We start from the raw sequence: 227748 nt of genomic DNA on the forward strand, positions 1-227748 counted from the left end.
CGCTGCCGTACTCTCATCCGATCGCATCTCGCTGCGCCCTTATCTCGACGCTCAGCCTTCGATCAGGATTGTCTACTCCGATTACTCTTTAGTCTGTCTCGACCCGAACCAGGATCTCATCACGATACTGGCCAGCTGCCGCGCTGGCAGTGCTACCGATGACCACCTCCCCTCGGTACACTTCGCCCGCTGGCTCAATGAAAGGCTGAAACATGGTATAAGGTTGTCGTAGATCGACCGCAGTCCCATCGACGCTCAACGCGTAATCGATCGCTGCTTCTCCTGGCCCTGAGAGATTCTTCAACTGGCCGCCGTTGGTTGATGTCATGGTGATCGTAATTGGCGAATTCGCGCGCGTTTGCAGGTAGAACCGTTGCCTGTCACCGGTCTCAAGCTCCGCAAAGTCCAACAGCAGCGTGTCCAAGCCACTTTGATTCGCCGATAGCGCTACGCTTGCTTTGACAAGGCTCGGTATCGCTTCAACCACCAATATATTTCGCACCTCCAAGACTTCATCAATCCCAAGATCCACGAGCTCGAAGATGATGGACTCAGACGTTTCTCCAGCTTGTCGACTGGGCACGACTTGCGGATCAATTCGCAAGATCAAGCGCGTGCGCGTCGACGCGCCGAGCCGCAAGCGGTACACCCCATCGGCCCGCCGCTCGAACTGGAAGGCTGCGCTGTCCGGACTTAGAGACACATTGTAGAGACTGGTGCCGATGCGAAACGGTAAGGGTGAACGATCGTTGCCGATGAACCTGGCTTCAAGATCACAGGTACCGTTCCCGCGATTCTCGATCGTTATTGTTTCATCTTGGAGGATGACATCATCCTCCAAAGCGTTAATCGTGACTTCGGTCCTGACGGGGATCTGCAGAATCGGATCACAATCCACGCTCTGAGCGAGCGCCGGCTTAGCGACAATCAAGAGTATCAGTGCTAGCAAGCGGTAAGCCATTTTCATCAACCTCAAGTCGAACATCTGGCACGTGAACTAATCCGCTTTCGTCATCGGGCGACTGCGGGGTGAAAGTGCCGACATTCTTGCCGTCGATTATAACCGTTACAGGCTCGAGTGACGTGCCTGTGATAACAAAGCGGCCAGCCTTCGAAGTAAAAAAGTCAATGCGACGACCAGCCTGACAGGCTGTAGCAATAACTCCGCGCAAAGGATCACCGTTTGCCGTAAACGCTTGCCCGATTAAAGAACGCCAATTCGCGCTTCCATAAAAGAAAACGTATCCGCGGCCAAACGCTGGCACAAGCTCAATCTTCTCTGACTCTATTGTGTAGCCCTGCGGGCGGTCATTCATACGGGTCTCGTTGCGAATTGGTCGAAAACCGCGGAGTGGAAGAACCGCTGGACCCAAGTCTCCAGTCTTCGCTTCCGTGATCCGACCCGTCGAGTTCTGGATTTCGAGCTGCCGTCCCTCGAGAGATTCATGTGTCTTTGCCAGCAAAAAGCTGTCTTGAACGCCCCTTGTTCTTCCAAAGCCAAAGTGCCCGTCCGCGAACGCAGCGAATGTGGATAGGGTGCCTCGAATTTGCTGAATACCGCTTTGTCGGCCATCTTGATCTCGGAAAGACGCGGAAATGTCGGCGACAAAACGGTTGTCGACATAGTTACCCGAGGCAAACACTTCTGTGCCGGTGTCGGATTGAACAATTTCCACCCTTCCTGCCACGTCTCCGATTTCTTGCCTCGAGAAACGTTCGACAGAGAAGCTTCGCCGCATCTGGTCAGTGTCAAAAAGCGCTCTGCCGCGCCCACTGCTGCCAAATTGAAAGGTGGCGGATACCAGAGCGCTAAAGCTGGTCCCCCTCTCGTCTTCAAGGGCGCTAAGCCGAGCGTTCAACTGAACACCTCTCACCTGCGTTGTGACTGTGAAGTTCACGCCCATGATCTCTGGGAGTCGATCGCGTTGCCGCCGGTAGAAAGCGTTGGTGTTTATCGAGAACAGGCTGGGCAAGGATAAGCCGACTGTGACGTTCCCGGAGTGCGAAATACGGTTCTCGGCCAGCGTATTGAACGGAGAGCCGAAATGACGGCTCTGATACTCATAGAACACGCTTGCATTCAGAAAAGCCCCGGACTCTGAAATCTGGGTTTGGCTGTCATACTGGGTTGTGACAGACCAACCGTCGCGCTCTGTGCGCGAGTAGGCAGAATTCACAAGGACGGGGCCGAAAGGGGTGGCGACCTGCGCTTCAAAGCCAGCTTGAAAATGAAAGTCGGCATTCGACTGAAGGTTGAACCCTGCGGTGAGTGTCTCCGAGAGGCCGGCGCGCACGTATCCTGAAGCAACGCCAGGGCCAGCGCTGCCCAAGTTTTGAAGGGAGCCAGCGCTGAAGCCAAAGTCGACGAGCCCGGGATTCAACAGATCGCCTGCGAAGGTCAGTGTCGAATTCAAAACTTCAACGCGCCCTGTGGGGCCCTGCGCGATGATTGAGACATCGTTCTGGCCTGATACAAGGGGGAGGTCATCCACGTCGTATTGCCCAGCAGGCAGGAAGAGCCTTTGAACCACGACCTGGTTCACGATGACCTCAACCTCGGAATCATCCTCAAGCAAGAATGACCGGCGACCGCTGGGCGCAAGATTGCGGAAAGGCTGTAACTCATCGAATTGCTTCGAAAGGGACACTCCGGTCAGCTCGCCGCCGAACTGCAGCGCGCGGGTCGGAGGGAAGATCTCTCCGGCGGTAAAGCGAAGCGACTGTTCGGGCCAATCCTTGATGACCTGAAGGTTGTCGACGGCAAACTCTGCGTCGTCAGAAGTCGTGAACTCTACAATCCCTGCAACCGCCAGATCGAGGCCGCCTCCGATACCGACGAGCGTCTCTGCAAAGATGTCAGGTGAGCCGATTGAAAGCTCCCCATCTGCCGATTGATCGCCTCGAAACTGAAGAAAGATCTCGCTCCCGATTGAGAAGTCGGCAGGGGTCAGATCGTTCGTTATTGAAAGGATTGATCGGTTGGCGGCAAAGCTAAGTGTTGTAGTCGGCTGAGCTTCCGCCGCGATATCTATACGGACGACCACTTCAGCTGCGTCGAATTGGACCTCGATACCGAAGGGCTCCAGATCAGCTGGAGTGACAAATCGCCCCTCGCGTCGAACTTCGGTCAAGAAGACAAAGGCCTCAGAGTCGATTTCGAGAGAGGAGCGAAATACATCTTGAAGAGATGCAGCGCGAAAGCGCACAAGACCCTCGGGGCTTGTCTCAAAGATGATCTCATCAACAAGATTGCCGCCAACCAAGACCGGTGCTGCGACCTTGAACCAGGATGTATCGTGTTCGGGAGCCGACGTTTCCGCGGCGGGTTCAAAGAGCGGCTCAGCCTGCGGACCAGCGTCTGTATCCGGTTCCAGAGCGACAGTAGTAGAGTCGTCCGACAGGCATGCGGGATTACCCACGCCACATGCAATTACCAGCGACTCGAACGTAAGCGCCAACACGATTTGTCAGACTTGGTCAGAACGTGAAAAAGCCATCGGTCTGCCCCCGTTAGCGATTAGAATTCCACAACAACCTTCGCGGCCGGGTCGCTAGCTGGGAGTTCCTCAGGCTCGATTACAAATTCGCGGCTTGAGCCGGGCTCAAGCAGAGAGAACCCCAGAAAGTTGAGCGTTTTGAAAGGAATTCGCTCGCCTCCCGAGTCAACTAGAAACCATGTTCCGCGCTTGAGGATCGCGTGCCTCGTACCATCATTGCGCGCAGAAACCCGAATCCGTCCGTCAGGCTGTCGGGTCGACTCCACACTTACCCGTGGTTGCGTATCAGAGGCCGACACTGACAATCCGAGTCGATATTGAAGCCGTAGCGCAACCCCTGAGGCATCGCTGTCAGAAGGTCGCCGTGCGGCGGTGTCGGTGAGAATTAGACTGTAATACCCGACGTCGGGTCCAGCGTCTGGGCCCACGTAACGAACGCGGATGTTTTGTTGCGCTCCAGGTTGAACAAGCGCCTGGGGGGGGAAAACCAGGAATTCGTCGCTCGCGTCTTCAACGCGCTCTTCTCCGTCTGGATCAAGCGCACGGCTGACAACGCTTACTTCCAGAGTGAGTGGGGTTGTCTTGCTGTTCGTGACAGTGACGACCGCGCCTCTACCACTGGGCTCGACTTCAAGAGTCATCGGGCTAGCGCTGAACTGCGCGGCCGCTGGTGAACTCAGCAAGAAAAGAAGAAAAGAAACCCAATACAGCCGCATAGCTGCACCCCCCGTAAGCGAGATGATCGCGGGCACGATGTGCGCCCGCGATCACTCGTGCAATTAGGGCTTTTCGACCGTCACGGTGAGGTCGCCGGTGTAAGTACCAGCGGCCTGTTGGTTTCCAACTTGGATCAGCGCGAGAGTGAAGATCTCACCGTCGAGAAAATCGCTATCCGCCGTGAAGGAACCGGTTGAGCCGCAGGGGCCGTTAATCAGCGAACCTGCAGCAGCATCTGCGTTGGTTCCCTGTTTGAAGCGAACACTGAAGTCTACCGAATTCGTGCCTGAAGTCAGCTCACAAGGCCCGGTGACGGCCACGTCGATCGACTCGCCAATGAAGTTCGTCGAGATCACAAATTCCGCAACGTCCTGTGAGTTGGTGGCGTCGATCAGGTTGACGCTGCTGATGGCGCCAGCTTCAATGCCCACATTCCCTGCGACTTCACCCGTTAACGTGATCGTGACATCGTCGACTGTTTGCTGCGCCGAAGCGCCCGAAGTAACCGCCAATGCAGCGACCATACCAATAAGCAACTTTTTCATAGTAGTTCCTCCGATAAATTGATTTGTTGGTCTCGATCGCTTTCGCAATCATTTTTGCGCCCGTGATACGACAAAGTCGGTGAATTACCGCTCTGTTCGTTAGTTAATATAACATAACCGATCCGCTCCCGAGTCGGTCAAGGAATCTTTCGAGAATAGCCCGGACGTCTAAAAATGGGACAATATGGGGTCAGATTGCGCTCCCTATCACCGCTGAGACCGGGCCGAAGGCTCATGATCCGCGAACGATAGCCGTGCAGAGAAGAGTATGATGGCTGGGTAGAAGTTGTCGGCTTGTTAGTCGTATCGTGTTGCCAGGCCTCTGGCGTGTTCGAGTTTTCCGAAGAAGCGCTCGATCAGGGTGCGAGAGCGGTAGCGGAAGGCGCTTAAGGGGAGCCCCTTGCGGCGGTTGCGCCTTGCCGGAGTGTTGGCAGAGCACGCCGCGCGCTTTGCTTTCGGGCGAATGGTGTCGGCGTCATGCGCTTTGTCGGACGGGAATGTGCGGCCTTGCGACACCGCGTCGAGCCGTGGCTTGGCCTGGCGGCAATCGCTGGCCTGCGCTTCGGAAGGAGGCAGGCCGACCGGCAAGCCTCGGCCATCGACCAGCGCATGGATCTTGATCGTCAGAGCGCCTCGGGCCTTGCTGCTCGCCATGCCCCCGGCATGGCTGCGCCTCTCACTCCCATGCAGCGATCCGGGCCACCCTTTTGAGGTCCGCACCATGCCGGTGGAGGCGGATCGAGGCACTGTCGATCATGACCAGTTCGCGACCGAAAGCTGCGCTGAAAGAGGCCAGAAGCCGGTCGCGCACACCGGCTTTGCGCTGGCGGTCGACACGGCTCTCGCTGGTGGTGTGCGGACCATAGCGCACCGGGATATCCGCCCACGGACTGCCCGTACGCAAGCGCCACACTATCCCGTCGGTAACCCGACGATCATCGACCCGAGGCACGCCGCGCACATTGTTCGGCGATAAGAGCTCAATCACCGACCGCTCAAAGTCTGCAAGCCCAAAGCTGCGACGCGCTATCCGAGGCTCCCATCCAGAGCCTTGGATCCATAACACGCAACAAACCCAAGTCCGTCTATGAGACTACGGCCTGGCGCTGCCGTACTCTCATCCGATCGCATCTCGCCTTTCCAAGGACGCAAGCGAAAAGGCCCGACCTTGCTGACCCTCATCGAGGGAGCAGGGTCGGGCCTTTGATGCCGACCGGTAGAGCCCGCTACGCTTGGTGTTAATCAGGCTCTACCGCAGGGCGGCTATGGCACCAGAAGCTCAAACAGGAGCGTAATAGTGCTCTTGCGCCCAGATGTACCAATTCTCGACCACGGTGCCCGACAGCAGCACGCCGATACCACCGGTCAGTGTGGTCAGGACGGCGAACCACCAGGCCCAGCGGTGGATCGATTCGATCGAAGCGTTGAAGCCCATCGTCCAACGCCAGAACAGACCACCACGCTCGGCAGCCGTACCCCGGTCCGTGATCTGCTCGATTTCCCGCTCGGCCCCATAGCGACCGGTCGCCAGAATGGTGGCGCCGTGCATCGCGAACAGGATCGCCGAGCCATACAGGAACACGATCGAGAGCGCGTGGAAGGGGTTGTAGAAGAAGTTCCCCCAGATGAGCGAAAAGTTGTTCGTCCAGATCAGGTGACTGAAGATACCGTAGGGAACCGCTTCGTGCCATCCCGTTCCCAGCATCGGGCGGATGAAACCCAGCACGAGGAACAGCCAGATTGCCGAGGCGAAGGCCCAAGGAATGTGGTAGCCCATGCCGAGCGCGCGGGCGCGCATATAAGTCCGGACCCACCAGCACAGCACCGAGATGGTGAGGAAGGCGCCGGTCATGATGAACCAGCCGCCCTCTTTCAAGGGGACGATGAAGTCCTTCCCGTATTCCGGTCCCGGCGGATCAAGCGAAAGCCAGAAAAACTCGCGCATGAACGTCTGCGGGCTCCAGTTTGCTTGCTCGGCAAAGTTCATCCCGATGATAAACAGCGCGGCAAAACCGAAAGCGAGACTGAATATCCCCATCCAGCCAAGGTAAACCGGGCCAAGCTGCGCCTGGCCCAGCTTGCCCATCCAATAGGAATAGCCGGTGACGTTATAGCGCGGTTCGCTCATGTCCAGGTGCGGGACGCCAAGCTCTGGCTCGGCCTTGACCTGCACCTGCGTGAAGATGTTTTGATATGTAGCCATTAGGACAAGGCCTCCCCTTCCCAAATCGGAATTTCACGCCAGAATTCCCAGAAATCGACCCAGCTTCCCACATAGATCGGACCTGAGATCACGATACAGATCGCGCTCCAGAAACCCGCGTTCAGCGCCAGGAACAGGCCCACGCGGTGAATCCCGAGCGTGCCGACCGAGTATCCGATGAAATCGCGGAAATAGGTGTCTTCGTATTCCGGCGTCTTCACCTCGGTGTCGTTCGATGGGTTCACCGCCGAAAGCACCAGGCCGCCATGGAGCGCGAGCGCGAGACAGTTCGTGAAAAAGAACGTGATCGCGAGCATGTGGATCGGGTTGAAGTGGAAATTGCCGTAGGTGTACCCAGTGTAGGACACCCAATCGAGGTGGGTCCAAATGCCGTATGGGAATGCGTGCCCCCAAGCGCCCATCCACATGGGCCGGATGACCTGCAGCGTGAAATAGGCAAACACCGCCGTCGCGAACGCGATCGGCACGTGGTACGTCATGCCCAGTTTGCGGCTGATTTCAGCCTGCCGCATCACCCACGATCCAAAGGCAATGAGCGCGCATACGGTGATCCACTGCCAGTAGCCGCCCTGATCGAGCGGCATGATTGAAAGGCCATTTTCAACAGCCGGTGGCTGAATATCGATGAGCCAGGGATTCATGGTCGGGCCTTCGAGAGCCGCTGAGAAAATCAGCATCGTGCCAAGGGCCGCGCTGATGGCCGTCGTCACCCCAAAGAATCCGACATAAAACGGGCCGACCCAAAAGTCGAAGAGGTCGCCGCCGACTATTGTGCCTCCGCGCACGCGGTATTTCCGCTCGAAACTAAGGAGCGCCATAGGTCCATCCTTCCCGCCGCAAGAGGCGGGTTTTGAAGGTTTGCCAGAGTGTTAGGAGGCAGGCAGGCGAACCTGCCCCCTCACATTTTCTTCGCGTCCGTCAGCCAGCCGCCGGTGCGTCCAGCAGTTCGACCGAAGCCGACTGAGAAGCGATCGGGGCGCCCGACGCTTGATCCAGCCAGTTGTAACGGTCCGTGCTCAGAAGCAGGAAGTGGATGGTGAAAGCGAGAACCGCCAGGCCAACGTGAAGACCCACGAGGACGCGACGGATGTCAAATTGAAGCCAGATTCTCCACATGATGGAATTCCTTATGCTTGTTGGATGAAATGCTTATGTGATCAGCCACAGGGCCGCTCACGAAGCAATCAGAGGCCAAAGCCGCCAGTGAACCACGGCTTGTGAGCCCAGATCAGCACATGCGCCACGACCGCAATCGCGACATAGAGCGTGAATGTGCTCATGAAGCCTTTGTGGATCTCCTGGGCCTCTTCAGGCGTCAGGTAAGTGCCGATGCGCTCACCGGGAGTCGGATCAACCATTTCTTAGTCTCCGTATCAGTTGGGTATTTGAGGGCTAAGCCCCCGTCGGCATCCCCGCGTGATCCCCCACGTGGATTGGATGAGCCCGATCCCCAGGCAATTCCGTGACTAATCGCGGCCACACCCGCGTCGTTTTTGAAGAGCGAGACGAGCCTCATGCGCGTTCTCCCTCCAGCAATGCCTCGGCGAGGCAATCTTCGGTCACGCAGCTCGTCCCGCTTTGGCGGGCGGCGCGTTCGGCGGCGTCGCGTAGACGCTTGGCCGCGGAAATTCGAACCAGCACCGGTTGCTTCTCGACAAGTCTATCGAGCCGGGCTTTGGCTTCATTGTCCCAGATCAATTCCGCCTCGATCCGGGTAGGAGTGGCGGGGGCCTTGTCCATTTCGGTGCCGAGCGGCAGAATGTGGAACAGCGCATCGAAGAGCGCGTTACACACTTCCTGCACCAGATAAGTCGCGCCAGCGTAGCCCATGAACGGCGTGCCGGTGTGTCGGCGGATGGCCGCGCCTGGAAAGCTTGCCGGAATGAACTGGCCTTGCGGCCCCATTCCGCGATTGCCGCATTCGGCCATGTACATCCGCTCATTGTAGGAGCCGAACATGACAAGCGGCGGGTTTGCGCGGATGGCGGCGCGCACATCCTCATTCACGGGCTTGACCCCCGCGCAGCGCGAGAAACTGAGCGCACACGGCAATCCCATGTCCTCTTCAAGGAAGTGGCGAATGCCGCGCGCGTAGGTTTCGTTGGCGACAATGCCGAAGCTTGCCGTCCCGAAGAAGTCCTGTGTGACCGAGCGCCACAGATCCCACAGCGGCTTGATCGTGGTGTGCTTCTCGCGCTCGATGAAGGGTTCGGGATCAAGACCCAGTTCCTCGCCTAAGGCGCGGAGGAATTTGGTCGTCGACGTAAGGCCGACCGGGGCCTGAAAGTAGGGTATCTCGAGCGTCTCGCAAAGATTGCGACCGAACTCGCGATACATGCAGATATTGGCGTCAGCGGTCGCAAGATTGCGGATGTCGGCAAGGTGACTGCCGAGTGGGAAGACCATCCCAACCTCGGCGCCAATCCCCTCGACCAGCCGACGGATCTCGGCGAGGTCCGAGGGCATGTTGAACATGCCATAGGACGGGCCGATGATGTTGACGACCGGCTTCTCGCCTTCCTTACGCTCTTTGCGCTTGGGCATCTTCTTGGGCCCGAATTCGGTCCACAGCCATGTGAGCGCGCGGTCGGCAGACTGCCATTGGTCTTCATCGATGGTGCGCGGCAGGAAACGCTTGATGTTCGTGCCTTCAGGTGTGACGCCGCCGCCGATCATCTCAGCGATGGATCCGGTGACCACAACGGCGGGCAATTCGGTGTCGAGTGTTTCCCAGGCCCGCCTCATCGCGCCTTCGGTGCCGGTTTTGCCAAGCTCTTCTTCCGCAAGGCCGGTAACCACAATCGGGAGCTCATGCGGAGGAAGGGCATCGGTGTAATGCAGCACCGACGTCACCGGAAGGTTCTCGCACCCCACCGGACCATCGATGATGACCTGCAAGCCTTTTACCGCCGTGAAGACGTAGGTGGCGCCCCAATACCCGCCCGCGCGATCGTGATCGAGGACGAGCGTCATGTGCCGACCGCCTCTGATGCCTTGCGCGCCGCTTCGTTCAAGGCCGCGTATTTCTTGCGGAATTTCGGTCGATCAACGGGCGTGTCTTCCCAGACGCCGGCAGCGTGCTCGGTGCCCACGCCGTCGAAGAACTCGCGCATCGCCTGGAAGCGACCCTTGTTGGCCATCGCTGCGTTGATCACCTGCGCGAGGCTGCCCGCGCCAGCCGGGCCCATGAGCGGCCGCGCAGATATGAGATTCGTGAAGTACAGCGCCGGGATCGCCTTGGCCTTGGCGTGCTGGACAACAGGAGTGGTCCCAATGGCGAGATCCGGTCGGTGCTCTTCGACCGCCGCGATGTCTTCTTCGAGACTGGCGCGGAAATTGACGGTCACGCCGCGCGCTTCAAGCCATTCGCGATCGGTGTCCGACCATTTGGTCTTCGGACAGGCGCTCCCGACATAGCGAACTTCGGCACCGCTCTCGATCAGAAGGCGGGCCACGAGGAGTTCTGAACCTTCATAGCCAGAAACCGTGATGCGCCCATCGATCGGTTGCGAGGCCAAGGCACCTTGGCAGGCGCCGATCATGGCGTTTTTGACCCCGTCTACTTTATCTTGCGCCAGACCGAGGGTGTCGCCGAGCGACTGGAGCCAGGCGGCCGTACCATCGGCCCCAACCGGGGCAGAGCCGATGACGGGCCGTCCGGCGTGTTCGAATTCGCGAATACTGGCGGTGTAGAAGGGGTGAATTGCTGCTGCCACCGCGCAATCGAGTGCCGAGTAGAGCTCGCGCCACTCGCGCGTGGGCACGACCGGGCCAGCGGCCAGCCCCAAGGGCTCTAGCATCTGCCCGATCACGACTGGGTCAGCGGGGAACATTTCACCCAGAAGGCTGACCGTCGGCTTTCGATCTTCCGGATTGGCCTTCAACCCGTCCGGCGCGGCGACGGGGCCAGCGGTGACCTCTTCGCGAGCGTAGGCGAGCATGGCGCCTGCCAAGACGTCCTTCGCCTCGGCATGGGTTGGGATGCCAAAGCCAGGCACGTCAATGCCGATGATCCGTACGCCGTTTATCTGCTTCTTGAGCAGGCGCAGCGGCACTCCGCTCGCCGTGGGAACGCACAGATTTGTGACGACGATCGCGTCGTAATTCTCCGGGTCAGCCAGTTCCTCCACCGCTTCTTTGATGTCCTCGAACAGCTTGCCGGTGACGAGCGTTTCGGAACTGAAGGGCACATAGCCCACCGTCCGACGCGCGCCGTAGAAATGCGAGGTGAAGGTGAGACCGTAGACACAGCATGCGGAACCCGAAAGAACCGTCGCGGTACGCTTCATCCTCAGACCGACGCGCAGGCTGCCAAACGCCGGGCACATCGATTGCGGTTGATCATGCGGTCCGCGTTCCGGGTCGACAGGATAGTCGACCGCGTACTGGTCCAGAATTTCGCTCTTGCCAGCCTTTCGGGCGGCTTCGCGCATGGTTTCCTTGCTTGAGCAGCCGCCCGAATGCGCCGCGCCGAGATCAAGCTGGTCGCGAGTGCGTTGCGCATCGAGGGGGGTGCGTTCGCTCATCGCTCAAACCTCGTCGTAGATCACTTCAAGGCTTGGTTTTTCTTCGAACACGCCGCCGCGCATATCGGCCTGGGTAGCGGGCACTAGTTCGACATTGCCCCCCGTGTCCTCGGGACTGAAGAGGTCAAGAAGGCCGTCCTGGTCAAGCGGCTTGGGCTGTTGTGGGGGCGCCTCAGCGACGTTCTTTGCGAGCTCTTCGAACAGACCGCCCCATTCGCCGCCGGGCTTCCCGATGATCTGATAATTGGCGCTCTTGCGGCGGATATCCTCATCGGCGGGGATCGCGGTCAGCACCGGAATGTCGACAGCTTCGGCGAACGCCTGCGCCTCGCCGGTGCCATCGTCCTTGTTCACGATCATGCCAGCGACACCGACATTGCCGCCCATCTTGCGGAAATATTCGACCGCGTGACAGACATTGTTGGCGACATAGAGTGATTGCAGATCGTTCGAGCCGACCACGATCACTTTCTGACACATGTCGCGCGCGATCGGCAGGCCGAAGCCGCCGCATACGACATCGCCGAGGAAATCGAGCAGGACATAGTCAAAGCCCCATTCGTGAAAGCCCAGCTTCTCCATAAGCTCAAAGCCGTGGATGATGCCGCGGCCACCGCAGCCGCGTCCGACTTCCGGACCGCCCAGTTCCATGGCGAAGACACCGTCGCGCTGGAAGCATACGTCCTCAATGGTAACGTCCTCGCCCGCGAGCTTTTTCTTGGAGGAGGTTTCGATGATCGTGGGGCAGCTTTTGCCGCCGAACAGGAGGCTGGTTGTGTCCGACTTGGGGTCACATCCGATCAGAAGCACGCGCTTGCCCTGCTGCGCCATCATGTAGCTGAGGTTCGAAAGCGCGAAGCTCTTGCCCGAACCACCCTTGCCATAGATCGCGATGACCTGCGTTTCGCTTTTCGCCTCGCCGGTTTGGACAGGGTCGGGTTCCTGCGCGGCCTCTTCGCGAAGCGCTTCGGCCTGAGAGTCCAGCATGCTCATACGGCGTTCCAATCAAGGATCATCTTGAGGCAATCGGGATCGTCGAAAGCCTGGGGGTAGGCGTCCTCGGCCTCGACCGCGGGGCGGCGGGTGCTGATGAGTCCCGCCAAATCGAGCCGACCGCTTTCCACAAGTTCGCGGGTCATGGCCATGTCGTCAGGCTGCCATTCTGCGGCGATGCGCAGACGCGCCTCAGCCTGGAAGGCAGGGGCAAACGCGAAATCGACGCGGCCCGAATAAAAGCCAGCCAAGACGATCTCACCGCCTTTGGAAAGCCGGCTGATCAGGCCATCGAGAACGCTTGCATCCCCGCTGGCGTCATAAATGGAGCGATAGTCGAATCGTGCGTCCTGATCTGGAGCGAGTACGGTGTATCCCTCGCTGCCCATTTGGCGTGCCGGATTTGTTTCCCACACGGTGGGTGCCGGTTCGCCCAGGGCGATGGTCAGGCGGGCCAGCAAACGCCCTAGCACACCGTGTCCGACAATGAGATCCGGCGCAGCACCGTCGTTGATAGCGTGGAGGGCGGTCGCAGCGAGCGCGAAGAGCGCTCCGGATTCGCCGAGCGCTTCTGGCACCGGCAAGGCCCGAGCCGAGGGCACGACGACCCGCCTGGCTGTTCCTCCGAAAAGGCCACGCGCCGCTGTGTAACAATTTGCGCCGGCAACAAAGACCCAGTCGCCGATCCGCTCGCGCGCTTCGTCGCCTGCATCAATGATGCGTCCAACCGATTCATAGCCTGGAACAAGCGGATAACCCATGCCCGGAAACTGCGGCATTCGCCCCGTCCAAAGCAGCTTCTCAGTGCCCGTGCTGACGCCGCTGAAAGAGATTTCGACAAGAACATCGCCCGGACCCAGAGGATTTAGCTCAAGCGTCCGAAGCGCCAAGCGCTCGGGTCCCTCAAGAATTACGGCCAGCGTTTCCATTGCGACTGCCTTCTTCAGGCTCCCTCTTGGCGATGGGTGAAAAAACGCGACTCGCGCCTCGCCCAAAGCTGGTTCTCCTAATTGTCTGCTACGCCTTACTAGCCTGAGTGTCAATCAAAGCAGACACTCTTTTTGTCAGGCTGTTGCGACCACCATGCTTGCGATGACCGGTTGTGGTCCCGCGATCAGCCGAGTTCTGGCGAAACCCGCCTCGTGCAGCATCGCTTTGATTTCGGCGGGGCTGCGCGCGCGTCCAGAGCCCATTGCCCAAAGATAAAAACCGAAAAAGGCCTCTCCCATTGCCTCGGCACCCGGGTTCCGCGCCATTGGCTCGGCAATCAGAAGCCGCTGCCCGGGCTTAAGGCTCGCGCGGATGTTGCGCAGAAGCGAGGCAGCGGGCCCATCGTCGTGATCGTGAAGAATGCGGACCAGGCTGACCATGTCGTAACCTTGCGGTATCGCGTCCTCGAAGAAGTTGCCGGGATGTCCCTCTATTAGCGTGTCGCCCAAGTCAGAGGCGAGCGGATCAAGACCGGTTTTTACCACTTCAGGCAAATCGAACAGGCCAAGCCTCATAGCCGGATAGTCTTCGCTCACGCGGCGCAGGAACGCTCCATGTCCGCCGCCGACGTCAAGAAGGCTTTGTGTCTTTGAAAAGGAGAAGGCCGCGAGCACCTGATCGGCGACGTAGCGCTGCGAGGCCGCCATGAGCCGGGAATACTCCGCTGTTTCTCGCCCGCGCTCGGCCGCACCATGCAAGGCGCCCGCATAAGACCAGTAGCGCGAAAGCTCGGTAGGCTCGCGCCGGTCCCCACGCAGCAGCTCCAGGGGTTCGAGCAAGTCGCGATACAGCAGGCGGTGATGCTGGATCATCGCCTGCGTGCCTTCGTCGGCCACTAGCACGGCTCCTTGCTGGCCCAGCATCCAGCCATCCTCGACCACTTCTTCCGACAGATCGAGCGCGCGGGCCGCTCGAAGCAGTGCAAGCGCGGCGTCCTCGCTCAGCTTTGTGTAGTGCGCGACTTCGTTGGCGGTAATCGGCCCGTTGGCCAGCAGATCGAGAAGCTCCGTCTCAACGACCGCCTTGAGAACCTGCGAGTAGGTAAAGCCGACGATGTGATCCATCATCTGCGTCGCGCGTCGCTTGGCGACGCCGCGAATAAAGGGCAAGCGCGCGCACCAATACTGGAACGCGTTGGATCCAAAGATTGCGTTGCGCCGGGCGATATAGCCGATGCGCCAGCGCTCGCGTCGAGACCTTGGCGGACTCGCTCGCGGCGAGCCGTCCGGCGAGCTCTCGTCCGGCATCAGCATAGTGTTGGTTGACGCTTCATATGTCTAAAAGATTGGACAGATTGCGGCGTAAGGTCAATAAGATTGTCCGGAAACAAACGTCTGGGGAGAGTCGGTGGGCGAGAGTGTCGCCATCATCGGAGCCGGGATCGGGGGGCTGACAAGCGCCGCGCTGCTCGCCGCGCGCGGGTTTCGCGTGACCGTGCTGGAGAAGGAGCCAAGCGTCGGTGGCAAGGCGCGCGAGGTTGTGATTGACGGCGCAAGGGTCGCAGGCGGCCCGACCGTCTTCACGATGCGCGATGTGTTCGATTCGGTGTTCGAGGAGTGCGGCGGCGCGCTGGACGATTATGTGCGGATTGAGCGCGCTGAAGTCATCGCACGCCACGCATGGGATGCTAGCGCCACTCTCGATCTTTTCGCGGATCCCGAAGCAAGCGAAGCGGCAATCGGCGATTTCGCCGGTGCCAAAGAGGCGGCGGCCTATCGCGCGTTTCGCAGCGAAGCCAGGCGCATTTTCGAGGTTCTCGACGAACCTTTTCTGCGCGGCGACAGCGCCTCTACCCCGTTTCCGATGATGCGGCGCATTGGCCCCTGGCGCATTGGCGATACGATGGCGATGCGTCCATTCGACAATTTCTGGAAAGCGATCGGCGGTCACTTCAAGGACCCGCGCCTGCAACAGCTGTTCGGGCGCTATTCCACCTATTGCGGATCAGACCCGTTTCGGGCGCCCGCAACCTTGATGCTGATTGCCCACACCGAAGCCAAGGGTGTCTGGCTGATCGATGGCGGCATCCACGCTCTGGCCAAGGCCCTGGCGGAGCTTGCGACGGTTGCGGGAGCGACCATTCGCACCGGTGTGCGGGTGGCGCAGGTGCTGACCGAGAACGCGCGTGCGAGCGGTGTGCGACTGACCAATGGTGAAACCGTCCCTGCCGACACCGTTATCTGCAACGCTGACCCCGCAGCGCTCGCCAAGGGCAAGTTTGGCGACTATTCCGCGCGCTCGGTCGCCAACATGCCGGATGCAAAGCGATCGCTCTCCGCTCTGGTCTGGTTCGCGCACACGCAGACCTCCGGCTTTGATCTTCAGCATCACAACGTCTTCTTTTCGCCCGATTACCCGCGCGAATTCCGCGAGATCGCGAGTGGGAGACCGCCTAGCAATCCCACCGTCTACCTGTGCGCGCAGGATCGCAGCGCGCACGTTGGGCCCGCCGCCGCGCGCGCCGCCGATGCACGCGAGCGCATCCAGATGATCGTCAATGCCCCGCCCAATGGGGATTCTCACAGCTATTCACCCGAGGAGATAGAGACATGCAACCGGGCAATGAGACAAACGCTGCGCCGCTGCGGACTCGAACTGGAGGATCCGATGCCTCATCACCTCGCAACCCCGCAGGAGTGGGAGCGACTGTTCCCGGCGACGGGCGGCGCCCTTTATGGCAGAGCGTCGCACGGCTGGGCGGCCTCCTTCCAGCGGCAAGGTCCGCGCACGAAGATCCAGGGGCTCTACTGCGCGGGCGGGGGGACTCATCCATCGGCGGGAGTCCCTATGGCCGCCTTGTCCGGACAGCTTGCAGCGAAGGTGATCTGCGAGGACCGCGCTTCGATGCGCCGGTACCACCCGGTGGCTACTCGTGGTGGTATGTCGACGCGATCAGCGAAGACGGGCAGCACGGCCTGACGATCATCGTCTTTGTCGGCAGCGTTTTCTCACCTTACTACAAGCGCTCAGGGCGCGGCGATCCGGTGGATCATTCCTGCCTTAATGTCGCGCTTTATGGTCCGAAGGGGCGCTGGGTGATGACGGAAAGGCCACGAGAGTGCGTGGCACGCGGGTCGCGCGAGTTGGCTATCGGACCAAGCCAGGTCCAATGGGACGGAGACGCGCTCAAGATCACGATCAAGGAACGCGACACGCGGCTGTTCAATCCGATCCGCCGTCCCGTTCGCGGCACGGTCCGCGTGGTGCCCGAGGCGCTGAACCCGGCCGCTTTCGCTTTGGATGGCAACGAAAATCACATCTGGCACTGCATGGCGCCGCGCGCGCGCATCGAGGTGGCGATGGAAGAGCCCGGGCTGAGCTGGTCGGGCAAGGGATACTTCGATCACAACCGCGGAAGCGAGCCGCTCGAAGACGGTTTTCGAGTCTGGCACTGGAGCCGCGCGCACATGCGCAAGGGTTCGGTCGTCTGCTATGAGGGCGAGCGCTCCGACGGCTCCCTGTTCGCAAGCGCCATACGGTTCAACGCCGCCGGCATACCGGAAGAGGCCGAGCTGCCATCCATGGCTCAGCTTGCGCCGAGCCGCTGGCGCATCGACCGGCGCACGCGATCCGAGATCGGCCTCGCCAAGGTGCGGCGCACCTGGGAAGACACACCGTTCTATTCGCGTTCGGAATTGAGCTCTCAGCTTTACGGAGAGCAGGTGGTCGCGGTGCAGGAAAGCCTCGACATGCGCCGCTTTGCAAATCCGCTGGTGCAGTTCATGTTGCCCTATCGGATGCCTCGGGGGAAGGGCTAGAGCCGCCGGTTTCCTGAGCCTTCTTGGCCGCTTCTTTCGCTTCGCGTTCCAGGCGTTCGGCGCGGGTCTTCTTGAGCTCTTTGTCGGTCTTCCAGACCTGCCAAAGGCCAAAGCCGATCGCGATTCCGTAGAAGAAGATGATCTCGATCCATCCGAACCACCAGCTTCCCATGATCGCCTCCTCTTTCCTGCCTCAGGCCGCAGCCAGAATTGTCTGGGCCTGTGCGAACCGAATGATCGCGGCGTGGGAGCGTTCCGGCGCTTCTTCGTGCGCGAGATGCCCAAGGCCCTCCAGCACCTCCAGCGCGGCGTTCGGCAGACAAGCGTGCGCTTCCCGGGCCCAGTCGAGCGGAATCGCGGCGTCGCGATCGGAATGCACCATCATCACGGGGTTGGTGATCTCGTGCATGCGCGTTTTCAGCGACGGCAAATCCCAATTGGCCATCATTGCAAGGCCGCCCTTGGTGTGGTGGGGGTTGGCAAAGAGCGCTTCGTAACAGGCCATGCCTTCAGCATCGATGCGTGAGCCTGTGGAGCGGAACAGAAAGCGCTCCGCTTCCTTGCCGAAGGTTGTCATCTTCGAGAAGAGGCGCGGCACGAGCGGGTTGACGAAAAGCAGCTTGGCCACCGCTGGAAAGATCTGCGCCGCGGGTCCGGGGAAAGGGCGCAGCGCCGAATTGAGTCCCACGATCGGACCACCATAACCGTGATCGAGCGCCAATTGCAGCGCAAGAGCGGCTCCGGCGGAATGACCGATGACAAGATCGGGCTCAAGACCAAGAACGTCGTTGAGGCGCGCGATCTCCGCTGCCATTCGCGGCAACGACATCGCGTCGGGTGGGTGTCCGCGCGTAAAGGCATGGCGAGGCAGGTCCAGGCTCGTCACCGCAAAATCCTGCGCCAACATGGGCATGAGAGAGCGCCAGCTGTGGACGGATGCGCCGGTCCCGTGAAGCAGGAGTGCTTGAGGGGCGCCCGCCTTGCCCATTTGCTGGACGTGCCAGGTTGTGCCCGCGATCTTGATAAAGTCGCTGGTCTCGCGATGCGGCCAGATGCGCCCTTCGCGGTTCCAGTCGAGCGCCCGGCTCACGCGGCAGCTCGTGGCGGTTGCATCGCGTCGACCGCGTCGGCGATCTGGCGCGCATCGGCGCGAGGCAGGGCGAGGAAGCGCGCGTTCATGGCCTCGGCAAGCGCGGCTCCCTCACGCGCGGCGCGCGCGGAGATGTCGATCACAAGAGCATCGATCCCCGCGCGCGCGATTGCTTTGGCGGAAGTCTCCGCATCCTCGCCCGCCTGTTTGCGGCCCGGCCTGCCGTCGCGATCGATGTTGGCGCGGCCATCGGTAAGGATGACAAGGCTGGGTGTGCGTCCTTTCGAGGCGACCGCTTCGGCGCATTCGTGCGCGCTGTCGAGGCCCATGGCGAGCGGTGTGCCGCCTCCGCCCGGAAGCTCGCTCAGAGCACGGCGCGCTCTTGTGAGCGAGCGTGTCGGAGGGAGGACCAATTCCGCGCTTTCGCCGCGGAACGCGACCAGCGCCACCTCGCTGCGGGTAACATAAGCCTGCGCCAGCATCAGTTCGACCGCGCCCTTGGCTTCGGCGAGGCGCGCGGCTGCGGCCGAGCCCGACGCGTCGACCGCAAAGATCGTTACCCGCGCGGCCTTGTCCTCGAACCGGCGCACGCGCAGGTCTTCCTTGCGCATCTGGATGAGATCTTCGCCCGACGCCCCGGTCTCTCGCCGCCGAACCTCCTGCCATGGCACCGCCGCGCGTAGCGTGTCGATCAGCGCCAGCCGCGCGCCGCCGCGTGGCAGTCCCTGGCGCGCGCCCAGTGGTTTGCCGCGCAGGCCCGATTTGCGCCGTTTGCCCGTACCGCCTCCAGCCACCCGGCGCGCTGCCTTTCCCTGTGCGAGCGCGGCCAGCAGATCGGCGGGGATCGCGGCCTTCGCCGCTTCGACCAGTATCTCTTCGAGCGGCGCGTCCGGGTCGGGTTGCTGGGTGTCGCGTTCGTCCATGCCTTCTTCGGGAGGAGTGTCGGGCGGGGCCTCTTCCGGGGGAGGGGGCTGCTCTTCCAAGGGCGGAAGCTGCGTTGCTCGCGGAGCCAGAACAAGGCGAGCGGCCGCCGCCAGATCCCCCTCTTCGACCTCGCTCCTCCCGGCAAGTGCGGCTGAGGCGCGCGCGGCGTGTGCGGCAAAGATCAAGGGCCGCAGCGAAGCGACGCCGAACGCCTCGGCGGTCGCGGCCAGCGCTTCCAAAGCTTCCGAAACGAGTGGAGCGACACGTTCCAGAGCGAGGGCATTGCTCACATCCAACGGCCCCGACCGCCATTCGCGCGACGCGGCGAGATCCGCATGGAACGCGGCACGCTCTAGTAGACTCGCAGGCGGGGCGTCGTCGGCCTCCCGTCCGTCGTCGAGCAGGATCATGGCCGGGCCATCCGCGCCTTCATCGGCGCGCTGCGCGAGGCGTCCGGCAACGCTCGGCTCCAAACGCTCGGCCATCGGCACAATCACCGCGCCGCCCGCGCATTCGTCCAGCAGCCCGCGTTGTTCAACGGCGCGACCGCTTGCAAGACTGGCTGCGATATCGATCCCGCCCAACAGCCGCTCGTCATCGACATGGCCCGGCAAGCGGCGCACGCAGCGTCCCTGGAGCGTCATGGCGTCGCTAAGCGCGCTCACCAGCGCATCGCGCGCGGGCGAGGCGCCCCGCAGGACCATGCCGCCAAAAAGCGTGGGAGCGACGAGGAAAAGGCGAGCGGCGAGCTCTGCGTCGTCGAGAGGGTCGCGCGGCTCGCCTTCCATCAGCCAAACAGCTCTTCGATCGCGCGGGTGATACGCGCGGTCGATCCGGTTTCGTCGAGCACGTCGCGCCTCAGCCTGTGCCGCAGCGCTGAGGGCGCAATCGCGATCAGATGCTCGCGCCGCACCGCCTTGGCGCCCTTGAGCGCCGCCAGCGCGCGCGCGGCGCGCATCAGGGTCAGCTCGCCGCGAAGACCATCTGCCCCGACAGCAAGGCACAAATGCGCGGCATCGGTCAGCACGTCCTCGCCCGGCTCGAGTTTGGTGAGCCTCTTCTTGCCGCGCGCGATCTGCTTGAGGATTTTCTCATCCTCGTCGGCCCACTCGGCCTCGAAGCCTTCCGGATCGCGTTCCTGCGCCGCGACCAGACGCATGATTTCAATCCGTGTCTCGATCTCGGTCGGCGTTCTGACTTCGACCGAGAGCCCGAAGCGATCAAGCAGTTGCGGGCGCAGTTCGCCTTCTTCCGGGTTGCCGCTGCCGATCAGGACGAAGCGCGCCGGGTGGCGCACGGAAAGCCCCTCACGCTCCACCACATTCTCGCCCGAGGCGGCGACATCGAGCAAAAGGTCGACCAGGTGGTCTTCGAGCAGGTTGATTTCGTCAATGTAGAGAAAGCCGCGATGTGCCTTGGCGAGCAGGCCCGGTTCGAACGCTTTCTCGCCGGCTCTCAAGGCGCGTTCCAGATCAAGGCTGCCGATCACCCGATCCTCGGTCGCGCCCAGCGGCATGTCGACAAAGGGCACCGCGCGCTTGCGCAGCGGCCCCGTGCCGCAGACGTCTGGATAGCGCGCCTTGTCCTCTTTCGAGCAGCCATAGGGGCAATCCTCGATCGCGGTGATCGGAGGGAGCAGGCGAGCGAGCGCGCGCGCCGCGGTCGATTTGCCGGTTCCCCGGTCGCCAAACACCATCACACCGCCGATCGAGGGATCGACCGCCGCGATTAGCAGTGCCTGCTTCATCTCGTCCTGACCGACGATGGCGGAAAATGGGAAACGTGCCATGGGGCAACTCATGAACCTTTCGGCCGCTGTGGACAAGCGGTACCGACAAATTCGCCTGACAGTTTCGCGCTTTAGTGCGACCGCCCTCGGGTAAGCAACGTTACCGGTATTAGACCGACCGCGAGCAGGATCAGCGCGGGGATCGAGGCTTCCATCAGCCGCTCGTCGCTGGCGAGGCGATAGGTGCGCGTGGCGAGCGTTTCGAGGTTGAATGGACGCAGAATGAGCGTTGCGGGCAATTCGCGCAGCGTGTCGATAAGAACGAGCGCCAGCGCGGCGAGCAGGCTTGGTCGAAGCAGGGGCAGGTAGACGCGCGCCAGCACTCTTGAAGGACCGGCGCCCAGCGATCGCGCGGCGGCGTCGAGCGAGGTTGGGATACGCGCCATCGCGCTGTCGAGCGCGTTATAGGCGACGGTCAGAAACCGCACAGCGAGCGCGTAGACCAGAATGAGGCTTGTCCCGGTGAGCAGCAACCCGCCCGTGTAGCCAATGCTGGCGCGCGCAAAGCCGGTAAGCGTCTGGTCGAGTGCGCCCAGCGGGGCCAGCAGGCCAACCGCCAGCAAGGCGCCGGGCAGCGCGTAGCCCAGCGTGGCGAAGCGCGCGACGCTGGCCACGAGAGTATGGCCGCTGCGCGTTTTGGCAAACACCAGCACCAGGGCGAGCGCGGCCGTGGTGACGGCGACGGTAATGCCCAGGCCGAGGCTGGAGGCGGCGTATCGAGGCAGGAAGGACGCCGCCCGAAGCGCGGGTTCTTGAAAAGCGAGACCCGCCAGATGCAGCGCCGGAACGATGAATCCCAGCGCCACCGGAACCGCGCAAGCCAGGGTGGCGCCCAGCGCTCCGACCGGGGAGAGCGATACAAGCGGCTCCTGCGTCCCGGCGTCTGCAAAGCCGTCGCGGCTGTCTATGCGGCCCCTGCGGGTCAGCGCCTCAAGCGCCACCAGCGCAGCGACAAACAGCAGCATCAAACCGGCCAGGCCGAGCGCTGCGTTCTTGTCGCCCATCGCAAGCCAGCTGCGAAAGATCCCGGTCGAAAAGGTGGGGATCGCAAAGTATTCGGCGAGACCGAAATCGGCGAGCACCTCCATCAGGACCAGCGCCAGCCCACCGGCAATGGCGGGGCGCGCGGCGGGAAGGACCACCTGTCTGAAAGCGCGCGCCGGGCGAGCGCCGAGGCTGCGCGCGGCGCGAAACTGCGCGGCGCTCTGGGTCGCGAAGGCCGCGCGCGCCAGCAGATATATGTACGGGTAAAGCACCAGAGCGAGGATCACCGCTCCGCCTGTGAGCGAACGGATGGGCGGAAAGGTGTAGTCATCGACGCTCCATCCCGTCACCGCGCGCAAGGCCGTTTGCACCGGACCCGAGAAGTCGAGCAGGTCGGCGTAGACATAGGCGGCGATATAGGAGGGCACGGCAAGCGGCAGGACCAGCGCCCAGCCCAGAGTGCGCCGACCGGGAAACGCGCAGGCGCTCACCAGCCAGGCCGTCGACACGCCGATCACGGTCGCAAGGAGGCCCGTCAACGCCATCAGGCCCGCCGTGTTGACGACGTAGCGCGCCAGCACCGTGTCCGCGAGACGCTCCAGCCCGGCCAGTCCCTCGGTCGGCGAGGTGATGGCGATCGCGAGCAAGGGCACAGCGGCGAAAGCGGCGATAAGACACGCAGCGACCAGCCAGCCCGCGCTGCCCGGCATTGCGCTCAGGGAGCGCAAACGCATCCAATCCCGAGCGGTCCTTGCCTCGCCCTCGTCAAATTGCCTAAGGCGGCCTACCACCCGCGCGGCTCTCGTGAGCGCGCCTTGTCGTGTAGAGCGTCGCAATAAGACCCCATCGGACCAGCCATTTGAGCCTCGAATTCAGCCATATTGCCCACACTTACGGCGCCAAGGAAGGGACGCGCGCGCTCACGGATGTAAGCTTTGTCGCGCCCGGCGGAGAGATCACCTGTCTGCTTGGCGCTTCGGGTTGCGGCAAGTCAACCTTGCTGAACCTTGCCGCCGGGCTCTTGCCCGTGCAGGCGGGTCGCATCGCGCTCGGCGGAGCGACGCTGGCGGAACCGGGCGCCTGCCCACCGCCCGAAGTGCGTCCGGTCGGACTGGTGTTTCAGGACGCCGCGCTGTTCCCGCATATGACGGTTGCGAAGAACATCGCCTTCGGGCTTCCCCGGGACCGCCACAGCGAGATCGAGATGTGGCTGGCGCGGGTCGGGCTGGGCGGGCTGGGCGAGCGCTATCCGCACCAGCTTTCCGGAGGCCAGCAACAGCGCGCCGCGCTCGCGCGGTCGATGGCGCCCGAGCCGCAAGTGCTGCTTATGGACGAGCCCTTTGCGAGCGTTGACGTGGTGCTGCGCCGCAGCCTGCGCCGCGAATGCCGCCTGCTGCTGAGAGAGGGGGGGACGACGACGATCCTCGTGACGCACGATCCCGACGAAGCGCTTGATATCGCCGATCGCATCGCGGTTATGGAGGGCGGGCGCATCGTCCAGTTCGGCACCCCGCAAGAGCTCTACAACGAGCCGAAAGTCCCTTCGGTGGGCGCGATGTTCGGCGGCGCGCAGATCGTGCGCGCCCGCTTCAGGGACGGCGCCTATGAGTGCGCTTTCGGGCGCTGGCCGAGCGAGTGCGCGCTGGGTGAGGCGGGCCGCGAGGGTGAGGCGGTCGATCTGCTGGTCCAGGCGCGCGCGCTGCGGCTGGAGCTGGACCGCGATGGGGTGCCGGTGCGCGACGTGCATCCGCTGGGCGCTCGCTCGCGCGTGCTGTTCCGGCATTCAGGCGGCGCGGAACTCACCGCCGAAGTCCCGCAAGCGGCGGGCGATCACATCCGACCGGGGGCGCGCTATCGCATCACGCCGGACCCGCAATCGCTGCGCGCCTTTGCGCTGGGATGATGGATGTGAGGGGGTTTCGTTCATGAAACACAGCCGGGAGGGCACGTTTTTGCGCGCTTTCGGCTTGCTTTGCAGAAGATAATAATGCAAATCAATCGCAAATTGGACCGGAGGAAATCCCACTCGTGACTCACGCCCCGCACGCCCTGCAGACTCTGCTCGCCCCGCACGCCGAGCGCCCCCGGCGCACCCCGCGCCTTCTCGCCGCCGTTGTGGCTGCGCTTGGCCTGTTGACCGCAAGCGCCTGCGCGCCCGGAGACACCGCGGCGTCCGAAGACCCGGTCGAAATCACCGGCGAGGTGAACATCTACTCCTCGCGCCACTACGACACCGATCTGGCGCTGTATGAAGACTTCACCAAGGCCACCGGCATCAGGGTCAATCGCATCGAAGCGGGCGCGGACGCGCTGATCGAGCGGATTGTGAGCGAGGGCGAATACTCGCCCGCCGATCTCCTCATCACCGTTGACGCCGGGCGGCTGTGGCGCGCGGAAAAGGCGGGCGTTCTGTCGCCCATCGCATCGGATGTTCTTAGCGAGCGTATCCCTGAGAACCTGCGCCATCCCGATGGCCTGTGGTTCGGCCTCTCCACCCGTGCGCGTGTCATCATCTACAACGAAGCCGATGGCAAACCCGAGGGCCTTGAGACCTATGAAGACCTTGCCGATCCGCGTCACCGCGCGAAAATCTGCATGCGTTCATCGTCGAACATCTACAACATTTCGCTGCTATCCAGCCTCATCGCGCATCGCGGAGAGGACGCAGCACTCGACTGGGCTCGCGGGGTTGTCTCCAACTTCCGCCGCGCGCCCGAAGGCAACGACACCGCCAATATCGAAGCGGTCGCGAACGGCGAATGCGGGATCAGCGTGGTCAACACCTATTACCTGGCGCGCTATGCGGGCGATGAGGACACAAGCGGACTGATCGACAAGGTGGGCGTGGTCTTTCCCAATCAGGAGACCACCGGCACGCATGTCAATATCAGCGGGGCGGGGCTGCTCAAGAACGCGCCCAATCGCGACAACGCGATCCGCTTCCTCGAATATCTCACCAGCGACACCGCGCAGGGGTATTTTGCCAATGGCAACAACGAACACCCCGCGGTTGAAGGGGTGGCTCCGACATCCGCCGTCGCCTCGCTCGGCGAGTTTCGCGCCGACGACCTGAGCACCGCGACGATCGGCGCCAATCAGGCCAAGGCGGTCGCCATTTACGACGCGGCGGGCTGGAACTGAACCCACGGGGGCGTGCATTTGATGGCGATCAAGGCGCGATAGACTCACTGGGTTCAAGCGAGGCTTTCACCTATTAAGCTGAAACTACCTTGATGCGCGCGCGCAGAACGTCCATTTGCGCGCGCAATTCCAGACCCACGCAAAAGGCCGAGTACAAAACCCCATGAACATGCCCATCACCGACCGCGACCAGTTCACCGAGAGCGCCGCGATGAGCGTTGAGACGATCACGGATGTTCATCACTGGAACGAGGAGCTGTTCAGCCTGAAGATGACGCGTCCGGCGAGCTTCCGCTTCCGTTCGGGCGAGTTCGTGATGATCGGGCTGCCGCAGGAGAACGGCAAACCGCTGCTGCGCGCCTATTCGGTCGCCTCGCCAAGCTATGATGAAGAGCTCGAGTTTCTCTCCATCATCGTGCAGGACGGCCCGCTCACCTCGCGCCTCCAGCACATCAAGACGGGCGATCCGATCTATCTCGGTAAGAAACCGACCGGCACGCTCGTCACCGACGCGCTGCTGCCGGGCAAGCGATTGTTCATGCTGTCGACCGGGACCGGCCTTGCCCCGTTCATGAGCCTCGCGCGCGATCCCGAAGTCTACGAGATGTTCGAGGAAGTGATCATCGTGCACTCGGTGCGCCGCGTCGCCGACCTTGCTTATCGCGAGCTGCTTGAAAGCAGGCTGGAGGGCGATCCGCTGCTCGAAGACGACCAGCGCGAGCGCTTCATTTACGTGCCCACGGTGACGCGCGAGAGCTTCCGCACGCAGGGCCGCATTCAGACGCTGATCGACGATGGACGCCTGTTCGAACAGAGCAAAGGCCCGCAGCGCTTCGACCCTGAAAACGACCGCGTAATGCTGTGCGGATCGATGGCGATGATCAAGGACCACGCCGCCGATCTCGAAGCGCGCGGCTTTGAAGAAGGCGCGAACAACAAGCCCGGCTCCTTCGTTATCGAGCGCGCGTTTGTGGGGTGAGTGGCGATGACCGGTCGTACCGGTCCTTGCTCGCTACTCCCCGCACCCTTCCTCATCGTTGCGGCATTCTATCAGGAATGCGGTGAAGCCCACCGCAATCACCGTCACGAAAACACCGCCGGCCACCGCCGCACCGCGCAGGACCTTTTTGCCTGTCGAACGGCCGGACTTCTTGTCCTCGCCGTCCTCTTGCGCGCCTTCCTCATCTTCGTCTGCGTGGAGGCTATAATCGCTCTGAAACGCAAGGCCATTGAGAAGAAAGCGCGGCTGTTCTTCCAACGTCAGGGACAATTTGGTGCTCCGGACATTGCGACGTTCGGGGCGGATCGAGATATTCTGGTTAAATCCATCGACACCCTGGCGAAACTGCGCCCTTTCAAGGGTCAGATCGAATCGGGGCTTGGCCTCAACGCTTTTCGATCGGCTTCCCAACGGGATCGTGATTCCGACCATGGCCCTGGTCTCGACGGCGCCGGCGTCTGTAAAGGGGGCCAGCGCCTGAGCGCGGGCCGGAGCGGTCCCGAACACAAAGGCGCAGATCAAGAACAGCTGCGCAATACGGTTGAACATGGTTGAATGGCCTCCCTCACCTGTGATGTGTCCCTTGATGGCGGTGAGCGACATCTCGGGCTTGTCAAAAACAACCGGCCGATGGGCCGAACTACGATCCCCGCGCGCCGCGCGCGCCTGAGCCATTGATCCGCGAGCGGGCGGTGTGTTCGCTCTCAGCATCCATCATCGCCATCGCATTGGGTCAGGACGCCAATGAGGCCGATGCCGGCTATGACCACCATCACACCTCCAGCCACCGCCGCGCCGCGCAGCACCTTTTGCCCGGTCGTGGTGCCCTTCTTCTCTTGCGTGCCCTCTTCGTTTTCCTCGCTCGTGTCCTCGTCGGCGCTCAAACGGTACTGGCTTTCAAGCACCCGTCCGTTCAGCAGGAAGCGCGGCCTGTCTTCCATTGTCCATGAAAGGCTCACCCGCCGGACGTTACGCCGGGGCTGCAACCCTATGCGGCGATCGGGCGCGTCGTTGAAATCCGGGCGATAATCGGCCGCTTCAAGCCGCAGGTCGAATCTGGGGCGGGTTTCGGCCTGGCGTCGCTTTGCGCCGAAGGGAATGGTCACGCCGACCATCGCTCTTGTCTCAACGGCTCCCGCGCCGGTCGATGCGCCGAATGTCTGCGCGTTTACGCTGGCAGGAGCCAGTCCGATGACCAGCGCCAGAGCCAGCGTCCTTCGGTGAAGCCCTCTCTCCATGGTCGACCCTTTCTAACCCCTTGAGACAAGATGAAAAGACCGGGACGGGTGTGTCAACGATCTTGCGGCGTTGCGCTGATCTTTCTGCAAGGAGTGTGGCGGGTGTGTTGCGCGTTTCGCGCTTGACCCTTGCGTCAAGGCGCGCTTCACTCGGTCTTCGAAAACAACGCATTTCCCGGAGAGAACACCCCCATGCTCGATACCGCCCACCGCACCGCCTATAACGAAGACCACGCGGCGTTTCGCGAAACCGTTCGCAAAGTCTTCGCCGAGCATATGGAGCCGCATCTCGATACCCACGAGGAAGAAGGGATCGTCCCGCGCTCGGCTTGGAAGGCGCTGGGCGAGGCGGGCATGTTGTGCCCGACGGTGAAGGAGGAGAATGGCGGGCTGGGGCTCGATTTCGGCTTCAATTGCGTGCTGGCCGAAGAGCTGTCCTACATGGGCTCGTCCGCCGGTTTCACGCTGCAAAACGACATCACGGTCAACTATTTCGAGCGCCTGGGCAGCGACGAGCAGAAAGAGAAGTATCTGCCCGGCATGATCTCGGGCGATATCATCACTGCGATCGCGATGACCGAACCGGGTGCAGGCTCCGACCTTCAGGGCATTCGCACCACCGCCACAGAGGACGGCAATCATCTCGTCATCAACGGCTCGAAAACCTACATCACCAATGGCCAGAACGCCGATGTCGTGATCGTGGTCGCCAAGACCGATCCGAGCGCGGGTGCGAAGGGCACCAGCCTTGTTCTGGTCGATGCCGACACACCGGGTTTCGAGCGTGGGCGCAATCTCGACAAGATCGGCCAGCATTCCGCCGACACCTCCGAGTTGTTCTTTTCCGATGTGCGCGTGCCCAAGACCAACATTCTGGGCGGCGAGAAGCGCGGCTTCATCCATCTTATGGAGGAACTGCCGCAAGAGCGCCTCTCGATCGCGGTCAGCGCCATGGGCGGCGCGCAGCGTGCCTTCGACGAAGCGGTGAAGTTTACGAAAGAGCGCAAGGCGTTCGGCAAGACGGTGTTCGAGTTCCAGAACTCCAAATTCACGCTCGCCGATCTCGCCGCCAAGCTTCAGGTTGGCTGGGCGCATCTCGACTGGGCGATTAAGCGGCATCTGGCGGGCGAGCTGACTACGGGCGAGGCGAGCGCGGCCAAGCTGTGGCACACCGAAATGCAGTGGGAGATGGTCGATGCTTCGCTGCAACTCCACGGCGGGGCGGGCTATATGAACGAATACCCCATCGCGCGGCTGTGGCGCGACGCGCGCGTCCAGCGCATCTATGGCGGCACATCCGAGATCATGAAGGAAGTCGTCAGCCGCGAGATTTGAGGGGGCTCAAACCCATATCCTTTCGATGAGCTCTTTGTCTCGACCGCAGCCTGTTGCGTGGCCCGCGATGGCCTGGTCGTGCGCGGCGGTAATGGGGGTGGCGGCGCCCGTGGCCGCAATGCTGCTGATTGCGCTTGGACCCTTCGCACTCTCGCTGGCTTCAGGGATTGGCCCGATCCTCGCCATTGGTCTGATGGGGACCGGCATGATCGCGGCGGCTGCGGATGGGCGCTTTGCGATGGGCGTCTTCCTTGCGCTTGCGGTTGGTGTGGGCCTGCTGATTCTCGCGCAGGCGCTGGGGTTGCCCGCGCTGCCGTATTTGCCCGCAATCGCGCTGGTCGTCGCCGTCGCAACCATCAGTTTTGCCGCGCGCGGTGCCCTGTTTGCGCGCAGCATGCCCGGCAAGGGCTGGGGCATGGCGGTGTTCGTGGTCGCTGGCGAGGCCGCGATTGTGCTCACCGCCTTGGCGCATCCGGGAGCGTTGCCAGACTGGTTACTCGCGCTGCTGCCCGCGCAATGGGCGAGTTCGGCAATCCAGGAAGCCTTCACCGGCACCGGCCCGTTCGCCGCGTGGGCGGCCTTGCTCGCGCTCGGCGGAACGGCGGCGGCCACGCTGCTGGTGGCTCGGCTTTTACCGCGGCGCTGGCCGTATCTGATCATGTTCACGACCTGGCTGACTTTGTCCGCCGTCGTGTACTACAACGCCTGACCCCTTTTCGAAGCGGTTGAGGCGAACAGGCAAAGGAAGGGTATGATGACGACTAACCCCCTCGACTTCACCGGAAAGCGCGTGCTCGTCATCGGCGGCTCCAGCGGCGTTGGCGGCAACGGCACTGCGCCCCCGTGGCGCGACGCGCGCGTCCATCGCATTCATGGCGCCACGAGCGAGATCATGAAGGAAGTGGTGAGTCGTGAGTTTTGAGCCGCTGACGAGTTTTCCGGCTAAGGCCAGCTGGGCGATTATTGCCCTTTTGTCGGTACTCCCGGGCGTTGGCGCCGCGCAGGTTCAGGCTCCTCCAGGCGAAGCGCCACCCGAAGCTTCTGAAGAAACGACAACGGTCGAATTTCTACATCCGGCAGACCAACTCAATTGGCTTCCCATGAGCACTGCGCGCGGAGCGCCAACATTCCGCGCGCGCAGCGGCGATGAGGACGTGTGCGCCCTCTTTGACACCGGCAGCGACAAGACCTTCGTCGATATTGCATTGGCCGATCGGCTTGGCCTGAAGATCGGTGAGCTCTCGAAAGAGGCGCGTAGCCTGACAGGCACCTTGCCCGTGTCGCGTGTCTTTGCCGTGCCTGTCGAAGTGCCCGGACAATTCCGGTTTCAGGGCAGCTTGCACGCAGTCGCCTTGCCGAAATTGGACTGTGCAGATGGAACCAGACTGTCGCTGATCCTTGGTCAGGAGTTCGTGAACGCCATGGTGATCCTGACGGACAATACCTCCAAGCGGATCGCTTTTCACGCCAGTGGTTATGTCAAACCCGATGCCGACAAGTATGTTCGCATACCTTGGTCAGGCAACACAGTTTCAGGGCAGGTCGCGGGGCGAAAAGCCATCCTGAAAGTCGACACCGGCAGTGCCACTGACCTCGCTTTTCAGGCGAAACACTTCGACACGTTTTTTGCTGATCGGGACCGGACCACGCTAGCTGTATCAACCAATGCGAGCGGAAGACAGGACGAGAGCGTTGGAATTGCCGCGGTCGAATATCAGATCGAGGCGGTCGCCAAAGTCGGCGACGTGAAACGCGTAGCTGATCGCGAGGCACCCTATGTCGGCAATCTCGGCTATCCTTTCTTTGCTGAGGCGATGACGATCTTCGATGCAGGCAAAGGCGCGATCTGGCTGCAAAATCAGGGAGAATCACATTGACCAACCCCCTCGACACGCCGCTCGACTTCACCGGCAAACGCGTGCTCGTCACCGGCGGCTCCAGCGGCATCGGCAACGGCATCGCGCAAGCTTTTGCGGCGCGAGGCGCTGAGGTTATCGTCACCGGCACGCGGCCCGATGAGGGCGACTATCTCGAAGCCGAAGACAGCGATTTCACCGGGCTGACCTATCGCCAGCTCGACGTGACCGACCGCGAGGCGGCCGGCGCGCTCTCCGAAGCCATCGGCGCGATGGACGTGGTGATCCAGAGCCAGGGCATTGTGCGCTATGGGCAGAAGGAGTTCACCCGCGAGGGCTGGGATCAGGTGATCGGCGTCAATCTCAATTCGGTAATGGATGTGGCGCGCGCCTTTTACGAAGGGATGAAGGAGCGCGGCGGGACGATGATCGTCGTCAGCTCGGTCGCGGCCTTCCAGGCGGTGATCGGCCAGCCCGCCTACGCCGCGTCGAAAGCGGGCGCGGCGAGCCTTGTGAAATCGCTCGCCGAAGCCTGGGCGCGCGACGGCATCCGGGTGAACGGCATCGCGCCGGGACTTGTGCCCACGAAGATGACCTCGATCATGACCGAGCATCCCGAGCGGCTGGAGATGATGGTCAAAGCCATCCCCATGCGCCGCCCGGGAACGCCCGAAGAAATGGCGGGCGCCGCGCTGTTCCTGGCCTCATCGCTTTCGTCCTATATGACGGGGCAAACGCTCGTGATCGATGGCGGACTGACGCTGAGTTGAGATAAAAGCCTTCCACCCGTCACCCCGGCGAAGGCCGGGGTCCAGTCGAGCGGGCACGATGCTTTGCTGCGCTGGATTCCGGCCTGCGCCGGAATGACGGGTTGCGTGTTGCTTTTGCCTGCCGCTCGCAATGACGAACGGATGCGGAAGCGCTTTCCTATCTCGCTAGTGATCGGTATTCTTCCTCGCCAAGGGCACCTCATCATCCGATGCGGACGGCCAAATCGGAAAGTGACACTTCTTGAACGCGAAACGCAAAAGTTGGTTTTTCTTTCAATATATTGATCGGGAAACGGACTTTTCGAGATACGCCGTTTGTCTGTGTCATCGCAAAGGAACCCGCTCATGAAATTCACCCGCCTCGGCCCCTCGGGTCTATCCGTCTCGCGGCTGTGTCTCGGCTGCATGTCCTATGGGGACACCACCAAGGGCTGGCACGGCGACTGGCTGCTGGGCGAGGAAGAGAGCCGTCCTTTCTTTCGCGCGGCGCTGGAGGCGGGGATCAACTTCTTCGATACGGCCAACGGCTATTCGGGCGGTACTTCTGAGGAGATCACCGGAAAGCTGTTGAACGAGATGGCCAATCGCGATGAGATCGTGGTCGCGACCAAGGCGTTCATCCCGTGGCGCAACGCGCCCAACACCGGCGGGCTGTCGCGCAAGGCCTTGATGCAGGCGATTGACGACAGCCTGACGCGCCTCGGCATGGAGTATGTCGACCTGTTCCAGATCCACCGCTGGGACGATCACACCCCGATCGAAGAGACGATGGAGGCGCTGCACGACATCGTGAAGGGGGGCAAGGCGCGCTATATCGGCGCGTCCTCGATGCACGCCTGGCAATTCGCCAAGGCGCAGGAGACCGCGCGCGCGAATGGGTGGGTGCCGTTCATCTCGATGCAGAACCAGCTCAATCTGCTCTACCGCGAGGAAGAGCGCGAAATGCTGCCGCTGTGCGAGGACGAGGGCGTGGGAGTGATCCCATGGTCTCCGCTCGCGCGCGGACGGCTGGCGCGGCCTTTGGGTGAGGGCACGGTGCGCTCCGAGACCGACGGCGTTGGCAAGTCTCTCTACCGGGACGGCGATGCGGCCGACGAAGCGGTCATCACCGCGCTGGCCAGGCTTGCGGGCGAACGCGGCGTGCCCATGGCGACCCTCGCTCTCGCGTGGCACTTCACCAAGCCAGCCGTCGCTGCGCCGATCATCGGGGCGACCAAGCCGCATCATATCGAGGCCGCCGTGGCGGCGCTCGATACCCAGCTTGGCGAAGAGGAGATCGCGGCGCTCGAAGGGCCGTATCGCCCGAAATTCCCGACCGGGCTGGGCATGGCGATGCCGGGGATGGATCAGGTCAGCCTCAGATCCAAGTGACGGCCCCGTGTGACGTTCCCGAGTGACGCCCCCGTGTGTCGCCACCGCCCGGTGCCAAGAAAAAGGCCGCCTCAGCAAGGAGGCGGCCTTTCGCAATCCTTCGCGCTAGCCCCTAGAACCGGGCCTGGACGCCAAGCTGCACGCGGGTGCCGACTTCGAAAGTGTTCACTTCGATGCGCCCGGTTTCGTTCTCGAGAAACTCGAAGTTGTCGCGTCCGAAGATGTTGCGCACCTCCAGGCTGACCTCGACCGGCAAGCCCAGCGGGCTGATATCGGAGCGCGCCACGAAATCGACGGTCAGGCCCGGATCCTCGACCACGTCGGGGGTGGCAAACCCGCGGGTGGTGACGCGTTCGCTGGCGTAATTGAAGAGGAAGAAGGCCTGCTGGGTCTTCTCGAAATCCTCAAAGCCGATCTGGAAGTTGGCGACGTGGTCCGACTGGCCAACCAGTGGATTGCCTTCCTCGAAGACGATCGAAACCGGAACGTCGCCGACCACCGTGGGAACAAGCGCGTCGGGATCCGGGATACCCAGTTCGGAATCGGTGAAGGTGTAGTTGGCGATGATCAGCAGGTCCTTGGTGCTGAAGAAGCCGCCAAGACTGGTGATATCGAATCCGTACACCAATTCGAACTCGGCGCCGAACAGCGTCGCCTCCGGCGCGTTGGCGTAGGTTGTCGTCAGATCGCCCGTGCCCGAGCCGCCCAGAATGATCGGCTCGATGGGGTTTTCGATGTCCTTGTAGAAACCGGCAAGGCTCACGCGGTTCTTGCCACCAAGATAGTATTCCGCGCGGGTTTCAAGGTTGAGAAACTCGCTGTCGATCAGCTGGGCGTTACCACGAAAATCGCGGTTCGATACCGGGTCGAAATAGATCTGATCGACGAGTTCGCGAAACTGCGGCCGCGCAATGGTCTGCGAGGCGGAAAAACGCAGCTGAAGATCGGGAATGACCTCCCAGGTGATCGTACCGCCGGGAAGGAAATAGTCGTTTTCGAGGTTGGTTTCGACCGGCACGATGGTGGACTGGGCCGTCCCCTCGGGCAGGGTAACGCGCTGGACGGCGTCCTCATAGCGCACCCCGATATCGACGGTGAGGGTGTCGCTCGGAACCCACCGGACCTGGCCGTAGGCGCCGTGTACTTCGAGCAGGGCGTCAAAGATCGGGAAGTCCACGAAGTCGAGGACATCGACGTTGAAGCCCGCAAGGGTCGCTCCGTTGATAATGTCGCCCGGAGGCTGGAGGCCAAGCAGGGCCGGGTTGAAATCGACCTCGGTCGTCTGGTCCGGTCGGATCAGCGGGGCGTAGATGCGGCTCTCCGAACGGCGATCCGTGTCCGAATAGGAATAGCCGACCGTGACGTCGAAGCCTTCGACAGCCGACCAGGTGAGGTCGATACCGCCGGCGTAGTTCTCTTCCTGAAGATCATCGAAGCTTATGCTGTGGTCGTAGAACTCGTTATCGCCGTCGAAATAGGCAACGAAGTTCGAGCCCAGCACGTTTCGTTCGGAATCAGCGGGTTCGTCCGGCGTCGTGTCGTTCGAGCGCGCGTAGAGAATTTCGGTGTTGTATGGCGCCTCGCGATCGGTGCGGGCATAGCCGAGCCGGGTGTCGAGCTCGAACGCGCCGTCGCCAAACTCGAACTCTCCGACCAGCTGCGTGTCGATCAGCTGGCGCTCGAACCAGGCCGTCTGCTGGCGCTGCAGGTCCGCGCCGTCCTGCGATCCGAGCGTCACGTCGAACCCTTCGGAAAGGCGCGCCGTCTTGAGCGTGTCGCGAATATACAGGTTGGTCCAGCGGATCGTGTTCTCGCCGAAGTCGAGACCGAAGCTGAGCATCCCGTTCACAAGGACGTTTTCGTCGGTGATGAAGTTGGTCGAGTCTTCGGTGACGAACGAGAAATCGTCGATGCTCGCGCGCTGATTGCGCACGCTGCGGTTCTGCAACTGGTTGGAGATACCGCCGGTCGCGATGATCCCGAGATAGGTGCCATCGCCAACCTCAAGCGCCAGACCGCCGGTGATATTGGCCGAGAAGTTGGGCCTCTGATTGTCGACGCGCTGCAGGGTGACGAGGTTCGTCGGCATTAGCTGACCGGCGATCGCTTCGCGGGTGAGCGCGGTGGGATCGGTGGGGCTTGCCGAAAGTGGCAGCTGGTCGAGCGGCGTCCCGGAATCGATAGCCTGCTGCAGGAACGAGGGGGTGTCGCGGTTGCCGTTGTCGAAACCGAGCGAATCCCAGTCCGACCCGAAATAGGTCAGCCCGTTTTCGAAGGTCGTCTCGCTGTCGAATTCCCCGCTCATCGACACGGTCAGAAAATTCTCGACCGGAACCGCGCGCGTGGTGAGGTTGATCACACCGCCGCCGAACTCGCCGGGATAGTTCGGCGAATAGGTCTTCTGCACGAGGCTGGAGGCGACCACATTGGTCGGGAAGATATCCAGCGGAACCACACGGCTGAGCGGTTCGGGACTGGGCAGGGGCAGGCCATTCAGGAGCGCCAGCGAATAGCGATCGCCCAGGCCACGCACGAACACGCGCCCATCGCCGACCACGCTGAGGCCGGTCACGCGCGACAGCGCACCGGCAATGTCGCCTTCGCCGGTGCGAGCGATATCCTCGGTCGTAAGAACGTTGAGAACCTGCGTCGAACCGCGCACGGGATCGCGCGCGCGGCGCCCGGTCACGATGATGCTGCCGCCCGGGACCGAAACCTCGGGCTCTTCGTCTTGATCCTCTTCGACCGCGCCGACGGCTTGTGCCAACGGATCTTCCGCTTCCTGTGCGCTCTGATTGGTCCCCTCATCCTGAGCGTACGCCAGGGAGGGAAAGGTGAATGAACTTGTGAGAAGCAGCAGCCCTGCCAGGCGCTTGCCGGTCGACATAATGTTAGACCCCCTCATATTAGGCCCTGAAACGCGCGACGCCCTGCGACGTCATCGTTGGTGCGCTGCGAGAAAGGGGGCGCCGAACTGGGCAGCGCCCCCCGTCATCATCGCAGCAACGTGCTTAGTCTTCTTCACCGGGACGGATCGGCAAGGACGTGCAGGATGAGCCCGAACCGAAGTTGAGGGTGCCTGAATCGCAGGTCCAGCCCTGGAAGCGCGTGTCGTCGGCGGTCGAGAGGGCCCCGACAAAGGTCGTCGCTTCGAAAAAGGTGGACGTCGCGGTCGCATCGAAGACCGGAGTGGCGCTTGCATCGAAGAAGAAGCCGTTCGTGAAGGTCACGTCGGTGTCGAGCGTGTTGTTGGCGCTCGCCGCGTTGTAGATCGCTTCAAGATCGGCCAGCGCCGCGCCGTCGGTGGCGCGAAGCGGGGTCGAGGCGCTGCAATCGCCGACGATGGAATCGAAAGTCGGAGCCGCGGCGATCGTTTCGGGCTGATCGATGCGCACGCAGGGCGTGCCATTGGCCTCGATGATGCCGTTCGAGAGACGGATCCGCGAGCCGCCGCGCGCGCGCACGACCTGGTCGTTGCCCGAACCCTGAATGAACGTGAAGTTCGTCACGGCCAGCACAGTCTGCGGGATCGCGGCGGTCGAAAAGTCATCGGGCGGGCTGTCGAGCTCGATGATGCTGTCGCCGGCGTTCGAGCGCTGGGCGACGACCACATATTGCAGGGCGCCTTGCGTTCCGGTGTCCGCATCGATCGAATCGTCGGACGCGCCGACCACGGCAACGTTGCGCATGTTCACCGTGCCGCCGAAGAATTCGATGCCGTCATCGGAGCTGTTGAACGACTGGATGTTGTCGAGCGTGGTGCCATTGCCGATCGAGCCGGTGGTCAGCGCCTGCAACTCGTCACCCGGCGCAAGCGCGAAGCCTGAGAAGCGGATCTGGTTGAAGGTCATCGAACCCGAGCTGTCATCGTCGAAGTCGCCGCCGAAGATGGTCGAGATCGTCGTGCCCTCGAGCAGCTGCTCGCATTGCGGGTTGGCGGTGGGGTTAGCGGCGGTGTTGAACGCGCCCGTCGCGCAGTCCGAGGTGGGCGCACGGCCCAGAAGGACGACGCCGCCCCATTGCTGGTCCGAATCGTCGTCGGTCAGACCCAGGATGTTGTCGCGGCTGGTCCAGATGATCGGGTCCGTCGCGGTGCCATCGGCTTCGATCCGGCTGCCTCGGTTGACGACGAGGAAGGAACGACCGCTCGATGCGTAAATGATGACGCCCGGTTCGATCTCCAGCGTCGCAACCGGATCTTCTCCGGCGAGAGGGTCCGTCGCGCCAAAGCTGTTCGCTGCGCCCACATCGGCACCGACATCGACGCGGCCATTCATCGAGTAGAGGAGGCCCGGCACATAGGGGAGCGTATCGTTCTCGGCGTCGAATACGGCTGGCATTTCACAGATGCGGTATTCGCCGGTCGGGCCCTGGATGGTGCCCCGGTCCGTCAGGCCGCCGGTCGAGTTGATTGTGGGACAACCGGCTGCGGGGGTGACGTTGCCGGCCCCGGTTGGCGGCGGCGTCGGCGACGGCGGCGCAGGGTTATTAATAATAATGTCGCCCGACGTGCCGGGCGAGACAATTTCATCAGCGCCGCAACCTGCCAGAACGACAAGGCCACAACCCAAAACGACAGTGCGTGGAAGATTTTTCACAGCGTGCGGTCCCCTCAAAAACCGAGAATCAAGAAGCGCTTGGAATCGATGCGCGAGGGACCGGCTACGGACGCCGTATGACACAATTTAGTCAGCGTTACAGGCGTAAGGCAAAATACGAACTAAGTCATTTTTGTTACGCCTTTCGCCGCACCATTCGGTGGATTTGAACCGGATTGGCGAAATGTTACAGTGTTTGATCTCAAAAAAATCAATAGGATAAGGAAATAAAACGACTAAAAAATTACAATGTGTCAGTTTTGTTGCATTTTTGGGAAAAGCGTGCATGATAGTCTCCAGCACACAAGGAGAAGCTTATGTTCATGATCACGACCGCCGCGGTGGCGATGCTGATGACGAGCGCTCAGCCTGCCCAGACCACGCCCGTCGAACCGAACACCGAAGCGGCGACGCTCGCGTCGGATTCGCTGACGCAGGGCCGCACGATTTCGGCGATTGCCAAGCTCGAAAAGCAGGTGGCGCGCGCGCCCCAGGATCCCGCCCTTCTGATTAACCTTGGCATTGCGCACGCCCAGCAAGGCGACGCGGAAAAGGCCCAGGCCCTGTTCGAGCGCGCTTTGGTTAGTCCCGAGCCGCTCGACCTGGAGACCGCCGATGGCGATCTCATCGATTCGCGTCGGCTCGCGCGCAAGGCGATGCGGATGCTCGCAAGGGGCGAATTCACGCCACGGCTTACGCGCCGCGACTAAGCCCGCTGTGAAATGACTAGGCCCGCTGTGAAATTGAGCCAGCCGTGAATGGGCCGGGAGAATCTCGCACGGCGTGAGAGATGGCGTGCGAGATGGCGTCAGAGATGGCGGCGGCTCATGCAGTTACGCAGTTGAGAGCGGGGCGCTGCGGGGCGCTCCGCTCTCTTGGCATCCGGAAAAGCGCGACGGATGCGTGACGCCACGGCTGGCGGTGTCACCTCAGTGTCATCTTGCGCAGACAAGGGGGTCAATGTCCGGAGGGCATGCGATGATTCCCGCGCGCGGCACGCGCTTTACGATTTCAGCCGTTTTTGCAGCGAGCCTCGTGTTCGCCAGCGCTCCTGCGCGCGCCGATGTCATGGAAGTCGGGCCCGAGGGCGCGCGCTGGGTCACGGGCGATCTCGCCTCGATGCCTGTCGAGGCCGCTGCGCCAGTGGAAGGCGTCTTCATCGAGTTGAGCGCCGACGCCGTTGCCGACGCCGTTCCCGACGCCGTTCCCGACGCCTATCCCGAAGGCGCCATCGCGAACGTGGCGGCGCACGCGGCGGGCGTGCCGACCCGCTACGCCGCGAAGATAATGGAACTCAGCCGCCGCTTCGATCTCAGCCCAAGTTTGCTCGAAGCGCTTGTGTGGCAGGAAAGCCGCTGGCGCGAAGGCGCGGTCAGCCATGCGGGCGCGCGCGGGCTTGCGCAGCTGATGCCGGGCACGGCGCGCTATCTCGGCGTCGATTCCGACGATCCCATGGACAACCTTGAAGGCGGCGCGCGTTACCTGCGCGAGCAGCTTGACCGGTTCGATGGCGATCTCGAAAAGGCGCTCGCCGCCTACAACGCCGGGCCCGGACGCGTTATCAGAGCGGGCGGCGTTCCCAATATCAAGGAAACCAAAGCCTATGTCGCTGCGATCATGGGAAGGCTTTCCGGTCATGCACGGATCAACACCGCGCCCTAGTTTCGCAAGGGGCGCACGGACTTGTTCGAGAATATGGATACGGCAATGAATTCGATTTTTCGCAGGCTGGCCGGATGGCTGGTTCTTCTCCTGGCTTTTATCGCGCCCAGCGCCGCCATGGCGCAGGCCGGCACCGGCGGCGGCAATCCGCTGGTCGATGCGCTTTCGTGGATGCAGAGCATTCTGCTCGGCCCCATCGCCACCAGTCTTGCCGTGATGGCGGTTGCGGGCGTGGGCTTCATGATGCTGACCGGCCGCATGAACTGGCGCTATGGCGGAACCGTCATTGTCGGCGTCTTCATCATCTTTGGCGCGCCGCGCCTCGTGAACTCGATCGCGGCGTTCTGACACCATGACCGAGCTTGCGCGCCAGCCGATCTATCGCAGCCTGACCCGGCCGCAGATGTTTGCGGGTGTGACGATGAATTTCTTCATCATCAACATGACGGTTTCGACGATCGCGTTTCTGGTGCTCGACAGCTTCTGGTTTATCCCGGTGCCGATTATCATGCACGCGATCGGCTATTTCGCGTGTCTGCGCGAACCGCGCGTGTTCGACCTGTGGATCACCAAGGTTTCCAAATGCCCGCGCGTGCCCAATTACCGGCGTTGGGGGGGCAACAGCTATGCGCCCTGATGCGGTGATTCACGCGGTCATGGACGCGGTGATTGACCGGGCCGCACGCGCACCTTGCAAGGAGGGACTGTGACCATGGCCAAATGGATCGGACCCGCCAGTTGGAGCGCGAAGGAGGCGCTGGTCGGCGATCGTCTGCCTTACGCGCGGCTGATCGATGAAAGCACCGTGCTGCTGCGCGACGGCTCGGTGATGAGCGCGATCCAGGTGCCCGGCCTGCTGTTCGAGACCGAGGATAGCGACGCGCTCAACGCTCACGCCGCGACGCGCGAGGTGATGCTACGCTCGACGCTCGATGCCCGTTTCGTGCTCTACCACCACGTCGTTCGCCGCCGGGTCGAGGTTGAGCTTGACGGCGAGTTTCCCGATCCCCTGAGCCGCCATATCGATGCGCGCTGGAAAGAGCGCCTGGCGGGCGGGTCTTTGTTCATCAACGATCAGTTCGTCACCCTCATTCGTCGCCCGGCGCGCGGCAAGACGGGTCTGCCCGAGCGGATGGCCCGATTTTTCTCGCGTCAGGGCAAGGACGAACTCGAAGCCGATCCCAAGGACATCCGCAGTCTGAAAGCCGCCGTCACGGGCCTGACCGCCTCGCTTTCGGCCTATGGCGCGGCGGTCTTGAGCGATTACGACGCGCCCCAAACGAATGGTGGCTCGAAGGGTGGCACGAATTCGGAAATGCTCGAGCTGCTCTCGGCGCTCTTCAACGGCGAGATGCGGCCCGTGCGCCGTCCTTCGGCCGAGACCGATATCGGCCACATGCTGCCCTATCGCCGCGCGAGTTTTGGTCTCGATGCGATGGAATTGAAGGGCTCGGGCCAGCCCGATTTCTCCGCGATCCTCGGCCTCAAGGATTATCCCGAGGCGACTTCTCCCGGCCTGCTCGATGGGCTGCTGCGCCTGCCATACGAGATGGTCGTCACCGAAAGCTACGCGCCCAACGAGCGGACAACCGCGCGCGAGCGGATCGATCTGGCGCTGCGCCGTTCGCGCTCGGTCGATGAGGAAGCCGCAAGCGAACGCGCCGACATGATGGCCGCGCGCGACGCGCTTGGAAACGGCAGTGTGGGCTTTGGCGATCATCACCTCACCGTGCTGGTGCGCGAGCGCTCGCTCGACCGGCTCGACGACGCTTGCGCTGCCTGCGCCGCCGCTTTGGCGGATACGGGCGCGATTGCGGTGCGCGAGGACACCAATCTGGAGCCGGCTTTCTGGGCGCAGTTTCCAGGCAATGAGGACTACATCGTGCGCCGCGCGCTGATCTCCAGCGCCAACATGGCGAGCTTTGGCAGCTTTCACGGCTTCGCGCTCGGCAGCGCGGAAGGCAACCATTGGGGCGAGGCGGTCACGCTGCTTGAAACGACCAGCGCGACGCCGTTCTTCTTCAACTTCCACCACGGCGATCTCGGCAATTTTTCGGTGATCGGCCCGTCGGGTTCGGGCAAGACGGTGGTGATGAACTTCCTCGCCGCGCAGGCGCAAAAGTTCAGCCCCCGCACCATCCTGTTCGACAAGGATCGCGGCGCGGAGCTCTTCATTCGCGGCATTGGCGGGCGCTATGACCGGATCAATCCGGGCGAGCCGACCGGTTTCAACCCGCTCTCTTTGCCCGACACGCCCGCGAACAAGGCGTTCCTGCGCGACTGGCTGGGCGTTCTCCTGAAGGCCGATGGGCCCGAGGAACTGGCCTGCATCAGCGCGGCGGTCGACGCAGCCTACGCCAACGACGCGCGGCTGCGGCGCTTGCGGCACTTCAAGGAATTGCTGGCTGGCGCGCGGCGTCCGGAACCCGGCGATCTGGCGGACCGGCTGAGCGCCTGGATCGGTCATTCGGGCGAGGACGATGGCGAACACGCCTGGTTGTTCGATAACGAAACCGACGCGCTGGACCTTGACGCCCGCGTGCTCGGCTTCGACATGACGCAGCTGCTCGAAAACCCGCGCCTGCGCACGCCGGTGATGATGTACCTTTTCCACCGCATCGACGAGCGGCTCGACGGCAAGCCGACCATGATCCTGATCGATGAGGGCTGGAAGGCGCTCGACGACGAGGTGTTTGCCGCGCGCATTCGCGATTGGCTCAAGACGCTGAGGAAACGCAACGCGCTGGTGGGTTTTGCGACGCAGTCGGCGCGCGACGCGCTTGAAAGCCGGATTTCGACCGCTCTGGTCGAGCAGACGGCGACGATGATCTTCATGCCCAACAGCCGCGCGCGGCCTGAGGATTATTGCGACGGCTTTGGCCTGACCGATCATGAGCTTGCGCTGATCCGCACGCTGCCCGCGCATTCGCGCTGTTTCCTGGTGCGACAGCCCGATGCGAGCGTAGTCGTGCGCCTCGATCTGTCGGGCGCGCCGGAGGTGCTCACCATTCTCTCGGGCCGCGAGGCCTCGGTGCGCCGGCTCGACCTGCTGCGCGAGGCGGTGGGCGATGAGCCGAGCCAATGGTACCCCGCGCTCACCAACAAGGCGTGGCCCGATGGCGGCAACGGTGAGGTTGACGAAGACGGGCATCCCGTCTGGCAGGCGGCCGAATAATGGCGACGAGCTGCGATCTGGTGGCCCAGGAGGTCGGCGCGGGCGTCTCGGCGGCGCTGACGGCGGTAGACTGCATTGCCAGCGAGGTCAGCGAGCAGGCGTTCGGCCAGATCTTCGGGTCAGAGGGTCAGATGTCGCTGGTGCTGACCATCCTGTTGACGTTCTACGTTGCGTTCTTCGGCATCAGCCTGATGCTTGGCCGCTCCAATCTGTCGATCCGCGCGCTGGTGCCCCGGATCATGACGATCGGGCTGGTTGTCACCTTTGCGACAAGCTTCGCCGCGTTCTCGGCGGTGTTCTACAACATCTTCGTTGAAACGCCCGACTGGCTGGCGGGTGTCCTGACAAAGAGCGAAGGGTCGGCGACGGCGACCTTCGCGCAAAAGCTCGATGTCGTGTTCATCGCGGTGCAGGAAGCCTCGACCGGGCAGACCGACATCAACATGTTCTCGCCCCCCGGCATGATGTGGCTGGGCGCGCTGCTGCTTCTGCTGGGCACGGTGGGGCTGCTTGTGACCGCGCGCATTGGCCTCGCTTTGCTGCTCGCGGTCGGTCCGATCTTCGTGGTGATGGCGCTGTTCAACCAGACGCGCGGGTTGTTTGTCGGCTGGCTGAAGGGGATGCTGATGCTCAGCCTTGCGCCGCTCTTCGCGGTCGTTGGCGGTTCGATCATGCTGGAGATGGCGGTGCCGATCCTCGCCGCGCTGATCGCGACGCCCGGCGAAATCAACCAACAGGCGGCCATGGCGTTCTTCGTAGTGGGTTTTGTCCACTGCATGCTGATGCTGATGGCGCTGCTGACCTCGTCGATCATGGTCTCCAAATGGCAGGTGTTCGGCTTCGCGCCGACGGCAAAAGAGGTCGAACCCAGCTTCGCACCCACCGCCGCGCCCGTCGCGCAAGCGCCGATCGTGGCGGACCGCGCCGCGCGCACCGCGCCCCCGGTTGCGGCGGCGGCGGTCCAGCGCCGCGCCGAAGTTGCGCCCGCGAGCGCGATTGCCGCCAACGACACCGGCCCCGCCACCACCACAGTCCGCCAGACGAAGGTCTACGCATCCACGGCTCAGGGCGGTGGGTCTGCGTCAACCCGTTCAGGCCCGTCCCGCACGCGCGGGATCGGCAACCGTTTCAAAAGCGCTCCGGCTTCCAGCCGCTCGCCCGCCAAAAGGAATTGAGAATGAACCGCGCAGCCGCCTTGCTGCCTTTGACAGCATTTGCCGCCGCCGCTCTGCTGGCGCCGCCCGCATTCGCGCAGGACGCCGCCGATGCCGCGCCCGCGAGCGAGCAAGCGCCCGCCGATCCGCGCATCCAGACCGTGATTTATGACGAAGCGATGGTCTATTCGCTGCCTGGCAAGGTGAAAGTGCAGACCACGATCAAGTTCGCCGAGGACGAGGTAATCGAGAACGTCGCGATCGGCGACAGCGGCGCTTGGCAGGTGCAGCCGAACAAGGCGCAGTCGCTGCTGTTCGTCAAGCCGCTTGCGGTGCGTGCCAAGACCAACCTGACCGTGGTGACGAGCAAGCGTACCTATCTGTTCGACCTTTCCGCATCGCCCAGCAACGCGCCGCTCTACGTGCTGCAATTCCGCCACCCGGAACTGGAAAAGGCCAAGGAAGAAGCCCGGCTGGCCGCCCTCGAAGCCGCCGCCGAGCAGGAAAAGGCCAACGCGCTGGAGATGGCGGCGGCGAAAGACCCTTACGCGGTGGCCGATCCGGCGAGTTTGAACTTTGAATGGGCGGGCGCGGGGACAAGCGGTTTGCTGCCCGCGCGGGCCTATGACGATGGGGAGGCGCTGTTCCTCACCTGGCCCGAGGGCACTGCGATCCCGGCGATCCTGATCACCAATGAGGATGGTGTCGAAGGGCCGGTCAACTTCACCGTGCGCGGCGATACGGTCGTGCTCGACCGCGTGCCTGCTCAGATCATTCTGCGCTCCGGCAATGAAACCGCCACTCTGACCAACACCGGTCCCACGATCATCCGGCCGCGTCAGGCGGCGAGACCGTGAAGGGACACACCATGTTTGCGTTTCGAAACTTCGGCAGAACCCGTGATGGAGAGTAAGTGATGCGACTGGCTATGCGTCTCCCGCCCAAGAAGAGTGACAACGGCGCTTTCGACGCGGGCGATCCGCGCGAGGGTGAAAGCGCGGAGATCATCGATCTCGCCAGCCGCAGCGCCTTTCCCGCGGTCACGGATCGCAAGTCGAAAACCGACGGGCTGGGCCTCGCCGCCGGTGTCGCCATTGTCGGCGCTCTGGGCGCGGTCACGCTGTGGAGCATGAACGCAGCCCAGGTTCCCGAGCCTGAGACGATCGGCAGCGCGCAAGTCGCAGCCGCTGCGCCAGCGCCCGCTCCGGTGGCGCCGCAGCCGGTTAGCCCTGAGCCCGCGCCGCGTCGCCCCGATCCGACGCCCGCGCCGATCCTCACCCGCGCACCGGACACAAACCCGGCTCTCGCGAGCAACCCCTATGCCAGCCCGATCATGCCCTATGACGCAAGCGTGCCCGCCAACAGCGCCGTCGCCGCGCCGCCAGCGGTCGGCGGCGGGGCTCCGGCCACCGGCGCGCAAGCAGGGGCCGTGGCGGGATCGGCGGCGGCCTTTGCCAGCTCGATCGGCGGAGTGGGCGGCGCGCCGGTGCAGGCGACGCCGATGACCAACCCCTCGACCACGGTCACGCAAGGCACTCTGATTCCCGCCGTACTCGAAACCGCGATCAACACCGACGTGCCCGGCTATGTGCGCGCGGTGGTGAGCCAGGATGTGCGCAGTTTTGATGGAACGCGCATTCTCGTCCCGCGCTCTTCGCGCTTGATCGGGCAGTACCAGTCGGGCGTCCAGCAGGGGCAAAAGCGCGCCTATGTGATCTGGACCCGCCTGATCCGTCCCGATGGTGTGTCGGTCAATCTCGCCTCGCCCGCGGTCGCCTTTGACGGCACAACGGGCCTTGAGGGCGACGTGAACAGCCACTTCTTCAAGCGCTTTGGCTCCTCGATGCTCCTGTCTGTCATCGGGGGGCTGGGAGGCATTGTTTCGGGCGGCACGTCGGTGTTCCTCGGCGGCGCGCAAACGGCCTCGCCCGACGCCGGCATCAGCCCGACGATCCGCGTGAAGATGGGCGAACCCATTCGCGTCTTCACCTCGCGCGATCTCGACTTCAGCACGGTTTCGAACTGAGGCTGCCCCCGCATGCTGGCCCGTCGATCATGAGCGCCGATATCCATCCTCTCCCCTCATCCGGCGAGGGCGCGTCGGCGGCCCGGTTGCCGGAAGAGCCGACCAGCAGCCTTGAACGGCTGGCCGAGCGCAGCGTCTATCTCGATGCGTATCTGGAGCCGTTCAAGCGCTGGCTGGATCGCGACACGGTGACCGAAATCATGGTCAACCGGCCGGGCGAGGTGTGGGTCGAGGACGCCTCGGAAGGCGCCGGGTTTCGCCGGATCGCAACGCCGGAAATCGATGACCGACTGGTGCAGCGGCTTGCCGAACAGGTCGCGCGCGTCAGCCACCAGGGGATCAACCGCGAACATCCGCTGCTGGGCGCAACGCTGCCCGATGGCGCGCGTATCCAGTTCTGTGGGCCTCCGGCAAGCCGCAAGCACTGGATCATGGCGATCCGCCGCCACCGTCGGCTGGACCTGCCGCTTGACGCGTATGACGCCGGTCCCCTTTCGGGCGAGACGCAGGTCGAGATGCCTGACCCCCAGGCGCGGCCGATCGACTATCTGCGTGAAGCGATCCGCCAGCGCCGCACGATCCTGATTTCCGGCGGGACCAGCACGGGCAAGACGACTTTCCTCAACGCCATGCTAGGCGAAATCCCGTCCGAAGAGCGCGTCGTATTGGTCGAGGACACACCCGAGCTCAAGTTTCCCGGCGAAAACTGCGTCGGGCTTGTCGCGGTCAAGGGCGAGCTGGGCGAGGCGAAGGTCACCGCCAACGAGCTGCTTCAGGCCGCCTTGCGCCTGCGGCCCGACCGCATCGTACTGGGCGAACTGCGCGGCGGAGAGAGCGTGTCCTTCCTGCGTGCGATCAACACCGGCCATCCGGGCAGTTTCTCGACGATCCACGCCAACTCGCTGCGCGGCGCGCTCGAACAATTGTCGCTGATGGTGATGCAAACCGGGATCGGCCTCACGCGTTCCGACACCATCGCCTACGCGGCGAGCGTGATCGATGTGATCGTCCAGCTGGGCCGCGACGCAAAGGGCAAGCGCGGGATCACTCAGATTGCCGAGGCGCGCTCGCTCGTTTGAGGGGGCGATATCGATTTGACATTCCTGGGGCAGGGCCCAAGTCGTTAGTTGCGTCGTGTCGGTCGCGCTGCGAGGATCAGACGCATCGACAGCGAAAGGGAAGGGACCAGGCCAGGCGATGAGCAGCGCTCCGATCATCCACGATACGCCCGATACGCCCGATTTGGGCGCGGCGAGCGATGGCGAGAACTATTTCAACCGCGAGCTGTCCTGGCTGTCGTTCAACGAGCGTGTGCTCGCCGAAGCGGACAACACCGCCTATCCGCTGCTGGAGAGGCTGCGCTTCCTTTCGATTTCGGGCAGCAATCTTGACGAGTTCATGATGATCCGCGTCGCAGGGCTGGTCGGCCAGGCGCAGCGCGGGATCGACAAGACCGCGATTGACGGGCGCACGCCCAGCCAGCAACTGGTCGCGATCCGCGCCAAGCTGGCCGAGCTTTCCGAACGCCAGCAGGATATCTGGCGCGCGCTGCGCGAGGCGTTGGCAGACAGCGATATCTACATTGCCGACGAACAGCGCATCGAAACGCAGGCGCATGACTGGTTGGCGAATTACTTTCTTGAAGAGATCCTGCCGGTCATCACGCCGCAAGCGCTCGACCCCGCGCACCCGTTCCCGTTCGTGCAGAACGAGGGGATGGGGCTGCTCTTCACGCTGACGCGCGATGCCGACAAGGAACAGCTGATCGAAATGATCCTGATCCCCACCGCGCTGCCGCGTTTCGTTCGCGTGCCCAGCGATATCGCGGGAACCGGAGAGGCGATCTACATCTCGATTGCGAGCCTCATCCAGCGCTATGCCAAGCGTCTGTTTCCCGGGTTCACTATCGAGGGCGACGGCCTGTTCCGGGTGCTGCGCGACAGCGATATCGAGATCGAGGAAGAGGCCGAGGATCTGGTGCGCACCTTCCGCAGCGCGATCCAGCGCCGCCGCCGGGGCCAGGTGATCCAGCTCGAACTCGAAGAGGATTTCGACCCCCAGGCCGAGGCGATGCTGCTCGAACAGCTCGGCGTGCACGAGGCTGCGGTGATCAAGACCGATGGGATGATCGGGATCGACGGGCTTGCCGAGATCGTCTCCGAAGATCGCCCCGATCTCAAGTTCGACGCCTATTCCCCGCGCTATCCCGAACGCGTGCGCGAGCACGATGGCGATGTTTTCTCCGCCATCCGCGAGAAAGACATCGTGATCCACCACCCCTATGAGAGCTTCGAAGTGGTGGTCGATTTCATCCGGCAGGCCGCGAACGATCCGGACGTGGTGGCGATCAAGCAGACGCTCTACCGCGCGGGCTCGCAATCCGCCGTCATCAACGCGTTGATCGAAGCGGCGGAAAACGGCGTGTCGGTCACCGCCGTGGTCGAATTGAAGGCGCGCTTTGACGAGGAGCAGAACCTCAAATGGGCGACCAAGCTGGAGCGCGCCGGGGTTCAGGTGATCTACGGCTTCACCGACTGGAAGACCCACGCCAAGACCGCGATGGTGGTGCGGCGCGAGGGCGACAGTTTCCGCACTTACTGCCATTTCGGCACGGGCAATTATCACCCGATCACCGCCAAGATCTACACCGATATGAGCTTCTTCACCGCCGATCCGCGGCTGGGACGCGACGCGGCGCGGATGATGAATTTCGTCACCGGCTATGTCGAGCCCAAGGATCTTGAACTCATCAAGATCGCCCCGCTCGATCTTCGTGAAGAGCTGTACCGGCGCATCGATACCGAGATTGCCAACGCGCAAAAGGGCAAGCCCGCCGCGATCTGGATGAAGTGCAACCAGATCACCGACAAGGGGATGATCGACCGGCTCTACGCCGCGAGCCAGGCGGGTGTCTCGGTCGAACTGGTGGTGCGCGGCATTTGCTGTCTGAAGCCGGGCGAACCGGGTTTGTCCGAGAACATTCGCGTCAAATCGATCATCGGTCGTTTCCTCGAACACAGCCGCATTTACGCCTTTGCCGATGGTCGCCCCATGCCCGGCGCGCAATCGGCCGTCTTCATCTCGTCGGCCGATCTGATGGGCCGCAATCTTGATCGCCGGGTCGAAAGCCTGATCCCGATCCTCAACCGCACGGTCCACGATCAGGTGCTCCAGCAAGTGCTGCTCGCCAACATGCTCGACACCGAGCAGAGCTGGTGGCTCAACGCCGATGGCACCTATTCGCGGGTCGAGCCGGGCGAGAAGCCGTTCAACTGCCATCGCTATTTCATGACCAACCCCTCGCTTTCCGGGCGCGGAGGTGCTTTGGAGGCCGGAGGCGTTCCCAAATTGTCGCTGCGCAAGGGTCGAAGCGGCTGAAGGGGACGGGCTTGAGGTCGCTAGCCAGGCGGGGAAGAGCATAAAGACGCGATGAGTTTCAAACGACGGCGAGAGGAACGCGACGGGGCGTTCTCCGGCAGCGTCGCTGCCCGGGCAATTATCGATATCGGTTCGAACACGGTCCGCCTTGTCGTTTACGGCGGTTCGATGCGGGCGCCGAGAGTTCTGCTCAACGAGAAGGTCACCGCCAGGCTTGGCCGGGACATTGCGAAGAACGCGACGCTCGCGCCCGAGGCGATCGAGATCGCTATGCAGGGCCTGCGGCGGTTCACGCTTCTGCTGAAGGACCTTGGCGTTTCCGACGTGGAGACCGTCGCCACCGCCGCCGTGCGCGAGGCGAGCAATGGTGCCGATCTCGTCGCCGAGATCAGGGAGCTTGGCCTCCATCCGCGCATTCTGAGCGGGGAAGAGGAAGCGATCCTGAGCGCCCACGGCGTTGCGGGCGCGTTTCCGGGCGCTGAGGGTATTGTTGCCGACCTTGGCGGAGGCAGCCTTGAGCTTGTCAACCTTGCCAAGGGCGATGTGAGCCACCCGATCACCCTCCCTCTGGGCGCGCTGCGACTGCCGGACTACCGCGAGCGCGCGGACGGATCGGACAGCGCCATGCGCGCCGCGCTCGAGAAGGATCTTGCAAAGGGGGCCAAGAAGCGCGCCAAGGGCGCAAAGCTGTTTCTTGTCGGCGGCACCTGGCGCGCGATGTCGGTCTTTGCGATGCAGGCGCAAGGGCACCCGTTGAGCGATCCGCACGGGCTCTCGCTCAGCGCCAAGCGGGCGATGAGCCTTACCAAAGCGCTGGGCGAAGAAACGCCCGAGAGCCTCAAGGCGCGCGAACGCATCTCGACCATGCGGGCCGAACGGTTGCCCGATGCGGCCATCCTCTTGCAGGCGCTGCTTGCGACGCTGAAGCCGAGCCGGGTGGTGTTTTCCTCGTGGGGTCTTCGCGAAGGGATACTTCATGACAGCCTTGCGCCCGAGGCCCGCGCGCAGGACCCGCTGCTCGCTGGCGTGTCCACCTTTGCCGCCGGGCGCGGCGCTCCGCCGACCCTGGCGGCGCGGATGGCCAGCTGGACGCTCGACGCCGCGCCCGCGCGCGATCACGGGAATGAGCGGCTGCGTCTGGCGGCGACCATGCTGTCGCTCGCCTCGATGCAGATCGAGCCCAATATCCGCTTGCCCCAGGCGATCGATTGGGCGCTGCAAAAGCGCTGGATTGCGATAAGCGGCGCGGAACGCGCCATGCTGGCGGCCGCGATTGCGGCGAACGGCAACGCGCTCGATCTGGACGAGCGGGTCCGCGCCCTGGCGAGCGAGGCGGCGCTCGACGAAGCGATAAACTGGGGCCTTAGCGTGCGGCTTGCGCGCCGGCTGGGCGCCAATTCGCGGCGGTCGCTTGAAATGAGCCGCCTGGTGCTTGAAGAGGATGCGCTGGTGCTGCGCCTCGCGCAAAGCCACGCGGCGCTCGCCAGCGGCCCGGTCGAAAAGGACATGAAGCTCCTGGCGGGCCGCCTCAACCTGATCCCGCGGGTGGATATCGTGGCCGACGACGCACTGCGCAACTAGGCGGCCTAGGCGCGTTTCTCACGACCTGAAAATGGCGAGAAATCGGTCTCGGTGTCGAACAGATCGACCCCTTCGGCGCGTTTGAGCCAACCGACCACCGCGTATGTCACCGGGGTCAGCGCCGCTTCCCAGAAGACCTTGAGCAGCCAGTTGGTGACCATCACCGTCACCACCGCCTCGCTCGTCCAGATGCCGTAGAAGGCAACGGGGTAGAAGATCAGGCTGTCGACGCCCTGGCCTACCACGGTCGAACCGATCGTGCGGGTCCATAAGGCGCGGCCTTTGGTCCACACCTTCATCTTGGCCATGACATAGGAATTGACGAACTCGCCCGCCCAGAACGCGACGATCGAGGCAACCACGATGCGCCACGTGCTGCCAAAGACGCTCTCATAGGTCTGCTGGCAGATGGCACCGGAAGGGCCGCCGGGATCGATGGTGGAGGCGAGGGGGCCGGGCGGGGTGTCGAACCCGCTCGCCGCGCAGGTCCAGCCGTCGAAGGCGGGCAGGCTGACGACGACATAGCTCATGAACGCAAGGAAGATCATCGCCGCAAAGCCCGTCCAGATCACCCGGCGCGCGCGGGCAAAGCCGTAAATCTCGGTCAGCACATCGCCGATGACATAGCCCAGCGGAAAGAACAGGATCCCCGCGCCATAGATGAACACCCCGTCCGCCGCCGGCCACCAGCCGCTTGGCCACCAGCTCACCTCCACATAGGTGAGCTTGGCCGCCCCGATGATGTTGGAGAGCAGCAGGATTGCGACAAACGCCGCCATGACAAAGTCGTAGAACCGGAAAGTCACCGGGGCGGTGTCGATGGCAACGATATTGTCGGTGGGGTCTACGTCGTATTCGGGGGGAAGAGTGGTCTTTTCCATGCCTTGCGGCCCCTAGCGCGATTCCCATGGCGGCGAAAGCGCGCTAAGGGCCTCTTCGGCGCGCGCCCTTAGCTCATCTGGATAGAGCGCGAGACTTCTAATCTTGAGGTAGTAGGTTCGAGTCCTACAGGGCGCGCCAATTTCACTTCGTTCAAATCGCGCGCCCTTGCCTTTGTCTGGTTCGGACTTCGTCCTCTAGGGCGCGCCATTTCATCTCTTTCCTCGCCGCTGTTCCCTTCGCCCGGACGCGGGCCGGGCTGCGGGGCGGGCTGGGGGGCGGCTGCGGGCGAGCGGTCGCTCTTGCGAACCTTTTCGGGTTCGGGCGCTCGTACGATCGGTTGCCTTTGCGCGGTCTAGTCCGTCTCGTTCTCCGGATCGTAATCGCCGCGCGGGGCGTCGATCAGCGAGGAGAAGAAGATCGCGTTCATCAGCAGCTTCTCGGTGCCCGGATAGGTGCCGCGAAAGACCGGGTTGTCGGCCATCAGGATCACCGCGCCGCTTTTCACGCGCTCGGCGACGACGGAGGGCGTGCCCGCGATCTCCTCCTGACGGCGCTGAGAGGCGTAGCCGGTAAGCAGAGGTTCCTGCGTGTATTGGACCGGCACCGCATACGGATTGTCCTCGGGACGTGTAAGCGTGAAGCTCTCATTGCGGTGCACGGGCAGATCGCGATCGGCAAAACCGAAGCCGAGCGGGTGCGAGGTGTCGAGATCGGCGGCAAAGATCGCGCCGCCGATCACGTGCTCCGCGTCGCGCACGCTCATATCGGCGAAGTCGAGACGCTCTGGCACGGTGCCGGTTTCACCGTCTTCCTCCGACGCTTCCTCGGGCGCTTCCTCGCTTTCGTCTTCCTCATCCGCGCGTCCAAGGATCGCCTCTTCGGCCCACAGCGCCGCGTCGCGCGTCGCGATCAGCGTGCCGCCGTTTTCGATCCAGCCTTTGACCGCCTCGGTCAGATCCTCATCGAACGCCGCCTCGCCCCCGACGAGAACAAGGTGCGTGTATTCGCTCCAGTCGAGCGAGCCCAGATCGTCCTTCTTGACGATGGTGACCGGCACGCGGTGGCGAAAATCGAGCGTCCACCACACCTCGCCCACATCATAGCGCGCAAGCCCGCCTTCATAGGCGAGCACGACGCGTGGATTTTCCAGCGCGCGATTGATGGCGACCGCGCCCAGATCCTTGCCCGTCACCGGCGTCAGCCCCGTGGTCGCGGCGTAGACCGGCACGCCGTCCTTGGCGGCGATTTCCTCCATGATCGCGTGAATCTCCTCGCGCGGGGTTTCCTGCCGGGCGAGGGGGACGAAGATCGAGCCCCGGCCCAGCGGCACATCGCCTGCGGTCGTGCGCACCACCGTTTCTTCCATCGCAGCGCGGGCCATCACGTCTTTTGAAAGAATGCGGTTGAGCGCGCGCGGGGCGTAAGTGTGCGACCAGTCGAAGACATAGCCATAAGAGGCGCGGTCCGGAGCGGGCGCGCTCTGAAACCCGCCATCGGCCAGATCGCCCGCCGGGGCAGAGCCGACCTGTGAATATTCAAGATCGTAGGCGAGTGGCAGTGTCCAGCCCGACACGTCGTAAAAGACGTTCTCCTCAAACCTCGTCAAGCGTTCGAAGATGCCGCGGATCATGCGACTGTTGGTCTGTGCGGTGGGCACGAAATAGCTCGTCCCGGCGGGATAGATCCGCCCGTCCGCCGACACATCGCCCGACAAGCGGCGAACCGCGATGTCGTGCATGTTGAGCAGCCGCACAAAGCGCGCCGCGCGTTCGGGATCGCCCTTTGCTGTAAACACCCATCCGCCACGCCCTGCGGCCTGACGGGCGTTCTCGGCGAAGAAATCGCGCTGATAGGCGGTGATCTGGTCGCGCAGGTCGAGCGAACCCTGGATCGTTGTCAAAGCGGTGCGAAAATGCGTGCGCGCGTTGTCGGCGGTCTCGACCAGCCCGCGCTCGGTCTCAACCGATCCGCCGCGCGCCGCGCCCGCCTCGAACAGGATGCCGAGCGAACCGTTGATCTGCGGATAGGTCGAGCCCTTGCCGATATAGAAATTATCGAAGCCCTCTTCGGTCGAATAGAGCCGCGCCTCGCTGTCCATGAAGGCGGCGTGGCGCTGACCGATCGCTTGCGTCAACTCGCGCGCGCGCCGGGGGATCAGCGGGTTGCGGCGCAGCTCCTCTCCGGGGTGGAAGTAGTAAGGCGAGGACGAGCCCATCTCGTGATAGTCGGCGGAGACCATCGGCTTCCATTTGTGCCACTGGCGAATCCAGGCCTGGCTTTCGGGCTGGGTGAGCAGCAGCCACTGGCGGTTGAGATCGAACCAGTAATGGTTGACCCGCGCCTCGGTCCACAGATTGTGCGCCGCGTCGTTCAAATCGGTATTTTCGCCGTAGGACCAGAAGGTCTCGACATGGTTGATGCGCCGGGCGTGGCCGTCGGGGTTGAAGGTGACGGTGACGATCATCACCGCGTCGCTCAGCTGCGCTTCGACCGCCGGCCCCTGCGCGGCGGCGTAGTGATACAGCAGCGGGATCGCGCCATCCATCGAGGAGGTTTCCGAGCCGTGCACGCCCCAGTTGATCCAGAGCACCATGGGGGCCGCACTCGGCGCCGCGTTACCCTCCAGCCGGGCAAGATGCGTCTGGCGGATTGTTTCGATATTAGCGTGATTGGTGGGGCTTGTGACCGTGAAAGTCAGGATCGGGCGGCGCTCATGCGAATAGCCGATCGTCTCGACGCTGATCCGGTCCGAGCGTTCGGCAAGGCCCCGCAGATAGGCCACCATGTCCGCGTAGCGCACCGGGCGCTCGCCGATCTCATAGCCCGCTTGGTCTTCGAAGGCCGGAACGCTTTCATCGTAGGTCACACCCTCGACCTGAAAGAACTCAACCGGTTTGGCGGATGCGGGCGCCAATGAGAGCGAGGCTAGTGAAAGGGCTAAGACAGCGAAAGCGCGGCGCAGCATGGCGGCTCCTTGAGTTGTGCGGCGTGGCGCGGACATCGAGGGCTCGAGCGCGCGTTTGATCCTTTTGCTGAACGGCGCTGGCGCTCTTGTCAAAGGAAAGCGCAAGACCCGCGTCGGTCTCGCTTCATCGCGCTCAGCAAAGGGGTGAGGAATGGGGTGTTGCCAAATGCGGGGACCAGTTCGGTTGCCGTTCAGCTTGAGACGACAAGTGTAGTCACACCCTTGCAAACAGGAGAAACCCGTCATGCGCACGATCCTTGTTCCCTTGCTCGCCGCCACCGCGCTCGCCGTGCCCGTCTCCGCGAGCGCCCACGATCCGGAGATCATCGTCGATGGCAAGCGCGGGCTTGAGATCTCGCCCAACAACGAGAGCAATCCGTGGTGGATCGATTACCAGACCGATCTCAGCGAGGCGAAGCGCGAGCTCAGGAGCGATTTGCGGCGCGCGACCGATTACGAGGATCGGGTCGAGGCCAAGGCCGAATATCAGCGCGAAGTGGCCGATGCGAAGCACGATTACCGCAAGGAAATGGCCGAGCGCGGCTATCGCGTCGTGAGTTTTCGCGAGAACAGACGCGAATTTTACCGGCGCTGACCCCTGGGTTTAAGGGCGTTCAGCCCCGCGCCACGGTTTCCAGCAATTCGGCGGTGATCGGATATCCGGCGTCTTCCATAATGGTCAGCATCGGGGTGCCGGTGCTGTCATCGACCTTGGGCACGATCGTCTTGACCGGGATCGCCTCGGCCTGAGCGCGCGCCTCGGCGAAGCTTGTAAAGAGCGCGAGGCGTTCAAGGTTGCGGCGGGTGGGAAAGATCAGCTTGATCTCGCCGCGCTCGGCTGACTCCAGCGCCCCTTGCGCGCTGGTCCAGAACAGCTTGGTATTCTCCGAATTGTCGACCGACACATCGACCGCGCCGGTGCCAAGGTCGGCGAGGTAGAAGCGGGTGTCGTAGACGCGCGAGAGGTTCTCATTCTTGGGAAACCAGCGCGCGAAGGGCACGATTTGATCAAGGTCCAGTTCCCAGTCGAAAGCGCTGAGCACAGGGGCGAGCGCCTTTTTCTCCTCCAGCAAGCGGCGGGCCTGCTGCGCGGTTGCGGCGGAGATGCCGCCCCTGAGCCCCAGCGCAAGGCCCGTCTCTTCCAGCGTCTCGCGCACGGCGGCTATCTGGTGGCCGGCTTCATCGGGGGTAAGGCCGCCTTGCGCGGCAACCGCTTCGCCAAGCGCGAAGTCCTCGGGATCAACCCGCCCGCCGGGAAACACAGCCATTCCGCCTGCAAACGCCATGGTGCGCGAGCGCACCGTCATCAGAATTTGCGGCGCGCCGCCATCAGGACAGGCGCGAAAGATGACGATCGTGGCAGCGGGAATGCCCTGGGGAGTTCGCTTCTGGGAAGGGGAGTCGCTCATGGCGCGTGTGATGGCGTGCGTTCGCGCGCTTGCCAAGCGACACAGTTGAAACTGGCCTGTTTGCGAGCCGACCAGTGCCCAGGCGTGGCGCGCCGGATTAGTGTCGGACCACTTTACAACCGCGCTTATGGTTGCGCGCCCATTAACCGTCCAAGCGGCTGATAAACGGAATGTTCAATATTTTGGCACAGGGAGTGCATACCTATTGGCAGACCCAGTGGTCTTCTAAGCGAGGTTGGATCTTCCTGGTCTCTGGTCCGACCTCCCCGTGCAAAAAAAAGCCGCCTTGGGTTTGGTCACCCAGGGCGGTTTTTTTTGATTTTAGAGGGTTATCCGGTGAGACGGTGCGGTTCCGGTCGCGTGGACTGTCGGCAAGCAACCGGGCGACCGACCGCGGGCGCGCCAACGCTGGCAGCGCAAAAGGCGCAAAGGGCCTGAAGATGAGCGCCCGGATCGGCGCTCGCAAAACCTTACGTCGCGGCCGCAGTGATCCCATTGTCGTCCATCAGCTGTTTCAGCTCGCCCGCCTCGAACATCTCCATCATGATGTCGCTGCCACCGACGAACTCGCCCTTGACATAGAGCTGGGGGATGGTCGGCCAGTCTGAATAGGCCTTGATGCCCTGCCGGATATCCATGTCCTGCAGGACATCGACGCTTTCATAGGCGACGCCGACGTGATCGAGGATCGCTACTGCGCGGCTCGAAAAGCCGCATTGCGGGAAGAGCGGCGTGCCCTTCATGAACAGGACGACATCGTTGTCGCCAACGAGGGTGGAGATGCGTTCGTTGATATCAGCCATGGGTGTTCGGCCTTCATCTGGGTGGATGTGTGATAGCGGGTGCCCCGCGCTAGCGCCTACTTGGGCACCACGGTCGTGACTTGCAAGGCGTGCAGTTCGCCGCCCATCTTCTCCCCGAAGGCGGCGTAGACCATCTTGTGCTGCGCAACGCGTGTCTTGCCTGCGAATTGCGGGGCGGTCACGCGCGCGGCCCAGTGGTCGTCATCCCCGGCGAGATCGGTAAGCTCAACCACCGCACCGGGCAGCTCCGCTTCGATTGCGGCGATAATGTCTTCGCCCTTCATCGGCATCGGTGCGTCTCCGGTGCGTTAAAGTTCGCTGGTGAGCTGGCGCTTGGCTTCCACCGCCATCTGATCCAGCTTCACGCGAATGTCGGCCTCGCTCACATCCGCGTTGGCTGCGGTGAGATCGCCCAAAAGCTTGCGGATCACGTCTTCATCGCCCGCCTCTTCGAAATCGGCCTGCACCACCGCTTTCTTGTACGCGTCGGTTTCTTCGGGCGTCAGGTTCATCAGGCCCGCGGCCCATTCGCCCAGCAGGCGGTTGCGGCGCGCGGAAATCTTGAACTGGAATTCTTCGTCCATCGCGAAGTGAGCTTCTTCGGCGCGTTCGCGGTCTTTGAATTCGGTCATCGGTCCCTCCGAAAATGATACCGTGTGGGAATAGGCGGGGGCGCGAAGGGCGGCAAGCCAATCCTGCCCCAATTCGTGCTTAGTCCATTGAGCGCTATTCCATCGTCACGACAAGCTTGCCAACCGCCTCGCGGTTTTCGAGTTTGGCGATGGCTTCGCCCGCGCGTTCCAGCGGAAAGGTTTCGGAGACCAGCGGGTCGATCTTGCCGTCCTTCATTAGCTGGAAGAGCTCTTGAACCTGCGCCATGAACCTGGCGGGTTCGCGCGCGGTAAAGGCGCCCCAGAACACCCCGCAAATGTCGCAGGATTTGAGCAGCGTGAGGTTGAGCGGCATCCTGGCGATGCCCGCCGGAAAACCCACGACCAGAAAGCGCCCCTCCCAGGCGATGGCGCGCAAAGCGGGCTCGGAATACTGGCCGCCAACAATATCGTAGACGATGTCGGCGCCGTTGGGACCGCAGGCGGCCTTGAACGCGTTCGCGAGTTCCTTGGACGCGGCCTTGTCCATCTCACCGCGCGGATAGATGACGACCTCGTCCGCGCCCGCCTTTCTGGCGACCTCGCCCTTGGCCTCGCTGGAAACCGCCGCGACGACGCGCGCGCCGAAGGCCTTGGCCAGCTCGATCGCGGAAAGTCCGACGCCGCCCGCCGCGCCGAGGATCAGCACCACATCGCCTTCCTTGATGTGGCCGCGATCCTTGAGGCCGTGTATCGTGGTGCCATAGGTCATCAGCAGCGAGGCGGCCTTCTCGAACGGGACGCCATCGGGGATCGGGAACATGCGATTGGCGGGGACAATGGCCTTTTCGCGCAGGCCCCCATTGCCCATGCCCGCCATCACTCGGTCGCCGATCTTGAAGTTCTCCACCCCTTCGCCGACCGCTTCGACAATTCCCGCCAGCTCCCCGCCGGGCGAATAGGGCCGCTCGGGCTTGAACTGGTAAAGGTCGCGGATCATCAGCGTGTCGGGATAGTTGATCGCGCAGGCCTTGACCGCAACCAGCACCTCACCCTTGCCAGGAGTGGGCACATCGATTTCGTCAAGCGTCAGGGTCTCGGGGCCGCCGACCTCGTGGGTGCGAATGGCTTTCATCGGTTTCTCTCTCCCGTTTCTGTGAGGTCAGGTATTGGTACCAGCGCTCAGCCAGCCCTGCGTGGCCGCGCGGCGCTTCTCGAACGAGCCGATGGCCGCGTCACGCTCCAGCGTCAGCGCCACTTCGTCGAGCCCGTTGAGCAGGCAGCGCTTGCGGAAGGGGTCGATCTCGAAGGGGAAGCGATCCTGATACTCGGTGGTCACGGTCTGCGTGTCGAGGTCGACCGTGATCGGCGATCCTTCGCGCGCGACTTCCATCAGGCGGTCGATTGCGTCCTGCGGCAAAACCACGGGCAGGATGCCGTTCTTGACCGCGTTGCCCGAGAAGATGTCGGAATAGCTCGGCGCGATGACCACGCGGATGCCCAGATCAAGGATCGCCCAGGCGGCGTGTTCGCGGCTGGAGCCGCAGCCGAAATTGTCGCCCGCGATCAGGATAGGTGCGCCAGCATAGGCCGGATCGTCGAACACATTGCCAGGGGTCTCGCGCACCGTTTCGAACGCCCCTTCGCCAAGGCCGTCGCGGGTGATGGTCTTGAGCCATTTGGCCGGGATGATGACGTCGGTGTCGACGTTCTTCTGGCCAAAGGGGGTGGCCGTGCCGGTGACGGTCTTGAGCGTGTCCATAGGGCGTCGTGAGTCTTCAGTCGGTTTCCGGCGGTTCGCCCGAGGGCGGCGTCTTGACTTGCTCTGCGCCGATCGCGCTGTCCTCCGGCTTCTTGCGGAACCGGCGCCCGGCATAGAGCAAGGCCGCAGCGATGGCCGCGGATCCGATAGCCGCCGCGCCCACGGCGACAGCGGAGGTTTTCTTGTCTTCGGGGTCGGGGGTCTTGTCGGTCATGGTTTTCTCTTGGTCCGCTCTCTCCTGCGATGCAAGATAGCAGGGTTTACAGAAACGCGTCCACGCCCAGTTTCCCGGGCGGGCGGCGATCGCCGGGTGCGGTTTCTCCAAACCAGTTGCGCCCATCCGGAAAGCGCGCTTCGACGCCGTAGAGTTCGGCGGGCTCGAAAATGCGCGCGTTAACGCCCATGCGGTCGCCCTCCAAGTGCTCGGTCAGAACCCAATGTGTGGTGGTCCCGCAATGGGGGCAATGGTGCACCTCAACCGCGGGTTCGTCGTAGTCGACGCGGCGGTAGCCGCGCGTTTCGCCCTTAACGGTAACATCCGCGCTTTCATAATAGCCCCAGACGCCGCCACTCTTGGCGCACAAGGAGCAATCGCAGAAATTCACGTAATCAGGCTTATGCGTCACCGTCACGCGCACCGCACCGCAATGGCACGAGCCGGTCACTTCTGAAGCTCCCGCACATCGGTCAGCTTGCCCGTCACCGCCGCCGCCGCCGCCATAGCGGGCGAGACGAGATGCGTGCGCGCTCCCGGCCCCTGGCGGCCCACGAAATTGCGGTTCGAAGTCGATGCGCAGCGCTCACCAGAAGGCACCTTGTCGGGGTTCATGCCCAGACACGCCGAGCAGCCCGGCTCGCGCCACTCAAAGCCCGCTTCGGTAAAGATGCGGTCGAGCCCTTCATCTTCCGCCATCGCTTTGACCAGGCCAGAGCCCGGCACCACTATGGCCCAGCGTACGTTGTCGGCCTTGCGCCGCCCGCGTAGGATTTCCGCCGCGCTGCGCAAATCCTCGATCCGGCTGTTGGTGCAGCTGCCGATGAAAATGTTCTCGACCGGCACGTCGGTCATCGCGGTGCCCGGGGAAAGCCCCATATAGTCGAGGCTCTTGGCGGCTGCCGCGCGCTTGCTCTCATCGGCGAAGCTGTCGGGCGAGGGCACCGAGCCGGTGATCGGCACCACGTCCTCGGGGCTTGTCCCCCAGGTTACGGTGGGCGCGACATCGGCGGCGTTGATCGTCACCGATTTTGCAAACACCGCGCCATCATCGCTGTGAAGCGTGCGCCAATAGGCGAGCGCGGCGTCCCAGTCGGCGCCTTTGGGCGCCATCGGGCGGTTCTTCAGATAGCGGAACACGGTCTCATCGGGCGCGATCAGCCCGGCTCTGGCCCCCGCCTCGATGCTCATATTGCACACGGTCAGGCGCTCTTCGACGCTCATCGCCTCGAACACGGGCCCACGATACTCGATCACGTGGCCGGTGCCACCCGCTGCGCCGATCACCCCGATGATGTGCAGGATCAGATCTTTGGCCGAAACGCCCGGCCCAAGAGCGCCTTCGACACACACTACCATCGGCTTGGATTGCTGAAGCAGCAGCGTCTGCGTCGCGAGCACGTGCTCGACCTCGCTGGTGCCGATGCCAAAGGCCAGCGCGCCAAGCCCGCCATGGCTCGCCGTGTGCGAATCGCCGCAGACAATCGTGGTGCCCGGAAGCGAGAAACCCTGTTCGGGGCCGACCACGTGGACAATTCCCTGCTCGGCGTCGGCGTCACCGATGTAGCGAATACCGAAATCGGGCGCGTTCTTTTCCAGCGCGGCGAGCTGCGCTGCGCTTTGCGGATCGGCAATCGGCACCTTGCCCCCGCTTGCATCGCGGCGCGCGGTGGTGGGCAGGTTGTGATCGGGCACGGCGAGGGTGAGCTCGGGCCGGCGCACCGGGCGCCCCGCCATTCGCAGCGCCTCGAACGCCTGCGGGCTCGTCACTTCGTGGACCAGATGCCGGTCGATATAGATCAGCGAAGTCCCGTCCTCGCGGCGTTCCACCACGTGAGCGTTCCAGATTTTCTCGTAGAGGGTGAGGGGTTTGCTCGCCATGTCTCTCTTCGTGTCCTGCCCGCGGCGAGCAATTAGCGGTCATGGTGCAACACTGGCAAGTTTGACGCCGAATTAGGGGCAATTTCTCATGGAATTTTGAGAAACGCCGCGCTAACTTACACGCATGTCAGCAACATCGCACTCCGCGCCATTCCGATTCCCCATCAAGGTTGTTCCCGATGACATCGACTTCATGGGGCATGTGAACAACGCGCGGTATCTCAATTGGGTTCAGGATGCGGTGCTTGAGCATTGGCAAAGGCTCGCTCCGGCGGAAGAAGTGGCGAGCAAGGCGTGGGTGGCGCTGAAGCACGAGATCACCTATCGCAAGCCCGCATTTCTGGAAGACGACGTGATCGCTAGCACGGTGCTCGAACGCTATAACGGCGCGCGCGCGTTCTATCACACGGTGATCCAGCGCGGCGAGGAAGTGCTCGCCGAAGTGAAATCGAGCTGGTGCTGCCTCGACGTCGAGACCAAGCGTCCCGCGCGCATCGGTGAGCATCTGCGCGAGGTGTTTTTCCCGGCGGTGGATTGATCACGCCGCAGCGCCTATAGGCACCCAAATGCTACGCTCACGCGTATATACCGCATGACCACGCGCCATGCTCTTCCCAGCCAGCCCATTCAGCGGGCGATCGGTTTGTCGCTGGCGGCGTTGGTGGCGGGAGGCTGGCTCGGTGTGCATTTCTACGGCATGTTCGTGTTCGAGCTGACCTGGGACAGCCTGCCGCTTGCGCTCGCTCTGGCGGCGCTGCAAATCTGGCTGAGCGTAGGCGTGTTCATCATCTGCCACGATGCCATGCATGGCACACTCGCTCCCGGGTGGCCTCGGGTCAACGCGGCGATAGGCGCGCCGCTCTTGATGCTGTACGCCGGGTTCAAGTGGAAGCGGATGCGCGATGCGCATTTCGTCCATCACAAGCTGTCAGGGCACAAGGGCGATCCCGACTTTGACGAAGAGCATCCCAGCAGCTTCGTCCACTGGTACTGGACCTTCTTCAAGCGCTATTTCGGCTGGTTCTCGCTGATTTTCGTGCACACGGTGGTGGGGATTTACCTGTTCGTCTTCGATATCCCCTTTATGCAGATTTTCGTGCTGTATGGCGCGCCTGCGCTGCTTTCCTCGCTCCAGCTGTTCTACTTCGGCACCTTCCGTCCGCATCATCAAGCCGCTGACAAACCCTTCGCCGATACGCACAACGCGCGCAGCAACGATTTTCACCCGCTCGCCAGCCTCGCCACCTGTTTCCATTTCGGCTATCATCTGGAGCATCATCGCGCTCCGCACGTGCCCTGGTGGGCGCTGCCGGGTGCCAAGAAAGCGGGGATCGGCGCTGTAACGCCTTCGTCGGACTTGGCGGCGGCGGATGCGGGGCCTAAGGAAGCGGCGCTATGACCCTGACCTGGTTCGAGGTGTTCCTGACCGTGATGTCGTCCCTCATCGGGATGGAGTTGTTCGCCTGGTGGGCGCACAAATACATCATGCACGGTTGGGGCTGGGGCTGGCACCGCGACCACCATGAACCGCATGACAACACGTTTGAGCGCAACGATCTGTTCGCGGTGGTCTTCGGCACGATCAACGCCGCCATGTACATCTACGGCTCGCTCTATTGGGACTGGCTGTGGTGGTTCGCGGTCGGTATCTCGCTCTATGGCGTGATCTACACGCTGATCCACGATGGTCTGGTGCACCAGCGCTATTTCAAATGGGTGCCCAAGAAAGGGTATGCCAAGCGGCTGGTGCAGGCGCACAAGCTCCACCACGCGACCATCGGCAAAGAGGGCGGCGTCAGCTTCGGCTTTGTCTTCGCGCGCGATCCGCAAGTGCTCAAGAAAGAGCTGAAAGAGCAGCGCGAGGCGGGCGTCGCGGTCGTTCGAGACAGCGTGGGGGCCTGAGGCGCTCGTGCTAGAGGCGTTGAGTGCCCGATCCGCTTAATCTGACGGGCAAATGGGGCGGGGTGTTTTCTTACCCAAGCGACTACGCGCCGACCACGCCTTTCCTCGCCGACATTATCGAAGAAGCGGGCGCGTTTAGCGGCACGACGATTGAGCCCGATCTTTACAGCGACAGCCCGGCCAACGCGCGCATCACCGGGCATCGCAGCGGGCGCTCGGTTGATTTCACGAAAGTCTATCCGGGGCGCCGCGATGGCTATGCGAACCCGGTCGATTATGTCGGGCAGCTGAGCGAAGACGGGCTGGTGATCACCGGTGTGTGGTCGCTTCTCCAATGGAATGGCGAGTTTGAGATGACCCGCGAAACCGGGCTGCAAGTGGCCGAAGAAGAACGCGCCGAGGTCGAAGTCTAAACGCTCATTCGGGCCGGGTCGCGATCCAGCCGCCTCCCACCACCAGAACCGCCACCGAAATCCACACCCAGGGAAAGCCAAGGGTCAACCAGGTGAATCCGACGCCCGTTGCAATGGAGCCGATTGCCATGACCTTGGCCTGGCGCGAAATCGCCCCTCGCTCGCGCCAATCCCTGACTTGTGGTCCCCAGTGAGGATGGTCGAGAATGCGCTGTTCCCACGCCGGATTGCTTCGCGCAAAGCAGAACACGGCGAGCAACAGAAACGGCACGGTCGGTATGATGGGCAGGGCCGCCCCGATCGCGCCCAGCCCAACGAAGAACAAGCCAGCGGCGAGATAAAGCCGCCGCACGCCGGCCTCAGGCCGCAGCCGCCAGCCGCGCCGCGTGTTCCTTCACCAGCGCGATCATGTTGGGCACGCCCTGGGTGCGGTTGCTGGAGAGCTGGTTCTTGAGATCGAAGGGTTCCAGCGCGCCGGTCACATCCATGCTCGCGACTTCGCTGGCGGGCTTGTCCTGCACCGCCGAAATCACCAGCGCGACGATGCCCTTGGTGATCGCGGCGTTGCTGTCGGCCAGGAAATGCAGCGTGTCGCTGTCTTCGGTGGGATAGACCCACACCGCCGCCGAGCAGCCGCGCACGAGCGTCGCGTCGGTCTTGAGCGCGTCGGGCATGTCCTCAAGCTCTCGGCCAAGCTCGATCAGCAGGCGATAACGCTCATCGCCTTCGAGGAATTCGTATTCTTCGAGAATGTCGGATAGGGATCGCAAGGTGTCAAATCTCGTCATTGCGAGCGGAGCGAAGCAATCCAGGGCCTTGCGCGCGTCCGCCCCTGGATTGCGTCGTCGCTGCGCTTCTCGCAATGACGACCCCTGGGACCCACGGCTATTTAGTCCGGGCGCGCGAATGTTCCACCCCGCGGCTGTCCGCCCTACAGTTCAACCCCGCTGGCGATCGCTTCCAGCTTCTTGATCCGCTCTTTCATGTCGGCCAGTTCGATCCGCGCCGCGCCCACGCTGATCTGAGAGTTGTCATCGGCGGCCGGTTTCTCGGCGCTGTGGCTCTCCAGTTCGCGGCGCTTGAGCGACAGCCAGTCCTGCCAGGCGCGCAGCAGCGCGAAGACGACGAGCGTGATCGCGACAAGACAGGTCAGGGCAACCACCAGAGTCGGGTCCATCGGGGCCGGAGCGGCGTTCGTCAGCGACGTTTCAAGAGCGGGGGTGAAAGAAGGGGCATCAATCATGGGCTCGGATCCTGTCTCTTGCGCTTGATCGTTCTTTCGTGCGTTCGGTTACGCGTCGCTGGAGGCTCGCGATGCGTCGGTGGTTCTGCTTTCCGGGGTCTTGTCAGCCGGCAGGCTGGGCGGCTTGGCTTCGCGCAGGGCTTCGATTTCGGAGGCGATCCGCGCCCTCTCGCGCGCATCGTTGGAATTGTTGTCCGTTGCGATGCGTTCAAGCACGGCGATGCGCTTCTTCAGCTCGGCGATCTCGGCTTCCGCCGCGCTGGTGTCGGGCGCGGATTGCGGGGGAAAGACGGGGTTGCCGTCCTCATCGCGCGTCACACCCATTTCGCGATCGTGGCGACGAGTCCACACGGTGACCAGAGCCCAGATTGCGACGACGATGACAACGGCGGTCCAGAAACTCATTACGCGTTCCCTTCGTCCTGGCGGCTTTCCAGCGCGCGCTCGCGCAGCGCGTCGATCTCGGCGCCGAGGTGGTATCCCCCATCGGTGACGATGCGCTCGACGTTTGCGAGGCGGTCCTTGACCGAACCCAGCTCGGCGCGCAGCTCGGCGTTTTCCTGCGTCAGCAGGGCCACGCGTTCCTTTGCCTGATTATCGGTCACGGGCTTAAGTGTCTGGCCCCAGCTTCCTTCGAGTGGGTATCCATTCTTGACGCGCAGCCATGTGGTGAAGACCCACCCTGCGACAGCGCCCAGGCCCACAACGGTAAGGAGTTCGGTGGTGATAAGCTCTTGTAGCATCAGACCTTTTCCTTGCTTCCAAAATCGAGCGGAATGCCGGTGTTCGCTGCCTCGGTTTCACGCGTGTCGCGCAGCGCTTCGATTTGCGTGGCGACATCGTAGCCGCGGTCGGTGACGATGCGCTCAAGCACGACGACCCGATCTTCGAGCCGTTGCACCTGGCTGGCGTATTGCGCCGCTTTCTCAGCGGTGTGCTCAGCGGTCTTGTCGGCCTGAATCTCGGCCATCCTCTGCTGGTGTTTGGCCCAGATCGCGACGATCGGGATCATCACCCCGATGATCGGTATCAGGAGTGCCAGTTGTCCGGGTTCCATGATGTTTGCCCCTGCTTGGTGTGGATTAGCGCAGCCGCTCGATTTCGGCGGTCAGGCGCGGATTGCTTGAGACATAGTGCGCTTCGACGGAGGCGAGGCGGCGGTCGATGTCGCGGAAGTTGGCGCGGATTTCGCGGGCGGTGCGTTGCGGGCTCTGCCGCACGCGCTGCCAGTACTTCTCCTCGGCCGTGTCGCGGTACAGATGCGGCGGCTTCTTGTTCAGGACGAGCCCGAGCAGGAAGTAGAAGAGGATCGAGGACCCGCTGGTCATGAAGATCGAGGCGACCGCGGCCAGGCGGATCCAGATCGTGTCGATCCCGGTGTACTCGGCGATGCCCGAGCACACGCCCATGATCTTGCCGTTGTGCTTGTCACGGTAGAGCTTGGTGCGCGGCGAGTTCACGACTTGGTTCCTTTCTTCTCTTGCATCATCATTTCGAGTTCACGCAGTTGCTGGTTGTCGCTGTCCTGGTCGGCCTGCAGGCGCTTGACCGGGGTGAAGCTGGGATCGTCGGCGGCGACCAGGCGCTCGACCGTGTCCATCCGTTCATCCAGGCGCTTGGCGAGGTTGTAGAGCTCTTCGAGCAGCACCTCATCGTCCGAGGTGATGGTCGCGGCGGTCTTCCACTTTGTCATGTAATGCAGAATGATCCACGGCAGACCGATGAAGAGCATCCCGACAACAAGGACTGGGATAAGGTCGTCCATCGATTATTCCCCTTTCTTGGCGTCGGATTTACCGAGCGCCTTTTTCATTTCAGCGAGTTCGTCATCGATGGCGTCGGAGCCTTCGAGAGCGGCAATTTCATCAGCAAGGCTGGGCTGGTCTTCGCCGATGCTGATCGCGTCGGCGCGGCCTTCGGCGTAATCCACGCGGCGTTCGAGCTGGTCGAACTTGGCGAGCGCGTCATCGGTGCGCTCGGTGCTCATCAGCGAGCGCAGCTTGACCCGGTTTTCCGCGCTTTCGAGCCGTGCAGCGATCGCCGACTGACGGCTGCGCGCCTCTCGCAGGCGGTGCTGCAGTTTGGCAATGTCTTCCTCATAGGCGCGCAGCGCGTCGTCGAGCACGGCGATCTCCGCCTTGAGCTGGTTGCCCATGTCGGCGGCCTTCTTCTTCTCGACCAGAGCCGCGCGGGCCAGATCCTCGCGATCTTTCGACAGCGCCAGCTGCGCCTTCTCGCCCCAGTCGGCCTGAAGCTTGTCGAGCTTGACAACATGGCGGTGCATTTCCTTCTGGTCCGCGATGGTGCGCGCGGCGCTGGCGCGCACTTCGACCAGGGTCTCCTCCATTTCGAGGATGATCATGCGGATCATCTTGGAAGGATCGTCCGCCTTATCGAGCATGTCGTTGAAGTTGGCAGCGATAATGTCCCTGGTGCGGCTGAAAATGCCCATGAAGGCTACTCCATCTAGAAACGGGTTGTTGGCGCGCTGACCGTCCTCGTCAGGCGATTGTCTTGACCGACCTTGCGTCGGAGTGGGGCTGCGACGCAAGGCCTCGATTTCGGCGTCGAGCCTGGAAAGCTGCGCGGGGCGGGTAACGCTGCGCTCAGGCGACAAGTCGGCACCAGGCTTGGGGCGGGCCGGAGCGGCGGTGTCGGGGGCACCGCCATTTACGGGGACTGAGCGCTCCGGCCCTAACGCGTTACCGCTTGCCTTTGAGGTTTTCCGGTCGGTCACGATCACTCTCAGGCCAGTTCGACCGCCGCGATCAGTTCGCTCGCGCCAGCAAAGCTGTTCGGGGTGGTTTGAAGCTGGGTCGTCAACGCGATCATTGCGGTCGTCGCCAGAACGCTGGCGAAAGCGGCCTGACCAAGCTTGCTGTTCCAGAAGGCTTTGTCGTACATGTGGGTCACTCCCTCGAATGGCGCGGCGCCGCGGTCTGTCGGGGCCGGATTGTCTGTCTTGCCCCTTGCTCTGCAACCGGCGTGCCAAACTGAGAAAATCGCGGAAATCTGCGGTGTTTCCCTCCGAACACTCATTACCATATGGTTTCCATTGCCAAATCTTGGGAAAATTCCCTATATAGTGGCGCATAGGAGGGGTATGTGGAGCGCGAAAACCAATTTATCGGCCAGTCCGGTGCCTTTCTCGACGCGGTGGAGCGCACCAGCCGCGCCGCGCCCATGGAGCGGCCCGTCCTCGTCATCGGCGAGCGCGGGACCGGCAAGGAACTCATCGCCGAGCGCCTGCACCGCCTGTCCACGCGCTGGGACGAGCCGCTTGTCACCATGAACTGCGCAGCGCTTCCTGAGACGCTGATCGAGGCCGAATTGTTCGGTCATGAAGCGGGAGCCTTTACCGGGGCTACCAAAGCGCGCGCCGGAAGGTTCGAAGAAGCCGACAAAGGCACGCTGTTTCTCGACGAACTGGGCACGCTCTCGATGGGCGCGCAAGAACGCCTGCTGCGCGCGGTCGAATACGGTGAAGTCACGCGGATCGGTTCCTCGCGCCCCATCCGGGTCGATGTGCGCATTGTGGCGGCCACCAACGACGATTTGCCCGCTCTGGCCAAAAGCGGCGAGTTTCGCGCCGATCTGCTCGATCGCTTGAGCTTCGAGGTCATCACCCTGCCGCCCTTGCGCGTGCGCGAAGGCGATGTCGCGGTGCTCGCCGAGTATTTCGGTCGCCGGATGGGAGCCGAGCTCGATTGGCACGCCTGGCCGGGTTTTGCGGCGCATGTGACCGAGCAATTCGAAAACTACGCCTGGCCCGGCAATGTGCGCGAGCTTCGCAACGTGGTGGAGCGCGCGGTCTATCGCTGGGATGACCCCGAAACGCAGATCGCGCATGTCCAGTTCGATCCGTTCGAGAGCCCCTGGAAACCGAGCGCGCCGGCAACCCGCAAGAGCGTAGGCCGCGACGCGCCGCCGCCAGCGAGCGGGGCTGGGCAAGCCAGCGTTTCAGGGACGGCGCCCGATTACGACGCGATCGACGACCTGCGCGCCGCGGTCGACAGCCATGAAAGAGCCATCGTTCTGCACGCGCTGGGCAAGCATCGCTGGAACCAGCGTCAGACCGCCAAGGCGCTGGGCCTGAGCTACGATCAGCTGCGCCACGCGATCAAGAAACACGCCCTGATGGAAGAACAGGACGGCTGATACCCGGTGCCCGCCATCCGCAAGGGTTGACTCGCGGCATCATTTCGATATTTCTAGAAATATGGAAGTGATGGATGGTCGGCCGGATACGCTCGAAAGCGCCGTCAGCGCTCTGGGTGCGCTCGCGCAGGCCCACCGGCTCAGCGTCTTTCGCGAGCTTGTCGAGGCGGGCTCTTCCGGGCTTGCGGCCGGCGCGCTGGCGGACCGTCTTGCGGTGCCACGCTCCTCGCTCTCCTTCCACCTGTCAAACCTCAAGCAAACCGGATTGATCGCCGAGCGCCGCGCGGGGCGCTCGATCATCTACACCGCCAATTTTGCGCGGATGCGCGCGCTGGTCGCCTTTCTGCTGCACAATTGTTGCGCGGGCGACGCGGCGGCGGGCAAGCTTGTCGAGCAATTCGAAGCAGGAGATCTTGCATGAAGCGTTTTCACGTCAATCTGCGCGTGGCCGACCTGGAGGCCTCCACACGCTTTTACACCGAGATTTTCGGGGTCGAACCCGTCGTGAGCGAAACGGATTATCGCAAATGGATGCTCGATGATCCGCGGATCAATTTCTCGATCGAGCCTCAAGGCGCGTGCGAGGCGCAGAGCAGCCCGGACACCGGCGTGGCGCATCTGGGCCTTCAGGTCGACAGCCAGGCCGAGCTTGAGGAGATGCGAGCGCGGATCGGGAAGGCGGCGGCTCCCTCGTTCGACGAAGGCGAAACGCAGTGCTGCTACGCTCACTCTTTCAAGAGCTGGACGCGCGATCCCGACGGTGTGGTGTGGGAGACCTTCTTCACCGATGGCCAGCGGCGCGACTATGGAGCCGCGCCCCGGATCGCAGAGACGTTAAGCTAGGCCGCCCCATCGGGCTGGGCCCGGCGCGGTTATCCTAAGCAATTCATAACCCTTCGCGATTAACGTAGCGGCCCTGCGCGATGTGTGCAGGGTAAAGTTAACGGCGAAGCATGCGAATATTTGTCGAAATCCTTGAGAACTTTGCGGACGGCGTTCGCCTGATCGTCGGTGTTCTCACGCTGATCATCATGGGCACAGTCCTCGTTTTCACCTTCGGCGCTTCCTATGTCGCGACCGGGGCGGCCGAGGAGATCGCCGAGCACGCGGAAGAGGTCGGGAAAGGGGCGATCCGCGCCCAGATCGCGGCCGAACGCAACCGCGAGCTTGCCAAGGACGGCTGGGGTTACGAAGCCGCATCGGGCGCGGGATCTGGAACGGGCGTCGGCGATTTCGGAGCGGAAACCGGGCCCGATCGCGCGCGCCGCGCGCGCCAGGGTGGCGCGAACGATTGGGGCAGCGCTGAGTGACACGCCATGATCCCGTGCGACCCAGAGCATCCCTCGGTTCCGAACCACCAGGCTGAGCGCGAGTCGCTCCAATGATCGAGCGTCCGCATTTTCGCGACCACGATGCGTTCGGCGAACACGCGGACGGGTCCGAAGACGGGACTGGCGGCGATCCATCGAGCCTGCGGGATGCGGTTGCGTTCTGGACCGACGAGACGAAGGTGGAGGGGCCGTCGGACGAGGCGCAGCTTGAACACTTTCTCGAAACGCTTGAGCAGGCCACAGCGAACGCGCGCACCGAGGTCTCGACTGCGACAAACCCGGTCGGCCGCCGCGGCGCGGCGCGTCTGCGACTGAGTGTGCCCGCCGGCTTTACCGCTGTCGACCGCGCGCACTCCTGCATCTTGTTGAACCTCTCGCGGACAGGGGCCAAGATCGCCATTCTGGATCCGCTGCGCGAAGGCGATGGCGGGATTCTGAGATGCGGATCCCTTTCGGTTTTCGCGATCGTGGCGCGGCGCGAGTTCAGTCTCAACGCGCTCCGATTCGAAGAACCGATTGGCGACGAAGACGTGCTGGCCATGCGTCGCTATTACGAAACCTTCGAACTGCGTGAACGCCGCAAGCTGATCGAAACCGCTCGCCGCTGGGCAAGTGGAGACAGCAAGGACGGGCGCGCCATGTAGGCCGGAGCGCTGGCGGCGTCCTAAGCATTCCTCCCTAGAAGTGGCTTTGCGCCCCTTTAGGAGCGGATGGTCAGGGTTCGCTAGCTATGTCAGGGTCCCTCAGCTCTCTTGTCCGGCTGCCGCTTGGAGGCATCCCCTTCGTTGCCCCGCGCCCGGACGCCGATGAGGAACCCTTGGCGAATGTCGGCCGCCGCAGAGCGGCTCGGCTGAGGCTCTCGATCCCGGCGAAGCTGGTCACGCTCTCCGAAACGCGTCGCTGCGTCCTGCTCGACATTTCGCGCACCGGCGCGCAGATCAACCTCTCCAGGCCGCTCGGCGTCGGGGAGGCGGGGTTGCTGCAATTCGCCGATTACGAGTTGTTCGTAAGCGCCATCCGCGCGGCTACCGGGCGCAACGGGCTGGAATTCGACGCACAGATTGCGGATGAGGACGTGCTCGAAATCCGGCGGTTCGCCGACACGTTCGAACTCGATCAACGCCGGGCCTTGCTTCGCGAGGCGCAGCAATGGGCCACGGGCCGCGCGGCGGCTTGACCGCCAAGGCCCGGCGCTCGGCTGAGCTCCGAAGAAAATCAGCGCAGACGCTCTTGCCAAACGGGGCGGGCACGCCTACCTCGCATGCATCCCGACATTGTTGAGATCGTGACGGGCTGGCGCCGACAGGGGCCGGCACAAAGTGTCTTGGCTGACGCAGCGGGGTCATGGACGCAGAGTATAAAGGACCGGATGACCGACCTCACACGCCTTGTTGAACTGGTTGAGCCCGAGGCTCGCGCGCTCGGCTTTGAGCTGGTGCGCGTCCAGATGATGCAGTCCGAGGCGGGGGAAGGTGGCCAGGCGCTTCAGATCATGGCGGAAGACCCCGCAACGGGGCAGCTGGTGATCGAGCAGTGCGCCAGGCTTTCGCGCAAGGTCTCCGATCTGATCGACGAGCGTGAGGAAGCTGGCGAGGTGCTGGTGGAAGGCGCCTATCATCTCGAAGTGTCCTCGCCCGGAATTGATCGCCCTTTGACGCGGGATAAGGACTTCGCGAACTGGGCCGGACACGAAGCGCGCATCGTGATGCAAAAGGGGTGGACCGGCGAAGAGAAAGCGCAGCGCGTGTTCAAGGGCGAGCTCAAGGGCCTTGAAAACGGGGTCGTCTCGCTCGACGAAACCAAGATGGGCGTGGTGGTGGAGTTGCCGCGCGAGAAGATTCACAGCGCAAAGCTGGTCCTGACCGACAAGTTGATCGCTGCCACCAAGCCGCTCGATGCGAGCGGTGCGGATGATATTGTAGAGGAACACGACGAAGATTGACGTGCAGCCGCTCCCCCGCGAAGGCGTGGGTCCAGTCGGCACCAAGAGCAACTGGGTCCCCGCCTTCGCGGGGACGCGTACAGAGAAGAAGGTAAAACGAAAATGGCCAGTGCGATTTCCGCCAACAAGGCAGAATTGCTTGCGATTGCGAATTCCGTCGCATCGGAGAAGATGATCGACAAAGCGATCGTCATCGAGGCGATGGAAGAGGCGATTCAGAAATCGGCTCGCAACCGCTACGGCGCGGAGAACGACATCCGCGCCAAGCTCGATCCGCAGACCGGCGATCTGACGCTCTGGCGTGTGGTCGAAGTGGTTGAAGAGGTCGAAGACTACTTCAAGCAGGTCGATCTCAAGCAAGCGCAAAAGCTTCAGGATGGGGCCGCGATCGGCGACTTTATCGTCGACCCGCTGCCCCCGGTGGATCTGGGCCGTATCGACGCGCAGAGCGCCAAGCAGGTGATCTTCCAGAAGGTGCGCGACGCCGAGCGTGAGCGCCAGTACGAGGAATTCAAGGACCGCGCGGGCGAGATTATCACCGGCGTGATCAAGTCGGTCGAGTTCGGCCATGTCATCGTCAACCTTGGCCGCGCCGAAGGCGTTATCCGCCGCGATCAGCAGATCCCGCGTGAAGCGGCCCGCGTGGGCGAACGTGTCCGCGCGCTGATCACCAAGGTTGAGCGCAATAATCGCGGCCCGCAGATCTTCCTGTCGCGCGCCGCGCCCGATTTCATGCGCAAGCTCTTCGCGCAGGAAGTGCCCGAGATTTACGATGGCATCATCGAGATCAAGGCCGCCGCGCGCGATCCGGGCAGCCGCGCGAAGATCGGCGTGATCAGCCACGACAGCAGCATCGATCCGGTCGGCGCGTGCGTCGGCATGAAGGGCAGCCGCGTGCAAGCGGTGGTGCAGGAACTTCAGGGTGAGAAGATCGACATCATCCCGTGGTCCGAAGACACCGCCACCTTTATCGTGAACGCGCTGCAGCCCGCAACGGTCAGCCGCGTCGTTCTCGACGAGGACGATGGCCGCATCGAAGTGGTCGTGCCCGACGATCAGCTCAGCCTGGCGATCGGTCGCCGTGGTCAGAATGTGCGTCTCGCCAGCCAGCTGACGACGCATCAGATCGACATCATGACCGAGGAAGAGGCGAGCGAAAAGCGCTCGAAGGAGTTCGCCGAGCGCTCCAAGATGTTCGAAGAGGAACTCGACGTCGACGAAACGCTCTCGCAGCTGCTCGTTGCCGAAGGCTTCGCGATGCTGGAGGAAGTCGCCTATGTCGAGCTGGCAGAGCTTGCGGCGATCGAGGGCTTCGATGAGGAACTGGCCGAAGAACTCCAGAGCCGCGCTGTCGAAGCCATTGAGCGTCAGGAAGAGGCGCACCGCACCGCGCGCCGCGAACTGGGTGTCGAAGACGATCTTGCGACCATGCCGCACCTGACCGAAGCGATGCTGGTCGTACTGGGCAAGGCGGGCATCAAGACGCTGGATGACCTGGCGGATCTGGCGACCGACGAACTCATCGCCAAGAAGCGCGAAGCGCCGCGTCGCCGCAACACCGCCGACGGCCCGCCGATGCGGCGTCCGCAGCGCGAGCAGGACAAAGGCGGCGTGCTTGGCGAATACGGCCTTACCGAAGAGCAGGGCAACGAGATCATCATGGCCGCCCGCGCGCACTGGTTCGAAGACGAGGAACCCGCCGCACAGGCGACTCAGGAGGCCGCCAATGCGGACTCCACCCAATGAGGCGCTGAACCCCGACATCGTCGAGGACCGCGCTCCCGGAAGCCATTCCGGGAGCGAACGCCGCTGCGTCCTTTCCGGAGAGACTCACCCGCGCGAGAGCCTTGTGCGCTTGGCGATCTCGCCCGCCAGGGACGATGGAACATGCGACGTGCTGCCCGATGCAGGGGCGAAGGCGCCGGGTCGTGGCGCGTGGATTGCGCCAGACAGCGCCGCGCTTGAAACCGCTATCGCCAATGGCCAGCTTAAAGGAGCGCTGGCGCGCGCGTTTAAGGGGGCAAAACTAACCATCCCCAACAATTTGCCAGAGCTCGTCGAGGCGGCCCTGCGCCGCCATGTGACGGATCGGCTGGGGCTGGAGATGCGCGCGGGCAACATCGTGCTTGGTTCGGGCCGGATCGCCGAGCAGGCGCGCTGCGGGTCGGTGGCGCTCTTGCTTCACGCGGCCGATGCCAGCGAAGACGGGCGCAAAAAGCTCGATCAGGCGTGGCGCGTCGGCCTCGATGCGCAAGGGTCCGGCGTGCGAGGCACCGTCTTGCCTCTGGACCGAGAGGCGCTGTCTGTGGCATTGGGCCGCGAAAATGTCGTCCATCTGGGCGTTTCGGGCCACTCTGGCGACTTGCGCGCGGCAAACAGAGTGGAGCAGGCGGTCTCGCGTCTGATGAAATTTGTCAGGACTGAACCGCTTGCAGCGGCCCAGCCCGATGCTCAAGGCGGGGCTGATGCGCCGTCTCATCTGTCTTCCGGACAGACGACACATGAGAATACGTGAAGGAATAACGAGCTAGAATGAGCGACGAAAACAACAAACGCACCCGTAAGCCGCTGGGCCTCAAACGGTCGGTCGACGCTGGCGAGGTCAAACAGACCTTTAGCCACGGCCGCACCAACAAGGTCGCGGTCGAGGTGAAGCGGCGCCGCAAGCTCGTGAAGCCGGGCGAAACCCCCGCGCCTGCGCCAGAGGCGACGCCCGCTCCCACGCCCGCGCCCGCTCCGGCCCCGGCTCCTGCGGCCAGGAAGACGGCTGCGCCCAAGAAAAAGGCGCCCGCTGGCGAGACAGCGCAGGAGCGCGTGAAGCGTCTGGAGCGTGAAGCGGAGGAAATGCGCCTCGCGCAGCAGGCTGAGGACCGCAAGCGCGAAGAGGAAGCGGCCAAGAAGCGCGAGCTGGACGAGAAGCGCCGCGCCGAGGAAAACCGCAAGGCCGAAGAAGAGGCCGAGAAGCGCGCCCGAGAAGAGGCCGAAGCCGCCGCCATGGCGGAGGCCGAAGCGGCGAAACAGGCCGCCGATGCAAGCGGCGCCGAGCCGGGCGAAGCGAAGGCGGGTGGCAAACCAACGGTCTCGCGCAAGTTCACGCCCGTCGCGCGGCCCGAACCCAAGCGCCCGGCCAAGAAGAAGGAAGAAAAACGCGCCGAGACAGTCGGCGGTGGCAAGGACAAGCGCCGTTCAGGCAAGCTCACCGTTTCCAAGGCTCTCAACGAAGACGAAGGGCGGCGCGCCCGCAGCCTCGCCGCGTTGAAGCGCGCGCGGGAGAAGGAACGCCGGATGCAGGGCGGGGGCTCATCGAAGCCCCGCGAAAAGCAGGTGCGCGACGTGGTCGTTCCCGAGGCGATCACCGTGCAGGAACTCGCCAACCGCATGGCCGAGAAGGGCGCGGATCTGGTGAAGGAATTGTTCAATCTGGGTATGATGGTGACCGTCAACCAGACGATCGACGCCGACACGGCGGAATTGCTGGTCGAACAGTTCGGCCACAACATCCAGCGCGTTTCGGAAGCCGATGTCGATATCTCGACCGAAGAGGATGTCGATCCCGAAGAGACCCTGAAGCCGCGCCCGCCCGTCGTGACGATCATGGGGCATGTCGATCACGGCAAGACCTCGCTGCTCGATGCGCTGCGCGGCACTGACGTGACCAAGGGCGAAGCCGGCGGCATCACCCAGCACATCGGCAGCTACCAGATCACCACCAAGGGCTCCGGTAAGGATAAGGGGCAGAAGATCACCTTCCTCGATACGCCCGGCCACGCCGCGTTTACCGAGATGCGCGCGCGCGGGGCGAACGTCACCGACATCGTTGTGCTGGTCGTCGCGGCGGATGACGGCATCATGCCGCAAACGATCGAGGCCATTAACCACACCAAGGCCGCCGGCGTCCCGATGATTGTCGCGATCAACAAGATGGACAAGCCCGAAGCCAATCCGGACAATGTGCGCAACCGTCTGCTTGAGCACGAAGTGATCGTGGAAAAACTCTCGGGCGATGTTCAGGATGTCGAGGTTTCGGCCACGAAGAAGACCGGCCTCGATGAGCTTCTGGAAGCCATCAACGTTCAGGCCGAACTGCTTGAACTCAAGGCCAATCCGGATCGCGATGCGGATGCGACCGTGATCGAAGCGCAGCTTGACAAGGGCCGCGGCCCGGTTGCGACCGTGCTGGTGACACGCGGTACATTGAAGCGCGGCGACACCTTTGTGGTCGGCACGCAGAGCGGGCGCGTGCGCGCGATCGTCGATGACCAGGGCAAACAGATCAAGAAGGCCGGCCCGTCCATGCCGGTCGAGGTGCTGGGCCTTGGCGGGGTGCCCTCGGCGGGTGACCAGCTTACCGTCGTCGAGAACGAGCAGCGCGCCCGCGAGGTCGCCGAATACCGACAAGAGAAAGCGACCGAGAAGCGCACCGCTCTGGCGCCGACCAGTTTCGATACGATGTTCAACAATCTGGCGAGCAACGTCATCGAGTGGCCGGTGCTGGTTAAGGCCGATGTGCAAGGGTCGGTCGAAGCCATTGTCAACGCGCTGCACAACATCTCGAACGACGAGATCAAGGTGCGCGTGCTGCACGCGGGCGTTGGCGCGATTACCGAGACGGATGTCTCGCTTGCCGCTGCGTCCAACGCGCCGATCATCGGCTTCAACGTTCGCCCCAATGCCAAAGCGCGCGAGCTGGTGAAGCGCGACGATGTGCGCATGATGTATTACGACGTGATCTATCATCTCACCGAAGAGGTGGCGAAAGAGATGGCGGGCGAGCTCGGTCCCGAACGGATCGAGACGGTTGTTGGCCGCGCCGAGGTCAAGCAGGTCTTCCCGGCGGGCAAGAAGGACAAGGCCGCGGGGCTCCTCGTCATCGACGGCGTTATCCGCCAGGGCCTGTTCACGCGTCTCACGCGCGAGGACGTTATCGTCTCGGCCACCAAGATCGCCTCGCTGCGGCGCTTCAAGGACGATGTGGACGAGGTCCGCGCCGGCCTCGAATGCGGCGTGGTGCTCGAAGACACGAACGACATCAAACCGGGCGACAACCTCGAAGTCTTCGAAGTCGAAGAGCGCGAGCGGACGCTGGAGGTTGGGTGATGAATGGGCTGGCCTATGTCGCAGCGGCGGCTTCGATTGCCTTTTACGCTTTCATAGCGTGGGCCGTTCTAGCGCACGTTAAGGAGCAACGTAGCCAGAGCGCGATTTTGGCAAAGATGGCGAGCCTGCTCGAGCGGTCTCTGAAGGACGATTGAGCCAGGTCGTGGATTGGCGTGACCAAATCCAAGAGGGGGCCGACGGCTCCCCTCATTCGAACCTGCTCGGCTCGAAATTTGTGGACTTCGACGAAGCCACCCAAACCGCGACCATGCGCTTCACCGTGCGCAAGGAGATGACAACGTGGCGCGGGGGAGTGCAAGGCGGATTGATCGCGGGCTATCTCGATGATGTGATGGGCTACGCCTTTGTGGCCGCGACGGGCGGCGAGATGGCGCCGCTCAACCTTGAGCTTTCGATGAGCCTTATTCGCCTGGTCCCCGAAGGCGCGGAGATCATCGGCAAGGGCCGGGTGGTGAAGGCCGGACGCCGGGTCGTGTTCCTCGAAGGCGAATTGCTGGCCGAGGACGGGACGATCTACGCCCGCGCAACCTCCACCGCGATCCCCACCGCGCGACCTTCGCCGACCGAGACGGGGATGGGGCTTTGATCGGCTTGACCATTCACTTAGTCCAAATTAGACAAAAGGAGTGAGGTCAAACTTTCCAAATCAGCAAGATTGGCTCTTTTGAAGTCGAACAAGGCCAAGCTGATCCGTGCCAAGATCGAAGCGTTTGCGGAAGATCCGGATGTGACCCATCCCAATGTTACGAAGCTCAAAGGGCGGCCCGAATACCGTTTGAGGGTCCAGGACTGGCGGGTTATCTTTCTTCTCGAAGACAATCTCGCCTTGGTTCGTGACATTGGCCCGCGTGGCTCGATTTATGAATAGGTGATCCATGACTGTGCAAGAAGTTGAAATTGCTGGAAAAAATATGGTGCTACTGACCAAGGCGCAGTATGATCAGCTTGCTGAAGCGGCGGAGAATTATGCTGATATCTGCGCTGCAGTTGCCGCGCAGGAACGGGCTGATGCGGGGGAGGAGTATGTCCCTGCCGAGATGGTAGGCCGCATCCTTGATGGGGAATCCGCCTTGAAGGTCTGGCGCGAGTATCGAGGTCTCACGCAAGAAGAACTCGCTCTAAAGGTGGGAAAACAGGGGTCATGGCTGGCCAAGATGGAAAAAGGAAAACTTAAGGGCGATGTTCAAATTTGGCGCAAGCTTGCTGGTGCCCTCAATGTCGAACTCGACGACATTCTCCCGCTGGAGGATTGATGGCACGCCGACAAGACTTCACCGCCGAACAGCACTCGGTCCGCGTCCTCAAGGTCGGCGAGCGGGTGCGGCATATCCTGTCCGAATTGCTCGCGCGGCAGGAAGTGCATGACGAGGTGGTCAGCGCGTCCAATATCGCGGTCACCGAAGTGCGCATGACGCCCGATCTGCGCCATGCGACGGCCTATGTGAAACCGCTGCTGGGCGCTGGCGAAGACGATGTGGTCCACGCGCTGCGTCAGAACACCGCTTTCCTTCAGCGCGAGGTTGCCAAGCGGCTCGGCCTCAAATTCGCGCCCAAGCTCAAGTTTCGCAAGGATGAGAGCTTTGCCGAAGCCGACCGCATCGAAGCGCTGCTGCGCGATCCCAAGGTCGCGCGCGATTTGGAAGATCCTGACACATAAGTGAGTCCCCGCGCAGGCGGGGACCTCCCGCGCCATCGCACATCTTTGAAGAGGTCCCCGCCTGCGCGGGGACTCACCGCCGGTTCGCAGACCACGATGCTTGCGTTGCTTTCCTACACACCCCAATCAATGGCATTCATGGGGCCGCTCTTTGACAATCGCATCCCCCAAAACCACCCCAAAGGCAGGCGTCCTGTTGGACAAGTGTCAACTTCGCAAAATGACGTCAATAGTCTGAAATTATGTGAAAATAGGAGAATCTTCGCGGGTGACACGGTGTCACCTTTGTCACCTTGCGCAGATCCCGAATGCGCCTCAGGCGGGCTGCATTCGGGCGCTGAGCGTGATCTTGACCTTGTTGCCCACGATCAACTGATAGCTCTTCATCCCGTATTCGCGCCGGTCGATCGTCGTCTTTCCCGTAAAGCGGATCGGCTGGCCCGCAGACGCCTTGAGCGGAGGCGTATCGAATTCGATGGAGAGGGTTGCCGGCTTGGTCACGCCGCGCGCGGTCAACTGCCCTTTGACCTTGCCCTTGGTCGCGCTGGTCAGCTTGAGGGTCTCGCCGACAAAGCGGATCTTTGGATATTTTTCGACCCAGAAGAATTTTTCGCCGCGCAGACGCTCCAGCGTCACGCTGTCAGGCGCTTCCAGCGCGGTGGCATCGAAGGTCACATCGATCCGCGCGGCTTCGGGATCGTCGGGAACGATCTTCACATCGCCTTCCATCTTGGGAAAGCGCGCGGTCTTGCTGGCAAGGCCAAAGAAGGAGACCTTGGCCGAGACGCTGCTGGCGGCCTGGTCGATCGAGTAGCGCAAAGTCTGCGGCGGGGGCGCCGAAACGGGCGCGGCGACCTGCGCGCTGGCGGTGAAGGCCAGCGGGACAAGGGTGGCAATAAGGGCAAGCGTCCAACCTGGAAAACGCATCGTGCAAGTGTCTCCGATGCTCCCTCTACGGCTGAGAGGCGCACTTGGTTTCTTTGGTATCGCGATTTTGACGCGTCTTCACCCCGCCTGGGCGCGAAGTACCCACAGACGAGTGGCGCGTCGGTTTCGACTCAAGCGCGCCGTGCGTTGTAAGTCTGTTCGCCATGGCCAAGCTCTATTTCTACTATTCCAGCATGAACGCGGGCAAATCCTCGAGCCTGCTGCAAGCCGACTTCAACTATCGCGAGCGCGGTATGCACACGATGGTGTGGACCGCCAAGCTCGACACGCGCAGCAATGGGCGGGTGAAGAGCCGGATCGGATTGGAATCGCCCGCGAACCTTTACACCGAGGAGACCGATCTGTTCACGGTCATCGGCGAGGCGCATGAGGAGAGAGCGCTTGATTGCGTGCTGCTCGACGAGGCGCAGTTTCTGACCAAAGCGCAGGTCTGGCAGCTTTCGCGCCTGTGCGACACGCTCAATATTCCGGTGCTCTGCTATGGTCTGAGAACGGATTTTCAGGGCGAGCTGTTCCCCGGCGCGGCGATCTTGCTGGGCATTGCGGACGCATTGGTGGAGCTCAAGGCGGTGTGCTGGTGCGGGCGCAAGGCGACGATGAACCTGCGCGTCGATGGCATGGGGCGACCGGTCAGCGAAGGCGAGCAGACCGAGATCGGCGGTAACGATCGGTATGTGGCGCTGTGCCGGATGCACTTTGCTGCAGCTCTCGGCGGCGATGTTGACGCGGTGGGATAGATTTGAGCCCGCGCATTCCTACATAAGCGGCATGAGTGACACGCTTCTTCTGATCCTTGTTCTGGTCCCCTGCCTTGTTATCGCGATCGTATTCCACGAGGTGGCGCATGGCTACGCGGCAAAGTTGCTCGGCGACACCACTGCGAGCGAGCGCGGGCGGCTGACGCTCAATCCTATCCGTCATGTCGATCCCGTTGGTACGCTCCTCGTGCCCGGCGCGCTGGCGTTGGCGGGCGGGCCTGTGTTCGGCTGGGCCAAGCCCGTGCCGGTGATGAAGTCGCGCTTGCGCAATCCGAGGCTGGGCATGATGGCGGTTGCGGCCGCCGGACCGGGCAGCAACTTTGTCCTCGCGTTCCTGGGCGCGCTGGCGCTGGGCGTGGCGATGATCGTGATGGGGCCGGGCGTCATGGCCGAAGACAATATCGTCGGCCTCGGGCTCACCATGTTCCTTCTCATCAACATCTTCCTGGGGCTCTTCAATCTGCTGCCGATCCCGCCGTTCGATGGCTCGCACATTGTCGGCGGGTTGCTTCCCGTTCATCTGCGGCGCCACTGGGAGCGATTGCAGAGGGTGGGCATTGTGCTGATCCTGGGCGTGATCGCCTATAGCTGGATGTTTGGCACAAGCTGGATTGCGAGCACCCTTCTGCCGCCGGTGGAATGGGCGATGGGTCTGTGTCTGCGTTTCGCCGGATGGATCGCCGGGGCGCCCTAGGACAGGGTCAGGCGAGGGCGCGTTCGCGCTCGAACCAGTCGTCAACGCGCGCCTGTTCTTCGGGTGTCAGATGCAAATAGAGCTTGGACCGGCGCTTGAGAACGTCCGCCGCGCTACGGGCGAATTCGGTTTCGACGAGATAGCGCAGTTCCGCCTCATAAAGGTCTCCGCCAAAATGCACGCCCAGATCGGCGACGCTTTTGGCCCCGGCCAGGACGTCTTTCACGCGGGTGCCATAGGCCCGGAACAGGCGTCTGAGCCCGTGGGGCGGAAACCAGTCGATGCGCATCTGCAATTGGGCGAGTTTGTCTTCGAACCGCTCCACCGGGATGTCGCCTCCCGGCAGGGGTTCATCCGCTGTCCATTGGCGCGATGAGAACATCGGAAGTTTCTCCAGAGCGTGCTCGGCGAGTTTGCGATAGGTCGTGATCTTTCCGCCGAAGATCGAGAGTATCGGCGCAGCCGTGCCATCTTCGCCCCTATCGAGCTCGAACTGGTAGTCGCGCGTGACGGTCGAGTTGCTGCTGGCGTTGTTTTCGTAGAGCGGGCGCACCCCGGCGTAGCTCGCCACGGCCTGGTCCGGCCTAATGTCGCTGCGCAGATATTCGTTGGCGGCGTTGCAGATATAGGCGGCTTCTTCGGCGCTGATATCGATACCGGTCGGATCGCCCTGAAAACCGACATCGGTTGTGCCGACCAGAGTAAAGTCGCGCTCATAGGGGATGGCGAAGATTATCCGGTCGTCCCTGTTCTGGAAGATGTAGCAGTGCTCGCCTTCGTAGAGCTTCGGGAAGATCAGGTGGCTGCCTTTCACAAGGCGCAGATTCGTGTGCGTCTCGCGGGGCAGGGCTTGGCCAAGAACCGCGTCAACCCACGGACCAGCCGCGTTGACGATGGCGCGCGCGGTGATGCGCTCTTCCTGGCCGTCCGCGGTGCGCAGGGTAGCAATCCAGACCTGTTCTCTCCGCTCCAGCCCGACGCACTCGGTGCGCGTGCGAATGTCGGCCCCGCGCTCCTTCGCGTCCAGCGCGTTCAGCACCACCAGCCGGGAATCCTCGACCCAGCAGTCGGAATATTCCCAGCCTCGGATCAGACGGTCTTCGAGGATGGCGCTGTGCGGGGCCTCGCGCAGGTTCACATCGCGCGTGGGTGGCAGCCGCTTGCGCCCTCCGATATGGTCGTAAAGGAACAGCCCGAGGCGCAGCATCCACTTTGGTCTGAGCCCCTTGTCATGCGGCAGAACAAAGCGCAGCGGCCAGATGATGTGAGGGGCAATCGTAAGCAGGCGCTCGCGTTCGATCAGGCTTTCGCGCACCAGCCGGAACTCGAAATGCTCAAGGTAGCGCAGACCCCCATGCACAAGCTTGGTCGATGCGCTTGACGTGGCCTGAGCAAGATCGTCCTTCTCGACAAGGCAGACCGAAAGGCCGCGCCCGGCGGCGTCGCGCGCGATCCCGGCGCCGTTTATCCCGCCGCCGATGACAAGGAGGTCGAAATCGTTTTGCATTGCAGCACGAAGGATTGGCGGTTCCGAGCTGCTTTGGCTAGGGGGCGCGCATGAGCGACCCCAGAAAACCGGCTCCGCACGGATGGATCGTCCTCGACAAGCCGCGCGGACTGGGCTCGACGCAAGCCGTCGGCGCGGTCAAGCGCGTGCTGCGACAGGGCGGTTATGCCAAGACCAAGGTTGGCCATGGCGGCACGCTTGATCCGCTAGCCGAAGGGGTGCTGCCGATCGCGCTGGGCGAGGCGACGAAGCTCGCAGGGCGGATGCTGGATGCGAGCAAGATTTACGAGTTCACGATCCGCTTTGGCGAAGAGACCGACACGCTTGATACCGAAGGGGAGGTGGTCGAGACCAGCCCGGCGCGGCCGACCCTTGCCCAAGTGGAGGCGGTGTTGCTGCAATTCACCGGGCCGATAGAGCAAGTGCCGCCTGCTTACTCGGCGCTGAAAGTGGACGGCGAGCGCGCCTATGATCTGGCGAGGGCTGGGGAGCAGGTGGAGTTGAAGGCGCGAAGCGTGACCGTTCATGATCTAACGATCTGTCATCCCGGCGAAGGCCGGGATCCAGACAACGGTGGCGACAACCACGGATCTCTGATGGACTCCGGCCTTCGCCGGGGTGACAAGGTTAGAGAGTTGACCCTAACCGCCCATGTTTCGAAGGGCACCTACATCCGCTCTCTTGCCCGCGATATCGCGCGCTCTCTTGGCACCCGCGGGCACGTCACCTATCTCAGGCGAACCAAAGCCGGGCCTTTCCTCCAGGAACAGGCGATTTCGCTGGACAAACTGAACGAAATTGCTAATGGCGCGCAATTATCTGACCTACTCCTGCCGTTGGAGGCGGGGCTGGACGACATCCCGGCCCTTTCCCTCTCCCAGACAGACGCGCAGGCGGTCCGACAGGGCCGGGTCTTGTCTGGAATGCCCCAATCCTCTGGGCTCTATTGCGCGATGCTGGACAGCGTGCCGGTCGCGCTGATGGAGATAGTGGACGGGACCGCGAAAGTGGTCAGGGGCTTCAACCTACCCGATGTCGCTGAGTAAGAGAGAAAAACCATGTCGGTATCCGCCGAGCGTAAGCAAGAGATCATCAAGGACAACGCCCAGCAAGACGGCGACACCGGTTCGCCGGAAGTGCAGGTTGCGATCCTCACCGAGCGCATTCGCAACCTCACCGAGCACTTCAAGGACAACCACAAGGACAACCACTCGCGTCGCGGCCTTCTCATGATGGTCAACAAGCGTCGCAACCTGCTCGCCTACCTCAAGAAGAAGGACGTCGAGCGTTACAACGCGCTGATCCAGAAGCTGGGTCTGCGCAAATAAGAGTTTCGGAAGGCGGCCCTGTCTTGGGCCGCTTTTCATATGCATCCCGAGGAAAGTGTTGCGCTTCCCCGCGAAGGCGGGGATCCAGAGCAATAAAGGGATCACCGAGCCAACTGGATCCCCGCCTTCGCGGGGAAGCGGAAGGCGCTAGAATAGGGGTAAGGGCTGCAATTCGGCGGCCTAGCCTTGGGGCACTGTTCTTAAAGCCCCGCAACCGACCGGGCGGGAACACCCGGCAAATGTAGGCCCCGCCGCGCAATAAGGCCCGGTGGGTTCAAAAGGAAAATCCATGTTCGACACGAAAACCGTATCGCTGGAGTGGGGCGGAAAAACCCTCACTCTGGAAACCGGCCGTATTGCCCGTCAAGCCGATGGCGCCGTGCTGGCCACTTATGGCGAAACCGTGGTGCTGTGCGCCGTGACCGCCGCCAAGAGCGTAAAGGAAGGCCAGGACTTCTTCCCGCTCACCGTTCACTACCAGGAAAAATTCTCCGCTGCGGGCCGTATTCCCGGCGGCTTTTTCAAGCGCGAAGGCCGCGCGACCGAGAAGGAAACGCTCACCAGCCGTCTGATCGACCGCCCGGTGCGCCCGCTCTTTCCGGAAGGGTTCTACAACGAAATCAACGTCATCTGCCAGGTTCTGTCCTACGATGGCGAAACCGAGCCAGACATCGTTGCGATGATCGCAGCATCGGCGGCTCTGACCATTTCGGGCGTTCCCTTCATGGGCCCGATCGGCGCAGCGCGCGTCGGCTTCACCAATGACGGCGAATACGTGCTTAACCCCGGCATCACCGATGCTCTGGGCGAAGACGGCAATCTCGACCTTGTGGTCGCCGCTACGCAGGACGCGGTGATGATGGTCGAATCCGAAGCCAAGGAACTGACCGAAGAGCAGATGCTCGGTGCGGTCATGTTTGCGCACGAAGAGAGCCGCAAGGTTATCGGCGCGATCATCGATCTCGCAGAACAGGCGGCCAAGGATCCGTGGGAGCTCGATCCCGTCGACGACAAGGCCGAAACCATGGCCAAGCTGCGCGACGCCATCGGCGCCGATCTCGAAGCGGCCTACAAGCTGACCAACAAGTCGGAGCGTCAGGACGCGGTCAACGCAGCGCGCGAGAAAGCGCGTGAAGCCTTCGCCGACCTCGCCGAGAGCGATCCGGCCGAATATCTTGGCACTTTGAAGCTGGTGAAAAAGCTCGAAAGCGAAATCGTTCGCGGCTCGATCCTCAAGGACGGCACCCGCATCGATGGGCGCAAGCTCGATCAGGTTCGCCCGATCGAAGCGATGGTGGGCCTGCTGCCGCGCACGCACGGTTCGGCGCTGTTCACCCGCGGCGAAACGCAGGCGATCTGCACCACTACGCTCGGCACCAAAGACGCCGAGCAGATGATCGATGGGCTCGAAGGCCTCAGCTACAACAATTTCATGCTGCACTATAACTTCCCGCCCTATTCGGTCGGCGAAGTGGGCCGTTTCGGCTTTACCGGTCGGCGCGAGATTGGCCACGGCAAGCTCGCCTATCGCGCGCTGCACCCGGTGATGCCGGATGTGGAGGAGTTCCCGTACACGATCCGCGTTCTGTCGGACATCACCGAAAGCAACGGCTCGTCCTCGATGGCAACCGTGTGCGGCGGTGCGCTGTCCATGATGGACGCCGGTGTTCCCTTGAAGCGTCCGGTCTCCGGCATCGCAATGGGCCTGATCCTCGAAGGCGAGGACTTTGCGGTTCTCTCCGACATTCTGGGTGACGAAGATCACCTGGGCGACATGGACTTCAAGGTGGCAGGGTCAGAAGAAGGCATCACCAGCCTTCAGATGGACATCAAGGTTGCCGGGATCACCAAGGAGATAATGGAAAAGGCGCTCGAACAGGCGAAGGCTGGCCGCGCGCATATCCTGGGTGAAATGGCGAAGGCCCTGACCGGTGCCCGCACCGAGGTTTCCAAGCACGCTCCGCGTATCGAGACGATGCAGATCGACAAGTCGAAGATCCGCGACGTCATCGGTACAGGCGGCAAGGTCATCCGCGAAATCGTTGCCGAGACCGGCGCCAAGGTCGACATTGACGATGAGGGCGTGATCAAGATCAGCTCTTCGAACGCCGATGAAATCGAAGCCGCGAAGAAGTGGATCGAAGGCATCGTCGAGGAAGCCGAGGTCGGCAAGATCTACACCGGCAAGGTCGTCAACATCGTCGATTTCGGTGCGTTCGTGAACTTCATGGGTGGCAAGGACGGCCTCGTCCACGTCTCCGAAATGAAGAATGAGCGCGTGGAAAAGCCGACCGACGTCGTCTCCGAAGGCCAGGAAGTGAAGGTCAAGGTGCTTGAGATCGACCAGCGCGGCAAGGTCCGCCTGTCGATGCGTGTGGTTGACCAGGAAACCGGCGAAGAGCTGGAAGACACCCGCCCGCCGCGCGAGCCCAGAGGCGATAGGGGCGGTGATAAGGGCGGCCGCGGTGGCCGTGGCGGCGATCGCCGTGGCGGGCGAGGCCGCGGTCCCAAGAGCGGCGGCGACCGCGGCGGACGCGACGGCGGCAATGACGGCCCCGCCGCAATGCCGGACTTCCTGAAGGACTGAGCCCTTTCACCCTTCATAGAAAAAGGCCGCTCGGAGCGATCCGGGCGGCCTTTTTCGTGCTATAATTGCTTTTGCTCTTTCACGCGCAAAATCGACTTCAACCTTAAAAATCGTAAATGATGGTTATGCGGCTGAGCGTATCGGTCTTGACCGCGCCCAGCGGCGGATCGGTGTCGTGCTCGACTGTGTAAGACAGGCGGACCGAGAGAGCGTCGGAAATGCCCGCCTGGAACCCTGTGTCCGATATGAAGGTGCTCGAACCGCTCTGCACAAACGCGCTTGCGTCCTGGGTAAAGGTAATGTTCTTGGCAATGTCCCAATCAAAATCGAGCGCGGCGAGGCCGGCGAGGTTACTGCTGCTCGTGCCATCGACCAGCTCGGTGCGGCGCCAGGCCGGACCGGCTTTGACCGTTAGTGTTGGCCCATCCACGAGAAGATCATAGCCGAGACCGCCCGAGGCCGAATAGCGCGCCGAAAAACCCTGGAAACGGTCGCGTTCGTACTGCGCCAGCGCATATGCGTAGAGCCGATCTGTGATCTTCACGTTGGGCTCGTATGCGGCGAGATACTGTTCGCGCGTGACGGTGCCTTCGGTCTCCTGATAGTCGGCGCGTCCGGACAGTTTGTGACGCCAATTGATGCCCTTGCGCACAAGCGAAAGGCTTGCGGTCAGGCCCGTGTTTTCGGCGTTGCCGGTGGAGTTGAAAGCGCCCAGTTCGCCCTGACCGGACCAGTTCTCGAAGAACCCGGCGGAGCGGATCTCAGCCTCTTTGGCCGCCTCTTCAGCAGCATCGGCGGCCGCCAGATCGGTCTCATAGGCGGCCAGGATCGAGTTGAGCTCGGCGATATCGTCCGGGTTGGTTGTCTTGGCGAGATCGATCACCGCGCGCACGGTGTCCTCGTCGCCAGCCGCAATCGCAGCCTCGATCATGTCGCGCACCGGCCCGGGAAGTTCGGCCAGGGCTGGGGTGGGTAGGGCGAGCGCGCACAGCGCGGCTGTGCTGACCAAAAGGCTCTTGGAACGGTTCACATCAATTCTCGATAGCGCGCGGCGTGTGAAGGAAGGCGCGCTTATTGAGCGGCAATCCCTTCATACGCAGGATGTCGTAGAAAGTGGTCGCGTGAAAGTAGAAGTTCGGCTGGGAGAAGCTCAGAAGAAAGTTGGCGACGGTGAACTCCATCAGTCGCTTTCCGCCCAGTACAAAGAAAACTCGGTTTTCCGCGATCGCCTCGAGAGCGCTCTCATCAACCCCGCCGAGCCCGTCCAGAGCATCGTCCGCCATGGCGCGCATCGCGTCCCAGCTTGCGGGCACGTCGGTGAAATCGGGCGAGAATTCGCCGGTTGGCATAAGATCGAGCGCAAGCTTCGAGTGCACCCAGCACGCGCGAACATGCCAGGGAAGCGACCACATGTCGTCCGCGAGCTTGGCTTCAATGAACTCGGCATCCGCGATTTCGTGTTCGCGCGCGAACCCTTCGGCCTGATCGATCATGGCGCGCACGCCCCCAAGGATTTGCTGGCAGCTTGGTACAAAGGCGGCGTGAAGTGACAACGGCATTATGGTTCTCCCCAAGACTGAAGGCCCAGGAACTGAAACGCTACTGGGCCTTAGGATTGAAGTCTGTCAACGCATTGGCAAGCGTCTTTAACGCACGCGCGGTCCACCGAATGGGAGCGGCGGCGGAGGACGGCGAGCGCCGCGCGGCAATTGGGCCTGATAAGCCCGGCCGCAGTGTTCAACGCAATAGGGAAAGCCTGGATTGACCGGCTTGCCGCAGAAGTGGAAATCGGGCTCGCCCGGGTGACCGATGGGCCATCGGCAGACCTTGTCCGAAAGGTCGAGCAGGCTCGTCTTGTCGGCGATCTCGGGACTCGGCTTGGCGGGGACGAGGCGTCGCGGCGGAGCGGGCGGAATGGGCGCCTGCTGATCGCCCGGGCCTTGGCGCAAAAAGCCTCCGGGACCGACCGAGACGATCTTCGGAAGCACGGAAGACGGGTTCGGCACTGGCTGTGTGGGAATGGCTGCGCTTGCGGTGGGTTTGGCGTCCTGAGCGGGGCTGGAGGAAGCGGCCTTTTCCTTCTTGGGCGAACCTTTGGCTGTGGCCTTGGTCGCGGGATTCGCCGTCTTTTCTGCGCCTTTCCTAGCCGCAGCCGACGCCTTCGACGACGTCTTCTTGGCGGCCTTTTTCTTCTCGTTCGCCTTGACCGGAGACGGGCGGGACTTGAGGCCCAGCCGGTGCGCCTTGCCGATCACCGCGTTGCGGCTGACACCGCCAAGTTCCTCCGCGATCTGGCTGGCTGTCGAGCCGCCTTCCCACATCTTCTTGAGCGTTTCGATCCGCTCGTCCGTCCAGCTCATAGAGTTACTTCCAGTCTTTTCCGATGGGCGTTTCCGGCCCATTCGCCTTGTTTGTCTTGTCACGCTCGCCTAGGCGGCAAGCCATGGTCCAGCAAGCGTCACAATCCCCATCGTCCCGATCGCACGCCGCGTCACGGACAGCTGCCTCCTCGCAAGGTTTCGCTCCCCGCGGCGTGCCTCAGATAGTAGGGATTAATCGCGTTGGCCTCTGGGCGCTCTATATGAAGGAGGTGCGCCGGTTTCTCAAGGTGCAGACCCAGACAATCTGGGCTCCAGCGGTTACGACCTTGCTGTTTCTGGTCATTTTTACGGTCGCGTTGGGGCGTGAGGGGCGCGAAGTGCTCGGTGTGCCCTTCGCCAGCTTCGTTGCGCCCGGACTGATTGTCATGGGCATGATGCAAAACGCGTTTGCCAACTCCTCCTTCTCCTTGCTGTCTGGCAAGATCCAAGGGACGATTATCGATCTCCTGATGCCCCCGCTATCTCCCGGTGAGCTCATGACCGGGATCATCGCGGCAGCGGTGACCAGAGCGGTCGCGGTTGGCTTCACGGTGGCGCTTGCCATGGCGCTCTGGCCAGGCGTGTCGCTTGGGCTCGCGCACCCATGGGCCATCGTTTGGTTTGGCTTGATGGGCGCGGTGATGCTCGCGCTCTTGGGTCTGGCGACGTCGATCTGGGCTGAGAAATTCGATCACAACGCGGCTATCACGAATTTCATCATCGCGCCGCTTTCCCTGCTTTCTGGCACTTTCTACGTGATCGAGAACCTTGCCCCCGCATTCCAGGCGGTGAGCCGCGCGAACCCGTTCTTCTACGTTATTTCGGGTTTTCGGTATGGCTTTCTCGGGCAGAGCGACATTGGGCAAGGGGGCGATGTGCTGTTGGCAGCGATTGGGATCGCGGCGTTCAACGCGCTGATGGCGCTGGGTGTCTATGCTCTCTTGCGCAGCGGTTGGAAGTTAAAGAGCTGAAACACCCATCCCCGAGCGGCGCACCTAGTGCGTCAGCGAGCGGCGCATCCTGTAACGGCCATCGCGAAACCGTTCAAAAAGTTGCGGCAGCGTGGGATGATCCACTGGTCCACTCTCGCCATCGCTCACCAGATTCTGCTGGCTGACATACGCGACGTAGCTGGAATCCTCGTTCTCCGCGAGGAGGTGGTAAAATGGCTGATCGCGGCACGGGCGGATCTCTTCGGGTATCGATTCGTACCATTCTTCGCTGTTCGCAAAGACCGGGTCGATATCAAAGACAACACCGCGAAAATCGAACATCCGATGGCGCACCACATCGCCAATGCCAAAGCGGCTGCGAAGCTGACGCGGGGCGACGATTGTGCGCCCTGCATGGCTCGAGAAGAATTCGGCACGTTCCATAATGCAGAAAATATGGCTCTTTGTAGCCGCAAAACAAGCCACGAGGCCTTCGGGAGACGAGATATGCCCGCCTTTCGCGACCTTTGTGCCACATTGCGACCCTAAAGGGCTTGGCAAAGGCTGTAACCTTGCGCTAACGGGCGCGCTCTCGAGAACCACCAAGCCGCGCCGCCGACCACGCGGCGAGCCTGTTTCTCAGCGAGAATACGGAGAGATGCCGGAGTGGTCGAACGGGGCGGTCTCGAAAACCGTTGTGCTCTCACGAGTACCGAGGGTTCGAATCCCTCTCTCTCCGCCATTTCTCATTAAGTACAAGGGGTTAGTGAGTGCTCCCTGGCCACTTTTGTGCTGGCATTCGCGCGGCATGGCGGAAGGCTTCTAGCGCTTTTTTGCAACTGCCTTCGCGAGTCGCGCTTGATGGACGCGCGAATGGTTATCGCGCGTGGCCTGCGCCCTGATGATTCCACGTCCAAGAGTTGGCTCTGTCCAGCTTTGAGAACGCGCGCTCAGGAGCCGACTGGCGCAGAAATCCACCCAAAAACGATCAGCTCACCAGCATTTGTCCCGTCATACTTCTCGCTCTGCGAATACCGCTATTCAAAGATGACGGTCGCTTATTAACGAAAGCGAGCGGCCTGGCGAACTCCGCCTGTGATTGGTTCAAGGCCTGACCCGTGACCTGTCCACACGACCCATTTCGGGGTGCACGGGCGGAAGTGTAGGATCGTTGAGGCGTCTGCGCCCGTGGCTGGAGAGCCAGTCGATCGCTTCGGATGGATCGACGAAGCGCAAAGCTCCCATCCCGCGCACCGCTCCGCGGCGTTTCTCCTCGCGCTGAATATCGAACCAGGCATTCAAGTCTACCGGCGCCTCGATATCCAGTCCCGGAGCGCCGCGGCGCTCCGTCGCGTCGGCCAGATCAGTCAGCATTGTTGCAGCCACTTCTTCGGCATCGACTTTATTGGTCCCGATGACGCCGATCGGGCCTCGGCGGGCCCAGCCCGACGCGTAAAGGAACGGTTCTGCGGCCCCATCGGCGTTTAGAACGCGGCCTTTCGCGTCCATCGACATTCGTGCTCGCTCGGTATCGAATGGCAGCCCGGCGATCTCAGTGGTCCGAAAACCAATCGCCCGGATCACGCTGCCACATTCCAGGCGCTCGCTTTCACCGGTCATTTCATGCTGCGCGCGTCCATCCTTTTCGACCACGCGCGTGCCGTCGAGAATCAGCGCCTCAACACGCGCGCTGCCTTCAATTCTAGAGGGATTGCGGCGAAACCGAATGCGGATGGGGCGTTTGCTTTGATCGCACGGGGCCGCGGCCCATTGCGCGAAGAGTTCAAGATTGCGTTTACGCCGCCGTTCGGCCTGCGGGTCCGCCAGCGCGAGCGGCAGATCTGCCTCAAGATCGGCCGGGTCGACGATGATCTGAACGCCCGGCATGTCCGACAGTTCGACCAGCTCTTTTGGGGTAAAGCTGGTCTGGGACGGACCGGAGCGACCGATCATCTCGACTTCCTCGATATCGGAGGACGCGAAGCGAGCAGCCGCCTCGGGCATCATGTCGGTCAGGATGAGTTTGTGCGGATCGCTAACGAGCATCCGCGCTGTATCGAGCGCGACATTACCATGGCCGATGATCGCAACCCTCTTCCCAATACGTGGGTCGAGATCGTAGAAATCTGGATGCGCATTGTACCAGCGAACCAGATCGGGTGCGGCAAAGCTTCCGGGAAGATCCTCTCCAGGAATGCCGAGCCTGCGATTGGCAGGGGCTCCGGTTGAGAGACACACCGCGTCATAAAGTCCGCGCAACTCCGATGCCTCGACATCCTTGCCGATCTCGACACCCCCCAGGAAGCGTATTCGCGGGTGTTCAAGCATCCGATCATACGTAAAGCCTTTGGCGCGAACCTCTGGGTGATCGGGCGCGACACCGTAACGCACCAGGCCATGAGGGAAGGGAAGCCGCTCAATCATGTCGATCCGCGCGGTCGGATCGCGTTCCAGCACGGACTTGGCGACATAGAACCCGGCTGGACCGGCGCCGACTACGGCGATGCGCGGCCCTTCGATAGTGGCGTTTGCGGTGGCTGTCTCGGCGATGGTTGATGTAGGCCTGGTTCGAACAGGGTTAGCGAGGCCAGCCTCATAGCTCTTGCGCACGACATCGTAGCCTTTCTCACTGAACGGGCACACCTTGACGCAGATCGCACAGCCCCAATTGCGCCCGAAATAGTCGCGGCAAGCCGTTGCCCGAATTGAGCGTTTGAACCCGTTTGCCTTCGGCTTGGGGCTGGCTTCAATTGCACCAGGCGGGCAGCTGCGCACACATCGGCGGCAATTGGCGCAGACATCGCGCACCCATAGGTGAGGATTTTCGGCTTTGGGCAGGTTGTCGATGCCGACATAGATGGTGCTGACGCGCATCCTCGCACCGGCATTAGGGCCGATCAGGAGGCCGTGATACCCGATTGCTCCGATCCCGGCAGCCTCGGCCATCGCCGGATAATCGGTCTGCCCGCCCATAGCTGTGCCCGGATAGGCGGCAATGCCGCGTTCGCGAAGCCATTCACTCGTCTCATTCGCGATCTTGCCCAGCGCACAATAGCCGTCGACAACTTCTGTGAAAGCCCGGCCAGAGGGCGCGGTCTCCATTGCCGCCTGTTCCATCTCGACCGTGAAGACTATCGCATGACGCTCAGGCAGTGCCATACCCTTGAACACTAACTTCGGATCGACTTCTGGATAGAACCCGATATCGAGCGCGCCCCTCTCTTTCATAAAGGCGATCAGTCCCTCGCGTTCCTCCTCCGACAAGGTTCGGCGAGAAGGCTGGAAGGTCTCTTCAAACAGGCGGCTGCCGCGCTTCATCTCGCGCGGTAGTCTTGGCATCTTCGTGATGAGTGAAAACAATCGGCGCCAGCCGATATGGGCAAGCGCGGTTTGATCGAAGGGGATGTGGTTGGTGAAGGGCGTGCTTGGCAGAGAATCAGGGTGCGCTGGTAGCGGGTCCGAGCCGATGCCCGGATGATCCTCGGCCCTTTCGATCATATCCAGCATCGTATGCTGGGGAGCGGCTATCGGATAACCCAGCTTCTTGCCAATTGCCATAATGATTTCAATCGGTCCGGGCATTACGCGTCTCCCAGATGAATTTGACACCAACGCAGCGCCAGGCCTGCGAACGCTTCCGGAGCAGACTCGTCCCAGGCTTGCGCCTCGCTGGGCAGTGTTGCCACCAAGAACAGCACACCTTCGAAAAAGCTGCATGCCGCAGCGAAACCGTCCGTGCGCAATCGCCCGCTATCCTCCAGCCAGTCAGCGAACCGGCTGCGCGCGTTTGTGAGCACGCTGAGCCCCGTCTCGCGAAAGTCCTGTGTGCGAGGGTCGCGTGAGAGCATGATAGAGCAAAAGGCCCAGCCCGGCGTGCCCGGCCGCAGGCGTTTGGAGGCCGCTTCAGTCAGGCTTTGAAGCGTCGCGGCCAAGTTGTTGCTTGCCGGCTTTTCGAGCACTTCTAACAGGCTTGAGAGCAAGGTCTCGCGCGAGAGTGCCGCCGCCTCCAAAAGGCCCGCCTTGCTCTTGAAATAGTGAAAGATGAGAGCTTCGGAAACGCCCACACGTTGTGCAAGGTCGCGGGTCGATACACCGGCGACGCCACGCTCCATTATCATCGCGAGAGTCGCCTCGATAAGAAGCTGACGCCGCCCCGTTGGTGCCGCTTCGGCGCCGACCGTATCGTCGCCTGCGGAAGTTCGCCGGGCGGTTGCTTTTCGCATTGGTCCTGTATACTGAGTAAGTACTCAAACAGCAAGCGCGGCGTGGTCCAATGACCCACCTGATCGGAGAACCCTGTCTTGGCGTGAAAGACGCATCCTGCACCACCGTCTGCCCGGTTTCATGCATCCACGATGTGGGAGACCGCTTCGCTATCGACGCGGAGGTGTGTATCGATTGCGGCGCCTGTGTCGTCGTTTGCCCGGTGAGCGCGATCTTGCCGGCGGCGGATCAACCTTCCGAATGGCGCAATACGCCGACCAAGCTTGATTGAACTGCGAACAAGGTGCGAAGAGCAGCTCAATGGCGATTTGCATCCACATCCACAAACGTCCGCTACCTCGGCTTGTCGCGGCTGCCGCTCAGCCGACTTGTCAGATCGACTGGACCTGATTGACGGACAAGGCGGCGTGGATAGGGCGGGCCACTGCCAAGTGGAAATGGGTTTGCGTCAGACAGACAGCACCGCCACCTGCTCGCCACGTGTCTCTGGTACTATTCGACCTGCGCAAGCGAAGGCAGGCGCAACTCTTTGGCCATCTCTTGCGCTCCTCTCGGTGGGAGTGCTGAGGCTGGCCGTACTTGATTGACGCGCCCTTCGTGCAAGCTGTGTTCGGGCCGTTGTTTAGAGCGCGGCTTCCGGTCCATCCCATCCCCCTCCCAAGGCTCGATAGAGGTCGGTGAACGCCAGATCCCTTTGCAACCTTGCCCGCGCGATCGCCAGCTCGGTCGAAAGGACCAGACGCTGCGCGTCAAGCACGGAAAGATAGCTGACCACACCGCTTCGAAAGCGCAAATCTTGCAGGAACAAGGTCCGCTGCGCAGCGGTGAGCTGGACGGTGAGAGGATCAAGCTGCTCTTCGGCTGCCGTGTAGGCGTAAACGGCAGAATTGACCTCGAAAAGCGCGGTTTGGATCGTCTGACGATAGACGATCAGAGCCTGACGCGTTTGCGCTTCGGCCACCCGCACATTGCCGAGATCGCGACCGAAGTTCAGGATGGGAAGCTGGACATTCGGGCCCCAGCTGTTGAGCGCCGAGGATCGGCCACCTTCGAAAAGCGAACCGATATCGGTCGATGTCCGGCCCAGCAGCCCCGTCAGGCCTATCGTCGGGAACGGGAAGCGGTTGGCGATCGCAACCCCTTCATTGGCGGTGGCTGCCACCAGTTCCTGTTCGGCGAAGATCACGTCAGGACGGCGGGCGAGCAGGTCGCTCGGCACGCCAACGGGCAGCGCATAAGCCCCTATACCTTGCGCTTGGCGAACCGGGTCGAACGGCGTGAGGTCGATTTCGGACGGATACCGCCCCAACAGCACGGTGAGCAGGTTTTCGGTGACGAGCCGTGTCTGCACGGTTTGCGGCAGGAGCGCGCGGGTTCCGGCCAGTTGTGCGGTGGCCTGCTGCACTTCGCTATCAGAGACGATCCCCTGCCCGTTGAGTTTGAGCACAAGCTCAAGCGCCTCTTCCTGCAACTCGATATTGCGGGCGATAATCGACTCTTCAGCTTGCAACTCGCGCAAAGTCAGCCAAGTCGCGGCGGTTTGCTGCACGATGGAAGTCACCACCGCGTTCTTGCCCGCTTCGCTCGCCAGCAATTGCGCCCGTGCAGCTTCGTTCTGGCGGCGGATCTTGCCGAACAGGTCGACTTCCCAATTGAGCAGCAAACCCAGCGTAAAGGCGCCATCGTTGCTGTTGCTTTGCGGCGTGGCTGCCGTAGTCAGCGCCCCGTCGACCCTGGGAAAGAACAGGCTGCGCGAAACCAGCAGACGCGCACGCGCTTCCTCTATCCGTGCAAAGGCCAGCTGCAGATCGAGATTACTCGCCAGCGCCTCCTCGATGAGCGGGCGCAGCTCGGGGTCGTCGAACACGTCAAACCATGGGACGTTGGCGGCGGTTTGCGCTTCGCTTGGCGTCAGGGTGACAGCGCTGCGATCGGGCAGGCCGAGTTCGGGCCGGTCATAATCGCGCCCCACGATTGTGCACGCGCTCAGCGAGAGAGCGGCGGCGGCTATCCCCAATAGGGTACTCCAGCGCATGATCATGCTGGCGCTCCAACGGGCTGCGTGCCTGCGGACGGTGTCTCTGCAGGGGGCAAAGTTGGCGAGGTGGTGTTGCCCTTCTTCTTGCCCGTCATCTTTTCCGTGATGCTTTGCACGATTACATAGAGCGCAGGCACCGACAGCACCGCCAGCACCGTTGCGACGAGCATGCCGCCAAACACCACTGTGCCCACCGATTGCTTGGACGCCGCGCCAGCGCCGGAAGCGATGAGGAGCGGAATGACGCCCATGATGAATGCGAACGATGTCATCAGGATCGGGCGCAGGCGCTGTTTGGCGGCTTCCTTCGCGGCTTGCGCGATACCCATGCCCTCTTCGTGAAACTGCTTGGCGAACTCAACGATCAGGATCGCGTTCTTGGCCGACAAGCCGACCAAAGTGACAACGCCAATCTGGCCATACACGTTGAAATCGAGGCCGCGCAGTTGGAGCGCGATCAACGCACCGAGCACGCCGAAGGGCACGCCCAGCAACACCGCGACCGGGATCGACCAGCTTTCATAAAGCGCGGCGAGGAACAGGAAGACAACAAGCACGGACAGCGCCATCACGACCGTTGCGGCGTTGCCGGTCTCCACTTCCTCTTTGGTCACGCCCGCCCATTCATAGCCATATCCCGCTGGAAGGTGCTGGGCGGCGGTGCGTTCAAGCGCAGCAACAGCGTCGCCCGACGAATAGCCGGGCGCCGGAGCGCCATTAAGGTCGGCCGAGCCATAGAGATTGAAACGCGCCGTAAAGCGCGGCGCGGCCGATTTGCTGATCGAGACCACGCTGCTTAGCGGCACCATTTGTCCGGTCGTTCGGCTGCGCACGTTGACGAGCGCGAGTCCAGAGATGTCCTCTCGGTAGTTTCCGTCAGACTGGACCATCACCTTGTAATTCTTGCCATACCGGGTGAAGTCATTGACCTGAGATCCACCGAGCAGGATTTGCAGCGTCTGGTAGACATCGGTGAGCGCAAGGCCGAGTGCCTTTGCGCGTTCGCGGTCGATCTCCAACTGGAAGTTGGGCGTGCCTGCGCTGAAGGTTGTCGAGATACGCCCGATTTCAGGCTGCTTGCTCGCTTCGGCGATGAAATCACGTGTCACATCGGCCAGTTCGCGAGCTGACTGACCCTCACGCGCTTGCAGCATCATCGAAAAACCCGAAGACGCTCCGAAGCCGGGAAGCGCGGGCGGACCAAAACCAAAAATCTGCGCTTCAGGTGTTACAAAGCCCATTTTGTTGGCTTGCATGATGATCGCTTCAGCCGAGGTCGCTGCGTCGCGCTCGCCCCATGGATGCAGCTTTACGATCATGAGGCCAGCGCTGGACGCAGCGGTGCCCGAAAGCACGTCGTAGCCGGTGATCGACATTATCGACTCAACGCCCTCCAACTTTCCAAGCTTTCCGGAAAAGTCTCGCAGAACCTGCGCTGTGCGCTGGCTGTTCGCGGCGTCCGGCAACATCGCCTGGACGAAGAAAGATCCGGTGTCCTCATCGGGGACAAAGCCTGTGGGCGTGACCCGGAACAGCAGCGCGACCGCGAACAAGACTATGGTTAGAAACACCGCGACGCGTTTGAGGCTTCCGGTCGTCATCCCGATGAACGCGCCATAGCGCTGGGTCAGGCGGTCAAATCCAGCGTTGAAGCGGTCGAAGAAGCGCGTGAGGATACTGCCGGATCCGCCTTCAGACTTTGGCTTGAGCAACATCGCGCACAGCGCCGGCGTCAAGGTGAGCGCGATCAGCGCGGAGAACATTGTGGAAACTGCAATCGTCAGCGCGAATTGCTGATACAATTGGCCGCTGACGCCAGGGACGAAGGCCATCGGCACAAACACCGCGGAGAGCACAAGCGCGATGGCGACGACGGGGCCGGAAACCTCGTCCATCGCCGCGCGGGTCGCCTCTTTGGGGCTCAATCCCTTGTGCTCCATCTTGTGTTCAACCATCTCGACCACAACGATCGCATCATCGACCACGATGCCGATAGCGAGCACCATTCCGAACAAGGACAGCGTGTTGATCGAAAAGCCGAGCGCCTGATACGCGATCAGCGTCGCTAGCAAGGACACCGGAACGGCAAGCATCGGAATCAGCGTCGCGCGCCAGCTTTGCAGGAAGAGGAACACCACGAGCAGAACGAGAATCACAGCATCGCGCAGGGTGTGGCCGACCTCCGCGATCGATTCCTCGACGAACTCCGAGGAATCGTAGACGATCTCGTAGTCAAAGTCGGGCGGGAAGCTCTCTTTCATTTCCCCAAGGCGGGTCTTCAGCTCTTCGGCCGTCGTCATGGCGTTGGCGCCAGGCGATAACGCGATGCCCACAGCGGCCGCCGGCTTGCCATTGAGGGAGGCTTCCTGCGCGTATCCTTTGGCGCCCAACTCGACCCGCGCGACATCCCCGACACGCACCTGCGAGCCATCGGCGCCGCTGCGTAGGACGATGTTTTCAAACTCGCCAACCTGCGCGATCCGGCCCTGCAATTCGAGCGAGTATTCAAAACCGCTCGCGGTCTGATTTGGCGGTTGTCCCACCGCCCCGGGAGCCGCCTGAGCGTTCTGTTCGCGCACAGCGGCCACAACATCCATCGGCGAAAGACCCAGCGCTGCCAGGCGATCAGGTTTCAGCCAGATGCGCATGGCGAAGGGCGCGCCGAACACCGAGACGTCACCCACGCCTTGAACGCGCTTGAGCTCATCGACGATGATGTTGTCGAGATAGTTCGAGATGAACGTGCGATCGTACGCATCGGCGGTCGAATAGAACGCTGCGTACATCAAGGTGTCCGAGGAGGCCTTGCGCACAGTCACGCCGATATCGTTCACCGTTGCGGGCAATTGCGGCGAAACCTGCGTAACCCGGTTCTGCGTCTCGACTGCGGCGATATCGGCGTCGGTTTCAAGGCTGAATTGCACCGTGATGATCGAGCTTCCATCGGAGCCGGAAACAGCGCGGATCGATTCCATGCCGGTAACGCCGTTGATCTGCGAATCGAGCGGTGCGGTAACGCCTTCCTCGACCACCTTTGCGCTCGCGCCGGGATAGACCGAGGTAATCTTGACTGTCGGCGGTGTAATCTCGGGATATTGCGCGACCGGAAGCGCTAACAGCGACAAGTAACCCGCTAGTGAGAGGAATAAAGCGATGACGATCGCGAAAACCGGGCGAACGATAAAGATGCGAGCCATGATCTGCGCCTATTCCGCTTCTTGGGTCGAAGGGGCGCTCGCTTCGGGCCTGGCCGCTCCATCCGGAGCCGAGCCAAGGGGAGGGAGCGGTTGCACCGCGCTGCCCTGGCGCACCTTGCTCAAGCCCTCGACGATGACGGTCTCACCGGGGGAAAGACCGTCCTCGATAATCCATTCGCCACCCGCCTGGACCCCGACCTTGACCTGGCGTTGCTCAACGAGGTTGTCTTCGCCGACCACCATCACGAAGTAGGAACCGAACTGTTCGATGACCGCGCGATCAGGCACGCTGAGAGCGTCGCGTTTGATCCGAACCTGGATTTGCACGCGGCCAAACTGGCCTGGGCGCACTTGCTGCCCTGGATTTGGGAAGACCGCGCGCAGACTGTAACTACCTGTGAGCGGATCGATCGCGCGGTCTGCAAAGTCTATCGTTCCAGTCTGCGGCAAGATCGTCCCATCGGAAAGGACCAGCTTTACTCCTGATTGAGCGCCGGCTCGTTCTTCGGGTGGGAGCGAGTTGAAGCGCAGGACTTCATCCTCGCTCGGGCTGAAATAGACCTCTATCTCATCCGAATTGGAAATCCGCGCCAGTTCCACCTGACCCGGCGCAACCAGTTGTCCAACGCTAACCGATGCCTTACCGATCCGCCCGCTTATCGGTGCACGCACCTGACTGTAGGACAGCGCGATCTCCGTGTTGCGCAAGCTCGCCCTGGCGGCATCCACCTGGGCCGCGTTCGCCTTCGCGGTCGACACCGCGTTGTCGTAAATCTGTCGTGCAATCGCGTCCTCCGCGACCAGCGGTTCATAGCGGGCGACATCATCGTTGGCCCGCGCGGACTGCGCCAGCGCCGAGGCCAGTTGCGCGCGCGCCACGTCGCGCGCGGCGACGTATTCCTGCGCATCAATGGTGAAGAGAACCTGCCCCTGTTTCACAAGCGCGCCTTCGCGAAACCGCTGGCTGACCACGGTTCCGGCCACGCGTGGGAACACCGCAACTTCGTCTTGCGCGCGAATTTCTCCGATATACTCGGTCGAAAGCGGCTTGTCCTGCGCTTCGACCTTGTAGACGCGCACTGGCACGGGTGGCGGCTCAACAGGCTCGGGGTCGGAGCAGGCCGAAAGTAGCAGCAAACTCAGCGCGGCGCCCAGCGTGGAGCGGCTCAAAGCGTGTTTCATCATCCCGATCCCAACTTCGAGCGCGCCGCCGCACGCTTCGAGTTATCCTTGACCTATTCCACGGCTGCTCAGGCCCACTCGTCTTCGAACATAAGCGCACCCGTCCGGGCAACTAACAGCATGTGCGAGAACAAAGGGCCGCCGACAGCCGGTTCGTGCTTGTAGACTGGAGCTCAAACTGGACGGATTCGCCAATATTTGATCTCCATCTTCGCGAATACGGAGCGAAACGAGCGTGATTGCCGAAAATTTGGCAATTCGATCAGAATCCCTTTTGCAGAGCCAAGACGTCTCGCGCCTCGTCCTCGACCCATCACCACGGCTCTCTCGCTCCGGTGAACTCAAAGCCCTTGCATCCCTGATCGTCTGGCAAGTCATAGGCCTCGAAGCGGACCCTCAGTGAGCTTGCGAGACTGGTGCGTCATCCTTTCCTTAGCCCGTGGGAACGCCGCGTTCGAGCGACGGATGGTGGTTGTTCGGTGGTGCACGCGTCTTTTCTTGGTATCTTGCCGTGGCGATGACGAAGGACGAAGCGGGCGAACTCATGAAGCGTGGCAACTGGCTTGCTACGCTCCCCGGCAACCTGGCGGACGAATTGGTGGCGAGCGCGATGATCATGCGGGCCGAGCCAGGACAGCTCGTTTACCGACTGGGCGATTCGCCGGGCGGGCTCTACGGCGTCGTCACCGGCTCGGTCAGGGTAGAAATCGAGACGCCGCGCGACAGCAGCAAGTTGATCGGCATATTGCAGCGCGGGGCGTGGATGGGGCACCGGCCTTCTTTCCTCGGGAAGACCCACCGGACGGCAACCTTGCGGGCCGTTGGTGACTGCGTCTTGTTGAATGTGTCGCTCGCATCGGTTCGCGAACTCTTGAGCCGCGGGCCGGATTGGGCGCTGGCGTTGGCCTCGCTAATGGACTGGTACGTACGAATTGCCGAGGTAGCCATCAGCGATCTGATGATCCCGGAGCTGCGCCAACGTGTTGCCGCCACGCTTCTGCGCATGGCCAACTATCCCTTTGGCCTCCCCGGCGATGGTGGGTGGCTTGTGCCTCTGACCCAGTCCGACCTGGCCGAAGTCGCCAACTGTTCGCGCGACAACATTCGCCTCGCCATGGCGGATTTTCGAGCAAGAGGATGGGTTGAGAACAAGTACCGCTCGATCCGGGTGCTGGAGCCCAAGGCCTTGCGCGAATTTGCCTATGAGGAAAGCGGCGATCCGGCTTAAGTCTAGGCTGTCTCGCCGTCGGTACTCAGATCCCGCACTCAATTGTTCGGCCATACTGCGCAGCCAGAGGCGGAAGAACGCAGCGCATGGGCTGCGCGGGACGTGTCGGCTTTTGCCTGCAATGCGATACCGGAGGCTGCTTCCGATCCGCGCAAGAGGGAAGCTGCTAATCGCAAAGATCGAAGTGCGTGACACGAGAAGAACGCGAGCATACGCTCACAGACCAGGGGCACGATCGCCAAACAGGGGAGAACACGCGTGAAACGCATGCTAATTGGGCTGGGCCTAGCGATCTCGTGGGTCGGGACGACCACGTTCGCACAGGACAATCCGAAAGCCAGTGCGGAACCTGCACAGGCTGAGGGAGAGGAGCTTCCCGAAGATGAGCGAGCCTATTTTGCCGCATTGAAATGGCGTAACGTTGGCCCTGAACGGGGGGGAAGATCAATCTCTGGGGCGGGAAGTGTCACCCGTCCCAACGAATACTATTTCGCGTCCGCTGGCGGCGGTGTTTGGAAGACGACCGACGGCGGCACCAGCTGGAAACCTGTGAGCGACGGCCAGATGGACACTGCCGCTCTGGGCGGCATCGCGGTGTGCGAGAGCGATCCGGACACGGTTTACGCGACCACCGGCGAAACGCAGATTCGCGGCAATATTCAGCCAGGCAATGGTGTCTGGAAAACCACTGATGCGGGCAAGACCTGGTCCAATGTTGGCCTCGCCGAAGTCCGAAACTTCTCGCGCGTGCGTATCCATCCCGAGGATTGCGACACCGTCTATGTGGGCGGCTTTGGTCATTACGGCGTCCCGAACGAGGACCGCGGCGTATTCAAGACGAATGACGGGGGCGAAAGTTGGCAAAAGGTTCTCTACCGCGATGAACGCACGGGCGCGGTCGATATTTCGATCGATCCAAACGACCCCGAAACGATTTACGCCGCGCTGTGGGAGGCATACCGGAAACCTTGGAGCATGAGCTCCGGCGGGCCGGGTAGCGGTCTTTTCCGCAGCACCGATGGCGGGCAAAGCTGGGACGACCTCACCCGAGCAGAAGGGATGCCTCAAGAGGGTGTCCTGGGAAAGATCGGCGTGAGCGTCTCGCCGGTCGATGCAAGCCGTGTCTACGCGATTGTCGAACACGAAGAAGCGGGCGGGGTCTATATCTCAGATGATGCCGGTGAAAGCTGGCGCCGGACGAACGACAGCCGATCGATCCGCCAGCGCTCGTTCTACTATTCGCGGCTGGTGGCGGACCCTCAGGAGAAAGACCGGGTTTACATTCTGAACGTCAACTTCTTCCGCTCTGATGACGCCGGCGAAACGCTCGTGAAGATCGACGTGCCGCATGGTGATAATCATGATCTGTGGATCGACCCGACCAACAACAGCCGCATGATCCAGACAAACGACGGCGGCGCGAATGTGTCCCTGAATGCTGGGGAAAGCTGGACCGGTCAGAGGTATCCGACCGCGCAGATGTACCGCGTCTCGGTCAGCAACCACTTTCCCTATTTCGTGTGCGGCGGGCAACAGGACAATTCGACGATTTGCGTCCCCTCACGAGACTGGAACCACGTAGACCGATTGGGCGACCAGTATGGCTTTGCCGCGGGAGGGGGTGAAAGCGGGTATGTTACCAACGATCCGAAAAACCACGACATCTTCTACGCCGGCAGCTATGGCGGCACCCTTACCCGCTTCGACTATTCGACCGGGCAGAACCGCCGGATCAACGTCTATCCCGATAACCCGATGGGCTATTCCGCCGGGGACATTGCCGAGCGCTTTCAGTGGACCTTTCCGATTGTGTTCGACCCGCACGATCCCCAGACGCTTTTCGTCGCCTCGCAGCATGTCTGGCGCACGCGCAATGAGGGGCAGAGCTGGGAGCGCATCAGTCCCGACCTGACCCGCGCGGATCCGATCACCATGGGCCCCTCGGGTGGGCCGATCACGCTCGACCAGACAGGGGTGGAGACTTACGCAACGGTTTTCTCGCTCGCGCCCTCTCGGCTCGAGCGCGGACTGATCTGGGCCGCCTCGGATGATGGCCTTGTGCACATCACGCGCGATGGCGGCGAGGTTTGGACCAACGTTACGCCTCCCGTTCTACCCGTGAACACCAAGATTACGACGATCGAGGATTCTCCGCACGCCGAGGGCACCGCGTTCCTGACCGGACATCGCTTCTTGCTCGGCGACTTCAAGCCTTACGTCCTCAAGACCAGCGACTACGGCGCGAACTGGACGCAAATCGCATCCGGTATTCCGTCAGATGAGATTGCGCGCAGCATCCGCGAGGATCTGGTCCGGCCCGGCCTTTTGTACCTCGGTACCGAGCGCGGGGTGTGGACCTCGTTCAACAGCGGGGAGAAATGGTTCAAATTGCAGCGCAATCTGCCCGCAGTGCAGGTTTCCGACCTGGCGGTGACCGAGCGCGATCTCGTGATCGGAACGCATGGCCGATCATTCTGGATCATGGACAATATCGGCGTGTTGCGACAGCTCGAAGTGGGCGGCGAGCGAGGCCTGCAATTGTTTGAACCCGCCTTCGCGGTGCGGGGCGTCGATGAGGGCGTGGCGATCGACTACTTCCTGCCAACACAGCCGCAAGAACTGAAGCTGGATATCCTAGATTCAGCTGGAGCGCTGATCCGCAGCTTCGAGGGCAAGCTTTCGCGGTCGGAGGACGAGGATAAGAAGAAGAACGAGCCCTACGATCCGAGCCGCAAGGAACCCCCGCCCACAGCGGATATCAAGGCGGGGCTCAACCGTTTCACTTGGGACATGCGTTATCCTGGCTTCACCGAATTCCCCGGGATGGTCCTGTGGACCAGCAGCAACCGCGGCATCATGGCCGTGCCCGGGCAGTATCAGGTGCGGCTGACGGTCGATGGTGAAACGCTGATCCAATCCTTCGAAATTCGGCTGGACCCGCGTGTGACCTTGAACGATCCGAGCGATCCCGAGGCGCGCTTTGAGCTCGCCAGCGCGATCAGCGCGAAGGTAAGCGAAGCGAACGAGGCGGTCCTTCTGATCCGCGGCGTCAAACAACAGGTCGAGGCGCTGGGCGATTTACCGGAAGCCGGGCTTGCGGACGCCGTGACCGCGTTGGTTGAAAACATCGGCGCGATCGAAGGGCGGATCTATCAGGTTCGCAACCAAAGCCGCCAGGATCCACTGAACTACCCGATTATGCTCAACGACAAGCTGGCCGGATTGATCGGTACTGTTGAGGGTGCCGAGGCTCCGCCGACCGATCAGACATACGAGGTGTTTGCCCGGCTCTCTGCCGCGCTCGATACTGAGTTGGCTGCGCTCGAAAACACGCTCGACACCCAGCTACCGGCCTTGAACGCGCGGCTCGTTTCAGCCGGGTTCCAGCCTGTGGTCCGAGCCCCGCTTGAGGCCGTCGAAGCTCCCCCCGATTAGAGCTCTAGGCGATTGGGAAGGGTCGGCCAGGGCGCCGACCGGAAGAGTAGTCTGCAATCACAATGGGGGGTAGCGCACCGCCAGGGCTCGAAGTCCGAAGAGTAGCGCGCGAATGATGCGGCGTTCGGCAGCGTTCCTGACGCTTTGAGCAATCGGTCGGTGCAAGTGTGGCGGCAGGAGCGTCGGTTGAGCGACCATCTTGTGCCAAGCGGAGACTGACGCGTATTTTGCGCTTCAGGGACTTCACCCAATTGGCCCCGGTGGCTATCGTGCAACTACGATGGTTCGAGCAGCCATCGATGGAGCCAAACGTGGGACTACGTGAACAGTGCGAAGGCGCCTTTTGGAGGGGCGCTGTCGAGACCCTTCGAACGAAAGTCGGGTCCGAATAGCCTCTCGATAGGTTCACTTTGGCCTCGTTGGGGAAATGTACGACAGGCGTATCTCGCTTTCTGTTCAAGATCCGGCTTGTGGGGGGATTCTGGTTTTGAAAAACACGGCTCTGGTCGTTGCAAGTCTTCTGTTCAGCTTGGTCCTTGTCGAACTCGGTTTACGCTTGCTTGATCCGCTGAATGTTCAGCCGCACGTCAGCCGATCAATAGCCAATGTGCCGCTGGTCAACGACGAATACTATTTTTGCAAGGGTGGCCCCTCTCAGCTCGTGCCCCATCCGGTCGTTTTTTCGCGCGATACGCCCAACCAATCCTACTTTGAGTTTCGCAACGATCGCGCTTCCTTCTTCGAGATCAACAGCCACGGGTTTCGTGGAAGTTTTGGCGCGGACGAGGGTAGGGGCCGTGTACTTGTTCTGGGAGACTCTTTCACCCGCGGAACGCTGGCCGACGAGACCGAGACAATTCCTGCGCTCTTGTCTGAATGGTCAACCGATAGCCATTTCGTGAATTTGGGGACCGGCGGCCATGGGACCATGCAACACGCTCTGACTTATCGGGAATTCAAGGATAAGATCCCTCACGAAGCCGTTCTGCTTTTCGCTTTTACAGGGAACGATCTGGTAGACAACATCCGCTTCAGCGAATGGCAAAAGGATCCGACGGCGCGCACAACAGAGCCGACGACGTCCCAATGGCTAAAGCAGATGGCCGTGAAGCTCTACATCGGAAAACTCTTGCAGGGCTTTTCAAACTCGGTCTCTCAGGAAAGCAAGTTTGCGTCCGCACCGACAGATAAGGAGCGCGGGTTACTTCTTAATTCTCTGGCGGATTTGTCGCAGGCGGTCGCTGAGAACGGAGCGCGGTTGTTCGTGTTCTCTTTGCCCGAGATCTCGGAATTTGTTGGCAGTGACAAAGCGACCTTTCGTGAAGATCCGGTCGGATATGGCAACGCGGCGCGCGAGCTGATCGAGCAAGCGGCCAAAGCCAATGAGTTCACCTACATTGATTTGAAACCCAGCTTGGTCGAGGCATCCGATCGAATGAAAGTCCCGACCACCGCGCTATTCGGTCAGCCCGATCACCATCTTCAAGAAGTTGCCAATTACGCTTTGGCGCAGACTGTGGCCGATGCGCTCGAGAATGAAGGTGTCACGGACTTTGCTCGTGACGCTCAGTTCATAGACCGGACCCGTTTTGATCCCGCTGCAGTGACGTGCCCTTAGGACAGCGAGACTTGGCCATCGCTTCTCGACTCTTTACCGTTTGACGGGCGGTGCCAAGGTGGGACATGGAAGTTGATAGCGGTGAAATCCGGTGTCAGATTCTTTAGGACCGGGCTCGTCATTTAGTCGGCACGCGACAGCCAGTACGGATGCGGCTCTCCCCGGCAAATCCAAGGCTTCGTGATTGGGGCGCTCTCTGGAGTTTTGGTGCATGTGGAAAAAGCTTCGCACGATTTTCATTATCGTGTTGAACACGGCCTTGTTGTTCGGTGTGCTTGAATTGGGTGTGCGGTTTTTCGCGCCTTCCAAAGTCTCGACGACCTATCTGGAAGGCGGTCCACTCGGCCAGGAAGACGCGGTCCTCGGGCATAAGAACAACCCCAACACGCTTGCCCGCGTCACTGCCCCAGAATTTGAAGTCGAATACTACATCGATGCCGATGGTTTCCGGGGAAGGCCGGGGGCCGAGGCTCGAGCACTCGATCCGGAGGCGAAGACGGTGCTTCTGATCGGAGATTCCTTCACTTTCGGCGCGACCAACGATTACGATGACATCTGGCCAAAGCTCCTTGCGGATCGGTTTGCGCAGGAGCAGCGCTCGGTAAACATCGTCAACGCTGGCGTTCCCGGATACAACACGGCGCAACAGGCGCTGTATCTTGAGCGCCTCTACGAAGATTGCAAACCCGACATCGTGGTGGTGATGTTTCTTCCGAACGATCTCTTCGCGAATGAGCCGATCCGGACGGTCGAAGGAACGGACGTGGCCGTGTCCGATGCCGCAGCGGTAATAAAGGCCGGCCCGGGGAAGCGCTCGACACTGGAATCGGTCGACTTTATCAAGCGCATGATGATGCAAAACGATGCGATGTACGCGTCGCTTTATCTGATGACACCTCGGCGCGAATTCTTTGAAAAGCCGTTCTCCGACCTTGTGCAGTCGAAGGTAGACGTGACGAAGGACCTGCTCGCCCGGATGGGGAATTTCGCCACCAAGAAAGACTTTGATCTGGTGTTCATCTCAGTGCCTCAAGCTTTTCAGGTGCTCTACAAGGCCTCGGGACAAGAGCGTGATTCGGTCGATGCAAGTATGCCGGATACCGTGTTTGGACCCTTTGCGGCTGATCACAATATTCAGTGGGTAGGTACGCTTGATCCTCTCGTGGAGGCATACGCAGCGGACGGTGAGAAGCTCTACTATCGCTATGACGGCCACTTCAACCCGAAAGGCAATCGGGTGGTCACCGACGTAATCTACGAAGCTCTGCTCCCCGCCTTGTCAAAGGGAAGTCCCGAAGCGCAGCCTGGTCTGTGAGCCAGCTGCGCAGGGCGCCGTTTCCACAAAGCGCCTCTTCCCCGACTTAGGGCGCTGACCCGCGCCTTGCAGTACGAGGGGAGAGATCGTCTATCTTCGCGGCGCTCTGGCCCCAGAGCTTGGCCAACTCTCCGATGAGCAGGCCGCCGTGATCGGCTCAGCATGAAACGCCGGCGCGCAGGCTACGCTTGGCGCTAAGACGAGCTTGTTGGCGCGTTATTCGATCTCAGAAGATAGATTATTGGAGGTGGGTGGGAGCTAATCAGACTCAAGCGAAACAAGCTTCGCTTCGAGCGCGTGCGCGGCGGCTTCGGACCCGCTCGGGCTGAAATGGCCATCGGCGGCGTAAAGCCTGCCGGGATCGTCCGATTGGCTAAAAACAGTTGTCAAGTCGACCACTTCGACTTCGTGCTTCGCGGCCGCGTCAAGGACCATTCCACGCAAATCGTCGTAGAGGAAGGACTTGTCCAGCAATCCGCGGTATCTTGCCGCTTGGGGAATGTAGACAAGCACGAATTTGCCTCCCCAGCTTTCGGTCAAGGCTTTCGTCCGTTCGAGCGTCTTTTCGAACACGGGCTGGTCGCGGCTGATTCGGGGGTAATCGAGGCCCATGATCCCCCAGACCTGGTTCAACGCGAAGATGTTTCGCACAAACGAAGACTGTTTCAGCACGAGGGTTGGAGAGATGTCTTCCTTCCACCAGCGATCGATCACTTCCTTTGAACGCTCAACCGTTTCGGTCGAGGGCTTGACCGGCCCGAAATCGGCGCCGGGCTCCAGCGCCTCGGCGAGCCAGGGGGTTGAGGCCTCTCGCGCGAGGTTCTCCCAGTCATTGCCCTCGAAAAACCCCATCACCACCCAGTCGGGTTTGAATTGCTGACCGTAGCGCCCCACGAGGGCAAGCTCGAAGAGCGGCCCTCCGCCGCGCATACCGATACTGGCGGTTTGCGGTCGTCGGTTTCGCATGCGCCCCGCGAATGTGTCGGGCCTTGGTTGGCAATAGCCTTCGACAAAGGAATCGCCGACAATCATGACCTCCAGCGCGGCGTCGTGAACATTGTCATCGTTGTTAAAACCGAAGCGGTCGGCGTTATAATAGAGCGGAGCGCCTTGCTGGGAGCACAGCAGGACTTCTTCGTTGGGAATGCCGCCGAGAAGCGCCTGATCCAGGCGATCGACGTCCAGAACATTCGTCAATCTTTTGCTTGTGTACATCGGTGGAATGCTGGAGCGTCCTCTCGCAATCTCATCGTCTGCGTCTGGCGCGTTGCCGACTGTTGTCGCAAGGCCAATCATAGCCATGACGATTCGCGCGTTGAGAAAGACTTCAACCACCAGCAGGCCGAGCAGTATGGCCGTTGCCGCAAGTCCGATGTTCGAGCTCTTGCGTGGAGAGAGGAAAAGCGAAGCGCCGATAAGCGCGGCTGCAATCGCTCCCGGCGCAGCGATGTAGCGCATGAAGCGCGGAAAGTCCGCCCCGTAAGAGGAAAAGTTGAGCAGAGCGTATCCGGCGACCGCCAAGAAGTAGGCCGCCGGCAACAGGCAAAAAAAACGCGCCAGCGACGCGCTTGGAGAAGGTGGACCCTCCTCCGAAAGGCCTTGGGTAGTGGCCATCTCGGGAGAGCCCGGGCGGCTCATCAGTCGAGCGCGAACTCGTTCTGGTAGTCAAGCGCCAGCTTTGGATCCTGCTGCTCCTTTTTGAGGACGCAATTGCCCACAGCAAGGTGATCCAGACCGGTGCCCATGAAACAGCGGAAAGCGTCTTCCGGCGTGTTTACGATCGGCTCGCCGCGCACGTTGAAGCTGGTGTTGATCAGAACCGGGCAATTGGTGCGCTTCTCGAACGCGTTCAGCAGATCCCAATAGCGCGGGTTTGTCTCCCGATGGACGGTTTGAATGCGAGCAGAATAGTCGACGTGTGTGATCGCGGGAATTTCCGAGCGTACGATATTGAGCTTGTCGATCCCGAAGAGCTTCTGCTCCTCTTCGCTCATCTCCCGCCGGCGATCTTCTGCCACGTCCCCAACAATCAGCATGTACGGACTGTCGCCGCTGTGTTCAAACCAGTCCGACACGCTCTCACGCTTCACCGAAGGGGCAAAGGGGCGGAAGCTCTCGCGGTATTTCACTTTCAGATTGAGTGTCTTCTGCATTGTCGGAGAGCGCGGGTCGCCAAGGATCGAGCGTCCGCCAAGCGCGCGAGGCCCGAACTCCATGCGGCCTTGCATCCAGCCGACTGCCTGACCCTCGGTCAGCGCGTCAGCCGTTTGTTCGATAACCGCCTTTTCATCGAGCGCTTCGAACTTGGCGCCCACCGACCGAAGCCGGTTTTCAATGTCATGTTGTTCAAACGATGGCCCGAGATAGGATCCCGCCATCGTGTCACGTCCATCTTGACGCACCGAGCGCGGCTGGTCCTTGTATTGGTGCCAAACCGACAGCGCAGCCCCGAGCGCGCCACCAGCGTCGCCTGCGGCCGGCTGGATCCAGATGCGATCGAAAACGCCTTCGCGCAAAAGTTTGCCGTTGGCGACGCAGTTCAGAGCGACACCGCCGGCCAAGCACAGATTGCGGTCACCCGTCTCTTTGCGGATCGAGCGTGCCAGACGAAGCACGATAAGTTCGGTAACCTTCTGGATGGATGCCGCCAAATCCATTTCCCGCTGGGTGAGCCGATCTTCGGGCTTGCGCGGCGGTCCACCAAACAACTGATCAAATTTCTTCGATGTCATGGTCAGGCCGCTGACATAGTTGAAGTACTTCTGATCGATGTGGAAAGTGCCGTCCTCATGTACGTGGACGAGATTGTCGAGGATCTTGTCGACAAAGCGCGGCTCGCCATAGGGGGCAAGGCCCATGACCTTGTATTCCCCTGAGTTCACGCGAAAGCCAGTGTAATAGGTGAAGGCCGAATAGAGCAGCCCCAGAGAATGCGGGAAATGCAGTTCCTTGGTGATGTTGAGGCTGTTGCCCGAGCCATGGCCGAGCGACGTCGTACACCATTCCCCCACGCCATCCATGGTCAGGACGGCGGCCGTCTCGAACGGGGAAGGGAAGAACGCGCTCGCTGCGTGAGAGAGGTGATGCTCTGTGAACAGCAGGGACTCGTTCCAGCTATCGGCGCCAGGCACCTTTGATAGCTCTGTCTTCAGCATCTTCTTCTGGAAGAGCTTGTCCTTGATCCAAATGGGAATGGCCATGCGGAAGGACTGGAAGCCGCGAGGCGCGGTGGCGAAGTAGGACTCGAGTAACCGTTCAAATTTCAGAAACGGCTTTTCATAGAAGACCACATGGTCGACCTCAGCCAGAGTGCATCCGGCCTCCGCGAGGCAGTATTCCACCGCGTTATGTGGAAAGCGCGGATCGTGCTTGCGCCTCGTGAAACGCTCTTCCTGAGCCGCGGCGATAATATCGCCGTCTTCGACCAGGGCAGCGGCGCTGTCATGGTAGAAGGCCGAAATGCCTAGTATTCGCATGGGACTTAAGACCTTAGAACAGCGTGTAAATGAAGGGCGCGACCGCGGAACCTTGCGTCAGCACAATGAGCAGGCCGAACAGGAACATGACCGCGACGATAGGTGCGAGCCACAATTTCTTGCGTGCTTTCAGAAAGGACCAGAGCTCTTTTGCAAGTTCCATAACCGTTCCTTAGAATTGGTTTTTCAAGGTTTCGGGCGCCGGGCCCGGAGGATTTCTCTCGATCCAGTATGAGCCTGACCCAGCGGGCCGCTTCATCCGGAGGGCGTCACGACCAAAGATCTTCATGATGAGGCCGATTGGGATGAACAGCACAACAAACATGAGCGCCATCACGATGGGATTGACGATCATCGCCAGAAGCAGGCCGAGCTTCATCCAGCCCTTGTTGAGCAAGCTTAGAAGCTGAGGCTGAACGAGGCCCAAAAGGACCAGAAGGGTGCCTGGGATGACGAAGGCCAGAGTGCTCCATTGGCTTGCATCGAATGCGAACCACCGCACAAGACCAATCGCAACCAGAATACCACCGACGGTCAGGCCGAAGGATCGGTCGGAAGGTCCCGTGATCTCCTGATGGTCTTCAAAGTTATCGTGGGCCGCCTTGGCCATGTTAATCCCCCTGATGTCCTCTCGAAAGCGGCGGTTTGCGTCAGTTCCATCTGCACGCAGGCGCTCGCCCGGCGGATCATTCAAAGCTTCGTTGATAGTGGAAATACGGGTACTTTACGGGGGCAAGAACACCAGAGCCTATTTCGAGGATTGCGCGTCTATGGTGAGGTAACGCTTTAGTATAGCGCGCTGAGTGGGGGTATCTGGCGGGTCGCCAACGCGCCGTTCATAAGCCACTCCGCCGCATTTTGAGGTCGCTCTCAAGACACCTAGTTCGCGTGAATTTTCAATAGGAAGCGCCTTACAAGCGGTTGTCGGTCTCACGTCTGGCGCATCAAAAGATGGCGCTACCCACTTTTTGGACCGGGCTATGTCGTACCGACTTTGACTTTTTCACCCGCGACCATGACGTATATCGTCAAGAGTACGATTTTCGCGTCGAGCAGCGCACTTCTGTTCTGGATGTACCAAAGGTCAAGGTCGACCTTCTGATCAAGCGTGAGAAGCGTATTGCCGCTGACTTGCGACAATCCCGTAAGGCCGGGTTTCACCTGGCAACGTCTGAGGCCCTTTTCATCCAGATCCTCGATGGTTTCAGGAAGAAGCGGGCGCGGCCCGACAAATGCCATCTCACCGCGCACGACATTCACGAGACCAGGCAATTCGTCCAGCCTAGAGCGACGAAGAAAGGTTCCGATGGTGGTCACACGCTCTTCATCGGGCATAAGCTCACCGTGGCTGTCGCGCGTGTCGCGCATGCTCCTGAACTTCAGGAGCTCAAAGGGCTCCTTGTGCTGTCCGGCTCGAAGCTGTCGGAACATGACCGGGCGGCCTTGCGCGAGCGCGCAGGCGACAAACAGGGCGATCAGTAAGGGCGAGAGCGCCAAAAGTGTGAGCAGCGCTGCGGGGCGCGCTATGATGCTGGTCATCGCAAGGGGGCCTTCCTGGCTTCGCTCGGGGTGGGATCAAGCGACAAGCACAGCCTATCGATCACCTTCGCAAGCGGCTGAGCGGCGAAACCTCGCTGCCGCAATCGGCTGCAATCGATTGCCGGGAAGCCCTGATCTTTCGTTTGAGTCTCACCCACACCGCGCAGCTGAGGGCTCTTCTTCAGTCGCTGAGCGATGATATCGACAATCTGCAAAAGAGTGCGCCGCTTTCCAGTCGATATATTGAAATCGCCTTCAAGTTTCTGATCTATAATGATTAAAAGCCCTTGTACCACATCGTCTAACGCGATGAAATCGGCCCCATATTCGGGGTTCGAGAGTGTGACTGGCTCGCCGCAAGATATCTTCGTTGCGAGCCGTGTGACGATATCGTCTCCGGTCGCAACGACCGAGGAAAGGCGCGCAATGGCGCAGTGAATTCCATGAGTCTGGCACTGCTCTCTAGCGTAAGCTTCCTGCGCGGCCTTTGATGTCAGATAGAGGGTGCGCGACAGGGGGCGGATCGGCGTCTCTTCATCGGCAACTTCCACCCTTGGGTCATAGATGTTGGCGCTTGAAGCAACAACCAGACGTTCAACCTGCGCAAGGCCCAAAAGACCGATTAGATACCCTGTCCCCAGCACATTGGTGTTGAAGAGCGCAAGGGCCGCATCATCATCCTTGGGATTGGTATCGATCCGTGCGGCGAGATGAAGGACAACATCGACGCCCTTGAGCGCATCAACCAGTTCCGGAGCAGGACCGCGCTCGTCGAGGTCGACGTGGTGATAGTAAGCAAGGTCATCCATCCCGACAGGGCGCTGGCGGCCAAGCAAGAGCAAGGTGTGGCCAGCGTCGTGCGCCGCCTTCACAAAGGCCCTGCCGACCGTGCCGGAGGCTCCGGTGACAGCTATTCGCATTACGCCGCAGCCTGGTTAGCCTCGGCCAGATCAGTTGGCAGCAATTGCTCCTCAAGAAAGCGAACGACTGTGCCTTTGGTGACCGGTGGTTGAGTGATCGGCGTGCCGTTCAAGAGCTTTTGCAGGACCATATGGACCTCGTTGAAGCCTAGCAGAGCCCGCATAGGGGTAGTGCCCGAGAAGCGCGCGTTGATTTCGAACAACCGGAATTCGCCATCAAGGCCTCGGCGAAACTGCAGGTTGGCCGGTCCGAAAGGCTTGAGGGCCTTGGCCACGCGGCGCACATAGGCATCGCAATCGGGGTAATGGTCGGCATAGGCGCGAAACGTATTTCCATCGCGCAAGTCACGGCGCAAGACGATCGACGCCTCGACGTTGCCGTCGAAGCAGATCACGCCCGCCGTGTATTCTTCGTTGTCGGGGCCAGCCCATTCCTGTACGACGAGACCTTCGCGTCCTCGCGTCGCGGCCGTCAGCTCGTCCTGATCGCGCACCAACTCCACCCCGACCGCGCGGGCACCGACACGTGGTTTCACGACAAGCGGAAAACCGAGTTCTTGAGTGAGGGCTGCGACTTCGTCAGGCCGCTCGGCAGGGACCGAGCGCGGGAAGGGCAAGCCGTTCGCCTCAAGCCACCTCGCGGTTTCCAGTTTGTCATCAGCAGTGCGGATGGTTTCCGGGGGGCTAACTACGATCTTGGTGTCGAAACGCTCCTCCCATTCTGTGCGATTGCGCGCAAAGATATCGAGCTCGACATCTGTGCCGACTAGGACCGCATCGGGACGCTCGTTTTCGAGGATAGCCTCTATTGCGCTGCAATAGTCCTCGCTACTCGCCATCGGCACGAGGTCATGCGAATCCGCCCAGTACAGCCCAGGGGATAGAGGGTTGGGGTCAACAGCGATAACTTGGTATTCGAAGGGGGCCGATTTGAGGGACTTGATTATCCCCTGCCCCAGAACGGCGCCAGCCCCGGTTACGACGATCTTGGTCATTGGTAAAACCTGCAAAGCCTTGATTTGGTATCGGCCGATAGCCCGGCAACCGATTGGATTTTTATCTGGGCCGCCTTGGTGTCGAAATCGATTGGTCGTGTTTCGACCGACACCGCATCGTCCATGACATCCACCATAGTCCAGGACGGTGTCGGATTGGAGTTTGATCGAGGTTGACCGATTGAGTTGACGACGTGGACCTCGATTCCCTTGTCGTCGCGATAGTACTTTGGCCTGTGAAGGTGGCCAAAAACTCCGGCGCGAAAGCCGCGTTCTTTCAGAGTGCTGGCTGCCGCCCGAAGCCGGGGGTCATCGGAGAGATAGGTCCAGTCGCCATAGCCGAACGGGTTCGCGTGGGCGAACAGGACGCCGTCGCATGCCCATTCCTCGATCCACTTCAGGCGATGCGGCCACTCTTCTCCAAGTTCTTGCCAGGTCCACTCGACCGAATCCCGGATCCAGTCAGGAAGCTTGTCGAAATAGCCGGGTCGGCTGTCCCGCAAGTCGATGTACAACTCCTCGTGGTTGCCCCCGATAAGCAACGCCCCGTCCTGGTCAATTGCTTCTAGCGCGAGATCGAGGCAGGCTGCTGGATCAACCCCGTATGTGAACAGATCGCCGAGCAAGATCAGCTGATCAAACGTTTCGTCGCGAGCGGCCTTGAGCGCTTTCTCGAAGGGCGCCGCTGTTGAATGCACGTCGCTGATCACCGCGATACGCATGGCCGTTGCCCGTTTGGTTAGAGAGCGGAGCTCTTATGATAGGATCGACCCCGGAAGAAGCGCACGAATTGCTCTCGCAGCGTTAGCTTTCCTGGGAAGTCGCCTTCGAAGTAGTCCGAGGCTTCGAAGTAGAACTGGATCGAGTCCCCGTATTTTCGGCGAGCGTGCTCGGCGTAGTCGACCTGATTGTAAATACAGCCCGCAACATTGCTTGAACCAAGCAATTCAAGCGTGGCGCGCATCTGTTCGATGGTCGTATCACCCCATTTGGCCACAACAAGGGTATCGTCAGTGTAATCGGTCATGGATCGGGCGTCCCGGACTGCCAAAGTGGCTGGAGCGTTCACCACAACCAGATCAAAACGTGATTTCAATTCAATGACTAGCTGGCGGAACCTCGAAGAACTCAAGACGGCGGCCGGCTCTGCAACCGGTTGCGACGCGCTGAACAGCATGAAGCGCGACAGCATGTCTTCGGCGTTGTCATGAAACGCGAGGTCCATGCTTGTTTCGGCCTCACCGTTGTCTTCCTCGCTCGGCGGAGCGAGCAGAGCGTGGAGATCGACATTTCCTCGCACCAGATCCATGAGCTCTGGTGCGTCAATATCCTTCTGGATTTTCTGAAGGATACCCGAGCGCCTCAGGTCCAGATCGAGGATCACGGCCTTTTTCCCCATAGCGACGGCAGCCGCCGCGATCGTGAGGGCAATCACCGACTTTCCATCTCCCGGCAAAGGAGAGGTGATAAGGACGCTTTGAGACTGGTTCAGCGGCATGAGCGCTCTGGTCTCGGCGTATATCGATCGCGCGACCTCAGCGAATAGCGATTGCGGTTCTCCGAAAACGGGGGATTCGCGCAGCTTGGAGGAGATACCGCCAGACATGTCCGGCAACATGCCAAACACCGGCAGAGCGAAATATTTCCGGATCTGCGCCACCGTCCGCAGCCGATCGTCGAGTACGTCGATCATGAAGGCCACCATTACGGCCAGAATGCCGGCGCCCAGCATGGCTACGATCGTCGTCTTCAGAGGCGAGGGTGAGATGCGTTCCCCGTTCGGAGTGGCAGGTGAGATAATGTTCGAGGAAACCCCTTCGACCAGTTTCTCGGATTGCACTTGCGTGATTTGATCGCCGATCTCGGCGACCGCCGCCGCTGTTGTTTGCGCTTCCCGTTCCAACTCTTGCAAGAGCGGCGTGTTGGCCGCGTTCTGGTAGGCTCTCGATGTCAGGGAAGCCACGACCGACTGAAGCTGGCTTGCGCGCGCGGCGTCGCGCGCGGCATCGGCTTGCGCCATCTGGCGCATTCGGGCCGCTTCGGCATTCGCCTGATCCTGAGCTGCGCGGCGGGCGGCTTCTTCCTCGCGCGCGAGATTTGAGCGAACGTTCTGCAGTTCGCTTTCGACCCGAGCGAGTTCGGGATAGCCACTTCCATACGTCTGTGAGAGTCGGGCGAGTTCTGCGCTGAGTTGCGCCTCTTGACGTTGAAGCTGCTGCACAGCTGCGGAGGTCGCTCCGGCCGTTGAATTGATACTCGCGGCGCTCGCGATACCCGCGCTCTGCGCTGCCGAGCCCGAACCCATCGCGCTTGCCGATGCAGCTTCACTCGCGATCCGGTTTATCTGCGCAAGGTCTTCGGCGCCGCCAGCGCCGACCAGCATCCGGTTCTTTACACGAAACTCGGCCAGCTCTTCGGCTGCTTCCACCGCGCGTTGCATGCGAGCGTCGCGTTCCGTGCTCAACTCTGCAAGGAGCTCCTCGCGCCGTCCGGCGTCGCGCGCGCGCTTTAGATCACGAACCGCTTCGGGAAAGGAGTTCGCAATTCGCGCCGCAAGCTCGGGCGAACGAGAGATGGCGGCCAGTTCGATCAGGTCCGAACCATCTTCGGACTCGACACGAGTCATATCAAGCACGGTTGAAATCGCGGCGGTCATCCGCTTGCTTTCATCGCCACCAGGCGCGCCGCCCATTTCATCAAGAAAATCAGGATCGTTCAGAAGGCCGAGGCTCTCGACGACCATCTGAGCCGAATTGCGCGAGCGATAGAGCTTGCTTTCGTTGGCAAGACGTTGCGAATTGCGGGCAAGCACGTCGGCTTGGTTTGTTCCCGTTTCATCGATGAGCTCAACTTTGATATTGGCGGTGGACCGATAAAGACTGGGCGATGTCAATTGCCACACCAGAGTTCCAAGTGTTACGAGTGCGATGATGGACAGCACCAGAACTTTGTGGCGCTCGAACGTGCGAATGAGGTCCACAAGCCCGAATTGATCTGATGAAGGCTCCGCCTCGACCGGCTGATAACGGGGGGTTAGCGGCGCCGGCCGCTGAGTGGGGAAGCCCTCTCTCGACTGATCAAGGGCAATATCGTTCACCGCTGTTCTCCGTTGCTTGCCGTGTTTCCGGTGCTGAAACCACGAGATTTTGTGGCATGGTAATAGAGCAAGGTAAGTCTGGCCGTAAAAGGCTATTGCGGAGTGCTGGGCTCTCTTTCGGCTACCTCTTTTGGTGGATACCATGAGCGGTCGCGATTCTGATCGGCCAATTCTTTGTAAAGGATCCGATGTTTCGAGGCTGTTCGATCGATCGAGAACTCGCGGCTTTTCTCAAGAGAACCAACTGAGAGCTTTCGATGTAAATCGGGATCCTCGAGTACTTCGCAAACGCTTTGTGCGATGGCGTTGGCGTCACCAAGGGGCGGTTTTTTGCCGTTTTCGTTGTCGTGAACCAATTCGCGGTTCCCAGGGACATCAGTTGCCACAATTGGCAATCCACTCGCCATTGCCTCAAGAAGGGTCAGGGGCATCCCTTCGAACAGAGAGACATTCAGATAGAGGTCACTTTCCTGCATCAGCTTCGGGACATCTGACCTCTCGCCGAGAAATTCGACAATATCATCAAGGGCTCGCTCTTTTGTCTGCGCCCTCAACTTTTGAAGATCGGCACCACCTCCTGCGATTCGGAAGACGGGCAGCGGGTCGATTGATCGAGCGGCTTTGAGCGCCGACGCGACATCAAGGATCAGTCTGTAATTCTTCTGCTCGCTGATGGTCCCGACGGACAGGATCGATTTTACCCCTTGTGCCAGGGTGCGGGGCACCCCCGCGGTGAACGATCGGTTCGCAGCGTTTGGAATGCGGACAATTTTGCCGCTGGCATGGCGGCGCAGTATCTCCTCAACTTCCGCGCCGATGGCCACATATCCTTGGGTCATCTGATCGAACACTTTGAAGAGCCAAGTTGGAAAAGGAATGTGTGTGTTGTGGTGGGTGAGCACCGTGGGTATTGCGCGCAGTCCGATTGTCGCCATGGGCAGTGCGCGAACGGTGTGGCAATGGATGATATCGGGTTCGAACCCGCGCAGCGCTGCGCGCAGTTTTATGGCCCCCATCAGGGGGTTGCGGCGTGACGAAAGCCCCAGCGAGAGGAAATCCGCTCCTACGGAACGGATCTGCTCTGCCATCCGCGCCTCGGTTTCGGCGGAATTGCCAACAGTTTCCGCGTCGCAGAGCGCGACGACAAGCGCTCGATCGCCTAGCCTTGCGAACTCAGCCGATAAGGCGGAAACCAAGACCTCGGCGCCGCCGGTTGTAAGACTGTTGATGATTGAGCAAACGCGCATCGACTGCTCCTCCCGTTCAAACTAAAGAGCCCACCGCAACAGCGGACCCAGATCTGGTAACGCGGGGTGGACTGAAGAGGGCCGTAGACCAAACCGCTGATAGAACGCGTCCAAGCGCAACACATTGCCAACGACGGGGCCCAGGCTGTGCTTAGCCAGACTTGACCATTGCTCCTGTGTCTCGGGGAGCGTCATGCTGGCGCCTCTCGTCTTTCGTAGGTCCCGTAGGCAGACCGGAAGGTAATCTCGAGCGCAATAAACGTCACGGCTGAGAAGGCGATATGCGCGTAGTTGGCGCCGATGGCCCCGGCATCAGGTATGAGGATGTACGCTGTTGCGAAGAAGGCGAGTGTCGCGATCGCGGAGATGATCAGAACAGTTCCTGGCCGGTTCATGGCGAGCATTGTCGAGCGTGCTGGCGCTCCGACGAGGATCAAGGTAACGGCGATGAGCTGTGTCAGCAGTAGTGGATAGACGGTGCTGAACTCATCTCCAAACAGCCACTCAACCCCCAGCGCGCCCGCCGCCCATGTAACAAAGACAATCGCCAGTCCAATCGATATCAGAGCCAATTGGACCTTGGTTTTCACCGTGCGGACCGTGTCGAAGTTCTTTCTCGCCCACATACGAGAGAGGTCGGGATAGATCACCGCCTGAACATGCTGGCCAATCTGCTGGGCAACCTTCGCGAAGCGCTTGGCAATGTGATAGAAACCGGCCGAAGTCGGGCCCGCAAGCGCCCCGACCATCAAAGTGTCCGCTTCCTGGGTCAACGTGCGCAAAGCGCTCGACGCGTTCGTGGACCACGCAAATCTCATAAACTCAGGAAATTGTTGCAGAATTCCGCTTGTTCCCGCGCTTATGGGATTGGCGACGCCAAGGCTATTCAACGCGCGTGCTGCCAGAACGGCGAACACGACAACGTCGATCAGCTGCGCAAGCGTCCACACGGCCAGAAAAACCGCCAGTTCGGCTCCCAGAGACCAAGCGAGCGCCGCGAGCGCGAGGCGCAAGGTGGCTGAGAAAAGACCAAAATAGGCGAGCAGTCTAAACTGTCCGGCCATGCGCAGCGCTGCTGTCGGAACTCCGCGGATGTTGAACGCGATCGCTGGGGCAAATATCGCCAGCAAGACGAAGTGTGATGGGTCGAGCCCGATGAAGGGAAGAAGAAAGTATCCTCCGACTAGCATCAAGGCGGCGGCAAACCATGCGCAGGCGAAATCAAGCATCAAACCGAGTAGAAACAGCCGGCCCAGTTTTTCGGGGTCATCCTCAGTATCAGTCTGGGTGCCGAAACGAATAAGGGCTTGCCAACTCTCAAAGCGAATGAGGCGCTCGCAAATTCGGCCAACTGTGAGCACGAGAGCAAGGATACCATACGCCTCGGGACCAAGCGCCCGGGCGGCGACAACCGTGCTGAGGGCCATCATCGCCGCGACCGCCATGCTCCCGCTCATGAGGTGCGCGATGCTTGCGAGCCGGGAGCGTAGGATTGTGTTTCCGCTTTCCACTGCAGATCGTCCTCAGGCCTGACTTGCCGCGATCACTGCCACGTGTCCCGCCAGATGCGATTGGATGCCGCGTGAACGGCGAAACATGCGCTCATTGCCAGCAGGACCGGCAGGATCCACGCCCTCGTGTACATGTGAGGGATGGCAAAGGTGTAGACATTGAAGACCGCGACGACCGCCAAGATCATCGCTCCATCAGTGCGGTTTCGCGAAATCGCGACCATCGCCGCCACGATCATCGTCAACACGATGAGCAATAGGCCGATGAAGGCCAAAACGCCGCCTTCATTCCAGATGAGCAGATGGGTCTCATGCACCGGCGCTCCGTGTGAGCTGACCACGCGGAACTGGTCGACGCCAAGACCCACGATGATGTTGTCATCCGTCATTTGCCAAGCTTCTGCAATTAGGTCTGAGCGGTCGCTGAATGTGCCAGCCTGATTGAGATTGCCCGTCGACAAGGCAGCAAAAACCCGCTCCTCAAACGCCGAGGGAAGAGGGAGACCGGAAACAAGGTACAACGATGAAGCGATCACGGCGACGACCGAAGCTCTCAGGAATGTCCCCAGGCCCGAAACCGCAATGTAGATCCCCACGCTGGCCACTGAGGCGCAGAAACCGGTGAACGAGCCGCTAGCAAGCAAGCCCCAGACGAGCAGAGCGCCACAAAGAATGCCGATGCCCAGTGGAATGATACCGCGACGAAGGCAGTACAAAAGCATCGGGAGCGCGAAAGCAATCATAGCGCCGTTCGCATTGGGTTCCCCCGACATTGCGCCAACTCTGCCATTGCCGGTCACAAAGTCGGGGCCGAGAAATTCCTTCGTCACAGAGTATTCGAGGAGCAGGCTGGCAGAGATTCCGATCAACTGAGATACCGCGATCCCAATTACGAACAGCGCAGGCAGCGTCCGCGTGAGCGAATTTTGTTGGCCCATCAAAAGCATGGGCAGGAGAAGGAACGCGAACAGGTACTGGGCTCCAACAATCAGCCACCGATCGACGCTGCCGCTATCGACAGAGCCTATCAGCAGTCCCAGAAGCATCAAACCCAGACCAAGCAGCCAGAAAACCGTCAGTTTCTCGAATGGTCGGGCGTTGACATCGCCTCGCAGAAGCATGGTGACCATGACTACCGATAGAACGACATCGCTCACGGTCAGATTTATCTGCGGCAGCTTGAAGAGCGACCAGCCGCAAAAGAAAATGGCGATCATCAACGCGGCTCTTACGAACCGCGGCGTGGGTCTGGCGCGATCACCGATGCCATTCAGGGGCTCATTGCCGACAGCGCTCTGCGCCCAGGCTTGGCCGGCGAGCGATGGGTCTTGCAAGGTTGCCGCATCCGACACGTCGTGGAGATTGGTTTGATCGCTCATTCTAGTTGCACCCTGCAAGAAGGGTGGCGTCTCGACAACGGTTTATCAGTCCAGTTTCCTGCGCATTGGGGCTATAATGTGCCCACAGGAATGAGTGGACGGGATATACCAAAGATAGCTTGCTCGGTGTTCTCCCCTCTGCAACGCTTTGACACTCTATACGAGAACGTTGGAAACCGCTGGGGAAGCTGTCTTCGAAATCTTTTTCCTGAAACAGCGTAACAGCAACAAGGCTATCAGCACCGGCACATCCCGCCCGCTCGTTTTTGATGTCGATTCATGTGTCTCGCTGCATCGGCGCTGTTCTTATCGCACTCCAAAGAGGCCGGAAGCATGAGGAAAAGCGTTACAAGGACGGTTTCGGCGACTGCGATGTCGCTATTGCTGAGCTCAAGCCTTGCTGTCCCGCAATGCACTGAAGAAGTGATTGCGCAGTCGCCAGGCGATGCGAAGCCAATACCGGGACATAAAGCCTTTCCGGTGGCGGTTGGTCACGGCGCGGGCGCTCAGGGAGGCCAAGGCGGCGAAATAATATACGTCACCAATCGCGATAACTCCGGTCCCGGTTCGCTCCGCAACTGCCTTGTTGCGACTGGAAAGCGCGTGTGCGTCTTTCGAATTGGGGGAGTCTTCCGCTTCACCACTGAGCCTCCCATAATCAAGAATCCCTATCTCACGATTGCTGGCCAGACCGCTCCGGGGGGCGGCGTCTTAATCACGCACTCGGGCGGCGTCTTTGCGCACACTCCCATCGTGATCAAAAACACGCACGATGTTATTGTGCGTCATGTGCGTGTGCGTCTGGACCGCCTGAGCGCTAATCGCGAAAGCGACGACGCCTTCACGATCGAGAACAGCACCGACGTCATTCTCGATCATGTCAGCGGAAGTTGGGCGAGCGATGAGTTGGTCAATGGCTATGGTGATAACGATCGCATTACGATCAGCAACTCTATTTTCGCCTATGGCATCCCCCGACATGACAAATGCGCACTGCTTGGTAGCGACCCCATAGATCGTCAAAATGTGAGCTTTGTCGGCAATCTGTGCGCTCACAACGGCGATCGCAATCCGGACATCAATTTCCCACCGGGATCGTGCATCGAAGTGGTCAACAATGTGCTGTACAACGCCCAATCTGAGTTTGCGGAGGTTTGGGAGAGCTATGGCGGAACCCCGGTCGCTATTGCGGGGAACACCTTCGTGAAAGGCCCGGATTCAAGCGTCCGCTCGCAAGGCGTCACTCGGATTCGAACCGGTTCGCGCGGCAAGGCGCGGATTTATCTCTGGGATAACCAGTTTGTGGGAACATTCAATCACGTGACGAAATCGGCAAAAGCCGTCCTGATAGAAAAGCCGGACTGTCCGATGACGGTAACGCCTGTCGCGGCTGAAAAGGCGTATGAAAGTGTCCTCGAAACCGCCGGGGCGTGGCCACGCGATGCGATCGATGAGCGTGTGGTCCGCGACGTCCGAGACCGGAGCGGTCGGATCGTGAACGAGCCCGGATCCCTCCCTGCGATTGCGGCGGGCAAGGCCTATGATGACGCGGACGAGGACGGCATGGATGATAATTGGGAAATCGCGCACGGAGCCGATCCGCGGGTGACCGATATGTGGGAAGATGCCGATGCAAACGGTATCTCGAACTTCGAGGAGTTCCTTTCCTTTCGCGAAGTCGCCTTGCGCGGGGGCGCAGGGGCGTGAAGGCGTTCGATCTAGCTACCGCTATCGCCGCGTCAGAGCGAGGCGCTGAGCAGTCTCAGCCAGCCACGATCTGCTACCCTTTCGCTGGCGATAGCGTGGGCGGCAGCCACTTATCCCTTTTTGGTCTCCTAAAGAATCTCGATCCCGCCCGATATCGTGTGCTGATCGTTCCCGAGGATACCACTGGCAAGATCGCCGACCTATTCTCCGCGTTCGAGCAGTGCGAGGACCCTGGCAAGCCGCGCGTCGCCTTCACGCCCGGGGAGAAATTTAGCGTAGCGAATTTCATGCGAACCTTTGCTGGATTGCCTGCAAGAATTCGCTTCCTTCGTGAGAATGACGTTCGCTTGGTTCATACAAACGATGGGCGGACCCACGCGTCCTGGGCGCTTGCGGCTCGTCTCGCGGGCATCCCTTTAATCTGGCACCACAGAGCCGATCCCAAGGCGCTGGGTCTTCGTCTCTTAGCGCCCTTACTGGCCAGCAAAGTTCTTACCGTATCGAGTTTTTCTCTCCCAAAGGGTCGATTTTGGAGCGCCGCGCATAAAGCGCAGGTTGTCTTCAGCCCTTTTGATACCTCAAGCACTGCAAACCGGGCCGAGGCACGTGAGAGGGTGCTAAAGCTTGCCGGGCTTCCAAGCGATTCCCTTCTCCTCGGTTACTTCGGCAGCTTCATCCCTCGAAAGAGACCGTTTCTCTTCGTTGATGTGATCGCAGAGCTTCGCGCACGGCTTGACCGACCGGTCTATGGCCTGATGTTTGGCGAGGCGGTTGTGCCCGAAATGGACGCCGCATTACGGGAGCATATAAGGACAACGGGCATGGAAGACGCGGTTCGGCTCATGGGATTTTGCTCACCTGGCCACGAATGGATCGCAAGTTGCGACCAGCTTATCGTGCCGGCGTTCGGCGAACCTCTCGGCCGGACACTCGTGGAAGCGATGCTGGTGAAAACGCCCGTGGTGGCGACGCGCTCCGGTGGTAACGAAGAGGCGCTTGCCGATGACTGCGGAGTGCTTGTCGAACCGGAAAGCGCGAGGGCATTGGCCAATGGGGTAGAGGCTGTTTTGTCCGAGCCGCAAAAGACTCAGTCGATGCTAGACCACGCTGCTCGCTCCGCAAGAGAGCGGTTTAGCGAGGCACGCCATGTGTCGACAGTAGTCGAGGTCTACGAAGACCTCCTCAATGGGGGTTCGACAGACCGCTAGAAGCGGAAACGCGCTCCCAGGCTTGCTTGAAACCTGTCGAACACTTGCGTGGGGTCGTCACTCGTTCGGTCAGAGACCTGGACCTCGGCGACGAACGATAGCCCTCTGCCGGCAAGAAACTCCAGCGCCGCGTTTGAGCGCAGAATTCTCTCATCGATGCCACTCCCGACAAAGCGGTTCCGGATCCATCGACCGCCAGCGCGGGCGTAAAGGTTATGCCGAACTTCGAATTGTCCCGTCAACGAAACCCGAGTGTCCGTGCGGGCGATCGCACCTTGGCGAAAGGTCGCCACGTCACCATTGAACGCTTCAAAGATCAAAGCTGTTCGGCGCGTTGGAAGGTAGGTGAGCGAGACGTCGGCGGAGAACCCTGTCCGTGCATCCAGCGTCGGATCATTTGGTTCAAAGCGGAATAGACCAAGCCGGGCTCGGCCCGTCAGGCGTTCACTTTCAACGAAACTCAGCCCCACTTGGCCACCATAGGTTGTTGCATCCCTATCCGGATTGACCAGGGTGCCTTCAAGTCTGAAGTCTCTATAGTTAACGAACCCGGTTACAGTGGCGTAGACTGGACCGCTGACCCTGTACCCTGCGGTCGCGCGGCCTGCGAAGGTTTCGAAGTCTCGATCATCGTCGATCGGCGATATGGCATCCAAGTTATCGTAGCCCGCTTCAAGAGCGACGAGAAGGCGGCCACCTGCGCGCCGATAGCTCACGTTCGCGAAAGTGCTATCAACGAGCCGAGGCCCTGGCCCCGCAATGTCGCGCGCTTCGGGATCACCACGGTCCTCTTTTATTCGAGCGTAGCCGGCGCCGACGTTCAGACGGCTGCTTACACTCGGACTGTAAGAGAAATCTCCGCTGACACCGTATGTGTCCGAATCTTCACTCGTGAAGTCGGCAAATCGTGAGAATTCGCCGTAACCCTCAAGAGTGAAGCCGATATTCCTGTCGCCGAGGCGTGCGACCATCTCCGGGCGCACGATGAATTCGACATCCTCGATTTCAGCGCCGTCCGGATTGGCGATAACGTTGTCGTCATAAACGGTGGTGGCGACGATTTGCGGTGAGAGTCGAAACGGGCCCACCGTCAGCGGATCGGGCTCATACTCCGGGTCTTCTCCCGCGACGAGAGGCGCGATGCTCGTCTGCGCAAGAGCACCTGTCGGGGAGCACGCGAGCGCCCCAAACGCGAGGGCCGCGCCGATGTGGGGGCGAACTTTTATTATGCGCATCAGAACCAGCGCTCATAGACGCGGATACGATCACCTGGAAGGATGACGCTGTCCTCTGTGGCGACCGCCGTGGTTGGCTGATCATTAACGATCCGGGTGACGGCGACCTCATCGGTTCGCGCACGGTAAGTGTAGCCACCAGCCATCGAAACCGCCGCGAAAACGGTCAAGCCCTGGCGAAACGCATACTCGCCTGGTCGTCGAACCTCACCCATGATGTAGATCGGTCGCAGCTCGAGAGGCTGAACCGTTACATTCGGGTTTTTCAAAACATCGGCCGCAACCAATTGCGCGGCTATCGCTCTTTGCATCTCGACATAAGACAGCCCGGCGGCATCGACCCGGTCTACAAGGGGAAGCGAGACAGAGCCCGTTTCATCAATGATGTATTCGCCCGACATCGTATCGAGATCCTGAACCACGATGCTGACCTTATCGCCCGGCGCAAGCTTCACCTCTACGGCCCCCGTGCTTTCGAGCGGGGGAAGGTCGCCCATCCCGGTCGAGCATCCTCCCGTGACAGCAAGGCAAGTCGCAGCCGCAAGAACTGCAAAACGTCTATGGAACGTGATCATGGGTGTCCCCCCTTCGTCATGTCTACTCTAATGAGCCGAGGTCGCTCGGCAAGATACACAAGCTCTATTTGGTCAGATCGTCCGCCGACTCCCTGTCCTGTGTTGCACCATGGGGCTATGGCCGGACAAGAATCGGAGACCACTTCGCATCACTTTCATGAGCCGCTCGAATACCGGTTCACGATGTCGGCTAGACGGCGCCCGACATAGGCGGTCTGTTCGGCAGAAAGGGTGTGATCGACCTGAAACATGATTGTTTCCCTTGCGAGACGGCGGGCGTTCGGCAGATCGCCATCGCGCCTGACATCCATCGCATCAAAGGCCGCCTCTCGGCTCATGTCAGGGCATGCGCCGCTACCGCAGGTAATGCCTTCAGCCATCAGGGCCGCGATTATGTCTGGGCGAGAAACGCTTGTGGGGAGGCGCTCGAGATCAAGGCGCGCGTAGGCCTTGTAATAGGCATGACGAGCGGGATCGGGAAGGCGCATCGGCCTTACGGCTTGTGCTTTGCACGCTTCAGTAAGGAGAGCCTCTGCGTTTTTTTGACGGCGAGCGACCCAGCGATCCAGTTTTGCCAGCTGCTTTCGTCCGATCGCAGCCTGCATTTCGGTCATTCGGAAGTTGCTGCCGAACTCGTCATGCAGGTAGCGGAACTCACCGGGTGCCGAGAGCGAAGGTTCGCGCAGGCGGACCGGATCCTTGCCATGATCCTTGTAGGCCCAGGCCGCGCGCCATACCTTTTCGTCTCGCACAGTCAGCATTCCGCCTTCGCCACCGGTCGACATGATCTTGTCCGTGCAGAAGGAAAAGGAGCCAGCATCACCGAAAGAACCGACCCGCTGGCCATCAAAGCTTGCGCCATGGGCTTGAGCGCAATCTTCGATCAGGCGAAGATCGTTCTTTGCTGCAATCTCGCACAGTCGTTTCATGTCGCAAGGTTGGCCCGCGAGATGGACGCAGACAATTGCCCGTGTTTCTTTTCCAATCAGGCGCTCGACCGAGGCAGGGTCGATATTCTGAGTGTCGACTTCAACATCAGCAAAAACTGGCAACGCGCCGACAGCGACCACCGCGCTGGTCGTGGCAAAGAAGCTGCGCGCCGGGACGATCACTTCGTCGCCCGGGCCGATCCCAAGGGCTCGAAGGGCTAATTCGATCGATACGGTCCCGTTGCTGACCGCAATTGCGAAGGGGGTACCGATATAGCTGGCGAATTCGGCCTCAAACGCACGGTTCTGGGTGCCGTGAACCAACGCGTTTACCTTGCCAGACTCAAGCACCTTGGTTACGGCCTCTATCTCGTCGCTCTCGTGTCTTGGCCAGAGCGAGGCCGTCGAAAGAGCAGGGTTGGGTTCGATGGTCCGCCCGGGCTCGGCTGTGTCCGTGATCTGCATAATGAAATCAGACTTCCTCAACTGTGCGAAACTTGCGGCCCCAGATATTCTTCGAGTTCGCCACGAAACCGGCAAGCGTAGGGGAAGTGCTCGGTAGGCTCGTCAGGTGATGCGTAATGCGCCGGACATCACCGTCGTTTCCTTTCTCGATCTCAATTCCGATTTCTTCGATTGCACGTGTGATGAGCGGCAGTGGAATGGGGTGCGACTGGGCCTCAAAAATGCCAGGAATCGACGACGGCTCTTGCACTTCGCAACTGTCGAACAACTCCTCATAGAGTTTCTCACCCGGTCGCAGACCTGTGAATTTGATCTCCATATCCACGTCCGGCTCAAAGCCGTGGAGACGGATCATGCGCTTGGCGAGATCAACGATTTTGACCGGTTCCCCCATGTCGAGCACCATAATGCGACCGCGGGGTGTGCCGTCCTGGAGCGCGCGCGAGCTGCTTTCGAGGATAAGCTGAACCGACTCGCGCACCGTCATGAAGAACCGCTTTATCTCGGGGTGAGTGACGGTCAGCGGACCACCGGCCAGCAACTGACTCTTGAACAGAGGCACTACCGAGCCCGACGAGCCTAGAACGTTGCCAAAACGCGTGGTCATAAAGCGCGGAGCGTCCGGATCATCGACCCCGCAAAGATCGAGCGACTGGGCGTATAATTCGCCTACGCGTTTGCTCGCCCCCATGATGCCGACGGGGTTAACAGCTTTGTCTGTGCTGACTTGGACCATCGCTCGAGCGCCGAACTCGCATACGGCGTCCGCTACGTTCTTCGTTCCGATCACATTGGTGAAAGCCGCAGCGCAAGGGTTTGCCTCGGCGATAGGAACATGCTTGATCGCTGCGGCGTGATACACGATCGCGGGTTGTTGGCGTTCGAACACGCGTCTGATTTCATCGAAATTGCGCACGTCGCAAAGCGCGATGCCGAGCGGCAATTCGGGATGGGCCTCTCTGATCTGGCGTTCAATCGTGTAGAGGTTGAACTCACTATGGTCCAACAAGACGAGCTTGCCCGGCTTGAAGTTTGCGAGCTGTCTGGCCAGTTCGCCCCCAATGGTCCCGCCGGCGCCGGTCACGAGGATCGTCTCCCCGGCGACCTGCTGCGAGATAGCAGCTTCGCGCAATTCGAACTCTCGCCTTCCAAGCAGTTCAGTCGTCGAGAGCTTATCCAATCCGGACCGGGCAGGGCGTCCGAGCAGATGGCCCCAGTCATCCCCGACGCGGACAATCTTGATTCCCAGATCGCGCGTTCGGCGAGTGATCGAGGCGATGTCGCGGGGGCTTAAGTTGACAGCGTCGTCGCACAGAATGATCGTGTCGGGGCGACGGTCGCGCTCCTCAAGAGCAAGAACTGCGGACAGAAGATTTTCGGGAAATCCAAGAACCGGAACGCCCCGAACTTGCGAAATCGGACCATCCGCCTCGGGAAGAAGAACTCCCACCACACCGATCGATGTGTTTCTATCGGAGCGGGTTATCCGGATCACCGATTCGACCCAGTCCGCCCGACCGACCAGTACCACCTTTTCCCTGTTGGCGAGGTCGACGGGGGTAGTGTCGCGGCTCAGCGAAAAGAAAGGAAGCCGAACCGCTGCGCGACGAGACAGCCGCATCACCTGCATGATCAGGAAGGAGAGACAGAAGTGCAGAATTGCGAGAAGGGTGAATTGGGACTGATCGAACGTCTCCGTCATAAACCAGATCGCACCCCATAGTGCGCCGAGCACTATCGCGATATTCAGTCCCAACACGAAGCAATCCGACAGCGACGTAAAGCGCCAGTTGCGTCGATAGAGCCCGCTCAGGAACAGGAGCGCAACGGCGACGCCGCACGCTCCGATGACGAACAAGGGGAGGCTGATCAGCTCAGAGCGGGTCTCGACTCTCTCCTGGAGCAAGGGGAGCAGCAGGAACAACGCACCGGCAATAGCCGCGAAGTCGAGCGTCATCACACCGGCAAGACGGATGAACTTCTTCCATTGGAACGCAGGTACAATCCCAAGGCGCGCGGCGAGGAAGCGCGACAGCCGAGTGAGGCGACCCGAACGATCGACTACATAGTCTTCGGTCTCCTCAGTGGCGGCTGTTGCGCCGTTGTCTGCGGTGTCCGTGATAGCCTGCACCATCGCTTAGTCTTTTCCCCCTGGATTGAGCGGAACTCTGCGAACTTCGAGGGGGGATACCTTGCGCCAGCACTAAGTGCACTTGCGCATCAAGGCATTAGCCTAAAGGGCTTACTTCTGGGTAACGCTCTCCAAGTGGGGAGGCGATGGCTCAAAAGGATATCACCGCCGGTCTCCTAAAGGGGGGGCGTTTTCCAACCTCTCAACTGCGGCATTATCCATGTTTGCTGATGTGCATCTTTTGCCTATTCGACCGAATACAATTTTCATTTTGACGCCAGACAGGGCACTGCTGCAACGTGATGTATCGAACAAGCACGCGATGGGGTGGAGACCGACCTTGAAAGTAATGGTGCTCTCAAGTCTGGCGTTTTCCTTGATCAATTTTCGAGGCAGACTGCTGGAGGAAATGCGCAAGGCCGGGCACGATGTTGTCGCCGTCGCGCCCGACGATGATCCAAAGGTTCGCGCTAAACTCGATTCGATCGGCGTCGGCTTCCGAACAGTGCCGATGGCTCGAACTGGTACAAACGCGTTCGCCGACCTCAGGACCATTTGGGCTTACGTCAGACTGTTTCGTGAAGAGAAGCCTGACGCCGTTGTCGCCTACACGCAGAAACCGATCATCTATGGTGGCCTTGCGAGCCGCATTTGTGGTGTGAAGCGATATTATGCTCTTATGTCGGGCCTCGGCTATTTGTTCAGCGAAGCCGCGTCAGGGCGGCGGCTGCTGAAGTCTGTGTTTTGCCGTTTGTATCGTTCGGGGTTGCGGCGCGCGGACAAGATATTCGTCTTCAACTCGGACGACCGTGCGGACATGATCGAAGCCGCAATAGTGGATCAATCCTCCCCGGTGGTCGAAGTCCCCGGCTCCGGCGTCGATCTTGAGAGGTTTGTATTCGCCGACCTTCCCCAAGGCCCAATGCACTTTTTGATGATTGGCCGACTTATGCGTGACAAGGGGGTGTGGGAATACGCCGAGGCGGCGGCCATGATTGCCTCCGAGAATCCGGGGGTCCGCTTTAGCCTGATTGGCCGTCCAGAGCCCAGCAATCCCACGGGCTTGGGCGAATCCGACCTGAAGAGGCTCCAGAGAGAATTTCCGGTCGAACTGATTCCCGAAACCGATGATGTGCCTGGCTTTCTTGCAACAGGCCACGCGTTCGTGCTTCCGACCTATTATCGCGAGGGGCTCCCTCGGACCATACTTGAAGCTCTTGCTGTCGGGCGCGCGATCATCACCACCGATACTCCGGGTTGCCGCGACGCGGTTACGGATGGTCATAACGGGTTTCTGGTGCCGCCTCGAGACGCAAAGAGTCTGGCCAATGCGATGGGTAAACTGGTTGCAGATGCGGAGCTGACCAAACAGATGAGTCTGCGTTCTCGTCACCTCGCCGAGACGGTCTACGATGTGCGAAAGGTCAACGCCTTCCTGTTGAAGGAGATGGGGCTGGATCGCGACAATTCAGCTCGCAACCAGGCAGTCGCAAATGAAAGCGCGGTGGCAAAGTCCCGGCCCAGCCGCGCCCAAGGGGCCGTGTGAAGCCATGAGGGTTGCACTCGTCGGAGCGGTCGAGAGCTCATTGTGCGCCTTGCGCGCGATGATCGAAGCCGGGTGCCCCCCGTGCCTGGTGGCAACCCTGAACGAAGAGTTGTCTCGGCGGCATTCCGACTTCGTGGCGCTTGCGCCCATTGCAGAGCAACATGGTGTCCCGGTGGTCCATGTCAGGAACATCAACGAGCCCGATGCGATTGAGGCCGTCAGGCAAGCGGCGCCCGACTACATTTTCGTGGTTGGCTGGTCGCAGATATGCGGCGATGAATTCATGCAACTCACCCCCGGACGGGTGATTGGTTACCACCCAGCGCCTCTGCCTCGGATGCGGGGGAGGGCGGTCTTGCCATGGACCATCCTGAATGATGAGAAGATTACAGGGGCGACCTTGTTCTGGATGGACGGCGGGGTCGACACCGGCGATATCCTGGAACAGCGCTTTTTCCATGTCGCGCCGCGAGAGACGGCGCGCACGCTTTATGACAAGCACATGGAGGCGCTCAGTTCGATGGTTCGCGCCTCGCTTGTCTCGCTTGCATCCAGCGCTCCGCCGAGGGAAATCCAGGACGAGGCCTGCGCGACTTTTGCAGCGCGGAGACGGCCCGAGGATGGGCAAATCAACTGGAATTCCTCTGCCAGGGACATTGATCGACTCATCAGAGCGGTATCAAAGCCGTATCCGGGCGCCTACACAGTGCTGAATGGCAAACGACTAACCATCTGGTCCGCGCACTACGTCAACGAGCATGACCATCACGGTGTCGCTGGACAGGTGGTCGAAGTGTCGGAGAAAGGGTTTAATGTGATCACTGGCGAGGGGCTGCTGATTGTCGAGGAGTGGGAGAGCGACGAGATCGCGTCAGTTCGCAATCACCCGGTCCTTGGACGCTAGATATGAGCGGCCTCACCCATCTTGGCACATCGCTCATTGTCGCCCCGCACCCCGATGATGAAGTTCTCGGGTGTGGGGGGACCATCGCGCGTCTCGCTGATGCCGGGCAGGACGTTCACGTCGCGATTGTGACTCGTGGATACGAGCCCGCCTTCTCGGATGAATTGGTGCAGACGGTGCGCGCGGAACTTGTCGAGGCGCATAGGATATTGGGCGTTACCAAGTGTCATTTCCTCGATTTACCCGCGGCTGCCCTCGATACGCTGCCGGGTTCGGAGCTGAACGCGGCGATCGGGGGGCTGGTGCAAGAGGTGTCGCCCGACACTCTGTTTCTGCCGTTTGTCGGGGACATTCATCGAGATCATCAGTTGATTTTCACGGCCGGCTTAGTGGCTGCGCGGCCGAGAAGTCTCAAGGTACCCCAACGGATCTATGCTTATGAGACGCTTTCGGAGACCAATTGGGCCGCTCCGGGTGTAACCGAGACCTTCGCGCCGAACGTTTTTTTCGACATCGGAGCAACCCTGGATCGCAAGCTCAAGGCGTTCGCATGCTTTAAAAGTCAGGTTAAGGACTTCCCCGATGAGAGGTCTCTCAAGACCATCGAAGCTCTTGCAACGCTAAGGGGTTCAACCGTTTATCGTTCTTCGGCCGAAGGCTTCATACTGCTACGCGAAACTACCTAAGGCTCGATTCCGCAACGCAACACTTTAATTGCGAAGTGTCCAGCTTTTGGACTCGACGAATCGTGGCCGTTGCAGTTAATCTTCTGATCTAACATAGCACGAAAGTACGAAGGTTCGTTGGATGGAATGGGCGGCGCAGAATCGCCTAACGTCTAACGGCACATAACTTCTGGGTCGTAGGCGAACCGCTCAAAGGGGGGACTGTGCAAATGAATACTCGATCATCCGTGTCAATTGCTATCGTGAGCGATAACGCTCTCGCACGGGAAGGATTACGGCGTATTCTCGAAGGTGATGAATTCACCGTTGTGGAATCACACGCATCAAGTTGCGCTCTAGCCAGTTTGGAGGAGCGGGTTGGCAATCCTGAGATCGTCATCCTTGATGTTGGCGATGACGAAGAAATCTGCGCCGAGGTCGAAGCTTCGCAGCGCTCATTGCCGAGTTCCAAGATTGTTGTGCTCAGCAATGATTTCAACTTCGATCTAATGTTCGAAGCGTTCAAGAGTGGCGTAGACGCTTACATCGTTAAGCGGATCGATTGCGAGGCCCTGATTGGTTCTCTGCGTCTGGTTCATCTGGGCGAAAAAGTCATGCCCAGTGAACTGGCCAAGGGTTTCCCTTCGCGTTGGTCGGGCAAGATGGCCCCCTCCATGTCGGAGCGCGAAGTGGTTTCGCTTTTGTCCGAAAGAGAGATCGAGACGCTGCGCTTCCTTATCCTGGGCTCACCCAACAAGGTGATTGCGGGCCATCTGGATATCAGTGAGGCTACGGTCAAAGTTCATGTCAAAGCCATTCTGCGCAAGCTGGGAGCTCAGAACCGCACGCAGGCCGCTATCTGGGCCGTCAAAAACGGGATAGAGCTAAAACAGGCGGAGCTGATCGCTGCGAACGGAGCGGACGATGCAAGTCCGGATGTTGCGCCTGAGGTGGTGGCCGCGAGCTGATCGCTTGCTTAGGGTGGTTCGCCTCAGTGGAGAACCTGCTCCTAGAGGCGGAATACCGATTGCAAGGCGAGGGTCCGTTCCCCTCTCCCACTGGTCTCCCTTGCGCCGGTTTCTTCTGGGTGCGCCCGTAGTGGTGAGTATGGGGCGGGCCTGCATCCACGCCGACTTCGTAGGTGACGAGCGTGACCAGGGCGGTCGGCTAGCCGACAAGGTAACAAGGGTAACACGCCTAGAGTTTGGTGGTGAACCTCTCGCTTACGTGTTCCCTTGTCACGTTCGTGTCGTCTAGATCAGGGCAAAACCTGGTTCTTCAGCCGACGGGCCAATGAGAACACGACTGTCCAAGCTTGGTTACCCAACGCACAGGCTAGTCTTCGCGGACGACCATTGCGCTGATCAGCCCTTCCGGCGACTTGCGGAAGCCGAGCAGCCGAAAACCGACGGCGCCTCTGGTTCGTTCGAACTCAACGCCCCAGGCAGCAATCTCTTCCAGCGACGGATTAACTCCTATCGGGACTTCTTCGACCTTCGTCTCGCTGGTCGGAGCGCCAGGCATTGCGCGAGATTTGAGCAGCGCGGCGCTGACGGCTGCTTTGGAAACAGGAGTCAAGAACTCGCATCCGTAGGAATTATCTTTACTCCAAACTACGCTCGCTTCCGTTACACCGACGAAGGGTAATTCGACAATGAGGGTTTCCCCTTGTTCAAGCGCGCTCGTCGTCTCCAGCCTCAGCCCAGTCTCCGACAGGTCATGGATCAGCGCCCGGCCCGCTTCGGATGTGGTGCTTACAGACGTAGTGAGTTGAACAGTGCGCCGCACCGAGCCTCGCTGTCTCCCCAGAATCTGAGCGTTAAGTGGCTGGCGTTGCGCGGCCATGCGACGACTTTACTCCTGCCATATAATGCGCCCCGATCCTGGTCCGCTTAATTCGGCCAAAGTCAGCGCGTAAAGGAAGTCCGTCGCTATTCTCGCACGAGTCATCAGCATTCCCCCGATTCATCCCCAGTCTCGCCCTTCAACATTGGAGATTTAGCCACCCTGCCTAACTTGTAGGCGTCATGGTTAGTGAAAGAAAGAAATGCTGCAAGGTTTCCGCCGACCTTGCGCAATTTTCTCTCTTTCATGGCGCGGAATCGGTTCGGTTGTATCGTTATTGTTTCCGAAGAGCACTTGACGCCGAGACTTACGGACGGCTTGACAACGGATTGCTATCGCGCGCTGGACTTACCGACATCGGTCTAGGATAGGATCGTACGCGGGCGACGCCATGCAAGAAAACACGCGATCCGATCGAGACGCGATCTCATAATCCATTAGGCTGCACCAAACGTGGCTCATACGCCGCATTACCCTGGGCAAGAGGACACAACTGGATGAAAGACATTCGCTCAAAGCGGCTCGAGTGGAACCGCCGCTATGCACTCAAGACCATTGGATCCTCGGCCATCGCTGGATTGTCGTTGTTCTCGAGCGCGCGTGCGATCGCCTACCCTCTGTTTAGCCGGTACCCGTTTCAGTTGGGGATCGCCTCCGGAGAACCCACGCCCGACGGTTTCGTTATCTGGACCCGGCTCGCGCCCGACCCTTTCGAGATCGGCTATGGCATGCCGGCGGCACCCGTCGAGGTAACCTGGCAGGTGTCGAGCGATGAGCGAATGCAGGAAATCGTTGCCAGCGGTGAAGCGATCGCGCGGCCAGAGCTTGGTCATGCCGTTCACGTTGAGGTCGCCGGCCTCGAACCAAACCGACCCTACTGGTATCGTTTCGCGTCCGGGCGCGAGCGCAGCGGCGTTGGGCGCAGCCGCACCACGCCGGCCATCGGACAACCGATAGAGCGCGTTCGCTTCGCCGTCGCTGGATGCCAGAATTACGAAGATGGCTACTACACCGCTCACCGCTATCTATCGGATGAGGACGCGGATTTCGTGTTCTGCTACGGCGACTACATTTATGAGTATCGCGGCCGGCGTATTCGAAACTCTCGCGAAGGCCCGACCGAGATCGTCCGGTCCCATGTGGGACAAGAGATCTATTCAATTGAGGACTATCGACGCCGCTACGCGCAGTACAAGATGGACGTCGATCTGCAGGCCGCCCACGCCAGCGCTCCATGGTTTGTAGTGTGGGATGATCATGAGATTGACAACAATTGGGTAACTGATCGGGATCAGGACGAGACGCCATTGTCGGCTTTCCGTCTTCGCCAGCAAATGGCGATGCAGGCTTATTACGAGCATATGCCGTTGCGCGCATCGTCGATGCCGCTCGGCAATTCGATGCAGATTTTCCGGCAGGCGCGCTATGGTGATTTGATCGACCTCAACTTGCTGGATACCCGTCAGTATCGCACCAATCAGCCCTGTGATGATGGATGGGGCGTCGTGTGCGACGGGATTTACGATAGAGGTGCGCAGGTCCTGGGGCCGACGCAAGAGCGTTGGCTTCGTGAAAAGCTTGGCCGGTCTGAGAGCCATTGGCAGGTGTTGGCGCAGCAAGTCATGATGATGGACCTCGATCGTATGCCGGGGCCGGAGCGAACCGAAAATCTGGACAGCTGGGCCGGCTATCGCACGCCGCGAACGCGCATGTTGGAAACGATCAGAGACCTGCAGCTCGACAGCGTGATCGTCCTCACCGGGGATGAGCATCAGAACTACGCTGGCGAACTGCACATTGATGGCAAGCGGCCAGAGGCGAGACCGCTCGCGACCGAATTTGTTGCAACCTCGATTTCCTCGCGCGGGGATGGAGAGGATCAGTCCCCACAGACGGCGGCCATTCAGGCGGAAAATGAATGCTTGAAATGGTTCAATTCGCAGCGCGGCTATGTGATGTGCGATGTAACGCGCGATCGTTGGATGACCGAGTTCAAGACGCTCGACCGGGTGACTCAGAAGGGCGGACAGTTGCGCACCCGCAAGCGAATGGCTGTCGAGCATGGCGCGCCGGGGTCGCTTGCAGAAATCTGATCTGGGCGCTCGGGTTCGCCTCCCCACGCGCGTTCGATGAACGCCAATTGCCAAATTCTTCTTTGTCCCTAAGGTTCGATGCTGATGTCTGCGGGCAGGGGAGGAGTCCAGTCATGTTCGGTTGGCCGAAACGTTTGGGTATGGCTTTGGTGGCGGGCGCGCTTGCGTTAGGGCTTGGGCTCGTAGCACCAGCGACAGCGCAATCGGACGATGACGAAAAAGCAAGCGCTTTGTCTTCCTTGCCATTGCGCCTGATCGGGCCGGCCTATCCATCGGGGCGTGTGTCGGACTTTGCGTTTTTCTCTGGTGGGCACCACCACTACCTCGTCGCTACAGCGTCGGGTGGATTGTGGGTCACCGAAAACGCGGGGGCGACCTGGACGCCGCTTTTCGATCGCGAGGGCTCCTACGCGATAGGTGTGGTCGAGATCGCACCGTCGGATGAGAAAACCATATGGGTGGGTACGGGCGAGAACAACGCCCAGCGTTCGGTTGCCTTCGGTGACGGTGTCTACAAATCGACCGATGGTGGCAAGACGTGGACTAATATGGGCCTGAAGGAATCGGGCCATATCAGCCAGATCTGGATTGATCCCAAGGATGCAAACACAGTGCTTGTCGCGGCGCAGGGGCCTTTATGGTCCGAAGGTGGCGATCGGGGCCTTTACAAGACGACCGACGGCGGCGCGAACTGGGAACGCGTTCTCGAAATTGATGAGCACACGGGGATCAATGAGTTCGTGGTCCATCCTGACGATCCTGATCTGATCGTTGCTTCATCCTATCAGCGCCGTCGGCACGTATGGGTGTTAATCAACGGAGGCCCGGGGTCCGGCATCCATCGCACAACTGACGGTGGCGAAAACTGGACGAAGATCTCGGCTGGCCTGCCGAGCGACGATATGGGGCGTATTGGCCTCGCCATGGCCCCCTCCAATGCCGACATTGTCTATGCAATCATCGAGGGGCAGCCAGAGGAACAGGGCGTCTACCGGTCTAGCGACTTCGGACAAAGCTGGGAGAAACGCTCCGAGCACAAGACCACCAGCCCGCAATATTACAACGAGATTGTGGTCGATCCCAAGGATGCGGACACGCTGTATTCGCTGGACACATTCTCAAAGCGGTCAAGCGACGGTGGCAAGACTTTCACAGACCTAAGTAACGCCGCGCGTCATGTCGACGACCATGCCCTTTGGATCGATGAGGCCAACACCAAGCACCTGATCATGGGCGGCGATGGTGGCGTTTATGAAAGCTGGGACGGCGGGCAGCGCTGGCGTCACGTCGACAACCTGCCGATCGTGCAGTTCTACCGCATCCAGCCTGACAACGCAGAACCGTTCTACAATGTGTGCGGGGGAACGCAGGACAACAACTCGTTGTGCGGTCCATCGCGCACCACTGTCGTGCATGGCATCACGAATTCGGACTGGCATATCGTGCTCGGCGGCGATGGCTATAAGCCGCAGATCGACCCTCGCGATCCCAACATTGTCTACACTCAATACCAGTATGGTGGTCTCGCACGCTATGACCGGCGCACGCAGGAGCGCGTCTTTCTTACCCCTCAGCCAGAGCCGGGCGAACCCGCATACAAATGGAACTGGAACACGCCGATCCTGATCAGCCCCCACAACCCGGATCGCATCTATTACGCAGCTGAGTACCTTTTTGCCTCGAATGATCGCGGCAATACGTGGGAAAAGATCAGTCCAGACCTCACCCGGCAAATTGATCGCAACGCGCTGCCGGTGATGGGCCGGGTGTGGAGCGTCGACGCCATCGCGAAGAACGATTCAACATCGATCTTTGGCGCCGCGATTTCGATCAGCGAAAGCCCGCTCGCCCAAGGCCTCATCTATGTCGGGACCGATGACGGTGTGATCTCGGTTACAGAAGATAACGGCGCCACCTGGCGACGCAGCGAAATGGTTCGCGGTGTGCCCGACATGACATTGGTTGAAGACATCGTAACGTCGCAGCACTCGCCGGACGTCGCTTACGCGGTGTTCGATAATCACAAGCGCGGCGACTACAAACCCTATGTCTTCCTTACAGCCGACCGGGGTCGGTCGTGGCAGCCAATCATGGGTGACTTGCCGCCGCGCGGCGCGGCGCATACGATTGCCGAGGATCACGTGGATCCGGATTTGCTGTTTGTCGGGACTGAAGACGGTCTTTTCTACACACAGGATCGCGGTGGCAGTTGGAGCCGGTTGAAAGCGAACCTTCCGACCATCGCGGTGCGTGATCTGGAGATCCAGCGGCGCGAGAACGATCTGGTGGTCGGCACCTTCGGGCGCTCGATCTACATCCTTGATGACTACACCCCGCTGCGCACGGATGCCGAAAGTGTGGCAAATGAAGAGGCGACCTTGTTCGAGGTGCGCGATCCCTGGCTTTATGTTGAAGGCGATTTGTGGGGCGGTGGAAGCGCGCAGGCTTTCAACGGGGATGATTTCTGGTTTGCGGAAAACCCGCCCTTTGGCGCGGTGTTCACATATGCGTTGCGCGATGGGCTCGAAACCCGTGCGCAAACCCGCCGCAAGGGTGAGCGCAAGATCGAAAAAGAGGGCGGGGACACTCCGTATCCGTCGTGGGACGCGCTGCGCGCGGAGGATCGAGAGGATCCGCCGGCCATTGTCTTCACCATCACGGATGCCAGCGGAAACGTGGTGCGCCGCATGACGGCGCCGCACACACCCGGCCTCCACCGCGTCGCCTGGAATCTGCGCTACGCCGCGCCCGACCCTGTGACGCTCGAAAGCCCTCCGCGCTCAATTTTCGATGGCGAGGCCGATGGACCACTCGTGCTTCCCGGCGACTACACGGTGACTATGGGCAAGCGGATCAACGGCGTGGTGACTCAGCTTTCGAGCCCGCAGACTTTCACCGTTAAGGAACTCGATAACAGTCCGGAACTGAGCGAGGATCGCGCCGTCACTCTGGCCTTCCAGCAGGAAACCGCAGATCTTGCGCGCGCTGTGTCGGCAGTGGGTGTGGTCGGCGCTGAGCTGCAGAACCGCGTGAACCACATCAAGGTGGCGATCGAGGCGCTGAGCGAGCCGAACGACGCGCAGCGTGCCGATGCGCAAGCGATCGAGAGCCTGCTCGATGACGCTCGCGAAGCGATATACGGTGACAACACGGTGGCGAGCCGCAACGAGCCGGTGCCGTTCTCCATCGCACAACGCGTGGGACAAATTCGTGGGTGGGGATGGTCGCATCAATCGCCGGTGACGAGCTCTGACAAACGAGCGCTTGAGATCGCCAAGGCCGAGTTTTCAGCGGTGCTCGCGCAAATGCGCGATATCGAGTTGCGTCTCGAGGCGCTGGAACGCGAACTGGGCACCAAAGGCGCCCCTTATACGCCTGGCAGCGGCTTGCCTGTCTGGCCGCTGCCGCTCTGAGTCTGTAGGAAGAAGGATCGGCTAGGGCCTCGATCCGCTGACGAGGTCAGCGCTGGGATGTGTAAAAGGGTCTCAGCGACGAATAGCTGCGCGCTTTGTCGAGACTCTATCTCTGGGACGCGCGCGCGTAGGCAACCGCCGCTCCGACAAGTCCCGGTTCAGCAAGCGTTACGAGTTTTACAGGCAGACCTTCCATATGTGGTGTGAAACGTCCCTTGTCCGTGAAACGGGAATGGAAATTCGACGCGGGCAATGCTGCGCGTAGCCGCGAACCCAGGCCTCCCGCGATCACCACGCCTCGGGCTCCGTGCACCAGCGCGATATCGCCGGTCACCGATCCGAGCGCGTCGCAAAATCGGCCAATCGATTTCGCGGCCAAGGGGTCCTCTCCGGTCAGCCCAGTCCTCCAAATCTCGATTTCCTCTTTGCGTGGTGCCGCCAGTCCCTCGAGTTCGCAGAGCACTTCATAGTACTCAGCGATAGCGGGACCGCACAGCGCGCGCTCCGTCGAAACCCGGCCGAAGTGAGCCTTCAATCGTTCGTACAAGGCGCGCTCGAACCTATCCACCGGGGCAAAACTGGCGTGACCGCCTTCGGTTGATTGGACGAGGGCTCTTCCGTCTCGCTCGCGGTGGAAGTGGGCTACACCAAGTCCCGTCCCAGGGCCAACGACGCTGACTGTTCCAAACCTGGGTAAGTCCCCCGATGGACCTGCCAAGTGCAGAAACTGATCGCTGGCGGCTTGCGATACGGCGTGGGCCACCGCTTCGAAATCGTTAACGACATGGCAGCGTTCGAAGTCGAACTCATTTTTGAGGTGTTTGCGATGGAGCGTCCATTGATTGTTCGTGAAGGGTATGACGTCGCCTTCGACCAGGCCGGCCATCGCGATGGATGCAGCGCGGGGCAACGCATCGCCAAGACCGGACCGATAGGCCGAAAAAGCGTCTTCGAGCGCGCGGTAATCGCGTGTCTTGAGCGTCCGCACTTTGCCCAATGTGATCGCGCCATCCGGTTCAAAGGTCGCGATTCCAAAGCGCGCGTGCGTACCACCGATATCAACGGCGACGATCTGCCTCGAAACCTCCACCGGGTTCAGAGGCCGGCGCTGGCGAGCATGGCCGAAGCTCCGCTTTCGGCGCTATCGACGTGGGTTTGCATTATTCGGAACAATTCTCTGCCAACGCCCAGTTCGGGCTCGGGGGCGATCGCCGGTTCTCGACTGGCAAGGTCGGCCGCCGTCGAGAGCGTTCCCGTAGCGCCGCACACCTTGACAATGTCCCCATCCCTCAGCCGGCTTAAAGGGCCGCCCCCCAGCGCTTCGGGCGTAGTGTGGATTGCCGCCGGCACCTTTCCGCTCGCGCCCGACATGCGTCCATCGGTAACGAGTGCCACATGGTGGCCGCGATCCTGCAAGAGGCCAAGGGTTGGCGTGAGCGCGTGCAATTCCGGCATACCATTCGCTCGGGGGCCTTGGAAACGGATCACGACAACCGCGTCACGATCAAGCTCTCCGGCCTTAAAGGCTTCTTTTACAGCAGCTTGCGTCTCGAAAACGCGGGCTGGAGCTTCGACCGTGAGCCGGTCGGCCGGCACCGCCGATGTCTTGAAACACGCGCGGCCCAGATTCCCGGTGAGCAGGCGTATGCCGCCATCGCTCTGAAACGGATCGCCGACCGGACGCAGCATTGTATCGTCGCTTGATGGGCCGACATCTTGCCACGTCAGATCGCCTTTTTCGGTGAGGACGGGCGCGCGCGAATAGGTCTCAAACCCACTCTCCCAGATTGTGAGAATGTCGCCATGGGCCAGCCCTGCATCAAGCAGTTCGGCGACGATAAAACCCATCCCGCCAGCATCGTGAAACTGGTTTACGTCGCCGGAACCATTGGGATAAACCCTTGCCATTAGCGGAACGACGCTCGACAATTCAGCAATGTCGTTCCAGTCGAGCGAGATGCCAGCAGCCCGTGCGATTGCCGGCAGGTGAATGGCGTGATTGGTGGAGCCGCCGGTGGCCAACAAGCCAATCACCGCGTTCACAATTGCCTTCTCATCGACGACCTGCGCCAGGGAGCGTTCGCGCGTTTCGGAGAGTTGTGCGAGCCGGTGCACCGCCGCCCGGTCGAGCGCCTGTCGCAGTTTCGTACCGGGCGATATGAACGCGGCCCCTGGCACGTGCAGACCCATCATCTCCATCAGCATCTGGTTGGAATTGGCCGTCCCGTAGAAGGTGCAGGTTCCGGGTGAGTGGTAGCTCTTGAGTTCGCTTTCGAGCAGCTTTTCTCGGCCGACCGCACCAGCGGCGTATTGCTGGCGGGTTTCCTGCTTCTGCTTGTTCGAGATGCCTGAAGGCATTGGACCGGAGGGAACAAAGACGGCGGGAAGGTGGCCGAACCGAAGCGCGCCGATCAGCAGGCCCGGCACGATCTTGTCGCAGATTCCAAGACAAGCGACGCTGTCATACATCTGATGACTGAGCGCCACGCCGGTCGACAAAGCGATAGCGTCGCGGCTGAAGAGCGAGAGCTCCATCCCGTCTTCGCCTTGCGTCACGCCGTCGCACATCGCTGGTGTTCCTCCTGCGACTTGCGCAGTTGCACCGACTTCGCGGGCGTAGACCTTCAGGCGATCCGGATAACGGCCATAGGGTTGATGCGCCGAAAGCATGTCGTTGTACGCGGTAACAACGCCGATATTGGGACCGCGACGGTCTTTCATCGCCTCTTGATCCTCAAGCGCTCCGGCAAAAGCGTGAGCGAGGTTCGAACACGCTATTTCCGTGTGCTCAGGCGAGCGGTCGGCTTCGCGCCGCATCAAATCGAGATAGGCGTTTCGGCGAGGCTTGGAGCGCTCGATAATCCGATCGGTCACCTTGCGAAGGATTGGATTGAGATCATTCATGCCAGCTCACTCCATCGCGTTCGGCCAAGGCGATCGATGCGCTCGGCCCCCAACTGCCCGCTGTGTAGGTCTTCGGCGTAACCCCGTGACGCTGCCATTCCGCCCGGATAGCATCGATCCAGTGCCATTGCGCTTCAACTTCGTCGCGGCGCACAAACAGGGTCTGGTCACCTTTTACAAGGTCCAGGAGCAGGCGTTCATAGGCGATCCTGCGATGCGCTTCGGAAAAGGCATCGGGCATCGCGATAGCGAGCGGCACTTCCCGTAGCGCCAGCCCCTCTTCATCGAGCCCCGGAACTTTGGCCATGAGAGAAAGCGTTATGTTCTCTTCAGGCTGGATACCGATCAGCAGATGGTTGGGCCGCATAACAGGGCTTTGTCCCGAGCCGTTTACGGTGAAGATGGAATGCGGCACATCGGCAAATCGGACGAGGATTTCTGTCACGCGTTCAGGAAGGCGTTTTCCGGTGCGAAGGTAGAACGGAACGCCTTTCCAACGCCAATTGTCCAGATGCGCCTTGATCGCTACGAAAGTCTCGGTGGATGAAGCCTTTCCAAGCTCCTCATCATAGCCGAGCACGGCCGCCCCGGCGATGGCGCCCGCGCGGTACTGGCCGGTAACAGTCTCGCTTGCATTGGCAGGACGAAGCGCGCGAAGGACTTTTACCTTTTCGTCTCGAACGGCGGTTGCATCAAAGCTGGTTGGCGGTTCCATCGCCACCAGACTCAGAAGCTGGAGCATGTGGTTTTGCACCATGTCCCGTAGCGCGCCCGCGTCATCGTAGAAGCCAACCCGTCCTTCGAGACCAACTGTTTCGGCCACGGTGATCTGGACATGGCTGATGTATTTCGAATTCCAGATCGGCTCAAAAAGGATATTGGCGAAGCGCAGAGCGAGCAGGTTCTGCACCGTTTCCTTGCCAAGATAGTGGTCGATTCGAAAAATCCGGTCTTCCGGAAATGCGCTCGCGACCGCGTCGTTTATGGCGCAGCTTGAAGTCAGATCGTTTCCCAGCGGCTTTTCAAGACCAATGCGAACGGTCTCTCCGGTGAGACCAGCGTGCTCAAGACCCGTGATGGTCGGACCGAACAGGCTTGGCGCGGTGGAGAGGAAAATTGCAAGGCCGTGATCGGGTGCACCAACAATTTCTGCGAGATTGGCGAAGCCTCCAAGCGTGGTGGCGTCGAGCGGCTGATAGGTTAACCGTCCCAGGAACCGACCTATCTGCGCGCGCCTATCGTTGGGAAGATGCTCTTCAAGAGCTGCTTTGGCAAAGGCGCGATAGGCCTCATCATCGTGTCCGCTTCGAGCGGTGGCAATGATCTGAAGGTTTTCCGGTAGCAGATCGTCGGCATCAAGAGCGCAAAGCGAGGGCAGTAGTTTGCGACGGGCAAGGTCTCCCGTGGCCCCGAACAAGAGCAGTCGATCGGCTGTGAACTCGCTCATGCATCAGCCCCTTTGTTCAGCTCTGGCCTGCGCTATCCAGCAAAAGAGCTAAAGCGGCCTTGGCCGAAAACCAAGAGGCGACTTTGTGGTGGACGGTGCTTTGCTCACGCTAAAGGAAGCCGTCCGGCCTCCTCTCAAGCAATAAGAGTTGTAGGTAGGACACCGGGCTGGCCCCAGGATCAAATGCGACAAAATTGGAGCGAGCGCTAAGCTAGCGAGATGTGCCGTTTCATGTGGTGATCGACATTGCCGAACTCGGACTCAAAGATCGTCAGACGCTTGAAGTAGTGCCCGATGGCGTACTCATCGGTAACGCCGTTGCCGCCGTGGATTTGCACCGCCTCTTGGCCGATCAGGCGCGCCGCTTGGCCCACGCCCACCTTCGCCGCCGAAACGTGCCGTTTGCGCTCGCGCTCGGGCGCGTCCAGCTTGAGGGTTGCCAGGTAGGTAAGGGAGAGCGATGTCTCATACGCTGTATACATGTCGACCATGCGGTGCTGAAGCACTTGGAAGGAGCCGATCGGTACCCCAAACTGCTTGCGTTGTCGCGAATACTCGACCGTCATGGAGTGCGCGACCTTCATTGCGCCGCAAGCCTCCGCGCATTGTGCCGCAATTGCTTCGTCCGCGACCTGTTCGATGAGGGGAAGGGCAGCGCCTTCCTCTCCGATGAGCGCGTCAGACGGGATCGACACGTTTTCGAAGTAGACTTCCGAAGCCCGGCGGCCATCGACCGTTTCGTAGTCGCGCGTGACGACGCCGTCAGTCGCTTTCTCGACGATGAATACACTGACACCGTCCTGGTCCCGGCGCTCGCCGCTCGTACGCGCGGTGACGATCAAGTGGCTTGCCCAGGGCGCGCCAATGACGACCGCCTTGTGGCCATTGAGCGTGTAGCCGCCACCATCCTTTTTGGCGGTTGTCTGAAGGTCGGCGTAGTTATAGCGGCCCTTGGGTTCAGCATAGGCGAAGGCAAAGACTCGCTCGCCGCCAATGATCGCTGAAATATGCTCTTGCTTTTGTGCATCGGAGCCACCGTGTTTGAGAAAGCCGCCCGCGCAGACGACTGTAGGCACGAATGGCTCAATAACCAGTCCTTTGCCAAACTCTTCCATGACGACCATTGCGTCCATCGCACCTCCGCCAAAGCCACCCACGTCTTCGCTGAAGGGCATGCCGAGGATGCCCAGCTCTGCCAATTGTGACCAGATTTCCGGGCTCCAGCCCGCCTCGCTCTCGATCGCCTTGCGGCGGGTTTCCCAGTCGTATTGCTCGCGCACCATGCGCGAAAGACCATCGCGCACCATGTCCTGTTCTTCGGTGAAGTTAAAATCCACGGATTGTCTCTCCCAAGGAGTGTCTGTTTTTTGGGGACTGGCGGCCTAGAGGCCGAGGATCATCTTGGAGATGATATTGCGCTGGATCTCGTTCGATCCGCCATAGATCGAGGTTTTGCGCATGTTGAAATAGGTCGAGGCGGAATGCGCCGCGTAGTCAGGGCCGATCGGGTACTCGTTCGATCCCGTGTCTTTCGCTATGCTGCCGTAATAGGGCGTCCCGTAATTGCCGACCGCCTCAAGAGTGAGTTCGGTCAAGCGCTGCTGAATCTCGGTTCCCTTGATCTTGAGGATCGAGCTTTCGGGGCCTGGGCCTTTGCCGGCCTGTTCGTTCGCCAGCGTGCGCAGCTCGGTGATTTCAAGGGCGGTAAGGTCAATCTCAAGCTGGCTAACCTTGCGAGCGAAGTCGAAGTCGTCAATCAGCGGATCGCCATCAATGGTTTCGTTCGCGGCGATCTCGCGCAGCTTTTCGACCCCGCGCTTGGAGCGGGCCACGCCAGCGATGCCGCTGCGTTCATGCGCAAGGAGAAATTTTGCGTAGGTCCATCCCTGATTTTCGGCGCCCACGAGGTTCTCGACCGGGACGCGGACGTCCGTAAGCCAAGTCTCGTTGACCTCATAACCGCCGTCAAGAAGCTTGATCGGCTTCACCTCGACGCCGGGCGATTTCATGTCGATCAGAATGAAGCTGATCCCTTCTTGCGGCTTGGCCGCGTCCGGGTCGGTACGGCACAGGAAGAAGCCCCAATCCGCGTGCTGCGCCAGGGTCGTCCAGGTCTTTTGCCCGTTGATGATATAATGATCGCCCTCGGAATCCGTGGCGCGCACGGCTGTCGTCTTGAGAGACGCAAGATCCGAGCCAGCGCCGGGTTCCGAATAGCCCTGGCACCACCAGACATCGCCGCTCAGAATACCGGGCAAGTGCTTGGCCTTCTGTTCATCGTTGCCGAAAGTGTAGATAACGGGACCGACCATCGAAACACCGAACGGAAGGGGCATGAAGGTACCCACACGCGCGTTTTCTTCGGACCAGATGTAGCGCTGCGTCGGTGTCCAGCCTGTGCCGCCATACTCGACCGGCCACGCCGGGGCGGACCAACCCTTCTTCCCAAGGATCTTGTGCCACGCGGTCATATCTTCGGACGACATATCTTCGCGGTTGCCCATGCCTTCGAGGTGTTTGGGGTGGTTCTCAGCGATGAACGCGCGGACTTCATCGCGAAACGCCTGTTCCTCAGGCGTAAAATCGAGGTTCATGTATTCTTACTCCCAAATCAAAAGTCGGCATCCAACCACGCAGGACGACATGCTCTACGAAACGTAGCCGTTCAAGAGGGGATTTGCAGGCTGGCTGACGCTTGCAACCTGCCGCAAGCGCACGCGCATATTCTAGCGCAGTGAACCGCCAGAATGATCGCTGGAAACGGGCCTGCGACCCTAGCGAACGAGCCTGAAGGCAGGCGATGGATGTCCCTGATTGTGATGCTGGAACCTTTCGCCGTCGGCTTTCGTATCTTCGGCATGAACAAAGTGACAGTCTGGTATGACGGCGCTTGTCCGCTCTGCCTGCGCGAAATCGGCGTGATGCGTCGCCTCGACAAGAAGGGCGTCATCGACTTTGTCGATGTTTCCGATAGCGCCGATCCGAAATGTCCGATCGATCAAGCCGAGCTGCTTGCCCGCTTTCACGCCGAAGAGGACGGCGAAATTGTCTCTGGCGCCGCCGCGTTTGCCGCGATGTGGCGCGCGATCCCGCTTTTGCGACCGTTGGGGCTCATTGCGCGCAATCGGTTGGTCCTAGGCGCGTTGGAAATGCTGTACATCCAGTTTCTCAAAGTGCGCCCGCAGCTCCAGCGTCTGGCCCGTTGAAACCGCTTGCTCCCGCCGGGTTGCTCGCGCACTCTTCCGACAAGCGTAACTGGGAGAGTGAGATATGGACGCGGTGCCGAAGCAAAAGTTCGCCGGCCTCAATTTCGGCGGGATACAGAATGAGATCTACAACGCCGGACTAAGCGGCGTCCTGCCCGAATTTCCGGTCGATTTTGCCACTCTTGAAAAGCGCGCGCACGATGCCCTTGGACCGGGTCTTACGAACTACGTTGCAGGCGGTTGCGGCGACGAGCACACGCAGGATACGAACGCCAGCGCCTTCCACCATTGGGGCATGGTCCCGCGCATGATGGTCGATTGCGCGGAGCGGGATCTCTCGATCGAACTGTTCGGGCACCGCTACCCCACGCCCTTGTTTATGGCGCCGATCGGCCTCAACGGCGACGCTACCCAAGACAAAGACGGTGACATGGCGGCGGCGCGCGCGTCCGCAAAAACGGGTATTCCGTTTTGCGCCTCGACGCTGGCTAACCATCCCATGGAGGATGTGAAGAAGGCGTGTGGGGACACGCCGGCCTTCTTCCAGCTCTACACGCCAAAGCACAAGGGCCTTGCCGAAAGCCTCATCGCGCGCGCCGAAACCGCGGGATACTCGGCGCTGGTCGTCACATTGGATACCTGGGTGACGGGGTGGAGGCCGCGCGACCTCAACGCCTCGAATTTTCCGCAGCTTCGCGGGCGCGTGCTGCAGAACTATTTCACCGATCCTGTCTTCCGCTCTTTGCTGGAGAAGCCGCCCGAAGAGGACTTGAGGGCGGCTATCTTTACCTGGGCGGCAACATTTGGGCAGGTTCTGACGTGGGAAGACATGGCGTGGTTCAAGTCGGTGACGAAGCTTCCGATTGTCCTCAAGGGTATATGCCACCCCGAAGACGCAAAGCGCGCGGTCGATACGGGAGCCGACGCGATCTACTGCTCCAACCACGGTGGACGACAGGCCAATGGCGGTATCGCGACCATCGACATGCTCGAGGATGTGGTCGAAGCCGCAGGCAATGTCCCGGTTCTGTTTGACAGCGGTGTTCGATCGGGATCGGATGCTGTCAAGGCTCTGGCGCTCGGTGCGACGGCGGTTGGCGTTGGGCGACCCTACACATATGGCCTTGCGCTTGGTGGGGATCGGGGTGCGGCCTTCGTCCTCAAATCGATCCTGGCCGAGGCCGATTTGCTCATGGCCGTAAACGGTTATCCCACGCTCAAGGCTGTGCGCGAAGCCGGAGCACGTCGCGTTTAGTCCGGTTCGAAACCGGGCGTTGGGCCCTTCTTTCGACCGAACGTTGCGCGCTGGCTTCGCAGTTGCAAAAAAGGACTCGTTATCCACAGGAAATGTGTTAGCTTTCCTTCACTAACATTATCGCGAATCGGGGACGCGACAAATGGAAAAGCCAACGTTCGTTTCGAGCGGGCCAGACGCAATGGGCCGCACAGTGTGTTTTGGAGACGAGTTCTCCCGCCAGGCCCGATACGGACGCATACGCCCTATGCCAAAACGGCGCGGCCTGCTTGGTCGACTGGGTCGGTTCTTTTTCTGAGCGCTGCGCCGTGATACGTAAGCCCATTGCGACTTACGGCGCTGACTTGGCTACTGTCACAAGTTTGGTCTGAGTGTAGCCGAGATAGCCTTCCACGCCGCTTTCCGAGCCAAACCCGCTGTCGCCTATCCCGCCAAATGGCGTTTCGGGCGATCCCACGGCAAAATGGTTGATCGCGACCATACCCGCTTTCAGCGCTGATCCGAGATAATGGCTCTCGTCGAGCGAGCCGGTGAAGGCGTAGGCAGCAAGGCCATAGCGCAACGAATTGGCGATGCGCACGGCGTCCTCAATGTCGTCGTACGGCACGATACCGGCGATCGGGCCGAAGGGCTCCTCGGTCATGAGACGGCTGTCTGCTGAGGGCCCGGCGACGATGGTTGGCTGAAAGAAGTTGCCCACGCCTTCGATGGCCGCCCCGCCGGTGACCACCTCGCCCTTTTCGCCGCCGAGGGAACCGACAAGGTCTTCCATCGCTGCAACCCGTCCGGGGTGAGCTAGCGGCCCCATCGCCACGCTGTCATCCGCGCTTGCATCGCCCACCTTCAGGCTGTCAGCGCGCGCTGCAAACTCGCTCACGAACCGATCGTAGATTCCGCGCGCTACGAGGAAGCGAGTGGGGCTTACACAGACTTGTCCCGCGTTTCGGAACTTGGTCGCCGCGCACGCGGCCACGGTCCGGTCAAAGTCGGCGCTCTCGCCAATCACGACCGGCGCGTGTCCGCCAAGCTCGGCGGTGAACCGCTTGAGCCCTTGCGCCGCGAGAGCGCCGAGACTGCGCCCCACAGCTGTAGAGCCGGTAAAGCTTACCTTTCGGATCGCCGGCGCGGTGATGAGATGTTCGGAAATCATCGCCGGATCGCCAAAGACGAGGTTGATCGCGCCCGAAGGGACGCCCGCGTCGACAAAGCATTCAACGAGCAATTGCGCCGAAGCGGGCGTTGTCTCCGCGGGTTTGAGAAGACACGAACAGCCCGCCGCCAAGGCTCCCGCCAGCTTCTTTGCGGGCAGATTGATCGGAAAATTCCAAGGCGTGAAAAGCGCAGCGGGTCCAATCGGCTCATTCGTCACACGTTGTTGGAGGAGGTTCGGCCCGCGCACGGGCACGAGACGTCCGCCTTGGCGCTTGGCTTCTTCGCCGAGGAAATCGATGAGATCGGCAGCGTTTTGCGTCTCGCCGATCGCCTGAGCGTGCGGCTTGCCCATTTCCAGGGTGATGACGCGGGCGATGCGTTCGGAGCGTTCGCGCAGCAATTCGGCTGCGCGGCGGATAATCCGGTGCCGCTCCGCGCCCGGCGTGGCAGCCCATCCGGCGAACGCTTGATCCGCCGCGGCAAGGCCTGCGTCGAGTTGCTCTTTCGAGGCTTTGGGACACGAGGCGAACGCCTCTTCCGTAGCTGGATTGACCACCGGCATGGTCCCTTCGCCGCCTTGCGCGACCCACTCGCCGCCGATCAGCATCTTGATGTCAGGGTATGCGGTCATGTCAGTGTCTCCCGTCGCGTCGATCGCCTTCAAGATGGCTCTCGCAGAGCCAATTTCCAGTTGCAACCATATGTGTTGCGGTTGTAATTTTGTTACGCGGGCATTTGAGTGTATCGCGAGTGTCCTGAGAGCAGGAGAGAATCATGCTGGTCGGCGTCCCCAAGGAAATCAAGAACCACGAATACCGCGTTGGCCTCACACCGGAAGCGGCTCGCGAATATGTCGACGCCGGACACCGCGTGATCGTTGAAACCAATGCGGGGATCGGGATCAGCAAGACCGATGCGGATTATCAATCGATCGGTGCGGAGATCGTCGACACCGCCGAGGAGGTCTTCGCTCGCGCCGAAATGGTCGTGAAGGTCAAGGAGCCTCAGCCAAAGGAGTGGGTGCAGCTGCGCGAAGGGCAGATCTTGTTCACCTATCTTCATCTGGCCCCCGATCCCGAGCAGGCGCGCGGGCTGATGGAATCGGGCGTGTCCGCGGTGGCGTATGAGACCGTGACCGCTCCGGGCGGTTCATTGCCGCTTCTTGCGCCCATGAGCGAGGTCGCCGGGCGGCTTTCGATCGAGGCGGCGGCGATTGCGAGCCACGCGCCGCAAGGTGGACGCGGCGTGCTGATGGGCGGTGTCCCCGGCGTGCATCCGGCGCGCGTCGTCGTCATCGGCGGCGGTGTCGTGGGCACGCAGGCGGCGCACATGGCCGTGGGGCTGGGCGCGATCGTCAAGATCATCGACCGGTCGCTGCCGCGTCTGCGCCAGCTCGATGAGATGTTTCTGGGGCGCGTGACTACCTTGTATTCCAACACCGGCACAATTGAACGCGCGATCGCTGAGGCCGACATCGTTATTGGCGCGGTTCTCGTCCCAGGCGCGAGCGCGCCCAAGCTGGTGACGCGCGATATGCTGGGCCTTATGCAGCGGCGCGCCGTTATGGTGGATGTCGCGATCGATCAGGGAGGGTGCTTCGAGACGTCTCGACCCACCACGCACGAAGACCCGACTTACCTTGTCGACGACATCATCCATTATTGCGTCGCCAACATGCCCGGCGCGGTTCCCCACACGTCGAGCTATGCGCTTACCAACGCGACGCTTCCGTTCGGTCTGGCGCTGGCAAACAAGGGTCTGAAGGCTTGCGCAGACGATCCGCATCTTGCCCCTGGTCTCAATGTGCACGCAGGCAAGATTGTAAATTCCGCAGTCTCGGAGAGTCTCGGCTTCTGACTGTTGCATCAGACTGCACACTGGTTGAGGCGGTTTCGGGAGCAAAATCGTGATTTATGCGTATATGAGGTGAGCCGAAAAAAGACATGGCCAGGGCGCCGGACATGGGGTCAGGTAGAAGGGGTCGCGTCAGATTTGGGTAATCCCCTGAGATGAAACAGATCAAACCGCAACCGATGATCCGGCAGGTCAATTACGACGCCGTGATCGACAGCCACGTCCCTCCACAAAACGCGAGCGACAAGGTCGCCATTGCCTTCGTGAAGGCGTTGCGTTTTGTCGCGGACACCTTCTTTGCCAAGCGCTACGGTCACCGCGCCGTCGTGCTGGAAACGGTTGCGGCTGTGCCCGGCATGGTCGGCGGGCTGTGGCAGCATCTCACCGCGCTGCGTACGATGCGCGATGATGAGGGCTGGATCCGCACGCTGCTCGATGAGGCCGAAAACGAGCGGATGCACCTGATGACGTTCATCGAGATCGCGCAGCCCAACTGGTTTGAGCGCGCGCTTATCGCGATCACGCAGATGGTGTTCTACAACTTCTACTTCTTCCTCTACCTGTTCGCGCCGCGTACGGCGCACCGGGTGGTCGGCTATTTCGAGGAAGAGGCGGTCATCAGCTACACGGCCTATCTCGCCGAAGTCGATGCCGGGCGCCACGAGAACGTGCCCGCGCCGCAGATCGCGATCGACTACTGGCAATTGCCGTCCGATGCGCGCCTGCGCGACGTCATCATCGCTGTGCGGGCCGACGAGGCCGAACACCGCGACGTGAATCATGGCTTTGTCGACGTGATGGACGCGCGCAAGGGGCACAAGCCGCTTGCCACTCCTTCGGTAGAAGAGCCCGCCGAGTAGGCGGCTCTTGACCTGACGCTCCCCTCGTGCTGCCTCTAACGGTGAGCAGGAGGGGAGAACATCATGAGGACCAGAGCTGCCGTCGCGTTCGAGGCGAAGCGACCGCTCGAGATCGTGGAACTCGATCTTGAGGGGCCCAAGGAGGGTGAGGTGCTGGTCGAGCTGATGGCGACCGGCATCTGCCACACCGACGCTTACACCTTGGACGGCCTCGACAGCGAGGGCATCTTCCCCAGCGTGCTCGGGCACGAGGGCTGCGGCGTTGTGCGCGAGGTTGGCCCCGGCGTCTCCTCGGTGGCGCCCGACGATCATGTCATCCCGCTCTACACGCCCGAATGCGGCCAGTGTAAGTTCTGTCTCTCGGGCAAGACCAATCTGTGTCAGGCGATCCGCGTGACCCAGGGCCAGGGCGTCATGCCCGACGGCACCTCGCGCATGAGCTACAAGGGCCAGACGATCTACCACTACATGGGCTGTTCGACCTTCTCGAACTTCATCGTCCTGCCCGAGATTGCGGTGGCGAGGATCCGCAAGGACGCGCCCTTCGAGACGACCTGCTATGTCGGCTGCGGCGTCACCACGGGGGTGGGCGCGGTGACAAAGACCGCCAAGGTTCAGCCGGGCGACAACGTTGTTGTCTTTGGCCTTGGAGGCATCGGCCTCAACGTCATTCAGGGCGCCAAGCTGGCCGGCGCCAACCGGATTGTGGGGGTCGATATCAACCCTTCCAAGCGCGAGTGGGGCGAGAGGTTCGGAATGACCGACTTTATCGATCCGCGCGAGACCACAGATGTGGTTGGCCAGATCGTGGAGATGCTCGATGGCGGAGCGGACTACTCGTTCGACTGCACCGGCAACACCGATGTGATGCGCGACGCGCTGGAATGCTGTCACAAGGGCTGGGGCACCTCGATCATCATCGGCGTTGCCGAAGCGGGCAAGGAGATCGCAACGCGGCCCTTCCAGCTTGTGACCGGGCGCAACTGGCGCGGGACGGCGTTCGGCGGGGCCAAGGGGCGCACGGACGTGCCCGAGATTGTCGATTGGTACATGAACGGCAAGATCGAGATCGATCCCATGATCACCCACCGGCTGACGCTGGAGGAGATCAACACCGGCTTCGACCTGATGCACGCGGGCGAGAGCATCCGCAGTGTTGTCGTCTTCTAGGGGATGGAGTTCGAATGCCCCGGAAGATCAACCTCGCCGACAAGTTCGCGCTGTTCGATGAGCGCTGGGCGCCGCGCCGTGCCGCGCGCTACAATGGCAACGAAGTGCGCCTCGCCAAGCTGGAAGGCGACTTTCACTGGCACGCCCACCCGGATACCGATGAGCTGTTTCTCGTCATCGCAGGCGAGCTCGACATTGCGTTTCGCGACCGCACCGAGACGCTGAGCGCGGGCGAGATGATCGTCGTTCCGCGCGGCACCGAGCATTGCCCAAGAGCGCGCAAGGGTGAGGTGAAGGTGTTGATCATGGACGCCGAGGGCACTCCCAACACGGGCGACGCGGCGACCGCTTTCACGCCGGTTGAAATCTGAGCGCATCGCCTAGGCTGGCGCTTGCCGAAAAGGCGACTGACAAAGCGAAAGAACGGCGCGATCCTATCGCGGCGGTCGGGAGTAGGAAAGCGGCGCAGCCATGCGCGCTGCTAGGCCTGCACCACCTTTTGCTCGATGCTCCCGAAGATCGAGTGGTTGTCCTTATCGCGCATCTCCACTTTCACCGTGTCGCCCGGCGCCATGAAGCGCGTTGAGGGCTCGCCCTCGGCGATCGTCTCGATCATGCGAATCTCGGCGATGCACGAATAGCCAAGCCCGCCTTCGGAGACCGGCTTGCCGGGGCCGCCATCGGCGCCTTTGTTGCTGATCGTGCCCGAGCCGATGATCGACCCCGCGCACAGGCTGCGCGTCCTGGCCGCGTGCGCCACAAGCTGCGCCATGTTGAACGTTGCGTCCGCGCCCACCTCGGCCCGGCCAAAGGGCTCCCCGTTATAGTCGACCATCAGCGGCAGGTGGATGAGGCTGTCCTTCCACGCTTCGCCCAGCTCATCGGGCGTCACCGCGACGGGGGAGAAGGCGCTGGCGGGTTTGGACTGGAAGAAGCCAAACCCCTTGGCAAGCTCGCCCGGTATCAGCCCGCGCAAGGACACATCGTTGACCAGCATAACGAGCTTGATGTGATCGGCAGCGGCCTCAGCGCTCACGCCCATCGGCACATCATCGACGATCACCGCAACCTCGCCCTCCATGTCGCAGCCCCAGGCGGTGTCGCGCAGTGGGATGTCCGCGCGCGGGGGCAGGAAGCCGTCGCTGCCGCCCTGATACATCAGCGGATCGGAGTAGAAGCTCTCCGGCACTTCCGCCCCGCGCGCCTGGCGCACCAGTTCGACGTGGTTGATGTAGGCGCTGCCATCGGCCCACTGATAGGCGCGCGGCAAAGGGGAGTGGGCTTGCCGCTCGTGAAAGCGCTCGCACGGGACCACTTCGTGTTCGACATCGCGCGCGAGCACTTCAAGCTCGGGCGCAATGCGCGCCCAGTCGTCCAGCGCAGCCTGCAAGGTGGGCGCGATGTAGCCCGCCGCGCAGCAGCGTGTAAGATCCTTCGAGACGACGACCAGTTTGCCGTCGCGCGTCCCGTCGTTCAGTGTGGCCAGTTTCATCGGGCTCTCTCCGGATTGTCGTCTTGATTGTCAGGGTGCGCGCGCTGGAAGGCGGGCAGGGCAAGGCAGGCCGCCTCGATGCGGGCGATGCGTGGGCTCTCGCCGAAGTCGTAGCCGAAGCGGCGGGCGTTGTAGACTTGCGGAAGCAGGACGATCTCGAAGAAGCCGGGGGCGTCCATCAGGAAGTCGCCCGTGTCCAGCTGGGCCAGCCGCGCCTCCACCGGCTGCAACGTGCGCGCGAGCCAATGGCGATACCACTCGCCGATCTCGTCCTGGCTCTTGCCGTATTCGTCTTTCAGCCATTTGAGCACGGGCAGATTGAGCGGGGCGTGCAGTTCGGTCGCGATCGCGTAGGTGAGTTCGCGCACGGTGTAGCGCGCTTCGAGGTCAGCCGGCAGCAACGGGGGCTGCGGATAGGCTTCTTCCAGCCACTCCAGCAACGCCATCGATTGAGCGCGGTCGCGCCCGTCCGCCTCCAGCATCGGTACCGAGGCGAAGGGGTTGCGGCGGATGAAGGCTGCGTTCTTCTGCTCGGCGGCGAGCAGGTTCACCGGCACGTTCTCGTAGGCAAGGCCCTTCAGCTCCAGCGCGATACGCAAGCGATAGGAGGTCGAGCTTCGGTAGTAGCCGTGGAGTCGCATCACCGCGCGCGGCCTATCCGAAGGCCGACGCAAGGCTCGGTTCGTCGCACGTGGAGAACGCTTGGAACACTTGGAACACTGTCCTGAAGCAAAAATCCTGCCCCTTGCGCGCCCGCTTCGAGAGGCAGGTTCGCAAAGGGGGCGCGCGCGGCAATCATGCCGCTCTTATGCCGGATGCGCGGCGTGTAGGACACCTTGGAGCACGCTGCGCCGGGACCGCCCATCAAAACGCGGCGATACCCGTAATGCCGCGGCCCAGGATCAGCGCGTGGACGTCGTGCGTGCCTTCATAGGTGTTCACCGTTTCGAGGTTCACCGCGTGGCGGATCACCTGATATTCCTCGCTGATGCCGTTGCCGCCGTGCATGTCGCGCGCCATCCGGGCGATGTCCAGGGCCTTGCCGACATTGTTGCGCTTGACGATGCTGATCGTGTCCGGGCTGAAACGGCCCTCATCGATCAGGCGTCCGACGCGCAGGCTCGCCTGCAGGCCCAGCGCGATATCGCTCATCATATCGGCGAGCTTCTTCTGATAAAGCTGCGTTGCGGCAAGCGGTCGGCCGAACTGCTTGCGATCAAGGCCGTATTGGCGCGCGGCGTGCAGGCAGAACTCCGCCGCGCCCATCGCGCCCCAGCTGATGCCGTAGCGCGCGCGGTTGAGACAGCCGAACGGACCCTTCAACCCCTGTACATGGGGCAGCAGTGCGCTGGCGGGCACGCGCACCTCGTCCATCATGATCATGCCCGTGGTCGAGGCGCGCAGCGAAATCTTGCCTTCGATTTTCGGAGCCGAAAGGCCTTCCATGCCCTTCTCAAGCACGAAACCGCGAATACCGCCGCCATGCTCTTCGCTCTTGGCCCAGACGACGAAAACGTCGGCGAAGGGCGCGTTCGAGATCCAGGTCTTCGAGCCCGAAATGACGTAGTCGTCACCATCCTTCTTGGCCCAGGTCTTCATGCCGGCGGGGTCCGAGCCCGCGTCGGGTTCGGTCAGGCCAAAACAGCCGATCAGTTCACCCTTCGCAAGACCGGGCAGGTATTGGGCGCGTTGCTCATCCGATCCGTAAGCGTAGATCGGGTGCATGACGAGGCTCGACTGCACGCTCGCCATGGAGCGATAGCCGCTGTCGACCCGCTCAATCTCTCGCGCGACGAGCCCGTAGGCGACATAGGACGCGCCTACCCCGCCGAACGCTTCAGGGATGGTGACGCCAAGCACACCGGCCTCGCCCATAAGCGGAAAGAGCTCGGGCGCAGAAACTTCGTTGCGATAGGCCTCGATCACGCGCGGTTGCAGCTCGCTTTGCGCGAACGCGTTGGCTGCGTCGCGGATCATGCGCTCGTCTTCGGTCAGCTGGCTTTCAAGATCGAAGGGATCCTCCCAATTGAACGGGACGATGCCCGCGCTTGGGTTGCGCTCTTCGGACTGCGCTTCGGGCGAGTTAAAGGGGGCGTTCACGCGGGGGCTCCTGTCGATCTTGCGTCGATCTTCACCGGCCGATCTGTTCGGGCCGATCGTCACCAGCGCTCTTCGCAGTTTCGCACAGGCCCTTCAACCCCGTAACGCTTGGCGCGCATGGGCGCAGCCAGCGCGACGCGTCGCCCGGCCTTGGGGCGCCGGGCTCAGGCTCGGTCAGACGTTGATCGTCGCCCTGGCCAGGTGCGTATCCTCTTCCTCGGTTCGCTCAAGGGCGGTGTTGACCGCGCTAAGCATTTCCGCAGGCGGGCACGGCTTGATCAGGGTTGTCGCGGCCGGAAATTGCTCGGCGACCTCATCGCGCGAATGCGCGCCCGAATGAAAAATGATCGGCACGTTGTCCGCCTCAAGCCGCTTGGCGAGGGAAAAGACTTCGCCGTCCTCGAGAGTGATGTCGAGAATGGCGAGGTCCGGCTTTTCCTTTTCCGACGCCAGAGCGGCGGATGACACCCCGCTAAAGGGACCTTCCACCTCATAGCCCGCCTCTTCGACCGTATCGCACAGATCGAACGCGACGATCGGCTCATCCTCAGCAACGAGTATGCGCTGCACCATAAGTGGTCTCCTTACTAGACGGTAAGGGGTGTAGCACAGGTTTGACAGTTCGCGCTTCGAATTCTTATCCGTTATTGCCGAATTTCTCGGCGAAGGCCGACTTGTCACCGGAAATCAGCAGCTTGGCTTGCTCGACCCATTGGTCCCGCGCGATGCGGCCTTTGAAACGACCGAGCTTGGCGTCGATCGCGGCCACGTCCGAATCGCTCCACGCGGCGATCTGCGCGAAGGTTGTGACGCCTTCGGCTGCAAGGATGCCGACGAGTTTCGGTCCCACACCCTTGATCGTCGTGAGATCGTCAGCGGTATTGCTGGTGGCAGCGGGGCTGGCAGCGGCGCTTGGCGCGGGTGTTGGAAGCGGAGCGGGTGTGTCGTCCATCGCGGCGGGAGCGGGCGCGGGTGTTGGCTCCTTCGAGAGCGGCGGGAGCGGATCGGGCGTCGGCGCCGGAGCGGGCTGGGCTGTCGCCAGCGGGGCGGACGTGTCTTCCACCACGGCGGGCTTGGCATCGATCAACGCCTGGTTGCGCTGCGCCGGTGCGGCGCCTTCGTCGAGCACATCGCGCTTCAGGCTCTGATCGCCGACGATGGTGGTCGACTGATTGAACCGCACGAAAAGCCAGATTGCGATCGCCAGCAGAACAAGGCTGATGATGATCAGGGGCAGCGCGTTGGCGAGGGATTGGGACATGGCAAAAAGGCTTCTTTCCAAGGTGAATGGCAGGATCGCCGCGACTTAGCACCGTCGCTTTCGAGCGCAACCGGCGAGATCGCACCGGGGCGGCTTTACGCAAGCGGCGTCAGGTCTTGTCGCCAGGATCCGGGACGGTCGCCGGCACCACGTTCTTGCGAAACAGGACCCGGTCCGATTCTTCGAATCCCCGGTACCAAAGCACCAAGGCGTAAACGGCGAGGATCGCCGGGATACCGAGGACAAGCTCCACCCATTCCAGCGATGGCGGCAGCGAGATGAACACAAAGCCGATCACGACCGCAGGGCCCATCGCCCAGACCAGCCCCCAGCGCAGGTTCGACACCGGCGCTTCCAGGAGTTTCCTGAGCACCAGCGCCTTGATCACGCTTGAGACCGTAAGTGCAAGGAACAGCGCGATGGCCGGACCGGCGGTCGCAAAGCCGTCGACATCAAGGCCGAACTCATCCGCCAGTCGCTCCAGCCCGAAGATCAAGGCAAAGGTCAGCGCCGCCTGAAGACCGAGGATAAAGACCGAGATCGCAAGATTGCGCTTGCGCGCGATGTAGACAAGGACGCTTTCCGATACGACCGCCATCGACGCGGCGACCTCGGCGGCGAGGAGAAAGGCCAGTGCCGCAGTCCCGGCGACGTAATCCGGCCCCCACAAGCCCATCACCGCTTCGCCCGGAATGGCGAGTGCGAGAGCAATCGCGAGCTGCACCGCTATAATCCAGAAGCCCACCTGCCGCACCTGCGTGGCGATGGCCGCAAGGTTGCCGCTCTTGAGGTTCTTCGTGATCACCGGAGACAGGATCGGCTCGAAGCTGGTCTTCAGCTTTTGAGGCAGGCTCGCGATCTGCTGGGCCGCGTAATAGATGCCGACTGCAACCGGCGAGGCGACGAAGCCGAGAATGAAGATGTCGAGCAGCCGCGTGCCGCGCTCGATCGCGTCCGCGCCGATCAGCGGCAGCGCGCGGCTCGACTGCCTTATCATGGCGCGCCCCGAGGGGGTCCAGTCGCGGGGTGGTCCATAGGTGCGAACGAAGGAGAAAGCGGCGGTGATCAGCCCGGCGAAGATCGAGACGATGAAGGCCAGCGCCAGGCCGAATTCGCGCAGCGGCGCGATGTAGAAGAACACGCCGGCTGCAATGCTGATCGTCCAGGGTTCCACGATGGCGCGCGTGCGCACCGTGGTTGCGATGTCGTACTTGTAGGCCTGGGCGGCGAGCATGATCTCGGTCAGCGCAAAGGCCGGGATCGTGGCGATCAACCACATGTCATACGGGCTGTTCATCCCGCTGGGAAACATCGGCGTGGGGTAGATCCAGAGCGCCAGGCACGCGGCGCCGGACCATAACAGGGCAAGCAGCATCCCATCGAAGACGAGGTTGACTTCGGGCTCGCCATCCGGGTTGCCATGCTCGGTCCCGCCTTCGGTGAGGCGCTGGGCAAGGCCGCGCTTTTCGCCCAGCGAGCACACCAGCGCGAGCACTTCGATCAACACCAGCGCAGAGGCAAAGCGGCCCAGCGCTTCCGCGCCATAAAGGCGCGTGGCGATCAGGATGAACGGGATGCGAGCGATCAGACGCACGACAAAGCCCATCGTGTTGGTCCTGCCGCCCTTGGCGAGCGCCGCCATATCGTCCTGGTGCGTGGCCGGATCGGGGTTTCGCGCTGCGCTCATGTCAGATGTCGCGCTCGCGCTTGAGCCGGCGGGCTAGCAGTCTGGCGACCACATCACCGGGCGCGGCGCCGTCGAGGATTGCCTGCACTGCGGCGGTGATCGGCATTGCGATCCCGCGATCCTTGGACAGCTTGGCGAGTACGGGAGCGGTGTGCGCGCCCTCGGCGACGGTGCGACGATCGGCCATGAGTTCCGCCGCGCTGGCGCCTTCGCCAAGCGCTTTGCCGAGCGAGAAATTGCGGCTGGAGGTAGAGGTGCAGGTCAGAACCACATCGCCCATACCGCACAGGCCCGACAGCGTTTCGGCCCGCGCGCCCAGCGCCGCTCCGAACCGCAGCATTTCCGCCATGCCGCGCGCAATCAGCGCTGCGCGCGCGTTGTGACCGAGGCCAAGCCCTTCAACAAGGCCGCAGGCGATCGCCAGCACGTTCTTGATCGCCCCGCCGATCTCCGCCCCGGTAACATCATCCGAATAATACGGGCGGAACGAGGGCCGCGCGATGGCAGAGACCAGCCGTTCCCATTGCGCCTCGCCGCCCGAGCACGCCAGCGTGACCGCGGTGGGCAGGCCAGCGGCGACTTCGTGCGCGAAGGTCGGCCCGGAGAGCACAGCAACCGCGCTATCGGGGCAGGCGGCGCGCGCGACTTCGTTCATCAGCCGTCCGGAGCCCGCCTCGATGCCTTTCGAGCACAGCACCAGGTCGCGCGGGGAACGAGGGAGGCTGGCGAGCACTGTGCCCAGAACTTGCGCTGGGGTGACGCCAAGAACGATGTCCGTTTCAGCGAAGTCGCCCATGTCACCGGTCGCGCGGATCGTGGGATTGAGTTCAGCACTAGGCAGGTAGAGCGGATTGCGATGCCCGGCGTTGATCGTCTCGACCAATTCGGGCTCATAGGCCCACAGCAGGACTTCGCGACCGTCGCTGGCGAGCATTTGCGCCAGAGCCGTCCCCCAGGCGCCTGCGCCGATGACACCGACCCGCTGGCTCATGCTTTCACTCCCGCGCCGCGCACCGCTTCGGCTTCGGGGTCGAGCGGCCATCGCGGACGGGCGCGAAAGTCGAGCGGGTCGCCTTCAAAAAGTTCTCCCGATTTCGCCAGGCGCTCGCATCCGGCCCAGGCGATCATCGCCGCGTTATCGGTGCACAGCTTCAGCGGCGGCGCGCAAAAGCGCATTCCTCGCCTCTCAGCCAGAGCCTCCAGCGCCCTGCGCACCGAAAGATTGGCCGCAACGCCCCCGGCGGCGACCAGCGCGGGAGGGGTGCTAATCCGCTCCAGCGCATGGTCCAAACGATCGACAAGGCAATCGATTGCAGCCCGTTGGAAACTGGCGGCGAGGTCAGCGTCGGCGTGCTCGCCGCTCTCATAAGCCCGCAGGACCGCGCTCTTGAGCCCGGCAAACGAGAAATGCGGTTCCCTGGAGCCTTTCAACGGGCGGGGCAGGGGAACCGCCACCGCGTCGCCCTTGCTCGCCAGCCGCTCGACCGCCGGGCCTCCGGGATAACCGAGCCCCATGATCTTCGCGGTCTTGTCGAACGCTTCGCCAAGCGCGTCATCGATGGTTGTGGCAAGGCGGCGATACTCACCGACGCCTTCGACAAGCAGGATCTGGCAGTGCCCTCCCGAAACCAGCAGCAGCAGATAGGGAAAGGCGAGCGCCTCGTCGGCAAGACGCGGGGAGAGCGCGTGGCCTTCGAGGTGATTGATCGCCAGCAGCGGCGTGTCCGAGGCCATCGCCAGCGCCTTGGCGCTCACCAGACCCACCATAACGCCCCCGATCAGGCCCGGCCCGGCGGTCGCGGCGATCGCGTCCACCGCTTCAAGCCCGATCCCGGCGTCTTCGAGCACGGCGTCGATCATGGGCGCAAGGCGCTCGGCGTGGGCGCGCGCGGCGATTTCGGGGACGACACCGCCATAAGGCGCGTGTTCGGCTTCCTGACTGGCGATGCGCTCGGCCAGAACAACCCGTTCGGAAGTCACCAGAGCGACAGCTGTCTCATCGCAGCTCGACTCGATGCCGAGAACGATTGCCTTTCCAGCGGAGATGCGCGCTTGTGATCCCATCGCGCTTTCATCTAGTCGTTGCGCGGGCTAGGGCAAGCCGGACGGAAGGGATGTCCATGACTAAGCACACGAACCCGGCGGTGAGAATCCGCCTGGGGACACGCAATTCGCCCCTCGCCATGGCGCAAGCGTATGAAACGCGCGACCGGCTCTGCGCAGCGCATGGTTGGGCTGAGGACGAGGTGGAACTGGTCCCGGTGATGGCGAGCGGTGACAAAGTGCTGGACCGGCCGCTGGCGGAAATCGGCGGCAAAGCGCTGTGGACCAAGGAACTCGATGTCTGGCTTGTCGAAGGGCGGATCGATGTGGCGGTCCATTCGGCCAAGGACGTGGAGACGATTCGGCCCGATGCCTTTGTCTTTGGCGCGGTCCTGCCGCGCGCGGACCGGCGCGATTGTCTGATCGGTGCCGCCGGGATCGCTGAAATCCCGGAGGGTGCCGTGGTGGGCACCAGCGCCCCGCGCCGGGCAGCCCAGCTCTTGTGGCAGCGCCCGGATTGCAAGGTCGTCACGTTTCGCGGAAATGTCGCGACGCGTCTTGCCAAACTGGAAGCGGGAGAGGCGGATGTGACCTTTCTGGCGGCGGCCGGGCTTGAGCGGCTTGGCCAGGCGCATGTGGGCGTTCCCATCGACGAGACGATGTGGCGCCCGGCAGCGGCCCAGGGTGTCATCGCGCTGGAATGCCGCGCCGGCGACAGCGCGACGCGCGACGCGCTGGCGGCGATTGACCACAGCGAGACGCACGCGGAATTGCGCGCCGAGCGGCTCTTGCTTGAGGCTCTGGGAGGCACATGCCACTCACCGGTTGCGGCGACGTGCCACTATGTCGACGGCACTATGGTCCTCGACGCCTCGCTCTTTTCGCCCGACGGGCAGGAGCGCGTGGATGGAGAGGCCCATTTCAAACCGGGCGAGAACGATGAGGTTCTGGCGCTTGCGCGCGATCTTCTGAGCCGCTCGTCGCCTGCAATAACGGAGCATTTTCGCGGCGCATGAGCGATACACCCGTCCTTGCCATCCGGCCTGAGCCCGGCCTGTCCGCAACGCTGGCCCTCGGGCGCCAGATGGGGCTGGCCATGCACGGCTTCGCGCTGTCGCGCGTGGTGCCTGTGGAATGGGAAGTGCCATCGCTCTCGCGCTTCGATGCGCTTCTCATCGGCAGCGCGAACGCGATGCGCCTGGGTGGAAAAAATCTCGCCCGGCTGACGCATCTGCCGGTCCACGCCGTGGGTGAGGCCACCGCGCGCGAGGCGAGAGCGGCTGGCTTTGAGGTGACGCGGCTTGGCCAAGGGGGCTTGCAGAGCGTTCTCGATGCCGTGGAGCCACCGGTGCATTATCTGCGGCTTGTCGGAAACGAATATGTCGCGCTCGATTGGCCCGAAGGCGTATCCTTCGAACCGCTTCCGGTCTACGCCGTTCAGCCTCGCCATTTTCTCGACAAGCCCGCCTCACTGCTGCAAGGCGAGGTGATCGTGCTGCTCCACTCGGCGGCTTCGACCCGCCAGTTCGTCTCTGAATGCGCGCGGCTATCTGTGGACCGGAGCCGGGTCACACTGGCGGCGATGGGAGAGCGCATCGCCGAACCGGCGCGCGCGGCTGATGAGGGCGGATGGGCCGCTGTCCACATCGCAATGGAGCCAAGCGACGAGGCGCTGCTGGCCATGGTGTCCGCGCTATGCCAATAAGGACGACATGAACGTCTCCCGCGCCGGAACGTTGACTGTCGAGAAAACACGGCATTGGTGTCGGGCCGGGAGCGGTTTTTCGGGGCGCAATAAGAGATAAGACGGGTATGGAATCGAAGTATGGCAGCCGGCGCAAGAATTCGCCCATGAAGGGCGCCTTGCTTGCGTCAGGCGCGTCATTTCTAATCGGCGGCGCGCTGGTCGGCTATGTGGTTTGGCACAACGCCCGCACGGACGACCCGCCCGAACCGCCAAGAGTGGAAACGATCGCCGAGAGCGGCTCGCCCACCCCGACAGGGGTGCCCAGCGCGGCTGTTTCCCCATCGCCCACCCCGTTGGCCGAAGCCCTGGGAGAGGCAGAAACGCCCGAGGAGGCTGTGGAAGCGGTCACGCGGGTCGCTGAGCAGCAGGGCGGACTTGAACAGCGCCTTGCCGCCGCCGAGCAGCGGTTGACGCGGCTCGATATTCAAGCGCAGGCCGCCGCCGGAAACGCCGCGCGCGCCGAAGCGCTGCTGATCGCCTTCGCCACGCGCCGTCTGGTCGAGCGCGGGGATGAGCTTGGCTATCTCGCCGACCAATTGCGGCTGCGGTTCGGCGACGAACGCCCGAACGCGGTCAACACGATCATCAGTTTTTCGCGCATCGATCCTCCGATCCGGCTCGATGGCCTGCTGGCCCGGCTCGACGGCCTGGGGCCGCAGTTACAGGAGCGCAGCGAAGGGCCGTCATGGGAGGCCTTTTCCCGCGAGATTGGCGAACTCTTCGTCATTCGCCGCGAATCGACGCCCTCCAGCCAGCCCGAACGGCGGCTTGAGCGCGCGCGTTACGCCATGGAGCAGGGGCGCTATCGCAGCGCGATCGAGGAAGTGCGCGGCCTGCCCGGCGCGGACAAGGCCGACGCATGGATCGCCGATGTGGAGCGTTTCGCCAGCGCGATGGAGGCGCTTGAGAACATTGAAGCGGCCGCCGTGCTCGATCAGCGGGGCCTGCGCGATGGGTCGGGCAACCGCGTTGCGCAACCAAGCGCCGTCGAAACGCCCGGCTAAGCTCTCACGTCAGGCGCGCAGCAATTCGGGCAGATCGCCGGACACCCCGCGCGCCTCATCCATAAAGAAGGTTTTCAACGCCCCGGTGCGTTGCACCCCGGCCATACCTAACCGCCGGATAGCCGAGGCGGCGTTGCCGGGCACTCCGAACAAGCGTGTCAGAGTGTCGGTCGCAAGGCTCACCATGAAGCTGTCGAGCCCGCGCCAGTTTTCGTATCGCTTCAAAAGCTGTGCGTCGCCCGGGTCCAGGCCCAGCCGCGCGCCGTCGGCCAGAACCTCGACCAGCGCCGCCGCGTCGCGCAGCCCCAGATTGAGGCCCTGGCCCGCAATCGGGTGTATGCCGTGCGCTGCATCGCCCACCAGGGCCAGACGTTCATCGGTGATCTTGGCGGTGTGATGGAAGCCGAGCGGCCAGCTTGATCTCTTGCCCACGCTCGTCACTTCGCCAAGGACATCGCCCATGCGCTTTTGCACCTCGGAAAGGAACGCGCGGTCGCCCAGCTTCATGACGCCGCGTCCATCCTCTTCGGAGACGGTCCATACAAGCGAGGATCGGTGCGTCCCGTCCGCGTCGTCGTTCATGGGGAGCAGCGCGAAGGGGCCGGCGGGGTAGAAGATCTCCCAGGCAACGTTGTCGTGTGGTTTGGAATGGGTGAGCCCGGCGATGACGGCGCGGTGCTTGTAGTCCCATTTTGCGAGCGTAAAGCCCGCTTCTTCCCGCGTCGGCGAGCCGCGCCCTTCGGCGGCGACCATCAGTCGGCCTTTGAGCTTCTCTCCCGACGCGAGCACGGCGGCGACACCGTATTCGGAGCGCTGGCGCTCCGTCACCTCGGCCTTGGACACCCAGTTGATGAGTGGTTCTTCAGCGGCGGCCTCGAAGAGGGCCAGCCGCAAACGCCGGTTCGGGAACATCCGGCCCAGGGTGCCCTGATCGGCGTCAGGCTGAAAATCGATGCGGCCCGGCTTTTGCTGATCGGTCACTGCAATGCTGGCGATGTCGCAGGCGAATTCCTCAAGGCCCTCGGCAATCCCGATATTGGTGAACATATGCCAGCTCGCGGTCGAGATCGCGGTGGCGCGGTCATCGAACCCCTCGGCGGTCAGCTCCGCCGGGTCCGCGCGGTCGATGACATGGCTCGACAGCCCCTTCTTCGCCGCCGCCAGCGCGAGCGCCATGCCGACAAGGCCGCCGCCCAGGATCAGAAGGTCGCGGGTCTCGTGCGTCTGGGTCATTGTGTCACCTTGTCCGGTCCGTTTGCGATCACCATGTGTTCCGCTCTAGAGGCTTGGCCGTGACCGACGCAACATTCTTTCCCCCTTGGCCAAGACACTTCGCTGCATGGGTTTTTGCGTGCCTCGCAAGTCTGGCCCTTGCCTGCGCAGCGAGCGCGCAGGAGACCGAACGCCGCGAATTCTATGGCGATGCCAACATCGAAGTGCAGCTGCTCGCGGAAGACCTGCCTGCGCCGGGCCGGGAATGGACGCTCGCGCTCACCTTCTCGCCAAGCGCGCCCGAATGGCACGGCTATTGGAAGAATCCGGGCGATGCAGGGCAGGGCCTGCGGCTGACCCTCGATCTGCCTGAAGGCTGGGAAATGGGCGAGGCGCTCTATCCAGTGCCCGATCGTCTCCTGATCGGCGATCTGATGAACCACATTTACGAGGGTGAGTACGCCGTCCTGGTGCCGGTGAGCGTGCCTGAGGATGCGGAGATCGAAGGCATCCCGACCCTGACCGGCTATGTCGAATTTCTCGCCTGCACCGATCGTGTGTGCGTGCCGCAAGACGCGGTGCTGGAGGCAGGGATTGGCCTTGGCGATTTTCCGAAATGGCGCGCGCAGGTGGCGCCGTTGCTCGATGCGCAAGCGGCGTTTGATCTCGCCGGAGATACGCTGCGCCTGGCGATCCCGCTGCCCGAAAGCGTTACCTTGGCCGCGCCGCACGTCTTCATCGCCAACGAAGAGCTGGTTGACTACGCGGCAGCGCAGAGCTTTCGCCGCGCCGGCGACACATTGACAGTCGATGTTCCGCTTGGTCGCGGGAACGCCGCGCCTCCCGGCGCGGTTGAAGGCATCCTCGCCTTTGGGGATGAATCCGGCGTGCGCTTCAGGGCGGTGCCCGGCGAAGTGCCGACGGGCGGCGAGGTGATCGCGGGGCCGGCGACACGCGCTGTTCCGCCGCTGTGGACGCTCGCGATCGGCGCGCTGGTTGGCGGTTTCATTCTCAACATCATGCCCTGTGTGTTTCCGATACTCAGCCTCAAGGCTCTTAGTCTCGCGCGTGCTGGTGAAAGCGAGGCAGCGGCGCGGGTCGAGGGGCTCGCCTACACTGCCGGAGTGGTGCTGGCCTGCGTGGCGCTCGGCGCGGTACTGCTCGCCTTGCGCGCGGCGGGCGAGCAGGTGGGCTGGGCATTTCAATTGCAGGAGCCTTCGGTCGTGATCGTCCTGCTGGTGCTGGCCGCCGCGATCACCGCCAACTTTGCAGGTGTGTTCGAACTTCCCAGCATCGACACGGGGTCTGGCGCGCGCAAGGGAGCGGGCGGCGCGTTTGCGACCGGGCTGCTCGCCGCTTTTGCCGCCACGCCGTGCACGGGACCGTTCATGGCCGCCGCTCTAGGCGCAGCGCTGTTGCTCCCCGCGCCCCTCGCGCTCGTGCTGTTCGCAATGCTGGGGCTGGGGCTGGCGCTCCCATTTCTTGCACTCGGCTTTGTACCCGCTCTGCGCCGCCGCCTGCCCAAGCCGGGCGCCTGGATGGAGACGTTCCGGCGCATCATGGCGATCCCGATGGGCCTCACCGCCATCGCGCTTGTCTGGCTCACCGCACAGCTTGGTGGGCGCTATTTTGCCATGCTGGCCTTGCTCACCGTCTTCGGGGTCATTCTGGCGCTGTGGGTGGTCGGCAAGCTCCAACGCGCGGGCAAAATGGCCTGGCCCGCTCTTCCGCTCGTCGCCGCGCCCTTCCTCGTTTTCGGGGCGGTGGCGCTGCCCGCCAGTTTTGAACGCCCCTTGCGCGGTGCGTCGGCGTCGCTCTTGGCCGCGCAGGAGTTCTCCGAGGAGGCGCTGGCCGAGGGGCGCGCAAGCGGTAAACCGGTCTTCGTGTGGTTCACCGCCGATTGGTGCGTGACCTGCAAGGTGAACGAGAGCGTGGCGATCGAGCGCGAGGCGACCGCCGAGGCGTTCGAGGAAGCGGAGGTCATCGCCATGGTGGGCGACTGGACCGTGCGCGATGAGGCCATCACCGCGTTCCTGACCGAGCAGGGGGCGGCCGGCGTACCGCTTTACCTATGGTACGAGCCCGGCGCAGAACCCGAACAGCTGCCGCAGGTTCTGACGCCCGATACCCTGCCTGAGCTTGCGCGCCGCCCCCGCTAGCCTTCGCGGCAACGCTCCACCAGACGCATGGGCAGATCGCTCGCGTTCAGTTTGACAAGCCCGCCGCCCGGAACCGTCGCGTTGACCGCGCGCGGACCGGCCAGAGGTTCCAGATCGCGGTCGTCGGCGGGCGCTTCGCCGCGCCAGACCATCGCGCCCTCGACGTGCGTGGCGTCGACTTCGATCCGGCCGATATGACCGTTGCCCACCAGCGCCATCAGCGCTTTGGCGCCCTCATCCGCAGGGCTCGGCCGGGTGATGCGCACGCGCGCTTGTTTCTCATCGGTCAGGCAATCAAGCGACATCAGAGCGGGTGAGCCGGGCACACCATAGATGATCCGGTTCCCATCGCGCGCGCTTGCTGTCCACAAAGCGCCTTCGGTGTCGGGAGAGGGCAAAGGCTCCGAAGCGTAGGTTGGCGCCGGATCGGGCATGGCGCGGTTCATACCCGCATCGGTTGGCGGCGGCTTGCAGGCTGCAAGCGCCACAGCGCCGATGGCTAGCGCGGCCCAGCGGCTGGGGGTCTTGGCCCTCATCGCGCACGGATAAAGGCGCGAATGTCTTCGGAAAGCTGTTCGCGGTCTTCGTCGCGGATATACATCGTATGGCCTGCATCGTAATACTTGTACGTGACCCGATCCTGCGGAATGCCCATGCGGTTGAGCGAGTATTCCGCGCCGAAGAACGGCGTTGCAAAATCGTACCAGCCCTGCGCGTTGAAGACCTTGAGCCCGCTGTTCTGGCGCATGGCCTTCCCGATGAACGGCGCAAGGTTGAGATACGCGCCGCGACCCTGACCGCTCAGCGACCAGTCCCACCGCGCGCCAAGCCCGCCGATCGAGCTGTAGGGCCGGTCGGTTTCAAACCCGAGCCCTTCGCGCGCCCATTGGTTGATCGCGGCGGTGTAGCCCGCGTCAATGCCGTAAAAGCTGGGGTCGCTGTCGGGGTGTTCGCCCGCGTTATCGTAATCGACGCCCGTGTAGCGTGCATCCAGTCGCCCGATGGTAAGCCCCCGGTCACGCAGAAGCTCCTTGTAGAAACGCTGAGCGGTCACGCGCAGATTGGCGCGGTCGAGATAGGCTTCGGATAGCCCCGTAAGCTGCGAAAGCCGCGCGCGCACCGCCGCTCGCTCGGCGTCGGGAAGGCTCTGACCTTTGAGCAGCGCGGTCGCAAATGGACCGATGGCAAACTCGCGCGCTTCCTGCGCAATCGCCTCGACCGAACTCGCCTGGACGACGCCGTGATAATAGGCCGCCGTCGCCATGTTCGGCAGGGTGACGATATAGGCCATCTCGTTGCCTGGCGTCGGCTCGCGGCCCGCAAAGTCGAGAATGGTCGATATGAGGATCAGGCCGTTAAGAGCGACATCGTTATACGTCGAACCCTCAAGCTCATCGACCACCATGGCCGTGCGGCTGGTGCCGTAGCTTTCGCCGCCGAGGAATTTGGGACTGTTCCAGCGTCCGTTATCGTTAATCCAGCGGCGGATGACGGAGGCGACCGCGCGCGCGTCCTGCCGTAGGCCGTAATATTTCGAGGTGTCGGTGCCCTTGGTCAGATAGGAAAAGCCCGTGCCGGGCGGATCGATGAAGACAAGGTCAGCAACATCGAGCAGGCTCGCCGGGTTATCGAGGATCGGATAGGGCGGCGCGCCATCGTCGCGCGCGTCCGAGGGGATCGCGACCCGCTTGGGCCCGAACGCGCCCATCTGGAGCCAGACCGAGCCCGAACCCGGCCCGCCGTTGTAGATGAAGAACACCGGGCGAGAGGTGTCCGCCGGGTCCTTAACATAGGAGGTGGTAACGATGACGGCTTCCTGCTTGCCCCCTTGCGAACTACTGGCGTCGCCTTCGAGGATCGTTTCGGCAATGGTCGCGGTGTAGTTCATGCGCACCCCGCCGAACGTGCCGGAATGCTGCGTGGTCTTGACCTGCGGCTCGATTGTCGCGGCTTGAGATGAAGCGCCTTCCTGGTGGCTGTCAGCCAGGGCGGGAGCGGCACTCAGAGCAAGGGCAAGGGCGGCGGCGCTGAGGGCGCTGAGAATGCGGGCGTTCATGAGGGCGCTCTAAAGCATCCCGCGCAAAGCGCATCAAGACTTACGCGTAGATGGCGGGGCGATAGCGAGCCTCCGGGATCGGGAGGTCGCTGTCCCTTGCCGTTTCCAGCCAGCCCTCGATCGCTTCTTGAATACTGGCGATGGCCTCATCGGGTGTATCACCGTGCGCCGAGCAATACTTCAGATCGGGGACATCTGCGATCCAGCAGCCATCCTCATCCGACCAAAAAAGATTGATATGATAGTGCGCGTTCTTCACGCTCACATATGTAGGTCATAATCCCTTACCACTTCAAGAAGGCGTTTCACCTGATAAGGCATCGCGTCCTTTCCGCGTGGCTGCACAGTTAGGATGATCGGCACGTCCGGATGCTTGTAGTGTCGGTGACTGCCTTTTTGACGGTGCATTTCGAAGCCGAATGCAGTGAGAAGGGCTTCGAAGTCTTTGAACGAGATGCGCAGTTGAGGGTTATCGAGGATTTTGGCGTAGAGTTTATCGATGCGGGTCATTGCTTGAGCTCATCAAGCTTTACCCAATCATCATCGCTGGGCCGCTTAGCGTACCAAAATTTCCAGCCATTCACGTTGTTGCCGGAGATCGCACTTGCAGCGTCTGACGGACTGGTCCTCTTGTTGCCTTCCTGATCGACCCAACACCCTTCTCGGATCTCGCCGGCGTAGGTCTGCCCTTTGTATGAAGCACGGAACAGCGTGCCTTCAGGAAAGAACACGTTGCTGTACCAAGCTCCACCATCGGTCAGAGAGTTGAGAAAATTCCCATGCTTGGCTGTCATGGCGCTGGGCGGCAATTTTGCGAGCAACTGGAATAAATTATTCCGGTAGCCCGGACCTCCGCCGAGGATATCCTCAACCGTACCTATGTCCCTTGCTTCGCCTTTGATTGGTTCAAGCTTCAATAGGCGGCGAATGACTGAATTATAGGTATCCTCTTCCGTTTTTCGAAGCGCGGTCAAGGCTTTGAAGACGTCAAAGTCAATCTCGATCTGCATTTACGTTCTCCGATACGAAAAGTTCTATCGAAGATAAAATAGAAAATCAACTGTAAACACTCAGTTTTGGCGCCTAAGCCTTCCCGCCCACCCGCTTGTACCTTGTCTTCCCATAGCGTGTCTTTCTCGTCCCCGGCCTTCCTTCGGTGCTTTTGCCCTTGATCGGCGCTGCCTTCTGCTCATCGGGCAGCCCAAGCTCGTCATTCTCCAGACGGCGGATTTCGTCGCGCAAGCGTCCGGCTTCCTCGAATTCGAGATTGGCGGCGGCGTCGCGCATGCGCTTTTCGAGGTCTTCGATGTAGCTGCGCAGATTGTGGCCCCTGAGACTTTCGGCTCGGTTGTTGACCTCCTCATCGCCCGTGTCGACCACCACGCCATCCTTGCTCGCGGCGTCCGCAACGATGTCCGCGATGTCGCGCTTGATCGTTTGCGGGGTGATGCCGTGTTCCTTGTTGAATTCCTCCTGCTTCTCGCGGCGGCGGTCGGTTTCGGCCATGGCGCGCTCCATGCTGCCGGTAATTCGGTCAGCGTAGAGGATCACCCGGCCATCGACATTGCGCGCTGCGCGGCCGATGGTCTGGACTAGGCTGGTCTCGGAGCGCAGGAAGCCTTCCTTGTCCGCATCCAATATGCACACGAGGCCGCATTCGGGAATGTCGAGCCCCTCGCGCAGCAGGTTGATCCCCACCAGGACATCATAGACGCCAAGGCGCAGGTCGCGGATCAGTTCAATACGCTCCAGCGTCTCCACGTCCGAGTGCATGTAGCGGACCTTGACGCCCGCCTCGTGCATGAACTCGGTGAGGTCTTCGGCCATCCGCTTGGTGAGGGTGGTGACGAGCGTGCGATAGCCCTTGGCGGCGGTCGCCTTGCATTCCTCGATGCAGTCCTGCACCTGATCCTCGACCGGGCGGATGGTGACGGGCGGGTCGATCAGGCCGGTGGGGCGGATGACTTGTTCTGCAAACACGCCGCCCGTCTGCTCCAGCTCCCACGGGCCGGGCGTGGCCGAGACGCAGAAGGTCTGCGGGCGCATCGCGTCCCATTCGTTGAAGCGAAGCGGGCGGTTATCGATGCACGAGGGCAGGCGAAAGCCGTATTCGGCGAGCGTGATCTTGCGCCGGTGGTCCCCGCGCGCCATCGCGCCGATCTGCGGCACGGTCTGGTGGCTTTCATCGACAAAAAGCAGCGCGTTTTCGGGCAGGTATTCGAACAGCGTCGGCGGGGGCTCCCCCGGAAGGCGCCCGGTGAGGAAGCGTGAGTAATTCTCGATCCCGTTGCAGCTTCCGGTCGCGGCGATCATTTCCAGATCGAAATGCGTGCGCTGTTCGAGCCGCTGGTGTTCGAGCAGCTTACCTTCCGCCTCCAGCTCTTTCAGCCGTTCGGCAAGCTCGAATTTGATCGCTTCGGTCGCCTGCTTCATCGTCGGGCCAGGGGTCACATAGTGTGAGTTCGCGTAGACCCGCACCTTGTCGAGCTTTGCGCCGGTTTTGCCGGTCAGCGGGTCGAACTCGGCGATCTCCTCGATCTCGTCGCCGAAGAAGCTGATGCGCCAGGCCATATCCTCATAGTGGCTGGGGAAGATCTCCAGATTGTCCCCGCGCACTCGAAAGCACCCACGCACGAAGGCGGCGTCGTTGCGCTTGTATTGCAGCGCGACAAGCTTGCGGATGATCTCGCGCTGATCGACGGTCTCGCCCTTTTTGATGTCGAAGATCATCGCCGAATAGGTCTCGACCGAGCCAATGCCGTAAAGACACGAGACCGAGGCCACGATCACCACATCGTCGCGTTCGAGCAGAGCGCGGGTGGCGGAATGGCGCATCCGGTCGATCGCCTCGTTCACGCTCGATTCCTTCTCGATATAGGTGTCGGAGCGCGGCACGTAGGCTTCGGGCTGGTAGTAATCGTAGTAGCTGACGAAGTACTCAACGGCGTTGTTCGGGAAGAAGCTCTTCATCTCGCCATAAAGCTGGGCGGCGAGGATCTTGTTGGGCGCGAGGATCAGGGCCGGGCGCTGCAATTCCTCGATCACCTTGGCCATGGTGAAGGTCTTGCCCGAGCCCGTGACGCCCAGCAGCGTTTGCGTTTTCTCGTTATCGCGCGCGCCTTGAACAAGCTCCGCGATCGCCGTCGGCTGGTCGCCGGCGGGTTCATAGTCCGAGACGATTTCGAACCGCTTGCCCGGCATCGATTTCTCGGGGCGCTCGGGGCGGTGGGGGGTGAATTCCTCGCCGGTTTCGGGCTCGTCGAGGCCCCTGCGAATAACGAGTTCTGCCATGGGCCTTCATATGTGCGCGCTCGGGTTGATTGTGAAGTGGCGAAGCGCGCTCTAGCGCCGCGGCTTCAATTCGGTCATGATCCGAATCGCGGGGTCTTGGGGGAGGTGCGGAACATGCGGATTTGGTTGGCAAGCGCGGCGGCGCTTTTGGGCGCGGGCGCAGTGATCGCCCAAACGATCGATGAGGAAATGAAGCCGCTGCCTGGCCAATACCAATCCCGGCTTGAGCTTATCTCGGCCGAGATCCCCGGCATGCCCGCCAACATGACGGAGATGATGAAAGGCATGCTTGAGAGAAGCATCACCATTTGTGTGACGCCCGAAGAAGTCGAGGAAGGCTACAAGGAAGCGCTGCGCAAGTCGCAGGATGGCGAGTGCCGCTATAACAGCTTTACGGCCACGGGCGGACGCATCGAGGCCGAGATGGTGTGCAGCACGGATATGGGCGAGATGACCATGGTGATGTCGGGCACCGGGTCGCCCACGGCATCGGATGTCACCATGCAGATGACGGGCGAAATGGGCGGCGGGCCCGGTTCCATGACCATGCGGGTGAGGCAGAACCGGCTTGGCGATTGCTGAGCGTATTGGACGGTCTTGGCCGCAAACTGATCTAAGGGGGAAGATATGACGCGTTTGGTTGTCGTGCCACTTTTGGCTGCGTTTGCGCTTTCGGCGTGTGGGGGAGGAGGGTCTTCGGTTGATGCGGACGCCGATGCCGATGGCAAGGTGACGGCGCAGGAAGCGCGCGACGCCATGGCCGAAGTGCGGCGCGAGATGAAGCCCGAACCCGGAAAATACGCAACAACAATGACTGTGATCGACGTCAGTATGCCGGGCGCGCCGCCCGAGATGGCGCAAATGATGGGCGGGGCGATGAACAATACGGGCGAGTTTTGCCTGACGCCTGAGATGGCGGAGCAGGGTTTTGAGGATTCGCTCAAGCGGGGCCAGAACGAGGCGTGCACCATTGAAAGCTTCACCATCGATGATGGCGATGTGAACATGGCGATGACCTGTCAGGGACAGGGCATGGGCACCATGTCCGCTCAGCTCGATGGAACGGTAACACCAACGAGCTCCGACATGACGATGGCAATGAGCGGCTCGGTTCCCGAACTCGGCCCGATCGAAATGACGATGGCCTTCAAACAGGAGCGCGTGGGCGCTTGCGACTGACGCGCCGCCGATGACCGCCTGCTAGTGGAGAGTCGGAGTTGCGTCGTCGCGGACGTACTGCGGTCTTTTCATTGGCGCTTCGTCGGGTTAGGGTCTTCGCATATGCAGCAAGCGCAAACGGGATCAAGTGCGAGCGCGGACCCTGGCGAGGCCGTAAACTTCGACGAGATGACGGACGCGATCGGAGCCGTTAGGCCAGCTTACGCTGATTATTGCGGCTGGCTTGGCGAGCAGGACTCGTCGGCCCTTAGACGCAAGAGCACCGAAGCGGATGAGAGCTTTCGGCGCACCGGGATCACCTTCAACGTCTATGGCGAGGATGAAGCCGAAGAGCGTCTCATCCCGTTCGATATGGTGCCGCGCGTCATCACCGCGTCTGAATGGCGCAAACTGACCCGAGGCATTGAGCAACGCGTGCGCGCGCTCAATTCGTTTCTCTACGATCTCTATCACCGGCAGGAAATCATCCGGGCGGGGCGTGTGCCCGAAAGTCTGTTCGCTCAGAACGATGCGTGGTTGCCCCATATGGTGGGCTTCACGCCGCCCGGTGGCATCTACACTCATATCGTCGGCGTCGACCTGGTGCGGACCGGGCCCGACGAATTCTTCGTTCTCGAGGACAACGCGCGCACGCCGTCTGGCGTGTCCTACATGCTCGAAAATCGCGAGACGATGATGGCGATGTTCCCCGACCTGTTCAGCCGGGTCGCGATAGAGCCGGTCTCGAATTACCCGCGTCGCCTTGCGCGCAGCCTCGCCGCGTGCGCCCCGCCGGCTTTCCAAGCCAGCGGCAACGCAAAGCCGATGGTCGCGGTGCTGACGCCCGGCATCTACAACTCCGCCTATTTCGAGCACGCCTTTCTGGCTGACCACATGGGCGCGGAACTGGTTGAAGGCTCGGACCTGCGGGTCGTCGAAGGCCGGGTGCAGATGCGCACGACCCGGGGCTACAAGCCGATCGATGTGCTCTATCGGCGGGTGGATGACGAATATCTGGACCCGCTGACGTTCAACCCCGACAGCGTTCTGGGCGTACCCGGCATCATGGATGTGTACCGCGCAGGGGGGATTACGATCGCCAACGCCCCCGGCACCGGCATTTGCGACGACAAGGCGATCTACAGCTTCATGCCGGAGATCGTGGAATTCTACACGGGCGAGAAGCCGTTATTGCCCAATGTCCAGACCTGGCGCTGCGCCGATCCGGACAGCCTGGCTTACGTGCTCGACAATCTGGAAAACCTGGTGGTCAAGGAAGTGCACGGCTCGGGCGGCTACGGCATGCTGATCGGCCCGACCGCGACCAAGAAAGAGATCAAGGCGTTCCGCGCCAAGCTGGAATCGCGACCGGCCAACTACATCGCGCAGCCCACTTTGTCGCTTTCGACCTGCCCGATCTACACCAAGAAGGGCCTCGCGCCGCGCCATGTCGATCTGAGGCCGTTTGTGCTTGTCTCTCCCAGCGGGATCGACATCACTCCCGGCGGCCTTACGCGCGTGGCGCTAAAGGAAGGTTCGCTGGTGGTGAATTCAAGCCAGGGTGGCGGCACCAAGGACACCTGGGTCTTGAAGGACTGAAGCTGCCCAATGCTCGGACGCACAGCCAACAGCCTGTTCTGGATGTTCCGCTACCTTGAGCGCTCGGAGAACACCGCGCGCTTGCTGGAGGCGGCCTTGCGCATGGCGCTGACGCGCGATGTCGTATCGGCGGAGGAGGAATGGCGTTCGGTCGTCTCGACGCTTGGCATTCGTGAACTCTATCAGGAAACCAACGACACCTTTGACGGGCATTCGGCGTGGAATTTCGTCCTGCGCGACAAGGCCAACGCGGCCAGCGTGCGCGAAATGTTCGGCGCGGTGCGATCCAACGCACGGGTCGCGCGGACCAACATTTCCTCCGAAGTGTGGACCGCGATCAACGAAAGCTACCTCAAGCTCGACCCGATGCTGGCCCGACCCGTCAGCCAAAGCGCGGTCGGAGAGGTTGTCCAGATGATCCGGCGGGCCGGCACCCGGGTGCACGGCGCGCTGGATGGGTCAATGCTGCGAAACGAGAGTTTCCATTTCGCCCGCGCGGGCACCTATATCGAGCGTGCGGAAAGCACTGCGCGCATAATGGACATGAAGTATTTCCTGCTCTTGCCCTCGCTTAATCACGTGGGCTCGCGTCTCGACAACGGGCAGTGGGATCAGGTGCTGCGCTCGGTCGCGGGTGCGGGCGCGTACAGTTGGCTCAACGCTGGCTATATCGAGGCGCGCAGCATTGTCGAATTTCTCATCCTCGACGATCGGTTTCCGCGCAGCCTCGCCTTTTGCCGCAGCGCGTTGCGCGACAATCTCGACGCGTTGGCCCGGATGCACGGCGAGAAGGGCCGATGCCATGAATTGATGGCCGAAGCCGATGAACGGATCAACAACCTGACCGTGGACCAGATATTCGACCGCGGTCTGCACGAGTTTCTCAGCGACGTCATGGCGCGCAATGTGGCCATCGCGGACGCCATCGCCGAAGATTACCGGTTTCTCGCCTGAAGGGTTGCTAGCTGATGCGTCTCTCGATCCGCCACACGACACGCTACGCCTTTTCCGACCCGGTGATCCACGCCTTGCAGCGTCTGCGCCTGACGCCAAAGGGCACGCAGGGCCAGAGCGTGATCCACTGGGATATGGAATTCGAGAACGCCCATCCGGAACTCGAATACGACGATCAGCACTTCAACACGGTCACGCTGGTCGCGGTCGAGCCGGGCGCGAACGAGGTGATTGTCACCAGCAACGGCACCGTCGAAACGCGCGATAACGCCGGCGTGATTGGCCAGCATTCCGGACACATGCCCTTGTGGAGCTTCCTCGGTCAGACCCCGCTGACGAAGCCGGGGCCCAGGATGCGGGCGCTGATCCGCGAAGTGTCGGGCCCCGAAGACGGCGAAAGGCTCGACTATCTCCACGCTCTGTCCGCCCGAATTCGCGAGCTGGTCGAATACGATCGCGCAGGCAGCGATGTCGACACCAGCGCGGAAGAAGCGGTCGCGACGGGCAAGGGTGTGTGCCAGGACCACACGCATATCTTTATCGGCGCGGCGCGCGCTGCCGATATTCCGGCGCGCTATGTCAGCGGCTATCTGATGATGAACGACCGCGTCGAACAGGAGGCCACCCACGCCTGGGCCGAAGCGCATATTGACGGGCTGGGCTGGGTCGGTTTCGATATCTCCAACGGCATTTCGCCCGACCCGCGCTATGTGCGGGTGGCGACCGGTCGCGACTATCGCGACGCGGCCCCGGTCACGGGCATCAGCTTTGGCCAGGCGGAGCAGCTTTTGACTGTGCACGTACAGGTCGCCGATCAAACTCAGAGCCAGGATGAAAGCGGCCAGAAGCAGCAATAGCGCTTTGCTCGAAGATGCTCTTGGTCTAACGCGCCGAGCGCACATCAGGAGCCTTTGGGAATGACTTACTGCGTGGGTATGATGCTCGATAAGGGCCTGGTCCTCATGAGCGACACCCGCACCAATTCGGGCGTCGACAACATTTCGGTATTTCGCAAGATGTTCTCCTGGCACGTGCCCGGCGAAAGGATGATTGCGATCATGACCGCCGGCAATCTGGCGACGACGCAAGCGGTCGTCAGCCAGCTTGAAGAGCGCACGAAAGAACCGGACGAGCGCGCCAACACGCTCCTGAAAAGTCCGACCATGTTCAGCGTTGCGACCGATATCGGCCGGCTCTTGCGCGAAGTGATCGCGGAACGGCAGTCGGCCAACGGCTCTCGCGGGGCGGGCAGGTTCACCGCATCGATCATTCTTGCAGGGCAGATTGCGGGGATGGAGCCGCGCCTGTTCATGGTCTATCCGGAAGGCAACTTTATCGAGGCGAGCTGGGATACCCCGTTCTTCCAGATCGGGGAAACCAAGTATGGCCGCCCGATCATCATTCGCGGCTATGATCGCGACATGAGCTTTGAGGACGCGGTCAAGCTGTTGATGGTCAGTTTCGATTCGACGCTGAAAGCAAACCTGTCGGTTGGCCTCCCGCTTGACCTGATGGTCATCGCCAAGGATGAATTCGCCCCCACTCACCAGAAGCGGGTGACGCACGAGGACGCCTATTTCGGCGAGATCTCGTCAGGTTGGGGGGATGCTTTGAAATCGGCCTTCCACTCTTTGCCCAATTACGACTTCGAGTCGCCATAGGGTTGCGCGCCGAGGCACGCGATTAGCCGCGTGAGCCTGGAAGTTAGGCGTTTTCACGTTCATTTTGGAGTGCGGCAAAGGCCTGATCACAAAGCGGAAAATTGGTTAACTTGCGGGTATTACTCCGGATCGGAAGGAGTCTCGCGTGAATTAACCGGAAGGCTGGCGCAACACGATGACCATGTCACGCCAAGCCACTCTTCACTTCATCGATTCTTCCAGTCGGCATCGCGCCGAACTGGCCCGGATCGGGTTTTCACTCGGCCACCATGCGGAGGTCTACGGAGATCTGTCCGAACTTTCGATCCATCCCCCTCGCGAGGGCATCATTGTCGCGCGCGACACGATGTCGGAAGGCGGGGTGGCGGTCATTCTCGAACGCCTGAGCCGTCTTGGTATCTGGCTGCCGCTCATCGCTTTCGAGACGCAGCCAAGACCGGGCCGTATTGTCGAGGCGATCAAGGCCGGGGCGCTCGATTATCTTTCGCTCCCGCTTGATCCGGACCGGTTCGCGCGTTGCCTCGGCCGGATTGAGAAGGAAGCCGAGATGTTCGGTCAGGCGCGGCGGCGCATGATCGAGGCCCGCGACCGCATTTCCAGTCTCTCCACCCGTGAACGTGAGGTCCTCGATTGGCTCACGGAGGGGAGCAGCAACAAGGTGATCGCTCGCGAACTCGATATCAGCCCGCGGACCGTCGAAATTCACCGCGCAAACATGATGAGCAAGCTTGGTGCACGCCACGCCGCCGAAGCGGTCCGGCTCAAGCTGGAAGCGAGGCTCGAACCTCAAATCCGCGCCTGATCGCGCCGCGTCCCCCGCTCAACCGATCAGGCAAGCGAAGCAAAAAAGCCCTTAGGGAGCGCAACATCAAAGATGGCGGTTTGCCCACTGCCGTCCTCCGCCCGAACTGGCTCTGGTGAGTCGCGATTCGGACGTCCCCGAGGTCCCGCATCTGAAGCCGACCCCCGCGGCTTTAGGTGCGGGACTGTCTTTCTGCCGGGTCTCGGAGGGGAACGGGGATCAATGGCGACCGCTTGTCGCACATCGCTTATCGCACACCGCCTCCGGGTTCGGATCATTCGGGCAATTGGTCGATCACCTGTTCCCACAGCTCGATCTTCACCTCGTTCGGATCGAGCAGCCACGCGAACTTCGCATAGCCCTCATCGGCGGTGTCGAGAATGTCGACGCCCTTGGCTTTAAGCGCCTTCACAAAGCCATCAAGGTCATGAACCCGTAAATTGATCATGAAGCCGCCCTTTCCCGGCTTGATGTACTGATCATCGGAGAAATGGCTGATGAGTGAATAGGGATTGGCCTTCGGCTCTTCGGCCCAGGCAAGCTGCGGTCCGTAGGTTCCATCGATGCCCAGCGTTTCGCGATACCAGGCGCGCGTCGCCTCGGGGTCTTTGACCACGTAGAAAACGCCGCCCAGACCCGTGACGCGCGGGTGTGACTCCGTGCTCATATAGGTGTTCCTTCCCTCTGTTTCGCGATCCCGAGGGCTTTTGTGCGCCCAAAGCGTCGTGGAGGAAAGGGGGCGGCAAGCGATTTGGGCATCAGAACGCGGTTGTGAAACGGACAAGCCCGCTCGGCAAGGCGTCCAGCACCGCAATCTCGACAACCTTGTCAAGCCCGCTCAGCACCATGAGGCCGACCGCAAGCAGCGCCGCGCCGAAGATCGGCTTTGCATAGTGCGCCACAGCGCGCAGCGCCCGGCCGCGCTCACCCAGCGCGCGGCGCGAGCCATAGGCGAACAGCAGGATCGAGGCGGCCACGCCGATGCCGAAGGTCAGAAAGATGAGGAAAGCGCTCGCCAGGTCCTGCCCCTGGCTCGCCGCCGCGATCGCAACGCCAAGGGTCGGCCCGACGCACGGCGCCCACACCAGGCCGAGCAACAGACCGACAAGGTACTGACCTGTCACGCCGTCGGTCTTGACCCTCGCAAGCCCCTGATTGCCCAGAGCGCCGAGCGGCGCGGCAACCGCGCTCAGCCTCGCCTGGGCCTGTGGTACGAGCAATACGAGCCCTGCAGCTGCGAGCAGCGCGCCAGCGAGCGAGCGGATCAGACGCTCATCGATGCCGAGCGAATACCCGAAGGCAATCACGGTGAAGCCAAACAGCGTGAAGCTGGTCACCAGGCCCGCCGCCAGCGCGAGGGGCCCGCTGCGAGCCTTCCCGAGCGCCGAGCCGACAAGGATCGGTATCAAGGGCAAGACGCACGGATTGAGGATCGTCACCAGACCCGCGAGGAAGGCAAGAGCAACGCTTGTGACCATGACGGCTTGGCTTTCGCGCGCTCCCTACAGCGCGCCCAGCACGACGCTGCGCAACGCCGCGCGGTCGGTCTGCGCAATCGAGCGGGCCGCTTCATCCATGCCCTTGAACACCAGAACGGTCGATTGGCGCGGGATACGGTGCTGGCGCAGGAAGTCCTTCTCCTCGTCGAAATCGACCTTGACGAACAGCACCTTGCTCGATTGCTCCTCGGTGCGAAGCTCATCGAGGATCGGCGCCTGCGCGCGGCATGTCGGGCACCAGTCGGCGTAGACATCGACCACAATGGTCTTGCCCTTCTTTTGCGCCATCATGAAATCGGCGGCGTCGTATCGGGTCCAGCCCTCGGTTTCGGTGGTGGCGGAGAGCTGCATGGCGCCAACGAACAGCGCGCCGACAGCGGCGATAAGAGCGAACAGGCGAAGCATGAGCTTTCAATTCTCCAACAGCAAGCATCGGCGCCAACAGCCGACAGAACACCTGGGGTTCGCGGCGGGGACGAGATCGGTTACAGACCCCCCACAATCGCCGTTATCCGCCGGGATATGCACGCCCGGCCACACCGCCCGAAAGGAGCCGAAGCCATGACCCAATCCACCCGCTTTGCCGACCACACCGTGATCGTCACAGGCTCCTCCACCGGCATTGGCGAGGGGATCGCGCGCCGCTTCCATGCCGAAGGCGCCAACGTGGTGATCAACGCCCGCAACGCCGACAAGTGCGCGCATGTCGCCGACAGCCTCGGTAGCGAGCGCACGCTGGTCGTCCCCGGCGATGTCTCCAGCCCCGATTTCGCCGAGGAGATCGTCGCGAAGACGGTCGAGCGATTTGGCGGGCTCGACACGCTTGTGAACAATGCGGGCGTCGCCGACCAGGGGATGCTGCACAAGATGAGCGACGCGCAGATCGACCGCGTGATCGACATCAACGTGAAGGGCGTCATCTACCTCTCGCGCGCCGCGATCCCCGAACTGATGAAGACCAAGGGTTCGATCATCAACATCTCCAGCGTTTCCGGGATCGGCGGGGATTCGCTGATGCCGCTGTACAACGCCTCGAAAGGCGCGGTGACGAACCTGACGTGCGGGCTGGCCCTGCAATTGGGACCGATGAATGTGCGCGTGAACGCGATCAACCCCTCGGTCACGCGTTCGGACATGGTCGAGGGCATCCTTGGCAGCGAACAGGCGATGCAGCTGATGATGAACCGCCTCGCCATCAAGCGCGTGGGCGAGCCCGAAGACATCGCCGCAGCGTGCGCCTTCCTCGCGAGCGAGGACGCCAGCTTCATCACCGGCGTCAACCTGCCCGTCGATGGCGGCGTAAGCGCGTCGAACGGCCAGCCCAACTTCATGGGCTGAGCCCCGCGCAATCGCCAAACCACTCGGTTCGTCGTGCGTACAGCACGGTTGATACACATGGAACACTGTCCGAGGCAAGAAATCCGCTCGATCACAACGCGGCGGTTTGATCGAGGGAAGCGATCGAAACGCGCGTGAGGGCCAGCGACCTGGTGCATCCTTGAGGGTTTACTCGCGAGGAGACGAGTAGGAAAACACACCGCTTGCCAGAGGGTTGAAGCGTGGGCAGAGTCTTTCAGGCGAAGGAAGGGAAGGGGGCGAAATGCGTCTGAGCTGGTCTGAAATACGACGCCGCGCGAAAGACTTCAGCGTGGAGTGGAAAGACGCCTCTTACGAAAAGGGTGAAACCCAGAGCTTCTACAACGATTTCTTCGACATTTTCGGGATCAAGCGTTCTCGCGTGGCGGTGTTTGAAAAGAAGATAGACCTAATCGATCAGAACCGCCGTGGTTTCATCGATCTGTTCTGGCCTTCGGTTCTCTTGGTCGAGCAGAAGAGCGCCGGCAAAGATCTGCTAAAGGCAGAGAACCAGGCGCTCGACTACGTCCTTGGCCTAAAGGACCGCGAGCTGCCCAAATTCGTATTGACCTGCGACTTCCAGAGGTTTCGGCTGCTCGAGCTCGACACCCGCAAAGAAATCACTTTCACGCTCCCCGAGCTGCACAAACACGTCGAAGAATTCGGCTTCATGGTCGGCGTTCAACGCCGCAATTACGGCAGACAGGCCGAGGTCAGCATCAAAGCCGCTGAATTGCTCGGCAAGGTTCACGATGCGCTCTACGACCGCAGTTATCGCGGCATCGATCTCCAGCGTATCATGGTTCGCTTGCTGTTCTGCATGTTCGCTGACGACACCGGCATTTTCGAGACCAAGGATGATTTTCTCTATTTCATTGAGGAACGCACCGATGAGGATGGCGGTGATGTCGGGCGCAAGCTCAATCATATCTTCGAGATACTCGACACGCCCGAAGCCGATCGGATCGAGGGCGATGATCCTGAAATTACCAAGTTTCCTTACGTAAACGGCGATCTATTCAAGGGCGCGGTGCGCACCGCACCGTTTGACAAGCAGATGCGCGAGGATTTGCTTGATTGTTGCCGGTTTGATTGGGGCGCGGTCAGCCCAGCCATTTTCGGCTCTCTGTTCCAGTCGGTGATGGACAAGGTCGAGCGGCGCAAGAAGGGCGCGCATTACACGACCGAGCCCAACATTATGAAGGTGATCGGGCCGCTGTTCTTGGATGATCTGCGCGCTGAGCTCGATCACCTCAAGGCGCGCCGCGACGGTGGCAAGCGAAACGCGCTGCTGGAATTCCAGACGAAGCTGGCCAGCCTCAAATTCTTTGACCCTGCCTGCGGATGCGGCAACTTTCTGGTTGTCACTTATCGCGAATTGCGGCGGATGGAGCAGGAGGCGCTCGAGATCATCTATAACCGCCAGGGAGAGCTGTTCGATGTCGAAGAGCTTTCAAATGTGCGCCTGAACCAATTCTATGGCATCGAGCTGGAAGAATTTCCCGCCCACATCGCCGAGGTCGCGATGTGGATGACCGAGCATCTGGCCAATATCGAGCTGGGGCGCACCTTCGGAAAGGTGTTTGCCGATATCCCGCTGAGCGACAGCGCAACCATCGTGCACGGCGACGCGCTGGAGACCGAGTGGAAAGATGTGTTGCCCGCGAGCGAGTGCTTTGCGGTGCTGGGCAATCCGCCCTTTGTCGGCGCGAAATACCAATCGAGCAAGCAACGCCAGCAGGTGCGCGATTTGGCGCAGCTGGGCAAAAGCGGCGGGACCCTCGATTTCGTGTGTGCGTGGTTCCTGAAGGCGGGCGCTTACATTGCGGGAGGCCCTACGCGGGTCGGGTTTGTCTCGACCAATTCGATCACGCAAGGAGAGCAAGTCGCGCAACTGTGGCCACTCCTGTTTGATCGCTATGGGCTCGAGATCGACTTTGCCCACCGCACCTTCGCCTGGGGCTCCGACGCGCGCGGAAAGGCGGCGGTGCATGTCGTTATTATCGGGCTGTCGCACCGCGATCATGAGCGCACTGAGAAACGTCTCTTCAGCTATGACGATGTGAAGGGCGAACCGGATGGGACGCGCCACAAGGCGTTATCGCCCTATCTGTTCGGCGCGGAAAACGTGGCCAACCGGCACTTGGTGGTAAAGGAGGAAAGCCGGCCGATAAATGGGGCGCTGCAGCTGAAAACGGGTAGCAAGCCTCTCGATGGGGGTTATCTGACGATCGAAGTCGGCGACCCTGATCGATCGGAGCTGTTAGCGACGTTGGAACGCAATGTTCTTAGGCCATTTTGGGGCGCACGTGAATTCATCAATGACAAACCGAGATGGTTGATTTGCGCGCAGAACCTTCCGCCCGCTCAGCGCAAGCAAAACCCTCTTCTCTTCGAGCGACTTCGGAAGGTGGGAGCGTTCCGACGTGGTGAGATTGGTTCGAAGCGTAATCCTGCAAAGAGCAACTTTAAAAAGGGTAGTTCTGCAAGCTCGTTGGCAGACGCGCCGGCACAATTTCACACCACCGTAATTCCAGATACTAGCTTTTTAGTGCTGCCCCAAGTGAGCTCAGAACGCAGGCAGTACGCGCCAATCGGGTTTGTAGAACCTCCAGTCGTTCCAAGTGATAAGCTGAGGATTCAGCTCGACGGAGATTTGTACCAATTCGGAGTTTTGACTAGCCGGATGCACATGGCGTGGATGCGAGCCATCACTGGGCGCCTAGAGAGCCGCTACATGTATTCAGTTGGGGTAGTCTATAACACATTCCCGTGGCCCGATATCTCCGATGCCGACAAAACTCAGATTGAAAACCTCGCTCAAGCAGTGCTCGACGCGCGCGAGGAATGGCCGACTTCCAGCCTCGCCGATCTCTACGATCCCGACACCATGCCCGCCAATTTGCGCAAGGCGCACGCCGCGCTCGACATAGCCGTAGATCGACTTTATCGCCGCAAAGCGTTTGAGAGCGACCGCGACCGGGTCGAACACCTTTTCGGCCTTTACGAAAAGCTGGTGAATCCCATCGAGGCCGACGCCGAAGTGCAGAACAAACGCGTATCGCGCAACGTGAAGCGGCGTAGAAGGAAGCGTTAGCCCCACCCCCGGCCCCTCCCGCAAGCAGGAGGGAAACAGGACTACGCCACGTCCTTCTTCCTTCTCGCCCGCTTTCTCTCATGCGGGTCGAGCAGGGCTTTGCGCAGGCGGATCGTTTGCGGGGTTACCTCGACCATTTCATCGTCGTCGATATAGGCGATGGCCTGTTCCAGGCTCATGCGGCGCGGCGGGGTGAGGCGGATCGTGTCGTCCTTGCCCGAGGAGCGGATGTTGGTGAGCTGTTTGGATTTCAAGGGGTTGACTTCAAGATCGTCGGGCTTGGCGTTCTCGCCGATCACCATGCCTTCATAGACCTTCATCTGCGGGCCGATGAACAGTTCGCCGCGTTCCTCGAGCGCGTTCAGAGCGTAGGCAACGCTTTCGCCGTCCGAATTGCTGATCAGCACGCCGTTGATGCGGCCTTCGATCGCGCCCTTGTAGGGGCCGTATTTCTCGAACAGGCGGTTCATGATGCCGGTGCCGCGGGTGTCGGAGAGAAACTCGCCGTGATATCCGATCAGCCCGCGCGATGGGGCGGAGAAGGTGATGCGGGTCTTGCCCTGGCCCGAGGGGCGCATTTCGGTGAGGTCGGCCTTGCGGCGCTGCATCTTCTCGACGACGGTGCCGGAGTGCTCATCGTCCACGTCGATGACGACGGTCTCGTAGGGTTCGAGGCGCTCGCCGTCTTCCTCGCGCAGGAGCACTTTGGGGCGGGAGATGCCGAGCTCAAAGCCCTCGCGGCGCATGGTCTCGATAAGGACGCCCAATTGGAGTTCGCCGCGCCCGGCAACCTCGAAGCTGTCCTTGTCCTCGCTCTCGGTGATGCGGATGGCGACATTGGTCTCCGCCTCGCGCAGCAGGCGGTCGCGGATCATGCGGCTTGTCACCTTGTCGCCCTCGCGCCCGGCAAGCGGGCTGTCGTTGACGGCAAAGCGCATGGCGAGCGTGGGCGGATCGATCGGTTGCGCTTCGATGGGGGTTGTGACGCTGGGGTCGCAGATCGTGTTGGCGACGGTGGCTTTCTCAAGGCCGGCGAGCGCGATGATATCGCCCGCTTTCGCGCTCTCGACCGGCACGCGTTCGAGCCCCCGGAACGAGAGCAGCTTGGTCGCGCGGCCCGCTTCGACCACATTGCCGTCGCGGTCGATCGCGTGGATCGGATCGTTGACGTTGAGCGTGCCCGACTGGACGCGGCCGGTTAGAACGCGGCCCATGAAGTTGTCGCGATCAAGCAGGGTGGCAAGGAAGGAGAAGGGCGCATCGACTTCAAGGCCCGGCGGCGGGACATGATCGACGATTAGCTGGAAGAGCGGACCCAGCGTGCCCTCGCGTGCATTCTCGTCATCGCTCGCATAACCATCGCGCCCGGAAGCCCAGAGCGAGGGGAAATCGAGCTGTTCGTCGGTTGCATCGAGGCTGGCGAACAGGTCGAACACCTCGTCGAGCACTTCCTGCGGGCGGCCATCGGGCCGGTCGATCTTGTTGACGACGACGATGGGGCGAAGACCCAGGGCGAGCGCCTTGCCGGTGACGAACTTGGTCTGCGGCATCGCGCCTTCCGCGCTATCGACCAGCAGGATGACGCCATCGACCATGCTGAGGATGCGCTCGACTTCCGCGCCAAAGTCGGCGTGTCCCGGCGTGTCGACGATGTTGATGCGGGTCAGCTCCCCGTCGGGTGCCTCCCATTCGACGCTGGTGCACTTGGCGAGGATCGTGATCCCGCGCTCTTTTTCGAGGTCGCCGGAATCCATCGCGCGCTCTTCGACCCGCTGGTTCTCGCGGAACGTGCCCGACTGACGGAACAGCTGGTCGACCAGCGTGGTCTTGCCGTGGTCAACGTGCGCGATGATCGCGACATTGCGCAGGGATGAGGGGGCTTTTGACATCGGGAAAGAGGCTTTCGAATTCGGAGCGGATGGAACGCTCGCGCGGCTTTCGGCGGCACGCGGCTGAGAGCGTGCGGGGGCCTTAGGGGCGGGGGCCGCCAAGGGCAAACGAAACCGTGCGATAACCTCGTATGCGCCCGTTCGAGGCCTTTGCGTTCGCAGCGCCAGCCGACGCAAGAGTGTTCGCGGCGCGTCAACAGCGCTCGAATCTGTGACTCGCCTGCAACATATCCGCCGTTTCCCCCCGCAAATGACCCGCTGCAAGCCCTTCTGTCTTGTGGGCTTTTTGACACTGGCTTACAGATCGAGGCAATCGAGAAGGGGAGCGGGGGCATTTGGGGTGCCTCACGGGATCGATTACAGGGGTCAATCAAGGGGCCTGATCTGAACCTCTCCTTCGTTCGATGAATTGAGGAGAGGATTTCCCATGCGTTCAAATGTGACCGGCGCTGCCGGAAAAAGTCGCTACACGCTGCTTGCCGGCGTAACCGCGTTTGCGCTTGCCACCCCCGGTGTAGCGCTGGCGCAGGACACCGAAGCGGATGAAGAAGATATCGGTCTTGAGGCGCCCGAGAGCGGCAACCAAATCATCGTGACCGCTTCCAAGCGCGAGCAAACCTTGCAAGAGACGCCGATTTCGGTCTCGGTGACCAGCGGCGAGACGCTCGAAAACGCGCAAATCCGGGATGTTCTGGATTTGCAAACGGTTACCCCTTCGCTGCGCGTAAGCCAGCTGCAGAGCGCTTCGGCCTCGACCTTCATCATTCGCGGCTTTGGTAACGGTGACAACAACTTCGGGATCGAGCCGTCGGTCGGTGTCTTCATCGACGGCGTGTTCCGCTCACGTTCGGCATCCGCTCTTTCCGATCTTCCCAATGTGGAGCGCATCGAGGTGCTGCGTGGTCCGCAATCGACGCTGTTCGGCAAGAACGCATCGGCGGGTGTGATCTCGGTCGTAACCCGCGAGCCGCAGTTCGACTTTGGCGGCACGCTTGAGGCAAGCTACGGCAATTACAATGCCTTGATCCTAAGGGGCGACATTACCGGGCCGCTGACCGACACGCTCGCTTTCTCGGTTGACGGCAGTTACAACCGCCGGGACGGCTTTGCCGAGATCGTGAACCTTGATGAGGACATCAACAATCGCAACCGTTGGTCTGCGCGTGGCCAGTTGCTGTTCGAACCGACGCCTGATCTGAGTTTCCGCGCGATTGCCGATTATTCAAAGATCGACGAAGTCTGCTGTCAGGTAGGCACCGTGGTCGAAGGGCCGACCGGTGCGGCTGTCCGGGCGACCGGCGGCGAACTCGACACCGATTTCTTCGCTTACGAATCCTTTCTCAACCAGGAGCCGCTCAGCCAGGTCGACAATTACGGGGTTTCGCTTCAGGCCGACTATGAATCCGGCGCGTTTAGTTTCACCTCTATTACTTCGTATCGCGAACTTGAGAACATCCTCGATCAGGATGTCGACTTCACCAGCGCCGATGTCGTGAGTGAAAGACGCGATCAGAAGGTCAGCACGTTTACCCAGGAACTCCGGATCGCGACCAACTTCGATGGCCCGATCAACTTCCTGCTCGGTGGATTTTTCTTCGACGAAACTGTCGAACAGGTGAGCGGCCTTGACGCTGGATCCGACGCGCGGTTGTTTTTCGACCTGCTAGCCGGAGGCCCCGGCGTTTTTGACTCGGTTGAGCCAGCTCTTGGTATTCCTGTGGGAGGGAGCTTTGCAGAGGGTCCGTTCACGCGCGACGAGTTCGGAATGGATAACCAGGCCTGGTCTATCTTCGGTACAGTGGATTTCGAGCCGGTCGACGGCCTCGTCTTCACCGCTGGGTTCAACTACACCGATGACAAGAAGGATTACACCCTCCAGCGTGAAGCGCTCGACCCGCTTTCGAATGTCAACCTGGTCGATCAATTTATCGTTGTCGCAACAGGTGGCACGGTAACAACGCGGGATCAGTTTCAGGCGCTTCCTCAGGGACAGCAGGATGCTCTGGCCGGGCTTGCCTTGACGCCGTGCCCTCCTGGTACAACGGACAATTGTAACCCGTTTCTCGGTCTTTCCGCGTTGCAATTCCAACCGCCGTGGCCGAACGTTCCCAACGAAGTTGAGGATGGCCAGACCCGCGATGACGACTGGTCCTACACCCTTCGCTTGGCCTATGATGTGGCGCCCGAACTGAACGTGTATCTCAGCTACGCCACCGGCTTTAAGGCAAGCTCGGTGAACCTGTCGGCAGATTCGCGTCCGACTGCTCTCGAGTTTACGCCAGGCCCCGTACCCGATGGGATCGGTTCAACCGTGGGCGGCAGCAACTTCCTTGCTCCGGACTCGCCGATCGTGGATGCCGGTATTGACGTGACTAACCTTACGACCGGTTCGCGTGTGGCGGGACCGGAGAAAGCCAAGGTCTGGGAAGTCGGTATGAAGGGCCAGTTCGAAGGCGTCGGGTTTAACCTTGCGCTGTTTGACCAGACTCTAGAAGGCTTCCAGAGCTTCATCTTCACCGGCACGGGCTTCCAGCTCAACAACGCTGGTGAACAATCAGTCAGGGGCTTTGAGTTCGACACGAATATCACTCCCGCCGATGGGCTCGTTCTGACCTTTGCGACGACCTACCTCGATGCTGTGTTCGACGATTTCGTCGACTCGCCGGTCGGCGATCTGTCAGGCGAACGGCCCGGCGGCATCCCGGAATGGACGATTGCGACGTCGGCGACCTACACGCATGAATTCGGCGCAAGCGGCAATCGCCTGGTCACTCGCGTCGACTACAGCCATGAAAGCAACACGCCGATCAACAATGGCCTGCCGACCTACAATGCCTCGCTCGGCAACTCAGAGATCTTCTTCCGCGAGATCAATCTGGTCAATGCGTCGTCTACCGTGATGCTCGATAATGGACTTGAAGTGGGTATCTGGGCCCGCAACCTGTTCAATGACCAGTACATCATGACCGTCTTCGATGGCGTTGCCCAAGCGGGCACCGTGAGCGGTTATCCGAGCCCGCCGCGCACTTATGGCGGCATCGTGCGGTTCCGCTTCTGATCCACGCGATCTGGAATGACCCAACTGGAGGCCCCGCGCGATTGAACCCGCGCGGGGCCTTTCTGTCTCAATTCCTGACCAGTGCGAAACAGGGATTGTGATCTGATGCTCGATCTGGCTTCCTGGTGCCGGGGCGATGCACGCGAGGCCCAAGAGAAAGACAGGGGCAATTCATGAATGTCGATATCGGGCGAGTGGTTTCGATGACCCTTGCCATGTTCAAAGAGCGCTTCTGGCCGATGATCGGGCTTTGGGCGGTGTTCGTTGCGATTTCGATCGCCTTCGTGATTGGCTTTCTGATCGTGGTCGGCACGTCTGTTGCGGGTTTCGCCTCGATCGGGCCGGACGGTTTCGACAATCCAGCTGCTTTGGGTGGCCTCGGTGTGACCGTCATCTTGTCGATGGTGCTCTTCTATCTGCTCTTCATCGCCGTCACCTTTGCCCAGCAAGCGGCAATGACCGTGATGGCATCGCCGGTGGAACGTCCCACCTTCGGCGAAGCCGTCTCGCGCGGGTTCAAGGCGGGTCTCACCTTTCTGGCGCTCGCGATCCTGTTCATCATCGCGTATTCGGTTGTCGGGCTGATCGTCGCGCTGATCTTCGGCGTGGCGGCCCTTGCGGGCGATATCGGCGGCGCGGTTGTCTCGATCCTGCTGGTCCCGATCGGTGTGTATTTTAGCTGCCGGTTTGCGGTCATTATGCCGGTTGTGGCGGTCGAGCGCGTCTTCAACCCGATCAAGGCCATCAACCGGACCTGGAACGTGACCGACGGGCGCGTCATCGGAATTCTCGTTGTGCTGCTGATCAACCTCGCCGCGGCGGTCGCGTTGTTTGCGATCCCGCTCGTTCTGCTGTTCGCGTCCGGCGTCGGAGCCGCCTCGGATCCGGGCAGTCTTGGCGGACCGGCGGCGGTGTTGGTCTTCGTCTCGATCCTGCTGTTTTTCCCATTGGTGATTGTCTATCAGATCGTCTCGACGACAATGACAGCGTGCCTGCACGCCGAGATCAGCGATGATCAGGCAACGCGGATGAGCGAGGTTTTCGAATAGCGGCTAGAGTTCTCTAAGCGCCTGAGCCGGCTTGGCGCGCAGCAGGGGCAGCGAGCCGCCCAGCGCAAAGGCAAGCACCATGACAAGGCCAAGCCCCAGGACCGCGAGGACGCGCGGCCAATCGGGCAGCCAGTCGAACTCGAACAGCTGCGTGATGATCACCCAGCCGAGCCCCGCGCCAAGCCCCAGCGCCACCAGCGCCAGCGCAAGCGCGATCAGGCCGTATTCGGCGAGCTGCATCATCAGCACCTGACGGCGGCTCGCGCCCAGTACGCGCAGCACCACGGTGTCGTACATGCGCGCAGCGCGAGCGGCCGCTATCGCGCCCATCAGCACGGCGAGGCCGGCCAGGACGGCGACCGCCGCCGCGGCCAGCGTGGCGAGCGCCACCTGCTCAAGCAGCGTGCGCGCCTCGACCAGAACCTCGCTCACGTCCACAACCGAGCTCGACGGAAAGGCGCGCACCAGCTCGCGCAGCACTTCGCCGCGCTTTGTCACGATATCCGCAGGGCTTCCGGTTTCGTTGAGTTCAACCGAAGCGGCGAGATTGTGCGGCACATCGGCCATCGTGTTGGGCGAGAAAACGAGCGTGAAGTTGAAGCCCAGGCTCTCCCAGTCGATCCGGCGCAGGCTTGCGATGCGCACGTCGCGCTCCGCGCCGAGCACGCCGATCGTGAGGTAGTCGCCCACCTCCAGTCCCAGCGCGCGGGCGCTGTCCACGTTGATCGAGACCAGCGGCTCGCCGGTATAGCCGGGCTCCCACCACTCGCCTTCGATCAGCGTGTTGCCCGGCGGCGTCTCGTCCGAATAGGTGAGGCCGCGCTCGCCGTTCAGGATCCAGCCGCCCTCGGGGATTTCCTCAAGGTCCGCGACCCGCTGCATGCTATCCTTGGGGCCGTAGGCCAGAACCGCGCCCCTGAGTGTTGGCACCGTGCGGATTTCGGCGTCGGGGAAGCGCTTGCGGATCAGCCCCTTGAACCGCTGTTCGCCCTCGCGCGGCACGTCGATGACGAAATAGTCCGGCGCTTCCTGAGGGACGCGGCTTTCAATATTGCCGTCGATCGCGGTCTGGACGGAGGCGAGGAGTACGAAAGCGGCGAGGCCAAAGCCGAGCGCGGTCACCAGCGCGCCGGTGGGCGCGCCGGGGCGATAGATATTGGCGAGAGCCGAGCGCAGGATCGGGTTCGAGGGACGCGGCAATCGGCGTGCAAAGCGCTGGATCACCAGACCCAAGCCGGCCAATAGCGCCAGCGCCAGTCCCGCTCCGGCAAGGAAGCTCGCCGACAGCTCCACACGATCGGTGGTGATAAGCGCCAGAAGGCAAATGAGCGCAAGCCCCAGCGCCGTCGCGATCAGCGCGCGGCGATCGCGCGAAAGCGGTGCGATGCGGCTGCGCATCAGCGCCATGGCCGGAAAACTGCGCGCGCGCAGCAGGGGCGCCGCGGCGAAGGCAAAGGCAACCAGCACGCCGTATGCGCCTGCGAGCAGGAGCGGCGCGGGCTCAATCACAAAGCCTGTTTCCACCGGCAAGAGCCCGTCCAGCGCAGCGCCGAACAGAGGTGTCACCAACACGCCCGTCGCCAGCCCGGCGGCGCTACCGATAGCGGCGGCAGCAGCAATCTGAAGCGCGTAGATCCGGACGATATCGCGCGAGGAGGCGCCCAGCACTTTGAGCGTTGCGATGCTGGCCCGGCGCTGATCGAGATAGGAGGACACACCGCCCGCGATCCCGATCCCCGCGATCACCAGCGCAGCCAGGCCCACAAGGGTCAGAAAATCGCTCATCTGCGTGACAAACCGGTCGGCTCCCGGCGAGGCGCGGTCGCGCGTGCGAAAGTCGAACCCGGAATTGGGAAAGGCCTGCTCAAGCGCCTCGGCTTCGTCGCGCGGCGACAGGCCTTGGTCGTCGAAGGCGACGCGATACTTGCTTTCATACAGCGCGCCGGGAGCCAGAAGGCCCGCGCGCAGCGGCACATCCTCGGCGACGATCACGGTGGGACCAAGCTGAAAGCCTTCGGACAGACGATCCGGCTCCTCGTCGATCACTCCGGCTGCGGTAAGTGTGACGGTGCCAACGCGAAAGGTGTCGCCAACCGCGATGCCGAGCCGATCCAGCGCCCCTTGCGAAATCCACGCCGTGTCCCCGTCAGGCGCCGCGACCTCGCGTCCATCGGCGAGCGTGAGAGTCCCGAACAGCGGCCAAAGCTCATCGACCGCCTTGAGTTCGATCGGCGCGGCGCTGGCGTCTTCAGACTGGCCGGGCGCCGGCTCGCTGATCGCCATGGCTTGCAGACGGGTGCCGCCCGACACCGTGCCCAGCGCCTCAAGCGCGGCGTATTCCTCATCGTTGAGCGAGCGCTGCCAGACTTCGACCTCAAGATCGCCGCCCAGAATTTCCTGCCCGCTCGACTGAAGCTCGCGCTCGATCGAGGCGGTCAGCGTGCCGATCGCAGCGAGAGCGGCGGTGCCCAGGAAAATGCACACCAAAAGCAGGCGCAGCCCCTTGAAGCGCGCGTTGAGATCGCGCCGGGCGAGCCTCCAGGCGTCACCCCAGCTCAGACCCGAGGTATGGGCGCTCACGAGGCCGCGCCCGCCTGAGCTTCCCGGTCCTGATCATTGTGGTCCTGATCGTTGCGGGCCTGATCTTCGCCCGGACGGTCCGAGACGATCCGGCCATCCGCCATCGTCAGGACGCGTTCGCACTTCTCCGCGAGCGCGCGATCGTGCGTGATGATAAGCAGGGTCGCCCCGGTTTCGGCGCGGCGCGCGAACAGCAATTCGACGATTTCCTTGCCTGTCTGGACGTCGAGATTGCCCGTAGGTTCGTCGGCAAAGATCAGATCGGGGCGCGGCGCGATCGCCCGCGCAATGGCAACGCGCTGTTGTTCGCCGCCCGAAAGCTGTGTGGGGTAGTGATCGACGCGGTGGCCAAGACCAACCGCCTCAAGCTCGGCGCGCGCACGGGCCGCGGTGTCGGCGCTTCCAGCCAGTTCCATGGGGGTTGCCACGTTCTCGGTCGCCGTCATCGTTGGCAGCAGGTGAAAGGCCTGGAGCACGATCCCGATCCGCCCGCGGCGCGCCTGCGCTAGCCCGTCCTCGTCGAGGTGGGTGAAATCCTGCCCCGCGACGGTAAGGTCTCCGCCACTGGCCCGCTCAAGCCCGGACAGCACCGCCATCAGAGAGCTTTTGCCCGAACCCGATGGACCCAGCAGCGCGACCACCTCGCCGCGCGCGATATCGAGATCGATGCCCTTGAGGATGTCGACGGGGGCTGCGCGGCTTCCAAGGGTCAGCGTCAGCCCTCGCGCGCTGATCGCCGGCAACGATGCTGCAGGCGCCGTCGCGGCGGTGTCCGAGGCAGAGGGCGGGGCCGAAACCTCGGCGGGGGTACCGAGTGAGCGGGGGGCGAAGGGGCTTGTTTGACTTGTCACGGCATCCAGATGGGATAGGGGCAGGCTTGAGGCAAGAACCTAGAAAGAGGTTGGTACATGCCAATACGATTGAATCGTCTGAAAGTTACGGGGCTGGCGAGCCTTGCGGCGCTTTTTTCGCTCAGCGCGTGCAGCGAAGACGCCGGCGGCGCCGATGCGACGGTGGTTTCGCAGGCCGCGGGCGGCGCTGAGGCGGCGCTCGACCCAATTCCCATCATGGGCGAAGAAGTCCGTATTCTGGCCTTTGGCGACAGCCTGTTTGCCGGATACGGGCTGGCGGATTCCGAAGGCGACAGTTATCCCTCAAAGCTTGAAGCGGCCTTGCGCGCGCGCGGGATCAACGCCCGTGTCACCAATGCGGGCGTTTCCGGCGACACCAGCGCGGCCGGTCGTCAGCGGCTCGGCTTCGTGCTAGAGGCGCAAGGCGAAACGCCCGACCTTTTCATACTGGAGCTGGGAGGCAACGACCTCTTGCGCGGTCTCTCTCCGGACGAAACCCGCGCCAACTTCTCGGCCATGCTCGACACCCTGAAGGAACGCGATATTCCCGTGTTGATCATGGGGATGCGCGCCCCGCCCAATTACGGGCCGGAATATCAACAGGCCTTCGACGCGCTCTATGGCGAGCTGGCGCGCGAATACGCGGTGGACCTGATCCCGTTCTGGCTTGAGGAGATCTATCAGGAACCGCAGCTGTTCCAGGATGATCGCATTCATCCAACCCTTGAGGGGATCGAGGCGCTGGTCGCGTCGACCGTCGATGAAGTGGCGGCGGTGTTGCCCGAGCGGGAAACCGTCCCGGCCGAGTGAAGCGAGGGGAACGGGGCTCACAGTCGGACCAGTTCTCCGCTGCGGACCTCCCACACGGCGGCTTCCGCTTCGATCTGGGCGAACGGGCCGAGCTCGGTTCCGGTCATCCAGACTTGAGCGCGTCCGGCGCGCAGGCGGCGAAACAGCTCGGCGCGGCGAACCGGATCGAGGTGCGCGGCGACCTCGTCGAGCAACAGGACGCTTGGTCGCCCCTCGGCTGCGAGCGCGCCATGCGCCAGAGTGATCGCGATCAGCATCGCCTTTTGCTCCCCGGTTGAGCACGAGGCTGCGGCGATCCCGCTTGAGGCCATGATGACTTCCAGTTCGTCGCGATGCGGACCGACAAGGGCGCGACCAGCGGCAGCGTCCCGCGGGCGTTCTCGCGCAAGGACGGCGAGAAGTTCGGCGGCGTTGGTCGGGCCGCCGGGACGATAGGTGAGGGCGGGCTTGGCAAAAGGTTCAGGCGGCAGCGCGGAAAGTTCATCGCTCAGTCGGTCCACAAGCAGCGCGCGCGCCGCCGCCACTCGCGCGCCGTGCTGAGCGGCCTGCGCTTCGATTGCGTCGAGCCAACGCGCATCGCCGCGCTCTTCGAGCAGGCGATTGCGTTCGCGCAGAGCGGTTTCATATTGCGAGACTGCCTTGGCGTGGCCCGGCTCAACGGCAAGGGTCATGCGGTCCACGAAGCGGCGCCGGGCGGCCGCGCTGTCGGTGAAGAGCCCGTCCATCGCCGGGGTGAGCCAGCTGACCGCGTGCCACTCGGACAGCGCGGTTGCGGGCGCGTCGGCTCCGTTGATGCGCACCAGGCGCCGCGTCGGGCGCTCGGCGAGCGTGTAGGTGCCCAGCCGGGCCGACACTTGCCCCTGCTCGATCAGGCTCGCACCGATCGCAAACCCCAGCGGCGCCTCGCTCTCGCTGGTGCGGCGCGCAAGGTCGGAGAGCGGCGCGCGGCGCAGGCCCCGCCCGGGGCTCAGCAGGCTGATCGCTTCGAGAACGTTGGTCTTTCCCGCGCCGTTCTCGCCCACCAGCAAGTTGAAATGCGCGGTTTCGGTGAGCGCGCTTTCCTTGTGATTGCGAAAGTTCTGGAGGGTAATCTTGGCGAGCGGCATGGGCGGGCTTCGCGTTAGCACGCGGCTCGCGGAAGGCCAGTGGGATGGGCTCGAAACAGCCGATCCCAATAGGTGGTAAAAAATCCCAACCTTTCGGATCGATGAACGGGACTGTGGGAAAACCCAAGCTCGAAAAGCGCGGAATTCAGCCATTTCTCGAGTTTGGCACACCTCATGCTTAAGGTTCGGTGTCCCCAGGGTAGAGCCCAAGGGGACGCGAAAACCGAACCACAGGAGAATGTTTCAAATGTCCGCCGCCGCCAACACCTTCGCTTCCGCCGCTTTCGCGCTCGCCGTCTCGGCCAGCCTGTTTGCCTACGCGATCATCCCCGCCAGCCCGACCATGATGGTCTGAGCTTCGGCCACCACCTCTTCAAATCCAGCAAGGAACCCCGCTTCATGCCTACCAACGAAACCACCGGTCGTCTGTGCGCCGCCGCCTTTGCGGTGATCCTGACGATCGGCACCTTCGCCTACGCGATTGTCCCGGCCACGCCCGGCCTCGCCTGATCGAAATCCACCGACTGACCGAAAGAGACCTTCAATGTTTGCCCCCGCCGACTTTCCAAAGCATGTCAGCGACACGCTGATTGCCTTTGCCGCCGCCATCGCGCTTGGTATGGTGCTGATGGCCACCGCGATTGCTCCGGCCAGCCCGGCGCTCGCATCCGGTTCCATCGCCATGGGAGTTCTCGCATGAACAACATTACCAATCGCGGAGACGGCGGTCCGCCCCGCAAGTTCCGCCTCGACAAGACCGACGCCAAGCTTGCCGGTGTGTGCGGCGGTATCGCCAATTATTTCGGCATGGACGCGATGATCGTCCGCCTCATCTTTGTGGCCGCCACGCTGTTCGGCTTTGGCAGCCCGATCATCATCTACCTGATCATCGCTCTGATTGCGGACTGATGGCGCGCGTCTTTGGCGGCCCCCGGTTTGCAAATGGCGGGCGCGCGGCCTTTCACCACGAACGAACCGGAGGGCCTTTTTCGGAGGCCCCTTTTCTTTGTTTTGCGAAGCCGCATCCGCGGCTTCGTCCTCGCTAGACGTCCTCCGGCCAATCTTGGCCTGCGGACCCGCTGCGGGCGGCCAGTCGGCCTTGCGTTTTGCTGTCGCAAACCGTTGCCCGCCATGTTTATCTGGGAAGCTCAGTGTCGAAATCTACGATTTCGCAAGCGCGACTGCGCGCGCCCTTCGACTGCCTGCCTGCGGCAGTCGCTCAGGATGAACTACGCTGCCCCGGAGCCGAAGATTCGGCGTAGGGAATAGCACCGAGGATGCACCCGCGGATGCTGGTGCCAAAAACTACATCGCGCTAATGCCGCCATCCAGCTTGATTTCCGCGCCCGTCATGAACCGGCTCTCATCGCTCGCCAGATACACCACCGCGTTGGCAATATCGTTGGGCTCGCCCACGAATTTGAGCGGGATCTGCCGCGCGAGCTTGTCCATCAGCACGTCCTTGTCGAGATTGTGCTGCCGCGCGGTGCCATCGAGGATCGGCGTGTCGACAAAGGTGGGATGAACCGAGTTGCAACGGATCTGCATGTTCATCTTCGCGCAGTGCAGCGCGATCGATTTCGACAGCATCCACACGCTCGCCTTCGATGCGTTGTAAGCAGGCATCGTGTCGCTCGCGATCAGCCCGGCGATGCTGGAGATATTGACGATCGATCCGGGCGCGTGTTCGCGCATCAGCGGCAGGGCCTTCTGGCAACCGTGGAAGATCGAGTTCACGTTGATGTCAAAGCAGCGCTGCCAATCCTCGAACGTGCAGGTTTCGATATTGCCGCCAACGCCTATCCCGGCGTTGTTCACGAGCACGTTCAGGCCGCCCAGATGGTCGCGCGCAGCCTCGACGGCCGCCTCCCACTGATCGGGGCTGGTCACATCATGCGCGATGGCAAAGGCGGTGCCATCGCCGATCTGAGCGTTGACGAGCTGGGCGGTCTCGGCGGCGCCTTCACCGTTGATATCGGTCGCCAGCACCCGCGCGCCTTCCTGCGCCAGCCGGATGCAATGCGCGCGGCCCAGCCCTTGCGCAGCCCCGGTTACCAGCGCGAGTTTGCCTTCGCAGCGTTTGGTCATGGTTTTCGATCCCTCTCCAATGGTGTTGTTCTTAATCCAGAAAGCCGGGCGTCATCAGCATCGCAATGCGCACATCGACGCCGTGCCCAGCCGCGCGCCAGTCGGCGACGAAATCGGCAAGGCCTTCAAGCGGGACACGATGCACCGTGATGTTCTCCTCCGCCAGCCCGCCGCCTTCGCTGACCTTGGTGAGCCTGCTCGCCTTGAGCAGAGTGAACATTTCCGAGACCATGCCGGGCGAGGAATAGAATTCTCCCAGAACCTCAATCCGGCCCGCGCGGTAGCCGGTCTCTTCCTCAAGCTCGCGCGCGGCGGCGTCCAGGGCCGCTTCGTCTTCGCGGCCTGCGTCATCGCCGACAAGCCCGGCCGGGATTTCGAGGCAGAACCGACCCAGCGGTACGCGATATTGACCTACAAGGATGACGTTGCGGGTTCCATCGGCGTCCTCGTCGAGCGCCAGGATCGCGGCGGCGCGAATACCGCGAGCGCGGCCCACATATTCCCATCGCCCGCGCTTCTTGGCGGTGATGAAGCGGCCTTCCCACATGATCTCTTCGGGCAGATCGGCGTCGCGATCGCGAACGAATTCCTGGTTCGTCATAGGCCTGTGGGCTTAGACTTCGATCAGGCGATCGGGAAGTTCGTTTTCATCGTCGTCGGTGCGCGGGAAATGCTGGGAGAGCACAAAGCCGACATCGCGCACGCCGATGGCAAGGCCTTCGGCGATGCGGCCCGCTTTGATCTCGCGCAGCATCTCGATCATTGCTTCGCCCCACACCTCGGCCTCGACCAATTTGGCGATCGGTTCATCGGCGACGATTTCGGCGCGGTGTTCGCGCATTGAGAGGTAGATCAGAATGCCGGTGCGCCCGAGTGTGCGCGCCTCGGCTCCAACCTTGAAATGGCGCACCGCCTGATCGTGGACACGCGCGGTGCGAACGGGGCCGGGGATGAGCGCAAACTTGAGCGGCTGGAAGAGCTGCACCGCCCAGGCGAGCGCAAACGTGATGAGGCCGAGCGCGATGGTGACGCTGGCGATCTCGCCGGTGGCCCATTCATGGCCCCAGCCGCCCATCAGGCCTTCGACGACAAGAGAGTCCCAAAGACCAAGGAAAGGTTTTGGAAACGCCGCAAAGACGCTCATCGCGGTGAAGGAGAGAGCCGCGGACCACAGCAGGGCCACATCGATGTAGCTATCGCTGCGCTCGGCCAGAACGGTGAGGATTTCGCCTGAGGTATCGAGTTCGGATTGCGCCACCGCGTCGGAGACGACCTTGTGCTCAGCTTCGGTGAGATAACTCATCTACCGGCCTCCTCGTTACCAGCCGCCGGAGGCGCCGCCGCCTCCGAACGACCCGCCGCCGCCGGAAAAACCGCCGCCGAAGCCTCCGCCGCCCCAGCCGCCGCTTGAACGCCCGCCGCCTAGCGCTCCGCGCGCGATGGCCGTGCCCACTTCCCACAGGATGATATCGCGCGCGGTCCGGCCCCAGCCGTCATCGTCGTCGTCCCAATCGTCATCGTCCTCGCGCTTGCCCCACGGACCCTTCTTGCGTTTCTTGTATCTGCGCCGGCGCGAGCGTCCGCGAAGGATCGGCAGGACGAAGAACAGGAACATCAGCACAAGCCAGATCAGCGTTCCAATCGGAAACCCGCCATCGGTCTGGTCGGAACGTCGCCGTTCGCTGGCCTGGCTTGCCACGCGCGCCGCTTCGTCGGGTGGGAGCGCCAATTGGCTCACAATGGCGTTCGCGCCCGCGACCACTCCGCCGGGCATGTCGCCGTCGCGAAAGCGCGGCAGGATCGCGTTCTGGATGATCAGCGAAGAAAGCGCGTCGGTCAGATAGCCTTCCAGACCATAGCCGACCTCGATCCGCACGCGGCGTTCGTTGGGCGCCACAAGAAGGATCGCGCCGTTGTTCTCGCCTTCCTGACCGATCCCCCAATCGCGCCCCAGCCGATATCCGTACTCCTCGATCTCATACCCTTGCAGGTCGGAAACGGTCGCGACGACCAGCTGGCGCGTGGACTGCGTCTCAAGCGCTTCAAGCTGCGCGGTGAGTTGGGCCTCGACGTCAGCGGGCAGGATGTTCGCCTCGTCCACCACGCGCCCGGTGAGCGCGGGGAAGGTTTGCGCGGCGGCTGGGGACGCGAGGAGCGCAAGAAGCGCGGCAAAGAGGATCGCGAAGGCTCTCATGATGCTTGCTTCACTTCGACGGGTGTCACCTCTTCGATCAGGCGATCGACGCCGGCCTCAACTCCGCTCTCAAAGTCTCCGTTTCGAAAATGCGGGATCATGTCTTGTCTGATAATATGAGCGGCTTCGCCGTCCTTCACTGACGCTTCGAGCCCATACCCCACTTCGATCCTCACTTGCCGCTCTTGCGGGGCCACGAGCACCATTAATCCATCAAGCCGCTCGTCGCTGCCAATTCCCCACGCCCGCGCCAAATCCACGCTGTACAGTTCAACTGCCTGACTCTTCAGACCGGACGTCGTTACGACAACAAGTTGCACGCCCGTAGCGTCTTCAAGCCGCGCCAGTTTTTCGGTCATCTCTACTTCGAAAGTTGGCTCAAGAACTGCGGCCTCATCGACCACGCGCCCCGTTAGCTGCAGAGATGGGTTGCCGGGCGCATCGCTCGGCTCGCCTGCACATCCGATGAGAGCAAGCGCAAGAGCGCTAGCGGGAAGGCGCCCTGGCACCGCGCTTAGTCTGACGTCAAATCGAGCGTGGGCGCGGCCTCGGCGCCCGGCGTCACCGCGCTGTAGGGCTCCAGCGGCTCCGCGCCGTGGATGATGTTCGCGCCGATCGTGTCGGGGAAGGTGCGGATCGTGGTGTTATACTTGCGCACCGCCTCGTTGTAGTCGCGAATGGCCACGGCAATGCGGTTCTCGGTGCCTTCGAGCTGGCTTTGCAGCGCCAGGAAGTTCTGATTGGACTGAATTTCCGGATAGGCCTCGAAGCTGGCGAGCAGACGGCCAAGGCCGGCGCCCAGCTGGCTCTGCGCGGCGGCGAATTCCTCCATCTTGGCCGCGTCGCCCAGATCGTCGGCGGTGATGTTGACGCCCGTTGCCCGCGCGCGCGCTTCGGTCACCTCTCGCAGGATCGTCTGTTCGTTTTCAGCGGCGCCCTGAACGATTTCCGCAAGGTTCGGGATAAGGTTGGCGCGGCGCTGAAATTGCGCTTCGACATCGGCCCACTTCGCCTTGGCGTCTTCTTCGGCGGCTGGCACCGAGTTGATACCGCACGCGGCAAGGCTGAGCGCGGCGAGCGCGACAAAGGCGGTGCGCAAAGTGTGTGCAAATTTCACGGATTGTCCTCCAAAAACCAGCCTCGCGGCGCATGCGCACGGGCCAAGAGTGTCTGTGTTAGGCATATAGCTCACCAGCGGCCCCGTTCAAGCCGTGGAAGGGCGCGCGCGGTGCGCTTGGCAAGCCGGCCAGGAGATGCCAGAACCATCGGCAACGCAAGCGGTTCTGAGGTTCATCTATGCTGTCCGATTTCAAGGAGTTCATCGCCAAGGGCAATGTGATGCAATTGGCGGTCGCCGTGATTATTGGCGGCGCTTTTGCAACAATTGTGAAATCGCTCACGGACGAGGTGATCATGCCGGTCGTGGGCGCGGTTTTCGGCGGGGCGGACTTTTCATCCTACTTTGTCCTGCTCTCCGTACCCGAGGGTTATGAAGGCGATCTGGGCGATTACGCGGCTCTCAAGGAGGCGGGTGCGGCGATGATCGGCTACGGCGCGTTCATCACGGCGATCATCAACTTCCTCATCCTCGCCTTCATTATCTTCCTGATGGTGCGCTACACGATGAAAGTCATGGAGCAGATGGACAAGAAGGAAGAGGAGCCCGCAGCCGAGGAACCCGCAGGCCCCACCGAAGTCGAGTTGCTGACCGAGATCCGGGACAGCCTGGCGAAGTGATTGTGCGGCCCCACCCGGGGCCACATCCTCGCTGGACGTCTTCCGGGGAATCTTCCCCTGCAGACCCGCTGCGCTCGCGCAGTCGCGCTTGCGAAATCATAGATTTCGAAACAGCGCGTCCAGATGGTGTTGGCGTGCGAACCGAGAGGCCGACCCGCCGACCGCAGGTACACCGCCGCCCAAGATTGGCCGAAGGGAACAGCACCGAGGAGTGCGCCCGGATGGGCGAACACATAGAAAGGCCGTTCACTTCCAATTTAGCTTCAAAGCGCTATATGGAATGCGTTGGGCAACCGACTATGGCGATAAAGTGCAGCGTGCAATAGGCGCAACGGACCCGGGGGCAGTACCCGGCGGCTCCACCATAAACCCCTCAAGAAGGGGGCTTTTGACGGGGCCGAACTAGGATCGACGTGGGCTGAAAAGCGTTGTTTTTGCCCGGGCTGAGTAACCCGTTAAAGGCTCAATCTCATAAGTGCCAATGATAATGAAGCACTCGCTCTCGCTGCGTAATTTTACGGCCTAACGGCCTGAATTTACAAAGCTAAAGCGCGGTTGGACCCACCGGGCAACAGAAGCGGATTCCGGGGCTCCGGGGGTAGCTAGCAACAGAAACCCCCATCTGTCTTTCGGCTGGGTCGCAACCCGATGGAGGCTGAAACGCGTGTGAGAATTGCCTTGATCGCCTCTGTGCTTTTGCCGCTGGTCGCCGTTTCGTCGCCGACAGCGGCCGAAACCTACGCTCAATACCTCTCTCGTCTTCGCGATATCTGCTCGGTTGAGTGCATGCAGCCGCGTCCGTTTCAACGCGCCGCGCGCAAACGCGGCGCGCGCGGCGAAGAGGACATGGCCGTTATCATGGATGTGGCCCTTGTCCGGCGGAGGGGTGATCGCTTCGAACTGCTCAATCTGGAATTGCAGGCCAACCCGCTGCAGACTGAGGCAATCCTTGGATCGGCGGGGATCAACACCTCGAGCAGCAATGGAATTGGCGGTCTGCCCCGCGGAAACAACGGCGCTCTGTCGCCCAATGTGATCGTGATCGACCTTGACGCTCAGGCTTTTGCCGATTTCCTCAACCCGCCTGAAAAGCAACCGTCCCAGCCCCTCGGGAGCGCGAGCCCAGAGACAAGGCAAAGTGACGAAGCCGACATCCTAGTAGAGGGCGATCGACAGACCAAGCCAAAGCCCCGCAAGCCGACACTCGCCTCGCTGCGCGCGGCCTTCCTCAACCGACGTATTGTCGCACGCGGCACGCCCAGGCTTGAGGCGCAATGGGTTGGCGGGCGCAAGGATTATCGCCGCAAGCAGGTGACGCTTGTTGTCGATAACGCCGACGATCTGGTGGTGCTTCCGCGCTTTGACGGAGACGGCAACCCGATCCTCAATGGCGAGTTTGGCGTTATCGAACCGCCTGCGCAAACCGCCACCGCGCAAGACTGAACTGGGCGCGGGGTGGCAGCGCGGGCCTAGGCCCAACCCATTCACATTCAAGACATTCGCGCGATGGTAATCGCGCTGCGCGGGGGAACGACGCTAGCACAGGACGGCTCTTAGCCTGCGTGTGTGGCAGAGATAGAGGAGATCCGTGTGCGCAGTTGTGGTGTGCTTCTCCCGCTCGGCGCAGCGTTGTTCCTGTCCGTCCCGACCGCGTTGGTTGCCGAAACCCGCGAGGCGTATCTGGAGCGATTGCGGGACATCTGCTCGGTCGAATGCATGCAGCCGCGTGAGTTGGTCCGGACAGCCCGCAAGCGCGGCAGCGGCTACGACCACGACATGGCCGGCATTTTTGATATCATCGATGTAAGCCGCTGGAATGATAAGTATCTCTTGCTGACGCAGTTCGGTTCCTCCGGCCTGTTTGAACGACCGGGCACGCGCACACCGTTATCCTTTCGCCCCTTGACTGAACCCAACGCTGTTGTGGTCGAAATGGATGCGGCGACTTTCTTCGATCTGCCCAACATGCCCATACCCGGTGCGAAAGACCGAAGGCTCGCGTCCGAAGCGTCGGCGCCGGAGCGCGGCGATGATGGCGGTATTCTGGTTGAGGGAGACCGGGATCTCATATTCAGCAAGCCAACGCTTGCGAAACTCAGGCAAATGTTCATCAATCGCCGCATCGTGGTGCGCGGCGCGCCCCGGCTAGAGCCAACCTTGCGCGGCGCGCGGCTCGACTACCGGCTCAAGAAGCTCACCCTTGAAGTGGACAACGCCGACGATATCGTTCTGCTTCCGCGCTTCGACAAGAATGGCGAGGCGATTGTGGACGGAGAGTTTACCGAAACCCGCGCCAGCGCCGGGTCAGGCGATTGATGGGAGGCTATAAGAGCCGGGCGCTTGCTTCTGCGCTCGCCGTGACGGCTTTGCCCCCTGCGGCACTGGCGCACACAGAGCGTGAGCCTTTCGCGCAGGACGATTCTGGCCGCACCCAACGCGAAAGCGCGCTGATCGCGCGCAACGAAGACGCGTTCGAGCGGATTGAGGAGATGTGCGAAGACGGCTGCTACACCGAATTCGGCATCGTCGAAGCGGCTCGCGAACCGGGCGCTCCGCCCTCGATTGACGGCGCTTTCATGCTCGATGTCTACCGGGTTCAGAAAAAGCCCTATTCGTACTCCCTGCATTCGCTCGATCGCTATGATCCGACCTGTGTCATCATTCAGATCGACAAGGACATCATGGCGCAATTGCTCGATCGTTTCGAATGGGAGGCGCAGTTTCTGGAGGGCAGCGACGATGAAATCGTGGTCGCGCGTCGCAAGAAGTTGAAGAAAGCCACGCTGGAAGGGGCGAACGAACATTTCGCCGGCCGCCGCATAGTCATCCGTGGCCAAACGCGCTTGATCCGCTGGCCCTGGGAGGGACAAAAACGCGGCGATCAGGTGGTTATAAAGGTGGAATCGGCGGACGACCTTGTGCGCGTGCCCATTCTGCGTCCGCGCGATTAGTCGGGCGCGGTTTTTTGCTGCCTGTCCGCCTTGAGCTGCGCCAGCTCGGCTTTCGCTTTCAGACCGTCGAGAATGGCCGCCCCGGCGAGGAACACGGCGCCAGTCGCAGCGGCGAACAGCATTTGCCCCGCAATGCCCGGATACTCCTCCAGATAGGCCGAGCCGCGCGAGGTTGCACCCAGAGCCAGCGCGTAGATGATCACGAACGCTTCGAAACGGTTCTTGATCACAAACAGACGGGCTATCTTGCGCAGCATCTTCTCTCCTTTAACCTTCTGGAATGCAACGCGCGTGCCAAGTGAGGCTTGCTGCGCGTAACGGTGGTTAATGTGTTAAGAAGTGTAAACGAGCCCGACGAAAAGTTGCAAATGCGTTAACCAAGTTCTTCCAGTTCCAACACGCTCAGCAGTGCACGACGCGCGTTGATCACCGTTTCGGCAAGAACCGGCGCGCCAAGATCGCCGGGATCGATCTGTTCCGGCCAGGTCTTTGCAATTATTTCTTCAATCCGATCGGCTTTCTCCTCGGACAATAAGAACCGGGGATCGACCTTCCCCGGATCGCATACGACCCGCAGCCTGAGACAGGCCGGGCCGCCGCCATTGGCCATCGACTGGCGGACATCGACCGGAATTACGTCGCGGATCGGGCCGTTCGAAGCCATCAACCCTTCGCAATACGCCCACACGCTTGCGCTTTCGCGGCATTCTTCGGGCACGATCAGCGCCATCGTCCCGTCTGGCAGAGTGATGAGCTGCGCGTTGAAGAGATAGGTGCGGATCGCTTCGGCAAGGCTCACGGCCTCGCTGGGCACTTCCACCACTTCCAGAGCGGGGAATGCGGCGCGAATGGCGTCGTAGGCGCCTTGCTGATCGGCAAAGGCCTCGGCGTGGGTGAACAGCACACGCTCATTCGCGACCGAGACAACGTCATTGTGGAACGCGCCCGCTTCGATGGCGGCGGGGTTTTGCTCGATGAAGACGCATCTCGCCGGATCGAGACCATGCGCGCGCGCAACCAGTCGGCTGGCCTGCTCGTGCTGGCGGGCGGGGAATTTGCCGCCGGGTCTTCCGTATACGAAAACCTCGACGCCCGCAGCCGCGTGGCCTTGGCACAGCCGCATATGGTTTGCCGCGCCCTCATCGCCGAAAGTGGGCGGCACCGCGCTATGCACGGCAAAATGGTCGGTGTCGCCAAACGCCAGCGAGAGTTGTGCGAGCGTGTCGGGCCATTCCTGCGCGCGGTGGAGCATGGTCACAAGATTGGCGGGCGTGAAATGGCACCTGCCGTCTTTCGTGTCGGGGGCCGGAGAGACGGTCGCGGCGTTGGCGGTCCACATGCTGGAGGCGGACCATGTCGCGGCGAGCAATTGGCGCGGAGCCGTTTCGTCAAGCGCCAGCGTCTCTTGCAGAGCCGCGTTCGGGCGAGGAAGAGGCAAGAGAAAACCCTGAACGCCCAGCCGCGCAAGATTGCCGCGCATCTTGGCCACCCCCTGAAGCGCGGCGGCGCGCGGGTAGGATGGGTCTCCCTTGTGGCTGACGCTGGCAATGTTGCCGAGGCTGAGACCGGCGTAATTGTGGCTGGGGCCGACAACGCCATCGAAGTTGATTTCCGCAAGGCTCATCGCGCGACGCTCCAGATCGTATCGCCGGGGGCCACATCCAACGTATCGGCGGCCAGCGAATCGATCGCAATCCCGCCGTCGCCATCAAGGCTGCGCGCGCCATAACACGCGCGGAAGGTTTCGAGCCGTCCGGTTGCGAGGATGGCTCGCTCTCCCTCTTCGATATCCATTCCGGTCAGGGTTGCGGACACGCTGTCCCTGACGCTTGCGACCTGATCCGTGATCGCGACCATGGTGGGGCCGCCGTCGAAAATGTCGACATAGCCATCGTAGCGGAACCCTTCGTTCTCCAGCATTCGCATGGCTGCGCGGCCCGTGGGGTGGGGCGTGCCAATCACCTTGCGCGCGTTCTCGTCCAGCATCGCCACATAGACCGGGTGTTTGGGCATCAGGTCCGCGATGAACTGGTTGCCGTTGATAGCGTTGAAATAGTCCGCCTCCTGAAAGCCCATGCCGAAGAACCGACCGGCGACGTTATCCCAAAACGGCGAATCCCCTCGCTCATCGATGATGCCGCGCAATTCGGCGATGATTTTGTCGGCAAACCGGCTGCGGTGCATCGCCACAAACAAGTAGCGCGAGCGCGCAAGCAGCAGGCCAAGCCCGCCGGCGCGTTCGTTGGGATGGAGGAAAAGCCCGCCCACTTCGCTCATCCCCTCAAGATCGGTCACGAGGCTGAGCATCTCTGCGCGCACGGTGCGATCGAGCTCGCGGCTGTACTGGGTGAGCGTGTTGAGCCGGTAGGAATAGAACGGCCACTGCTGGCCCACCTGGCTCATCAACTGGCATGTCCCTCGCACCGCGCCCGTCTCGCGATTTTCGAGCACAAGCACGAATTGCTCATCGGCCAGAGCGTCCTGGGTGTTGGCAAAGGCCTCGGCGGCGCGTTCGAGTTTGCCGGAAAGGGCCTTGCGGTCGGCGGGCAGGTTGGTGAACCCGCCGCCGGTGAGCTTGGCCATCTCGTAAAGGTGCTCAAGATCGGACAGGCGCGCAGCGCGCAGGCGCATGCTCATGCGATAGCTTTCGAAGATAGCGTCATATTCTGTTGCCTAGCGGCCCTCGCAGCCGGTTCCAACCCATGCCCCATGCTCATGCCCCACGCCGCTACCCCCAAAGCCGCATTGCAATCCCCCCGACAGGTCGTCATATCGCGCCGGTCCTCTCCTCCCCAGGACCCGATTTCATTCGTGAGTACGAGGATCTTTGAATGACGAGCAAGACGCAGCGCGCCGGCCTTTCCGTGGATCAGGGGCTGGCCACTTTCCTTGAGGCCGAGGTGCTGGCGCCGCTCGGGCGCGACGTCGACGCCTTTTGGAGCGGGTTTGCCACGCTCGTGGCGCGTTTCACCCCGCGCAACCGCGCGCTGCTCGCCAAACGCGAAGATCTGCAAGCCAAGATCGACGCGTGGCACAAGGCGCGAAAGGGCAAGCCGCACGACGCGGTCGAGTATCGCGCCTTCCTGAGCGAGATTGGCTATCTTGTTCCCGAGCCCGGACCCTTCACGATCGGCACGCAGAACGTCGATCCCGAAATCGCCACCATGGCGGGGCCGCAATTGGTGGTTCCCATCCTCAACGCGCGCTTCTTGCTCAACGCGGCCAATGCGCGCTGGGGCTCGCTCTATGACGCGCTTTACGGCACCGACGCGCTGGACGCTCCGCCCGCCAGACCCGGCGGTTACGACGAGGCGCGCGGCGCCGCCGTGATCGCGCAGGGCCGCGCCTTCCTCGATGAAGCGCTGCCGCTTGTCGATCAGAGTTGGGCGGACCTGGCCGACGAAAACGACGGCAAGCTTGTCGATGAAAACCAGTATGTTGGCAGAACCGACAAGGGCTTGTTGTTCAAGAACAATGGCTTGCACATCGAAGTTGTGTTCGATTCCTCGACACCGGTGGGGGCGAGCGACAAAGCGGGCATAGCCGACATTAATCTCGAAGCCGCGCTCTCAACGATCGCCGATTGCGAGGACTCGGTCGCCGCCGTTGACGCCGAGGACAAGCTCCTCGCCTACACCAATTGGCTGGGCGTCATTCGGGGCGATCTTGAAGAGAGTTTCGAGAAGGGCGGGCTCACAGTGACCCGGAAGCTCGGCGGCGACAAGACCTACACCGATCGCCATGGCAACACCCACACCCTTTCGGGGCGTTCGATGATGTTTGTTCGCAATGTCGGGCACTTGATGACCAATCCGGCCATGCTACTCGAAGATGGAAGCGAGATTCCCGAGGGCATCATGGACGCGGTCTTCACCTCCGCGATCAGCGCGATCGATGCCGAAGGCCACGCTAGGTACGGGAATTCAAAGCACGGCTCGATCTATATCGTGAAGCCCAAGATGCATGGGCCGGAAGAATGCGCGTTCACCAACGAACTGTTCGACGCGGTTGAGGATCTGCTGGGCCTGCCGCGGCACACGATCAAGGTTGGCGTCATGGACGAGGAACGTCGGACGAGCGCTAACCTCGCAGCGTGCATCCACGCCGTGAAGGACCGGATCGTGTTCATCAACACCGGCTTTCTTGATCGCACCGGCGATGAGATTCACACCTCGATGGAAGCCGGTCCGATGATGCGCAAAGGCGCGATGAAGGGTTCGCCATGGCTCGCGGCCTATGAGGCGCGCAACGTGGCGATCGGTCTGGCGCACGGCCTGTCGGGCAAGGCGCAGATTGGCAAGGGGATGTGGGCCGCGCCCGACCTGATGGGGCAGATGATGGTCGAGAAGATCGGCCATCTGCGCGCCGGGGCCAACACCGCCTGGGTGCCGTCGCCAACGGCGGCGACGCTCCACGCGCTGCACTACCACCGCGAGAACGTGTTCGACATTCAGAAAGACCTTTCCGAACCGGCCTCGCTCGACGCGCTCCTAACCATTCCGCTCGCCGAGAACACCAACTGGCCCGAGGACGAGCTGCGCGAAGAGCTCGATAACAATTGCCAGGGTTTGCTTGGCTATGTGGTGCGCTGGATCGATGCGGGCGTCGGCTGCTCGAAGGTGCCCGACATCAACGATGTGGGCCTGATGGAGGACCGCGCGACCCTGCGTATCTCGTCACAGCACATCGCCAACTGGCTACATCACGGCGTGGTTAGCGAGGAGATGGTGATCGACAGCCTGACCCGCATGGCCGCCAAGGTTGACGCGCAAAACGCCGACGATCCGGACTACCAGCCGCTTATCGGCAACGAAGACGGCCCCGCTTTTTCAGCGGCGCGCGATCTGATTTTCAAGGGCGCCCGCCAACCCAGCGGTTACACCGAACCGCTGCTGCACCATTGGCGTCAAGTGAAGAAGGCGGGCTGAGACCGCGGGGGTTTTCGCTTACTGCTCGGGCTCGATGTCGTCCCATTCGATCCCAAGCTCGCCAAAGTCGAAATCGGCATCGAACTCAAGGTCGAAGCCAATCGCATCGTCTTCGAGCGCCCTTGCCGCGTCGATACCGTCTTCGGCGAGGGCTTTGAGCTTCTCAAGGTCACTCGTCACGGCCAGGCTCATCACGGCCACCTCGTCGGCTATCGCTTCGTCGGACAGCGCATCGTCGAACGTCGCAAGCGTCGTCAGCGTCACGCGGCAGGCGCTCTCTCCCACGGGCTCAAGAATGTGCTCTTCAATCGCCGAGACAAGCGCGTTGATGCGCGGCTCGATCGCGGTCTCGACCTTGTGCCGCGAATTGAGGGTGCGTTCGAGGACACGAAAGTGGAAGACCACATCCTCCATTTCGTCCGAGGAAAGCTCGAAACGGTCGTCGCTTCCTTCGACGCGGCTGACGTGCGCGCCCATCTGCGCATCCTTGAACCGAGGGTCGTTGATGTCGATCAGGGGGAAGACCTCGGAGGCCGGGCGATCGATCAGGACGTCAGCGGAAAACTCGACAGGTCCACCGATCAGGCGATTTTTCTTATTGAAACTAAACATCCCTTTGCTCCCTGGCGCGTTGGACATCACGCAGGAGCTAGCGGCAAATACCTAACGCTGTGTGTCGATCGCCCGCGCCAGCGCCACAAATTCGGCAACACTGATGGTTTCCGCGCGCCGGGTTTCCGCAATTCCAACCGATGAAAGCGCCTCGAGCGCGCCCGGCACACCCTTGAGGCTTTGGCGCAGCATCTTGCGGCGCTGCCCAAAAGCGGCGGCGGTGAGTTGCGAAAGGCGCTTTGCCTCGACGTCCTCCGGTTGCTGCAATGGCGTCACTTGCACGACCGCGCTCATCACCTTGGGCGGTGGGGTAAAGGCGCTGCGATGAACCTTGAGCGCGAGCTTCGCACTCGACCGCCACTGCGCGAGGACGGCCAAGCGACCATAGGCGCTCGTGCCCGGCTGAGCGACGATGCGATCCGCCACTTCGCGCTGAAACATCAGCGTGAGCGAGCGCCATTGCGGCGGCCAATTCGCCCCGTCGAGCCAGCGCGTAAACAGTGCCGTGCCGACATTATAGGGCAGGTTTGAGACGATGTGGAAAGGCTCGCCCTTCATCAAGGCGGCATGGTCGAGCTTCATCGCGTCGCCCTCGATGACCTCGAGCTGCCCCGCAAACACCTGGCCCTGTTCAGCCAGCGCAGGGAGGCAGCGCCGGTCCATTTCGATGGCGGTGACGCGGGCTCCTGCGCGCAGTAGAGCGCGGGTCAGACCTCCCGGGCCGGGGCCGACTTCGAGGACGCGCGCTCCGGCAAGATCGCCGGGAAGCGCGGCAATGCGGGCGAGCAACTGCTCGTCCAGCAGGAAATTCTGGCCCAACGCCTTGGAGGCGGACAGACCATGCCGGGCGATAACCTCGCGGATCGGGGGAAGGTCGGCTTCGCTCGCCGCGCGCCCGGGAGGCGGCGCCGCTTTATTCACGCGCCGGGATGGCGGCACCCTATTCATGCGCCGGTATCGCGGCGCGCTGAGTTGCGCACGCGCTTGCCATGCGGATCGCGGCAATCATCGCACCCGGATCCGCAAGACGCTTGCCCGCGATATCGAAGGCGGTGCCATGATCGGGCGACGTGCGCACGATCGGCAGGCCCAGCGTGACATTCACCCCGTCATCGACCTCCAGCGCTTTGAGGGGGATAAGCGCCTGATCGTGATACATGCACACCGCTGCATCGTAACCGGAGCGCGCGCGTGGCATGAACAGCGCGTCGCCCGGCACCGGACCGATGACATCCAGCCCTTCAGCCTTCAGCGCGCTGATGGCCGGCGCGATGATGCGCTCTTCCTCATCGCCGAATTGTCCGTTCTCGCCAGCGTGGGGATTGAGCGCTGCGACGGCGAGGCGCGGCTTGGCAAGGCCGAAGTCGCGCGCAAGAGCGATGTGGGTGATCACCGCCTTGTGGATGATCAGTTCGGGCGTGAGCCTTCGGGGCACGTCAGCCAGCGCGCAATGGACCGTAACCGGAACGGTGCGCAGCGAAGGACCGGCCAGCATCATGACCGCATCATGCGAACGCCGCCCGCAGGTAGAGGCGAGAAATTCGGTCTGGCCGGGATGCTCAAAGCCGATGGCGCTCAGCTCCGTCTTGGCGACGGGCGCTGTCACAATGCCGGCCACGTCACCGCGCAAGGCGAGGTCGGTCGCCCACTCCAGCGAAGACAGAGCCACGCGCGCGCCATCGGGTGAAGGAGTGCCGGGAGTGTACTCAACATCGATCCCGGCCATCACCGGAAGCCCGGCTGACCAGGCAAGCGGCGCTTCCGCGCTTTGCGCTATGGGCACCAAAGGGCAGTCGATCCCGCGCGCGTCCGCTGCGGCGCGCAGGATTTCCATACCGCCAACCACGAAGAACGGATGTGACAGACTTTTGTCGCTCTGGAGCGCGGCCCAGGCGGCGACGATAAGCTCTGGCCCCACGCCCGAGGGGTCGCCCAGCGCGACCGCGAGAGGGGCATCGGGCGTGAGCGGGGCCGGTCCGGGTCGGGCGCCGCGCGTCAATTGTATTCGATATACGCGTCGTTGCGCAGGTCGCGCAGGTAGCGCTGGGCGCGGCGGTTAATCCGCTCTTCTTCGATTTGGCGTTCGATGACGGCAAAAGTCGGCGCATTGGCAACCTTGGGATCATCGCGCCCGCACAGCATGAGCACGCGAACGCCTTCCTGGATCGAACCAAAGGCGGGCGTGGTCTGGCCGATCTGAAGGTTCACAACCAGGTTTTGCAGCGCTTCGGGCAGCTGCCGGGCCTGAATCTGATCGTTGCTTACCACTGTGGCACCAATCGCCTGCTGCGCTCCGTCCGCGTCCGCGCACCCACGCAGACCCTTGATGTAGGTGTCGAATTCCTGGATTTTCGCTTCGGCGGCCGCCTGTTCGATACCCGGTGCGAAGGCGACCGAGATTTGTTTGAGGCTTAGCACCGCGTCGCGGGGGTCCGCTGTTAGAACCTGCCGGCGATCGATGAGGTAAAGAATCGAAAACCCGCCGGGGATCTCGATCGGACCAACCAGCTGACCCGGCTGCATATTGCTGGCGGCGGTCGCAAGCGCCGGGGGAAGCTGCGCCAGACGCAGCCAACCCAGGTCGCCGCCCACAGCGGCGGTCGAGGCTTCGGAGAACTGGCGAGCGTAGGCAACGAAGCTTCCGCCTGCTTGCAGCTGTTCGACAATGCGCTGGGCGTTCTGGAGCACGGCTTCGCGGTTCTCGGTCGTTGCCGATAGATAAATCTCGCCGACGCGATGCTCCTCGGTCCCGCGCGACTCCTCCAGACGTTTGAGAACCTCGTTCACCTCTTCGGCGGCGACGCTGACAAAGGGATTGACGTTGCGTCGCAGGAGGTTGTCCCAGGCAAGCTCGCCCTCGATCTGGCGTTGCAGCGCAGCGGGCGAGGAGTTGATGGAGCGGAGGTACTCATCCATCCTTGCCGGGTCGTCCGGGAAATTCTGCGCCGCGAGCTGGTCGTAAGTCTGCTGGACCTGGCCGCGCTCAACCGGTATCTCAAGCTGCTCAGCCGCCTGAATTTTCAGGGTTTCATCGATTAGATTGCGCAGCACCTGTACTCTGAGGCGCTGAAGCTCCTCGTCGGAAACATCGGCCTTCGAAGCCGACGTGACGAGCGCGACCCGCTGGTCGACGTCCGTGCCGGTGATCACATAACCGTTCACGATCGCAGTCGCGGTGCGCACGTTGGGGTTATCGTCGCCGATAATGTTGATTTCGTCCGGCAGGCCGAGCGGGTTGTCTGGCGTCGGTTGGGCGACCGTTTGCGCGTAAACCGCCATCGTCGCCGTCCCGAAGACCACAAGTCCAGCAGCAGCAAGCGATTTTAGCATGGATTTAAATGTCACGTTTCTATCCCGAATGTCCTCAAGCTCTTTCGCTGCGCAGCCCCCGTTGCGCGTCTTAGCGTTTGCGTTTGTTTCCGGCTTCCGTCTGGCGTTCAAGGCGTTCGGCTAACCAAGCCGAACTGAACGAGCGCTGAGCCACACAACGCTGCAACACCGGCTCCTAAACGACTTTTTACTCGTATGCCAACGCCGCGTGATCAAGCCCCGTCAGCTTGTGCAGAACTGCAAAGGCTGCTCGGGGGCGCAGCCAATGGGCTCAATTGAAGCCAAGATTGCGCAGCGCGAAGGAAAGCTGGAAAGAGTTGCCGCGCGCCGCGTCGCCCGCGGTGATGAAGTCGCGCCGCCAGGTAAACCCGAACTCAATGCAATCATCCTGATAGGCGATGCCAAGCCGCGTACGGATCGGCTCAAACCCGTCAGGCTCGAATACGGGGTCGTCTTCTTTATCGGTGAGGTTGAAGACCCCCGATCCGAAGGCTGACCATTTCCGACCGAACGCCACGCGCGCCGCAGCCCGCACTTCTTCCCGGTCCTGCAGGTCTTCCACTTCGGTGATATCGCGGTTGAGCTGCAGATAGCCAAGCTCGACATAGGTCCGCTTGGACCCGACCGCAGCGTCGATTTCGTTGCGACGCACCGCCAGATTGTCCTTGTCGAGCCGGAAGCGGTGGGTGAACTGGATGAAATCGCGGTAGCGGACCTCGGTGCGTCCGACGAAATCGGACACTCTTTCGGAAAGGCCGGTGCCGTCAGGGAAGAGGTCGTTTTCGGATTCGAGACGATAGGACTGGCCGACATTGGTCTTTAGCCGCAGACCAGGCCGGGTAAGCTCCCAATCGACGCCCCAGGTGATCCGCGTGCCGTCTTCCACCCTGTCATATCCGTTGAAACGATTGAGCGCGAAGAGGTTGGAATCCTCAAGGTCAATGGCGCGGGCGTCTTCGTTGGGCACGTCAAGATTGCGGATCGGCGGCGAAGCGACGAACTGAACGCGCGGCGTCAGCACCTGTGTTCCGCCAAACGCCTCGCTAACAAAGGGCCATTCGACATCGACCGCTGCCAGCGCGATCGCGCGACCCGTAAACCCTTCATTGCCGCGGTAACTCTCCGTTTCCGTCGCCTCGATGTTCTGTGTATGGTAGACATCGCCTCGGGCGAGAGCGGTGAAGGTGACGACTTGCCCCAGATCGGTCAGGGTTCGCAGATCCCACTGTGCCCCTGCAAAAGCGCGCTGTGTGTCTTGTCCTTCCTGCCGTACAAGGCTGAGCGTGTTGGCTTGCAGTTGAAGATTGCCGCCCATGACGGGGTCGTCGAGATTATAGCGGTAATCGAAGGCCGGCACGGCGACCGGGATCTGGCCCTGTTCAGCGTTGATGCGCAGCGTCTGGGTCGCCCATCCAGCCAGACTCAGATAGGAATTCTTGTCGATCCGTTCGAGATTGATGGTCGAACGCAAGCGATCATCGCGGCTAAGGTCATAGCGGCGCAAGAAGGTGCGATCGCTCGCCACCCGGACCGAACCTGTAAGGCTCCAAGCCGGATCAAGCTGGAAACGGCCATTGGCGAAAAGGTAGCCGCGCGGGTCGCTCTCTTCGGTCGTCGTCACGCCGGTAAAGTTGGAAACCCGTTGCGAGGCGGTCGCATAGCCCGTGATCTGGTAAGCGCCTTTCTCCGTCAGGTGTCGCCAATGCGCGCTCGCCATGGGGGCAACTTCACTGAACACGAAAGCGCCCAGTGTCAGATCCTTGTTGTCCGCGATGCGCCAGTAATAATCGCCGGAAACCTCGATCCCGTTGACGTTGGTGACGCGGAAATTGGGGTTCGTGAAACCGGTCTCGGCGCCGCCATCGGTGCGGATGGTGAGGCCCGGGAGAGGCAGCAGGCGTTGCCCGAACAATTCCAGCATGGCTCCGGTGAAGCTGACCTTGCTGGTGTCGTCGTCATAGCGCACCCGCTGCGCGGTGATGCGCCAGCTCGGGTTCTTGTCGCACCCTTTCGCATCGGTCACCGCGCAGGCCGTGTAGGCTGCGTCCGTGAGAACAATCGTGCCATCCTCATCTCGCATGGCGCTTTGCGCTGCGAGCCGCCCTCCGGCTCTCAACGCGATCAGAAGGCGGCTCATGGCACCAGCCTCGAAAGTATCGGTCAACTCGATAGCATCGGTGAATAGCTGGTTGCCGCTTTCATCGACCAGTCGGATGTTTCCAACGGCGTAGATGCGTCCCTCGCCGCGCACCCATACGACCTCGTTTGCGCGTACCGAACGATCGGCGCTACGCAAGACCACGTTCCCGCGCGCTACCAGCGTATCGCTCTCATTGTCGTAGGCGAGTTGGTCGGCCTCGAAGTTGATTGGCTCCGTCAGCGCGGGTTCGTTCGGTTCGACGGCGTCGGCTGCGCGCGGCGGATCGTCCTCGACCGTCCCGGGCTCTGGCAATGCCTGGGCCTTACCGGCGACTCGCAGGGTGATCGGGTCCACAGGGCTGGCGGGCTGAGCCAGCGCCGCAGCGTGCGCGCTTGCGGCGAACGCAGAAGCAAGCAAAGCCGCTCGCACAGTCTGGCGCGTAGTGGGGCGCACACTCGGGCGCAAAGCCTCGTATCGGTCCGGCCCCTTTCGCCGTTGCGCGCGCCGCGGCCAAGACGGCCTTGACGCATCCAGCTTTGAACCTGCCGACATGTCTTGCCTATTGCACCGCTCGCGCCTAATCGCAATCGCCATTAGTGGCCATGGTTCGGCCCCTTTTCCGCGCCCCATGCCTTATCCCACAAGCGATGTTTTGCGCGCCGCTTGCCGCATCTTTGACCGGAGTGTTCATGCAGTTTCTTTTCGCCAGCGCCGCCCCCACACAGGTTCGTCTGACCGCGCGGATCGTCAATCAGGACGACACGCCCGATGATCTGGACGCTGCGGTAATTGATGGCGCCAAGGCTGCCCGTTTCATTGGACGTGCTGGCCAGGTGTTCGAACACTTCGCGATGGATGACGGCGCGCTTGTCCGCCTGGGTTTGGCGGGAGCGGGCGAAGTTGAAGCAGAGGCCCGGGCGGCGAATGTCGAGAAAGCGGGCGGAGCGCTGGCGGCCAAGTACGTCGCCTCGGGTGAGACCGATATGATCCTTGACCTTGGTCGAGCCGATCTGTCCGGCGAAGAGGCCGCTCGAGCCATGTTGGGTCTGCGGCTGCGTTCGTGGCGTTACGACGCCTTGCGCACAAAGCTTTCGACCGAGAAGAAGGTCTCGCTCGAGACCGTGCATGTGGTCAACGCGCCCGAAGGCACACAGGCTGCATGGGAAAGCGCCTCTGCTATCGCCGAGGGCGTCGAGTTCACCAAGCGTCTGACCACCCTGCCTGCGAATATCCTGTATCCAGAGAGCTTTGTGGCCCTGTGTGAAGAAGCGTTCGAAGGCACGGGAGCCGAGATCACTGTCCTCGACGAGCCAGCTATGGAAGCGCTTGGCATGGGGGCTCTGCTTGGTGTGGGCCAGGGATCGCGGCGCGAATCGCGCCTGCTCGCGATCCGCTGGAATGGCGGCAAGGGCGGCGAAAGGCCGACCGCCGTCGTCGGCAAGGGTGTGACCTTCGACACGGGCGGCATCTCCTTGAAACCGCCTCCGGGCATGGAGGACATGAAGTGGGATATGGGCGGCGCGGGTGCCGTGGCCGGCGGGATGCTGGCTCTGGTTAAGCGCAAGGCGAAAGCCAACGTGGTCGCCGTCATGGGTCTTGTGGAGAATATGCCCGATGGCAACGCGCAACGTCCCGGCGACATCGTGACGACGATGAGCGGCCAGACGGTCGAGGTGCTCAACACCGACGCTGAAGGCCGTCTCGTCCTGTGCGACGCGCTGCATTGGGCTCAGGAAACCTTCTCGCCGGCGCGCATTGTCGATTTCGCGACGCTAACCGGCGCCATGATCATCGCGCTTGGGCATGAGCATGGCGGTCTTTTTGCCAACGACGATGACCTGGCAGACCAACTCATCAAGGCGGGCCGTGCGACGGGCGACACCTTGTGGCGCATGCCCATCGGCCCGGCTTACGACAAGCTCATCGATTCGCCGATTGCGGACATCAAGAATGTCGGCCCGCGCCCGGCTGGATCGATCACCGCGGCTCAGTTTCTGGGCCGGTTCATCCAGAAGGACACACCCTGGGCGCATTGCGACATTGCGGGCACCGTCTGGTCCGACAAGCCTGGGCCCACCCATGAAAAGGGTGCTACAGGGTGGGGCGCGCGGCTTATCGACCGGATGATCTCCGACAACTTCGAGCAATAGGAGGGATTTTGCCATCCCCAAGATGCGCAAGAAATCCGATCTTCCCACGAAGATTTGCGAGACCTGCGGGCTGCCCTTCTCCTGGCGGAAGAAATGGGCGCGCGACTGGGAGAATGTGCGCTATTGTTCAGAGCGCTGTCGGCGCACTAAGCCGTCGGCGTAGACCCGGTGGCCTCATACAGCGGAGCGATAGGCCTGACCAATGGCGAAAATCGACTTCTGGCAGCTGTCACGCGACCCGGTGGAAAAGGTCACCGCGCTGATCGCCCAGCGCGTGCTCGATCAGGGAGAGCGGCTTCTTGTCGTGAGCGCGAGTGACGAGCAGCGCGCCGCGATCGCAAGGGGCTTGTGGCAAGCCGGGCCGGACAGTTTCCTCGCGAACGGCGAGGCGCGCGCCCCAGGCGCAGAGCGTCAGCCCATCCTTCTTTCCGACAGTCTTGAGGCGGCCAACGGCGCCACCCACGCAATCTTCGCGGACGGTACCTTTCGCGATGCGCCCGATTTTTCGCGCACGTTTCTGCTGTTCGACGAGGCGAGCCTCCGGCACGCGCGCCAGACCTGGAAGGCGCTTTCGGACCGGGAAGGTGTTGAGCGCGCCTTCTTCCGGCAGGACGGGGGCAAGTGGGTCAAAGTCGCCTGATCCGCTGATGGCTTGCGCTCGTCGCCGGGATCGGAGACAGTGCATTATCGGCTTTGGGAGACAATTCATGCGTTCAACACTCGTGTTCATCGCGCCGCTTGCCTGCGCGCTTGCCGCGTGCGGATCGGAAACATCGGGCACATTCACCGGTGAAGATGGCGAAACCGGCGAATACACAATCGACAACTCGACCGGTGAGACGACCGCCACCATCACGACCGACGATGGAACCGCAACCTTGCGTTCGGGCACGAACGTCCCGGTCGAACTTCCCTCTGGATTCTCGGTTTATCCGGGCGCTGACGTGGTCTCGAACACGGTGTTCAAGCAGGGTGCGGGCTCGGGAGCGCTTGTCACCATGAAAAGTGAGGACAAGCCGGAAAAGCTCGCGGCGTTCTACAAGCAGCAGGCGGAAAGCGCCGGGATCAAGATCCAGATGGAGATGAAGACCAATGGCGCTCAGATGATCGGTGGCGAGGCGCCCGATGGTTTGACGTTCTCGGTGATCGCGAGCCCTGAGGGCGAGGGCAGCACGGCTCAGCTTTCCGTGGGCACCAAGGGGGATTGAGTGCGCCTTGCCGGGTGAGACCGGCGATGGTTTCACTCGAAACTTGAATTGCCTGGGAACGAGAGGTAGGGGCCGCGCAAATTCGTCCGCGCGCTAGCCGGCGCGCCTTCATTCAAGGATAATTGCCATGGCGCTCACCCGCACTTTTTCGATCATCAAGCCCGACGCCACGCGCCGCAACCTGACCGGTGCGGTGACCAAGATGCTGGAGGAGGCTGGCCTTCGTGTCGTCGCCTCCAAGCGCATTCACATGAGCCGCGAGCAGGCTGAAGGCTTTTACGCCGTCCACAAAGAGCGGCCCTTTTTTGGCGAGTTGGTCGATTTCATGATCAGCGAGCCGGTGGTTGTCCAAGTGCTTGAGGGCGAAGACGCCGTAACCCGTAACCGCGATATCATGGGCGCGACCAACCCAGCCGAGGCGGACGAAGGCACGATCCGAAAGACCCACGCGCTCTCGATCGGCGAAAACACTGTGCACGGCTCCGACAGCGAGGAAAACGCGGCGACCGAGATCGCGTTTTTCTTCAGCGACGACGAGATCGTGGGCTAAGCCTGCGTGACCCGAGCGAACTCGTAAGGGGCCGTCCGTTTGGGCGGCCCTTTTGCTATGCGCTCTGGAAACGGGCGAGCTGAGCGGAGTGGGCTCGGTGCTGGCCGTTGCGACTTGCGGACATCGCCTTGCGCATGCCTGAAAGCGCGGCGAGACTCAGCTCGATACCCAGATCGCCATAAGCGCGGGCGATTGCGCTCTCCCAGTCGGCGGTCATCTCCTCAAACGTGATGCGGGCGACCGCCCCGTTCCACGCGCGCAGCGCGCCTTCGCGTCGCTCTTCGCGCAACGCGATCTTGCGATCCCACTCGGCCTCGATCGCGGCGAGATCGACGGTGTCCGATTGCACCGCCATCTGGTTGGCCACCAGTGACACCGCGCTGCGATGCACCGCTTTGCGGTCGCGGGTGGCGATGATCAGTCGCGCGTCCGGAAACTGCGCGAGAAGCTCAGGCAGGTTCTCGGAAAAGACGGGCACTTTGAGCACCCGCGGGCGATCGGCATTTCCTCGATGCGCGGCGTCGGTTCTCAGCACCCTTGCAAACTCGCGATACACGCTCGCGGCGTCGCGCGCTTCGCTCCATGCGGAGTAGGACGGGATGCGCCACTGGCTTTCATAGATCGAGTGCTGGAACGCGCCCGCGAGCCAGCCGAGCTCCTCTTCAACCTCGTCGCTGGCCACAGGATGGATCGACTGAAGCCAGGGGTTGAGCGCGCCCAGAAACGCGATTTCGAACGCGGCCTTCCACTCGCGCAGGTCAACAGCGCGCCCCGGCACAGGGTGAAAGGCGTCGCAATACCGCGTGTGCGAATGCGCGGGATCGGCAGCCAGCAGTTTGTGGATCCGGGTGGTGCCGCTGCGCATGTGGCCGACAATGATAATCGGCGGGGCAAGCGGTGTTTGCGCCATCGCCGGGCGCTCCATCCAGACCTGACCCATCCGTAGGCGGTTGCGGATGGCCCGCTCCAACTGGCCATGCGCCATGACCCGCCCCAAGGGATTGAGATCCGCTTCTTCACGCGCAGCTTCTGCAAGCTGATCGAGCCGTGCGCGAAAATCGTCAACATCGGCCTCGGATCGCTGGGCGTGTTCCGCTTCCCTGGCGGCTTGGCCGAGCGGTCTGGCGGCGCTCTCCCACAGTGCGCCCGCTTCGAGCAGCGGGGGTGGGAGCCATCCCTTGTCCCAGGCCTCGACCAATAAGCGGTTGGCGCGATCCACGCGCGGGCTGCGGGCAAGCGGATGGGGGCGGGGAGGGGGCGCCTTCAACGCGGAGCCCTCAGAATGGCTCGGCCGCGTTGAGCTGCCGGGTCAAGCGCGATGGCGCGGCGGTGCGCCAGCTACGCTCCAGCCATTCGCCGACATGCGACCAGTCGACATCTGGACGGTTGAGAATCACGCCGACCCAGCCGCTTGCGCCGTAATAGGCCGGCCTGAAGTAGACCTCCGGCTGCGATTCCGTGAGGCCGTGCAGTTCGTCCATCCCACTGGTCTTCACCAGAACAGCGACGTGTTCGCTGCCATGGTGTCTCACCGAGAAATGCGCGAAGAACCTGCCCGATTTTTCGGTCCCGACGCGAAAGCCGGGGGAGCCGTGGCTGTCCTTGGCGTGGGTTTCGGGAAGCGCCAGCGCCAGTTCGGCAACGCGGGCGTAAAGGTATTCGGGATCGCTGCCCCGAGCGACGTATTCCGCCAGGGCGCGCGGATACAATTGATGCTCGGCGAGCTTTACGCGCTGTGCGAGGCTCTCAGGCGTATCGCCTGGGGCGATGGCCACCCGCGCTTGCGCCAGCACCTCTCCAGCGTCCAGTTCCGGCGTCACCAGATGAACGCTCGCGCCCGCGTGACTATCGCCCGCTGCGATCGCGCGCGCGTAGGTGTCCAGGCCCTTGTATCTGGGGAGAAGCGAGGGGTGAATATTGAGAATCCGGCCCGCCCAACGCTCGACGAACGCATCGGAAAGGATGCGCATGTACCCTGCAAGCACGATATACTGCGCGCTGCTTTCGCGCACCGCGGCCTCCATAGCCGCGTCGTGGTCCTCGCGACTGTGGCCCTTGTGTGAGTGCGCGAAGGTCGCGACGCCCTCGAGCTCGGCCAGAGCGAGTCCTTCGGCCTGCGGGTTATTGCTGGCGACAAGAACGATTTCGAACGGCGCCTTTTCAGCCCGGCTTGCGTAAAGCAACGCGGCCATATTGGTGCCGGTACCGGAGATGAAGATCGCGACCTTTGCGGGCGGGTTAGGCAAGATGGGTGGCCTTCCAGTCGCCCCGCGCGCCCCAGATGCCCTGACCGCCTTGCACCGTGCACCCGCGCTCGCCGGATACGATCGATCCCACGGTCACGACGGTCTCGCCCGCCTCTCGAAGTCTGGCGGTCACCGCCTCGACCCGGTCTTCGGCAACGCTCAGCACCATACCGACGCCGCAATTGAACGTGCGCGCCATCTCTTCAGGTTCGATGCCGCCTTGCGCCTGGAGGAACGCCATGAGGCGTGGCTGAGACCACAGTCCGGCGTCGATACGCGCGTGCGCGCCGCTGGGCAGGATACGCGGGACATTTTCAAGCAGGCCGCCCCCGGTGATATGCGCCAGGGCGTTGATCTCGCCCTCCCGGATCAGCGGTAGCAGGCTCGCGACGTAAATGCGCGTCGGCTCAAGCAGCGCGTCGATGAGCAGACATTCCTGATCGAACAGGGCCGGGCGATCAAGCCTCCAGCCAAGATCGTCGGCCAGGCGCCGGACCAGCGAGTAGCCGTTCGAGTGCACACCCGAGCTTGTAAGGCCGAGAAGGACGTCGCCCGGCGCGGCGCGCTCTCCGGTCAATTGCTCGCCGCGCTCCACGGCGCCGACGCAGAAGCCGGCCAGATCGTAGTCTCCTGCGCCGTACATGCCCGGCATTTCAGCCGTTTCGCCACCGATAAGCGCACAGTTGGCCTGTTTGCAGCCTTCCGCAATGCCAGCGATAACCCGTTCGGCAATCCCGGTCTCAAGCTTTCCGGTCGCAAAATAGTCCAGAAAAAACAGCGGCTCGGCGCCTTGCACGATCAGATCGTTGACGCACATGGCGACAAGATCGATGCCCACCGTGTCGTGTCGGTTGTGATCGATCGCCAGTTTCAGCTTCGTGCCCACACCATCGTTGGCGGCCACCAGCAGCGGATCGGAGTAGCCCGCCGCCTTGGGGTCGAAGAACCCGCCAAAGCCCCCCAACTCGCTGGTCGCCCCCGCACGCGCTGTCGCTTTGACCAGCGGCCCGATGGCGCGCACCAGAGCGTTGCCCGCGGCGATGTCCACACCGGCGTCGGCATAGGTGTAGGATGCGTTCTTGCCTCTCATGCCATTGGCTTTAGCCTTTCGGGCTTGGAATTCCACTCGCCTTTGGGCAAAGACCGTCGCGATTTCCCCGATGCTGACGCGCACCCAGTCCTCCCGCCCGTTTTCCGAGGCCCGTTCGAGACCATTCTGGCCCGCGCAATTGAGCCGATTTCGACCCATCGGTGCCGCGCTAGTGGCGCTGGGTCTGCTTGGTGCGGGCTACGCTTTCGTGCTTGCGCAGGTTACCGGAGAGCGCGGAATTGCTCCGACAGCGTCGACTTCGGACATCGAAATCCGCGGTATCCAGGTCGATGTCACAGGGAAGAGCGCCCAAGACGCCCGCGAGAAAGGCTGGCGCGAGGCCCAAAGGGCTGCATGGGAGCGCGCCGGAGGCCCGAGCATTTCGGACGGGCAACTGGCTGGTCTGGTCTCCTCGATCGTGATCCAGCGTGAACAGCTCGGACCACGGCGCTACATTGCGACACTGGGCGTCATCTTCGATCGCCAACGCGCCAGCCCGTTTCTTGGTGGACGCACGCAGACCCGGTCATCTGCGCCGATGCTGGTTGTACCGGTGATGGCGACAGCCGGTGCGTACACGGTCTTCGAGGTGCGCAACCCGTGGCAGCGCGCTTGGGCCGAGTTCAATCCGGGCACCAGCCGCATCGACTATGTGCGTCCCAGCGGCGCGGGGGGAGACTCGCTGCTGCTGACCTTTGGGCAAACGGGCCGTCGAAGCCGCACGTGGTGGCGTAGCACGCTCGATCAATACAACGCCGCCGATGTGCTCATCCCCGCCGCGCGCCTTGAGCACCAATTTCCGGGCGGCCCGATCACGGGCACTTTCACCGCGCGCTATGGCCCCGATAGCAGGGTACTTGAGACCTTTACGCTCACCGCGGACAGTCAGAACGCGCTGCAGGATATGCTCGGAGAGGCCGTGGCGCGCATGGACGCCATCTTCGAGCGCGCTCTGGCGGACGGAAAATTGCGGCCCGATCCCACTCTGAGTGTAAGCGGGCTGGGAGAAGTGGATCCAGCGCTCCAGCGACTCATCGACATTGGTCGGGCCATACAGCAGCGCGAAGAAGCCGCGGCGTTGGCCGCGTCTGGCGAGGGCGCGCCCGTTGCATCGCAAGAGGGCCAGCCGCCGGTCGTCGAGACGCCCGAACCGCCGCAGGTGCCCGCGCGAAGTGTCGTCGTTCAGTTCGCATCGCCCAACGCGTCGGCCTTTGACGCGGCGCTTTCGAGTGTGCGCGCGACGCCCGGCGTGCGTGCTCTCGCGGTCACCAGCACGGCGATCGGTGGTTCGTCCGTCATGACTGTCAGTTTTGGCGGCACGCCAGAGCAGCTTGCCGAAGCGCTGCGCGCGCGCGGCTTTACCGTCAACCAGAGCGGTCGCACGCTCGCCATCAGCCGATAGCGGGCTTCGAAGAGGCGTGTGTCCGTGCCATCCGCGACAGCTCCCGTTTCGCAGATCGCCCTTCCGCTTGAACCGGCCGGATCAGATCAAGTCTCGCGCATCGTGGTTGGCAACGCCAACGCCGAAGCCGTCGAAGCGCTGCGCGAGCCCGGACGCTGGCCATTTCACACCGCAATCCTCACTGGCCCGCCGCGATCCGGCAAGACCTTGCTCGGACGTTGGGCGGCGGCGCAAGGCGTCGATGTTATCGATGACGCGGAAAAGGTGGAAGAAGACGCGCTGTTTCATCGCTGGAACGCCAGTCAGCAGGGTGGCTCTCGGGCCGGAGAGCCCTTGTTGCTGATCACCAGCGCGCAGCCATGGACCATCGCTTTGCCCGATTTGCGTTCGCGTCTTGGCGGCTCTTTGCACCTCGAACTCGGTGAACCCGATGACGCCATGGCCGCGCAATTGATCGAATCCCTCGCCGCGCAGCGCGGTCTTAGCCTTGCCGACGGAGCGACCGACTACCTTGTGCCGCGAACGGCGCGAAGTTTCGCCGATCTGGAGCGTCTTGTGCGCATGATCGACCAAATCAGCTTGGAACGCGCCGCTCCGGCCACCATGTCGGTATGGCGCGCGGCGCTGGAAGCCGTGCAAGGGCCGGAGCAAGCCAACCTTCTGTAGGAACAAGAGGGCGTTGGTTGCATTTGCTCGCGGATGGTGAAAGGCAAGAGGCTGGTGTAAGGAGACAGCTCATGTTTGATCGGCTGACATCCTATCTGGACTCTATCCGAGAGCGCGATCCCGCTCCGCGCTCGCGCTGGGAAATCCTCTTTTATCCGGGGGTCTTGGCGCTTGGTTTTCATCGCGTGGCCCATTGGCTGTTTGTGGCCAAGCTCTATTTCCTGGCGCGGATGGTCAACCATCTGTCGCGCTTCCTTACCGCGA

Annotated in this window: 215 protein-coding genes, 2 tRNA genes, 1 other RNA gene and 1 pseudogene (1 of these 219 only partly in view); 101 read left to right on the forward strand and 118 right to left on the reverse strand. The window is 61.8% G+C overall.

The window, feature by feature from the left end:
* Nucleotides 1-88: 88 nt before the first annotated feature.
* The 15 genes from QNI87_RS08540 to QNI87_RS08605 form a co-directional block, all read right to left on the reverse strand.
* On the reverse strand, nt 89-961 hold the full coding sequence (locus QNI87_RS08540) for a hypothetical protein (RefSeq protein ID WP_300595786.1): 873 nt from the start codon (nt 959-961) through the stop codon (nt 89-91).
* Nucleotides 918-3458: a hypothetical protein gene (locus QNI87_RS08545; protein ID WP_300595787.1), complete on the reverse strand. Its 2541-nt coding sequence runs from the start codon at nt 3456-3458 to the stop codon at nt 918-920. The genes QNI87_RS08540 and QNI87_RS08545 overlap by 44 nt, the downstream gene beginning before the upstream one ends.
* Before the next feature lie 59 nt (nt 3459-3517).
* The gene (locus QNI87_RS15750; protein WP_366146176.1) at nt 3518-4213 is read right to left on the reverse strand and encodes a fimbria/pilus periplasmic chaperone; all 696 of its coding nucleotides are present in this window, start codon (nt 4211-4213) and stop codon (nt 3518-3520) included.
* Between the two features lie 63 nt (nt 4214-4276).
* Nucleotides 4277-4759: a hypothetical protein gene (locus QNI87_RS08550; protein ID WP_300595788.1), complete on the reverse strand. Its 483-nt coding sequence runs from the start codon at nt 4757-4759 to the stop codon at nt 4277-4279.
* 297 nt (nt 4760-5056) lie between these two features.
* On the reverse strand, nt 5057-5413 hold the full coding sequence (locus tag QNI87_RS08555; RefSeq protein ID WP_300595789.1) for a transposase: 357 nt from the start codon (nt 5411-5413) through the stop codon (nt 5057-5059).
* Between the two features lie 22 nt (nt 5414-5435).
* Nucleotides 5436-5747 carry a transposase gene (locus QNI87_RS08560; protein ID WP_300595790.1) on the reverse strand — a complete coding sequence of 104 codons (312 nt, stop codon included), beginning with the start codon at nt 5745-5747 and terminating at the stop codon, nt 5436-5438.
* Nucleotides 5748-6038: 291 nt separating this feature from the next.
* Nucleotides 6039-6962: a photosynthetic reaction center subunit M gene (gene pufM, locus QNI87_RS08565; RefSeq protein WP_300595791.1), complete on the reverse strand. Its 924-nt coding sequence runs from the start codon at nt 6960-6962 to the stop codon at nt 6039-6041.
* Complete coding sequence (pufL, locus tag QNI87_RS08570; RefSeq protein WP_300595792.1) at nt 6962-7801, reverse strand: photosynthetic reaction center subunit L; 840 nt, start codon at nt 7799-7801, stop codon at nt 6962-6964. Before pufL ends, pufM begins: the two co-directional genes overlap by 1 nt.
* A 100-nt stretch (nt 7802-7901) precedes the next feature.
* A complete protein-coding gene (gene pufA, locus QNI87_RS08575; RefSeq protein ID WP_300595793.1) occupies nt 7902-8099 on the reverse strand; it encodes a light-harvesting antenna LH1, alpha subunit in 198 nt (65 codons plus the stop codon).
* Nucleotides 8100-8167: 68 nt separating this feature from the next.
* Nucleotides 8168-8341: a light-harvesting antenna LH1, beta subunit gene (gene pufB / locus QNI87_RS08580; protein ID WP_300595794.1), complete on the reverse strand. Its 174-nt coding sequence runs from the start codon at nt 8339-8341 to the stop codon at nt 8168-8170.
* Nucleotides 8342-8495: 154 nt separating this feature from the next.
* Nucleotides 8496-9956: a chlorophyllide a reductase subunit Z gene (gene bchZ / locus QNI87_RS08585; protein WP_300595795.1), complete on the reverse strand. Its 1461-nt coding sequence runs from the start codon at nt 9954-9956 to the stop codon at nt 8496-8498.
* Nucleotides 9953-11509, reverse strand: coding sequence for a chlorophyllide a reductase subunit Y (gene bchY / locus QNI87_RS08590; RefSeq protein WP_300595796.1), 1557 nt, complete (start codon nt 11507-11509; stop codon nt 9953-9955). Before bchY ends, bchZ begins: the two co-directional genes overlap by 4 nt.
* Nucleotides 11510-11512: 3 nt before the next feature.
* Nucleotides 11513-12502, reverse strand: coding sequence for a chlorophyllide a reductase iron protein subunit X (locus tag QNI87_RS08595; protein ID WP_300595797.1), 990 nt, complete (start codon nt 12500-12502; stop codon nt 11513-11515).
* Entirely contained in the window at nt 12499-13431 is a 933-nt protein-coding gene (gene bchC, locus QNI87_RS08600) for a chlorophyll synthesis pathway protein BchC (RefSeq protein WP_300595798.1), read from the reverse strand. The genes QNI87_RS08595 and bchC overlap by 4 nt, the downstream gene beginning before the upstream one ends.
* 135 nt (nt 13432-13566) lie before the next feature.
* Nucleotides 13567-14745, reverse strand: a complete 1179-nt coding sequence (locus tag QNI87_RS08605; RefSeq protein ID WP_300595799.1) for a methyltransferase — start codon at nt 14743-14745, stop codon at nt 13567-13569.
* Nucleotides 14746-14839: 94 nt separating this feature from the next.
* On the opposite strand from QNI87_RS08605, the gene crtD reads away from it, so the two are divergent.
* Nucleotides 14840-16411, forward strand: coding sequence for a 1-hydroxycarotenoid 3,4-desaturase CrtD (crtD, locus tag QNI87_RS08610; protein WP_300595800.1), 1572 nt, complete (start codon nt 14840-14842; stop codon nt 16409-16411).
* A gap of 143 nt (nt 16412-16554) precedes the next feature.
* Nucleotides 16555-17250, forward strand: coding sequence for a hydroxyneurosporene dehydrogenase (locus tag QNI87_RS08615; protein ID WP_366146177.1), 696 nt, complete (start codon nt 16555-16557; stop codon nt 17248-17250).
* On the opposite strand, the gene QNI87_RS08620 is transcribed toward QNI87_RS08615, so the two are convergent.
* The 5 genes from QNI87_RS08620 to QNI87_RS08640 form a co-directional block, all read right to left on the reverse strand.
* The gene (locus tag QNI87_RS08620) at nt 17213-17422 is read right to left on the reverse strand and encodes a hypothetical protein (protein WP_300595802.1); all 210 of its coding nucleotides are present in this window, start codon (nt 17420-17422) and stop codon (nt 17213-17215) included. The genes QNI87_RS08615 and QNI87_RS08620 overlap by 38 nt on opposite strands.
* A 21-nt stretch (nt 17423-17443) precedes the next feature.
* Nucleotides 17444-18340, reverse strand: a complete 897-nt coding sequence (gene bchO, locus QNI87_RS08625; RefSeq protein ID WP_300595803.1) for an alpha/beta fold hydrolase BchO — start codon at nt 18338-18340, stop codon at nt 17444-17446.
* Complete coding sequence (locus QNI87_RS08630; RefSeq protein WP_300595804.1) at nt 18337-20052, reverse strand: magnesium chelatase subunit D; 1716 nt, start codon at nt 20050-20052, stop codon at nt 18337-18339. Before QNI87_RS08630 ends, bchO begins: the two co-directional genes overlap by 4 nt.
* Nucleotides 20052-21053 carry a magnesium chelatase ATPase subunit I gene (gene bchI, locus QNI87_RS08635; RefSeq protein WP_300595805.1) on the reverse strand — a complete coding sequence of 334 codons (1002 nt, stop codon included), beginning with the start codon at nt 21051-21053 and terminating at the stop codon, nt 20052-20054. The genes QNI87_RS08630 and bchI overlap by 1 nt, the downstream gene beginning before the upstream one ends.
* Nucleotides 21054-21124: 71 nt before the next feature.
* Nucleotides 21125-22771, reverse strand: a complete 1647-nt coding sequence (locus tag QNI87_RS08640) for an iron ABC transporter permease (protein ID WP_300595806.1) — start codon at nt 22769-22771, stop codon at nt 21125-21127.
* Between the two features lie 125 nt (nt 22772-22896).
* Here QNI87_RS08640 and QNI87_RS08645 point away from each other — a divergent pair, with 125 nt between their 5' ends.
* The 3 genes from QNI87_RS08645 to QNI87_RS08655 all read left to right on the forward strand — a co-directional run bounded on the left by QNI87_RS08645 (nt 22897) and on the right by QNI87_RS08655 (nt 26157).
* A complete protein-coding gene (locus QNI87_RS08645) occupies nt 22897-23940 on the forward strand; it encodes an ABC transporter ATP-binding protein (protein WP_300595807.1) in 1044 nt (347 codons plus the stop codon).
* Between the two features lie 125 nt (nt 23941-24065).
* A complete protein-coding gene (locus tag QNI87_RS08650) occupies nt 24066-25178 on the forward strand; it encodes a Fe(3+) ABC transporter substrate-binding protein (protein ID WP_300595808.1) in 1113 nt (370 codons plus the stop codon).
* 163 nt (nt 25179-25341) lie between these two features.
* Nucleotides 25342-26157, forward strand: a complete 816-nt coding sequence (locus tag QNI87_RS08655) for a ferredoxin--NADP reductase (protein WP_300595809.1) — start codon at nt 25342-25344, stop codon at nt 26155-26157.
* Nucleotides 26158-26190: 33 nt separating this feature from the next.
* Here the strand turns inward: QNI87_RS08655 and QNI87_RS08660 are convergent, their stop codons facing one another.
* Nucleotides 26191-26727 carry a hypothetical protein gene (locus tag QNI87_RS08660; protein WP_300595810.1) on the reverse strand — a complete coding sequence of 179 codons (537 nt, stop codon included), beginning with the start codon at nt 26725-26727 and terminating at the stop codon, nt 26191-26193.
* Between the two features lie 155 nt (nt 26728-26882).
* A complete protein-coding gene (locus QNI87_RS08665) occupies nt 26883-27416 on the reverse strand; it encodes a hypothetical protein (RefSeq protein ID WP_300595812.1) in 534 nt (177 codons plus the stop codon).
* Between the two features lie 192 nt (nt 27417-27608).
* On the opposite strand from QNI87_RS08665, the gene QNI87_RS08670 reads away from it, so the two are divergent.
* From QNI87_RS08670 to QNI87_RS08695, 6 genes are all read left to right on the forward strand, one after another.
* A complete protein-coding gene (locus tag QNI87_RS08670; RefSeq protein WP_300595813.1) occupies nt 27609-28751 on the forward strand; it encodes an acyl-CoA dehydrogenase family protein in 1143 nt (380 codons plus the stop codon).
* 67 nt (nt 28752-28818) lie between these two features.
* Nucleotides 28819-29460, forward strand: coding sequence for a hypothetical protein (locus QNI87_RS08675; RefSeq protein ID WP_300595814.1), 642 nt, complete (start codon nt 28819-28821; stop codon nt 29458-29460).
* Nucleotides 29461-29502: 42 nt separating this feature from the next.
* Nucleotides 29503-29673 carry a hypothetical protein gene (locus QNI87_RS08680; protein ID WP_300595815.1) on the forward strand — a complete coding sequence of 57 codons (171 nt, stop codon included), beginning with the start codon at nt 29503-29505 and terminating at the stop codon, nt 29671-29673.
* 178 nt (nt 29674-29851) lie between these two features.
* The gene (locus QNI87_RS08685; protein WP_300596092.1) at nt 29852-30628 is read left to right on the forward strand and encodes a retropepsin-like aspartic protease; all 777 of its coding nucleotides are present in this window, start codon (nt 29852-29854) and stop codon (nt 30626-30628) included.
* On the forward strand, nt 30625-31377 hold the full coding sequence (locus tag QNI87_RS08690) for an SDR family oxidoreductase (protein WP_300595816.1): 753 nt from the start codon (nt 30625-30627) through the stop codon (nt 31375-31377). The genes QNI87_RS08685 and QNI87_RS08690 overlap by 4 nt, the downstream gene beginning before the upstream one ends.
* A gap of 345 nt (nt 31378-31722) precedes the next feature.
* The gene (locus tag QNI87_RS08695; protein ID WP_300595817.1) at nt 31723-32748 is read left to right on the forward strand and encodes an aldo/keto reductase; all 1026 of its coding nucleotides are present in this window, start codon (nt 31723-31725) and stop codon (nt 32746-32748) included.
* A gap of 112 nt (nt 32749-32860) precedes the next feature.
* On the opposite strand, the gene QNI87_RS08700 is transcribed toward QNI87_RS08695, so the two are convergent.
* Together QNI87_RS08700 and QNI87_RS08705 are read right to left on the reverse strand one after the other, a co-directional pair.
* Entirely contained in the window at nt 32861-35635 is a 2775-nt protein-coding gene (locus QNI87_RS08700; RefSeq protein ID WP_300595818.1) for a TonB-dependent receptor, read from the reverse strand.
* Nucleotides 35636-35759: 124 nt separating this feature from the next.
* Nucleotides 35760-37346: a hypothetical protein gene (locus QNI87_RS08705; protein ID WP_300595820.1), complete on the reverse strand. Its 1587-nt coding sequence runs from the start codon at nt 37344-37346 to the stop codon at nt 35760-35762.
* A 323-nt stretch (nt 37347-37669) separates the two neighbouring features.
* Here QNI87_RS08705 and QNI87_RS08710 point away from each other — a divergent pair, with 323 nt between their 5' ends.
* From QNI87_RS08710 to QNI87_RS08760, 11 genes are all read left to right on the forward strand, one after another.
* Nucleotides 37670-38056 carry a tetratricopeptide repeat protein gene (locus QNI87_RS08710; RefSeq protein ID WP_300595822.1) on the forward strand — a complete coding sequence of 129 codons (387 nt, stop codon included), beginning with the start codon at nt 37670-37672 and terminating at the stop codon, nt 38054-38056.
* A gap of 250 nt (nt 38057-38306) precedes the next feature.
* Nucleotides 38307-39008 (forward strand): lytic transglycosylase domain-containing protein, encoded by a 702-nt coding sequence (locus QNI87_RS08715; RefSeq protein ID WP_300595823.1) that lies wholly within the window; start codon nt 38307-38309, stop codon nt 39006-39008.
* Between the two features lie 45 nt (nt 39009-39053).
* Nucleotides 39054-39356 (forward strand): TrbC/VirB2 family protein, encoded by a 303-nt coding sequence (locus QNI87_RS08720; RefSeq protein WP_300595824.1) that lies wholly within the window; start codon nt 39054-39056, stop codon nt 39354-39356.
* A gap of 4 nt (nt 39357-39360) precedes the next feature.
* Nucleotides 39361-39645 (forward strand): VirB3 family type IV secretion system protein, encoded by a 285-nt coding sequence (locus QNI87_RS08725; protein WP_300595825.1) that lies wholly within the window; start codon nt 39361-39363, stop codon nt 39643-39645.
* A 75-nt stretch (nt 39646-39720) separates the two neighbouring features.
* Nucleotides 39721-42183 carry a VirB4 family type IV secretion/conjugal transfer ATPase gene (locus tag QNI87_RS08730; RefSeq protein ID WP_300595827.1) on the forward strand — a complete coding sequence of 821 codons (2463 nt, stop codon included), beginning with the start codon at nt 39721-39723 and terminating at the stop codon, nt 42181-42183.
* The gene (locus QNI87_RS08735; RefSeq protein ID WP_300595828.1) at nt 42183-43358 is read left to right on the forward strand and encodes a type IV secretion system protein; all 1176 of its coding nucleotides are present in this window, start codon (nt 42183-42185) and stop codon (nt 43356-43358) included. The genes QNI87_RS08730 and QNI87_RS08735 overlap by 1 nt, the downstream gene beginning before the upstream one ends.
* A 2-nt stretch (nt 43359-43360) precedes the next feature.
* Nucleotides 43361-44194 (forward strand): TrbG/VirB9 family P-type conjugative transfer protein, encoded by an 834-nt coding sequence (locus QNI87_RS08740; RefSeq protein ID WP_300595829.1) that lies wholly within the window; start codon nt 43361-43363, stop codon nt 44192-44194.
* A 59-nt stretch (nt 44195-44253) separates the two neighbouring features.
* Nucleotides 44254-45363, forward strand: coding sequence for a TrbI/VirB10 family protein (locus tag QNI87_RS08745; protein WP_300595830.1), 1110 nt, complete (start codon nt 44254-44256; stop codon nt 45361-45363).
* Nucleotides 45364-45392: 29 nt separating this feature from the next.
* A complete protein-coding gene (gene virB11, locus QNI87_RS08750) occupies nt 45393-46442 on the forward strand; it encodes a P-type DNA transfer ATPase VirB11 (protein ID WP_300595831.1) in 1050 nt (349 codons plus the stop codon).
* A 118-nt stretch (nt 46443-46560) separates the two neighbouring features.
* Nucleotides 46561-48741, forward strand: a complete 2181-nt coding sequence (locus QNI87_RS08755) for an RNA degradosome polyphosphate kinase (protein WP_300595832.1) — start codon at nt 46561-46563, stop codon at nt 48739-48741.
* A gap of 51 nt (nt 48742-48792) precedes the next feature.
* Nucleotides 48793-50322: a Ppx/GppA family phosphatase gene (locus tag QNI87_RS08760; protein WP_300595833.1), complete on the forward strand. Its 1530-nt coding sequence runs from the start codon at nt 48793-48795 to the stop codon at nt 50320-50322.
* Nucleotides 50323-50327: 5 nt separating this feature from the next.
* Here the strand turns inward: QNI87_RS08760 and QNI87_RS08765 are convergent, their stop codons facing one another.
* Nucleotides 50328-51203 (reverse strand): queuosine precursor transporter, encoded by an 876-nt coding sequence (locus QNI87_RS08765; protein WP_300595834.1) that lies wholly within the window; start codon nt 51201-51203, stop codon nt 50328-50330.
* 62 nt (nt 51204-51265) lie between these two features.
* Between QNI87_RS08765 and QNI87_RS08770 the strand changes: the two genes are divergently transcribed.
* Nucleotides 51266-51342, forward strand: a tRNA-Arg gene (locus tag QNI87_RS08770).
* Nucleotides 51343-51556: 214 nt separating this feature from the next.
* On the opposite strand, the gene QNI87_RS08775 is transcribed toward QNI87_RS08770, so the two are convergent.
* Nucleotides 51557-54169 carry a M14 family zinc carboxypeptidase gene (locus QNI87_RS08775; protein WP_300595835.1) on the reverse strand — a complete coding sequence of 871 codons (2613 nt, stop codon included), beginning with the start codon at nt 54167-54169 and terminating at the stop codon, nt 51557-51559.
* A 244-nt stretch (nt 54170-54413) separates the two neighbouring features.
* On the opposite strand from QNI87_RS08775, the gene QNI87_RS08780 reads away from it, so the two are divergent.
* Complete coding sequence (locus tag QNI87_RS08780) at nt 54414-54764, forward strand: hypothetical protein (RefSeq protein WP_300595836.1); 351 nt, start codon at nt 54414-54416, stop codon at nt 54762-54764.
* A 19-nt stretch (nt 54765-54783) separates the two neighbouring features.
* Here QNI87_RS08780 and QNI87_RS08785 read toward each other — a convergent pair whose 3' ends face one another.
* The 9 genes from QNI87_RS08785 to leuC all read right to left on the reverse strand — a co-directional run bounded on the left by QNI87_RS08785 (nt 54784) and on the right by leuC (nt 60828).
* Nucleotides 54784-55578, reverse strand: coding sequence for an NUDIX domain-containing protein (locus QNI87_RS08785; RefSeq protein WP_300595837.1), 795 nt, complete (start codon nt 55576-55578; stop codon nt 54784-54786).
* A 470-nt stretch (nt 55579-56048) separates the two neighbouring features.
* Nucleotides 56049-56381, reverse strand: a complete 333-nt coding sequence (grxD, locus tag QNI87_RS08790) for a Grx4 family monothiol glutaredoxin (protein ID WP_300595838.1) — start codon at nt 56379-56381, stop codon at nt 56049-56051.
* Nucleotides 56382-56437: 56 nt separating this feature from the next.
* The gene (locus QNI87_RS08795; RefSeq protein ID WP_300595839.1) at nt 56438-56671 is read right to left on the reverse strand and encodes a BolA/IbaG family iron-sulfur metabolism protein; all 234 of its coding nucleotides are present in this window, start codon (nt 56669-56671) and stop codon (nt 56438-56440) included.
* Nucleotides 56672-56689: 18 nt separating this feature from the next.
* Nucleotides 56690-57013, reverse strand: a complete 324-nt coding sequence (locus QNI87_RS08800) for a DUF1476 domain-containing protein (RefSeq protein WP_300595840.1) — start codon at nt 57011-57013, stop codon at nt 56690-56692.
* Between the two features lie 94 nt (nt 57014-57107).
* The gene (locus QNI87_RS08805) at nt 57108-58106 is read right to left on the reverse strand and encodes an NADPH:quinone oxidoreductase family protein (RefSeq protein ID WP_300595841.1); all 999 of its coding nucleotides are present in this window, start codon (nt 58104-58106) and stop codon (nt 57108-57110) included.
* 27 nt (nt 58107-58133) lie between these two features.
* Complete coding sequence (leuD, locus tag QNI87_RS08810; protein ID WP_300595842.1) at nt 58134-58733, reverse strand: 3-isopropylmalate dehydratase small subunit; 600 nt, start codon at nt 58731-58733, stop codon at nt 58134-58136.
* A gap of 16 nt (nt 58734-58749) precedes the next feature.
* A complete protein-coding gene (locus QNI87_RS08815; protein WP_300595843.1) occupies nt 58750-58947 on the reverse strand; it encodes an isopropylmalate isomerase in 198 nt (65 codons plus the stop codon).
* Between the two features lie 46 nt (nt 58948-58993).
* A complete protein-coding gene (locus QNI87_RS08820; RefSeq protein ID WP_300595845.1) occupies nt 58994-59398 on the reverse strand; it encodes an aldehyde-activating protein in 405 nt (134 codons plus the stop codon).
* Nucleotides 59395-60828: a 3-isopropylmalate dehydratase large subunit gene (gene leuC, locus QNI87_RS08825; protein WP_300595846.1), complete on the reverse strand. Its 1434-nt coding sequence runs from the start codon at nt 60826-60828 to the stop codon at nt 59395-59397. Before leuC ends, QNI87_RS08820 begins: the two co-directional genes overlap by 4 nt.
* 124 nt (nt 60829-60952) lie before the next feature.
* Here leuC and QNI87_RS08830 point away from each other — a divergent pair, with 124 nt between their 5' ends.
* From QNI87_RS08830 to QNI87_RS08845, 4 genes are read left to right on the forward strand one after another with little or no spacing between them, the layout of a single operon-like run.
* Nucleotides 60953-61366: a thioesterase family protein gene (locus tag QNI87_RS08830; protein ID WP_300595847.1), complete on the forward strand. Its 414-nt coding sequence runs from the start codon at nt 60953-60955 to the stop codon at nt 61364-61366.
* A 54-nt stretch (nt 61367-61420) separates the two neighbouring features.
* Nucleotides 61421-62227 (forward strand): fatty acid desaturase, encoded by an 807-nt coding sequence (locus QNI87_RS08835; RefSeq protein WP_300595848.1) that lies wholly within the window; start codon nt 61421-61423, stop codon nt 62225-62227.
* Nucleotides 62224-62730, forward strand: coding sequence for a sterol desaturase family protein (locus QNI87_RS08840; RefSeq protein WP_300595849.1), 507 nt, complete (start codon nt 62224-62226; stop codon nt 62728-62730). The genes QNI87_RS08835 and QNI87_RS08840 overlap by 4 nt, the downstream gene beginning before the upstream one ends.
* Before the next feature lie 23 nt (nt 62731-62753).
* On the forward strand, nt 62754-63143 hold the full coding sequence (locus QNI87_RS08845) for a hypothetical protein (protein ID WP_300595850.1): 390 nt from the start codon (nt 62754-62756) through the stop codon (nt 63141-63143).
* Between the two features lie 4 nt (nt 63144-63147).
* Here QNI87_RS08845 and QNI87_RS08850 read toward each other — a convergent pair whose 3' ends face one another.
* The 10 genes from QNI87_RS08850 to QNI87_RS08895 form a co-directional block, all read right to left on the reverse strand.
* On the reverse strand, nt 63148-63495 hold the full coding sequence (locus QNI87_RS08850) for a YbaN family protein (protein ID WP_300595851.1): 348 nt from the start codon (nt 63493-63495) through the stop codon (nt 63148-63150).
* Between the two features lie 7 nt (nt 63496-63502).
* Complete coding sequence (locus tag QNI87_RS08855; RefSeq protein ID WP_300596093.1) at nt 63503-63913, reverse strand: SufE family protein; 411 nt, start codon at nt 63911-63913, stop codon at nt 63503-63505.
* A 161-nt stretch (nt 63914-64074) separates the two neighbouring features.
* Nucleotides 64075-64320, reverse strand: a complete 246-nt coding sequence (locus QNI87_RS08860; RefSeq protein WP_300596094.1) for a hypothetical protein — start codon at nt 64318-64320, stop codon at nt 64075-64077.
* Between the two features lie 114 nt (nt 64321-64434).
* Nucleotides 64435-64791 (reverse strand): hypothetical protein, encoded by a 357-nt coding sequence (locus QNI87_RS08865; protein WP_300595852.1) that lies wholly within the window; start codon nt 64789-64791, stop codon nt 64435-64437.
* Nucleotides 64791-65129 carry a hypothetical protein gene (locus QNI87_RS08870; RefSeq protein ID WP_300595853.1) on the reverse strand — a complete coding sequence of 113 codons (339 nt, stop codon included), beginning with the start codon at nt 65127-65129 and terminating at the stop codon, nt 64791-64793. The genes QNI87_RS08865 and QNI87_RS08870 overlap by 1 nt, the downstream gene beginning before the upstream one ends.
* Nucleotides 65129-65443, reverse strand: a complete 315-nt coding sequence (locus QNI87_RS08875; protein ID WP_300595854.1) for a hypothetical protein — start codon at nt 65441-65443, stop codon at nt 65129-65131. Before QNI87_RS08875 ends, QNI87_RS08870 begins: the two co-directional genes overlap by 1 nt.
* A gap of 25 nt (nt 65444-65468) precedes the next feature.
* Nucleotides 65469-65846, reverse strand: coding sequence for an envelope stress response membrane protein PspC (gene pspC, locus QNI87_RS08880; RefSeq protein ID WP_300595855.1), 378 nt, complete (start codon nt 65844-65846; stop codon nt 65469-65471).
* The gene (pspB, locus tag QNI87_RS08885) at nt 65843-66151 is read right to left on the reverse strand and encodes an envelope stress response membrane protein PspB (RefSeq protein ID WP_300595856.1); all 309 of its coding nucleotides are present in this window, start codon (nt 66149-66151) and stop codon (nt 65843-65845) included. The genes pspC and pspB overlap by 4 nt, the downstream gene beginning before the upstream one ends.
* A 3-nt stretch (nt 66152-66154) precedes the next feature.
* Nucleotides 66155-67003: a phage shock protein PspA gene (gene pspA / locus QNI87_RS08890; RefSeq protein WP_300596095.1), complete on the reverse strand. Its 849-nt coding sequence runs from the start codon at nt 67001-67003 to the stop codon at nt 66155-66157.
* Between the two features lie 128 nt (nt 67004-67131).
* Complete coding sequence (locus QNI87_RS08895) at nt 67132-67290, reverse strand: hypothetical protein (protein ID WP_300595857.1); 159 nt, start codon at nt 67288-67290, stop codon at nt 67132-67134.
* Nucleotides 67291-67491: 201 nt separating this feature from the next.
* Between QNI87_RS08895 and pspF the strand changes: the two genes are divergently transcribed.
* The 14 genes and pseudogenes from pspF (at nt 67492) to rbfA (ending at nt 78592) form a co-directional block, all read left to right on the forward strand.
* Entirely contained in the window at nt 67492-68544 is a 1053-nt protein-coding gene (gene pspF / locus QNI87_RS08900) for a phage shock protein operon transcriptional activator (RefSeq protein WP_300595858.1), read from the forward strand.
* A gap of 70 nt (nt 68545-68614) precedes the next feature.
* The gene (locus QNI87_RS08905) at nt 68615-68965 is read left to right on the forward strand and encodes a metalloregulator ArsR/SmtB family transcription factor (protein WP_300595859.1); all 351 of its coding nucleotides are present in this window, start codon (nt 68615-68617) and stop codon (nt 68963-68965) included.
* Nucleotides 68962-69387, forward strand: coding sequence for a VOC family protein (locus tag QNI87_RS08910; RefSeq protein ID WP_300595860.1), 426 nt, complete (start codon nt 68962-68964; stop codon nt 69385-69387). The genes QNI87_RS08905 and QNI87_RS08910 overlap by 4 nt, the downstream gene beginning before the upstream one ends.
* A 110-nt stretch (nt 69388-69497) precedes the next feature.
* Entirely contained in the window at nt 69498-69854 is a 357-nt protein-coding gene (locus QNI87_RS08915) for a hypothetical protein (protein ID WP_300595861.1), read from the forward strand.
* Nucleotides 69855-69925: 71 nt separating this feature from the next.
* The gene (locus QNI87_RS08920; protein ID WP_300595862.1) at nt 69926-70519 is read left to right on the forward strand and encodes a hypothetical protein; all 594 of its coding nucleotides are present in this window, start codon (nt 69926-69928) and stop codon (nt 70517-70519) included.
* A gap of 86 nt (nt 70520-70605) precedes the next feature.
* Nucleotides 70606-71052 carry a PilZ domain-containing protein gene (locus QNI87_RS08925; protein WP_300595863.1) on the forward strand — a complete coding sequence of 149 codons (447 nt, stop codon included), beginning with the start codon at nt 70606-70608 and terminating at the stop codon, nt 71050-71052.
* 192 nt (nt 71053-71244) lie between these two features.
* Nucleotides 71245-71817 (forward strand): ribosome maturation protein RimP, encoded by a 573-nt coding sequence (gene rimP / locus QNI87_RS08930; RefSeq protein ID WP_300595864.1) that lies wholly within the window; start codon nt 71245-71247, stop codon nt 71815-71817.
* Between the two features lie 102 nt (nt 71818-71919).
* Complete coding sequence (gene nusA, locus QNI87_RS08935; protein ID WP_300595865.1) at nt 71920-73563, forward strand: transcription termination factor NusA; 1644 nt, start codon at nt 71920-71922, stop codon at nt 73561-73563.
* Nucleotides 73544-74332, forward strand: a complete 789-nt coding sequence (locus QNI87_RS08940) for a DUF448 domain-containing protein (RefSeq protein ID WP_300595866.1) — start codon at nt 73544-73546, stop codon at nt 74330-74332. The genes nusA and QNI87_RS08940 overlap by 20 nt, the downstream gene beginning before the upstream one ends.
* Before the next feature lie 17 nt (nt 74333-74349).
* Nucleotides 74350-76914, forward strand: a complete 2565-nt coding sequence (gene infB, locus QNI87_RS08945) for a translation initiation factor IF-2 (protein WP_300595867.1) — start codon at nt 74350-74352, stop codon at nt 76912-76914.
* A 163-nt stretch (nt 76915-77077) separates the two neighbouring features.
* Nucleotides 77078-77521: a PaaI family thioesterase gene (locus QNI87_RS08950; protein WP_300595869.1), complete on the forward strand. Its 444-nt coding sequence runs from the start codon at nt 77078-77080 to the stop codon at nt 77519-77521.
* A gap of 63 nt (nt 77522-77584) precedes the next feature.
* Nucleotides 77585-77803, forward strand: a pseudogene (locus QNI87_RS08955) (type II toxin-antitoxin system RelE/ParE family toxin); the annotation flags it as partial.
* 7 nt (nt 77804-77810) lie between these two features.
* Nucleotides 77811-78188, forward strand: a complete 378-nt coding sequence (locus QNI87_RS08960) for a helix-turn-helix transcriptional regulator (RefSeq protein WP_300595872.1) — start codon at nt 77811-77813, stop codon at nt 78186-78188.
* The gene (gene rbfA, locus QNI87_RS08965) at nt 78188-78592 is read left to right on the forward strand and encodes a 30S ribosome-binding factor RbfA (RefSeq protein ID WP_300595874.1); all 405 of its coding nucleotides are present in this window, start codon (nt 78188-78190) and stop codon (nt 78590-78592) included. Before QNI87_RS08960 ends, rbfA begins: the two co-directional genes overlap by 1 nt.
* Before the next feature lie 315 nt (nt 78593-78907).
* On the opposite strand, the gene QNI87_RS08970 is transcribed toward rbfA, so the two are convergent.
* Nucleotides 78908-79519: a YceI family protein gene (locus QNI87_RS08970; protein WP_300595875.1), complete on the reverse strand. Its 612-nt coding sequence runs from the start codon at nt 79517-79519 to the stop codon at nt 78908-78910.
* A 164-nt stretch (nt 79520-79683) separates the two neighbouring features.
* Between QNI87_RS08970 and QNI87_RS08975 the strand changes: the two genes are divergently transcribed.
* The gene (locus QNI87_RS08975; protein ID WP_300595876.1) at nt 79684-80277 is read left to right on the forward strand and encodes a thymidine kinase; all 594 of its coding nucleotides are present in this window, start codon (nt 79684-79686) and stop codon (nt 80275-80277) included.
* A 31-nt stretch (nt 80278-80308) separates the two neighbouring features.
* On the forward strand, nt 80309-80992 hold the full coding sequence (locus QNI87_RS08980) for a site-2 protease family protein (RefSeq protein ID WP_300595877.1): 684 nt from the start codon (nt 80309-80311) through the stop codon (nt 80990-80992).
* Between the two features lie 7 nt (nt 80993-80999).
* On the opposite strand, the gene glpD is transcribed toward QNI87_RS08980, so the two are convergent.
* Nucleotides 81000-82499: a glycerol-3-phosphate dehydrogenase gene (gene glpD, locus QNI87_RS08985; protein ID WP_300595878.1), complete on the reverse strand. Its 1500-nt coding sequence runs from the start codon at nt 82497-82499 to the stop codon at nt 81000-81002.
* Nucleotides 82500-82549: 50 nt separating this feature from the next.
* Here glpD and truB point away from each other — a divergent pair, with 50 nt between their 5' ends.
* From truB to pnp, 3 genes are all read left to right on the forward strand, one after another.
* Complete coding sequence (truB, locus tag QNI87_RS08990) at nt 82550-83545, forward strand: tRNA pseudouridine(55) synthase TruB (RefSeq protein WP_300595879.1); 996 nt, start codon at nt 82550-82552, stop codon at nt 83543-83545.
* A 12-nt stretch (nt 83546-83557) separates the two neighbouring features.
* Nucleotides 83558-83827, forward strand: coding sequence for a 30S ribosomal protein S15 (gene rpsO / locus QNI87_RS08995; RefSeq protein ID WP_300595880.1), 270 nt, complete (start codon nt 83558-83560; stop codon nt 83825-83827).
* A 289-nt stretch (nt 83828-84116) separates the two neighbouring features.
* A complete protein-coding gene (gene pnp / locus QNI87_RS09000; protein WP_300595881.1) occupies nt 84117-86414 on the forward strand; it encodes a polyribonucleotide nucleotidyltransferase in 2298 nt (765 codons plus the stop codon).
* Between the two features lie 103 nt (nt 86415-86517).
* On the opposite strand, the gene QNI87_RS09005 is transcribed toward pnp, so the two are convergent.
* The 3 genes from QNI87_RS09005 to QNI87_RS09015 form a co-directional block, all read right to left on the reverse strand.
* The gene (locus tag QNI87_RS09005; RefSeq protein ID WP_300595882.1) at nt 86518-87444 is read right to left on the reverse strand and encodes a DUF481 domain-containing protein; all 927 of its coding nucleotides are present in this window, start codon (nt 87442-87444) and stop codon (nt 86518-86520) included.
* 1 nt (nt 87445) lies between these two features.
* Nucleotides 87446-87973 carry a DUF1993 domain-containing protein gene (locus tag QNI87_RS09010; RefSeq protein WP_300595883.1) on the reverse strand — a complete coding sequence of 176 codons (528 nt, stop codon included), beginning with the start codon at nt 87971-87973 and terminating at the stop codon, nt 87446-87448.
* 87 nt (nt 87974-88060) lie between these two features.
* Nucleotides 88061-88774: a GcrA family cell cycle regulator gene (locus QNI87_RS09015; protein ID WP_300595884.1), complete on the reverse strand. Its 714-nt coding sequence runs from the start codon at nt 88772-88774 to the stop codon at nt 88061-88063.
* Nucleotides 88775-88947: 173 nt separating this feature from the next.
* Between QNI87_RS09015 and QNI87_RS09020 the strand changes: the two genes are divergently transcribed.
* Nucleotides 88948-89745: an ABC transporter permease gene (locus QNI87_RS09020; RefSeq protein WP_300595885.1), complete on the forward strand. Its 798-nt coding sequence runs from the start codon at nt 88948-88950 to the stop codon at nt 89743-89745.
* 24 nt (nt 89746-89769) lie between these two features.
* On the opposite strand, the gene hspQ is transcribed toward QNI87_RS09020, so the two are convergent.
* Nucleotides 89770-90150, reverse strand: a complete 381-nt coding sequence (hspQ, locus tag QNI87_RS09025; protein WP_300595886.1) for a heat shock protein HspQ — start codon at nt 90148-90150, stop codon at nt 89770-89772.
* A gap of 208 nt (nt 90151-90358) precedes the next feature.
* On the opposite strand from hspQ, the gene QNI87_RS09030 reads away from it, so the two are divergent.
* A tRNA-Ser gene (locus QNI87_RS09030) sits at nt 90359-90448 on the forward strand.
* A gap of 362 nt (nt 90449-90810) precedes the next feature.
* Here the strand turns inward: QNI87_RS09030 and QNI87_RS09035 are convergent.
* Nucleotides 90811-93288, reverse strand: a complete 2478-nt coding sequence (locus QNI87_RS09035) for an FAD-dependent oxidoreductase (protein ID WP_300595887.1) — start codon at nt 93286-93288, stop codon at nt 90811-90813.
* Nucleotides 93288-93929, reverse strand: a complete 642-nt coding sequence (locus tag QNI87_RS09040) for a TetR/AcrR family transcriptional regulator (RefSeq protein ID WP_300595888.1) — start codon at nt 93927-93929, stop codon at nt 93288-93290. Before QNI87_RS09040 ends, QNI87_RS09035 begins: the two co-directional genes overlap by 1 nt.
* Nucleotides 93930-93979: 50 nt before the next feature.
* Between QNI87_RS09040 and QNI87_RS09045 the strand changes: the two genes are divergently transcribed.
* Nucleotides 93980-94201: a 4Fe-4S binding protein gene (locus QNI87_RS09045; RefSeq protein ID WP_300595889.1), complete on the forward strand. Its 222-nt coding sequence runs from the start codon at nt 93980-93982 to the stop codon at nt 94199-94201.
* A 351-nt stretch (nt 94202-94552) separates the two neighbouring features.
* Here QNI87_RS09045 and QNI87_RS09050 read toward each other — a convergent pair whose 3' ends face one another.
* From QNI87_RS09050 to QNI87_RS09060, 3 genes are read right to left on the reverse strand one after another with little or no spacing between them, the layout of a single operon-like run.
* Entirely contained in the window at nt 94553-95965 is a 1413-nt protein-coding gene (locus QNI87_RS09050) for an efflux transporter outer membrane subunit (RefSeq protein ID WP_300595890.1), read from the reverse strand.
* A gap of 2 nt (nt 95966-95967) precedes the next feature.
* Nucleotides 95968-99165, reverse strand: a complete 3198-nt coding sequence (locus QNI87_RS09055) for a multidrug efflux RND transporter permease subunit (protein WP_300595891.1) — start codon at nt 99163-99165, stop codon at nt 95968-95970.
* A 9-nt stretch (nt 99166-99174) separates the two neighbouring features.
* Nucleotides 99175-100350, reverse strand: coding sequence for an efflux RND transporter periplasmic adaptor subunit (locus QNI87_RS09060; RefSeq protein WP_300595892.1), 1176 nt, complete (start codon nt 100348-100350; stop codon nt 99175-99177).
* Between the two features lie 514 nt (nt 100351-100864).
* Here QNI87_RS09060 and QNI87_RS09065 point away from each other — a divergent pair.
* From QNI87_RS09065 to QNI87_RS09080, 4 genes are all read left to right on the forward strand, one after another.
* Nucleotides 100865-101575: a Crp/Fnr family transcriptional regulator gene (locus QNI87_RS09065; protein ID WP_300596096.1), complete on the forward strand. Its 711-nt coding sequence runs from the start codon at nt 100865-100867 to the stop codon at nt 101573-101575.
* 267 nt (nt 101576-101842) lie between these two features.
* Nucleotides 101843-105010, forward strand: a complete 3168-nt coding sequence (locus QNI87_RS09070; protein WP_300596097.1) for a glycosyl hydrolase — start codon at nt 101843-101845, stop codon at nt 105008-105010.
* Between the two features lie 427 nt (nt 105011-105437).
* Entirely contained in the window at nt 105438-106628 is a 1191-nt protein-coding gene (locus QNI87_RS09075) for an SGNH/GDSL hydrolase family protein (protein ID WP_300595893.1), read from the forward strand.
* A 211-nt stretch (nt 106629-106839) separates the two neighbouring features.
* Nucleotides 106840-107943, forward strand: coding sequence for a GDSL-type esterase/lipase family protein (locus tag QNI87_RS09080; RefSeq protein WP_300595894.1), 1104 nt, complete (start codon nt 106840-106842; stop codon nt 107941-107943).
* A 258-nt stretch (nt 107944-108201) separates the two neighbouring features.
* On the opposite strand, the gene QNI87_RS09085 is transcribed toward QNI87_RS09080, so the two are convergent.
* The 12 genes from QNI87_RS09085 to QNI87_RS09140 all read right to left on the reverse strand — a co-directional run bounded on the left by QNI87_RS09085 (nt 108202) and on the right by QNI87_RS09140 (nt 122107).
* Entirely contained in the window at nt 108202-109581 is a 1380-nt protein-coding gene (locus tag QNI87_RS09085) for a hypothetical protein (protein WP_300595895.1), read from the reverse strand.
* Complete coding sequence (locus tag QNI87_RS09090) at nt 109581-111419, reverse strand: carbamoyltransferase (protein ID WP_300595896.1); 1839 nt, start codon at nt 111417-111419, stop codon at nt 109581-109583. The genes QNI87_RS09085 and QNI87_RS09090 overlap by 1 nt, the downstream gene beginning before the upstream one ends.
* A gap of 13 nt (nt 111420-111432) precedes the next feature.
* Entirely contained in the window at nt 111433-111582 is a 150-nt protein-coding gene (locus QNI87_RS09095) for a DUF5989 family protein (RefSeq protein WP_300595897.1), read from the reverse strand.
* 9 nt (nt 111583-111591) lie between these two features.
* On the reverse strand, nt 111592-112029 hold the full coding sequence (locus QNI87_RS09100; RefSeq protein WP_300595898.1) for an SxtJ family membrane protein: 438 nt from the start codon (nt 112027-112029) through the stop codon (nt 111592-111594).
* Nucleotides 112030-112397: 368 nt separating this feature from the next.
* Nucleotides 112398-112958, reverse strand: a complete 561-nt coding sequence (locus tag QNI87_RS09105) for a sugar transferase (protein WP_300595899.1) — start codon at nt 112956-112958, stop codon at nt 112398-112400.
* Nucleotides 112955-113878: an NAD(P)-dependent oxidoreductase gene (locus tag QNI87_RS09110; protein ID WP_300595900.1), complete on the reverse strand. Its 924-nt coding sequence runs from the start codon at nt 113876-113878 to the stop codon at nt 112955-112957. Before QNI87_RS09110 ends, QNI87_RS09105 begins: the two co-directional genes overlap by 4 nt.
* Nucleotides 113878-114873, reverse strand: coding sequence for an ATP-grasp domain-containing protein (locus QNI87_RS09115; protein ID WP_300595901.1), 996 nt, complete (start codon nt 114871-114873; stop codon nt 113878-113880). Before QNI87_RS09115 ends, QNI87_RS09110 begins: the two co-directional genes overlap by 1 nt.
* Complete coding sequence (locus QNI87_RS09120) at nt 114870-115595, reverse strand: metallophosphoesterase (RefSeq protein WP_300595902.1); 726 nt, start codon at nt 115593-115595, stop codon at nt 114870-114872. Before QNI87_RS09120 ends, QNI87_RS09115 begins: the two co-directional genes overlap by 4 nt.
* A gap of 17 nt (nt 115596-115612) precedes the next feature.
* The gene (locus tag QNI87_RS09125; protein ID WP_300595903.1) at nt 115613-117970 is read right to left on the reverse strand and encodes a tyrosine-protein kinase domain-containing protein; all 2358 of its coding nucleotides are present in this window, start codon (nt 117968-117970) and stop codon (nt 115613-115615) included.
* A gap of 92 nt (nt 117971-118062) precedes the next feature.
* On the reverse strand, nt 118063-119217 hold the full coding sequence (locus QNI87_RS09130; protein ID WP_300595904.1) for a glycosyltransferase family 4 protein: 1155 nt from the start codon (nt 119215-119217) through the stop codon (nt 118063-118065).
* A gap of 191 nt (nt 119218-119408) precedes the next feature.
* A complete protein-coding gene (locus QNI87_RS09135; RefSeq protein ID WP_300595905.1) occupies nt 119409-120728 on the reverse strand; it encodes a lipopolysaccharide biosynthesis protein in 1320 nt (439 codons plus the stop codon).
* 32 nt (nt 120729-120760) lie between these two features.
* Entirely contained in the window at nt 120761-122107 is a 1347-nt protein-coding gene (locus QNI87_RS09140) for a hypothetical protein (RefSeq protein ID WP_300595906.1), read from the reverse strand.
* Between the two features lie 333 nt (nt 122108-122440).
* On the opposite strand from QNI87_RS09140, the gene QNI87_RS09145 reads away from it, so the two are divergent.
* Both QNI87_RS09145 and QNI87_RS09150 read left to right on the forward strand, forming a co-directional pair.
* Nucleotides 122441-123814 (forward strand): pectate lyase, encoded by a 1374-nt coding sequence (locus QNI87_RS09145; protein ID WP_300595907.1) that lies wholly within the window; start codon nt 122441-122443, stop codon nt 123812-123814.
* The gene (locus tag QNI87_RS09150) at nt 123811-125022 is read left to right on the forward strand and encodes a glycosyltransferase family 4 protein (RefSeq protein WP_300595908.1); all 1212 of its coding nucleotides are present in this window, start codon (nt 123811-123813) and stop codon (nt 125020-125022) included. The genes QNI87_RS09145 and QNI87_RS09150 overlap by 4 nt, the downstream gene beginning before the upstream one ends.
* Here the strand turns inward: QNI87_RS09150 and QNI87_RS09155 are convergent.
* The 4 genes from QNI87_RS09155 to QNI87_RS09170 all read right to left on the reverse strand — a co-directional run bounded on the left by QNI87_RS09155 (nt 125019) and on the right by QNI87_RS09170 (nt 130360).
* Nucleotides 125019-126257: an outer membrane beta-barrel protein gene (locus QNI87_RS09155; protein WP_300595909.1), complete on the reverse strand. Its 1239-nt coding sequence runs from the start codon at nt 126255-126257 to the stop codon at nt 125019-125021. The genes QNI87_RS09150 and QNI87_RS09155 overlap by 4 nt on opposite strands.
* Complete coding sequence (locus QNI87_RS09160) at nt 126257-126832, reverse strand: polysaccharide biosynthesis/export family protein (protein ID WP_300595910.1); 576 nt, start codon at nt 126830-126832, stop codon at nt 126257-126259. Before QNI87_RS09160 ends, QNI87_RS09155 begins: the two co-directional genes overlap by 1 nt.
* A 155-nt stretch (nt 126833-126987) precedes the next feature.
* Nucleotides 126988-128226, reverse strand: a complete 1239-nt coding sequence (locus QNI87_RS09165; RefSeq protein ID WP_300595911.1) for a DegT/DnrJ/EryC1/StrS family aminotransferase — start codon at nt 128224-128226, stop codon at nt 126988-126990.
* A gap of 7 nt (nt 128227-128233) precedes the next feature.
* Nucleotides 128234-130360, reverse strand: a complete 2127-nt coding sequence (locus tag QNI87_RS09170; RefSeq protein ID WP_300595912.1) for a polysaccharide biosynthesis protein — start codon at nt 130358-130360, stop codon at nt 128234-128236.
* A 346-nt stretch (nt 130361-130706) separates the two neighbouring features.
* Here QNI87_RS09170 and QNI87_RS09175 point away from each other — a divergent pair, with 346 nt between their 5' ends.
* The 4 genes from QNI87_RS09175 (at nt 130707) to QNI87_RS09190 (ending at nt 134440) form a co-directional block, all read left to right on the forward strand.
* On the forward strand, nt 130707-131903 hold the full coding sequence (locus QNI87_RS09175) for a glycosyltransferase family 4 protein (RefSeq protein ID WP_300596098.1): 1197 nt from the start codon (nt 130707-130709) through the stop codon (nt 131901-131903).
* A gap of 4 nt (nt 131904-131907) precedes the next feature.
* Nucleotides 131908-132807, forward strand: a complete 900-nt coding sequence (locus QNI87_RS09180; protein ID WP_300595914.1) for a formyltransferase family protein — start codon at nt 131908-131910, stop codon at nt 132805-132807.
* Nucleotides 132808-132809: 2 nt separating this feature from the next.
* The gene (locus QNI87_RS09185; RefSeq protein ID WP_300595915.1) at nt 132810-133493 is read left to right on the forward strand and encodes a PIG-L deacetylase family protein; all 684 of its coding nucleotides are present in this window, start codon (nt 132810-132812) and stop codon (nt 133491-133493) included.
* A 242-nt stretch (nt 133494-133735) separates the two neighbouring features.
* Nucleotides 133736-134440 carry a response regulator transcription factor gene (locus QNI87_RS09190; protein ID WP_300595916.1) on the forward strand — a complete coding sequence of 235 codons (705 nt, stop codon included), beginning with the start codon at nt 133736-133738 and terminating at the stop codon, nt 134438-134440.
* A gap of 367 nt (nt 134441-134807) precedes the next feature.
* On the opposite strand, the gene QNI87_RS09195 is transcribed toward QNI87_RS09190, so the two are convergent.
* Nucleotides 134808-135317: a PilZ domain-containing protein gene (locus QNI87_RS09195; RefSeq protein WP_300595917.1), complete on the reverse strand. Its 510-nt coding sequence runs from the start codon at nt 135315-135317 to the stop codon at nt 134808-134810.
* A gap of 497 nt (nt 135318-135814) precedes the next feature.
* Here QNI87_RS09195 and QNI87_RS09200 point away from each other — a divergent pair, with 497 nt between their 5' ends.
* Together QNI87_RS09200 and QNI87_RS09205 are read left to right on the forward strand one after the other, a co-directional pair.
* Nucleotides 135815-137410 carry an alkaline phosphatase D family protein gene (locus QNI87_RS09200; RefSeq protein WP_300595918.1) on the forward strand — a complete coding sequence of 532 codons (1596 nt, stop codon included), beginning with the start codon at nt 135815-135817 and terminating at the stop codon, nt 137408-137410.
* 113 nt (nt 137411-137523) lie between these two features.
* Nucleotides 137524-140823, forward strand: a complete 3300-nt coding sequence (locus QNI87_RS09205) for a glycosyl hydrolase (protein ID WP_300595919.1) — start codon at nt 137524-137526, stop codon at nt 140821-140823.
* A 106-nt stretch (nt 140824-140929) separates the two neighbouring features.
* Here the strand turns inward: QNI87_RS09205 and QNI87_RS09210 are convergent, their stop codons facing one another.
* The 5 genes from QNI87_RS09210 to QNI87_RS09230 all read right to left on the reverse strand — a co-directional run bounded on the left by QNI87_RS09210 (nt 140930) and on the right by QNI87_RS09230 (nt 147768).
* Nucleotides 140930-141913 carry a glucokinase gene (locus QNI87_RS09210; RefSeq protein WP_300595920.1) on the reverse strand — a complete coding sequence of 328 codons (984 nt, stop codon included), beginning with the start codon at nt 141911-141913 and terminating at the stop codon, nt 140930-140932.
* A 5-nt stretch (nt 141914-141918) separates the two neighbouring features.
* Nucleotides 141919-143727: a phosphogluconate dehydratase gene (edd, locus tag QNI87_RS09215; protein ID WP_300595921.1), complete on the reverse strand. Its 1809-nt coding sequence runs from the start codon at nt 143725-143727 to the stop codon at nt 141919-141921.
* Nucleotides 143720-145174 carry a glucose-6-phosphate dehydrogenase gene (gene zwf / locus QNI87_RS09220; protein WP_300595922.1) on the reverse strand — a complete coding sequence of 485 codons (1455 nt, stop codon included), beginning with the start codon at nt 145172-145174 and terminating at the stop codon, nt 143720-143722. Before zwf ends, edd begins: the two co-directional genes overlap by 8 nt.
* Nucleotides 145175-145380: 206 nt before the next feature.
* Complete coding sequence (locus QNI87_RS09225; RefSeq protein ID WP_300595923.1) at nt 145381-146511, reverse strand: acyl-CoA dehydrogenase family protein; 1131 nt, start codon at nt 146509-146511, stop codon at nt 145381-145383.
* Between the two features lie 45 nt (nt 146512-146556).
* Nucleotides 146557-147768 carry an acyl-CoA dehydrogenase family protein gene (locus QNI87_RS09230; protein WP_300595924.1) on the reverse strand — a complete coding sequence of 404 codons (1212 nt, stop codon included), beginning with the start codon at nt 147766-147768 and terminating at the stop codon, nt 146557-146559.
* 264 nt (nt 147769-148032) lie between these two features.
* On the opposite strand from QNI87_RS09230, the gene QNI87_RS09235 reads away from it, so the two are divergent.
* Complete coding sequence (locus QNI87_RS09235; protein WP_300596099.1) at nt 148033-148380, forward strand: DUF393 domain-containing protein; 348 nt, start codon at nt 148033-148035, stop codon at nt 148378-148380.
* 64 nt (nt 148381-148444) lie between these two features.
* Nucleotides 148445-149635, forward strand: coding sequence for an alpha-hydroxy-acid oxidizing protein (locus QNI87_RS09240; RefSeq protein ID WP_300595925.1), 1191 nt, complete (start codon nt 148445-148447; stop codon nt 149633-149635).
* Nucleotides 149636-149966: 331 nt separating this feature from the next.
* Here QNI87_RS09240 and QNI87_RS09245 read toward each other — a convergent pair whose 3' ends face one another.
* Nucleotides 149967-151418: an NAD-dependent succinate-semialdehyde dehydrogenase gene (locus QNI87_RS09245; protein WP_300595926.1), complete on the reverse strand. Its 1452-nt coding sequence runs from the start codon at nt 151416-151418 to the stop codon at nt 149967-149969.
* A gap of 143 nt (nt 151419-151561) precedes the next feature.
* Between QNI87_RS09245 and ald the strand changes: the two genes are divergently transcribed.
* From ald to QNI87_RS09265, 4 genes are all read left to right on the forward strand, one after another.
* Nucleotides 151562-152644 (forward strand): alanine dehydrogenase, encoded by a 1083-nt coding sequence (gene ald, locus QNI87_RS09250; protein ID WP_300595927.1) that lies wholly within the window; start codon nt 151562-151564, stop codon nt 152642-152644.
* Nucleotides 152645-152820: 176 nt separating this feature from the next.
* Complete coding sequence (locus QNI87_RS09255) at nt 152821-153501, forward strand: alternative oxidase (RefSeq protein WP_300596100.1); 681 nt, start codon at nt 152821-152823, stop codon at nt 153499-153501.
* A gap of 63 nt (nt 153502-153564) precedes the next feature.
* The gene (locus QNI87_RS09260; RefSeq protein ID WP_300595928.1) at nt 153565-154671 is read left to right on the forward strand and encodes an S-(hydroxymethyl)glutathione dehydrogenase/class III alcohol dehydrogenase; all 1107 of its coding nucleotides are present in this window, start codon (nt 153565-153567) and stop codon (nt 154669-154671) included.
* Nucleotides 154672-154685: 14 nt separating this feature from the next.
* Nucleotides 154686-155042: a cupin domain-containing protein gene (locus tag QNI87_RS09265; protein WP_300595929.1), complete on the forward strand. Its 357-nt coding sequence runs from the start codon at nt 154686-154688 to the stop codon at nt 155040-155042.
* Between the two features lie 110 nt (nt 155043-155152).
* On the opposite strand, the gene QNI87_RS09270 is transcribed toward QNI87_RS09265, so the two are convergent.
* From QNI87_RS09270 to tsaD, 8 genes are all read right to left on the reverse strand, one after another.
* On the reverse strand, nt 155153-156163 hold the full coding sequence (locus QNI87_RS09270) for a fumarylacetoacetate hydrolase family protein (RefSeq protein WP_300595930.1): 1011 nt from the start codon (nt 156161-156163) through the stop codon (nt 155153-155155).
* A complete protein-coding gene (maiA, locus tag QNI87_RS09275; RefSeq protein WP_300595931.1) occupies nt 156160-156804 on the reverse strand; it encodes a maleylacetoacetate isomerase in 645 nt (214 codons plus the stop codon). The genes QNI87_RS09270 and maiA overlap by 4 nt, the downstream gene beginning before the upstream one ends.
* Before the next feature lie 223 nt (nt 156805-157027).
* Entirely contained in the window at nt 157028-158203 is a 1176-nt protein-coding gene (locus QNI87_RS09280) for an acyl-CoA dehydrogenase (protein ID WP_300596101.1), read from the reverse strand.
* Between the two features lie 234 nt (nt 158204-158437).
* Nucleotides 158438-158836 (reverse strand): response regulator, encoded by a 399-nt coding sequence (locus tag QNI87_RS09285; protein ID WP_300595932.1) that lies wholly within the window; start codon nt 158834-158836, stop codon nt 158438-158440.
* A gap of 64 nt (nt 158837-158900) precedes the next feature.
* Nucleotides 158901-159524: a hypothetical protein gene (locus tag QNI87_RS09290; protein WP_300595933.1), complete on the reverse strand. Its 624-nt coding sequence runs from the start codon at nt 159522-159524 to the stop codon at nt 158901-158903.
* Between the two features lie 109 nt (nt 159525-159633).
* Nucleotides 159634-161211 (reverse strand): lipopolysaccharide biosynthesis protein, encoded by a 1578-nt coding sequence (locus QNI87_RS09295; RefSeq protein ID WP_300595934.1) that lies wholly within the window; start codon nt 161209-161211, stop codon nt 159634-159636.
* Between the two features lies 1 nt (nt 161212).
* Nucleotides 161213-162202 (reverse strand): NAD(P)H-dependent glycerol-3-phosphate dehydrogenase, encoded by a 990-nt coding sequence (locus QNI87_RS09300; protein WP_300595935.1) that lies wholly within the window; start codon nt 162200-162202, stop codon nt 161213-161215.
* Nucleotides 162199-163275: a tRNA (adenosine(37)-N6)-threonylcarbamoyltransferase complex transferase subunit TsaD gene (tsaD, locus tag QNI87_RS09305; RefSeq protein WP_300595936.1), complete on the reverse strand. Its 1077-nt coding sequence runs from the start codon at nt 163273-163275 to the stop codon at nt 162199-162201. Before tsaD ends, QNI87_RS09300 begins: the two co-directional genes overlap by 4 nt.
* A gap of 50 nt (nt 163276-163325) precedes the next feature.
* On the opposite strand from tsaD, the gene hemC reads away from it, so the two are divergent.
* The 3 genes from hemC to QNI87_RS09320 all read left to right on the forward strand — a co-directional run bounded on the left by hemC (nt 163326) and on the right by QNI87_RS09320 (nt 166005).
* Nucleotides 163326-164270, forward strand: coding sequence for a hydroxymethylbilane synthase (gene hemC / locus QNI87_RS09310; RefSeq protein ID WP_300595937.1), 945 nt, complete (start codon nt 163326-163328; stop codon nt 164268-164270).
* A complete protein-coding gene (locus QNI87_RS09315) occupies nt 164267-164959 on the forward strand; it encodes a uroporphyrinogen-III synthase (RefSeq protein WP_300595938.1) in 693 nt (230 codons plus the stop codon). The genes hemC and QNI87_RS09315 overlap by 4 nt, the downstream gene beginning before the upstream one ends.
* A gap of 107 nt (nt 164960-165066) precedes the next feature.
* Complete coding sequence (locus QNI87_RS09320; protein WP_300595939.1) at nt 165067-166005, forward strand: hypothetical protein; 939 nt, start codon at nt 165067-165069, stop codon at nt 166003-166005.
* A gap of 9 nt (nt 166006-166014) precedes the next feature.
* On the opposite strand, the gene QNI87_RS09325 is transcribed toward QNI87_RS09320, so the two are convergent.
* Complete coding sequence (locus tag QNI87_RS09325; RefSeq protein ID WP_300595940.1) at nt 166015-167238, reverse strand: FAD-dependent monooxygenase; 1224 nt, start codon at nt 167236-167238, stop codon at nt 166015-166017.
* Nucleotides 167239-167297: 59 nt separating this feature from the next.
* Here QNI87_RS09325 and QNI87_RS09330 point away from each other — a divergent pair, with 59 nt between their 5' ends.
* Complete coding sequence (locus tag QNI87_RS09330; RefSeq protein ID WP_300595941.1) at nt 167298-169376, forward strand: thioredoxin family protein; 2079 nt, start codon at nt 167298-167300, stop codon at nt 169374-169376.
* Here QNI87_RS09330 and QNI87_RS09335 read toward each other — a convergent pair.
* The 6 genes from QNI87_RS09335 to uvrB all read right to left on the reverse strand — a co-directional run bounded on the left by QNI87_RS09335 (nt 169373) and on the right by uvrB (nt 174723).
* A complete protein-coding gene (locus QNI87_RS09335) occupies nt 169373-169912 on the reverse strand; it encodes a hypothetical protein (RefSeq protein ID WP_300595942.1) in 540 nt (179 codons plus the stop codon). The two genes, QNI87_RS09330 and QNI87_RS09335, sit on opposite strands and share 4 nt — an antisense overlap.
* Entirely contained in the window at nt 169909-171432 is a 1524-nt protein-coding gene (locus tag QNI87_RS09340; protein WP_300595943.1) for a peptidase S10, read from the reverse strand. The genes QNI87_RS09335 and QNI87_RS09340 overlap by 4 nt, the downstream gene beginning before the upstream one ends.
* A gap of 40 nt (nt 171433-171472) precedes the next feature.
* A complete protein-coding gene (locus QNI87_RS09345) occupies nt 171473-171691 on the reverse strand; it encodes a type II toxin-antitoxin system HicB family antitoxin (RefSeq protein WP_300596102.1) in 219 nt (72 codons plus the stop codon).
* Between the two features lie 2 nt (nt 171692-171693).
* Nucleotides 171694-171942: a type II toxin-antitoxin system HicA family toxin gene (locus QNI87_RS09350; protein WP_300595944.1), complete on the reverse strand. Its 249-nt coding sequence runs from the start codon at nt 171940-171942 to the stop codon at nt 171694-171696.
* On the reverse strand, nt 171939-172442 hold the full coding sequence (locus QNI87_RS09355; protein WP_300595945.1) for a DUF4357 domain-containing protein: 504 nt from the start codon (nt 172440-172442) through the stop codon (nt 171939-171941). The genes QNI87_RS09350 and QNI87_RS09355 overlap by 4 nt, the downstream gene beginning before the upstream one ends.
* Nucleotides 172443-172515: 73 nt before the next feature.
* Nucleotides 172516-174723: an excinuclease ABC subunit UvrB gene (uvrB, locus tag QNI87_RS09360; protein WP_300595946.1), complete on the reverse strand. Its 2208-nt coding sequence runs from the start codon at nt 174721-174723 to the stop codon at nt 172516-172518.
* A 114-nt stretch (nt 174724-174837) separates the two neighbouring features.
* Between uvrB and QNI87_RS09365 the strand changes: the two genes are divergently transcribed.
* The 7 genes from QNI87_RS09365 (at nt 174838) to QNI87_RS09395 (ending at nt 180897) form a co-directional block, all read left to right on the forward strand.
* Nucleotides 174838-175305: a DUF3617 domain-containing protein gene (locus QNI87_RS09365; protein ID WP_300595947.1), complete on the forward strand. Its 468-nt coding sequence runs from the start codon at nt 174838-174840 to the stop codon at nt 175303-175305.
* Between the two features lie 45 nt (nt 175306-175350).
* The gene (locus QNI87_RS09370) at nt 175351-175902 is read left to right on the forward strand and encodes a DUF3617 domain-containing protein (RefSeq protein WP_300595948.1); all 552 of its coding nucleotides are present in this window, start codon (nt 175351-175353) and stop codon (nt 175900-175902) included.
* A 102-nt stretch (nt 175903-176004) separates the two neighbouring features.
* Nucleotides 176005-177480: a circularly permuted type 2 ATP-grasp protein gene (locus QNI87_RS09375; RefSeq protein WP_300595949.1), complete on the forward strand. Its 1476-nt coding sequence runs from the start codon at nt 176005-176007 to the stop codon at nt 177478-177480.
* 9 nt (nt 177481-177489) lie between these two features.
* Nucleotides 177490-178434, forward strand: coding sequence for an alpha-E domain-containing protein (locus QNI87_RS09380; RefSeq protein WP_300595950.1), 945 nt, complete (start codon nt 177490-177492; stop codon nt 178432-178434).
* A 14-nt stretch (nt 178435-178448) separates the two neighbouring features.
* Nucleotides 178449-179291 (forward strand): transglutaminase family protein, encoded by an 843-nt coding sequence (locus QNI87_RS09385; protein WP_300595951.1) that lies wholly within the window; start codon nt 178449-178451, stop codon nt 179289-179291.
* 60 nt (nt 179292-179351) lie between these two features.
* Nucleotides 179352-180095, forward strand: coding sequence for a proteasome-type protease (locus QNI87_RS09390; protein ID WP_300595952.1), 744 nt, complete (start codon nt 179352-179354; stop codon nt 180093-180095).
* 175 nt (nt 180096-180270) lie between these two features.
* Nucleotides 180271-180897 carry a LuxR C-terminal-related transcriptional regulator gene (locus QNI87_RS09395; RefSeq protein ID WP_366146178.1) on the forward strand — a complete coding sequence of 209 codons (627 nt, stop codon included), beginning with the start codon at nt 180271-180273 and terminating at the stop codon, nt 180895-180897.
* Nucleotides 180898-181171: 274 nt separating this feature from the next.
* On the opposite strand, the gene QNI87_RS09400 is transcribed toward QNI87_RS09395, so the two are convergent.
* From QNI87_RS09400 to QNI87_RS09410, 3 genes are all read right to left on the reverse strand, one after another.
* Nucleotides 181172-181564: a VOC family protein gene (locus tag QNI87_RS09400; protein WP_300595953.1), complete on the reverse strand. Its 393-nt coding sequence runs from the start codon at nt 181562-181564 to the stop codon at nt 181172-181174.
* Nucleotides 181565-181655: 91 nt separating this feature from the next.
* A complete protein-coding gene (locus QNI87_RS09405; protein ID WP_300595954.1) occupies nt 181656-182375 on the reverse strand; it encodes a cytochrome c biogenesis protein CcdA in 720 nt (239 codons plus the stop codon).
* A 24-nt stretch (nt 182376-182399) separates the two neighbouring features.
* Nucleotides 182400-182801, reverse strand: a complete 402-nt coding sequence (locus QNI87_RS09410; protein WP_300595955.1) for a thioredoxin — start codon at nt 182799-182801, stop codon at nt 182400-182402.
* Between the two features lie 156 nt (nt 182802-182957).
* Between QNI87_RS09410 and QNI87_RS09415 the strand changes: the two genes are divergently transcribed.
* Both QNI87_RS09415 and QNI87_RS09420 read left to right on the forward strand, forming a co-directional pair.
* Nucleotides 182958-183734, forward strand: a complete 777-nt coding sequence (locus tag QNI87_RS09415) for an SDR family oxidoreductase (RefSeq protein ID WP_300595956.1) — start codon at nt 182958-182960, stop codon at nt 183732-183734.
* A gap of 262 nt (nt 183735-183996) precedes the next feature.
* Complete coding sequence (locus QNI87_RS09420; RefSeq protein ID WP_366146179.1) at nt 183997-186849, forward strand: DNA methyltransferase; 2853 nt, start codon at nt 183997-183999, stop codon at nt 186847-186849.
* 41 nt (nt 186850-186890) lie between these two features.
* On the opposite strand, the gene typA is transcribed toward QNI87_RS09420, so the two are convergent.
* The gene (typA, locus tag QNI87_RS09425) at nt 186891-188738 is read right to left on the reverse strand and encodes a translational GTPase TypA (RefSeq protein WP_300595958.1); all 1848 of its coding nucleotides are present in this window, start codon (nt 188736-188738) and stop codon (nt 186891-186893) included.
* Nucleotides 188739-189165: 427 nt separating this feature from the next.
* Between typA and QNI87_RS09430 the strand changes: the two genes are divergently transcribed.
* Complete coding sequence (locus tag QNI87_RS09430) at nt 189166-191796, forward strand: TonB-dependent receptor (RefSeq protein ID WP_300595959.1); 2631 nt, start codon at nt 189166-189168, stop codon at nt 191794-191796.
* A gap of 173 nt (nt 191797-191969) precedes the next feature.
* Nucleotides 191970-192845: a glycerophosphoryl diester phosphodiesterase membrane domain-containing protein gene (locus QNI87_RS09435; protein ID WP_300595960.1), complete on the forward strand. Its 876-nt coding sequence runs from the start codon at nt 191970-191972 to the stop codon at nt 192843-192845.
* A gap of 3 nt (nt 192846-192848) precedes the next feature.
* Here QNI87_RS09435 and QNI87_RS09440 read toward each other — a convergent pair whose 3' ends face one another.
* Together QNI87_RS09440 and QNI87_RS09445 are read right to left on the reverse strand one after the other, a co-directional pair.
* Nucleotides 192849-195425, reverse strand: a complete 2577-nt coding sequence (locus QNI87_RS09440) for an FtsX-like permease family protein (protein WP_300595961.1) — start codon at nt 195423-195425, stop codon at nt 192849-192851.
* Entirely contained in the window at nt 195422-196168 is a 747-nt protein-coding gene (locus tag QNI87_RS09445) for an ATP-binding cassette domain-containing protein (protein ID WP_300596104.1), read from the reverse strand. Before QNI87_RS09445 ends, QNI87_RS09440 begins: the two co-directional genes overlap by 4 nt.
* 165 nt (nt 196169-196333) lie before the next feature.
* Between QNI87_RS09445 and QNI87_RS09450 the strand changes: the two genes are divergently transcribed.
* The gene (locus tag QNI87_RS09450) at nt 196334-197086 is read left to right on the forward strand and encodes an arylesterase (RefSeq protein WP_300595962.1); all 753 of its coding nucleotides are present in this window, start codon (nt 196334-196336) and stop codon (nt 197084-197086) included.
* 17 nt (nt 197087-197103) lie between these two features.
* Here QNI87_RS09450 and recF read toward each other — a convergent pair whose 3' ends face one another.
* Nucleotides 197104-198192, reverse strand: coding sequence for a DNA replication/repair protein RecF (gene recF, locus QNI87_RS09455; protein ID WP_300595963.1), 1089 nt, complete (start codon nt 198190-198192; stop codon nt 197104-197106).
* Between the two features lie 247 nt (nt 198193-198439).
* Between recF and QNI87_RS09460 the strand changes: the two genes are divergently transcribed.
* The 3 genes from QNI87_RS09460 (at nt 198440) to QNI87_RS09470 (ending at nt 199101) form a co-directional block, all read left to right on the forward strand.
* Nucleotides 198440-198547, forward strand: a complete 108-nt coding sequence (locus tag QNI87_RS09460) for an enoyl-CoA hydratase (RefSeq protein ID WP_300595964.1) — start codon at nt 198440-198442, stop codon at nt 198545-198547.
* A 189-nt stretch (nt 198548-198736) separates the two neighbouring features.
* A complete protein-coding gene (locus QNI87_RS09465) occupies nt 198737-198892 on the forward strand; it encodes a hypothetical protein (protein ID WP_300595965.1) in 156 nt (51 codons plus the stop codon).
* Nucleotides 198889-199101: a PspC domain-containing protein gene (locus tag QNI87_RS09470; RefSeq protein WP_300595966.1), complete on the forward strand. Its 213-nt coding sequence runs from the start codon at nt 198889-198891 to the stop codon at nt 199099-199101. Before QNI87_RS09465 ends, QNI87_RS09470 begins: the two co-directional genes overlap by 4 nt.
* A gap of 396 nt (nt 199102-199497) precedes the next feature.
* On the opposite strand, the gene QNI87_RS09475 is transcribed toward QNI87_RS09470, so the two are convergent.
* From QNI87_RS09475 to QNI87_RS09500, 6 genes are all read right to left on the reverse strand, one after another.
* On the reverse strand, nt 199498-200280 hold the full coding sequence (locus tag QNI87_RS09475) for an SDR family oxidoreductase (protein ID WP_300595967.1): 783 nt from the start codon (nt 200278-200280) through the stop codon (nt 199498-199500).
* A 31-nt stretch (nt 200281-200311) separates the two neighbouring features.
* The gene (locus tag QNI87_RS09480) at nt 200312-200881 is read right to left on the reverse strand and encodes an NUDIX hydrolase (protein ID WP_300595968.1); all 570 of its coding nucleotides are present in this window, start codon (nt 200879-200881) and stop codon (nt 200312-200314) included.
* A 12-nt stretch (nt 200882-200893) separates the two neighbouring features.
* Entirely contained in the window at nt 200894-201583 is a 690-nt protein-coding gene (locus QNI87_RS09485; RefSeq protein WP_300595969.1) for a hypothetical protein, read from the reverse strand.
* Nucleotides 201584-201598: 15 nt separating this feature from the next.
* The gene (locus QNI87_RS09490; RefSeq protein WP_300595970.1) at nt 201599-202474 is read right to left on the reverse strand and encodes a TPM domain-containing protein; all 876 of its coding nucleotides are present in this window, start codon (nt 202472-202474) and stop codon (nt 201599-201601) included.
* Nucleotides 202471-202878, reverse strand: a complete 408-nt coding sequence (locus QNI87_RS09495; RefSeq protein WP_300595971.1) for a YgcG family protein — start codon at nt 202876-202878, stop codon at nt 202471-202473. Before QNI87_RS09495 ends, QNI87_RS09490 begins: the two co-directional genes overlap by 4 nt.
* 110 nt (nt 202879-202988) lie before the next feature.
* Nucleotides 202989-203591 (reverse strand): LemA family protein, encoded by a 603-nt coding sequence (locus QNI87_RS09500; RefSeq protein ID WP_300595972.1) that lies wholly within the window; start codon nt 203589-203591, stop codon nt 202989-202991.
* Nucleotides 203592-203770: 179 nt separating this feature from the next.
* Here QNI87_RS09500 and mscL point away from each other — a divergent pair, with 179 nt between their 5' ends.
* From mscL to QNI87_RS09525, 5 genes are all read left to right on the forward strand, one after another.
* Nucleotides 203771-204211 (forward strand): large conductance mechanosensitive channel protein MscL, encoded by a 441-nt coding sequence (mscL, locus tag QNI87_RS09505; RefSeq protein ID WP_300595973.1) that lies wholly within the window; start codon nt 203771-203773, stop codon nt 204209-204211.
* Between the two features lie 245 nt (nt 204212-204456).
* Nucleotides 204457-204798, forward strand: a transfer-messenger RNA (tmRNA) gene (gene ssrA, locus QNI87_RS09510).
* 79 nt (nt 204799-204877) lie between these two features.
* Nucleotides 204878-205654, forward strand: coding sequence for a hypothetical protein (locus tag QNI87_RS09515; RefSeq protein WP_300595974.1), 777 nt, complete (start codon nt 204878-204880; stop codon nt 205652-205654).
* A gap of 147 nt (nt 205655-205801) precedes the next feature.
* Nucleotides 205802-206527 carry a hypothetical protein gene (locus QNI87_RS09520; protein WP_300595975.1) on the forward strand — a complete coding sequence of 242 codons (726 nt, stop codon included), beginning with the start codon at nt 205802-205804 and terminating at the stop codon, nt 206525-206527.
* Nucleotides 206527-207162, forward strand: coding sequence for a hypothetical protein (locus QNI87_RS09525; RefSeq protein WP_300595976.1), 636 nt, complete (start codon nt 206527-206529; stop codon nt 207160-207162). Before QNI87_RS09520 ends, QNI87_RS09525 begins: the two co-directional genes overlap by 1 nt.
* On the opposite strand, the gene QNI87_RS09530 is transcribed toward QNI87_RS09525, so the two are convergent.
* From QNI87_RS09530 to QNI87_RS09540, 3 genes are all read right to left on the reverse strand, one after another.
* Nucleotides 207159-207419, reverse strand: coding sequence for a hypothetical protein (locus QNI87_RS09530; RefSeq protein ID WP_300595977.1), 261 nt, complete (start codon nt 207417-207419; stop codon nt 207159-207161). The two genes, QNI87_RS09525 and QNI87_RS09530, sit on opposite strands and share 4 nt — an antisense overlap.
* A gap of 116 nt (nt 207420-207535) precedes the next feature.
* Nucleotides 207536-208786, reverse strand: a complete 1251-nt coding sequence (locus QNI87_RS09535; protein ID WP_300595978.1) for an N-succinylarginine dihydrolase — start codon at nt 208784-208786, stop codon at nt 207536-207538.
* Nucleotides 208783-209799, reverse strand: a complete 1017-nt coding sequence (locus QNI87_RS09540) for an arginine N-succinyltransferase (protein ID WP_300595979.1) — start codon at nt 209797-209799, stop codon at nt 208783-208785. The genes QNI87_RS09535 and QNI87_RS09540 overlap by 4 nt, the downstream gene beginning before the upstream one ends.
* Nucleotides 209800-209993: 194 nt before the next feature.
* Between QNI87_RS09540 and QNI87_RS09545 the strand changes: the two genes are divergently transcribed.
* A complete protein-coding gene (locus QNI87_RS09545; protein WP_300595980.1) occupies nt 209994-212090 on the forward strand; it encodes a malate synthase G in 2097 nt (698 codons plus the stop codon).
* 18 nt (nt 212091-212108) lie between these two features.
* Here QNI87_RS09545 and QNI87_RS09550 read toward each other — a convergent pair whose 3' ends face one another.
* From QNI87_RS09550 to lptD, 5 genes are all read right to left on the reverse strand, one after another.
* A complete protein-coding gene (locus QNI87_RS09550; RefSeq protein WP_300595981.1) occupies nt 212109-212702 on the reverse strand; it encodes an SRPBCC family protein in 594 nt (197 codons plus the stop codon).
* 51 nt (nt 212703-212753) lie between these two features.
* Nucleotides 212754-213623: a 16S rRNA (adenine(1518)-N(6)/adenine(1519)-N(6))-dimethyltransferase RsmA gene (gene rsmA / locus QNI87_RS09555; RefSeq protein ID WP_300595982.1), complete on the reverse strand. Its 870-nt coding sequence runs from the start codon at nt 213621-213623 to the stop codon at nt 212754-212756.
* 19 nt (nt 213624-213642) lie between these two features.
* On the reverse strand, nt 213643-214701 hold the full coding sequence (gene pdxA, locus QNI87_RS09560; protein ID WP_300595983.1) for a 4-hydroxythreonine-4-phosphate dehydrogenase PdxA: 1059 nt from the start codon (nt 214699-214701) through the stop codon (nt 213643-213645).
* Nucleotides 214698-216047 (reverse strand): peptidylprolyl isomerase, encoded by a 1350-nt coding sequence (locus tag QNI87_RS09565; protein WP_300595984.1) that lies wholly within the window; start codon nt 216045-216047, stop codon nt 214698-214700. Before QNI87_RS09565 ends, pdxA begins: the two co-directional genes overlap by 4 nt.
* Nucleotides 216048-216303: 256 nt before the next feature.
* Complete coding sequence (gene lptD, locus QNI87_RS09570; RefSeq protein ID WP_300595985.1) at nt 216304-218484, reverse strand: LPS assembly protein LptD; 2181 nt, start codon at nt 218482-218484, stop codon at nt 216304-216306.
* Between the two features lie 377 nt (nt 218485-218861).
* Between lptD and QNI87_RS09575 the strand changes: the two genes are divergently transcribed.
* The 5 genes from QNI87_RS09575 (at nt 218862) to ndk (ending at nt 222080) form a co-directional block, all read left to right on the forward strand.
* Entirely contained in the window at nt 218862-220322 is a 1461-nt protein-coding gene (locus tag QNI87_RS09575) for a leucyl aminopeptidase (protein WP_300595986.1), read from the forward strand.
* Nucleotides 220323-220335: 13 nt separating this feature from the next.
* Complete coding sequence (locus QNI87_RS09580) at nt 220336-220485, forward strand: DUF2256 domain-containing protein (protein ID WP_300596105.1); 150 nt, start codon at nt 220336-220338, stop codon at nt 220483-220485.
* Nucleotides 220486-220524: 39 nt separating this feature from the next.
* Nucleotides 220525-220962 carry a DNA polymerase III subunit chi gene (locus tag QNI87_RS09585; protein ID WP_300595987.1) on the forward strand — a complete coding sequence of 146 codons (438 nt, stop codon included), beginning with the start codon at nt 220525-220527 and terminating at the stop codon, nt 220960-220962.
* Nucleotides 220963-221029: 67 nt separating this feature from the next.
* Entirely contained in the window at nt 221030-221530 is a 501-nt protein-coding gene (locus QNI87_RS09590) for a hypothetical protein (RefSeq protein WP_300595988.1), read from the forward strand.
* A 127-nt stretch (nt 221531-221657) separates the two neighbouring features.
* Nucleotides 221658-222080 (forward strand): nucleoside-diphosphate kinase, encoded by a 423-nt coding sequence (ndk, locus tag QNI87_RS09595; RefSeq protein WP_300595989.1) that lies wholly within the window; start codon nt 221658-221660, stop codon nt 222078-222080.
* 55 nt (nt 222081-222135) lie between these two features.
* Here ndk and QNI87_RS09600 read toward each other — a convergent pair whose 3' ends face one another.
* The 3 genes from QNI87_RS09600 to purM are packed head-to-tail and all read right to left on the reverse strand — an operon-like array spanning nt 222136 to nt 225416.
* Entirely contained in the window at nt 222136-223347 is a 1212-nt protein-coding gene (locus QNI87_RS09600; RefSeq protein ID WP_300595990.1) for a sulfotransferase, read from the reverse strand.
* 10 nt (nt 223348-223357) lie between these two features.
* Nucleotides 223358-224329 (reverse strand): phosphoribosylglycinamide formyltransferase, encoded by a 972-nt coding sequence (gene purN / locus QNI87_RS09605; RefSeq protein ID WP_300596106.1) that lies wholly within the window; start codon nt 224327-224329, stop codon nt 223358-223360.
* A complete protein-coding gene (gene purM, locus QNI87_RS09610) occupies nt 224319-225416 on the reverse strand; it encodes a phosphoribosylformylglycinamidine cyclo-ligase (RefSeq protein ID WP_300595991.1) in 1098 nt (365 codons plus the stop codon). Before purM ends, purN begins: the two co-directional genes overlap by 11 nt.
* A 70-nt stretch (nt 225417-225486) precedes the next feature.
* Between purM and QNI87_RS09615 the strand changes: the two genes are divergently transcribed.
* The 3 genes from QNI87_RS09615 to epsC form a co-directional block, all read left to right on the forward strand.
* Nucleotides 225487-226818 carry a heavy-metal-associated domain-containing protein gene (locus QNI87_RS09615; protein ID WP_300595992.1) on the forward strand — a complete coding sequence of 444 codons (1332 nt, stop codon included), beginning with the start codon at nt 225487-225489 and terminating at the stop codon, nt 226816-226818.
* Between the two features lie 24 nt (nt 226819-226842).
* Nucleotides 226843-227484: an ATPase gene (locus QNI87_RS09620; protein ID WP_300595993.1), complete on the forward strand. Its 642-nt coding sequence runs from the start codon at nt 226843-226845 to the stop codon at nt 227482-227484.
* Nucleotides 227485-227555: 71 nt separating this feature from the next.
* On the forward strand, nt 227556-227748 hold the start of the coding sequence (gene epsC / locus QNI87_RS09625; protein ID WP_300595994.1) for a serine O-acetyltransferase EpsC. It continues 548 nt past the right edge of the window; the window shows 193 of its 741 coding nt (coding positions 1-193); it begins with the start codon at nt 227556-227558; its stop codon lies beyond the right edge, outside the window.

This window comes from Erythrobacter sp., from assembly GCF_030066995.1.
GTDB lineage: Bacteria > Pseudomonadota > Alphaproteobacteria > Sphingomonadales > Sphingomonadaceae > Erythrobacter.

Excerpts from the sequence above, each read along its gene's own strand:
- QNI87_RS09145 (WP_300595907.1), top strand. The coding sequence starts at position 122,441 with ATGAGGAAAAGCGTTACAAGGACGGTTTCGGCGACTGCGATGTCGCTA.
- QNI87_RS09320 (WP_300595939.1), top strand. The coding sequence starts at position 165,067 with ATGGAATCGAAGTATGGCAGCCGGCGCAAGAATTCGCCCATGAAGGGC.
- typA (WP_300595958.1), bottom strand. The coding sequence starts at position 188,738 with ATGTCAAAAGCCCCCTCATCCCTGCGCAATGTCGCGATCATCGCGCAC.
- pspB (WP_300595856.1), bottom strand. The coding sequence starts at position 66,151 with ATGGACGACCTTATCCCAGTCCTTGTTGTCGGGATGCTCTTCATCGGT.
- QNI87_RS09100 (WP_300595898.1), bottom strand. The coding sequence starts at position 112,029 with ATGGCCAAGGCGGCCCACGATAACTTTGAAGACCATCAGGAGATCACG.
- QNI87_RS08640 (WP_300595806.1), bottom strand. The coding sequence starts at position 22,771 with ATGCGTTTGCGCTCCCTGAGCGCAATGCCGGGCAGCGCGGGCTGGCTG.
- QNI87_RS08960 (WP_300595872.1), top strand. The coding sequence starts at position 77,811 with ATGACTGTGCAAGAAGTTGAAATTGCTGGAAAAAATATGGTGCTACTG.
- QNI87_RS08710 (WP_300595822.1), top strand. The coding sequence starts at position 37,670 with ATGATCACGACCGCCGCGGTGGCGATGCTGATGACGAGCGCTCAGCCT.
- glpD (WP_300595878.1), bottom strand. The coding sequence starts at position 82,499 with ATGCAAAACGATTTCGACCTCCTTGTCATCGGCGGCGGGATAAACGGC.
- QNI87_RS08735 (WP_300595828.1), top strand. The coding sequence starts at position 42,183 with ATGGCGACGAGCTGCGATCTGGTGGCCCAGGAGGTCGGCGCGGGCGTC.
- QNI87_RS09350 (WP_300595944.1), bottom strand. The coding sequence starts at position 171,942 with ATGACCCGCATCGATAAACTCTACGCCAAAATCCTCGATAACCCTCAA.
- rbfA (WP_300595874.1), top strand. The coding sequence starts at position 78,188 with ATGGCACGCCGACAAGACTTCACCGCCGAACAGCACTCGGTCCGCGTC.
- QNI87_RS09175 (WP_300596098.1), top strand. The coding sequence starts at position 130,707 with ATGGTGCTCTCAAGTCTGGCGTTTTCCTTGATCAATTTTCGAGGCAGA.
- pufA (WP_300595793.1), bottom strand. The coding sequence starts at position 8,099 with ATGTGGAGAATCTGGCTTCAATTTGACATCCGTCGCGTCCTCGTGGGT.
- QNI87_RS09165 (WP_300595911.1), bottom strand. The coding sequence starts at position 128,226 with ATGCAGATCACGGACACAGCCGAGCCCGGGCGGACCATCGAACCCAAC.
- QNI87_RS08700 (WP_300595818.1), bottom strand. The coding sequence starts at position 35,635 with ATGTCGACCGGCAAGCGCCTGGCAGGGCTGCTGCTTCTCACAAGTTCA.
- leuD (WP_300595842.1), bottom strand. The coding sequence starts at position 58,733 with ATGGACACGCTCAAGACCGTCACCGGCACGGCCACCCCCTTTGGCCAG.
- QNI87_RS08680 (WP_300595815.1), top strand. The coding sequence starts at position 29,503 with ATGATGACGACTAACCCCCTCGACTTCACCGGAAAGCGCGTGCTCGTC.
- grxD (WP_300595838.1), bottom strand. The coding sequence starts at position 56,381 with ATGGCTGATATCAACGAACGCATCTCCACCCTCGTTGGCGACAACGAT.
- QNI87_RS08725 (WP_300595825.1), top strand. The coding sequence starts at position 39,361 with ATGACCGAGCTTGCGCGCCAGCCGATCTATCGCAGCCTGACCCGGCCG.
- QNI87_RS09525 (WP_300595976.1), top strand. The coding sequence starts at position 206,527 with ATGGGAGGCTATAAGAGCCGGGCGCTTGCTTCTGCGCTCGCCGTGACG.
- QNI87_RS15750 (WP_366146176.1), bottom strand. The coding sequence starts at position 4,213 with ATGCGGCTGTATTGGGTTTCTTTTCTTCTTTTCTTGCTGAGTTCACCA.
- QNI87_RS08655 (WP_300595809.1), top strand. The coding sequence starts at position 25,342 with ATGAACATGCCCATCACCGACCGCGACCAGTTCACCGAGAGCGCCGCG.
- QNI87_RS08720 (WP_300595824.1), top strand. The coding sequence starts at position 39,054 with ATGAATTCGATTTTTCGCAGGCTGGCCGGATGGCTGGTTCTTCTCCTG.
- QNI87_RS09335 (WP_300595942.1), bottom strand. The coding sequence starts at position 169,912 with ATGAGGGCCAAGACCCCCAGCCGCTGGGCCGCGCTAGCCATCGGCGCT.
- QNI87_RS08755 (WP_300595832.1), top strand. The coding sequence starts at position 46,561 with ATGAGCAGCGCTCCGATCATCCACGATACGCCCGATACGCCCGATTTG.
- QNI87_RS09105 (WP_300595899.1), bottom strand. The coding sequence starts at position 112,958 with ATGACCAGCATCATAGCGCGCCCCGCAGCGCTGCTCACACTTTTGGCG.
- QNI87_RS09070 (WP_300596097.1), top strand. The coding sequence starts at position 101,843 with ATGCTAATTGGGCTGGGCCTAGCGATCTCGTGGGTCGGGACGACCACG.
- QNI87_RS09130 (WP_300595904.1), bottom strand. The coding sequence starts at position 119,217 with ATGCGCGTTTGCTCAATCATCAACAGTCTTACAACCGGCGGCGCCGAG.
- QNI87_RS09395 (WP_366146178.1), top strand. The coding sequence starts at position 180,271 with ATGACCATGTCACGCCAAGCCACTCTTCACTTCATCGATTCTTCCAGT.
- QNI87_RS09040 (WP_300595888.1), bottom strand. The coding sequence starts at position 93,929 with ATGCGAAAAGCAACCGCCCGGCGAACTTCCGCAGGCGACGATACGGTC.
- QNI87_RS09450 (WP_300595962.1), top strand. The coding sequence starts at position 196,334 with ATGCCAATACGATTGAATCGTCTGAAAGTTACGGGGCTGGCGAGCCTT.
- QNI87_RS09575 (WP_300595986.1), top strand. The coding sequence starts at position 218,862 with ATGCAGTTTCTTTTCGCCAGCGCCGCCCCCACACAGGTTCGTCTGACC.
- QNI87_RS08740 (WP_300595829.1), top strand. The coding sequence starts at position 43,361 with ATGAACCGCGCAGCCGCCTTGCTGCCTTTGACAGCATTTGCCGCCGCC.
- QNI87_RS08540 (WP_300595786.1), bottom strand. The coding sequence starts at position 961 with ATGGCTTACCGCTTGCTAGCACTGATACTCTTGATTGTCGCTAAGCCG.
- QNI87_RS08715 (WP_300595823.1), top strand. The coding sequence starts at position 38,307 with ATGTCCGGAGGGCATGCGATGATTCCCGCGCGCGGCACGCGCTTTACG.
- pufL (WP_300595792.1), bottom strand. The coding sequence starts at position 7,801 with ATGGCGCTCCTTAGTTTCGAGCGGAAATACCGCGTGCGCGGAGGCACA.
- truB (WP_300595879.1), top strand. The coding sequence starts at position 82,550 with ATGAGCGACCCCAGAAAACCGGCTCCGCACGGATGGATCGTCCTCGAC.
- QNI87_RS09265 (WP_300595929.1), top strand. The coding sequence starts at position 154,686 with ATGCCCCGGAAGATCAACCTCGCCGACAAGTTCGCGCTGTTCGATGAG.
- QNI87_RS09110 (WP_300595900.1), bottom strand. The coding sequence starts at position 113,878 with ATGCGAATAGCTGTCACCGGAGCCTCCGGCACGGTCGGCAGGGCCTTT.
- QNI87_RS09460 (WP_300595964.1), top strand. The coding sequence starts at position 198,440 with ATGTCCGCCGCCGCCAACACCTTCGCTTCCGCCGCTTTCGCGCTCGCC.
- QNI87_RS08940 (WP_300595866.1), top strand. The coding sequence starts at position 73,544 with ATGCGGACTCCACCCAATGAGGCGCTGAACCCCGACATCGTCGAGGAC.
- bchC (WP_300595798.1), bottom strand. The coding sequence starts at position 13,431 with ATGGAAACGCTGGCCGTAATTCTTGAGGGACCCGAGCGCTTGGCGCTT.
- rpsO (WP_300595880.1), top strand. The coding sequence starts at position 83,558 with ATGTCGGTATCCGCCGAGCGTAAGCAAGAGATCATCAAGGACAACGCC.
- QNI87_RS09015 (WP_300595884.1), bottom strand. The coding sequence starts at position 88,774 with ATGAGCTGGACGGACGAGCGGATCGAAACGCTCAAGAAGATGTGGGAA.
- QNI87_RS09590 (WP_300595988.1), top strand. The coding sequence starts at position 221,030 with ATGCGTTCAACACTCGTGTTCATCGCGCCGCTTGCCTGCGCGCTTGCC.
- QNI87_RS08685 (WP_300596092.1), top strand. The coding sequence starts at position 29,852 with ATGAGCACTGCGCGCGGAGCGCCAACATTCCGCGCGCGCAGCGGCGAT.
- QNI87_RS08595 (WP_300595797.1), bottom strand. The coding sequence starts at position 12,502 with ATGAGCATGCTGGACTCTCAGGCCGAAGCGCTTCGCGAAGAGGCCGCG.
- QNI87_RS09340 (WP_300595943.1), bottom strand. The coding sequence starts at position 171,432 with ATGAACGCCCGCATTCTCAGCGCCCTCAGCGCCGCCGCCCTTGCCCTT.
- QNI87_RS09205 (WP_300595919.1), top strand. The coding sequence starts at position 137,524 with ATGTTCGGTTGGCCGAAACGTTTGGGTATGGCTTTGGTGGCGGGCGCG.
- QNI87_RS08775 (WP_300595835.1), bottom strand. The coding sequence starts at position 54,169 with ATGCTGCGCCGCGCTTTCGCTGTCTTAGCCCTTTCACTAGCCTCGCTC.
- mscL (WP_300595973.1), top strand. The coding sequence starts at position 203,771 with ATGCTGTCCGATTTCAAGGAGTTCATCGCCAAGGGCAATGTGATGCAA.
- QNI87_RS08905 (WP_300595859.1), top strand. The coding sequence starts at position 68,615 with ATGGATGGTCGGCCGGATACGCTCGAAAGCGCCGTCAGCGCTCTGGGT.
- QNI87_RS09045 (WP_300595889.1), top strand. The coding sequence starts at position 93,980 with ATGACCCACCTGATCGGAGAACCCTGTCTTGGCGTGAAAGACGCATCC.
- QNI87_RS09290 (WP_300595933.1), bottom strand. The coding sequence starts at position 159,524 with ATGTCCCAATCCCTCGCCAACGCGCTGCCCCTGATCATCATCAGCCTT.
- QNI87_RS09385 (WP_300595951.1), top strand. The coding sequence starts at position 178,449 with ATGCGTCTCTCGATCCGCCACACGACACGCTACGCCTTTTCCGACCCG.
- QNI87_RS09260 (WP_300595928.1), top strand. The coding sequence starts at position 153,565 with ATGAGGACCAGAGCTGCCGTCGCGTTCGAGGCGAAGCGACCGCTCGAG.
- QNI87_RS09400 (WP_300595953.1), bottom strand. The coding sequence starts at position 181,564 with ATGAGCACGGAGTCACACCCGCGCGTCACGGGTCTGGGCGGCGTTTTC.
- QNI87_RS09490 (WP_300595970.1), bottom strand. The coding sequence starts at position 202,474 with ATGAGAGCCTTCGCGATCCTCTTTGCCGCGCTTCTTGCGCTCCTCGCG.
- QNI87_RS09010 (WP_300595883.1), bottom strand. The coding sequence starts at position 87,973 with ATGCCGTTGTCACTTCACGCCGCCTTTGTACCAAGCTGCCAGCAAATC.
- QNI87_RS09615 (WP_300595992.1), top strand. The coding sequence starts at position 225,487 with ATGCTGACGCGCACCCAGTCCTCCCGCCCGTTTTCCGAGGCCCGTTCG.
- purM (WP_300595991.1), bottom strand. The coding sequence starts at position 225,416 with ATGAGAGGCAAGAACGCATCCTACACCTATGCCGACGCCGGTGTGGAC.
- QNI87_RS08805 (WP_300595841.1), bottom strand. The coding sequence starts at position 58,106 with ATGAAAGCCATTCGCACCCACGAGGTCGGCGGCCCCGAGACCCTGACG.
- hemC (WP_300595937.1), top strand. The coding sequence starts at position 163,326 with ATGTCCATGACTAAGCACACGAACCCGGCGGTGAGAATCCGCCTGGGG.
- QNI87_RS08800 (WP_300595840.1), bottom strand. The coding sequence starts at position 57,013 with ATGACCGAATTCAAAGACCGCGAACGCGCCGAAGAAGCTCACTTCGCG.
- QNI87_RS08785 (WP_300595837.1), bottom strand. The coding sequence starts at position 55,578 with ATGAGCGACTCCCCTTCCCAGAAGCGAACTCCCCAGGGCATTCCCGCT.
- QNI87_RS09585 (WP_300595987.1), top strand. The coding sequence starts at position 220,525 with ATGGCGAAAATCGACTTCTGGCAGCTGTCACGCGACCCGGTGGAAAAG.
- bchI (WP_300595805.1), bottom strand. The coding sequence starts at position 21,053 with ATGGCACGTTTCCCATTTTCCGCCATCGTCGGTCAGGACGAGATGAAG.
- QNI87_RS09170 (WP_300595912.1), bottom strand. The coding sequence starts at position 130,360 with ATGGTGCAGGCTATCACGGACACCGCAGACAACGGCGCAACAGCCGCC.
- pufB (WP_300595794.1), bottom strand. The coding sequence starts at position 8,341 with ATGGTTGATCCGACTCCCGGTGAGCGCATCGGCACTTACCTGACGCCT.
- QNI87_RS08555 (WP_300595789.1), bottom strand. The coding sequence starts at position 5,413 with ATGGCGAGCAGCAAGGCCCGAGGCGCTCTGACGATCAAGATCCATGCG.
- QNI87_RS09285 (WP_300595932.1), bottom strand. The coding sequence starts at position 158,836 with ATGGTGCAGCGCATACTCGTTGCTGAGGATGAGCCGATCGTCGCGTTC.
- QNI87_RS09155 (WP_300595909.1), bottom strand. The coding sequence starts at position 126,257 with ATGCGCATAATAAAAGTTCGCCCCCACATCGGCGCGGCCCTCGCGTTT.
- QNI87_RS09075 (WP_300595893.1), top strand. The coding sequence starts at position 105,438 with ATGTACGACAGGCGTATCTCGCTTTCTGTTCAAGATCCGGCTTGTGGG.
- QNI87_RS09180 (WP_300595914.1), top strand. The coding sequence starts at position 131,908 with ATGAGGGTTGCACTCGTCGGAGCGGTCGAGAGCTCATTGTGCGCCTTG.
- rimP (WP_300595864.1), top strand. The coding sequence starts at position 71,245 with ATGACCGACCTCACACGCCTTGTTGAACTGGTTGAGCCCGAGGCTCGC.
- QNI87_RS08830 (WP_300595847.1), top strand. The coding sequence starts at position 60,953 with ATGTCAGCAACATCGCACTCCGCGCCATTCCGATTCCCCATCAAGGTT.
- QNI87_RS09465 (WP_300595965.1), top strand. The coding sequence starts at position 198,737 with ATGTTTGCCCCCGCCGACTTTCCAAAGCATGTCAGCGACACGCTGATT.
- QNI87_RS09090 (WP_300595896.1), bottom strand. The coding sequence starts at position 111,419 with ATGCGAATACTAGGCATTTCGGCCTTCTACCATGACAGCGCCGCTGCC.
- QNI87_RS09115 (WP_300595901.1), bottom strand. The coding sequence starts at position 114,873 with ATGACCAAGATCGTCGTAACCGGGGCTGGCGCCGTTCTGGGGCAGGGG.
- QNI87_RS09120 (WP_300595902.1), bottom strand. The coding sequence starts at position 115,595 with ATGCGTATCGCGGTGATCAGCGACGTGCATTCAACAGCGGCGCCCTTC.
- QNI87_RS08760 (WP_300595833.1), top strand. The coding sequence starts at position 48,793 with ATGAGTTTCAAACGACGGCGAGAGGAACGCGACGGGGCGTTCTCCGGC.
- QNI87_RS09080 (WP_300595894.1), top strand. The coding sequence starts at position 106,840 with ATGTGGAAAAAGCTTCGCACGATTTTCATTATCGTGTTGAACACGGCC.
- QNI87_RS09055 (WP_300595891.1), bottom strand. The coding sequence starts at position 99,165 with ATGGCTCGCATCTTTATCGTTCGCCCGGTTTTCGCGATCGTCATCGCT.
- pufM (WP_300595791.1), bottom strand. The coding sequence starts at position 6,962 with ATGGCTACATATCAAAACATCTTCACGCAGGTGCAGGTCAAGGCCGAG.
- QNI87_RS08860 (WP_300596094.1), bottom strand. The coding sequence starts at position 64,320 with ATGGACCCGACTCTGGTGGTTGCCCTGACCTGTCTTGTCGCGATCACG.
- bchY (WP_300595796.1), bottom strand. The coding sequence starts at position 11,509 with ATGAGCGAACGCACCCCCCTCGATGCGCAACGCACTCGCGACCAGCTT.
- QNI87_RS09415 (WP_300595956.1), top strand. The coding sequence starts at position 182,958 with ATGACCCAATCCACCCGCTTTGCCGACCACACCGTGATCGTCACAGGC.
- QNI87_RS09420 (WP_366146179.1), top strand. The coding sequence starts at position 183,997 with ATGCGTCTGAGCTGGTCTGAAATACGACGCCGCGCGAAAGACTTCAGC.
- QNI87_RS08660 (WP_300595810.1), bottom strand. The coding sequence starts at position 26,727 with ATGTTCAACCGTATTGCGCAGCTGTTCTTGATCTGCGCCTTTGTGTTC.
- QNI87_RS09480 (WP_300595968.1), bottom strand. The coding sequence starts at position 200,881 with ATGACGAACCAGGAATTCGTTCGCGATCGCGACGCCGATCTGCCCGAA.
- bchZ (WP_300595795.1), bottom strand. The coding sequence starts at position 9,956 with ATGACGCTCGTCCTCGATCACGATCGCGCGGGCGGGTATTGGGGCGCC.
- QNI87_RS09085 (WP_300595895.1), bottom strand. The coding sequence starts at position 109,581 with ATGAGCCGCCCGGGCTCTCCCGAGATGGCCACTACCCAAGGCCTTTCG.
- uvrB (WP_300595946.1), bottom strand. The coding sequence starts at position 174,723 with ATGGCAGAACTCGTTATTCGCAGGGGCCTCGACGAGCCCGAAACCGGC.
- QNI87_RS09300 (WP_300595935.1), bottom strand. The coding sequence starts at position 162,202 with ATGAGCCAGCGGGTCGGTGTCATCGGCGCAGGCGCCTGGGGGACGGCT.
- QNI87_RS09095 (WP_300595897.1), bottom strand. The coding sequence starts at position 111,582 with ATGGAACTTGCAAAAGAGCTCTGGTCCTTTCTGAAAGCACGCAAGAAA.
- edd (WP_300595921.1), bottom strand. The coding sequence starts at position 143,727 with ATGAATGATCTCAATCCAATCCTTCGCAAGGTGACCGATCGGATTATC.
- QNI87_RS09050 (WP_300595890.1), bottom strand. The coding sequence starts at position 95,965 with ATGCGCTGGAGTACCCTATTGGGGATAGCCGCCGCCGCTCTCTCGCTG.
- QNI87_RS09475 (WP_300595967.1), bottom strand. The coding sequence starts at position 200,280 with ATGACCAAACGCTGCGAAGGCAAACTCGCGCTGGTAACCGGGGCTGCG.
- QNI87_RS08895 (WP_300595857.1), bottom strand. The coding sequence starts at position 67,290 with ATGTACGACAAAGCCTTCTGGAACAGCAAGCTTGGTCAGGCCGCTTTC.
- QNI87_RS09140 (WP_300595906.1), bottom strand. The coding sequence starts at position 122,107 with ATGAGCGATCAAACCAATCTCCACGACGTGTCGGATGCGGCAACCTTG.
- QNI87_RS08670 (WP_300595813.1), top strand. The coding sequence starts at position 27,609 with ATGCTCGATACCGCCCACCGCACCGCCTATAACGAAGACCACGCGGCG.
- QNI87_RS09540 (WP_300595979.1), bottom strand. The coding sequence starts at position 209,799 with ATGAGCATGCGCCTGCGCGCTGCGCGCCTGTCCGATCTTGAGCACCTT.
- QNI87_RS08915 (WP_300595861.1), top strand. The coding sequence starts at position 69,498 with ATGCGAATATTTGTCGAAATCCTTGAGAACTTTGCGGACGGCGTTCGC.
- QNI87_RS08970 (WP_300595875.1), bottom strand. The coding sequence starts at position 79,519 with ATGCGTTTTCCAGGTTGGACGCTTGCCCTTATTGCCACCCTTGTCCCG.
- QNI87_RS08665 (WP_300595812.1), bottom strand. The coding sequence starts at position 27,416 with ATGGAGAGAGGGCTTCACCGAAGGACGCTGGCTCTGGCGCTGGTCATC.
- zwf (WP_300595922.1), bottom strand. The coding sequence starts at position 145,174 with ATGAGCGAGTTCACAGCCGATCGACTGCTCTTGTTCGGGGCCACGGGA.
- QNI87_RS09380 (WP_300595950.1), top strand. The coding sequence starts at position 177,490 with ATGCTCGGACGCACAGCCAACAGCCTGTTCTGGATGTTCCGCTACCTT.
- QNI87_RS08630 (WP_300595804.1), bottom strand. The coding sequence starts at position 20,052 with ATGGAAGGCGAGCCGCGCGACCCTCTCGACGACGCAGAGCTCGCCGCT.
- QNI87_RS08675 (WP_300595814.1), top strand. The coding sequence starts at position 28,819 with ATGGCCTGGTCGTGCGCGGCGGTAATGGGGGTGGCGGCGCCCGTGGCC.
- QNI87_RS09060 (WP_300595892.1), bottom strand. The coding sequence starts at position 100,350 with ATGATGAAACACGCTTTGAGCCGCTCCACGCTGGGCGCCGCGCTGAGT.
- QNI87_RS08605 (WP_300595799.1), bottom strand. The coding sequence starts at position 14,745 with ATGCTGATGCCGGACGAGAGCTCGCCGGACGGCTCGCCGCGAGCGAGT.
- QNI87_RS09230 (WP_300595924.1), bottom strand. The coding sequence starts at position 147,768 with ATGAACCTCGATTTTACGCCTGAGGAACAGGCGTTTCGCGATGAAGTC.
- QNI87_RS09200 (WP_300595918.1), top strand. The coding sequence starts at position 135,815 with ATGAAAGACATTCGCTCAAAGCGGCTCGAGTGGAACCGCCGCTATGCA.
- QNI87_RS08765 (WP_300595834.1), bottom strand. The coding sequence starts at position 51,203 with ATGGAAAAGACCACTCTTCCCCCCGAATACGACGTAGACCCCACCGAC.
- QNI87_RS08975 (WP_300595876.1), top strand. The coding sequence starts at position 79,684 with ATGGCCAAGCTCTATTTCTACTATTCCAGCATGAACGCGGGCAAATCC.
- QNI87_RS09245 (WP_300595926.1), bottom strand. The coding sequence starts at position 151,418 with ATGACCGCATACCCTGACATCAAGATGCTGATCGGCGGCGAGTGGGTC.
- QNI87_RS09365 (WP_300595947.1), top strand. The coding sequence starts at position 174,838 with ATGCGGATTTGGTTGGCAAGCGCGGCGGCGCTTTTGGGCGCGGGCGCA.
- QNI87_RS08920 (WP_300595862.1), top strand. The coding sequence starts at position 69,926 with ATGATCGAGCGTCCGCATTTTCGCGACCACGATGCGTTCGGCGAACAC.
- ald (WP_300595927.1), top strand. The coding sequence starts at position 151,562 with ATGCTGGTCGGCGTCCCCAAGGAAATCAAGAACCACGAATACCGCGTT.
- QNI87_RS09065 (WP_300596096.1), top strand. The coding sequence starts at position 100,865 with ATGACGAAGGACGAAGCGGGCGAACTCATGAAGCGTGGCAACTGGCTT.
- QNI87_RS08875 (WP_300595854.1), bottom strand. The coding sequence starts at position 65,443 with ATGGAACCCGGACAACTGGCACTCCTGATACCGATCATCGGGGTGATG.
- QNI87_RS08870 (WP_300595853.1), bottom strand. The coding sequence starts at position 65,129 with ATGCTACAAGAGCTTATCACCACCGAACTCCTTACCGTTGTGGGCCTG.
- QNI87_RS09195 (WP_300595917.1), bottom strand. The coding sequence starts at position 135,317 with ATGGCCGCGCAACGCCAGCCACTTAACGCTCAGATTCTGGGGAGACAG.
- hspQ (WP_300595886.1), bottom strand. The coding sequence starts at position 90,150 with ATGGAACGTGCCGAATTCTTCTCGAGCCATGCAGGGCGCACAATCGTC.
- QNI87_RS08865 (WP_300595852.1), bottom strand. The coding sequence starts at position 64,791 with ATGAGTTTCTGGACCGCCGTTGTCATCGTCGTCGCAATCTGGGCTCTG.
- tsaD (WP_300595936.1), bottom strand. The coding sequence starts at position 163,275 with ATGGGATCACAAGCGCGCATCTCCGCTGGAAAGGCAATCGTTCTCGGC.
- leuC (WP_300595846.1), bottom strand. The coding sequence starts at position 60,828 with ATGGCGAGCAAACCCCTCACCCTCTACGAGAAAATCTGGAACGCTCAC.
- QNI87_RS08795 (WP_300595839.1), bottom strand. The coding sequence starts at position 56,671 with ATGCCGATGAAGGGCGAAGACATTATCGCCGCAATCGAAGCGGAGCTG.
- QNI87_RS09470 (WP_300595966.1), top strand. The coding sequence starts at position 198,889 with ATGAACAACATTACCAATCGCGGAGACGGCGGTCCGCCCCGCAAGTTC.
- QNI87_RS08620 (WP_300595802.1), bottom strand. The coding sequence starts at position 17,422 with ATGGGAAGCTGGTGGTTCGGATGGATCGAGATCATCTTCTTCTACGGA.
- QNI87_RS09355 (WP_300595945.1), bottom strand. The coding sequence starts at position 172,442 with ATGCAGATCGAGATTGACTTTGACGTCTTCAAAGCCTTGACCGCGCTT.
- QNI87_RS09035 (WP_300595887.1), bottom strand. The coding sequence starts at position 93,288 with ATGCCCGGACCGATTGAAATCATTATGGCAATTGGCAAGAAGCTGGGT.
- QNI87_RS09240 (WP_300595925.1), top strand. The coding sequence starts at position 148,445 with ATGGACGCGGTGCCGAAGCAAAAGTTCGCCGGCCTCAATTTCGGCGGG.
- QNI87_RS08925 (WP_300595863.1), top strand. The coding sequence starts at position 70,606 with ATGTCAGGGTCCCTCAGCTCTCTTGTCCGGCTGCCGCTTGGAGGCATC.
- QNI87_RS08815 (WP_300595843.1), bottom strand. The coding sequence starts at position 58,947 with ATGACCGACAAGACCCCCGACCCCGAAGACAAGAAAACCTCCGCTGTC.
- QNI87_RS09235 (WP_300596099.1), top strand. The coding sequence starts at position 148,033 with ATGAACAAAGTGACAGTCTGGTATGACGGCGCTTGTCCGCTCTGCCTG.
- QNI87_RS09550 (WP_300595981.1), bottom strand. The coding sequence starts at position 212,702 with ATGTTTAGTTTCAATAAGAAAAATCGCCTGATCGGTGGACCTGTCGAG.
- QNI87_RS09255 (WP_300596100.1), top strand. The coding sequence starts at position 152,821 with ATGATCCGGCAGGTCAATTACGACGCCGTGATCGACAGCCACGTCCCT.
- virB11 (WP_300595831.1), top strand. The coding sequence starts at position 45,393 with ATGAGCGCCGATATCCATCCTCTCCCCTCATCCGGCGAGGGCGCGTCG.
- QNI87_RS09485 (WP_300595969.1), bottom strand. The coding sequence starts at position 201,583 with ATGAGTTATCTCACCGAAGCTGAGCACAAGGTCGTCTCCGACGCGGTG.
- QNI87_RS09535 (WP_300595978.1), bottom strand. The coding sequence starts at position 208,786 with ATGAGCCTTGCGGAAATCAACTTCGATGGCGTTGTCGGCCCCAGCCAC.
- QNI87_RS09375 (WP_300595949.1), top strand. The coding sequence starts at position 176,005 with ATGCAGCAAGCGCAAACGGGATCAAGTGCGAGCGCGGACCCTGGCGAG.
- QNI87_RS09325 (WP_300595940.1), bottom strand. The coding sequence starts at position 167,238 with ATGACCCAGACGCACGAGACCCGCGACCTTCTGATCCTGGGCGGCGGC.
- QNI87_RS08910 (WP_300595860.1), top strand. The coding sequence starts at position 68,962 with ATGAAGCGTTTTCACGTCAATCTGCGCGTGGCCGACCTGGAGGCCTCC.
- QNI87_RS08730 (WP_300595827.1), top strand. The coding sequence starts at position 39,721 with ATGGCCAAATGGATCGGACCCGCCAGTTGGAGCGCGAAGGAGGCGCTG.
- infB (WP_300595867.1), top strand. The coding sequence starts at position 74,350 with ATGAGCGACGAAAACAACAAACGCACCCGTAAGCCGCTGGGCCTCAAA.
- maiA (WP_300595931.1), bottom strand. The coding sequence starts at position 156,804 with ATGCGACTCCACGGCTACTACCGAAGCTCGACCTCCTATCGCTTGCGT.
- pnp (WP_300595881.1), top strand. The coding sequence starts at position 84,117 with ATGTTCGACACGAAAACCGTATCGCTGGAGTGGGGCGGAAAAACCCTC.
- QNI87_RS09315 (WP_300595938.1), top strand. The coding sequence starts at position 164,267 with ATGAGCGATACACCCGTCCTTGCCATCCGGCCTGAGCCCGGCCTGTCC.
- QNI87_RS08980 (WP_300595877.1), top strand. The coding sequence starts at position 80,309 with ATGAGTGACACGCTTCTTCTGATCCTTGTTCTGGTCCCCTGCCTTGTT.
- QNI87_RS09545 (WP_300595980.1), top strand. The coding sequence starts at position 209,994 with ATGACGAGCAAGACGCAGCGCGCCGGCCTTTCCGTGGATCAGGGGCTG.
- QNI87_RS08745 (WP_300595830.1), top strand. The coding sequence starts at position 44,254 with ATGCGACTGGCTATGCGTCTCCCGCCCAAGAAGAGTGACAACGGCGCT.
- QNI87_RS09430 (WP_300595959.1), top strand. The coding sequence starts at position 189,166 with ATGCGTTCAAATGTGACCGGCGCTGCCGGAAAAAGTCGCTACACGCTG.
- QNI87_RS09410 (WP_300595955.1), bottom strand. The coding sequence starts at position 182,801 with ATGCTTCGCCTGTTCGCTCTTATCGCCGCTGTCGGCGCGCTGTTCGTT.
- QNI87_RS08780 (WP_300595836.1), top strand. The coding sequence starts at position 54,414 with ATGCGCACGATCCTTGTTCCCTTGCTCGCCGCCACCGCGCTCGCCGTG.
- QNI87_RS09295 (WP_300595934.1), bottom strand. The coding sequence starts at position 161,211 with ATGAGCGCAGCGCGAAACCCCGATCCGGCCACGCACCAGGACGATATG.
- recF (WP_300595963.1), bottom strand. The coding sequence starts at position 198,192 with ATGCCGCTCGCCAAGATTACCCTCCAGAACTTTCGCAATCACAAGGAA.
- QNI87_RS09405 (WP_300595954.1), bottom strand. The coding sequence starts at position 182,375 with ATGGTCACAAGCGTTGCTCTTGCCTTCCTCGCGGGTCTGGTGACGATC.
- QNI87_RS08695 (WP_300595817.1), top strand. The coding sequence starts at position 31,723 with ATGAAATTCACCCGCCTCGGCCCCTCGGGTCTATCCGTCTCGCGGCTG.
- QNI87_RS09370 (WP_300595948.1), top strand. The coding sequence starts at position 175,351 with ATGACGCGTTTGGTTGTCGTGCCACTTTTGGCTGCGTTTGCGCTTTCG.
- ndk (WP_300595989.1), top strand. The coding sequence starts at position 221,658 with ATGGCGCTCACCCGCACTTTTTCGATCATCAAGCCCGACGCCACGCGC.
- QNI87_RS09390 (WP_300595952.1), top strand. The coding sequence starts at position 179,352 with ATGACTTACTGCGTGGGTATGATGCTCGATAAGGGCCTGGTCCTCATG.
- QNI87_RS09185 (WP_300595915.1), top strand. The coding sequence starts at position 132,810 with ATGAGCGGCCTCACCCATCTTGGCACATCGCTCATTGTCGCCCCGCAC.
- QNI87_RS09435 (WP_300595960.1), top strand. The coding sequence starts at position 191,970 with ATGAATGTCGATATCGGGCGAGTGGTTTCGATGACCCTTGCCATGTTC.
- QNI87_RS09160 (WP_300595910.1), bottom strand. The coding sequence starts at position 126,832 with ATGATCACGTTCCATAGACGTTTTGCAGTTCTTGCGGCTGCGACTTGC.
- QNI87_RS08835 (WP_300595848.1), top strand. The coding sequence starts at position 61,421 with ATGACCACGCGCCATGCTCTTCCCAGCCAGCCCATTCAGCGGGCGATC.
- QNI87_RS08840 (WP_300595849.1), top strand. The coding sequence starts at position 62,224 with ATGACCCTGACCTGGTTCGAGGTGTTCCTGACCGTGATGTCGTCCCTC.
- nusA (WP_300595865.1), top strand. The coding sequence starts at position 71,920 with ATGGCCAGTGCGATTTCCGCCAACAAGGCAGAATTGCTTGCGATTGCG.
- QNI87_RS09270 (WP_300595930.1), bottom strand. The coding sequence starts at position 156,163 with ATGAAACTGGCCACACTGAACGACGGGACGCGCGACGGCAAACTGGTC.
- QNI87_RS09530 (WP_300595977.1), bottom strand. The coding sequence starts at position 207,419 with ATGCTGCGCAAGATAGCCCGTCTGTTTGTGATCAAGAACCGTTTCGAA.
- QNI87_RS08550 (WP_300595788.1), bottom strand. The coding sequence starts at position 4,759 with ATGAAAAAGTTGCTTATTGGTATGGTCGCTGCATTGGCGGTTACTTCG.